The organism is Streptomyces flavalbus (genome assembly GCF_042674625.1).
Classification (GTDB): domain Bacteria; phylum Actinomycetota; class Actinomycetes; order Streptomycetales; family Streptomycetaceae; genus Streptomyces; species Streptomyces flavalbus.
This window is the reverse complement of the sequence record NZ_JBHTEB010000001.1, coordinates 908,826-1,131,471: the sequence shown is the minus strand read 5'-3', so window position 1 is coordinate 1,131,471 and position 222,646 is coordinate 908,826. Positions and strand designations below refer to the sequence as shown.

Annotated in this window: 206 protein-coding genes, 1 tRNA gene, 9 pseudogenes and 1 riboswitch (2 of these 217 only partly in view); of the genes and pseudogenes, 95 read left to right on the top strand and 121 right to left on the bottom strand. The window is 73.6% G+C overall.

Annotated elements, in window-relative coordinates; genetic code table 11:
- From ACFQZ6_RS04920 to ACFQZ6_RS04910, 3 genes are all read left to right on the top strand, one after another.
- Positions 1-105 carry the 3' portion of an ABC transporter substrate-binding protein gene (locus tag ACFQZ6_RS04920; protein ID WP_381605126.1) on the top strand. 1,473 nt of this gene lie to the left of the window's left edge, so only the last 105 of its 1,578 coding nucleotides appear in the window; its start codon lies off the left edge, out of view; it ends in the stop codon at positions 103-105.
- A gap of 93 nt (positions 106-198) precedes the next feature.
- Positions 199-882 (top strand): uracil-DNA glycosylase, encoded by a 684-nt coding sequence (locus ACFQZ6_RS04915; protein ID WP_381605125.1) that lies wholly within the window; start codon positions 199-201, stop codon positions 880-882.
- A 129-nt stretch (positions 883-1,011) separates the two neighbouring features.
- The gene (locus ACFQZ6_RS04910; RefSeq protein WP_381605124.1) at positions 1,012-1,500 is read left to right on the top strand and encodes a hypothetical protein; all 489 of its coding nucleotides are present in this window, start codon (positions 1,012-1,014) and stop codon (positions 1,498-1,500) included.
- Between the two features lie 29 nt (positions 1,501-1,529).
- Here ACFQZ6_RS04910 and ACFQZ6_RS04905 read toward each other — a convergent pair whose 3' ends face one another.
- Positions 1,530-2,054, bottom strand: a complete 525-nt coding sequence (locus tag ACFQZ6_RS04905; protein ID WP_381605123.1) for a hypothetical protein — start codon at positions 2,052-2,054, stop codon at positions 1,530-1,532.
- A 113-nt stretch (positions 2,055-2,167) separates the two neighbouring features.
- Positions 2,168-2,452 (bottom strand): hypothetical protein, encoded by a 285-nt coding sequence (locus ACFQZ6_RS04900; RefSeq protein WP_381605122.1) that lies wholly within the window; start codon positions 2,450-2,452, stop codon positions 2,168-2,170.
- Positions 2,453-2,509: 57 nt separating this feature from the next.
- Between ACFQZ6_RS04900 and ACFQZ6_RS04895 the strand changes: the two genes are divergently transcribed.
- A complete protein-coding gene (locus tag ACFQZ6_RS04895) occupies positions 2,510-3,424 on the top strand; it encodes a Gfo/Idh/MocA family protein (RefSeq protein WP_381605121.1) in 915 nt (304 codons plus the stop codon).
- Here the strand turns inward: ACFQZ6_RS04895 and lnt are convergent.
- Both lnt and ACFQZ6_RS04885 read right to left on the bottom strand, forming a co-directional pair.
- Positions 3,339-5,198 carry an apolipoprotein N-acyltransferase gene (lnt, locus tag ACFQZ6_RS04890; protein WP_381605120.1) on the bottom strand — a complete coding sequence of 620 codons (1,860 nt, stop codon included), beginning with the start codon at positions 5,196-5,198 and terminating at the stop codon, positions 3,339-3,341. The two genes, ACFQZ6_RS04895 and lnt, sit on opposite strands and share 86 nt — an antisense overlap.
- A gap of 67 nt (positions 5,199-5,265) precedes the next feature.
- Entirely contained in the window at positions 5,266-5,778 is a 513-nt protein-coding gene (locus ACFQZ6_RS04885; protein ID WP_381605119.1) for a nuclear transport factor 2 family protein, read from the bottom strand.
- Positions 5,779-5,869: 91 nt separating this feature from the next.
- Here ACFQZ6_RS04885 and ACFQZ6_RS04880 point away from each other — a divergent pair, with 91 nt between their 5' ends.
- Positions 5,870-6,610 (top strand): SDR family NAD(P)-dependent oxidoreductase, encoded by a 741-nt coding sequence (locus ACFQZ6_RS04880; RefSeq protein ID WP_381605118.1) that lies wholly within the window; start codon positions 5,870-5,872, stop codon positions 6,608-6,610.
- Positions 6,611-6,677: 67 nt separating this feature from the next.
- On the opposite strand, the gene ACFQZ6_RS04875 is transcribed toward ACFQZ6_RS04880, so the two are convergent.
- The 3 genes from ACFQZ6_RS04875 to ACFQZ6_RS04865 form a co-directional block, all read right to left on the bottom strand.
- Complete coding sequence (locus ACFQZ6_RS04875) at positions 6,678-6,872, bottom strand: hypothetical protein (RefSeq protein ID WP_381605117.1); 195 nt, start codon at positions 6,870-6,872, stop codon at positions 6,678-6,680.
- Positions 6,873-6,973: 101 nt separating this feature from the next.
- Complete coding sequence (locus tag ACFQZ6_RS04870) at positions 6,974-7,849, bottom strand: undecaprenyl-diphosphate phosphatase (RefSeq protein WP_381605116.1); 876 nt, start codon at positions 7,847-7,849, stop codon at positions 6,974-6,976.
- 161 nt (positions 7,850-8,010) lie between these two features.
- A complete protein-coding gene (locus ACFQZ6_RS04865) occupies positions 8,011-8,481 on the bottom strand; it encodes a winged helix-turn-helix transcriptional regulator (protein ID WP_381605115.1) in 471 nt (156 codons plus the stop codon).
- Between the two features lie 114 nt (positions 8,482-8,595).
- Between ACFQZ6_RS04865 and ACFQZ6_RS04860 the strand changes: the two genes are divergently transcribed.
- Positions 8,596-9,765 carry a thiolase family protein gene (locus ACFQZ6_RS04860; RefSeq protein WP_381605114.1) on the top strand — a complete coding sequence of 390 codons (1,170 nt, stop codon included), beginning with the start codon at positions 8,596-8,598 and terminating at the stop codon, positions 9,763-9,765.
- A 7-nt stretch (positions 9,766-9,772) separates the two neighbouring features.
- Here the strand turns inward: ACFQZ6_RS04860 and ACFQZ6_RS04855 are convergent, their stop codons facing one another.
- Positions 9,773-10,534 carry a TVP38/TMEM64 family protein gene (locus ACFQZ6_RS04855; protein ID WP_381605113.1) on the bottom strand — a complete coding sequence of 254 codons (762 nt, stop codon included), beginning with the start codon at positions 10,532-10,534 and terminating at the stop codon, positions 9,773-9,775.
- Between the two features lie 37 nt (positions 10,535-10,571).
- Between ACFQZ6_RS04855 and ACFQZ6_RS04850 the strand changes: the two genes are divergently transcribed.
- The 3 genes from ACFQZ6_RS04850 to ACFQZ6_RS04840 all read left to right on the top strand — a co-directional run bounded on the left by ACFQZ6_RS04850 (position 10,572) and on the right by ACFQZ6_RS04840 (position 12,953).
- Positions 10,572-10,775, top strand: coding sequence for a hypothetical protein (locus ACFQZ6_RS04850; RefSeq protein WP_381605112.1), 204 nt, complete (start codon positions 10,572-10,574; stop codon positions 10,773-10,775).
- Positions 10,776-10,870: 95 nt separating this feature from the next.
- The gene (tuf, locus tag ACFQZ6_RS04845; protein ID WP_381605111.1) at positions 10,871-12,040 is read left to right on the top strand and encodes an elongation factor Tu; all 1,170 of its coding nucleotides are present in this window, start codon (positions 10,871-10,873) and stop codon (positions 12,038-12,040) included.
- Positions 12,041-12,101: 61 nt separating this feature from the next.
- Positions 12,102-12,953 (top strand): spermidine synthase, encoded by an 852-nt coding sequence (locus ACFQZ6_RS04840; RefSeq protein WP_381605110.1) that lies wholly within the window; start codon positions 12,102-12,104, stop codon positions 12,951-12,953.
- 95 nt (positions 12,954-13,048) lie between these two features.
- Here the strand turns inward: ACFQZ6_RS04840 and ACFQZ6_RS04835 are convergent, their stop codons facing one another.
- Together ACFQZ6_RS04835 and ACFQZ6_RS04830 are read right to left on the bottom strand one after the other, a co-directional pair.
- Positions 13,049-14,359, bottom strand: a complete 1,311-nt coding sequence (locus ACFQZ6_RS04835; protein ID WP_381605109.1) for an MFS transporter — start codon at positions 14,357-14,359, stop codon at positions 13,049-13,051.
- A 78-nt stretch (positions 14,360-14,437) separates the two neighbouring features.
- Positions 14,438-15,481, bottom strand: coding sequence for a hypothetical protein (locus ACFQZ6_RS04830; protein WP_381605108.1), 1,044 nt, complete (start codon positions 15,479-15,481; stop codon positions 14,438-14,440).
- A gap of 119 nt (positions 15,482-15,600) precedes the next feature.
- Between ACFQZ6_RS04830 and ACFQZ6_RS04825 the strand changes: the two genes are divergently transcribed.
- The 3 genes from ACFQZ6_RS04825 (at position 15,601) to ACFQZ6_RS04815 (ending at position 19,397) form a co-directional block, all read left to right on the top strand.
- On the top strand, positions 15,601-16,038 hold the full coding sequence (locus tag ACFQZ6_RS04825; protein WP_381618082.1) for a DUF4442 domain-containing protein: 438 nt from the start codon (positions 15,601-15,603) through the stop codon (positions 16,036-16,038).
- Between the two features lie 176 nt (positions 16,039-16,214).
- Positions 16,215-18,677 (top strand): beta-glucosidase family protein, encoded by a 2,463-nt coding sequence (locus tag ACFQZ6_RS04820; RefSeq protein WP_381605107.1) that lies wholly within the window; start codon positions 16,215-16,217, stop codon positions 18,675-18,677.
- A gap of 72 nt (positions 18,678-18,749) precedes the next feature.
- A complete protein-coding gene (locus ACFQZ6_RS04815; protein WP_381605106.1) occupies positions 18,750-19,397 on the top strand; it encodes a DedA family protein in 648 nt (215 codons plus the stop codon).
- Between the two features lie 67 nt (positions 19,398-19,464).
- Here ACFQZ6_RS04815 and ACFQZ6_RS04810 read toward each other — a convergent pair whose 3' ends face one another.
- Entirely contained in the window at positions 19,465-19,995 is a 531-nt protein-coding gene (locus ACFQZ6_RS04810) for a gamma carbonic anhydrase family protein (protein WP_381605105.1), read from the bottom strand.
- Positions 19,996-20,103: 108 nt separating this feature from the next.
- On the opposite strand from ACFQZ6_RS04810, the gene ACFQZ6_RS04805 reads away from it, so the two are divergent.
- Positions 20,104-20,874, top strand: a complete 771-nt coding sequence (locus ACFQZ6_RS04805) for an acyltransferase (protein WP_381605104.1) — start codon at positions 20,104-20,106, stop codon at positions 20,872-20,874.
- A gap of 232 nt (positions 20,875-21,106) precedes the next feature.
- On the opposite strand, the gene ACFQZ6_RS04800 is transcribed toward ACFQZ6_RS04805, so the two are convergent.
- Complete coding sequence (locus ACFQZ6_RS04800) at positions 21,107-21,967, bottom strand: EamA family transporter (RefSeq protein ID WP_381605103.1); 861 nt, start codon at positions 21,965-21,967, stop codon at positions 21,107-21,109.
- Positions 21,968-22,091: 124 nt separating this feature from the next.
- Between ACFQZ6_RS04800 and ACFQZ6_RS04795 the strand changes: the two genes are divergently transcribed.
- A complete protein-coding gene (locus ACFQZ6_RS04795) occupies positions 22,092-22,664 on the top strand; it encodes a helix-turn-helix domain-containing protein (protein ID WP_381605102.1) in 573 nt (190 codons plus the stop codon).
- Positions 22,665-22,707: 43 nt separating this feature from the next.
- Positions 22,708-23,265: a YbaK/EbsC family protein gene (locus ACFQZ6_RS04790; RefSeq protein WP_381605101.1), complete on the top strand. Its 558-nt coding sequence runs from the start codon at positions 22,708-22,710 to the stop codon at positions 23,263-23,265.
- A 278-nt stretch (positions 23,266-23,543) separates the two neighbouring features.
- Here ACFQZ6_RS04790 and ACFQZ6_RS04785 read toward each other — a convergent pair whose 3' ends face one another.
- Positions 23,544-24,593, bottom strand: a complete 1,050-nt coding sequence (locus ACFQZ6_RS04785) for a cation diffusion facilitator family transporter (RefSeq protein WP_381605100.1) — start codon at positions 24,591-24,593, stop codon at positions 23,544-23,546.
- 61 nt (positions 24,594-24,654) lie between these two features.
- On the opposite strand from ACFQZ6_RS04785, the gene ACFQZ6_RS04780 reads away from it, so the two are divergent.
- A complete protein-coding gene (locus tag ACFQZ6_RS04780; RefSeq protein WP_381605099.1) occupies positions 24,655-25,014 on the top strand; it encodes an ArsR/SmtB family transcription factor in 360 nt (119 codons plus the stop codon).
- A gap of 64 nt (positions 25,015-25,078) precedes the next feature.
- Here the strand turns inward: ACFQZ6_RS04780 and ACFQZ6_RS04775 are convergent, their stop codons facing one another.
- Both ACFQZ6_RS04775 and ACFQZ6_RS04770 read right to left on the bottom strand, forming a co-directional pair.
- Positions 25,079-26,290 carry a 4-hydroxybenzoate 3-monooxygenase gene (locus ACFQZ6_RS04775; protein WP_381605098.1) on the bottom strand — a complete coding sequence of 404 codons (1,212 nt, stop codon included), beginning with the start codon at positions 26,288-26,290 and terminating at the stop codon, positions 25,079-25,081.
- Positions 26,291-26,464: 174 nt separating this feature from the next.
- Positions 26,465-26,872, bottom strand: coding sequence for a CoA-binding protein (locus ACFQZ6_RS04770; RefSeq protein WP_381605097.1), 408 nt, complete (start codon positions 26,870-26,872; stop codon positions 26,465-26,467).
- Positions 26,873-27,048: 176 nt separating this feature from the next.
- Here ACFQZ6_RS04770 and ACFQZ6_RS04765 point away from each other — a divergent pair, with 176 nt between their 5' ends.
- From ACFQZ6_RS04765 to ACFQZ6_RS04745, 5 genes are all read left to right on the top strand, one after another.
- Entirely contained in the window at positions 27,049-27,804 is a 756-nt protein-coding gene (locus tag ACFQZ6_RS04765; protein ID WP_381605096.1) for a hypothetical protein, read from the top strand.
- Entirely contained in the window at positions 27,801-28,340 is a 540-nt protein-coding gene (locus ACFQZ6_RS04760; RefSeq protein WP_381605095.1) for a SixA phosphatase family protein, read from the top strand. Before ACFQZ6_RS04765 ends, ACFQZ6_RS04760 begins: the two co-directional genes overlap by 4 nt.
- Positions 28,341-28,392: 52 nt before the next feature.
- Positions 28,393-29,019, top strand: coding sequence for a YigZ family protein (locus ACFQZ6_RS04755; RefSeq protein ID WP_381605094.1), 627 nt, complete (start codon positions 28,393-28,395; stop codon positions 29,017-29,019).
- Positions 29,020-29,135: 116 nt separating this feature from the next.
- Positions 29,136-30,299 (top strand): exonuclease SbcCD subunit D, encoded by a 1,164-nt coding sequence (locus tag ACFQZ6_RS04750; protein WP_381605093.1) that lies wholly within the window; start codon positions 29,136-29,138, stop codon positions 30,297-30,299.
- Positions 30,296-33,289: an AAA family ATPase gene (locus ACFQZ6_RS04745; RefSeq protein ID WP_381605092.1), complete on the top strand. Its 2,994-nt coding sequence runs from the start codon at positions 30,296-30,298 to the stop codon at positions 33,287-33,289. The genes ACFQZ6_RS04750 and ACFQZ6_RS04745 overlap by 4 nt, the downstream gene beginning before the upstream one ends.
- Before the next feature lie 3 nt (positions 33,290-33,292).
- On the opposite strand, the gene ACFQZ6_RS04740 is transcribed toward ACFQZ6_RS04745, so the two are convergent.
- Entirely contained in the window at positions 33,293-33,739 is a 447-nt protein-coding gene (locus ACFQZ6_RS04740; protein ID WP_381605091.1) for an Lrp/AsnC family transcriptional regulator, read from the bottom strand.
- A 168-nt stretch (positions 33,740-33,907) separates the two neighbouring features.
- Between ACFQZ6_RS04740 and ACFQZ6_RS04735 the strand changes: the two genes are divergently transcribed.
- Positions 33,908-34,387 (top strand): rhodanese-like domain-containing protein, encoded by a 480-nt coding sequence (locus tag ACFQZ6_RS04735; protein WP_381618079.1) that lies wholly within the window; start codon positions 33,908-33,910, stop codon positions 34,385-34,387.
- Between the two features lie 51 nt (positions 34,388-34,438).
- Here the strand turns inward: ACFQZ6_RS04735 and ACFQZ6_RS04730 are convergent, their stop codons facing one another.
- Both ACFQZ6_RS04730 and ACFQZ6_RS04725 read right to left on the bottom strand, forming a co-directional pair.
- Complete coding sequence (locus ACFQZ6_RS04730) at positions 34,439-36,160, bottom strand: DUF885 domain-containing protein (RefSeq protein ID WP_381605090.1); 1,722 nt, start codon at positions 36,158-36,160, stop codon at positions 34,439-34,441.
- A gap of 33 nt (positions 36,161-36,193) precedes the next feature.
- Complete coding sequence (locus ACFQZ6_RS04725) at positions 36,194-36,685, bottom strand: Lrp/AsnC family transcriptional regulator (protein WP_210919923.1); 492 nt, start codon at positions 36,683-36,685, stop codon at positions 36,194-36,196.
- A gap of 60 nt (positions 36,686-36,745) precedes the next feature.
- Between ACFQZ6_RS04725 and ACFQZ6_RS04720 the strand changes: the two genes are divergently transcribed.
- Positions 36,746-37,954 carry a trans-sulfuration enzyme family protein gene (locus ACFQZ6_RS04720; protein ID WP_381605089.1) on the top strand — a complete coding sequence of 403 codons (1,209 nt, stop codon included), beginning with the start codon at positions 36,746-36,748 and terminating at the stop codon, positions 37,952-37,954.
- 90 nt (positions 37,955-38,044) lie between these two features.
- Here the strand turns inward: ACFQZ6_RS04720 and ACFQZ6_RS04715 are convergent, their stop codons facing one another.
- The 5 genes from ACFQZ6_RS04715 to pdxR form a co-directional block, all read right to left on the bottom strand.
- Complete coding sequence (locus ACFQZ6_RS04715; RefSeq protein WP_381605088.1) at positions 38,045-39,454, bottom strand: GNAT family N-acetyltransferase; 1,410 nt, start codon at positions 39,452-39,454, stop codon at positions 38,045-38,047.
- 193 nt (positions 39,455-39,647) lie between these two features.
- Positions 39,648-42,320 (bottom strand): DUF7824 domain-containing protein, encoded by a 2,673-nt coding sequence (locus tag ACFQZ6_RS04710; protein ID WP_381605087.1) that lies wholly within the window; start codon positions 42,318-42,320, stop codon positions 39,648-39,650.
- Positions 42,317-43,720, bottom strand: coding sequence for an SWIM zinc finger family protein (locus ACFQZ6_RS04705; RefSeq protein WP_381605086.1), 1,404 nt, complete (start codon positions 43,718-43,720; stop codon positions 42,317-42,319). Before ACFQZ6_RS04705 ends, ACFQZ6_RS04710 begins: the two co-directional genes overlap by 4 nt.
- A 138-nt stretch (positions 43,721-43,858) precedes the next feature.
- Complete coding sequence (locus ACFQZ6_RS04700; RefSeq protein WP_381605085.1) at positions 43,859-45,433, bottom strand: alkaline phosphatase D family protein; 1,575 nt, start codon at positions 45,431-45,433, stop codon at positions 43,859-43,861.
- A gap of 119 nt (positions 45,434-45,552) precedes the next feature.
- Positions 45,553-47,040 carry a MocR-like pyridoxine biosynthesis transcription factor PdxR gene (gene pdxR, locus ACFQZ6_RS04695; RefSeq protein WP_381605084.1) on the bottom strand — a complete coding sequence of 496 codons (1,488 nt, stop codon included), beginning with the start codon at positions 47,038-47,040 and terminating at the stop codon, positions 45,553-45,555.
- 150 nt (positions 47,041-47,190) lie between these two features.
- Between pdxR and ACFQZ6_RS04690 the strand changes: the two genes are divergently transcribed.
- The 9 genes from ACFQZ6_RS04690 (at position 47,191) to ACFQZ6_RS04650 (ending at position 56,017) form a co-directional block, all read left to right on the top strand.
- Entirely contained in the window at positions 47,191-47,676 is a 486-nt protein-coding gene (locus tag ACFQZ6_RS04690) for a hypothetical protein (protein ID WP_381605083.1), read from the top strand.
- Entirely contained in the window at positions 47,660-48,622 is a 963-nt protein-coding gene (locus tag ACFQZ6_RS04685; RefSeq protein WP_381605082.1) for a bifunctional lysylphosphatidylglycerol flippase/synthetase MprF, read from the top strand. Before ACFQZ6_RS04690 ends, ACFQZ6_RS04685 begins: the two co-directional genes overlap by 17 nt.
- A gap of 69 nt (positions 48,623-48,691) precedes the next feature.
- Positions 48,692-49,825 (top strand): acyl-CoA dehydrogenase, encoded by a 1,134-nt coding sequence (locus ACFQZ6_RS04680; RefSeq protein WP_381605081.1) that lies wholly within the window; start codon positions 48,692-48,694, stop codon positions 49,823-49,825.
- 76 nt (positions 49,826-49,901) lie between these two features.
- Positions 49,902-51,041 carry an SDR family oxidoreductase gene (locus ACFQZ6_RS04675; RefSeq protein ID WP_381605080.1) on the top strand — a complete coding sequence of 380 codons (1,140 nt, stop codon included), beginning with the start codon at positions 49,902-49,904 and terminating at the stop codon, positions 51,039-51,041.
- Positions 51,038-52,333 (top strand): aspartate aminotransferase family protein, encoded by a 1,296-nt coding sequence (locus tag ACFQZ6_RS04670; protein WP_381605079.1) that lies wholly within the window; start codon positions 51,038-51,040, stop codon positions 52,331-52,333. Before ACFQZ6_RS04675 ends, ACFQZ6_RS04670 begins: the two co-directional genes overlap by 4 nt.
- A 55-nt stretch (positions 52,334-52,388) precedes the next feature.
- Positions 52,389-52,853 carry a type II toxin-antitoxin system RatA family toxin gene (locus ACFQZ6_RS04665; protein ID WP_381605078.1) on the top strand — a complete coding sequence of 155 codons (465 nt, stop codon included), beginning with the start codon at positions 52,389-52,391 and terminating at the stop codon, positions 52,851-52,853.
- The gene (locus ACFQZ6_RS04660; RefSeq protein ID WP_381605077.1) at positions 52,825-53,412 is read left to right on the top strand and encodes a flavin reductase family protein; all 588 of its coding nucleotides are present in this window, start codon (positions 52,825-52,827) and stop codon (positions 53,410-53,412) included. The genes ACFQZ6_RS04665 and ACFQZ6_RS04660 overlap by 29 nt, the downstream gene beginning before the upstream one ends.
- Positions 53,409-54,731: an NAD(P)/FAD-dependent oxidoreductase gene (locus ACFQZ6_RS04655; protein ID WP_381605076.1), complete on the top strand. Its 1,323-nt coding sequence runs from the start codon at positions 53,409-53,411 to the stop codon at positions 54,729-54,731. Before ACFQZ6_RS04660 ends, ACFQZ6_RS04655 begins: the two co-directional genes overlap by 4 nt.
- A 38-nt stretch (positions 54,732-54,769) precedes the next feature.
- Positions 54,770-56,017 carry a wax ester/triacylglycerol synthase domain-containing protein gene (locus ACFQZ6_RS04650; protein WP_381605075.1) on the top strand — a complete coding sequence of 416 codons (1,248 nt, stop codon included), beginning with the start codon at positions 54,770-54,772 and terminating at the stop codon, positions 56,015-56,017.
- A 49-nt stretch (positions 56,018-56,066) separates the two neighbouring features.
- Here ACFQZ6_RS04650 and ACFQZ6_RS04645 read toward each other — a convergent pair whose 3' ends face one another.
- The 6 genes from ACFQZ6_RS04645 to ACFQZ6_RS04620 all read right to left on the bottom strand — a co-directional run bounded on the left by ACFQZ6_RS04645 (position 56,067) and on the right by ACFQZ6_RS04620 (position 62,577).
- Positions 56,067-56,927 (bottom strand): SAM-dependent methyltransferase, encoded by an 861-nt coding sequence (locus ACFQZ6_RS04645; RefSeq protein ID WP_381605074.1) that lies wholly within the window; start codon positions 56,925-56,927, stop codon positions 56,067-56,069.
- Between the two features lie 38 nt (positions 56,928-56,965).
- Positions 56,966-58,513, bottom strand: coding sequence for an ABC1 kinase family protein (locus ACFQZ6_RS04640; RefSeq protein ID WP_381605073.1), 1,548 nt, complete (start codon positions 58,511-58,513; stop codon positions 56,966-56,968).
- Positions 58,514-58,606: 93 nt separating this feature from the next.
- Positions 58,607-59,269 (bottom strand): hypothetical protein, encoded by a 663-nt coding sequence (locus ACFQZ6_RS04635; RefSeq protein WP_381605072.1) that lies wholly within the window; start codon positions 59,267-59,269, stop codon positions 58,607-58,609.
- 66 nt (positions 59,270-59,335) lie between these two features.
- Positions 59,336-59,785 carry an RNA polymerase sigma factor gene (locus tag ACFQZ6_RS04630; RefSeq protein WP_381605071.1) on the bottom strand — a complete coding sequence of 150 codons (450 nt, stop codon included), beginning with the start codon at positions 59,783-59,785 and terminating at the stop codon, positions 59,336-59,338.
- Positions 59,786-60,067: 282 nt separating this feature from the next.
- Entirely contained in the window at positions 60,068-61,879 is a 1,812-nt protein-coding gene (locus ACFQZ6_RS04625; RefSeq protein ID WP_381605070.1) for an NAD(P)/FAD-dependent oxidoreductase, read from the bottom strand.
- A gap of 68 nt (positions 61,880-61,947) precedes the next feature.
- Positions 61,948-62,577, bottom strand: coding sequence for a hypothetical protein (locus tag ACFQZ6_RS04620; RefSeq protein WP_381605069.1), 630 nt, complete (start codon positions 62,575-62,577; stop codon positions 61,948-61,950).
- A 393-nt stretch (positions 62,578-62,970) separates the two neighbouring features.
- Here ACFQZ6_RS04620 and ACFQZ6_RS04615 point away from each other — a divergent pair, with 393 nt between their 5' ends.
- On the top strand, positions 62,971-63,495 hold the full coding sequence (locus tag ACFQZ6_RS04615) for an SRPBCC family protein (protein ID WP_381605068.1): 525 nt from the start codon (positions 62,971-62,973) through the stop codon (positions 63,493-63,495).
- Positions 63,496-63,634: 139 nt separating this feature from the next.
- Positions 63,635-64,561, top strand: coding sequence for an esterase/lipase family protein (locus tag ACFQZ6_RS04610; RefSeq protein ID WP_381605067.1), 927 nt, complete (start codon positions 63,635-63,637; stop codon positions 64,559-64,561).
- Positions 64,562-64,596: 35 nt separating this feature from the next.
- Here ACFQZ6_RS04610 and ACFQZ6_RS04605 read toward each other — a convergent pair whose 3' ends face one another.
- Positions 64,597-65,427, bottom strand: a complete 831-nt coding sequence (locus tag ACFQZ6_RS04605; RefSeq protein WP_381605066.1) for an alpha/beta fold hydrolase — start codon at positions 65,425-65,427, stop codon at positions 64,597-64,599.
- Positions 65,428-65,700: 273 nt separating this feature from the next.
- On the opposite strand from ACFQZ6_RS04605, the gene ACFQZ6_RS04600 reads away from it, so the two are divergent.
- The gene (locus tag ACFQZ6_RS04600) at positions 65,701-66,462 is read left to right on the top strand and encodes a GntR family transcriptional regulator (RefSeq protein WP_381605065.1); all 762 of its coding nucleotides are present in this window, start codon (positions 65,701-65,703) and stop codon (positions 66,460-66,462) included.
- A 70-nt stretch (positions 66,463-66,532) separates the two neighbouring features.
- On the opposite strand, the gene ACFQZ6_RS04595 is transcribed toward ACFQZ6_RS04600, so the two are convergent.
- Positions 66,533-67,690, bottom strand: coding sequence for an ROK family transcriptional regulator (locus ACFQZ6_RS04595; protein ID WP_381618076.1), 1,158 nt, complete (start codon positions 67,688-67,690; stop codon positions 66,533-66,535).
- A 65-nt stretch (positions 67,691-67,755) separates the two neighbouring features.
- On the opposite strand from ACFQZ6_RS04595, the pseudogene ACFQZ6_RS04590 reads away from it, so the two are divergent.
- Together ACFQZ6_RS04590 and ACFQZ6_RS04585 are read left to right on the top strand one after the other, a co-directional pair.
- Positions 67,756-68,246 (top strand): annotated as a pseudogene (locus ACFQZ6_RS04590) (hypothetical protein).
- A gap of 57 nt (positions 68,247-68,303) precedes the next feature.
- On the top strand, positions 68,304-68,738 hold the full coding sequence (locus ACFQZ6_RS04585; protein WP_381605064.1) for a hypothetical protein: 435 nt from the start codon (positions 68,304-68,306) through the stop codon (positions 68,736-68,738).
- A 75-nt stretch (positions 68,739-68,813) separates the two neighbouring features.
- Here the strand turns inward: ACFQZ6_RS04585 and mug are convergent, their stop codons facing one another.
- The 12 genes from mug to bioB form a co-directional block, all read right to left on the bottom strand.
- On the bottom strand, positions 68,814-69,359 hold the full coding sequence (gene mug, locus ACFQZ6_RS04580; protein WP_381605063.1) for a G/U mismatch-specific DNA glycosylase: 546 nt from the start codon (positions 69,357-69,359) through the stop codon (positions 68,814-68,816).
- Between the two features lie 14 nt (positions 69,360-69,373).
- Positions 69,374-70,816 carry an adenylosuccinate lyase gene (gene purB, locus ACFQZ6_RS04575; RefSeq protein ID WP_381605062.1) on the bottom strand — a complete coding sequence of 481 codons (1,443 nt, stop codon included), beginning with the start codon at positions 70,814-70,816 and terminating at the stop codon, positions 69,374-69,376.
- 81 nt (positions 70,817-70,897) lie between these two features.
- Entirely contained in the window at positions 70,898-71,683 is a 786-nt protein-coding gene (locus tag ACFQZ6_RS04570; protein ID WP_381605061.1) for an SGNH/GDSL hydrolase family protein, read from the bottom strand.
- 61 nt (positions 71,684-71,744) lie between these two features.
- Positions 71,745-72,758, bottom strand: a complete 1,014-nt coding sequence (locus ACFQZ6_RS04565) for a hemolysin family protein (RefSeq protein ID WP_381605060.1) — start codon at positions 72,756-72,758, stop codon at positions 71,745-71,747.
- The gene (locus ACFQZ6_RS04560) at positions 72,755-74,128 is read right to left on the bottom strand and encodes a hemolysin family protein (protein ID WP_381605059.1); all 1,374 of its coding nucleotides are present in this window, start codon (positions 74,126-74,128) and stop codon (positions 72,755-72,757) included. The genes ACFQZ6_RS04565 and ACFQZ6_RS04560 overlap by 4 nt, the downstream gene beginning before the upstream one ends.
- Positions 74,129-74,283: 155 nt before the next feature.
- A complete protein-coding gene (locus tag ACFQZ6_RS04555) occupies positions 74,284-74,712 on the bottom strand; it encodes a GNAT family N-acetyltransferase (RefSeq protein ID WP_381605058.1) in 429 nt (142 codons plus the stop codon).
- A 74-nt stretch (positions 74,713-74,786) separates the two neighbouring features.
- On the bottom strand, positions 74,787-77,354 hold the full coding sequence (locus ACFQZ6_RS04550; RefSeq protein ID WP_381605057.1) for an ABC transporter permease: 2,568 nt from the start codon (positions 77,352-77,354) through the stop codon (positions 74,787-74,789).
- Between the two features lie 4 nt (positions 77,355-77,358).
- Entirely contained in the window at positions 77,359-78,228 is an 870-nt protein-coding gene (locus tag ACFQZ6_RS04545; RefSeq protein ID WP_381605056.1) for an ABC transporter ATP-binding protein, read from the bottom strand.
- Positions 78,229-78,370: 142 nt separating this feature from the next.
- Positions 78,371-79,060 (bottom strand): class I SAM-dependent methyltransferase, encoded by a 690-nt coding sequence (locus tag ACFQZ6_RS04540; RefSeq protein WP_381605055.1) that lies wholly within the window; start codon positions 79,058-79,060, stop codon positions 78,371-78,373.
- A 137-nt stretch (positions 79,061-79,197) separates the two neighbouring features.
- Positions 79,198-79,947, bottom strand: coding sequence for a dethiobiotin synthase (gene bioD, locus ACFQZ6_RS04535; RefSeq protein WP_381605054.1), 750 nt, complete (start codon positions 79,945-79,947; stop codon positions 79,198-79,200).
- Positions 79,948-79,949: 2 nt separating this feature from the next.
- Positions 79,950-81,230, bottom strand: coding sequence for an adenosylmethionine--8-amino-7-oxononanoate transaminase (locus ACFQZ6_RS04530; protein ID WP_381605053.1), 1,281 nt, complete (start codon positions 81,228-81,230; stop codon positions 79,950-79,952).
- Entirely contained in the window at positions 81,223-82,407 is a 1,185-nt protein-coding gene (bioB, locus tag ACFQZ6_RS04525) for a biotin synthase BioB (protein WP_381605052.1), read from the bottom strand. The genes ACFQZ6_RS04530 and bioB overlap by 8 nt, the downstream gene beginning before the upstream one ends.
- A gap of 147 nt (positions 82,408-82,554) precedes the next feature.
- Here bioB and ACFQZ6_RS04520 point away from each other — a divergent pair, with 147 nt between their 5' ends.
- Positions 82,555-83,685, top strand: a complete 1,131-nt coding sequence (locus ACFQZ6_RS04520; protein ID WP_381605051.1) for an 8-amino-7-oxononanoate synthase — start codon at positions 82,555-82,557, stop codon at positions 83,683-83,685.
- Between the two features lie 36 nt (positions 83,686-83,721).
- On the opposite strand, the gene ACFQZ6_RS04515 is transcribed toward ACFQZ6_RS04520, so the two are convergent.
- Both ACFQZ6_RS04515 and ACFQZ6_RS04510 read right to left on the bottom strand, forming a co-directional pair.
- On the bottom strand, positions 83,722-83,946 hold the full coding sequence (locus ACFQZ6_RS04515; protein ID WP_381605050.1) for a DUF397 domain-containing protein: 225 nt from the start codon (positions 83,944-83,946) through the stop codon (positions 83,722-83,724).
- Between the two features lie 9 nt (positions 83,947-83,955).
- On the bottom strand, positions 83,956-84,816 hold the full coding sequence (locus ACFQZ6_RS04510; RefSeq protein ID WP_381605049.1) for a helix-turn-helix domain-containing protein: 861 nt from the start codon (positions 84,814-84,816) through the stop codon (positions 83,956-83,958).
- A gap of 243 nt (positions 84,817-85,059) precedes the next feature.
- On the opposite strand from ACFQZ6_RS04510, the gene ACFQZ6_RS04505 reads away from it, so the two are divergent.
- Positions 85,060-85,524 carry an ATP-binding protein gene (locus ACFQZ6_RS04505; protein ID WP_381605048.1) on the top strand — a complete coding sequence of 155 codons (465 nt, stop codon included), beginning with the start codon at positions 85,060-85,062 and terminating at the stop codon, positions 85,522-85,524.
- Between the two features lie 63 nt (positions 85,525-85,587).
- Here the strand turns inward: ACFQZ6_RS04505 and ACFQZ6_RS04500 are convergent, their stop codons facing one another.
- The 3 genes from ACFQZ6_RS04500 to ACFQZ6_RS04490 form a co-directional block, all read right to left on the bottom strand.
- The gene (locus tag ACFQZ6_RS04500; protein ID WP_381605047.1) at positions 85,588-86,061 is read right to left on the bottom strand and encodes a C40 family peptidase; all 474 of its coding nucleotides are present in this window, start codon (positions 86,059-86,061) and stop codon (positions 85,588-85,590) included.
- Positions 86,062-86,064: 3 nt separating this feature from the next.
- Positions 86,065-86,220: riboswitch (cyclic di-AMP (ydaO/yuaA leader) on the bottom strand.
- A gap of 353 nt (positions 86,221-86,573) precedes the next feature.
- Positions 86,574-86,882 carry a hypothetical protein gene (locus tag ACFQZ6_RS04495; protein WP_381605046.1) on the bottom strand — a complete coding sequence of 103 codons (309 nt, stop codon included), beginning with the start codon at positions 86,880-86,882 and terminating at the stop codon, positions 86,574-86,576.
- A gap of 7 nt (positions 86,883-86,889) precedes the next feature.
- Positions 86,890-87,480, bottom strand: a complete 591-nt coding sequence (locus ACFQZ6_RS04490) for an ATP-dependent Clp protease proteolytic subunit (RefSeq protein WP_381605045.1) — start codon at positions 87,478-87,480, stop codon at positions 86,890-86,892.
- Between the two features lie 100 nt (positions 87,481-87,580).
- On the opposite strand from ACFQZ6_RS04490, the gene ACFQZ6_RS04485 reads away from it, so the two are divergent.
- Complete coding sequence (locus tag ACFQZ6_RS04485; protein WP_381605044.1) at positions 87,581-87,865, top strand: type II toxin-antitoxin system Phd/YefM family antitoxin; 285 nt, start codon at positions 87,581-87,583, stop codon at positions 87,863-87,865.
- Here ACFQZ6_RS04485 and ACFQZ6_RS04480 read toward each other — a convergent pair.
- Both ACFQZ6_RS04480 and ACFQZ6_RS04475 read right to left on the bottom strand, forming a co-directional pair.
- Positions 87,862-88,814, bottom strand: a pseudogene (locus tag ACFQZ6_RS04480) (IS481 family transposase). The gene ACFQZ6_RS04485 and the pseudogene ACFQZ6_RS04480 overlap by 4 nt on opposite strands.
- 153 nt (positions 88,815-88,967) lie before the next feature.
- Positions 88,968-89,963 (bottom strand): ABC transporter permease, encoded by a 996-nt coding sequence (locus tag ACFQZ6_RS04475; RefSeq protein ID WP_381605043.1) that lies wholly within the window; start codon positions 89,961-89,963, stop codon positions 88,968-88,970.
- Between the two features lie 131 nt (positions 89,964-90,094).
- Between ACFQZ6_RS04475 and ACFQZ6_RS04470 the strand changes: the two genes are divergently transcribed.
- From ACFQZ6_RS04470 to ACFQZ6_RS04440, 7 genes are all read left to right on the top strand, one after another.
- A complete protein-coding gene (locus tag ACFQZ6_RS04470) occupies positions 90,095-90,724 on the top strand; it encodes a TetR/AcrR family transcriptional regulator (RefSeq protein WP_381605042.1) in 630 nt (209 codons plus the stop codon).
- Between the two features lie 134 nt (positions 90,725-90,858).
- On the top strand, positions 90,859-91,161 hold the full coding sequence (locus tag ACFQZ6_RS04465; protein ID WP_381605041.1) for an urease subunit gamma: 303 nt from the start codon (positions 90,859-90,861) through the stop codon (positions 91,159-91,161).
- 11 nt (positions 91,162-91,172) lie between these two features.
- The gene (locus tag ACFQZ6_RS04460; protein ID WP_381605040.1) at positions 91,173-91,484 is read left to right on the top strand and encodes an urease subunit beta; all 312 of its coding nucleotides are present in this window, start codon (positions 91,173-91,175) and stop codon (positions 91,482-91,484) included.
- A complete protein-coding gene (locus ACFQZ6_RS04455) occupies positions 91,477-93,198 on the top strand; it encodes an urease subunit alpha (protein ID WP_381605039.1) in 1,722 nt (573 codons plus the stop codon). Before ACFQZ6_RS04460 ends, ACFQZ6_RS04455 begins: the two co-directional genes overlap by 8 nt.
- Positions 93,198-93,872, top strand: coding sequence for an urease accessory protein UreF (locus ACFQZ6_RS04450; RefSeq protein WP_381605038.1), 675 nt, complete (start codon positions 93,198-93,200; stop codon positions 93,870-93,872). The genes ACFQZ6_RS04455 and ACFQZ6_RS04450 overlap by 1 nt, the downstream gene beginning before the upstream one ends.
- A 44-nt stretch (positions 93,873-93,916) precedes the next feature.
- Complete coding sequence (gene ureG / locus ACFQZ6_RS04445) at positions 93,917-94,594, top strand: urease accessory protein UreG (RefSeq protein WP_381605037.1); 678 nt, start codon at positions 93,917-93,919, stop codon at positions 94,592-94,594.
- Positions 94,582-95,385 (top strand): urease accessory protein UreD, encoded by an 804-nt coding sequence (locus ACFQZ6_RS04440; RefSeq protein WP_381605036.1) that lies wholly within the window; start codon positions 94,582-94,584, stop codon positions 95,383-95,385. The genes ureG and ACFQZ6_RS04440 overlap by 13 nt, the downstream gene beginning before the upstream one ends.
- On the opposite strand, the gene ACFQZ6_RS04435 is transcribed toward ACFQZ6_RS04440, so the two are convergent.
- The 5 genes from ACFQZ6_RS04435 to ACFQZ6_RS04415 form a co-directional block, all read right to left on the bottom strand.
- Positions 95,349-96,368 (bottom strand): NAD-dependent epimerase/dehydratase family protein, encoded by a 1,020-nt coding sequence (locus tag ACFQZ6_RS04435; RefSeq protein WP_381618074.1) that lies wholly within the window; start codon positions 96,366-96,368, stop codon positions 95,349-95,351. The two genes, ACFQZ6_RS04440 and ACFQZ6_RS04435, sit on opposite strands and share 37 nt — an antisense overlap.
- A 122-nt stretch (positions 96,369-96,490) precedes the next feature.
- Positions 96,491-97,219 carry a lysophospholipid acyltransferase family protein gene (locus ACFQZ6_RS04430; protein ID WP_381605035.1) on the bottom strand — a complete coding sequence of 243 codons (729 nt, stop codon included), beginning with the start codon at positions 97,217-97,219 and terminating at the stop codon, positions 96,491-96,493.
- 151 nt (positions 97,220-97,370) lie between these two features.
- A complete protein-coding gene (rocD, locus tag ACFQZ6_RS04425; protein WP_381605034.1) occupies positions 97,371-98,591 on the bottom strand; it encodes an ornithine--oxo-acid transaminase in 1,221 nt (406 codons plus the stop codon).
- Positions 98,588-99,400: a dimethylargininase gene (gene ddaH, locus ACFQZ6_RS04420; protein WP_381605033.1), complete on the bottom strand. Its 813-nt coding sequence runs from the start codon at positions 99,398-99,400 to the stop codon at positions 98,588-98,590. Before ddaH ends, rocD begins: the two co-directional genes overlap by 4 nt.
- A 131-nt stretch (positions 99,401-99,531) precedes the next feature.
- Positions 99,532-100,038, bottom strand: a complete 507-nt coding sequence (locus ACFQZ6_RS04415) for an Lrp/AsnC family transcriptional regulator (RefSeq protein WP_381605032.1) — start codon at positions 100,036-100,038, stop codon at positions 99,532-99,534.
- 78 nt (positions 100,039-100,116) lie between these two features.
- Between ACFQZ6_RS04415 and ACFQZ6_RS04410 the strand changes: the two genes are divergently transcribed.
- The 4 genes and pseudogenes from ACFQZ6_RS04410 (at position 100,117) to ACFQZ6_RS04395 (ending at position 104,291) form a co-directional block, all read left to right on the top strand.
- Positions 100,117-100,875 (top strand): LytR/AlgR family response regulator transcription factor, encoded by a 759-nt coding sequence (locus ACFQZ6_RS04410; protein WP_381605031.1) that lies wholly within the window; start codon positions 100,117-100,119, stop codon positions 100,873-100,875.
- 15 nt (positions 100,876-100,890) lie between these two features.
- Positions 100,891-101,244, top strand: a pseudogene (locus tag ACFQZ6_RS04405) (hypothetical protein); the annotation flags it as partial.
- Positions 101,245-101,394: 150 nt separating this feature from the next.
- On the top strand, positions 101,395-103,107 hold the full coding sequence (locus tag ACFQZ6_RS04400; RefSeq protein WP_381605030.1) for a sodium/solute symporter: 1,713 nt from the start codon (positions 101,395-101,397) through the stop codon (positions 103,105-103,107).
- Positions 103,104-104,291: a sensor histidine kinase gene (locus tag ACFQZ6_RS04395; protein ID WP_381605029.1), complete on the top strand. Its 1,188-nt coding sequence runs from the start codon at positions 103,104-103,106 to the stop codon at positions 104,289-104,291. Before ACFQZ6_RS04400 ends, ACFQZ6_RS04395 begins: the two co-directional genes overlap by 4 nt.
- 9 nt (positions 104,292-104,300) lie before the next feature.
- On the opposite strand, the gene ACFQZ6_RS04390 is transcribed toward ACFQZ6_RS04395, so the two are convergent.
- From ACFQZ6_RS04390 to ACFQZ6_RS04370, 5 genes are all read right to left on the bottom strand, one after another.
- On the bottom strand, positions 104,301-104,471 hold the full coding sequence (locus ACFQZ6_RS04390) for a hypothetical protein (RefSeq protein ID WP_381605028.1): 171 nt from the start codon (positions 104,469-104,471) through the stop codon (positions 104,301-104,303).
- 69 nt (positions 104,472-104,540) lie between these two features.
- Positions 104,541-105,491, bottom strand: a complete 951-nt coding sequence (locus ACFQZ6_RS04385; RefSeq protein ID WP_381605027.1) for a cytochrome c oxidase assembly protein — start codon at positions 105,489-105,491, stop codon at positions 104,541-104,543.
- A gap of 206 nt (positions 105,492-105,697) precedes the next feature.
- Positions 105,698-106,723 (bottom strand): 6-phosphofructokinase, encoded by a 1,026-nt coding sequence (locus ACFQZ6_RS04380; RefSeq protein WP_381605026.1) that lies wholly within the window; start codon positions 106,721-106,723, stop codon positions 105,698-105,700.
- Between the two features lie 172 nt (positions 106,724-106,895).
- Positions 106,896-107,627 (bottom strand): type 1 glutamine amidotransferase, encoded by a 732-nt coding sequence (locus tag ACFQZ6_RS04375; protein WP_381605025.1) that lies wholly within the window; start codon positions 107,625-107,627, stop codon positions 106,896-106,898.
- A gap of 22 nt (positions 107,628-107,649) precedes the next feature.
- Positions 107,650-108,888 (bottom strand): MurT ligase domain-containing protein, encoded by a 1,239-nt coding sequence (locus ACFQZ6_RS04370; protein ID WP_381605024.1) that lies wholly within the window; start codon positions 108,886-108,888, stop codon positions 107,650-107,652.
- Positions 108,889-109,044: 156 nt separating this feature from the next.
- Between ACFQZ6_RS04370 and def the strand changes: the two genes are divergently transcribed.
- Positions 109,045-109,599, top strand: coding sequence for a peptide deformylase (gene def / locus ACFQZ6_RS04365; protein WP_381605023.1), 555 nt, complete (start codon positions 109,045-109,047; stop codon positions 109,597-109,599).
- Between the two features lie 80 nt (positions 109,600-109,679).
- On the opposite strand, the gene ACFQZ6_RS04360 is transcribed toward def, so the two are convergent.
- On the bottom strand, positions 109,680-110,324 hold the full coding sequence (locus tag ACFQZ6_RS04360) for a TetR family transcriptional regulator (protein WP_381605022.1): 645 nt from the start codon (positions 110,322-110,324) through the stop codon (positions 109,680-109,682).
- Positions 110,325-110,491: 167 nt separating this feature from the next.
- Here ACFQZ6_RS04360 and ACFQZ6_RS04355 point away from each other — a divergent pair, with 167 nt between their 5' ends.
- Positions 110,492-111,718, top strand: coding sequence for an acyl-CoA dehydrogenase family protein (locus ACFQZ6_RS04355; protein WP_381605021.1), 1,227 nt, complete (start codon positions 110,492-110,494; stop codon positions 111,716-111,718).
- A gap of 52 nt (positions 111,719-111,770) precedes the next feature.
- On the opposite strand, the gene ACFQZ6_RS04350 is transcribed toward ACFQZ6_RS04355, so the two are convergent.
- The 8 genes from ACFQZ6_RS04350 to ACFQZ6_RS04315 form a co-directional block, all read right to left on the bottom strand.
- Positions 111,771-112,292: a cupin domain-containing protein gene (locus ACFQZ6_RS04350; RefSeq protein ID WP_381605020.1), complete on the bottom strand. Its 522-nt coding sequence runs from the start codon at positions 112,290-112,292 to the stop codon at positions 111,771-111,773.
- 7 nt (positions 112,293-112,299) lie between these two features.
- Positions 112,300-113,520: a cytochrome P450 gene (locus tag ACFQZ6_RS04345; RefSeq protein ID WP_381605019.1), complete on the bottom strand. Its 1,221-nt coding sequence runs from the start codon at positions 113,518-113,520 to the stop codon at positions 112,300-112,302.
- Between the two features lies 1 nt (position 113,521).
- Positions 113,522-114,616, bottom strand: coding sequence for a type III polyketide synthase (locus tag ACFQZ6_RS04340; protein WP_381605018.1), 1,095 nt, complete (start codon positions 114,614-114,616; stop codon positions 113,522-113,524).
- 83 nt (positions 114,617-114,699) lie between these two features.
- Complete coding sequence (locus tag ACFQZ6_RS04335) at positions 114,700-114,927, bottom strand: DUF6213 family protein (RefSeq protein WP_381605017.1); 228 nt, start codon at positions 114,925-114,927, stop codon at positions 114,700-114,702.
- 25 nt (positions 114,928-114,952) lie between these two features.
- Positions 114,953-116,338 carry an NADP-dependent succinic semialdehyde dehydrogenase gene (locus ACFQZ6_RS04330; RefSeq protein ID WP_381605016.1) on the bottom strand — a complete coding sequence of 462 codons (1,386 nt, stop codon included), beginning with the start codon at positions 116,336-116,338 and terminating at the stop codon, positions 114,953-114,955.
- A 107-nt stretch (positions 116,339-116,445) separates the two neighbouring features.
- Positions 116,446-116,904: an NUDIX domain-containing protein gene (locus ACFQZ6_RS04325; RefSeq protein WP_381605015.1), complete on the bottom strand. Its 459-nt coding sequence runs from the start codon at positions 116,902-116,904 to the stop codon at positions 116,446-116,448.
- Positions 116,901-118,439, bottom strand: coding sequence for an ATP-dependent DNA ligase (locus ACFQZ6_RS04320; RefSeq protein WP_381605014.1), 1,539 nt, complete (start codon positions 118,437-118,439; stop codon positions 116,901-116,903). The genes ACFQZ6_RS04325 and ACFQZ6_RS04320 overlap by 4 nt, the downstream gene beginning before the upstream one ends.
- A gap of 145 nt (positions 118,440-118,584) precedes the next feature.
- Positions 118,585-119,517, bottom strand: a complete 933-nt coding sequence (locus ACFQZ6_RS04315) for an NAD(P)/FAD-dependent oxidoreductase (RefSeq protein ID WP_381605013.1) — start codon at positions 119,515-119,517, stop codon at positions 118,585-118,587.
- A 77-nt stretch (positions 119,518-119,594) separates the two neighbouring features.
- Between ACFQZ6_RS04315 and ACFQZ6_RS04310 the strand changes: the two genes are divergently transcribed.
- From ACFQZ6_RS04310 to ACFQZ6_RS04285, 6 genes are all read left to right on the top strand, one after another.
- The gene (locus ACFQZ6_RS04310; protein WP_381605012.1) at positions 119,595-120,188 is read left to right on the top strand and encodes a helix-turn-helix domain-containing protein; all 594 of its coding nucleotides are present in this window, start codon (positions 119,595-119,597) and stop codon (positions 120,186-120,188) included.
- 86 nt (positions 120,189-120,274) lie between these two features.
- Positions 120,275-121,240, top strand: a complete 966-nt coding sequence (locus tag ACFQZ6_RS04305) for an NADPH:quinone oxidoreductase family protein (RefSeq protein ID WP_381605011.1) — start codon at positions 120,275-120,277, stop codon at positions 121,238-121,240.
- Positions 121,237-122,418, top strand: coding sequence for an acyl-CoA dehydrogenase family protein (locus ACFQZ6_RS04300; protein ID WP_381605010.1), 1,182 nt, complete (start codon positions 121,237-121,239; stop codon positions 122,416-122,418). The genes ACFQZ6_RS04305 and ACFQZ6_RS04300 overlap by 4 nt, the downstream gene beginning before the upstream one ends.
- Complete coding sequence (locus ACFQZ6_RS04295) at positions 122,415-123,497, top strand: acyl-CoA dehydrogenase family protein (RefSeq protein ID WP_381605009.1); 1,083 nt, start codon at positions 122,415-122,417, stop codon at positions 123,495-123,497. The genes ACFQZ6_RS04300 and ACFQZ6_RS04295 overlap by 4 nt, the downstream gene beginning before the upstream one ends.
- 199 nt (positions 123,498-123,696) lie before the next feature.
- On the top strand, positions 123,697-124,560 hold the full coding sequence (locus ACFQZ6_RS04290) for a phosphatidylinositol-specific phospholipase C/glycerophosphodiester phosphodiesterase family protein (protein WP_381605008.1): 864 nt from the start codon (positions 123,697-123,699) through the stop codon (positions 124,558-124,560).
- A gap of 121 nt (positions 124,561-124,681) precedes the next feature.
- Entirely contained in the window at positions 124,682-124,876 is a 195-nt protein-coding gene (locus ACFQZ6_RS04285; protein WP_381605007.1) for a hypothetical protein, read from the top strand.
- A 16-nt stretch (positions 124,877-124,892) separates the two neighbouring features.
- Here the strand turns inward: ACFQZ6_RS04285 and ACFQZ6_RS04280 are convergent, their stop codons facing one another.
- The 7 genes from ACFQZ6_RS04280 to ACFQZ6_RS04250 form a co-directional block, all read right to left on the bottom strand.
- A complete protein-coding gene (locus ACFQZ6_RS04280; RefSeq protein WP_381605006.1) occupies positions 124,893-126,107 on the bottom strand; it encodes a phosphodiester glycosidase family protein in 1,215 nt (404 codons plus the stop codon).
- 128 nt (positions 126,108-126,235) lie between these two features.
- On the bottom strand, positions 126,236-126,628 hold the full coding sequence (gene mnhG / locus ACFQZ6_RS04275) for a monovalent cation/H(+) antiporter subunit G (RefSeq protein WP_381605005.1): 393 nt from the start codon (positions 126,626-126,628) through the stop codon (positions 126,236-126,238).
- On the bottom strand, positions 126,625-126,891 hold the full coding sequence (locus ACFQZ6_RS04270) for a monovalent cation/H+ antiporter complex subunit F (protein ID WP_381605004.1): 267 nt from the start codon (positions 126,889-126,891) through the stop codon (positions 126,625-126,627). Before ACFQZ6_RS04270 ends, mnhG begins: the two co-directional genes overlap by 4 nt.
- The gene (locus tag ACFQZ6_RS04265; RefSeq protein ID WP_381605003.1) at positions 126,888-127,427 is read right to left on the bottom strand and encodes a Na+/H+ antiporter subunit E; all 540 of its coding nucleotides are present in this window, start codon (positions 127,425-127,427) and stop codon (positions 126,888-126,890) included. Before ACFQZ6_RS04265 ends, ACFQZ6_RS04270 begins: the two co-directional genes overlap by 4 nt.
- A complete protein-coding gene (locus ACFQZ6_RS04260; RefSeq protein WP_381605002.1) occupies positions 127,424-128,929 on the bottom strand; it encodes a Na+/H+ antiporter subunit D in 1,506 nt (501 codons plus the stop codon). The genes ACFQZ6_RS04265 and ACFQZ6_RS04260 overlap by 4 nt, the downstream gene beginning before the upstream one ends.
- Positions 128,926-129,342, bottom strand: coding sequence for a Na(+)/H(+) antiporter subunit C (locus ACFQZ6_RS04255; RefSeq protein WP_381605001.1), 417 nt, complete (start codon positions 129,340-129,342; stop codon positions 128,926-128,928). The genes ACFQZ6_RS04260 and ACFQZ6_RS04255 overlap by 4 nt, the downstream gene beginning before the upstream one ends.
- Positions 129,339-132,170, bottom strand: coding sequence for a Na+/H+ antiporter subunit A (locus ACFQZ6_RS04250; RefSeq protein WP_381605000.1), 2,832 nt, complete (start codon positions 132,168-132,170; stop codon positions 129,339-129,341). The genes ACFQZ6_RS04255 and ACFQZ6_RS04250 overlap by 4 nt, the downstream gene beginning before the upstream one ends.
- Positions 132,171-132,400: 230 nt before the next feature.
- On the opposite strand from ACFQZ6_RS04250, the gene selA reads away from it, so the two are divergent.
- Together selA and ACFQZ6_RS04240 are read left to right on the top strand one after the other, a co-directional pair.
- Positions 132,401-133,792, top strand: coding sequence for an L-seryl-tRNA(Sec) selenium transferase (gene selA, locus ACFQZ6_RS04245; protein WP_381604999.1), 1,392 nt, complete (start codon positions 132,401-132,403; stop codon positions 133,790-133,792).
- A gap of 5 nt (positions 133,793-133,797) precedes the next feature.
- Positions 133,798-134,265: pseudogene (locus tag ACFQZ6_RS04240) on the top strand (GTP-binding protein); the annotation flags it as partial.
- 290 nt (positions 134,266-134,555) lie between these two features.
- Here the strand turns inward: ACFQZ6_RS04240 and ACFQZ6_RS04235 are convergent.
- Positions 134,556-134,951: a hypothetical protein gene (locus ACFQZ6_RS04235; RefSeq protein ID WP_381604998.1), complete on the bottom strand. Its 396-nt coding sequence runs from the start codon at positions 134,949-134,951 to the stop codon at positions 134,556-134,558.
- On the opposite strand from ACFQZ6_RS04235, the pseudogene ACFQZ6_RS04230 reads away from it, so the two are divergent.
- Positions 134,878-135,534: pseudogene (locus tag ACFQZ6_RS04230) on the top strand (SelB domain-containing protein); the annotation flags it as partial. The gene ACFQZ6_RS04235 and the pseudogene ACFQZ6_RS04230 sit on opposite strands and share 74 nt — an antisense overlap.
- Before the next feature lie 32 nt (positions 135,535-135,566).
- On the opposite strand, the gene ACFQZ6_RS04225 reads toward ACFQZ6_RS04230, so the two are convergent.
- From ACFQZ6_RS04225 to ACFQZ6_RS04210, 4 genes are all read right to left on the bottom strand, one after another.
- Positions 135,567-135,662 (bottom strand) — tRNA-Sec (locus tag ACFQZ6_RS04225).
- 27 nt (positions 135,663-135,689) lie between these two features.
- Entirely contained in the window at positions 135,690-138,941 is a 3,252-nt protein-coding gene (gene fdh / locus ACFQZ6_RS04220; protein ID WP_381604997.1) for a formate dehydrogenase, read from the bottom strand.
- 4 nt (positions 138,942-138,945) lie between these two features.
- Entirely contained in the window at positions 138,946-139,881 is a 936-nt protein-coding gene (gene nrfD, locus ACFQZ6_RS04215) for an NrfD/PsrC family molybdoenzyme membrane anchor subunit (protein WP_381604996.1), read from the bottom strand.
- 60 nt (positions 139,882-139,941) lie between these two features.
- Positions 139,942-140,748, bottom strand: a complete 807-nt coding sequence (locus ACFQZ6_RS04210) for a 4Fe-4S dicluster domain-containing protein (RefSeq protein ID WP_381618071.1) — start codon at positions 140,746-140,748, stop codon at positions 139,942-139,944.
- 242 nt (positions 140,749-140,990) lie between these two features.
- On the opposite strand from ACFQZ6_RS04210, the gene ACFQZ6_RS04205 reads away from it, so the two are divergent.
- The 4 genes from ACFQZ6_RS04205 to ACFQZ6_RS04190 all read left to right on the top strand — a co-directional run bounded on the left by ACFQZ6_RS04205 (position 140,991) and on the right by ACFQZ6_RS04190 (position 146,520).
- Positions 140,991-142,211, top strand: a complete 1,221-nt coding sequence (locus ACFQZ6_RS04205) for a MalY/PatB family protein (RefSeq protein WP_381604995.1) — start codon at positions 140,991-140,993, stop codon at positions 142,209-142,211.
- Positions 142,212-142,373: 162 nt separating this feature from the next.
- Positions 142,374-143,771: a glycoside hydrolase family 43 protein gene (locus ACFQZ6_RS04200; protein WP_381604994.1), complete on the top strand. Its 1,398-nt coding sequence runs from the start codon at positions 142,374-142,376 to the stop codon at positions 143,769-143,771.
- A 22-nt stretch (positions 143,772-143,793) separates the two neighbouring features.
- The gene (locus ACFQZ6_RS04195) at positions 143,794-145,821 is read left to right on the top strand and encodes an NPCBM/NEW2 domain-containing protein (protein WP_381604993.1); all 2,028 of its coding nucleotides are present in this window, start codon (positions 143,794-143,796) and stop codon (positions 145,819-145,821) included.
- 123 nt (positions 145,822-145,944) lie between these two features.
- Complete coding sequence (locus ACFQZ6_RS04190; protein ID WP_381604992.1) at positions 145,945-146,520, top strand: dihydrofolate reductase family protein; 576 nt, start codon at positions 145,945-145,947, stop codon at positions 146,518-146,520.
- A gap of 53 nt (positions 146,521-146,573) precedes the next feature.
- On the opposite strand, the gene ACFQZ6_RS04185 is transcribed toward ACFQZ6_RS04190, so the two are convergent.
- Entirely contained in the window at positions 146,574-147,497 is a 924-nt protein-coding gene (locus ACFQZ6_RS04185) for an oxidoreductase (RefSeq protein ID WP_381604991.1), read from the bottom strand.
- An 89-nt stretch (positions 147,498-147,586) separates the two neighbouring features.
- Here ACFQZ6_RS04185 and ACFQZ6_RS04180 point away from each other — a divergent pair, with 89 nt between their 5' ends.
- Positions 147,587-148,189 carry a TetR/AcrR family transcriptional regulator gene (locus ACFQZ6_RS04180; protein WP_381604990.1) on the top strand — a complete coding sequence of 201 codons (603 nt, stop codon included), beginning with the start codon at positions 147,587-147,589 and terminating at the stop codon, positions 148,187-148,189.
- 30 nt (positions 148,190-148,219) lie between these two features.
- On the opposite strand, the pseudogene ACFQZ6_RS04175 reads toward ACFQZ6_RS04180, so the two are convergent.
- A pseudogene (locus tag ACFQZ6_RS04175) lies at positions 148,220-148,829 on the bottom strand (TetR/AcrR family transcriptional regulator).
- 144 nt (positions 148,830-148,973) lie between these two features.
- Here ACFQZ6_RS04175 and ACFQZ6_RS04170 point away from each other — a divergent pair.
- A complete protein-coding gene (locus ACFQZ6_RS04170) occupies positions 148,974-149,933 on the top strand; it encodes an alpha/beta fold hydrolase (RefSeq protein ID WP_381604989.1) in 960 nt (319 codons plus the stop codon).
- Positions 149,934-149,946: 13 nt separating this feature from the next.
- Here ACFQZ6_RS04170 and ACFQZ6_RS04165 read toward each other — a convergent pair whose 3' ends face one another.
- Complete coding sequence (locus ACFQZ6_RS04165) at positions 149,947-150,636, bottom strand: alpha/beta fold hydrolase (protein WP_381618068.1); 690 nt, start codon at positions 150,634-150,636, stop codon at positions 149,947-149,949.
- A 124-nt stretch (positions 150,637-150,760) separates the two neighbouring features.
- On the opposite strand from ACFQZ6_RS04165, the gene ACFQZ6_RS04160 reads away from it, so the two are divergent.
- Complete coding sequence (locus ACFQZ6_RS04160; RefSeq protein WP_381604988.1) at positions 150,761-151,747, top strand: helix-turn-helix transcriptional regulator; 987 nt, start codon at positions 150,761-150,763, stop codon at positions 151,745-151,747.
- 91 nt (positions 151,748-151,838) lie between these two features.
- Complete coding sequence (locus ACFQZ6_RS04155; protein ID WP_381604987.1) at positions 151,839-152,708, top strand: helix-turn-helix transcriptional regulator; 870 nt, start codon at positions 151,839-151,841, stop codon at positions 152,706-152,708.
- Positions 152,709-152,775: 67 nt separating this feature from the next.
- Here ACFQZ6_RS04155 and ACFQZ6_RS04150 read toward each other — a convergent pair whose 3' ends face one another.
- From ACFQZ6_RS04150 to ACFQZ6_RS04135, 4 genes are all read right to left on the bottom strand, one after another.
- Entirely contained in the window at positions 152,776-153,693 is a 918-nt protein-coding gene (locus ACFQZ6_RS04150) for an NADP-dependent oxidoreductase (RefSeq protein ID WP_381604986.1), read from the bottom strand.
- Positions 153,694-153,718: 25 nt separating this feature from the next.
- Positions 153,719-154,144: an ester cyclase gene (locus ACFQZ6_RS04145; RefSeq protein WP_381604985.1), complete on the bottom strand. Its 426-nt coding sequence runs from the start codon at positions 154,142-154,144 to the stop codon at positions 153,719-153,721.
- Positions 154,141-155,085: an SDR family NAD(P)-dependent oxidoreductase gene (locus tag ACFQZ6_RS04140; RefSeq protein WP_381604984.1), complete on the bottom strand. Its 945-nt coding sequence runs from the start codon at positions 155,083-155,085 to the stop codon at positions 154,141-154,143. Before ACFQZ6_RS04140 ends, ACFQZ6_RS04145 begins: the two co-directional genes overlap by 4 nt.
- Positions 155,086-155,297: 212 nt before the next feature.
- Positions 155,298-156,155 (bottom strand): LysR family transcriptional regulator, encoded by an 858-nt coding sequence (locus tag ACFQZ6_RS04135; RefSeq protein WP_381604983.1) that lies wholly within the window; start codon positions 156,153-156,155, stop codon positions 155,298-155,300.
- A 93-nt stretch (positions 156,156-156,248) separates the two neighbouring features.
- Between ACFQZ6_RS04135 and ACFQZ6_RS04130 the strand changes: the two genes are divergently transcribed.
- On the top strand, positions 156,249-156,566 hold the full coding sequence (locus tag ACFQZ6_RS04130) for a hypothetical protein (protein ID WP_381618065.1): 318 nt from the start codon (positions 156,249-156,251) through the stop codon (positions 156,564-156,566).
- A gap of 75 nt (positions 156,567-156,641) precedes the next feature.
- Here the strand turns inward: ACFQZ6_RS04130 and ACFQZ6_RS04125 are convergent.
- Positions 156,642-157,353, bottom strand: a pseudogene (locus ACFQZ6_RS04125) (arginine deiminase family protein); the annotation flags it as partial.
- Positions 157,346-157,498: pseudogene (locus ACFQZ6_RS04120) on the bottom strand (arginine-ornithine antiporter); the annotation flags it as partial. The pseudogenes ACFQZ6_RS04120 and ACFQZ6_RS04125, both read right to left, overlap by 8 nt.
- 198 nt (positions 157,499-157,696) lie before the next feature.
- On the opposite strand from ACFQZ6_RS04120, the gene ACFQZ6_RS04115 reads away from it, so the two are divergent.
- Positions 157,697-158,101: a DUF7144 family membrane protein gene (locus ACFQZ6_RS04115; RefSeq protein WP_381604982.1), complete on the top strand. Its 405-nt coding sequence runs from the start codon at positions 157,697-157,699 to the stop codon at positions 158,099-158,101.
- A gap of 118 nt (positions 158,102-158,219) precedes the next feature.
- On the opposite strand, the gene exaC is transcribed toward ACFQZ6_RS04115, so the two are convergent.
- The 5 genes from exaC to xylB form a co-directional block, all read right to left on the bottom strand.
- Positions 158,220-159,743, bottom strand: coding sequence for an acetaldehyde dehydrogenase ExaC (gene exaC / locus ACFQZ6_RS04110; RefSeq protein WP_381604981.1), 1,524 nt, complete (start codon positions 159,741-159,743; stop codon positions 158,220-158,222).
- 116 nt (positions 159,744-159,859) lie between these two features.
- Complete coding sequence (locus ACFQZ6_RS04105; RefSeq protein WP_381604980.1) at positions 159,860-161,209, bottom strand: GAF domain-containing protein; 1,350 nt, start codon at positions 161,207-161,209, stop codon at positions 159,860-159,862.
- A gap of 141 nt (positions 161,210-161,350) precedes the next feature.
- Positions 161,351-162,019, bottom strand: coding sequence for an N-acetylmuramoyl-L-alanine amidase (locus ACFQZ6_RS04100; protein ID WP_381604979.1), 669 nt, complete (start codon positions 162,017-162,019; stop codon positions 161,351-161,353).
- 172 nt (positions 162,020-162,191) lie between these two features.
- Entirely contained in the window at positions 162,192-163,400 is a 1,209-nt protein-coding gene (locus tag ACFQZ6_RS04095) for an ROK family protein (RefSeq protein WP_381604978.1), read from the bottom strand.
- Between the two features lie 157 nt (positions 163,401-163,557).
- Entirely contained in the window at positions 163,558-165,003 is a 1,446-nt protein-coding gene (xylB, locus tag ACFQZ6_RS04090; RefSeq protein WP_381604977.1) for a xylulokinase, read from the bottom strand.
- A gap of 164 nt (positions 165,004-165,167) precedes the next feature.
- Between xylB and xylA the strand changes: the two genes are divergently transcribed.
- Together xylA and ACFQZ6_RS04080 are read left to right on the top strand one after the other, a co-directional pair.
- Entirely contained in the window at positions 165,168-166,334 is a 1,167-nt protein-coding gene (gene xylA / locus ACFQZ6_RS04085; protein WP_381604976.1) for a xylose isomerase, read from the top strand.
- 180 nt (positions 166,335-166,514) lie between these two features.
- The gene (locus tag ACFQZ6_RS04080; RefSeq protein WP_381604975.1) at positions 166,515-166,913 is read left to right on the top strand and encodes a hypothetical protein; all 399 of its coding nucleotides are present in this window, start codon (positions 166,515-166,517) and stop codon (positions 166,911-166,913) included.
- A 53-nt stretch (positions 166,914-166,966) separates the two neighbouring features.
- Here the strand turns inward: ACFQZ6_RS04080 and ACFQZ6_RS04075 are convergent, their stop codons facing one another.
- The gene (locus ACFQZ6_RS04075; RefSeq protein ID WP_381604974.1) at positions 166,967-168,283 is read right to left on the bottom strand and encodes an SWIM zinc finger family protein; all 1,317 of its coding nucleotides are present in this window, start codon (positions 168,281-168,283) and stop codon (positions 166,967-166,969) included.
- Positions 168,280-171,189, bottom strand: a complete 2,910-nt coding sequence (locus tag ACFQZ6_RS04070; protein ID WP_381604973.1) for a DEAD/DEAH box helicase — start codon at positions 171,187-171,189, stop codon at positions 168,280-168,282. Before ACFQZ6_RS04070 ends, ACFQZ6_RS04075 begins: the two co-directional genes overlap by 4 nt.
- A gap of 243 nt (positions 171,190-171,432) precedes the next feature.
- On the opposite strand from ACFQZ6_RS04070, the gene ACFQZ6_RS04065 reads away from it, so the two are divergent.
- Positions 171,433-171,615: a hypothetical protein gene (locus ACFQZ6_RS04065; RefSeq protein ID WP_086731275.1), complete on the top strand. Its 183-nt coding sequence runs from the start codon at positions 171,433-171,435 to the stop codon at positions 171,613-171,615.
- A 3-nt stretch (positions 171,616-171,618) separates the two neighbouring features.
- Here the strand turns inward: ACFQZ6_RS04065 and ACFQZ6_RS04060 are convergent, their stop codons facing one another.
- Positions 171,619-173,010 (bottom strand): tannase/feruloyl esterase family alpha/beta hydrolase, encoded by a 1,392-nt coding sequence (locus tag ACFQZ6_RS04060; protein ID WP_381604972.1) that lies wholly within the window; start codon positions 173,008-173,010, stop codon positions 171,619-171,621.
- 414 nt (positions 173,011-173,424) lie between these two features.
- Between ACFQZ6_RS04060 and ACFQZ6_RS04055 the strand changes: the two genes are divergently transcribed.
- Positions 173,425-176,733, top strand: coding sequence for a hypothetical protein (locus ACFQZ6_RS04055; RefSeq protein WP_381604971.1), 3,309 nt, complete (start codon positions 173,425-173,427; stop codon positions 176,731-176,733).
- A 22-nt stretch (positions 176,734-176,755) separates the two neighbouring features.
- Here the strand turns inward: ACFQZ6_RS04055 and ACFQZ6_RS04050 are convergent, their stop codons facing one another.
- The 3 genes from ACFQZ6_RS04050 to ACFQZ6_RS04040 form a co-directional block, all read right to left on the bottom strand.
- Complete coding sequence (locus tag ACFQZ6_RS04050) at positions 176,756-177,688, bottom strand: hypothetical protein (protein WP_381604970.1); 933 nt, start codon at positions 177,686-177,688, stop codon at positions 176,756-176,758.
- 136 nt (positions 177,689-177,824) lie between these two features.
- Positions 177,825-178,121, bottom strand: coding sequence for a hypothetical protein (locus ACFQZ6_RS04045; protein WP_381604969.1), 297 nt, complete (start codon positions 178,119-178,121; stop codon positions 177,825-177,827).
- Positions 178,122-178,248: 127 nt separating this feature from the next.
- Positions 178,249-178,848: a class I SAM-dependent methyltransferase gene (locus tag ACFQZ6_RS04040; protein ID WP_381604968.1), complete on the bottom strand. Its 600-nt coding sequence runs from the start codon at positions 178,846-178,848 to the stop codon at positions 178,249-178,251.
- Between the two features lie 149 nt (positions 178,849-178,997).
- Here ACFQZ6_RS04040 and ACFQZ6_RS04035 point away from each other — a divergent pair, with 149 nt between their 5' ends.
- The 5 genes from ACFQZ6_RS04035 to ACFQZ6_RS04015 all read left to right on the top strand — a co-directional run bounded on the left by ACFQZ6_RS04035 (position 178,998) and on the right by ACFQZ6_RS04015 (position 184,291).
- Positions 178,998-179,774, top strand: coding sequence for an MHYT domain-containing protein (locus ACFQZ6_RS04035; RefSeq protein ID WP_381604967.1), 777 nt, complete (start codon positions 178,998-179,000; stop codon positions 179,772-179,774).
- A 66-nt stretch (positions 179,775-179,840) separates the two neighbouring features.
- A complete protein-coding gene (locus tag ACFQZ6_RS04030) occupies positions 179,841-182,534 on the top strand; it encodes a sensor histidine kinase (RefSeq protein ID WP_381604966.1) in 2,694 nt (897 codons plus the stop codon).
- On the top strand, positions 182,531-183,004 hold the full coding sequence (locus ACFQZ6_RS04025) for a roadblock/LC7 domain-containing protein (RefSeq protein ID WP_381604965.1): 474 nt from the start codon (positions 182,531-182,533) through the stop codon (positions 183,002-183,004). The genes ACFQZ6_RS04030 and ACFQZ6_RS04025 overlap by 4 nt, the downstream gene beginning before the upstream one ends.
- A gap of 21 nt (positions 183,005-183,025) precedes the next feature.
- Positions 183,026-183,439 carry a DUF742 domain-containing protein gene (locus tag ACFQZ6_RS04020; protein WP_381604964.1) on the top strand — a complete coding sequence of 138 codons (414 nt, stop codon included), beginning with the start codon at positions 183,026-183,028 and terminating at the stop codon, positions 183,437-183,439.
- 246 nt (positions 183,440-183,685) lie between these two features.
- A complete protein-coding gene (locus ACFQZ6_RS04015; protein ID WP_381604963.1) occupies positions 183,686-184,291 on the top strand; it encodes a GTP-binding protein in 606 nt (201 codons plus the stop codon).
- A gap of 28 nt (positions 184,292-184,319) precedes the next feature.
- Here ACFQZ6_RS04015 and ACFQZ6_RS04010 read toward each other — a convergent pair whose 3' ends face one another.
- Positions 184,320-184,748 carry a PPOX class F420-dependent oxidoreductase gene (locus ACFQZ6_RS04010; protein WP_381604962.1) on the bottom strand — a complete coding sequence of 143 codons (429 nt, stop codon included), beginning with the start codon at positions 184,746-184,748 and terminating at the stop codon, positions 184,320-184,322.
- 99 nt (positions 184,749-184,847) lie between these two features.
- Between ACFQZ6_RS04010 and ACFQZ6_RS04005 the strand changes: the two genes are divergently transcribed.
- A complete protein-coding gene (locus tag ACFQZ6_RS04005; protein WP_381604961.1) occupies positions 184,848-185,261 on the top strand; it encodes a roadblock/LC7 domain-containing protein in 414 nt (137 codons plus the stop codon).
- Positions 185,262-185,395: 134 nt separating this feature from the next.
- Positions 185,396-186,307: a DUF6397 family protein gene (locus tag ACFQZ6_RS04000; protein ID WP_381604960.1), complete on the top strand. Its 912-nt coding sequence runs from the start codon at positions 185,396-185,398 to the stop codon at positions 186,305-186,307.
- 77 nt (positions 186,308-186,384) lie between these two features.
- Here the strand turns inward: ACFQZ6_RS04000 and ACFQZ6_RS03995 are convergent, their stop codons facing one another.
- Together ACFQZ6_RS03995 and ACFQZ6_RS03990 are read right to left on the bottom strand one after the other, a co-directional pair.
- On the bottom strand, positions 186,385-187,251 hold the full coding sequence (locus tag ACFQZ6_RS03995) for an acyl-CoA thioesterase (RefSeq protein WP_381604959.1): 867 nt from the start codon (positions 187,249-187,251) through the stop codon (positions 186,385-186,387).
- Positions 187,252-187,270: 19 nt separating this feature from the next.
- Entirely contained in the window at positions 187,271-189,784 is a 2,514-nt protein-coding gene (locus ACFQZ6_RS03990; protein WP_381604958.1) for a DEAD/DEAH box helicase, read from the bottom strand.
- A gap of 166 nt (positions 189,785-189,950) precedes the next feature.
- Between ACFQZ6_RS03990 and ACFQZ6_RS03985 the strand changes: the two genes are divergently transcribed.
- Positions 189,951-190,745 carry a metal-dependent hydrolase gene (locus ACFQZ6_RS03985; protein WP_381604957.1) on the top strand — a complete coding sequence of 265 codons (795 nt, stop codon included), beginning with the start codon at positions 189,951-189,953 and terminating at the stop codon, positions 190,743-190,745.
- 35 nt (positions 190,746-190,780) lie between these two features.
- Here the strand turns inward: ACFQZ6_RS03985 and ACFQZ6_RS03980 are convergent, their stop codons facing one another.
- From ACFQZ6_RS03980 to ACFQZ6_RS03960, 5 genes are all read right to left on the bottom strand, one after another.
- A complete protein-coding gene (locus ACFQZ6_RS03980; RefSeq protein ID WP_381604956.1) occupies positions 190,781-191,053 on the bottom strand; it encodes a type B 50S ribosomal protein L31 in 273 nt (90 codons plus the stop codon).
- 93 nt (positions 191,054-191,146) lie between these two features.
- Entirely contained in the window at positions 191,147-191,617 is a 471-nt protein-coding gene (locus tag ACFQZ6_RS03975) for a DUF5709 domain-containing protein (RefSeq protein WP_381604955.1), read from the bottom strand.
- A gap of 384 nt (positions 191,618-192,001) precedes the next feature.
- Positions 192,002-193,783 carry an ABC transporter ATP-binding protein gene (locus tag ACFQZ6_RS03970; protein ID WP_381604954.1) on the bottom strand — a complete coding sequence of 594 codons (1,782 nt, stop codon included), beginning with the start codon at positions 193,781-193,783 and terminating at the stop codon, positions 192,002-192,004.
- The gene (locus ACFQZ6_RS03965; protein ID WP_381604953.1) at positions 193,780-195,624 is read right to left on the bottom strand and encodes an ABC transporter transmembrane domain-containing protein; all 1,845 of its coding nucleotides are present in this window, start codon (positions 195,622-195,624) and stop codon (positions 193,780-193,782) included. Before ACFQZ6_RS03965 ends, ACFQZ6_RS03970 begins: the two co-directional genes overlap by 4 nt.
- Before the next feature lie 390 nt (positions 195,625-196,014).
- On the bottom strand, positions 196,015-196,440 hold the full coding sequence (locus tag ACFQZ6_RS03960; RefSeq protein WP_381618062.1) for a MarR family winged helix-turn-helix transcriptional regulator: 426 nt from the start codon (positions 196,438-196,440) through the stop codon (positions 196,015-196,017).
- Positions 196,441-196,718: 278 nt separating this feature from the next.
- On the opposite strand from ACFQZ6_RS03960, the gene ACFQZ6_RS03955 reads away from it, so the two are divergent.
- Positions 196,719-198,521: an ABC transporter ATP-binding protein gene (locus tag ACFQZ6_RS03955; RefSeq protein ID WP_381604952.1), complete on the top strand. Its 1,803-nt coding sequence runs from the start codon at positions 196,719-196,721 to the stop codon at positions 198,519-198,521.
- Between the two features lie 175 nt (positions 198,522-198,696).
- Positions 198,697-199,509 carry an endolytic transglycosylase MltG gene (mltG, locus tag ACFQZ6_RS03950; RefSeq protein ID WP_381618059.1) on the top strand — a complete coding sequence of 271 codons (813 nt, stop codon included), beginning with the start codon at positions 198,697-198,699 and terminating at the stop codon, positions 199,507-199,509.
- Between the two features lie 12 nt (positions 199,510-199,521).
- On the opposite strand, the gene ACFQZ6_RS03945 is transcribed toward mltG, so the two are convergent.
- Positions 199,522-200,604: an NAD(P)-binding domain-containing protein gene (locus ACFQZ6_RS03945; RefSeq protein WP_381618056.1), complete on the bottom strand. Its 1,083-nt coding sequence runs from the start codon at positions 200,602-200,604 to the stop codon at positions 199,522-199,524.
- A gap of 85 nt (positions 200,605-200,689) precedes the next feature.
- Here ACFQZ6_RS03945 and ACFQZ6_RS03940 point away from each other — a divergent pair, with 85 nt between their 5' ends.
- Positions 200,690-201,112, top strand: coding sequence for a secondary thiamine-phosphate synthase enzyme YjbQ (locus tag ACFQZ6_RS03940; RefSeq protein WP_381618054.1), 423 nt, complete (start codon positions 200,690-200,692; stop codon positions 201,110-201,112).
- Positions 201,113-201,123: 11 nt separating this feature from the next.
- Here the strand turns inward: ACFQZ6_RS03940 and ACFQZ6_RS03935 are convergent.
- The 3 genes and pseudogenes from ACFQZ6_RS03935 to ACFQZ6_RS03925 all read right to left on the bottom strand — a co-directional run.
- Positions 201,124-201,735: pseudogene (locus ACFQZ6_RS03935) on the bottom strand (AfsR/SARP family transcriptional regulator); the annotation flags it as partial.
- A 146-nt stretch (positions 201,736-201,881) separates the two neighbouring features.
- On the bottom strand, positions 201,882-203,189 hold the full coding sequence (locus ACFQZ6_RS03930) for a hypothetical protein (RefSeq protein ID WP_381604951.1): 1,308 nt from the start codon (positions 203,187-203,189) through the stop codon (positions 201,882-201,884).
- Positions 203,190-203,300: 111 nt separating this feature from the next.
- Complete coding sequence (locus ACFQZ6_RS03925) at positions 203,301-203,696, bottom strand: DUF5997 family protein (protein WP_381604950.1); 396 nt, start codon at positions 203,694-203,696, stop codon at positions 203,301-203,303.
- Between the two features lie 83 nt (positions 203,697-203,779).
- Here ACFQZ6_RS03925 and ACFQZ6_RS03920 point away from each other — a divergent pair, with 83 nt between their 5' ends.
- Positions 203,780-204,499 carry a LysR family substrate-binding domain-containing protein gene (locus ACFQZ6_RS03920; protein WP_381604949.1) on the top strand — a complete coding sequence of 240 codons (720 nt, stop codon included), beginning with the start codon at positions 203,780-203,782 and terminating at the stop codon, positions 204,497-204,499.
- A gap of 41 nt (positions 204,500-204,540) precedes the next feature.
- Here the strand turns inward: ACFQZ6_RS03920 and ACFQZ6_RS03915 are convergent, their stop codons facing one another.
- Complete coding sequence (locus ACFQZ6_RS03915) at positions 204,541-205,236, bottom strand: HAD family hydrolase (RefSeq protein ID WP_381604948.1); 696 nt, start codon at positions 205,234-205,236, stop codon at positions 204,541-204,543.
- Between the two features lie 27 nt (positions 205,237-205,263).
- Positions 205,264-205,752 carry an Lrp/AsnC family transcriptional regulator gene (locus ACFQZ6_RS03910; RefSeq protein ID WP_381604947.1) on the bottom strand — a complete coding sequence of 163 codons (489 nt, stop codon included), beginning with the start codon at positions 205,750-205,752 and terminating at the stop codon, positions 205,264-205,266.
- 270 nt (positions 205,753-206,022) lie between these two features.
- On the opposite strand from ACFQZ6_RS03910, the gene ACFQZ6_RS03905 reads away from it, so the two are divergent.
- Both ACFQZ6_RS03905 and ACFQZ6_RS03900 read left to right on the top strand, forming a co-directional pair.
- Positions 206,023-207,699, top strand: a complete 1,677-nt coding sequence (locus tag ACFQZ6_RS03905; protein WP_381604946.1) for an FUSC family protein — start codon at positions 206,023-206,025, stop codon at positions 207,697-207,699.
- A 109-nt stretch (positions 207,700-207,808) separates the two neighbouring features.
- The gene (locus tag ACFQZ6_RS03900) at positions 207,809-208,855 is read left to right on the top strand and encodes a lactonase family protein (protein ID WP_381604945.1); all 1,047 of its coding nucleotides are present in this window, start codon (positions 207,809-207,811) and stop codon (positions 208,853-208,855) included.
- Positions 208,856-208,929: 74 nt separating this feature from the next.
- Here the strand turns inward: ACFQZ6_RS03900 and ACFQZ6_RS03895 are convergent, their stop codons facing one another.
- The 4 genes from ACFQZ6_RS03895 to ACFQZ6_RS03880 form a co-directional block, all read right to left on the bottom strand.
- Positions 208,930-209,856 (bottom strand): sirohydrochlorin chelatase, encoded by a 927-nt coding sequence (locus ACFQZ6_RS03895; RefSeq protein ID WP_381604944.1) that lies wholly within the window; start codon positions 209,854-209,856, stop codon positions 208,930-208,932.
- A gap of 161 nt (positions 209,857-210,017) precedes the next feature.
- Complete coding sequence (locus ACFQZ6_RS03890) at positions 210,018-211,007, bottom strand: N-acetylglucosamine kinase (RefSeq protein ID WP_381604943.1); 990 nt, start codon at positions 211,005-211,007, stop codon at positions 210,018-210,020.
- The gene (locus ACFQZ6_RS03885; protein ID WP_381604942.1) at positions 211,004-211,681 is read right to left on the bottom strand and encodes a uracil-DNA glycosylase; all 678 of its coding nucleotides are present in this window, start codon (positions 211,679-211,681) and stop codon (positions 211,004-211,006) included. Before ACFQZ6_RS03885 ends, ACFQZ6_RS03890 begins: the two co-directional genes overlap by 4 nt.
- An 85-nt stretch (positions 211,682-211,766) precedes the next feature.
- Complete coding sequence (locus ACFQZ6_RS03880; protein ID WP_381604941.1) at positions 211,767-212,861, bottom strand: WD40/YVTN/BNR-like repeat-containing protein; 1,095 nt, start codon at positions 212,859-212,861, stop codon at positions 211,767-211,769.
- Positions 212,862-213,135: 274 nt separating this feature from the next.
- Between ACFQZ6_RS03880 and ACFQZ6_RS03875 the strand changes: the two genes are divergently transcribed.
- Positions 213,136-213,723 carry an Rv1733c family protein gene (locus ACFQZ6_RS03875; RefSeq protein ID WP_381604940.1) on the top strand — a complete coding sequence of 196 codons (588 nt, stop codon included), beginning with the start codon at positions 213,136-213,138 and terminating at the stop codon, positions 213,721-213,723.
- Between the two features lie 24 nt (positions 213,724-213,747).
- On the opposite strand, the gene ACFQZ6_RS03870 is transcribed toward ACFQZ6_RS03875, so the two are convergent.
- Entirely contained in the window at positions 213,748-215,379 is a 1,632-nt protein-coding gene (locus ACFQZ6_RS03870; protein WP_381604939.1) for an acyl-CoA dehydrogenase family protein, read from the bottom strand.
- Between the two features lie 74 nt (positions 215,380-215,453).
- Here ACFQZ6_RS03870 and ACFQZ6_RS03865 point away from each other — a divergent pair, with 74 nt between their 5' ends.
- Positions 215,454-216,302, top strand: coding sequence for a PaaX family transcriptional regulator C-terminal domain-containing protein (locus ACFQZ6_RS03865; RefSeq protein WP_381604938.1), 849 nt, complete (start codon positions 215,454-215,456; stop codon positions 216,300-216,302).
- Positions 216,303-216,362: 60 nt separating this feature from the next.
- Here ACFQZ6_RS03865 and ACFQZ6_RS03860 read toward each other — a convergent pair whose 3' ends face one another.
- Complete coding sequence (locus tag ACFQZ6_RS03860; protein ID WP_381604937.1) at positions 216,363-217,163, bottom strand: pectate lyase; 801 nt, start codon at positions 217,161-217,163, stop codon at positions 216,363-216,365.
- A gap of 343 nt (positions 217,164-217,506) precedes the next feature.
- Here ACFQZ6_RS03860 and ACFQZ6_RS03855 point away from each other — a divergent pair, with 343 nt between their 5' ends.
- The 3 genes from ACFQZ6_RS03855 to ACFQZ6_RS03845 all read left to right on the top strand — a co-directional run.
- Positions 217,507-218,817, top strand: a complete 1,311-nt coding sequence (locus ACFQZ6_RS03855; RefSeq protein ID WP_381604936.1) for an extracellular catalytic domain type 1 short-chain-length polyhydroxyalkanoate depolymerase — start codon at positions 217,507-217,509, stop codon at positions 218,815-218,817.
- 175 nt (positions 218,818-218,992) lie between these two features.
- Entirely contained in the window at positions 218,993-219,469 is a 477-nt protein-coding gene (locus tag ACFQZ6_RS03850) for a hypothetical protein (protein ID WP_381604935.1), read from the top strand.
- 9 nt (positions 219,470-219,478) lie between these two features.
- Positions 219,479-222,646: the 5' portion of a cation-translocating P-type ATPase gene (locus ACFQZ6_RS03845; RefSeq protein WP_381604934.1), read on the top strand. Its footprint extends 1,149 nt past the window's final position; the window shows 3,168 of its 4,317 coding nt (coding positions 1-3,168); it begins with the start codon at positions 219,479-219,481; the stop codon falls past the right edge of the window.

Below are 222,646 nucleotides of genomic sequence, written 5' to 3'. Positions count from 1 at the left end.
AAGCAGTACATGGCCGCCAGCGAGGAGATCTCGGGCGCGGAGCGGGCGCTGGACCCGTCGACGATCATGATGATGTGGGAGCTGTCCCGCAAGACGAGCTGGTGACGCCGCGGATCTCCGGGTGACGGGGGCGGTTGTCAGTGGTCGCCGGTAGGTTCTGAGGCACTGCAAGCGACCGCACACCGTAAGGAAGTTGACGTGACCGACACCGCCATGCTGCCCGAGTCCTGGCGCGGGGTACTGGGCGACGAGCTGCACAAGCCCTACTTCAAGGAGCTGACGGAGTTCGTCGAGGAGGAGCGGGCGAGGGGTCCCGTCTACCCGCCGCGCGAGGAGGTCTTCGCCGCCCTCGACGCGACGCCGTACGACCGGGTGAAGGTGCTGGTCCTCGGTCAGGACCCGTACCACGGCGAGGGCCAGGGCCACGGCCTGTGCTTCTCGGTGCGGCCCGGGGTGAGGACCCCGCCCTCGCTGCGGAACATCTACAAGGAGATGCAGTCGGAGCTGGGCCTGCCCGTCCCGGACAACGGCTATCTGATGCCGTGGGCCCAGCAGGGCGTGCTGCTGCTCAACGCGGTGCTCACGGTCCGCGCCGGTGAGGCCAACTCGCACAAGGGCAAGGGCTGGGAGAAGTTCACCGACGCGGTGATCCGCGCGGTGGCCGAGCGGCCCGACCCGGCGGTGTTCGTGCTGTGGGGGAACTACGCGCAGAAGAAGCTCCCGCTGATCGACGAGTCCCGGCACGCGGTGGTGAAGGGCGCCCACCCCTCACCGCTGTCGGCGAAGAAGTTCTTCGGCTCCAAGCCGTTCACGCAGATCAACGAGGCGATCGCCGCGCAGGGCCACGAGCCGATCGACTGGCGCATCCCCGACCTGGGCTGACCGGGGGCTGCGGGGACCGGTCGGGTCCGGTCCCCGCAGCCGCCTACGGAGCCGCCTCGCCGGGATTGTCGGTGCCTGCGGTTAGCGTCGGGGAGACGACGGACGGCTGGTGAGGGTGCGGAGGGCTCGATGGCGGAGCGGCGGGAGCAGGTGGCACCGGACGCGGTGATGACGCGGATCGGTCAGGTCGTGATGCTGCATCACGCGGGGGACCGGGAGGAGGCCCGGCAGCGCTTCCTGACGCTGTGGGCGGAGATCGGTGAGGACGGCGACCCGCTGCACCGGTGCACCCTCGCCCACTACATGGCCGACACCCATGACGACCCGGCCGACGAACTCGCCTGGGACCTGCGGGCGCTGGGCGCCGCGGAGGAACTCTCCGACGACCGCCTCGCCCGCCACGACGGCACCCTGGCGGTGCGGGCGCTCTACCCGTCCCTGCATCTGAACCTCGCCGCCGACTATGTGAAGCTCGGCCGCGCGGAGGCCGCCCGCAGCCACCTCAGACGCGCCAGGTGCGCCGCCGCCGCGCTCGCCGACGACAGCTACGGCGACGGGGTGCGGGCGGCGATCGGGCGTCTTGAGCTGCGGCTGGGGATGGGCGGCGAGGACGGGTAGCGGGTGGCCGAAAGGGCTTTCGGCGGCTCCTAGCGGCGGCCGTACACCTTCTCGCAGGTCCGTGACTCCGGGCTGTCGGGGCGCCAGCCGCCGTACCGGGTGCCCAGGGCGCAGACGTCGGTCTGCTCGCGGACGGTGCGGGACACGTCCGGGATCTCGGGGGGCGCGGGGGCGGCGGGGCGTGCGGGGCCCGCGGGGCGCGCTGGGCTGGTCGCCGGGCGCGGGGGGTCGGTCCGGCGGTGCTCGGGGGAGCGGCGGGGGGCCTCGGGGCGGGCGTCCGGGTGCGCCTGGGAGCTGTGGGCGGGCGGGGACTGGCGCGGCGCGGGTGTACCGGGGGTGGCCGGGCGCGGGGCGGGGGCGATCAGCTCCAGGGCCTCACGCGCGGGGGCCTGCACGATCTGCGGCTCCGTCTCGCGGTCCGGGCGCTGCGCCGGGGCCGTGGACGGCGGCGCGGGCGGGCCGGGCACGGGCGGGCGGGGGACCGTCGTACAGCCGGAGAGGGCCGAGACGGCCACGGTGACCAGAAGCGCTGCGGTGGTCGTCGTTCGATGCACCCGCGCCACTCTGCTGGGTCACCCCCGGCAGGGCACGGCCAACAAGCGCGGGTTGCCCCACACGGGTGACCTCCGTCCCCGGTAGGGAGGGTGCGCGGGGGGCGCGGCTGACGTCAGTCGCCGTAGCGGCGCAGCAGTTCGGCCCGCTCGTCGTCGGGGGCGCGGCCCCCGGCCGGGTGACGGCGGCGGCGTAGGGTCCTCGCCCGCACCGACGGCCTGCCCGTGTGCGGCGCGGCTCGGCTGCCGCGTGCGACGGCCCTCGCGTGCCAGGCGGTGTGGATCGCCCGCGGGAACGTGACGTGCAGCCGGGTCGGGGTCGCCGTACGGGACACGGCGCTGGGCGTGATGTCCGCGCTCCTCCTGCGCGGCTTCGCCGGGATCGCCGACTGGCGGCGCACGCCGCGCCCGTATGCTGCCGGGAGAGCAGGCTCAGGCAAGCGGTAGAGGAGACCCAGGTGAAGGTCGGCTGCATCGGACTCGGCGACATCGCGCAGAAGGCGTACCTGCCGGTGCTCGGCGTCCAGCCCGGGGTGGAGCTGCACCTCCAGACCCGTACGCCCGCCACCCTCACCCGGGTCGCGGACAGCCTCCACCTCCCCGCGGAGCGGCGCCACGCCGACCTGGACGCGCTGCTCGCGCAGGGCCTCGACGCGGCGTTCGTGCACGCCCCCACGGACGTCCACCCGCAGATCGTCACCCGGCTCCTTGAGGCGGGCATACCGACCTACGTCGACAAGCCGCTCGCCTACGAACTCCCCGACTCCGAGCGGCTGGTGGAGCTGGCCGAGGAGCGGGGCGTGTCGCTCGCGGTCGGGTTCAACCGGCGCTTCGCGCCCGCGTACGCGCAGTGCGCCGAGCACCCGCGCGAGCTGATCGTGATGCAGAAGAACCGCGTCGGCCTGCCCGAGGAGCCGCGCACGATGGTCCTCGACGACTTCATCCACGTCGTCGACACCCTCCGCTTCCTGGTGCCGGGACCGGTCGACGACGTGACCGTGCGCGCCCGCACCGAGGGCGGGCTGCTGCACCACGTCGTGCTCCAGCTCGCCGGGGACGGGTTCACCGCGCTCGGCGTGATGAACCGGCTCAGCGGCTCCACGGAGGAGGTCCTTGAGGTGTCCGGGCAGGACACCAAGCGGCAGGTGCTCAACATCTCCGACGTGGTCGACCACAAGGGGCAGCCGACCGTGCGGCGACGCGGGGACTGGGTGCCGGTGGCCCGGCAGCGCGGCATCGAGCAGGCGGCGCTGGCCTTCCTGGACGCCGTCCGGGCCGGGAAGACGCTCAGCGCCCGGGACGCGCTGGCGACGCACGAACTGTGCGAGCGGGTGGTACGCGCGGTTCAGGATCGCGCCGCCGCGTCCGCCTGACCCGTCGGGTCCCCTCCGTCAGGCCGTACGCGGCCAGCACCAGCAGCGCCGCGTACACCGGCCAGGCGCCGAGCCTGGCGTACGGCGTGACCCCGTCCGCGAGCGGCACCGCGTACACCCGCGCGGCGCTCGCGTCCGTGCCCAGCCAGGAGCCCACGCGGTGCCCGTCCGGGCCGTACACCGCCGAGACGCCGGTCAGCGTGGCGTGCACCATCGGGCGGCCGGTCTCCGCGGCGCGCAGCGCGGCGAGCGAGGCGTGCTGGGCGGGCGCCCAGCTCTGCTGGAAGGTGGAGGTCGCGGACTGGGCGACGAGCACGTCCGCGCCGTCGCGGGCGAGGGCACGGCTGAGGTCGGGGAAGGCCGACTCGAAGCAGACCATCGGGCCGACGCGGAGGCCGTCCCCGACGTCCATCACGACCTGTTCGGTGCCGCGCCTGCGGTCCTCGGCGGCGGCCTTGCCGACCGAGGTCGCCCAGCCGAGCAGGGAGCGGGCCGGGATGTACTCGCCGAACGGGACCAGCCGCATCTTGTCGTAGCGGTCGCCGGTGCGGCCCTCGGGGCCGACCAGGACGGAACTCTTGTAGATGCCGGGCCGGTCGGAGCGGCGCGCGTCCACGTTCACCAGGATGTCGGCGCCCGTCTCGCGGGAGAGGGCGGCCAGTCGCCGGGTCAGCTCGGGCCGCTCCCCGAGGTCGAAGCCGACGCTGCTCTCGCCCCAGACGATGAGGTCGACGTCCTGCCCGGCGAGGCTCCGGGTCAGCCGCTCCTCCAGGTCGAAGCGCCGGTCCGCGCTGGCGGGGCCGCCTACGACGCCGGGCTGTACGACAGCGACGCGCACGTGGGCGTCGGTGCCGGGGCGGGGGGACCACAGGTGGGCGGCGGTGGCGGCCACGGCGGTCAGGGCGAGGGCGGTGACGGCGGTGAGCGCGGGCGCGGTGACGGCGGTCCGGGCGAGGGCACGGGCGGTCGGCGCGGTCCGGGCGGGGTCGGTCGAGGCGGTCCCGGTGGGCGCGGTCGCGGTGGTCTGGGCGGGTGCGGTTCCGGTGGGCTGGGTGGGCGCGGTCCGGGCGGGGTCGGTCGCGGCGGTCCCGGTGGACGCGGTCGCGGTGGTCTGGGCGGGCGCGGTACCGGTGGGCCGGGCGGGGTCGGTCGAGGCGGTCCGGGCGCTGGCGGTCGGCGCGGTCCGGGCGGGCGCCGGGGGCGAGAGCCTGCGTGCGGCGAGCGCTACCAGCACCGCGACCGCCACGTTCACGGTCACCACCAGGAAGCTCAGCAGCCACACGCCGCCCACCGAGGCCAGCCGCAGTGCCGGTTCCCGCTGCCACTGGCTGGCCCCGAGCATCCCCCACGGCCCGCCCAGGGCCTCCCAGGAGCGGACCAGCTCCACCGTCAGCCAGCCGGACGGCAGCACGAGCAGCGCCGCCGCGGTCCGGCGCGCCCCGGGCGCCCCGCCCAGGAACCGGCGCGCGAGCCAGCCCCAGGGCGCCCACAGCGCGCCGAGCAGCGCGGCGATGACGAAGGTGAAGACGTGCAGGTTGGGCAGCAGCCAGTGGTGCACGGCCAGCATGAAGCCGAAGCCGCCCGACCAGCCGTCGTACAGCGCGCGCCTGCCGGTCGGCGCGGTGCGGGCGAGCAGCAGCCACGGCACCAGGGCGACCCAGGCGAACCACCACCAGGACGGCGCGGGGAAGGCCAGCATCGGCAGCGCGCCCGCCGCCGCGGCCGTCACCGAGCGCCGCCAGGGGGAGGTGAGCCACTGGCCGGACCACTTCATACGGCGCCTCCCTACCCGCTGGGGTCAGTGTGCGCGCTGCGGACGATCTCAAACCGGAAGCGCCGGGTCAGTCGATCACACCGGCGCCCGGCCGGTCCGGCAGACGGCGCCACTTCTCCTGGACGACCACCTCGCGCAGCCGCCAGCCCTCGGCCGTCCGCAGCAGCGCGAAGTCGTACCGGCCGCCGCAGAGGAAGTCGGGCACGCCGGAGGCGGTGTCGGCGGACGCGGTGTCGGCGGACGTGGTGTCGGCGGCGAACCGCATCGGATTGACGTAGTCGGCCCGGACCCGCGCGGTGTCGCCGGTGTCCCGCTCCAGCAGCCCGAACCGCACCCGCCGGTTGACGATCAGGTGCTGCCGCGCCGAGAACGGCCCGAGGCTCTCCGCGAGCCACCCGGCGACCTCCCCGGCGTCCCCCTCGATGCCGCCCGCCGAGCGGTAGTCGGCGCGGCCGTCCGGGGCGAAGAGTCTTCGGTAGCCGTCCCAGTCCCCGTCGTCCACCGCCCCCGCGTAGTCGGTGATCAGGTCGTCGACGGCGAGTCGGTCCATCACGGTCGCCAGCTCCACACGCTGCGTCATCGGCTCAGTGTTGGGCACGGGGCCGGTCCCGCCAAGGGGGCGTGCGGTCCTAAGCTGATCCACTTCGGCCCCTAACCTCGGGAGACACCCCATGACTCGTCCTGTCACAGTCGTCACCGGCGGCAGCCGGGGCATCGGCGCCGCTGTCTGCCTGCGGCTGGCCGCGGACGGGCACGACGTCGCCCTCGGCTACGTCCGGGACGCCGGGGCCGCCGAGACGGTGGCCGAGGGCGTGCGCGCGGCGGGCGGGCGCTGTGTCGCCGTACGGATGGACACCTCGGTCGCGGCGGACGTGGACCGGCTCTTCGACACCGCCGAGGACCGGCTCGGGCCGGTGACGGGGCTGGTGAACAACGCCGGGGTGACGGGACCCCTCGGACGGCTCGCCGACACCGACACCGCCGTGCTGCGCCGGGTCGTCGACGTCAACGTCCTGGGCGCGCTGCTGTGCGCGCGCCGGGCGGCGCGGCTGATGACGCCCCGCGGCACCGGCGTGATCGTGAACGTCTCCTCGGCCGCCGCCACCCTGGGCAGCCCCGGCGAGTACGTGCACTACGCCGCCACGAAGGCCGCCGTCGACGCCCTGACCGTGGGCCTGGCGAAGGAACTGGGCCCGGACGGCATCCGTGTCACCGCGGTAGCCCCCGGCACCACCGACACCGACATCCACGCCGCCATGGGCGCCCCCGACCGCGCCCACCAGGCGGCGCCCCGCATCCCCCTGCGCCGCCCCGGCCAGCCCGAGGAGATCGCCGCGGCGGTGTCCTGGCTGATGTCACCGGACGCCTCGTACACGACGGGGACGGTGCTGCGGGTGGCGGGCGGGATGTGACCGTCAGGGGGGCGGGCGGGATGTGACCGTCAGGATGGCGGGCCACCGCACGCCACGCTGGGCGGGGTCAGGCCGCCTCGATGACGCCGTCGCGGATCGCCGCGGCCCACTCCACCACCAGGAGTTCGTACTCCGCGCGCTCCTGGGGCGAGAGTCTGCCGCCCGTGCGGAGCCACAGGGCGCGGATCTGCTCGTTCACCTCGGCTGCGGGGCGAGGGGCGCCGGGCGGTGGGGCGCCGGGCGTCAGGGAGTCGGGGGACATGCGGGCCAGACTAGGGGCAAGGTCTGACACTGCGCTACCGCTCCGCTACGCAGACCGCACGCCGTGGCCGGATGCGGTCGGTGCGGGGCGGACCGTGGCCGTCAGTGCGCCGGTTCGCCCGCGTGCGGGCTGAGCACGCCGAACGCCACCAGGGCGATGAGGATGATGCCGAGCGCGACGCGGTAGTAGACGAACGGCATGAAGCTCTTGGTCGAGATGAACTTCATGAACCAGGCGATCACGGCGTAGCCGCTGCCGAAGGCGATCACCGTGGCGAAGATCGTCGGACCCCAGGAGACATGGCCGGTCTCCATGGCGTCCTTCAGCTCGAACATGCCGGAGGCGAGGACGGCCGGGATGGCGAGGAGGAAGGAGTAGCGGGCGGCGGCCTCGCGCCGGTAGCCCATGAACAGGCCGCCGCTGATGGTCGCGCCGGACCGCGAGACGCCCGGGACCAGCGCCGCCGCCTGGCAGAGGCCGAAGATCAGGCCGTCCTTGACGCCGAGGTCCTTGAGTTCCTTGCGGGCGCGGGGCGCGCGGTGCCGTCCGCCGGTCTCGTCGCGGGCCGCGAGGCGGTCGGCGACGCCGATGACGATGCCGACCACGACCAGCATGGTGGCGGTGATCCGCAGGTCCCGGAACGGGCCCTCGATCTGGTCCTTCAGCGTCACCCCGAGCACACCGATCGGGATCGACCCGACGATCACCAGCCAGCCCATCTGGGCGTCGTGGTCGCTGCGCCACTCCCGGTCGTACAGCGAGCGGGTCCACGCGGCGAGGATCCTGCCGATGTCCTTGCGGAAGTAGATCAGCACGGCCGCCTCCGTACCGATCTGCGTGATCGCCGTGAAGGCGGCGCCCGGGTCCTCCCAGCCGGAGAAGGCCGCGGTGAGGCGCAGGTGGGCGCTGGAGGACACGGGGAGGAACTCGGTCAGCCCCTGGACGAGTCCGAGGATGAGTGATTCGAACCAAGACATGAAGTTACGGAGTCCAAGTGCCGATCGTGGAACGGGCGACGGCCACGCCGAGCCGCCGAGGACGCGGTGATCGGGTGTGCCGGAGGGCAGCGTAGCGCCCCTGGAAGTCGGGCCTTGCACAGGGGTTTGAAAGGGCGACGGCCGCTGTCACGGCGTTTCGATCATGCCGCCGTCGGGCCGCTCACCGTCCAGCCGGGGACCTGCGGGTGGGAGATCAGGTCCTCGTGGCGCACGGGGTCCCCGCAGGCGGTGCAGGTGACGACCGGCACGAGTTCGTTGCCGCAGACGTGCTCCAGGACCATCGGGCGGTCGCCGTCGCCGTGCAGGTGCCGGTCGCCCCAGGCCATCAACGTCAGCAGTACGGGCTCCAGTTCGAGCCCGGCCTGGGTCGGCCGGTACTCGAAGCGCTGCGGGCGCTCGCTGTAGGCGCGCTTGGTGAGGATCCCGGCGTCGACCAGGCGGCGCAGCCGGGAGGCGAGGATGTCGCGCGGGGCGCCGGTGTTGCGCACGAGCTGGTCGAAGCGTCCGTTGCCGAGGCACACCTCCCGCAGGACCAGCAGGGAGTACTTCTCGCCCACCAGGGCCAGGGTGTCGGCGATGGAGCAGGGGCGCGGGTCTTTTCTGGCGGCCATGGGGCTCAGTCTAATGAGGGTTTGATTTTCCAACCCGCAAGGCTATGGTGAGTTTGGTTTTCCAACCCACCGCCTTCCCGACCCATCCGACGTCCCAGGAGTGGAGGCCCGCACATGCGTGACGCGGTCATCGTCGAAGCCGTACGCACCCCCGTCGGCAAGGGCAAGCCGGGCGGCGCCCTCGCCCATGTCCACCCCGTCGAACTCCTCGCCCACACCCTGCGCGCCCTCGTCGAACGCACCGGCGTCGACCCCGCGCTGATCGACGACGTCATCGGCGGCACGGTCGACCAGGTCGGCGAGCAGGCCATGAACACCACCCGCTACGCGGCCCTGTCGGCGGGGTTCCCCGAGTCCGTCCCGGCGACCACCGTGGACCGCCAGTGCGGCTCCTCCCAGCAGGCCGTCCACTTCGCCGCCCAGGGCGTCCTCGCCGGGGCCTACGACCTGGTCGTGGCCTGCGGCGTCGAGTCGATGAGCCGGGTGCCGATGTGGTCCAACGTGCCGCCCGGCGCCGACCCGTTCGGACCCGGCGTCGCCGCGCGCTACCCCGAGGGCCTGGTCCCGCAGGGCATCAGCGCCGAACTGATCGCCGCCAAGTGGTCCCTCACGCGCGAGCGCCTGGACGGCTTCGCCGCCGCCTCCCACCAGAAGGCCGCCGCGGCCTGGGACGCGGGGCTGTTCGACGCCGAGGTGGCGCCCCTGGACGGCGTGGCCCGCGACGAGTGCGTGCGGCCCGGCAGCAGCGTCGAGACCCTCGCCGGACTCCGGTCCGCCTACCACGACCCGCACTTCGCCGAGCGGTTCCCGCAGATCGAGTGGAACATCACCGCGGGCAACGCCAGCCCCCTCAACGACGGCGCCGCCGCCGTGCTGATCACATCGAGCGAGACCGCCGCCCGCCTCGGCCTGCGCCCGCTGGCCCGGCTGCACAGCTTCGCCGTCACCGGCTCCGACCCGCTGCTGATGCTCACCGGCGTCATCCCCGCGACGGAGAAGGTGCTGCGCAGGGCCGCCCTGACCCTGGACGACATCGACCTGTTCGAGGTCAACGAGGCGTTCTCCAGCGTCGTCCTGGCCTGGCAGCAGGAGACCGGCGCCGACCTCGCCAAGGTCAACGTGCACGGCGGCGCCATCGCCCTCGGCCACCCGCTCGGCGCCAGCGGCGCCCGCCTCACCACCACCCTGGTGCACGCGATGCACGAGCGCGGAGCCCGCTACGCCCTCCAGACCATGTGCGAGGCGGGCGGCCTCGCCAACGCGATGGTCCTGGAGAACCTCTGAACGGCCGTCAGCGCCCCCGCAGCCGGTGCCGCTTGCGCCACGCCACCACCGCGCCCGCGAGCGCGGGCACGGCGATGCAGGCCATCGCGATCAGGAAGGCGGGGGACGTCGGCGCCGACGCGCGGGCCCCGGCGACGGCGTACGCGGCGGTGTTCGGGATCGTGCCGATCGCCGTCGCGAGGAGGAACGGCAGGATGCCCATGCGGGAGACGGCGGCGCAGTAGTTCGCCGCGGCGAACGGCACGCCCGGGAACAGCCGCACCGCCAGCATCGACCGGAAGGCGTGCCTGCTGAGCTGCCCGTCCGCCGCCTTCAGCAACCGGCCCCGCAGCAGCGGACGCAGCGCGTCCTGCCCGAGCACCCGGCCCAGCACGAAGGAGATCCCGGCCCCCAGCACGGTGCCCGCGACGGCCGCCCCCAGCCCCAACTGGGAGCCGAACAGCGCGCCCGCCGCCAGGTTCAGCAGGGGCCGCGGCACGAACGCCACCGTGCACAGCCCGTACGCCACCGCGAACACCAGCGCCGCCGCGGCACCGCCGAGCTGCGGCGGCCAGCCGTGCGCCAGCAGCCGCTGCGGTTCGAACAGCAGCACCGCCGTGGCCGCCCCGGCGAGCAGCGCGACCAGCAGCGAGAAGCGGGACCAGGGCGACACCAGCACCCGCACCACACGGGCGGCGGGGCTGACGGGCAGGGCGACGGCGGCGGCGGTCGGGACGGTGGCCTGGGGAGGGGCCGTGGTGGTGCCGCCAGAGCGGGTGGAGGCGAGCATCCCGTGACACTAACCGACCGATGTGTGTGATCGCCGTATGGTTCGTCTCACGACCGTCACAGTCACGCCCGCGCCACGGCGTTCCGGCCGCCGGGAAAACCATTCGACGCCCGGTGGCGCGTCAGCGATGATCGACCTCATGTTCCGGCACGCCTTCCTCCTCGTGGCATCCGCGCTCGCGGATGCGCCGAAGGCTGCCGTTCCCGTCTTCCTGACAGCCGTCGACGGCGCCCGAAGCTGACCCTCCCCGGATCGTCCGGCGGACCCCGCAGGGGGAGGGTCGGCGAGTTCCCGGGGTCCCCGTCTCCCACTCCGCAGTGACTTCGAGGTACAGCCATGCCCAAGACGGCCTACGTCCGCACCAAACCGCATCTCAACATCGGCACCATGGGCCACGTCGACCACGGCAAGACCACCCTGACCGCCGCCATCACCAAGGTCCTCGCCGAGCGCGGCTCCGGCACCTTCGTCCCGTTCGACCGCATCGACCGGGCCCCGGAGGAGGCGGCGCGCGGCATCACCATCAACATCGCGCACGTCGAGTACGAGACCGACACCCGCCACTACGCGCACGTCGACATGCCCGGTCACGCCGACTACGTGAAGAACATGGTCACCGGCGCCGCCCAGCTCGACGGGGCCATCCTCGTCGTCTCCGCGCTGGACGGGATCATGCCGCAGACCGCCGAACACGTGCTGCTCGCCCGGCAGGTGGGCGTCGACCACATCGTCGTCGCCCTGAACAAGGCCGACGCCGGGGACGAGGAGCTGACCGACCTGGTGGAGCTGGAGGTCCGCGACCTGCTCACCGCGCACGGCTACGGCGGCGACGCCGCGCCCGTCGTACGGGTCTCCGGGCTGAAGGCGCTGGAGGGCGACCCGAAGTGGACGGCGGCCATCGAGGCGCTGCTCGACGCGGTCGACACCTACGTGCCGATGCCCGAGCGGTACGTCGACGCGCCGTTCCTGCTGCCCGTGGAGAACGTGCTCACCATCACCGGGCGCGGCACCGTCGTCACCGGCGCGGTGGAGCGCGGCACGGTACGCGTGGGCGACCGGGTCGAGGTGCTCGGCGCCGACCTGGAGACCGTCGTCACCGGCCTGGAGACCTTCGGCAAGCCGATGGAGGAGGCGCAGGCCGGGGACAACGTGGCGCTGCTGCTGCGCGGCGTCCCCCGGGACGCCGTCCGGCGCGGGCACGTCGTCGCCGCGCCGGGCAGCGTGGAGCCGCGACGGCGGTTCACCGCGCGGGTGTACGTGCTGTCCGCGCGCGAGGGCGGCCGGACGACGCCGGTCGCCACCGGGTACCGGCCGCAGTTCTACATCCGCACCGCGGACGTGGTCGGTGACGTCGACCTCGGGGAGAGGGCGGTGGCCCGGCCCGGCGACACCGTCGCGATGACGGTGGAACTGGGCCGTCCGGTCCCGCTGGAGCCCGGCCTCGGCTTCGCCATCCGTGAGGGCGGCAGGACGATCGGCGCGGGCACGGTCACGGAGGTGCGCTGAGCCGAGCGCGCGGCGCACCCGGGCCCGAACCGGCCCGGGTGCGCCCCGGCACAATGGGCGGGTGAGAGAGCCCGAGCCGATCCCCGTCACCCGAGCCGTCGACCACGGCACCGCCAAGCTGCTGCCGGACGTCGACCGTGCGCGGGCCTGGCTGCTGACGGTGGACGGGGCGCCGCAGTCGTACGTCGACCTGGACGAGCCGACGCACCTGGAGTTCGAGTACGCCCGACGGCTCGGGCACGTGCTGGACACGGTGGCGGAGCCCGGCCTGCCGCTGGACGCGCTGCATCTCGGCGGCGGGGCGCTCACCCTGCCCCGCTATCTGGCGGCGACCCGCCCCGGGTCCCGGCAGGACGTCGTGGAGGCCGACCGGGGCCTGCTGGCGCTGGTCGCCGAGCACCTGCCCGTCCCGGAGGGCAGCGGGATCGCCCTGCACGCCGCGGACGCGCGGGCCTGGCTGGAGGCGGCGCCCGCGGACCGGGCCGACGTGCTCGTCGCGGACGTCTTCGGCGGCTCCCGGGTACCCGCGCACCTGACGTCCGTGGCGTACGCGCGGGAGGCCGCGCGGGTGCTGCGGCCGGACGGGGTCTACCTGGCCAACCTCGCCGACGGGGCGCCGTTCGGGTTCCTGCGCTCCCAGCTCGCCACGTTCGCCGGGGTCTTCGAGGAGCTGGCGCTGATCGCGGAGCCGGGGGTGCTGCGCGGACGGCGGTTCGGCAACATGGTCCTCGTCGCCGCCCACCGGCCGCTGGACCTGCCCGCTCTCGCCCGCCGCACCGCCGCCGACGCCTTCCCGGCGCGCGTCGAACACGGCGCCGCCCTGCGCGACCTCACCGCCGGGGCGCGGCCGGTCCAGGACGCGGACGCGGTGCCGTCGCCGGTGCCGCCGGAGGGGGCGTTCGGGGTCGGCTGACGGACGGCGCGGATCGGGGTGGGCCGACGGACGGGGCGGTTCGGGGTGGGCTGACGGAGGGGGCGTTCGGGGTGGGCCGCCGGACGACGGCGCGCTCAGCCCGCGGCGCGTTCCGCGCCCGCCGTCTCGTCGGACGCGGGCGACGACGCGATCTCCTTGCCGCCCCGGCGCCGCAGCTCGCGCACCTCGGGCACCGTCAGCACCAGCGCCGTGACCACGACGATCAGGGCGGCGCAGCCCCACAGCGCGTTCTCACGCCCGAACGCGGTCTCCGTGGGTCCGGCCAGCGCGGTCGCCAGCGGCAGCAGCGCGACGGAGCCGAACCAGTCGTACGCCGAGACGCGGGAGAGCTTCTCCTCGGGTATCTCCTGGTGCAGCGCGGTCATCCAGGAGACCCCGAAGACCTCCAGGGTGACGCCGGTGAGGAACATCGTCGCGCAGAGCAGTTCGATCGACACCGGCACCGCGAGCGCGGCGGACGGCAGGGCGAGCGGGAAGACGCACAGCGTGCCCGCGAGCAGCAGACGGCGCGGCTTCCAGCGGGTCATCAGCAGCGCGCCCGCCACCGTGCCCGCCCCGAAGAAGCCGAGCGCCAGCCCCCAGGGCCCCGCCCCGCCCAGGTGGTCCCGGGCGACCAGCGGACCGTAGACCGCGTCGGCCGCGCCGACGACCGCGTTGGCGATGGAGAACTGCACGACGATGCCCCACAGCCAGGGCCGCCCGGTGAACTCCCGCCAGCCCTCCCGCAGGTCGGACAGCAGCCCGCCGCCCGGCTCGCGCGGCGCGATGTGGCTGACGTCGAGGAAGGACCGCAGCGAACCGGCGGCGGCGAACGCCACCGCGTCCGCCGCCAGCACCCAGCCGGGCCCGACGGCGGCGACCATCGCACCGCCCAGCGCGGCACCGCCGACCGCCGCGCCCTGCATCGCCATCCGGAACACCGCGAACGCCCGGCTGGCCTGCTCGCCCTGCACGGAGGAGAGCAACATGCCCTCCGCCGCCGGGCTGAAGAACGCCTGGCCGGTGCCGCCGAGCGCGGTCAGCAGCATCATCTGCCAGAGCTGCGGCTGCCCGGTCAGCACCAGCACGCCGAAGACGCCCTGCGAGACGCAGTTGAGGGCGTTGGCCGCGACCATCACCCGGTGCCGGGGCAGCCGGTCCGCGACCGCGCCGCCGATCAGAAGGAACACCACCAGCGGCAGGGTGCGGGCGGCGGCCACCAGACCGACGTCGCCGCCGTCGCCGCCCGCCTCCAGGACCGCGAACGCGGCGGCGATCAGGGCGCCGTGGCTGCCGAGGCTGGTGATGAACGCCGAGGCGGTCAGCAGGCTGTAGTTGCGGCCCGCCCACGCCGGTCGGCGCGGGCGGTGCGGGCGGCGGGGTGCGCCGTCGGTGCGGGTGCTCACCGGCTGACTATCGCCGCCCCCGCCCCGACTTGCCAAACCCTTCCTCCCATGTCAACGGCGGGATCGGGCCAGCCTCGGTCAGCCGCCGGTGGGCTCCCCGTGCAGCCGTACCGTGCTGAGGATCTTCAGGATGGTCTCCTTGGGGACCTCGTCCTTGACGCCCTTGGCGCCGTAGAAGTTCCACGACACGAAGTCACCGGCGGAGTTCTTGAAGCCGAAGGTGACCGCCTTGCCGTCGCTGGCGCACTTGCCCTTCTGCGGCGTGTTCTTCGACTCCGCCCAGGCGACGCTGCCCTCGACGCCCGCCTTGGTGGTGTACGGCGTGGCCTTCTCGTCGAAGGTGATGCTCTTCTTGTCGGGCTGGGTGTAACCGCCGTAGACCCACCAGGCGACCGTGTTCACGGCGACCTCGTCGGTGCTCTTGGCGCCGCTCGCGCCCTTGGTGCCGGAAGCGGCGAGGTGGGTGTCGTCCGTCTGGCCGTCCTTGTCGTCGTCCTCGGTGCACCACTTGGACTTGTAGATCGCGGGCGCCGTCATGACGATGATCGGCTTGGCGTCGTCGGACTCGGGGTCCTCGAAGCCGATGGTCAGACCGGGGGACTGCACCTCCCAGTCGGCCGGTACGTCGAAGGCGGTGCCCCACTTGGGGTTCACCACGACCTTCCAGCCGTCGATGGTCGGCTTCAGGTCGTCGGCGCCGCGCGGGTTGTCCTCGGAGCCGGAGGCGGTCTCGCTCGGCTCGGTGGACGGGGACGCGGACTGGCTGGCCTTCTTGTCGTCCTTGCCGCCGTCCGCCTCGTCGTCCTTGTCGCCTCCCAGGACCAGGAACCCGGTGACCCCGGCGGCCACCACGACCGCCGTGGCCGCGATGATCGCGGTCAGCTTCGTCCGGTTCCCGCCCCCGCCGCCCCCGCCGCCGGGCTGCGCCTGCGGGGCGCCCACCGGCTGCGGCGCGCCCCACTGGGGCTGCTGCCCCGGCTGCTGGGCATACGGGTTGGGCTGCTGGTAACCCGGCTGCTGGTACGGATTCGGCTGCTGGTACCCCGGCTGCTGGTAGGGGTTGGGTGTGTTCGGCTGCTGCGGGTTCTGCTCGCCCCCGGGCGGCTGCTGTCCTGGCCACATGGGGCGTAACCCTAGTGCTGCCCCGGACACGATTCGGTCACCGGCCCTTGTCAGGGACGTAGCAAACCTGGCCTCTGGAGGCTACTCGTGGGTAACCTGCGGCCATGAGCGCAGATCAGATGTCGATCGGCGAGTTGCTCGCCGCCACGGTGCCGATGGTCCGGACCCTGAACCTGGAGTACCTGGAGACCACCCCGGAGAAGGCCGTGCTGGCCCTGCCGGACCAGGAGGAGTACCGCAACCACGTCGGCGGACCGCACGCGGGCGCCATGTTCACCCTGGGCGAGTCCGCGAGCGGCGCGATCGTCCTCGCCGCCTTCGGGGACCAGCTCTCGCGCGCCACCCCGCTGCCGGTGCACGCCGAGATCGCGTTCAAGAAGATCGCCCTCGGCCCCGTCACCGCCACCGCGACGCTGGGCCGCCCGATCGCCGAGGTCGTCTCCGAACTCGACGAGGGCAAGCGCCCGGAGTTCCCCGTGACCGTGGCCGTGCAGCGCGCGGACGGCGCCGTGACCAGTGAGATGACGGTGGTCTGGACGCTGCGTCCCAACGGCTGAGGGGGCCGGTGCGTACAAGGCCCGTACGGAAGTGCCCGTACGGGCCTTCGTGTTGCCCCGCCGGGTGGATGCCGCCGCGCCGACGGCGCCCGCCTGATGGTGTGTCAGGGCAGTCCGGCGCATAGTGCCCGGACAAGGCATTCGCGGTTGCCCCCTCACCCAAGGAGTGACGGCCCATGACCGAACCCGTCCCCCGGCGCTCCGCGCTCTGGCTGCTCGGCGGCGCCCTCACCGTCGCCGCGGCGCTGCCCACCCCGGCGCGGGCCCACGCTGGCGCCGCCTCCCGCGTCGAACGGCTCCTCGCCCGGCTCACCCTCGACGAGAAGATCTCCCTGCTGCACGGCGCCCCCGACCCCGACCCGCTCGGCCAGGCGGGCTACGTCCCCGGGGTGAAACGCCTCGGCATCCCGCCGCTCCGCCTCGCCGACGGCCCCGCCGGGGTCCGCGTCACCGCCCACGCCACCGCCCTGCCCGCCCCGGTGTTGCTGGCCGCCGCCTTCGACCCCGTCCTCGCCCGCCGCTACGGCGAGGTCATCGGGCGCGAGGGCCGCGCCCTCGGCCAGGACGTGCTGCTCTCCCCGATGGTCAACCTCATCCGCACCCCGTACGCGGGCCGCAACTTCGAGACGTTCAGCGAGGACCCCCTCCTCGCCGCCGACCTCGTCGCCGCCGAGATCGAGGGCATCCAGGGCGAGGGCCTGATCGCCACCGTCAAGCACTTCGCCCTCAACAACCAGGAGAAGGACCGCCAGTCCATCGACGCCCGCGCCGACGAGCGCACCCTGCACGAGACCGAACTGCGCGGCTTCGAGGCCGCCGTCGCCGCCCGCACCGGCGCCGTCATGGGCGCCTACAACAAGGTCAACGGCACCTACGCCTGCGAGAACGGCGCCCTGCTCACCGACGTCCTGCGGAACCGCTGGGGCTTCGACGGCTGGGTCATGACCGACTGGTTCGCGGCCCACAGCGCCGCCCGCGCCCTCACCGCCGGACTCGACATGGAGATGCCGGACGGCAAATACCTCGGTACGGCGCTGAAGACCGCCGTCCGCGACGGCAGCGTCCCCGAACGGCACGTCGACCGGGCGGTCCGCCGCATCCTCACCGTCCTCGACCGCTTCGGGCTCCTCGACGGCAGCGCCCCCGCACGCCCGGACCGGGACGCCCGCGCGGGGGCCGCCCTCGCCCGGGAGGTCGCCGAGGCGGGCGCGACCCTGCTCCGCAACGAGTCCGGCACCCTGCCGCTGACCAGCGGCGACAGCATCGCCGTCATCGGCCCGACCGGCGCGACGCCCTTCGTCGGCGGCGGCGGCAGCGCCCACGTCGTCCCCGACCGGGCGACCACCCCCCTCACCGAGATCCGCGCCCGCGCGGGAGAGGGCACCCAGGTGTCGTACGCCCTCGGTGAGGACCTCTTCGGCCAACCCGTCCCCGCCTCGGCCCTCGACCCCGGCTTCGCCACCGAGGGCCAGGGCGTCGACGCCGGACGGACCTGGGCCTACGACGGCACCCTCACCGTGCCCGAGGCCGACGCCGACGACTGGACCTTCGTCCTGCACTTCTCCGGCGACCCCCTCGCCCGGCCCGAGGTCCTCCTCGACGGCGACGAACTCTTCCCCGTCGCGCCCGACTTCGGGGAGTACTTCATGGGCGGACTCGGCACCGCCGCCCCCGACGGCCTCGCCGTGCGCCGCGCCACCCGCCGCCTCACCGCGGGCCCGCACCGGCTGCGTGTCACCGCGCAGGGCGGCAAGGACGGCCTGCTGTTCCGGCTGCGCCGCATCAGCCCCACCACCCGCGCCGCCGACGTGGCCGAGGCGGTCCGCGCCGCCCGCGCCGCCCACCAGGTCGTGCTCTTCGCCTACGAGGACGCCACCGAGGGCCAGGACCGCGCCAGCCTCGCGCTGCCGGGCAACCAGGAGGCGCTCATCGGGGCGGTCACCGCGGCCAACCCGCGCACCACCGTGGTCCTCAACACCTCGTCCGCGACCGCGATGCCCTGGCTGCCCGGCACCGGCGCGGTGCTCCAGATGTACTACCCCGGCCAGGAGGGCGCCCCGGCCACCGCCGCCGTCCTGTTCGGCGACCGCGACCCGGGCGGCCGTCTCACCCAGACGTTCCCCGCCGACGACGGCCACCACCCCACCGCCGCCGACGCCCACCGCTACCCGGGCGTCAACGGCGTGCAGGAGTACTCGGAGGGCGTGCACGTCGGCCACCGCTGGTACGACGCGCGGGGCGTGCGGCCCCTGTTCCCCTTCGGCCACGGACTGTCGTACACCTCCTTCGCCTACGGCGGGCTGACGGCCCGCGCCGACGGGAGCGGCGGGCTTGAGGTGGCGTTCACCGTGCGCAACACCGGGGGCCGGGACGGGATCGCCGTACCGCAGGTGTACGTCGGCCCCTCGCCCGACCTGCGGCTCGACCAGCCGGTGCGGGTGCTGGCCGGGTACCGGCGGCTGGCGCTCGCGGCGGGGGAGCGGCGCCGGGTGACCGTGCGGGTGGCGGCGCGGACGCTGTCGTCCTGGGACCCGGCCCACCACGACTGGGTGCTGGGCACCGGGCGGCGCGCCGTGTGGGTCGGCGCCTCGTCGCGTGATCTGCGGCTGCGCGCCAGCGTGCGGGTCGGGACCGGGTAGGCTGCCCCGGCGCACGCTCGCCCGTGAGCGTGCGCCGGGAACGACCGGTCCGGCACAGGGGAGGAAGCGGCCTTGCACGTCCAGGAATGGCTCGAAACGGTGCCGCCGCTCAGCATCTATCTGCTGGTCGGCGTGGTCATCGGCCTGGAGAGCCTGGGCATCCCGCTGCCCGGTGAGATCATCCTGGTCTCCTCGGCGCTGCTGGCCTCCCAGCACGGTGAGATCAACCCGGTCATCCTCGGCGCCTGCGCCACCACCGGTGCCATCGTCGGCGACTCCATCGGCTACGCCATCGGCCGCAAGGGCGGACGGCCCCTGCTGGCCTGGCTCGGCGCGAAGTTCCCCCGGCACTTCAGCGAGGGGCACATCGCCACCGCCGAGCGCTCCTTCCAGAAGTGGGGCATGTGGGCCGTCTTCTTCGGCCGGTTCATCGCCCTGTTGCGGATCTTCGCCGGGCCGCTCGCGGGTGTGCTGCGGATGCCGTACTGGAAGTTCCTCACCGCCAACGTCCTCGGCGGCATCCTGTGGGCGGGCGGCACCACCGCCGTCATCTACTACGTCGGCGTGGTCGCCGAGGCATGGCTGAAGCGGTTCTCCTGGCTGGGCCTGGTCCTGGCGGTCCTGGTCGGCCTGACCTCCCTGCTGGTGGTCAAACGCAAGGCGGCGAAGGCGACGGCGGCGGCGGAGCAGGAACCGGAACCCGCCAACGCGGGCGGCTGAACCGGCCTGCCTTCAAAGGGCACGGACCTTCAAGGGGCGCGGACCTTCGAAGGCCGGGAGCCAACCGTCACTCCCCGAGCGCGCCCCGGTGCGCCTCGGCGAGGTCGGCGTACACCGCGCCGTTCAGCGAGACCCCCTGCCGCTCCTCCTCCGTCAGCTCCCGCCTGACCTTCGCCGGAACCCCCGCCACCAGCGACCCCGGCGGCACCCGCATCCCCTGCGGCACCAGCGCCTGCGCGGCGACCAGCGACCCCGCCCCGATCACCGCCCCGTTGAGGACGGTGGCGCCCATGCCGACCAGGCAGTCGTCCTCGACGGTCGCGCCGTGCACCACCGCGTTGTGCCCGATGGAGACCCGTTCGCCGACGGTGACGGGGAACCCGGGGTCGGCGTGCAGGGTGCAGTTGTCCTGCACGTTGCTGCCCGCGCCGACGGTGATCCGCTCGACGTCGCCGCGCAGTACGGCGCCGTACCAGACGCTCGCCCCCGCGTGCAGCGTCACGTCCCCGATCACCGAGGCGGTCGGGGCGACGAACGCCTCCGCGTCCACCTTCGGGTCCTTGCCACCGATGCCGGTGATCAGCGCCTTGTGCGTCATCGTCGCCTCCTGGTCAGGTGATGTACGGCACCGTACCGGGCGGCGGTGGGGCGAAGATCACAGGGCCTCGGTCCCCGGGGCGCGCCGCGCGCTGAGTACCGTGAGCGGGTGCCGAAGCGCAAGAACACGTTCTCATCCTGGGGCCGCCGCCTGGCGCAGCGCGCCGTCCACGCGGTCTGGGCCTGGGCGCAGCGCACCGGCTCGGTGACCGCGGCGCACCCCGGCCGTTTCCGCTTCGGCGCCCTGGGCCACGGCACCCGGCTCGCCTTCCCGCTCGGCACGGTCTTCGGGGAGCCCTGGATCCACCTCGGCGCGCACTGCATCGTCGGTGAGCAGGTCACCCTGACGGCCGGTCTGATGCCGGGCCTCGACCTCGGCGCGGAGCCCATCCTGCGCATCGGCGACGGTGTCGTCCTCGGCCGCGGCAGCCATGTCATCGCGGACACGACGGTCACCATCGGCAGCGACTGCTACTTCGGCCCGTACGTCTACGTCACCTCCACGAACCACTCCTACGACGACCCGCACGAGCCGATCGGCAAGCAGTGGCCGCGGATGGAGCCGGTGGAGATCGGCCCCGGCTGCTGGATCGGCACCGGCGCGGTGATCCTGCCGGGCGCGCGGATCGGGCGGAACGTGGTGGTGGCGGCGGGCGCGGTGGTGCGCGGCACGGTGCCCGACCACGCGGTGGTGGCGGGCGCGCCCGCCCGGGTCGTACGGCGCTGGACGGCGGCCGACGGCTGGCAGCCGCCGCTGCGGACACCGGCGCCGGTGCCGATACCCGAAGGGGTCACCACGGACCAGTTGATGGCGCTCGCCGACCTCGACGAGGAGGCGGCGGCGCGGCTGGCGCAGTGGGAGGTCGAGGCGGAGTCCTGACCGGGACCGCGCGGCGGTCGGGCCGTGGTGGTGCCTTGGGCGGTCGGCTCGGTGTCTTGGGTGGTCGGCCGGGTGTCCTGGGTGGTCGGCCGGGTGTCTTGGGTGGTCGGCCCGGTGCTTTGGGTGGTCGGCCGGGTGTCTTGGGTGGTCGGCCCGGTGTTTTGGGTGGTCGGCCGGGTGTCCTGGGTGGTCGGCCCGGTGCTGCGGGTGGTCGGCCCGGTGTCCTGGGCGGTCAGCCCGCCGCCAGCAGCAGTGTCCCCGCGAGGGCCAGCCCCGCGCCCGTCGCCTGGAGGGCGCGCAGTCGCTCCCGGAGGAAACCGCGGGCGGCCAGCGCCGTCACCACCGGGTAGAGCGAGGCGAGCACCGCCGCCACGGTGACCGGACCGTGCTGGGCGGCGATGGAGTACGTCCCGTTGGCCGCCACGTCGGCGAGCCCGACGAAGGCCAGCGCGGGCAGCGAGGCCCAGGGAAAGCCGCCCTCGGGCAGCGCGGGCGCCCCGCGCCGTACGGTGGTCCAGAGTGCGGCGCCGCCGACGGCGACGTTGACCACGCGCTGCACGAACAGGGCGAGGAACAGCCCGGTGAGGGTCGTCGACGCCTCCGCGATCAGCGCGAACACCGTGCCGAAGCCGAGCGCCGCGACCAGCGTCAGCAGGATCGTGCGCCGCTGCACCGGCGCGCCCCGCAGTTGCGGCCCGCCCGCCAGGACGACCCCGCCCACGGCGACGGCGATCCCCGCGACCTGCACCAGCCCCGGACGCTCACCGAGGAAGACCAGACCGACCCCGACCGGGACGGCGACGCTCAGGGTGGCGAGCGGGGAGACCACGCCCATCGGACCCTGCGCGAGCGCCTGGTAGAAGGCGAGCAGGGCGATCGGGCCGACCAGCCCGGCGCCGACGGCGAACCAGAGCCGTGGCCCCGCCTCGCTCCAGCCGCCGGTGGCGACCACGATCGCCCCGAGCACCACCGCCGCGATCCCCTGCGAGACGACGACCACCGTCAGGGCCGGGGCGCGCCGGGTGAGCAGCCCGCCGCCGAAGTCGGCCAGTCCCCACAACAGGCTGGTGAGCAGGGCGAAGAATGCTGTCACGGGTGGCCTCGCAGTACAGTTCGGTGCACGATCGGGTGCACCACACAGTAGTGCACTGCATTGAACTAGGTCATCCAAAATATTGGCCGTTATGGCGGCCCTGGACGCTTCCCCTGGATGTGATGTGTCGGACCTCGACCTGCTGACCCAGTCCCTGGCCCGCAACGTCAAACGCTGGCGCACCGAGCGCGGCTTCACCCTGGACACCCTGGCCGCCCGTGCCGGGGTCAGCCGCGGGATGCTCATCCAGATCGAGCAGGCCCGCACCAACCCCAGCCTCGGCACGGTCGTGAAGATCGGCGACGCCCTCGGCGTCAGCATCACCACGCTGCTCGACTACGAGCAGGGGCCCAAGGTGCGCGTCGTCCCCGCCGACCAGGTGGTACGGCTGTGGCACACCGACGCGGGCAGCTACAGCCGCCTCCTCGCGGGCGCGGAGGCGCCGGGCCCGCTGGAGATGTGGGACTGGCGGCTGATGCCCGGCGAGGGCAGCTCCTCCGACCCGCACCCCACCGGCACCGTCGAACTCGTCCACGTCACGGCGGGCGAACTGACCCTCACCGTCGACGGCGCCGAGCACCGGATCCCGGCCGGTGCCAGCGCGTCCTTCGAGGGCGACGTCCCGCACACCTACGGCAACCAGGGCGACGTACCGATGGAGATGGTGCTCGCGGTCTCCGTGCCGCCCGTGCACTGAGACACCCGGCGGACCGGCGCCGGGCTGCTGTTACGGTGCCGCCATGCGCGCACCCATCGGAGACTTCGACACGGCCATCCCCGCCCCCGACGCCCTCGACGAACTCACCGGCCCGGTCGCGGACGCCGTACGCCACTGGCGCGGCAGCGTCCCCGCCGAGCAGATCGTGTACGTCGACACCGACCCGCGGTGGGCCGACACCGCCGTCTTCGTCGAGCACTACGGGCAGGACCTGCTGGAGCGGTCCGCGAACTGCGTGGTCGTCGCGGGCAAGCGGGGCGGCGAGACCACCCTGGCCGCCTGCGTCGTGCTCTCCACCACCCGCGTCGACGTCAACAACGCCGTCCGCCGCCAACTCGGCGCCCGCAAGGCGTCCTTCGCGCCGATGGACACGGCCACCGGTGAGACCGGCATGGAGTACGGCGGCATCACCCCCATCGGCCTGCCCGAGACCTGGCCCCTGCTCGTCGACGCGGCCGTGGTCGACCTGCCGTACGTCCTGGTGGGCAGCGGTCGCCGCCGCGGCAAACTGCTGGTACCGGGGAAGGCGTTCGCGGAACTGCCCGGGGCCGTGGTGCTGGAAGGGCTGGGAGTGGCCTGATCCCGGCGCGGGCCGGTCGCCCCGGGGCGGGGCCGGGGTCGGGGGTGCCGCCGGATGGGTAGCACTGGTGACGGGCTGCCTTTCCAGGGGGGAACCGGTGACGTACTCAGCGCTCCATAGCGAGACGTGGATCGCCCAGGGACGCGACGAGACCGTGATGCACCCGGGTGAGCTGCTCCTGCTGGAGCTAGGCCCGGCCCCGGGGGGAGGAGGGGGCGGAGGGTGCCGTGCGCGGGAATCGGGGGAGCGTGCGGTGCCCTCCGCGTCAGTGGGGGTGGCTAGGCGGGTGTGTGATGGGCCAGGGCCAGGTGTGGGTCCGGCTCGCCGGGTGTCGGGGCCGGGTCGGCGTGGACCAGGGCCGCGGTGAGGCCGGGAACCGCGTGCAGGAGGGCGTGTTCGGCGTCCACGGCGATCGCGTGGGCCTGCCGTACCGTCGCCTCGCCGTCCACCACGACCGCCACCTCGGCGCGCAGCCGGTGTCCGATCCAGCGCAGCCTCAGCTCGCCCACCGCGCGCACCCCGGCGACCTCGCGCAGCGCCCGCTCGGCGCGGTCCACCAGCGCCGGGTCGACGGCGTCCAGGACCCGCCGGAACACCTCCCGCGCCGCGTCCCGCAGCACCAGGACGATCGCCGCCGTGATCGCCAGCCCCACGAGGGGGTCGGCGAGCCGCCACCCCAGCGCCGAGCCGCCCGCGCCCAGCAGCACCGCCAGCGACGTGAACCCGTCCGTGCGGGCGTGCAGACCGTCCGCGACCAGCGCCGCCGAGCCGATCGACCGGCCCACCCGGATGCGGTAGCGGGCCACCCACTCGTTCCCCGCGAAACCGACCAGCGCCGCCACCGCCACCGCCGGGACGTGCCGCACCGGGCGCGGATCGAGCAGCCGCTCCACCGCCGTCCACCCGGCGAAGGCCGCGGACGCCGCGATCGTCAGCACGATCACCAGGCCCGCCAGGTCCTCGGCCCGCCCGTAGCCGTAGGTGAACCGGCGGGTCGCCGCCCGGCGGCCCAGCACGAACGCGATGCCGAGAGGTACGGCGGTCAGCGCGTCCGCGGCGTTGTGCACCGTGTCGCCGAGCAGCGCCACCGACCCGGACACCGCGACCACGACCGCCTGCGCCAGCGCCGTCACGCCGAGCACCGCCAGCGAGACCCACAGCGCGCGGATGCCGCGCGCGGAGGACTCCAGCGCGCCGTCGACCTTGTCGGCGGTCTGGTGGGAGTGGGGCGTGAGGAGATGCGCGAGGCGGTGCCGGACGGTGTGGCGGTGGGGATGCGGGTGAGGGCGGGTGTGGGGGTGCTCGTGGTGGTGCTGGGGGTCGCTCACGGGGTTTCCCCTTCCGGTGCGGGCGCTGGACGCCTGGTGCCTCTGGGGCCATTATGTGCGTATGAGCGCACGCACGCACCTATCACCTGCGACCGATGCGCACCCGCGCACCCCCGGCGAGGAGCAGTTCGCGCTCGCCGCGGAACTCCTCGCCCTACTCGGCGACCGCACTCGGCTCACCCTGCTGCACGCCCTGACGGCCGGTGAGGCCGACGTCAGCACGCTCACCGAGGTCTGCGGCGCGGCCCGGCCCGCGGTCAGCCAGCACCTGGCCAGGCTGCGGCTCGCGGGGCTGGTCAACACCCGCAAGGAGGGGCGGCGGGTGGTCTACGCGCTGCGCGACGGCCATCTGCGCAGGCTGGTGGACGAGGCGCTGAAGGTCGCGGACCACCGGATCGCCGACCGTCCGGTGCACGACTGACCCGCACGGCGGCCCGGCGGCCCCGGTCCGAGAGGGGGCGCGGTCCGAGAGGGGGCGCGGGGCCTCAGTAGCGCTCAGCCGTCCCCAGGTACTGCTCCGCGAACGCGGCGGCGGCCACCGGCGAGGTGAACAGCCGACGCAGCCGGGCCACCGTCGTCCCCGCCCGGAACGCGTCCCCCGCCGCGGCGCCGTGGTACACCTCCGACAGCCACTGTGAGAACTCCTGGTAGTCCCACACGCGCCGCAGACTCGCCTCCCCGTAGCCGTCGAGCCCGCGGTCGTCGCCCTCGGTGAGCCGCGCGATCAGGGCGTCGGCGAGCAGGAAGGCGTCGTGCAGCGCCAGGTTCATGCCCTTGGCCGCGATCGGCGCGACCAGGTGCGCGGCGTCACCGGCCAGGTACAGCCGCCCGTACGCCATCGGCTCGACCACGTAGTCGTGCATGTCCAGCACCCGCTTCTCGACCAGCGGGCCCCGCGTCAGCGGGGGCGCCCCGGCCGCGCCCAGCCGGGACTGGAGTTCCGCCCAGACCCGGTCCTCGGGCCAGTTCTCCGGGTCGTCGCCCGGCGGGCACTGGAGGTAGTAGCGGGTCACCTCGGGGCTGCGGGGCATGTGCCCGGCGAACCCGCGCGGATGGCAGCCGAACAGCACGCAGTCGGAGGACGGCGGCGCCTCCGCGAGCAGCGCCAGCCAGCCGATGCCGTAGTCGTGCCGGGCGATCCGGGTCCGCCCGGGCGGCAGCGCGGCCCGGGTCACCCCGCGCGCCCCGTCGCAGCCCGCCACGAACGCGCAGCGCAGCACCCGCCGTTCACCGCCCGTCTCCGGGCCGGTGTACGACACGGAGGGCCGGTCGGTGTCCAGGTCGTGCAGCCGTACGTCCTGCACGCCGAAGCGGATGTCCCCGCCGCGCACGTCGGCGTACTCCCGCACCAGGTCCGTGACCAGCAAGGGCTGCGGATAGACGAAGTGGTGACGGCCCGTCAGCTCGTGGTAGGGGAAGCGGTAGCGCCGCCCGTCGAAGCGGAACTCGCACGCCGTGTGCCGCTCCGCCCGCTTCAGCAGTTGGTCCGCCAGCCCGTGCCGCTCCAGCGCGCGGACCGCCCACTCCTCCAGGACCCCGGCGCGCGGCCGACGCTCGATGAACGCCCTGCTCTCCGTCTCCAGCACCACACAGTCGACCGACGCGGCCCGCAGCAGATTGCCCAGCGTCAGACCGGCCGGTCCGGCGCCGATGATGACGACGGGTACGCCTTGCCGAGTGGGGGAGTCGGAGGTCATCCGAGCATTATGGGCGCGGCACGCGCGGCTGTCCCGCGCTTCGGCTCAGCCCAGCGGGGTGTCGCGCCCTCAGTCCGGCGGGGAGGTGGCGCCGCCTCAGTCCGGCAGGGCAATGGCGCCGCCCTAGCCCGGCAGGGAACCGGCGCCTCAGCCCGGCAGGGAAGTGGCGCAGCCTCAGCCCAGGCGGGGTATCTCGATGGCCGGGCAGCGGTCCATCACCATGTCCAGGCCCGCCGCGCGGGTGCGCTCGTACGCCGCCTCGTCGACCACGCCGAGCTGGAACCACACCGCCTTGGCGCCCTTGGCGACCGCCTCGTCCGCGACCGCGCCCGCGAGGGCGCTGTTGACGAACACGTCCACCACGTCCACCTCGAAGGGGATCTCCGCCAGGGACGCGTACCCCTGCTCCCCGTGCACCGTCTCCGCCTTGGGGTGGACGGGCACCACCCGCTTGCCGTACCGCTTGAGCACGTCCGCCACGCCGTACGCCGCGCGTGACTGGTTCGAGGACAGGCCGACCACCGCCCAGGTGTCACCGGTCTCGGTGAGGATCCTGCGGACCGTCTCTGCGTCGCCGTACATCCCGTCGGCCTCCTTCGGCCTTGCCGTGCCTCGTCGCCCCCGCCAGTGGGCGGAAACAACCCCCGCCTCGACAACGGCCGACGCCACGCGAAGATTCCCGGGCGGAAATCGTGCCGCGGCGCCCCGAACCCCCGGCACATGCTGCGCCCGGCCGCCCGCCCGCCTACGCTCGCCACGTGTTGCGCATCACCGACGCCCGAACCGGCGAACCCGTCGAGGCCGCGCCCGCCCGCCGTGGCCTCACCCGGGTCGAGGCCCATGCCACGGGCTTCGACACCACCGCCCTGCGCGTGCTGCTCGTCGCCGACCTCCTCGTGCGCGCCCTGGAACTCGGCGGCACACCGGTCTGGGCGCTGCTCAGCGGCGGACGTGACCACGCGGAACTCCGGGCGGGCGCCGCCGCCCTCGGCATCCGCCCCTTCGAGGACACCCGGGACGTCGGCGGGCCCGGCCTGGGCGAGACCCAGGTCCTCCAGGTGGCCGTCGCCCGCGGCGGCACCGCGCCCGACGACGGGGCGCCGGGTGCCCACGGCGGGGTGCGGGTCGCCGTGGCGCCCGTGGACGCGGTGCCGGACCCGGCCGCGGCCGGGGACGACCCGGCGATCCTCCGCTTCGCCCTGCTGGCCCGCCGCCGGGACCGGCCGGTGCGGCTGGACGCGGCCACCCTGGGCGAGGCGCGCGACACCCTCACCGACTGGCGGCGGGCCGTCGCCACCTGGGCGCGCCAGCCCTCCCGGCCGATCCCCGACGAGGTGCGCGCCGATCTGCGGGCCGCCTGGGAGGACGACCTCGACGTCCCCGGCGTGCTCCGGGTCCTGCACCGGGTGCGGACCGAGCCGGACCTGCCGGACGGCGCCCGCTTCGAGACCTTCGCCTACGCCGACCGGCTGCTCGGCGTGGACCTCACGCGCGACCTGGGCTCCCCCGCGTGAGCGACCGGGCGGGTGCGGGCCCGCGGCGCCGCCTGGTCGTGCTCCGGCACGCCAAGTCCGCCTGGCCGGACGGCGTGCCCGACCACGAACGCCCCCTCGCGCCCCGTGGCCGCCGGGACGCCCCCGCCGCGGGCCGCGCCCTCGCCGCGGCCGACTGCCTGCCCGACCTCGCCCTGTGCTCCACCGCCGTACGCGCCCGCCAGACCTGGGACCTGGCCGCCGCCCAGTGGGCCACACACGCGCGCGTACGGCACGATCCCCGGCTGTACGCCGCCGACGTGCCCACCCTGCTGACCGCCGTCCACGAGGCGCCGCCCGACGTCGGCACCCTGCTCCTCGTCGGCCACAACCCGGGTCTGGAGGACCTCGTCCTCGCCCTGGCCGGGGACGGCGCCGACGACACCCTGGCCCGCCTCCGGACGAAGTTCCCCACCTCGGCCCTGGCCGTCCTCACCTGGTACGGCACCACCTGGCGGGCCCTCCTCCCGGGCACCGCCCTGCTCACCCGCTTCGAAGTGCCGCGAGGCGAGAAGTAGGGCGCCCAGGGCCTCCTCCTGAAGGAGGAGCCGTACGGCATAGGCTGGCCCGATGCAGGACGAGTACCGCACGGTCGCCCGCGCGGGTGTGCACGAGACCGAGGTCAACCGCTCCCGCTTCCTGTGCGCGCTCGCCCCCGCGGCCAGCGAGCGGGAGGCGCAGGAGTTCATCGCCGCCGTGCGCAAGGAGCACGCCGACGCCACCCACAACTGCTGGGCCTACGTCGTCGGCGCCGACGCCGCCGTGCAGAAGGCCAGCGACGACGGCGAACCCGGCGGCACCGCGGGCGTCCCCATGCTCCAGATGCTGCTGCGCCGCGACATGCGGTACGTCGTCGCCGTCGTCACCCGCTACTACGGCGGCGTCAAGCTCGGCGCGGGCGGCCTCATCAGGGCGTACGGCGGAGCGGTCGGCGAGGCGCTCGACGCCGTCGGCACCCTCACCCGCCGCCGGTTCCGGCTGGCCACGGTGACCGTCGACCACCAGCGCGCGGGCAAGCTCCAGAACGACCTGCGCGCCACCGGCCGCGAGGTCCGCGACGTCCGCTATGGCGAGGCCGTCACCATCGACATCGGCCTCCCGGACGCCGACGTCCCGTCCTTCCGCTCCTGGCTCGCCGACGCCACCGCCGGAACGGCGGCGCTCGAACTGGGCGGCGAGGCGTACGGCGACGCCTGACAAAGCGGGCATCCAGGCGGTAAGCGGGATAACTCCCACGTTCAAAACCGGTCGTGACGGGGCGATACGGGAGTGACCGCCCGTGCTGTCAGACCCGGCCGTTAGTCTCGGGGATCATGCGACTGCTGCACACTTCCGACTGGCATCTCGGCCGGGCGTTCCACCGGGTGAACATGCTCGGTGCCCAGGCCGAGTTCATCGGCCACCTCGTCACGACCGCCCGGGAGCGGGACGTGGACGCGGTGGTCGTGTCGGGGGACGTGTACGACCGGGCGGTGCCGCCGCTGGCCGCCGTCGAGCTGTTCGACGACGCGCTGCACCGCCTCGCCGACCTCGGCGTGCCCACGGTGATGATCTCCGGCAACCACGACTCCGCGCGCCGCCTCGGTGTCGGTGCCGGGCTCATCGGCCGGGCCGGGATCCACCTGCGGACCGAGCCCTCGGCGTGCGGCACACCGGTGGTGCTCCAGGACGCGCACGGGGACGTCGCCTTCTACGGTCTGCCCTATCTCGAACCCGCCCTCGTCAAGGACGCGTTCGGTGTCGAGAAGGCCGGGCACGAGGCGGTGCTGGGCGCCGCCATGGACCGCGTCCGCGCCGACCTCGCCACGCGCGCGCGGGGCACCCGGTCCGTCGTCCTCGCGCACGCCTTCGTCACCGGCGGCCAGGCCAGCGACAGCGAGCGGGACATCACCGTCGGCGGGGTGGCCGCCGTGCCCGCCGGGGTCTTCGACGGCGTCGACTACACCGCGCTGGGGCACCTGCACGGCTGCCAGACCATCACCGAGCGCGTGCGCTACTCCGGCTCCCCGCTGCCGTACTCCTTCTCCGAGGCCCAGCACCGCAAGAGCATGTGGCTCGTCGACCTCGGGCCGGACGGGTCGGTGAGCGCCGAGCGCGTGGACTGCCCCGTGCCCCGGCCGCTGGCCCGGATCCGCGGCACCCTGGAGGAACTGCTCGCCGACCCGGCGCTCGCCGAGCACCAGGAGGCGTGGGTGGAGGCGACGCTCACCGACGCCGTGCGCCCGTCCGAGCCCATGGCCCGGCTCAGCGAGCGCTTCCCGCACACCCTCAGCCTCGTCTTCGACCCCGAACGCGCCCCGGACGACCCCGACGTGTCCTACGCCCGACGGCTCGCGGGCCGCGCCGACCAGGAGGTCGCCGAGGACTTCGTCGCCCACGTGCGCGGTGCCGGACCCGACGCGCGCGAACGGGCCGTGCTGCGGGACGCGTTCGACGCCGTGCGCGCCGACCGCACCGTGCGGGAGGTGGCGGGATGAGGCTGCACCGGCTGGACATCACCGCCTTCGGACCCTTCGGCGGCACCCAGAGCGTCGACTTCGACGCCCTGTCGGCGGCCGGGCTGTTCCTGCTGCACGGCCCGACCGGCGCGGGCAAGACCTCCGTCCTCGACGCCGTCTGCTACGCCCTCTACGGCGCGGTCCCCGGCGCCCGCCAGAGTGGCCAGGGCATCACCCTGCGCAGCGACCACGCCGCGCCCGGCACGCGCACGTCCGTGACGCTGGACCTGACCGTCGCGGGGCGCAGGCTGGAGATCACCCGGCAGCCGCCCTGGGAGCGGCCCAAGAAGCGCGGCACCGGCACCACCCTGGACAAGGCGCAGAGCTGGCTGCGCGAGTACGACGCCGTGGCCGGGGCCTGGAAGGACCTCAGCCGCTCCCACCAGGAGATCGGTGAGGAGGTCACCCAACTGCTCGGGATGAGCCGGGAGCAGTTCTGCCAGGTCGTGCTGTTGCCGCAGGGCGACTTCGCGGCCTTCCTGCGCGCCGACGCCGAGAAACGCGGCAGGCTCCTCGGCAAGCTCTTCGACACCCACCGGTTCGCGGAGGTGGAGAAACGCCTCGCGGAGCGCCGCCGGGCCACCGAGGCCGACGTCCGCGAGGGGGACGCGGAGCTGCTGGCCGACGCCCACCGGATGCAGCAGGCCGCAGGCGACGCCATGGCACCGCCCGAGCTGCAACCCGGCGACCCCGGCCTCGCGGACGCCGTACTGAGCGCAGCCGCCGTCGCCCGCAGCACCGCGCGCGAGCAGCTCACCGTGGCGGAGAGCGGCCTCACCGCCGCCGAGTCCGGCCAGCACGCCGCCGACCGCGCCCTGGACGACGTACGCGAACTGGCGCGGCTGCAAAGGCGGTTCACCGAGGCGCGGGAGCGGGCGCGGCGGCTGGAGGAGCGGTCCGAGGCGCACCGGCAGACGCAGGCGCGGCTGGAGCGCTCCCGCAAGGCCGAGGCCGTCGCGCCCGCCCTGGAGCTGCGGGAGGCCGCCGACGCCGAGCACCAGCGGGCGGCCCGCGCGGAGACACGCGCGCGTGCGCAACTGCCGGACGCCTTCGCGGACGCCGGGGCGGCCGGGCTCGCCGCCGCCGCGCGCCGCGCCACCGAGGAACTGGGCGGCCTGGAGTCCGCCCGCCGCGCCGAACAGCGGCTCACCGAACTCACCGGCGAGCGCGCCGACCTGGACCGCCAGGAGCGCGCCGACGAGGACGTGCTCGCGGAGACGGAGACCTGGCTCGCCGACTGGGAGACCGTCCGCTCCGCCCTCCAGGAGCGGATCGACGCCGCCCAGCAGGCCGCCGCCCTCGCCGAGCAGCTCGCCGTACGCCGCGACCCCGCGCGGCAGCGCCTGACGGCCGCCCGGCTGCGCGACCAGCTCGCCGGGGACACCGACGCCGCCCAGCGGCGGGCCCTCGCCTCCGGGGAGGCCGCTCTCAAGGCCCGCGCGCACTGGCTCGACCTGAAGGAACAGCGGCTCACCGGCATCGCCGCCGAACTGGCCGCCAGCCTCAAGGACGGCGAACCCTGCGCCGTCTGCGGCGCCACCGCGCACCCGGCGCCCGCGCGGAAGGTCGCCGGGCACGTCGACCGCGCGGCGGAGGAACGGGCGCTGGCCGACTACCAGCGCGCCGAGGAACGGCACGCCGAGGACGAACAGCGGCTCGGCACCGTTCGCGAGGCCCTCGCCGCCGCCACCGCCGAGGCGGGCGACGCGCCCACGGACCAGCTCGCCGCCGAGGCCGACGAACTGGAGCACGCCTACACGCGGGCCCGCCGCGACGGCTCCGCCCTGCACGCCCTGCGCGAGGACCTGCGCGCCGCCGAGGAGGAGCACGCGCGGCGCACCGCCGAGGGACAGCGGGCCGCCCTGCGCACGGCGTCCCGGGTCGCCCGCCGCGACGCCCTCGACCGGGAGCGGGCCACCCTGGAGCGCGAGCTGGCGCAGGCCACGGGCGGCTCCGGCAGCGTGGCCGCGCGAGCCGCGCAACTGGAGCGGCAGACGGCCCTGCTCACCGACGCCGCCGACGCCGCCCGCACCGCCGAGGACACCGCCCAGCGCCTCAAGGACGCCGACGCCCGCCTCGCCGACGCCGCCTACCGGGCGGGCTTCGACACGCCCCGCGCCGCCGCCGACGCCCTGCTCGACGACGCCGCCCACCGTGAGCTGCAACGACGGCTCGACGACTGGCAGACCGAGCAGGCCGCCGTACGCGCGGTGCTCGCCGAGGCCGACACCGTGGCCGCCGCGGCCCAGCCAGCCGCCGACCTCGCCGCCGCCGAAGAGGCCGCCGCCACCGCCGCGCGGCGGGTCCGCGAGGCCGCCTCCGCGCGGGACGCCGCCGCCCGCCGCTGCGCCGAGCTGGACCGGCTCTCCGCGCGCGCGGCCACCGCCGTACGGCGGCTCGCGCCGCTGCGGGAGGAGTACGACCGGGTGGCCCGGCTGGCCGCCCTGGCCGCGGGCACCTCCGCCGACAACGGACGCCGGATGCGGCTGGAGTCGTACGTCCTGGCCGCCCGCCTCGAACAGGTCGCCGCCGCCGCGACCGTACGGCTGACCCGGATGTCGTCCGGCCGCTACACCCTCGTCCACTCCGACGACCGCACCGGACGGGGCCGCAGCGGGCTCGGGCTGCACGTCGTGGACGCCTGGACCGGCCGGGAGCGGGACACCGCGACGCTCTCCGGCGGGGAGACGTTCTTCGCGTCGCTGGCGCTGGCGCTGGGCCTCGCGGACGTCGTCACCGACGAGGCGGGCGGGGTGCGCCTGGACACCCTCTTCATCGACGAGGGCTTCGGCAGCCTCGACGACCAGACCCTCGACGAGGTCCTCGACGTCCTCGACGCGCTGCGGGAGCGGGACCGCAGCGTCGGCATCGTCAGCCACGTCGCCGACCTGCGGCGCCGCGTCCACGCCCAACTGGAGGTGGTCAAGGGCAGATCCGGGTCGACGCTGCGGCAGCGGGGCGCCGGGTAGGCGTCAGCGGCCCAGCGGGCGGCGCGGCAGCGGGGAGGAGTAGACGACGCTCGTCGTCACCGAGCCCAGCGCGCCGATCTTGCCCGACACCTCCTCCAGGTGGGACATGGAGCGCGTGGCGACCTTGATCACGAAGCAGTCGTCGCCGGTGACGTGGTGCGCCTCCAGGATCTCCGGTGTCGCCGCGACCAGGTCGTGGAAGGGCTTGTAGTTGCCGGTCGGGTAGCGCAGCCGGACGAAGGCCAGGATCGGCAGGCCGAGCCGCTCCGGGTCGACCACCGCCGCGTAGCCCTGGATCACCCCGGCCTCCTCCATGCGCCGCACCCGCTCGGTGACCGCGCTCGCGGACATGGAGACGGCGCGGGCCAGCTCGGCGAACGACGCCCGCCCCTCGCGCTGGAGGACGTCGAGGATGCGCCAGTCGGTGGCGTCCGGGGAATACGCGGTCATCCCCGAGGAATAGCAGGGAGATCCCCGGCGGATCAAGTCGAACGCCGGGGATCGCCGGTTCAGTGAGTGGATCAGCGGACGTAGATTTCTGCCATGACCACCACAGCCGTGACCAGCGCAGTCGGGACCAGCGCAGTCGGGACCACCACAGCCGTGACCAGCTCAGCCATGAACAGCGCCGCCTCCGTGAACCCCGTCCTGCGCGTCGCGCCCGCCGCCCCCGCCGAGGCCGCCGCCCACTTCCGCGCCAGCCTCGCCTTCCACGCCGACGTCTCCGACGTGGCCGCCGCCCTCGCGAGGGACGGCGACCCCGGCTTCGTCGTCCTGGACTCCCGGTCCACCGAGGCGTGGGACCAGGGCCACGTCCCCGGCGCCGTGCACCTGCCCACCGCGCTCATCCCCGAGCAGGCCGAACAGCTCCTCGACAAGGCCGTGCCGGTCGTGACGTACTGCTGGGGCCCCGGCTGCAACGGCGCCACGCGCGCCGCCCTCGCCCTCGCCGAACTCGGCTACCAGGTCAAGGAGATGCTCGGCGGCTTCGAGTACTGGGCGCGCGAGGGCTTCGAGTTCGAGACCTGGCAGGGCCGCGAGCGCCGCCCGGCCGACCCGCTGACGGCGCCCCTGGAGGGCGACGACTGCGGCTGCTGACGCGGAAAGAGGGGGTGGCGGGACCACTGTGCTCCCGCCACCCCCACCCCGTCACAGCCGGGACAGCTCGTCCACCAGGTCGTCCAGGCCCAGCGAACCCTGCGAGAGCGCCGCCATGTGCCACGCCTTCAGGTCGAAGGAGTCGCCGTGCCGCTCACGGGCCCGGTCCCGGCCGAGCAGCCAGGCACGCTCACCCAGCTTGTAGCCGATCGCCTGGCCCGGGATCGTCAGATAGCGGGTCAGCTCGCTCTCCACGAAGTCCGCCGGACGGCTGCTGTGCGACCCGAAGAACTCCTGCGCCAGCTCCGGCGTCCACCGCTCCCCGGGGTGGAACGGCGAGTCCGCCGGGATCTCCAGCTCCAGGTGCATACCGATGTCGACGATCACCCGCGTGGCCCGCATCATCTGCGCGTCCAGGTAGCCGAGCCGCCGCTCCGGGTCGGTGAGGAAGCCCAGCTCGTCCATCAGCCGCTCCGCGTACAGCGCCCAGCCCTCGCAGTTGGCGCTGACCTGGCCCAGCGTCGCCTGGTAGCGGGACAGCTTCCCGGCGACGTACGTCCACTGCGCGAGCTGGAGGTGGTGGCCCGGCACCCCCTCGTGGTACCAGGTCGACACCAGGTCGTAGACGGGGAAGCTGGTCAGGCCCATCGTGGGCAGCCAGGTGCGGCCGGGGCGGGAGAAGTCCTCCGACGGCGCGGTGTAGTACGGGGCCGCGGCGCCGCCCGGCGGGGCGATGCGCGACTCCACCTTCCGCACCGGCTCGACCAGTTCGAAGTGCGTGCCGTCGAGCGCCGCGATCGCCTCGTCCATCAGGCCCTGGAGCCACTCCCGGACCTCGTCGACGCCCTCGATGCGCCGCCCGTGCTCGTCGAGGTGCGCCAGCGCCACCCACGGCGTGGCGGCACCGGGGAGGATTTTCTCGGCCTCCTGCCGCATCTCGCCGAGCAGCCGGTGGAACTCGGCCCAGCCGTACGCGTACGCCTCGTCCAGGTCGAGGTCGGTGCCGTTGAAGTAGCGCGCCAGGCGGGCGTAGCGCTCCCGGCCCACCGTGTTGGGGGCGCCCTCGATCGTCGGCGCGTACACGTCCCGCATCCAGTCGCGCAGTTCCACCACGGCGGCGGTCGCCGCGCGGGCGGCCTCGTCCAGGTCGGCGCGCAGCGCCTCGGGACCGGCCGACGCGAAGTCCTCGAACCAGCCGCGCCCGGTGCCGTCCGTGTCGGACCACTCCGTGAGCTGCTCGATGAACGTCGCCGTCGGCCGCGGCGCCCCGTACAACTTGCGGTCCAGACCGAGCGCGAGGGACTCCCGGTAGCCCGCCAGCGCGGCCGGGACCGCGCGCAGCCGCTCCGCGATCGCCGCCCAGTCCTCGTCCGTGTCGGCCGGGGTCACCGTGAACACCTCGCGCACCGAGTGCGGCGGCATCCCCAGGTTGCCGACCGCGCGCAGCCCCTCGTCCGCCTCGTGCACGGCGAGTTCGGCGGTCAGCCGCTCCCGCAGCAGGCGTGCGCACCGGCGCTCGATGTCACTGTCCGCGCCGGGCTGGCGCTCCGCCTCGTCGAGCTTGGCGAGCGTCGTCCGGGCCAGGTCCGCGATCGCCTCCTGACCGGCGGGGGAGAGGTCGGGCAGTCGGTTCGCGGACTCCCGCACCCCCAGGTAGGTGCCGGTGATCGGGTCGAGCGCGATGAACTCGTCGACGTAGGCGTCGGCGACCGCGCGGGGCAGCGGGCTGTTCGTCTCCGGCTGGCTGGTCTCTGGCAGGCTCGTCTCTGACATGCCGCCCATCCTCGTACGGTGATCCGCCGCGCGTCAGCCCGATTGCGCCGAGGGCGTAGGCGGCAGCAGCGGGCCGCAGTCCCACTGCTGGAAGATCAGCCGTGTCTCGACCCGGGCCACCTCCTTGCGGGAGGTGAACTCGTCCAGGACCAGCCGCTGCAAGTCGGCCATGTCCGCGACCGCGACATGGACCAGATAGTCGTCGGGACCGGTGAGGTGGAAGACGGTCCTGGACTCCGGCAGCGCCCTGATGCGCTCCACGAACGGCCCCACCAGCTCCCGCCGATGCGGTCTGACCTGCACCGACAGCAACGCCTGGAGACCGCGGCCGAGCTTCGCCGGGTCGAGGCGCAGTTGATGGCCGAGAATCACCCCCGCCCGCCGCAGCCGCGTCACCCGGTCCAGACAGGTCGACGGGGCGACCCCGACCTGCGCCGCGAGGTCCCGGTACGTCGTCCGGGCGTCGTTCTGCAACAGGCGCAGCAGTTCGAGGTCCACCGGATCCAGTTCGACGGAGTCAGCCATCCGTCGAACGTAACACGGCCAACGCCCGCTATGGCCCGGTCGTCGTTCACCCTGTCGTCCATGGATAACACCTCCATGGAGACACCGGTCGCGCCCCGGACCCTGCGGGCCCTGGCGACCGAAGCCGTGCACGCGGGCCGCGACGACCTCGCCCGGCAGGGCCTGCACGCCGCGCCGATCGACCTGTCGACGACCTACCCGTCGTACGACAGCCGTGGCGAGGCCGCCCGGATCGACGCCTTCGCCGCCACCGGCGCCGAACCGGACGGTCCCCCCGTCTACGCCCGGCTCGGCAACCCCACCGTCGCCCGCTTCGAGACCGCGCTGGCCCGGCTTGAGGGCACCGAGGCCGCCGTCGCGTTCGCCAGCGGGATGGCCGCGCTGAGCGCGGTGCTGCTGGTGCGGGCCTCGCTCGGGCTGCGGCACGTGGTCGCCGTACGGCCGCTGTACGGGTGCAGCGACCATCTGCTGACCGCGGGGCTGCTGGGCTCCGAGGTCACCTGGACCGACCCGGCCGGGGTCGCGGACGCGCTGCGCCCGGACACCGGCCTGGTGCTGGTCGAGTCCCCGGCCAACCCGACCCTCGCCGAGACCGATCTGCGGGCGCTGGCGCACTCCTGCGGGTCGGTGCCGCTGCTGGTGGACAACACCTTCGCCACGCCCGTCCTCCAGCGGCCCGTGGAGCAGGGGGCGCGGCTGGTGCTGCACAGCGCCACCAAGTACCTCGGCGGCCACGGCGACGTGATGGCGGGCGTGGTGGCCTGCGACGAGGAGTTCGCCGGGCGGCTGCGGCAGGTGCGGTTCGCCACCGGGGGAGTGCTGCACCCGCTCGCCGGATACCTGCTGCTGCGCGGCCTGTCGACGCTGCCGGTGCGGGTGCGCGCCGCCTCCGACAACGCCGCCGAACTCGCCCGCCGCCTCGCCGCCGACCCGCGCGTGGCCGCCGTCCACTATCCGCGCATCGGCGGCGCGATGGTCGCCTTCGAGACGTACGGCGATCCGCACGACGTCATCGGCGGCGTCCGGCTCATCACCCCCGCCGTCAGCCTCGGCAGCGTCGACACCCTCATCCAGCACCCGGCCTCCATCAGCCACCGCATCGTCGACGCCGACGACCGCCGCGACGCCGGGGTGAGCGACCGCCTCCTGCGGATGTCGGTGGGCCTGGAGGACGTGGACGACCTGTGGGCTGACCTGGACCAGGCGCTGGGTGCAGGGCATCGCCCTGAAGGTGTACGGGGCACGACCGCGGCTGGGCATCGCCCCTAGGGGGCGCGGGGAACTGCGCGACCAGCCACGACGGCGCGGTAGCCGACAGACGACCCGAGCCGACCGGACACCGCACGCCCAGCGGAGCGCCTAGCTCCGCTCGGCGTGCCGCTCCCGCGGCTCGTCATACGGCAACCGCGACCGCACCGGCGTGGCGTCGAGCCGGGCGGTGATCACCAGGGTGCCCTCCTCGATCTGGTAGTCGAGCGGCAGCCCGAGGCCCCGCATCGCGGCGACCATGCCGGTGTTCGCCGCCTGCGTGACCGCGTACACGCTCTCGCAGCCCGCCTCGACCGCCATCGCGACCAGCCGGCCCAGCAGTTCGCCGCCGATGCCCCGGCGCTGCCACTCGTCCTCGACGAGCAGCGCGACCTCCGTCTCGTCGCCGTCCCACAGCAGGTGGCCGAGCCCGACGAGCCGCCCGGAGCCGGTCACCACCGCGAGGGTGCGTCCGAAGCGCGGGCTGAGCAGGTGGTTCAGATAGCGGTCGGCGTCCCTGACCGGCCCGTGGTACCGCAGTTGGAGCGTCTCCTTCGAGCACCGCTCGTGCATCTCCTTGGCGGCGTCCAGATCACGCTCGTCGGCCCGGCGTACGGTGATCGCGTCGCCCTCGGGCAGCGTCAGCACGTCCTGGCCGCGCGGCATCCGCGGCCCGAGCCGGGTGTCCAGCTCGACCAGGGCCCGCGCCCGCGCGAACTCGGTCGGCGTGAACGGCAGGTACGGCCGCTCCACGGTGATCACCCCGCCCTCCGGCGCGCGCAGCCGCATCACCGTGTCCTCCAGCACGCCCTCCAGCGGCACGCCGTCCGCCGCGCGGTGGCCGCCGTCCGGCGTCGCGGGCAGCGAGCGGATGGTGCAGCGCCCCAGCAACTGGCGCAGCGCCAGCGGCAGTTCCGCCGCGTCCAGCGCGGTGCGGGTCGCCAGGCCCAGGATGCGGGTCGGCGCGTCCACCAGGTCGTGGGCGTCGGCCCGCTCGATCCAGGTGCCGGTGCCCCCGGCCAGCGCCACCGCCCGGGTGATCTCGGCGGGCGCCAGTTCGCCGGGGGCGCGCAGCAGGAACTCGTCGACGGTGCCGTGCCCCAGGGGGTGGGTCTGGAGACTGAGAATGTCCACGCGGTGGTCGGCCAGCGCCGTGCACAGCGCGGCCAGCGAGCCCGGCTGGTCCTTCACCGTGGTCCGCATCCGCCACAGCGTGCTCTCTGCGGGCGCCACGCCCAGGGGCGGCCCGGCCTGCTCCTCGGGGGAGCGCGGCCGGGCACCGGTATCGCTCGTCGGGGGCGCGTGCCCGTGGCGCCGTGCCCACCAGGTGTGGAAGGCGGCGGTCGCCAGCAGCACGACCGCCGAGATCGTCAGCAGGGCCGGGCCGTCGGGGCCGTGACCGATCAGGTTGGCCACGGCGTCCGCCACCGCGACCGCCGTGAACAGGGCGGCGAGTTCGACGACGTCCCGTCGCCAGTGGTGCACGGGACGCCCGTCTTTCGCGCGCGTCACATCAGACATGTTCGGAGTCATGGAACCACTGTGAAGGAAGGGTGTTGCGTGATCACGAACGCTCTGTGACTGATCGGTAAAGCGTGCATCTGCACCTTTTGTAGGTTTTCTTACGGTTGTGTTGCGGCGGTGGTGCGGTCCGATGACGGGCCTGGTCAGACGCCCATCAGGTCACGCCGCCGCCAGGTCAGCCCTAGCCAGGTCACGCCGCCGCGTCCTCCACGAGTGCCCCGCGCAGTCGCCGGGCCTGCGCCACGAGCCGGGACGAGCCCCGCCGGGCCGCCGTCTGCGCCAGGTGCGGTATCTCGCCGCGCGCCCTGGACCGCTCGGCGCACTCGGCGGCCACCGCCAGCAGCTCGCCCAGACCGCGCGCCGGAGCGGACCCGCCGCCCGTCGCCAGGTCGGCCAGCAGCACCGGCAGGGTGTGCTGGAGCACGCCCCACACCGTGGCGTGCGCGCCGGTGGCCGCCGCCGTCCGCGCCGACTCGGCCAGCCGCAGCGGCTTCACCGCGCCGCGCCGGACCAGGTCCCCGAGGTCGGCGCCCAGCCCCGCGGTGTCGAGCTGTCCGCGCGCCGCCAGCACCAGCAGCGCGTCCACCGCCGCCAGCCGGTCCTCCGGATGCCGCGCGCCCAGGGCGTAGGCCAGGCCCAGGTGGACGGCGTCGCCCGCGGCGCCGCCGGACTCGGCGAGCGACGGCAGGATCGCGGCGGTGCCCCGGCCGTCGTCCACGGCCAGCGCGGACAGGTCCCGCACCAGCCGCGCCGCCACCAGCTCGCGCCGCTCGGGCAGCAGGGCCAGCCAGTGCGCGCGTATCGGCGTCTCCCAGTGCGGGCAGTACCGGTGCTCCGCGAACGCGGACACCGGCCGGGCCAGGGGCTGGAACTGCGCCGGGAAGTCCGCCGCGAACGCGAGCAGTTCGGGGACCTCGCCGTACTCGACCAGCAACCGGCTGCCCGCGACCCGGCGCCCCCGCGTGGGCGCGGCGGGCTCCGGCGCGGTCAGCCAGCGGGCCAGCCGGTCGCCCGCCGTCGTGCCGAGGGCGGCGGCCCGCCCGGCGGCGGCGACCGCCGCCGCCCGGTCGGAGCGGCGCACCCGCAGCAGGGCCTGCGCGAGGTCGGACGGCGCCACCTCCGCGCCCAGCCGCCGGTAGGCGTCCAGACGGTCCACCAGCTCCTCCGGCTCCAGCAGTCCGCTGCTCCAGCTCGGCGTCGACAGCAGCAGCGGCAGCGGATCGGTGGCCAGCCGGTACGCCACCTCCCACAGCCGGGCGTCGAAGGCGCGCGACAGGGCGCTGTGCACACAGTCGCGGACATCCGCCCCGTGCGTAACCGCGCGGCGCAGGGTGGAGGTGCGGACACCGCCGAACAGGGTGGCGAGCACCAGCTCAAGTCCCTGCGCCGCGTTGAAGAACCCGCGGTGGGCGCTGGTGAGGTACGCCTCCGTGCGGTACCGGACGACCGCGTCGTCGCCCCGCCACCACTGCCGTGCCACGACCGGCTCCAGCGCCTCCAGCAGCCCCTTCCGGTCGGTGTGCGCGTGCCGGACCAGCCCGTCCAGCGCGCGTTCGAAGCCGGTCACGTCGTCGGGGGCGAGCAGGGCGGCGCCGGTCTCCTCGGCGACCTCGGCCGCCGTCCCCGGAGCGGGGGCGAGCCGCACCGGCACCGGCACCGGCGGCAGCACCTCGGCGTACCCCGCGTCGGAGGGGGAGGCCGGGGCCGCGCCCAGCGTCCCCACCGCGCGGGCGCGCAGCGCGGGGATCAGCCGCTCGGCGTCCGCCGCCAGCCGGTCGCGCAGCTCCGGTGAACCGGCCTTCTTCAGATACCGCTCCACCAGCTTCAGCGCCCGCTCCTGGACGTCGGAGTCCTCGTGCCCGAACGCCTCGGCCACCGCGGGCAGCAACTCCTCGGCCGCGGTCGCGTCCCGCGCGAGCACCTTCCCCAGCAGCACCAACTGGGCCCGCACCAGCTTCTTCTCGCTGCGGAACAGCACCGCGCCCGACATCTCCGCCAACTGGCGGGACTCCAGCTCACCGTCGAGCGCCAGCGACGCCAGCACCGACTGGGCGTGCGCGGCCACCGGGGACGGCGCGTCCGAGGCCAGGGCCAGCCAGTCGGCGATCCGCTCGCGCGCCTCCGCCCGGCTGAGCGCGAGGGACTTCAGCAGCCGCAGGAACAGCCGCAGGTCGGCGGAGGTACCGCCGCGCAGCAGCCGGGCCACGCACGCGTCCACCGTCGCCCCGCGGTCCAGGACGCCCCGCGCGGTGAGTCCGGCGAGGGCGCCGGTCCAACTGTCCGGCCCGTCGTCGTTGGGCCAGCCCAGCCTGCCGCCGATGTCGTCGGTCTCGAACAGCGCGGCCACCAGCGGCACCAGGTGCCGGTCCCGCGCCAGCCGGTCCATCAGCGTGCCCCCGAGCTGCCAGGAGCCGTGCACGTGGTCCACCCAGCCCCGCACATAGGCGTCCGTCGTCGGCGCCGCGCACCCGGCGAGCCGCACCAGCCCGGCCATCAGCTCGTACGGCACCCAGGCCGTCGCCGGACGCTCCGCGAGCCGGTGCGCCACGTCGGCCAGCCAGTCGCTCTCCCGGTCGCCCAGCACGTGCAGCAGCAGCGCGGGCGACGCGCCCGACCAGCGCATGTCGGACGCCGCGAGCCAGCTCGTCACCCCGGCGGCCCCGGTCTGGCAGGCCGCCCCCGCCACGTGCAGGGCGGGGTAGGCGCGCCGCGCCTGGGAGTTCCACGGCTCCTTGCGCAGTTCCTTGCGCAGCTCCCGCAACTCGGGGAAGCAGGCCCGCCGTTCGGCGTCCGTCAGACCATCCAGCAGCCCCACGACCTCCGCCGTCCGGCCCGCCCGCACCAGCTCCAGCAGCGAACTCATCGCACACCCCCGTCGACCGTCGTCGTCATCGGCTCGGCCGCGGCGCCCCGCCGCACCATCCGCACCGCCAGCGCGTGCTTGCAGGGGCCGCGCCCGCCCCGGTACTTCGCCCACCACACGCAACTGCAGCTGAGCCGCCCGTGCTCCTCCCGCACGTGGTGTGCGTGGCCGTCCTCGGCCGTGACCGTCGCCAGGGCGCCGTCCACGGCGACCGCGCCCGCCGCCACCAGCGCGCGGGCCGAGCGCAGCCGTGGGTTGTGGCGCTCCACGCGCCCTGCGTCGTAGGGCAGCTCGCGGTGGAAGTAGGCCGCCTCCGCCGGGTCGTAGCCGACGCGGCCCGAGGTGCCGAGGCGGACCAGCGCCGCCCGCACCCGGGGCACCGGCAGCCCGGAGGCGGCGGCGAGGTCGGCGACGTCGACGCGCGGCTCCCAGGCCAGCAGCACCGAGATCAGCTCCGCGTCCTCGCCCGCCTCGTCGGTGGCGAGCGCGTCCAGCACGCCGCCCTCGCCGGAGAACCCGCGCGAGGCGTCCGGCGACAGTGTCAGGGTGAGCCGCATCCCGGGCAGGACGACCTCCCAGGCGCTGGCCACGGCGGCGGACGCGGGAGCGGCCGGGCCGTACACCCTGAGGGCCGTCGCGTGGCGCAGCACCCGCTGGAGGGCGATCAGCCGCTCCGGTCCCGGCAGGCAGACCGCGCCGGGCACCGCCCGGGTCGTCGGCCGCAGCGTGGCCCCGGCGGGCACCACCCAGCGGGCCCCGCCGGACGCGCCCCGGGTGCCGCCGCGCGGCAGCGCCCGCAGGAACCGCACCGCCTCCGCCGCGGGCAGCTCCGCCCGCGGTTCGAAGTCGGCCGCGATCACCTGGGCCTCGGCGAAGCCGCGCAGCCAGCGGTCGGGCAGCGGGACCTTCTTCTCCACGACCGGCCCGTCCAGCGTGGTCACCGCCAGCTCCTGCGGGCCGACCCGCAGGTGCAGCGGGTCGTCCGTGCCGATCCGCGACAGGGCCTCCCGCAGCGGGTTGTTGACGTCCACGTTGGTCGTGCCGTGGCCCACCTCGCCGCCGTCGAGGCCCGCCGACAGCACGTCGAGGCGGGCGTACACCCCGCCGCAGCCGGAGAACGACTCGAAGCGCAGCCGGTCGCCGTTGCCCGTGACCACCGGGTCGAGGGAGGCCCGCGACTGCCGCTGGTAGTAGCGGGCCGCCGCCACGTCGGCCACGGCCAGCAGACCCGCCGACGCCACCTGAGGCGACGTCAGAAAGCCCGCGAAGAACTGCGGGTGGTCGCGCACGCCCGAAGACGTCGCACCCCGGGAGGTCTCCAGCCCGAGGCGCCGTCCGCCCGCTGCGGACTCCAGCACGGAGGGTCGCCGGTAGGTCACGGCCTGCATGGATCGCGTCATGGGAAGACCGTACGGGTGACCACTGACAATCCGGCCTGACCTGCGAAAACGCCCTGCTGTGGGAGGAGTTGGAACGCGGGCCGCGCACCGGGGGATGACACCGGTGCGCGGCCCGCCTCCGAGCGTACGGGAGGGTGACTACTGGCCGACCCGGCCCGGCTGGAGCACCTTGGTGAACAGCACCGTGCCGTCCTGTTCGCGCAGCCGGACCGTCAGCTCCGCGCTGTCGCCGTCGATGGCGACCTCGCCGAAGAACTGGTAGCCACCGGCCGGGGAGACGTTCGACGCGGTCGGCGCCTTCACGAACACCCGCTCCGGACCGAAGGTGCCGTCGAGCGCGTTGGCCGGGAACGCACCGGCGTTGAGCGGGCCCGAGACGAACTCCCAGAACGGTTCGAAGTCGGTGAACGCCGCCCGCTCCGGCTGGTAGTGCTGCGCCGACGTGTAGTGCACGTCCGCCGTCAGCCACACCGTGCCGGTGATCCGCCGGTGCTTGACGTACCGCAGCAGCTCCGCGATCTGGAGTTCCCGCCCGAGCGGCGCGCCCGGGTCGCCCTGCGCCACCGCCTCGATGTGCGGCTTGCCGTCGGTGCCGTCCGGGACGACCAGGCCGAGCGGCATGTCGGAGGCGAGCACCTTCCACACCGCCCGCGAGCGGGACAGCTCCCGCTTGAGCCACTCCAACTGCTCACGGCCGAGGATGCCCTGCGCGTCGGTGGTCTGGTCGTCGGGGGAGTTGGCGTTGCGGTAGGTGCGCATGTCCAGCACGAAGACGTCCAGCAGCGGGCCGTAGTGCTGCACGCGGTGCACCCGGCCGCCCGGGCGGCGCGGCGTCGAGAGGGGGAAGTACTCCGAGAACGCCTGCCGGGCGCGGGCGGCGAGCACGTCGACGCTCTTCTCGGTGTACCGGGCGTCGGTGAGGATCTCGCCGGGGTACCAGTTGTTGGTGACCTCGTGGTCGTCCCACTGGACGATGGACGGCACCTGCGCGTTGAACCGCTTCAGGTTCTCGTCGAGCAGGTTGTACCGGAAGTTCCCGCGGAACTCCGCGAGCGTCTCGGCGACCTTGGACTTCTCCTCGGTGGTGACGTTCCGCCAGGTACCGCCGGCAGGCAGCGCGGCCGTCGCGGAGATCGGGCCGTCGGCGTACACCGTGTCGCCGCTGAAGAGGAAGAAGTCCGGGTCGAGCGCGGCCATCGCCTCGAAGATGCGGTAGCCGCCGAGGTCGGGGTTGATGCCCCAGCCCTGCCCGGCCAGGTCGCCGGACCACACGAAGCGCACGTCGTCGCGGCGGCTCGCGGACGCCGTGCGGAACGTGCCGGTGACCGGCTCGCCGGTGCGGCGCGGGTCGTGCGGGTCGGCCAGCAGCACCCGGTAGTGGATCTGCTCGCCAGACGGCAGCCCGTGCAGCCGGGTGGTGCCGGTGAAGTCGCTGTCGGCGCCGAGGAGCGGGCCGTGCCACCGGCGCGGGTTGCGGAACGACTCCGTCGCGGACGTCTCGACGACCATCCGCGCGGGACGGTCGGAACGCACCCACACCAGACCGGAGTCCGCGGTCACGTCACCGGTCTGGACGCCCCAGCCCGCCGAGGGACGACCGGACAGGGCGAGCGCCGGGGCCGCGCCGAGGGCGCCGGGCAGGGTCAGGGCGGCCGACGCGGCGAGGGAGCCGCGCAGCACGCTGCGGCGGCCCGGTGACGGGCGGTGGGACATGGATGGACCTCCAGGACGTCCAGGGCGGAAACCGGCCGTGTGCCCTGCCACAACTACTGGCACCCCGCAGCGCACACGGAAACCAGAAGTGAACAACTGACCGGAAACCGTCCCGGTGCTCAGGACGGTGTGCCTCGCACCGCCTCCGCCATCAGCCGTACGCCCTCCCTGATCCGCGACGGCGGCAGATGGGCGTAGCCCAGCACCAGCCGCACGACCGGCATATCCCCGGACGGGCCCGCCCCGGCGCCCTGGTGCCGGTAGGCCGACAGCGTCCGCACCGCCACCCCCGCCGCCGCCACCCGCGCGAGGAACCGCTCCTCCGGGCCGTAACCCTCCGGCAGGGCGGCGATGACGTGCAGGCCCGCCGCGATGCCGGTGACCTCCGCGCCCGGGAAGTGCTCGGCCAGGGCGGCGACCAGGGCGTCGCGGCGCTCCCGGTACGCCTGGCGGCAGCGGCGCAACTGGCGGTCGTAGTCGCCGTGCTCAAGGAAGCGGGCGAACACCGCCTGGTCGAGGGTCGGATGGCCGAGGTCCATGGTCCGCTTGCGCCGTACGACGTCCTCGGCGAGCGCCTCCGGTACGAGGAGCCAGCCCAGCCGCAGCCCGGGGGCCAGCGACTTGCTGACCGACCCGGCGTACGCCACGCGCGCGGGGTCCAGGCCCTGGAGGGCGCCCACGGGGGCGCGGTCGTAGCGGAAGTCGCCGTCGTAGTCGTCCTCCAGGACCAGCCCGTCGACGGACCGCGCCCAGTCGAGGAGTTCGGCGCGGCGCCGCGCGGAGTAGGCGATCCCGGTGGGGAAGTGGTGCGACGGCGTCGTCAGCACCGCCCGGACCCCTGACGCCCGCAGCGGGCCGAGGGCGAGGCCCTCGTCGTCGGTCGGCACCGGGACGACGGTGACGCCGGTGGTGGGGTACAGGGCGTCCAGGTGCGGGCTGCCGGGGTCCTCCACGCCGACGGCGTCGATCCCGCGCGCGTGGAGGACGTGCCCGAGCAGCGTCGTCGCCTGGGTCACCCCGGAGACGATCACCAGCAGCTCCGGGTCGGCGACCACGCCCCGGCGCCGGGCGAGCAGCCCGGCCAGCGCGGTACGCAGCCGGGGCAGACCGCGCGGGTCGGGGTAGCCGAGGTCCTGGTGCGGCAGCTCCGCCAGCACGGCGCGCTGCGCGGCGGCCCACGCGGCGCGCGGGAACAGCGACAGGTCGGGGGTGCCGGGCACGAACCCCACGTGGGCGTCGGAGGAGCGGGGAGCGAGGTCACGCGCGCGTGGCCGGGCCGCCCGCACCGCGTCGCCCACCCATGTCCCCGCGCCGCGCCCGGCACGCAGATAGCCCTCCGCCGTCAACTGCTCGTACGCCTCGGTCACCAGCCCGCGCGACACCCCGAGGTCCGCCGCGAGGTCCCGGCTGGACGGCAGCCGGGTCCCCGGCGTGAACTGTCCCGAGCGGACCGCCTCCCGCAGCGCGGCCTGCAGCGACCGCCCACGCGCGCGTGCGGGCGCCGAGGCGGCGGCGAGGAGCAGTTCCCTCGCGGGGGCGGACACCACCGCCGGTGATGCGGTGGACTCGGAGGACGGTCCGGCGGCCCCGGACGGCGACGACGTCATGCCCGAGGACCCTAGGCCAATCCACCCCCGCCCCGCCCCCGTGTTTCACGAGGGGTTCCCCCAACTGCCGCGTAAACAGAGTGAAAGACCGCAGCGAGGGGGCAGGCTGATGTCGGGCCCCGGTACCGTACGCGCAATCCTGGAGCGCCCGTGGATGCCAAGAACCGCTTCGAGACGAAGACCACCTTCGCGCTTTCCCGGCTCGAATGGCTGGCCGCTCTCGCCGTCTCACTCGTACTCGCCTTCCAGCACTACTCGGAAATCCGCTGGTGGGTCTTCGTACTGCTCTTCGCGGTGATCGACGTCATCGGCTACATTCCCGGCGCCATCGCTTACCGGCGCAGTCCGGACAAACGTATCTCCCGCGGCTACTACGTGGCCTACAACACCATGCACAGCCTGGTCACGGCCGGTGTGCTGGCCGGAGCCTGGGCGCTCTTCGTCCGGCCGGAATGGGCCCTCCTCGCGCTTCCCATCCATCTCATGGGCGACCGGGCGCTGTTCGGGAACTCCCTGAAACCGTTCGGTGTCTCCTTCGAGCCGGAAACCGACCCGGCGTACCGGGATTTCGAGCAGAAGTACGGAAACGAATCGGCACGGGTCCCGATGGAGGGCACGAATGCAGTCGGTGCTTGACACGCTCGCCGCACACAGCGACAACCCCAGTTCCTTTCTCGCCCTGAACAGCGGCAACGAGTATTTCCGCGACGACCGTTTCGACGGCGCCTGCGCCTATCGCCGGTCCGGCCGGTACGTGCTGCAATTCGGCGGCCCGTTCACCGCGCCGGAACACCGCGCCGAGCTGCTGACGTCCTTCGCCGAGCACGCCGGGCGGCGGCTGGTCGCCGTACAACTCCAGCGCGAGGACGCCGAGTTGTACGCGCGGCACGGGTTCACCGTCAACCAGATCGGGGCGTCCTACGCCGTCGACCTGGCCCAGTTCACGCTGCGCGGCTCGAAGTTCGTACGGCTGCGCAACAAGATCTCCCGGGCCCGGCGGGCCGGTCTCGAGGTCGCCGAGCTGCGGCCCGACGACGACCCCGCGGAACTCGACGCGCTGGACGACCGCTGGCTGCGCGACAAGGGCCGCCACGTCAAGGAGCTGCGGTTCCTCGTCGGGCAGCGCACCGGTCCGCTCCAGGAGCACCGCAGGCTGTTCGTCGGCCGGATCGAGGGGCAGGCCGTCGGGTACATCAACTACTCGCCCGTCTACGGCAGCCGCCCCGGCTGGCTGCACGACCTCAGCCGCAGGCTGCCGGAGGCGCCACCCGGTGTGATGGAGGCCCTCAACGCCACCGTCATCGAACAGTTCACCGCCGAGGGCGCCGGGTGGCTGCACTTCGGGTTCACCCCGTTCACCGGGCTGTCCGAGGAGCACGAACTGCCGGGCGCGAGCCGGATGTTCACCCGGTTCGCCCGGCTGCTGGCGGAGCACGGCACGGCGATCTACCCCGCCGCCTCGCAGCTTGAGTACAAGGAGAAGTGGGCCCCGCACGCGGTCCTCCCCGAGTACCTCGCCTTCCTGGGCAAGCCCCGCCTCGGCGCCGTATGGCAGCTACTGCGCGCCACCAACGCCGTATGACCCCGGTGAGCCACGCCCCGTGACCACCGGTGTACCGACGACGACCCGACCCTGGAGGACTGGACGTCCATGAGATTCCTCGAGCGTGAACGCACCACCCTGGCCAAGCTGCTGCCCGACCTCGACCCCGCGCTGCGCGAGATCCCGCTGATGGAGCTGGAGCGGCCGGGCAGCCCCGGCATCAAGCTGTTCCGCGACAGCGGCGGCCCGGGGCTGCTGGTCCCCGAGTCGCACCAGGGCCGGGGGGCCACCGCGCTGGACGCGCTGCGGGTGCAGCGGGCCATCGGCGCGCGCTCGCCGTCGCTGGCCGTGGGCACCACCATGCACCACTTCTCCATGGCCACCCTCGTCGGTCTCGGCGCCCTCGGCGACGGCATGGAGTGGATGCTGATCGAGGGCGTCGCCGCCTCCAACCGGATCATCGCCTCCGGTTTCGCCGAGGGCCGCAGCGGCGCGGGCATCTTGGAGCCGACGATGACCGCCGAGGTCACCGGGGACGGCGTACGGATCAACGGCGTCAAGCGGCCGTGCAGCCTCGCCAAGTCCATGGACGTGCTCACCGCCAGCGTCCTGGTGCCCCGTGAGGACGGCCAGGGCGAGGAGGTCGCGGTGGCGCTGGTGCCCGCCGAGAGCGAGGGCCTGACCGTCAGCGGCTTCTGGTCCAGCACGTTCCTTGCGGGCGCCGAGAGCGAACAGGTCACGCTGACCGACGTCCTCGTACCGCCCGAACTGCTGCTGCGCACCGCCGCGCCCGCGGGCCAGCGCCTCGACGAACTCCAGACGGCCGGACTGATCTGGTTCCAGGTGCTGATGACCGGCAGCTACCTCGGCGCCGCCAGCGCCCTTGTGGAGCGGGTGCTGCTCAACGACCGCATCCCCGAGCACGAGCGCGTACGGCTGTTCGTGGAGACCGAGGCGGCGATGGCCACCGCCGAGGGCGTCGCCCGCCGCGTCGACGCCGGGGACCTCGGCGAGTCCGCGCTCGCGCAGGCCCTGTACGTCCGCTACGGCGTCCAGGACGCCCTCGCCCGGATCGTGCCGCGCGCCGTGGAACTCCTCGGCGGCCTGAACTTCATGACCTCCGACGAGGTCGGCCACCTCGCCGCCAGCGCCAACGGGCTCGCCCTGCACCCGCCGTCCCGGGCCCGGATGACCGGCCCGTTCTCCGAGTACCTCGCCGACCAGCCGCTCGCGATCGCCTGACGGCACCGCCCCCGCCACCCCGCACCAGCCGCCACCCAGCCCGCCACCGAAGCCACCCCCCTTGAGGGAGCACCGTATGCCGCGACATCTTCCGTGTCCCATCGAGTCCCGCGTGCCCCGCCCGCGCACGGGTGACCGTCCCACCCTGCTGCTCACCGGCGGCTCCGGCGTGCTCGGCCGGGCCCTGATCGACGAGCTGTGGGAGGACTACGACCTGCTCTGCCTGCGCCGCAACCGCCCGCTGGGCGACCCGCGCGTGCGGGAGCTGCCGGGCGACCTGGTGGCACCCCGCCTCGGTCTGTCCCCGCTGGCCTGGCACGAACTCGCCCTTGAGGTGGACATCGTGCTGCACTCCGCCGCCGCCACCAACTGGAAGGTCCCGCCCGAGGAGATCGTGCGGACCAACACCGTCGGCACCGAGAACATGATCGACCTGGCGGCGCGGGCCGACGCCCCGCTGTACCTGGTCAGCACCGCCTTCGTGGTGAACACGCCCACCGAGGAGGACCACCGCCGCTTCCCGGGCGCCGCCGCCTACCTCGCCTCCAAGGCGACCGCCGAGCAACTGATGCGGGACTCGGACCTGCCCGGCGCCATCGTGCGGCCGTCCGTCGTGATGGGCGACTCCGTCACCGGGTACATCGCGGGCGAGCAGGGGCTGACCCGGACCATCGGCTCCATGGTCCTCGGCCAGGTGCCGGTGCTGCCCGGCGCCCCGGACGCCAAGGTCGACATGATCCCGCAGGACTACGTCACCCGCGCGATCTCCGACCTCATCCGCGGCGGCGTGGGCAGCGGCGAGTACTGGCTCACGGCGGGCAAGGAGTCCATCGAGCTGCGCGAGATCGCCGACATCTGCGGCGAGTTCGCCGTCCGCAACGGACTGCCGCTGCCGCCCAGGCCCCGGCTGATCCCCGTGGAGGCGGTGCACCGGCTGCTGCTGCCGATGCTGGAGGGCACCGCGCTGCCCGGCAAGATGCGCCAGCGCTTCCAGCACTACGCCGAACTGCTGCTCTGCTTCCAGACCGAGCTGCCCTTCGACACCTCGCTCGGTGAGTCCTTCGGCGACTCGCACTGCGGCACCCGTCTGACCCACGCCGACATCCGGGCCGCGCTCGTGCGCAACCTGGAGTGCTGGGCCGAGGGCAGGCCAGGACTCCTGCGCAAGCACCGTGCCCGCCCGGTCCCGACGATGCCCACGGAGGTGGCGTCATGACGTTCTCCCCACCGGCGCCCCGCACCACCCCCGAAACAGCCGTAGCGGCCGTCCCCGAGGGACCGGGCGTCGTCGAGCTGTACCAGCGGCACATCGGCTCCGGCCGGGCCGTCATGGGCCGGGTCATGGGCGGCATGGCGGAGGTCCGCTCCGAGGGCTGCTGGATCCACACCGACGACGGCCGCCGCTTCCTGAACTTCGGCGGCTACGGCGTCTTCATCCTCGGCCACCGCCACCCGGCCGTCGTCGAGGCGGTGCACCGGCAGATCGACGCCCACCCGCTGGCCAGCCGGGTCTTCCTGGAACCGGTCGCCGCGCTGGCCGCGCAGGCGCTCGCCGCGCACACCCCGCCCGGCCTGGACCACATCCACTTCGTCAACTCCGGCGCCGAGGCCACCGAGGCCGCCCTGAAGCTGGCCCGCGCAGGCGGCCGCAACGCCGTGATCACCACTCGCAAGGGCTTCCACGGCAAGACGCTGGGCGCGCTGAGCGCCACCGCCAACGCCACCTACCAGACGCCGTTCCAGCCGCTGCTGCCCGACGTCACCCAGGTCGAGTACGGCGACGCCGCCGACCTCAGGCAGGCGCTGGCCGCCCGCCGCGACCGGGCCTGCGTCATCCTCGAACCCGTCCAGGGCGAGGGCGGCGTCCGCATCCCGGAACCCGGCTACCTGCGCGAGGTGGCCGCCCTGTGCCGGGAGTACGGCGCGCTGCTCGTCGTCGACGAGATCCAGACCGGCATGGGACGGCTCGGCACCTGGTGGGGCGTGGACGCCGAGGACGTCCGCCCCGACGTGCTGCTCATCGGCAAGGGCCTCAGCGGCGGCGTCGTACCGATCGCGGCGATGGCCGCCACCGCGGAGGCGTACCGCCCCTTCAGCCAGGACCCCTACCTGCACACCTCCACCTTCGGGGCGTCCCCGATCGCCTGCGCCGCCGCGCTGGCCACCGTACGGACGATGGAGCGGGAGAACACCGTCGCGCGGGCGGCGGCGCTCGGCAGCCGCATCCTCACCGGCGTGCGCGAGGTCTGCGCGCCCTACGACGGCGGTCTGGTACGGGACGTGCGCGGCCGGGGGCTGCTGATCGGCATCGAGTTCAGCGCCGAACGGGCCGTGGGTGAGCTGCTCCTGGAGCTGATCGCCCGCGACGTGCTGGTCAACCACTCGCTGAACTCCACCCACGTGCTCCGGCTGACCCCGCCCGCCGTCGCCGACGACGCCGCGCTCGGGCTGTTCCTCAGCACCCTCGCCGAGGCGCTGCGCGCCACCGCCGCCCGCATGGCCGACTGACCCGGCCGACCGCCCGCGGACAGACACCTCCCGACTCGAAAGGAACCCGAGCGTCATGCGCCATGTGGTCCTGCACGCGATCGCCGACGGCCAGGAACCGGCCGCCGTCTACCAGAGCATCAGCGACTTCCGCCGCTACCCCGAACTCACCGAGACCGTCCACGAGGTGCGCGTCGACACCCTGCCCGACGGCTCCGCGGTCTCCGACTGGACGGTGGAGTTCCGCGGCGGCCTGATGCGCTGGCGGGAACGCGACACCTTCGAACCGGACGCCCTCACCCTCACGTTCGAGCAGCTCAGCGGGGACTTCCTGATCTTCGAGGGGAGCTGGCGGTGCGTCCCGCACGAGCGCGGCACCCTCATCGTCTTCAGCTCCTCCTTCGACCTCGGCATCCCCACCCTGGCCGACATCCTCGACCCGGTGGCCGAATCCACCCTGCGGACGATCATCTCCCGGATCGTGGAAGGACTCGTCGGCGCGGAGGTGACCGATGAGTGCGCCGCCGCGGCCCGTGGCTGACCTGCTCACCGTCGACCGCGCCCACGACCGCGGCCCCGGCGACCCGCTGCGCGAGGAGCCGGGCCCCGGCGCCGCCCGCTGCCTGGGCCTGTACGCCAAGCTGGCCGCCGGGGTGAGCGTCGTCACGGCGCGCGGCCCCGAGGGCCCGCTCGGGATGACCGTCTCCGCGGTCACCTCGCTGTCGGCCCGGCCGCCGCTGCTCGTGGCCTGCCTGCGCGACGGCTCGCGCACCCTCGCCGCCGTCACCGCCCACCGGACGTTCGCCGTCCACCTGCTGCGCGAGGAACAGCACGAGCTGGCCGTCCGGTTCGCCAGCCCCACCACGCCCGCCGCCGACCGGTTCGCCGACACGGACACCCGGCACGTCCTCGGCGTCCCCGTGCTCGCCGGGGCGCTCGCCTGGTCGGTGTGCCTGGTGGAGGACGTCCGCCGGTACGGCGACCACCACCTCGTCGTCGGCCGCGTGGCCGCCGTCCACGTGGGCGGCGGGCGTCCGCTGCTCTGGCACGACCGCAGGTTCCGGTCCCTGACCGAACTCGCCCCGGACGGCCCCGGATGAGCGCACGCCCGGCCGGAACCCCGCACTGGGACCCCGCGGAACTGCCCCCGCAGCCGCCACTGCACGGCGTGGTCACCGCCGACGTGGCCGTGGTCGGGGCCGGACTGGCCGGGCTGGCCTGCGCCTACCACCTGGCGGAGCGGGCCCCCGGCCTGGACGTCGCCGTGGTCGACGCGACCCGCCCGGCCGCCGGGGCCAGTGGCCGCGGCACCGGCCTGCTCGGCCCCCGCGCGGGACCGTCGATCGACCGCGCGGTGCAGCGCTTCGGGCCGCGCACCGCCCGCCGGATGCACCAGGCCAGCGTGCGGGCCGTCGAGGACGTCCTCGACCTGTGCGCCCGCCTGGACGTGTCCTGCGGACTGCGGCCCGGCGCCCAACTGGTGGCGACGCGCTCTCGCGCGGGACTGACGTCACTCGCCCGGCAGGCCCGCGCGTACCGCGGCCTCGACCTCGACGTGCCCGTGCTGTCCCCGCTGGGCGTCCGGGCCCGCGTCGGGGTGCCGTACAGCGCGGGGCTGCTCTACCGCACGGCCGCCACCCTGGACCCCGCCGCGCTGACCTGCGCGCTCGCCCGCGCCTGCGCCGCCAAGGGCGTGCGCTTCTACGGCGAGAGCCCGCTGCGCGCCGTACGCGCCGGGGACCTGGTCGGCTCCGAACTGGTCTTCCCGCACGGCCGCCTGTACGCCGGTCAGACCGTCGTCGCCGTCAACTCCGCCGCCCAGGCGGTGGGCCTGCCGGTCGGCACGGTCCTCCCCCTTGAGGTGTACGCCGTCGCCACCGCGCCGGTCCGCCGCACGGCGTACGAGGCCCTCGGCGGACGCAACGGGTACGCCGTCGTCGACGCCGTGCCCATGGCGCCGTACTTCCGCACCCTCCCGGACGGCGGTCTCGTCGCGGGCGGCGGCACCGTCACCGTCCCGGTGGGGCTCGGCACCGACCGGCTGCGGGCGGCCCGCGAGCGGGCCTGGAACTGGCTCGGCCACTGGCTGCGCACCCTGCACCCCGACCTCCACGACGTGTCCGTGCTGCACCGCTGGTCGGGCCGGATCGGGATGACCGGCGACGGCCTGCCCGTCGTCGGGCCGGTCCGCGGGCTGCCGGACGTCTGGTACATCGGCGGCTGCTGCGGCCACGGGCTGGCGCTGTCCGTGGCGCACGGCGCGCACGTCGCCGCCGCCCTGCTCGGCGAGCCGGAACCCGGCGACCCCCTGCCCTGGCACCGGTCGGCCGCCCCCCGGATGCCCGTCCAGGGCATCGGCCGCCCGCTGCTGCGGACCGCGCTGGACGCGCTCGGCCGCTACACCCGGCGTACCTGCTGACGGCCCGGCTCGTTATCCCCATCCGACGAGGAGGTTCCATGACCCTTGCCCGCTCCGGCACCGGCGCCGGACTGCCGCCGTCCGTGCCGATGACGACCGTGGACGTCGCCTACCACCTGGCCACGCGCGGCGGACCGCTGCCGGTCGTCTTCGTGTTCTGGTTCACCGGACGGGCGCCGACCCTGGACGCCGTACGCGCGCGCGTGGCCGAACGCGCGCCCACCGTGCCGTCCCTGCGCTACGGCATCGTCCGGGACCGCAAGGTGTTCCGGCGCGCCGACCGGTTCGCCGTGGAACAGCACGTGCACGAGGCCCGGCTGCCGGAGCACGACGAGGACGGCTCGGCGCCCGGCCGGATGATGCTCACCCAGCCCATGGCCGGAGGGGGCCGCCCGCCCTGGGACGTGTGGCTGCTGCACGGCACCGACGGCTACGCCCTGTGCTACCGCACCGACCACGCCCTCCAGGACGGCGTCGGCGCCTCCCACGCGGTGCGCGCCCTGCTCGACGACCACCCGCTGGGCGGCCCGCCCCCGGCCCGGCTGGCCCGGCCGACCGCGCGGGGCGTCGTCCACGCCCTCGGGGACGTGGTGGCGTCCCTGCGCGCCGGACGGCCCATGCCCGCCTTCGACGCGCTGGCCTTCCAGCGCAGCGTCGTCAGCCACAGCGAGACCCCGCTGACCCGGCTGCGGGCCATCGGCCGCGCCCGCGGCGGCACCGTCAACGACGTCTACCTGTCCGCGCTGGCGCACGCGGTGCACACCTGGCACCTGAAGGAGACCGGCACCGTCCACCCGCCGCTGCCGGTGGTGATCCCGATGTCGGTGCGCACCGCGGGCGAGGAGTGCGCCCCCGGCAACCGGATGGTCGTGGCCCGGCTGCTGCTGCCCTGCGACGAGCCGACGCCGGGGCGGGCGCTGACCCGGGTGATGACGGCCACCGAGCGGCTGCGCGGCAGTCGGCAGCGCGACGCGACCCGGATGCTGCTGTCCAGCGCGCCCCGCGCGGTCGGCGCCCGGCTCGGCACCCGGATGGTCAACGGGGCGGTGGTCGCCGGGCCCGCCAGCAGCGTCAACTTCGGGCAGGCGCTGGTGCACCAGGGGGCCGAGGCCCGGCGTGCCGCCGTCTTCGCGGACCTCGCCGAGAGCGTCCCGTGGGTGGTGACGCTGACCAGCCAGCACGACACCGCCTGCCTGTCCGTCGTCCACGACGAGTCGGTGGGCGGCGCCGGGGAGCTGCCCGACCTGTGGCTCGCGGCGCTCCTGGAACTGGAGCAGACGGCGTAGCGCGCGCAGCCGAGAGCCCCGGACGGCATCCGTCCGGGGCTCTCGGCTGTCAGCCGGTGCCGCGCAGCGTGCCGGTGGTCAGGAACACGCACTTCTTGGCGACCTCGTGCAGCAGCGGCAGTTGGCGGGAGAACCGCTCCACCACGTACGGCAGCGTGTAGAGGTCCGCGACCCGGGCGTCCCAGCCGTGCTCCGCCCACCAGCGCACCGGGTCCTCCAACTGCCACCGCCAGGCGATCCCGGTCGACGCCAGGGCCTCCAGGAACGGCGCCACGAACGACGAGGACCCGGACTCGGTGCTGACGCACTCGGCGCCGAACGTGCTGCCGGGCGCGGACAGTTCCGTCATCGTGCCGACGATGTCGGCCACCGCCCGGGGCGGCAGGAAGTACATCGGCGCCTCGCACAGCCACGCCGTCGGCCGCCGCGGTTCGAAGCCGGTGGCGAGCAGCTCCTCGCGCCAGCCGGTCGCGGGCTCCGCCTCGACGAGGGTGCGGCGCCCGCAGGAGGGCTGGCTCAGGTCCAGCACCCGCTCCTTGAAGGCCAGGACGGCGGGGTGCTCGACCTCGAAGACATGCGTCCCGGTCGGCCAGTCCAGCCGGAACGCGCGCGTGTCCAGACCGGCGCCGACCAGCACCACCTGCCGGTTGCCCGCGCGGGCGGCGTCCAGCAGGTAGTCGTCGTAGAACCGGGTGCGGACGACCATCCAGTCCGGTAGCAGCCGCTGGAGCGGTCCCTCGCCGGGCGGGCCGCCCTGGAAGCGGGCGGCGTGCAGGAAGTCGGCGGCCCACGGATCACGGACGTACGGCCCCTCACGGCCGTACTCCACGGCGTGCGCGGCGGCGGTCCACAGCGCCGCCCGGTGCACGCCGTCCAGCGGCGGGGACTGGGGTTCGGTGGTGTCGTGCATGTGTGCCTCCTGGTGGGGCGTCGGGGTGGGCGGGCTGGTCAGCGATGACGGCGGCGGTTCACCAACAGCGCCAGCGCGCCCAGGGCCAGCAGCCCGCCGGAGGGCCGGGTCGGACGGTGGCCGCCCATCGCGGCCGGGGTGCGCGGCTCGTGCACGTTGATGGCGAACTGGCGGTTGGCGATGTCGGCGAGGGTGCCGCGCAGTTGCTCGGGGCTGTTGACGGCGGTGACCAGCAGCTCCATGGAGTTGCGGGCGAACTGGTGCTTGCCGAGGAACTCCCGGCCCAGCGCCCACAGGATGCGGGGCACCTCGCCCTGGAACACCTCCGGCAGCGTGATCTCCGGGGCGAGGTGGCGCACCGAGCCGTCGAGGTTGGCGAACGACTTGCCGAGCAGGGACACCGCGGGCGGCGAGCCGATGCCCCGCTTGGTCGCCTTGCCCAGCACCGTCGTCAGGGAGAGGCCGAAGTTCATCTCCTCCAGGGACAGGTGGGACACCTTCGGCACGAAGGCCGCCATGTCCGCGGCGAACGCGGGCATGTTCGACCAGGGCGTGATCCGCCCCATGCCCGCCCAGTGGTGCGCCAGACCCGCGCCGTCGTTCTGCGCCAGCGTCATGAACAGCGGCAGCAACTGGAGGCTGGTGCGCCGGTCGAGGCGGCCGACCATGCCCCAGTCGATGAGCGTCGCCGGGCCGCCGGGCTGCGCGAAGACGTTGCCCGCGTGCGGGTCGGCGTGGAAGAAGCGGTGCACGAAGTAGCCGTGGTACATGAAGCGCAGCAGGTCCCGGCCGATGTCGATGCGCTCGTCGTCGGTGAAGTGCTCCCGGTCGACGTGGCGCACGGACTTGCCGGGAGCCAGCGACTGCACCAGCACCCGCGGGCTGGCGTGCAGCACCTTCGGCACCTCAAGGGTGCGGAAGGACCGTACGTGTTGCCGGGCCTCGTCCATGTTGCGGGCCTCGCCGGTGAAGTTCAGCTCCGGCTCCATGGCGTCGAAGACGGCGCCGAGCATCGCCTCGATGTCGATGACCTCGTTGAACCGGGGCGCGACCTTGGCCACGATCCGCGAGGCCCGGCGCATCAGCGCCATGTCGGCGAGGACGCCCTCGCGGATGCCGGGCCGCTGGATCTTGACCACGGCGGGCCGCCCGCCGGGCAGGGTGACCCGGTAGACCTGCGCGAGGGAGGCCGCGCCGAGCGGTTTGACGGTCTCGATGTCGTCGAACCGGAGCTTCCAGTCGGGGCCGAGGTCACCGGCGAGGACGGGCTCGAAGACCGAGAAGGGCTGGATGTCGACCTGGTCGTGCAGGTTCTGGAGTTCCTCCCGGATCGACTCGGGCACCATGTCGGGCCGGGTCGACAGGATCTGCCCGAGCTTCACGTAGAACGGGCCGAGGCTCTCCAGGGCGTGGCGCACCGCCGCGGCGCGCCGCTGGGTGTCCCCGGCGGGGGCCTCGTCGGCCTCCGCCGGGGAGGCCCCGTCCCGTTTCCTGCGCAGCCGGGCGGCCTGACCGACCTCGTCGGCGACGAGGCTCCCCAGGACTTTGACCACCAGGCGCAACCGGTCGCCGACGACGGATGCCATCGTGTTTGATCCTCCCAGGTCGGTACGGAGTGGCACGGCCGTGGGCCGACGGGTTCGGCGGGACGGGGGCGGTGCCCGTGGGCGGCTCGGCCGCTAGGACGACTGCGACTTCCCCTCGGTCCCGCCGCCCTGCTGCTGTCCCTGCTGGCCGCCGAGCAGCCCGCCCACGCCGGGGATACCTCCCGCCAGTTGCTGCGCGGTCTGGGCGGCCTGCTGCGGCGCCTGGGCGAGCTGACCGAGGCCCGGTAGCTGTCCGGCCATCTGCGCGGCCTGCTGTGGCATCTGCATCAGATGGCCGAGCTGCCCCGGCAGCCCCGCCGCCGTGTTCAGGACGTTGCCCACGCCCCCGGCGGCCTGTCCGAGGCCGCCCGCCAACTGCCCGGTGCCGCCCGCGAGCTGCCCGAAGCCCTGGAGCGCCGAGAGCATGGCCATCGGGTTGCCGCCGCCGCCGAGCATCTGCAGGGCGGCGAGCGGGTTGGCGGCGGCGGCGCCTCCGGTGAGCATGTTGAGGGCGGCCAGCGGGTTGCCGCCGCCCGCCCCCAGCAACTGGCCCGCGGCGCCCGGGTTGAGGGCTCCGGACAGCAGCCCCAGGGCGTTCTGGGGCAGCCCGGTCAGGGCGCCCAGGGCGTTGTTGGACGTGTTGGACGTGTCGTCGTCGTTCCGGTTGATGAGGTCGTCGATGAGGTCCTTCCAGTTGTCGGTCACACCGCCGACGAAGTCCTTCAAGATGTCCTGGAGGTTCTTGTTGCTGCCCATGCGGGGAATTCCTCTCGATTTTCTTTGCAGGTGATTTTGCGGGTTGTTTGCTGGATTCCGCGCAATTTAGCTGACGCGGTCTCCCATGGCCTTCATGCAGGCCGTTTTCAGGCGTGCGCGACCCCTGGTGAAAGCGGCTTCGGCAGCCTTGATCGAGATGTTGTGCATTCGGGCGAATTCCGCGGTGGAAATCCCGGCCGCGCGGGCGAGTATGACCTCCTGCTCGCGTCCGCGCAGTTGCCGCACCTGGCCGAGCAGCCATCTGCCGAAGTCCTCGTCGCAGACGTCCTCCTCCGTGGTTCCGGGATCGTCCAGCAGCGCCACACGCTGCACCAGGCGCCGACGGCGCTCCACGTCCCGGTAGAAGTCGATGCAGAGGCGGATGGCCACGGAGGTCAGAAAGGGACCCAGTCGACTGCGGTCCAGATCGGCGTGGGCGGCAGCTCGTGCCATGGTCTCCTGGACGCAGTCCTCGGCGTCCTGTTGGCTGGGGAGTCGCCGGCGAACCAGCCGCATGAGGCGGTCCTGGTGCTGGGAAATCTCTTCCCAGGAACATGCGGTGGGGGGTGGGCAGGTTAAGTTTTGCGCCATGGGGATTGCAGCCCATTGTCTCTCGATTGGGCAGGTGGAATTGCGGCTGAATTTGAATTCTTGGCCGTATTGTTTTCCTACCCGAGGGGGTGGGGCGGCAAACTGTGGACTTCTGGTTCACGGGGGAGTAATGATTTTTCACCCGTGGGTACCGCGCTGCCGTATCTCCGCTGTCGCTAATTCCCGGCGACCGTCACGGAAGCGCGATCACTTCTGCATACGAATCTCCTCTCCGGTGGCTTCCGGGCGGGCCGCCGGAATCTGCGCGGCGGGTGGCGCCGACCGCCGTTCGGGCGCCTGCCGGGCCCAGTCGCGGTTCCAGTCGAGCCACATGTCCCGCAGCGTCCTGCGGACCTGGGAGGCGCCGTTGCGCAGCTCGCCCACGTAGACCTGGACCGCCTCCTTGCTCACCATCCGGGCGCCGCCGCTGAGATAGGCGCCCCGCACATGGCCCGGCGAACGGAACTTGCCCCACAGCAGGATCTTCGTCAGCGGCCACAGGGTGAACGACTTGGCCGGGCAGCGGTCCTCCGGGTCGAGCGTGCCCCACACCGCGGGGGATAGTTCGCTGTCCCGCAGCGCCTCGAAGATCCGCGCGATGGCCTGGTCCTTGGTGAGTTCGCCCTTGCTGTAGGCCAGCATGGCGTCCCGCGAGCGGTTGAACATCCGCTCCACCCACGGGTTGTCCGCCCCCTGGAGCCCCCGGTAGGGCGGTGTCTCCAGGGCGTCGAAGGCGGCCGGGTCGTGGGACTTCTCGTACTTCACGGCCACCTGGTTCTGCGCGTTGGTGCCGTACAGGGTGGTGATCGTCCACACCCGGATCCAGGCGTTCCACAACTCGAAGTCGTCGAAGGCGAGATAGCTGCACGACACCAGGTCGTCGTAGAAGCGGAACATCCGCTTGATCCAGTGCTCCAGGTACTCGAACCGCGCGGTGTCGAAGTCGTCCCTGCGGACGGCGTCGATGAGCCGGTGGCTCAGCGCGTTGAGCGACATCACCGTGACCGCGAGCCCGCTGGAGAAGAGCGGGTCGATGAAGTCGCTGGCGTGCGGCAGCAGGCACCACCGGTCGCCGACCACCGACCGGGAGGAGAACTGCGTGCGCTCGGTGGCGACGTACGGCCGGACCGACCGCGCCTGCTCGAACTGCCGCGCCACGCTGGGGAACCGCTGGACGTGCTTCCAGAACTCGTCCTCGGCGGAGACCCCCTCCTCGCGCGGGTAGCGGTCGATGTCGAGGTTGACGCCGACGCTGCACAGACCACTGGTGCTGTCGGGGTGGTTGTCGAAGGGGATGACCCAGAACCAGCCGCCCGGGAACAGGTGGTGGAGCGTGCCCTGGCTGAACGGGCTGGGCATCTTGTGCTGTTGGCGCGGCGGCGCGACGGTGTCGAAGGGGCGCACGTTCACCATGTGGGTGAAGATGGTGCGCGACCTGGTGCGGTACGGCGGCTCCTGCCGGAGCCCGAGGCGCTCGGGCAGCACCGCCCGCATCCCGCCCGCGTCGACCAGGTACGACGCCTGGAAGGTGCCCTTCTCCCGGGTGACGAGGGTGACGCCGTCGTCGTCGAACTTGACGTCGTCGACGAGGGTGTGGGTGTGCGCGGTCACGCCGTAGGAGACGGCGACGTGGAACATGTACGCGTCCACGTCCTGGCGCAGGTAGTGCGAGTCGGGGCCCAACGGCGGTCCCCAGGTGGGGTACTGGGTGCACTCGGTGGGCCGGGTCGACTCGCCCTCCCGGTGGTAGACGAAGCTGAAGTTCCGCTTGATCCCGCAGTTCGACGACACATGGCGGCGCACCGCCCCGTGGGTCGCCAGGTGTTCCAGCTCCGGGACGTCGTAGCGGCGGGCCAGCACCCGCAGTCCGAAGGTGGTCTCGGGGACGGTGGACTCACCGATGGCGAAACGGGGGTGGCCGCTTCCTTCCAGAAGCAGCACCCGGACGCCGTGGCGGGCGAGGATCGCCCCCAGCATGGTCCCGCCGATGCCTCCTCCGACGATGGCGACATCGAACACACGCGGGTCCTCTTGGTGCATGTCTGCGGTCCTTTCGCGACGGGAGATGCGAGGTGCTGAGCCGGAGTTCAGCGGGCCGGGCGCCGCCGACGGCCGCCCGGGGGCGGCGGCGGGCGGTCCGGCAGGGCGCCGCGCAGCCCGCTGACGGCCACCCGGGCGGAGAACGAGACGGCGAACAACGGGGTCGGCGCCAGCGCGGCCAACCGGCGCCGCTCACCCGGCACCTCACCGCTGCCGCGCCCCACGACGTCCAGCCAGGCGCCGAAGTGCAGCAGCCGCGCCTCGGGTCCGGCGTCCCGCGCGGGGAACGGCCGCATGTGCTCGCGCACGGCCCGGGTCAGCGCCCCGCGCCGCCGCTCGGGCACACCGTGCCCGATCAGGAACCGGTCGAGCAGCGCGGCGGACCGGGTCGGGAACCCGCCCCGTACGCGCGGCCCGCCCCGGGTGAGCCCGGTGTCGTGGAACGCGGCTGCGACCAGCAGGCCCGTCCGGTCGCAGCCGGTGCCCCGGGCCGTCGCGCAGGCGTCGGCCAGCAGGAACGTGCGCAGCGAGTGCACGGCGACGCGCGGCGGCAGCAGCCGGTGCATCGTCAACAGGGCGTCGCCCACCATCGGCTGACCCAGCAGCCTGGCCAGCGGCGGCTGCGCGAGCAGCGGCTGCCAGGCGTCCGGCAGCACCTCCGGCGGCACAGTGGCCATGCCCACTCCCTCGTGTACGCGCTTTGCTGGTTGCGTCCGTCTCATCTCTCTTTACGCTCCGGAATCCGTTCCCCCTCTCCTGGTCACACGCCGCCGCCACCTTGGCCGGTCTTCGCCCCTGAACGCGTGCGCCGGTGTCATCGCCGAAGGACAAAGCGGCGCAGGAAGAGGGGAGTTCGCGAAACCACCACCGGCGACTATCGGCCACCCCGGACGGTGTGCGGCGCTGAACCACCGCTCGCGGTACGGAAATTCACCCTCCGCCCCCGAGGGCGTGTTGACGTGCCTCCGGGCCCGGCGGTGGCATCGGCGGGCGCCGGATGCGCCGGAGTGCGCTTCCTCTCCCCTTTCGAGGGAGTTCCGGGGCCGTCCCGGCCGGGCAACCACCTTTGCGTGATCGCTGTGCTGAACGTCCATGAACGCACCCTGCCCGTGCCACCGGAACGGGTCGGCGCCCTGCTCGACACCCTGGGAAGCCACGAGGACCGGCTCTGGCCCACCGAGTGGCCGCCGGTCCGCTTCGACGGTCCGCTGGCCGTGGGCGCGACCGGCGGCCACGGGCCGGTGCGCTACACGGTGACGCACTACGTGCCCGGCCAGTGGGTGCGGTTCCGGTTCACCGGCCGCGGCCGGTTCCACGGCTTCCACGAGTTCGCCGTCGAGGACGTCGGGGCCGACCGCGCGGTGCTGCGCAACACGATGGTGCTGAAGCCGAGGGGAGTGCGCTGGCTCGGCTGGCTGCTGTTCTTCCGCCCCCTGCACAACGCGGCCTTCGAACAGTGCCTGGACCGCGCCGAGTCGGAGCTGACCGGCGGGGTGGCGCGACCGGTGCGCTGGGGGACCTACGTACGGCTGTTGCGCCGCGCGTCGGTCTGTCTCGTGCCGCGCTGGTTCACCACTCCCTATTCCGGCTCATGAACCCCGTGGCACCGCGCCGGGAGAGGGCGGCGCGGATTGCGGTGTCGGGAAGTGCCCGGCGAGGCCGTAACACAGGGAAAGCGACCCGGATTCGCGGCCGTGTCGCGAGGCACGGCCGAGTCTCTGAAAGGAGATCGCCATGACCCTGCCCCAGCCCCCGAAACTCCCCAACGCCCCGAAGATCCCCGATCCCTCGAAGGCCACCGAAGGCTTCAAGATCCCGGGCCTCAACTCCGCCGACATCCTCACCGACGTCACGGAGGCCCCCCACCGCCTGCACGCCCTCGCCCAGGCCGGTGCCGCCCAGACCATCGCGGTGGTCGACATCGACGGCGGTGAGGACGACTGGGACAAGCCGCTGTCCGAGGAGCACCCGCGCCCGGTGGTGCTGGTGCACGGCACCTTCGGCAACCGCGGCTACACCTGGACCTCCGCCACCCCGCTGCTGCGGGAGAACGGCTACCGGGTCTTCAAGCTGGACTACGGCCAGCACATCAACCCCGTGATCTTCGGGCTCGGCGACATCAAGAAGTCCGCCCAGCAGCTCTCCGACTTCGTCGACAAGGTGCTGTCGCGCACCGGCGCCGAGAAGGTCGACCTGGTCGGCTTCTCGCAGGGCGGGATGATGCCACGCTGGTACATCGGCGCCCTCGGCGGCGCGTCCAAGGTCCACAAGTACATCGGCATCTCGCCCAGCCACCACGGGGTCACCGCGCAGGGCCTGATGAACCTCGCGCGGCAGATCCCGCTGGCGAAGGAAGTGCTGGAGAAGGGCGCGGTCGGCGAGGTCATCCCGGCCTGGCCGCAGCTCCAGCACGACCACGAGTTCCAGAGGGAACTCGCCGACCTCGGTGAGACGGTGGAGGGCATCCACTACACCGTCATCGCCACCAAGTACGACGACGTGGTCACCCCGTACGAGTCATGCGCGCTCACCGAGACCGAGGGGCACCACATCACCAACATCATCCTCCAGGACATCGACCCGGAGGACCACACGCCGCACGTGAGTATGCCGTACAACCAGACCGTGCTGAAGGAGGTCCTCAAGGCCCTGGCCGACTGAGGCGGTGGCCCGCGGCGGAGTGCAGCCGGGGTGCGTCAGCGGCTGCCGTCCAGCAGGACGCGGGCGACCAGCGCCGGATCGTCGTTCATGGGCACGTGACCGCAGCCGGGCAGCCGTACCAGGCGGGCGCGCGGGATGACGTACTTGGCACGGACGCCCTGCCGGGGCACCAGCAGCCGGTCCCTGCTGCCCCACGCCACGGTGACCGGGATGCCGGTGACGTCGTCGGTGAACCGCACCTCACGGCCGGACCGCAGCGTCTCGGTGAACCGGGCCGCGCGGGCCAGCGCGCGGGTCTCGGCGACCACGGCGGCGGGGGAGCGGCGGGCCGGGCGGGCGTAGATGGTGCTGGTCAGCAGCGTCCGGCCGACCGCCGACCGGGAGAGCCGCTCGACCAGCGGCGGCGGCGTCCGCAGGGCGACCTGCCGCATCGACAGCAGCAGTCCGAAGGCGTACCGCCGCTCGGCCTGCGACCAGAACCCGGCCGGTGACAGTGCGGTCACCGACCGGGCGAGTCCCCTCCGGCCGAGTTCCAGGGCCAGCAGACCGCCCAGCGAGTTGCCCGCCACGTGCGGGCGGTCGAGCCCGAGCGCCTCGCAGAGCGCCGCGAGGACCCCGCTCATGGTGGGCAGGTCGTGCGCCATCGTCCGCGGCAGCGGCTCCGACGCGCCGAAGCCCGGCAGGTCGAGGGCGATCACCTCGCGCTCGGCCGCCAGGGCGGGTATCACCGGGTCCCACGCCTGCCGGTGGTGGCCTATGCCGTGCATCAGGAGCAGGGGCGCGCCGCGGCCGGTGCGCGCGTAGGCGAGCGTGACGCTCTGCGGTCCCTGTGGCGTGGACACCTTGAAGGTGACGGTGGCGGACATGGGGCTCCTCGGCAAGGACGGGCTGACGTGGCGTGGACAGACTGTCAGCGATCGCTACTGGCGGGTAGCCCCAGGTCCCGAATGTGTCCGCGTGCCAACGTTGTATGAACGCTCGGCGGCACACCCCCGCGCCGCCCGCGAAGTCCCCGCCACGCCCTGATGATTGGTCTTGACCAAGGGTGAGGGCCGCCCTATGGTCGCAGATAAGTACAACAACCTTTAATAAACAAGGGCGCTAAACGCCGCCGGGTCACGGCGATTGCGGAGGTAAGGGTGGGGACCACGCAGCTCGAATCGGTGCCGGAACCGAAGTACTGGCATCTCAAGACCGTGCTCAGTGAGGCATTGGACTCCGAGTTCACCGTGGGCGAGATCCTGCCCAACGAGCGCGATCTCGCCGCGCGCTTCGGCGTCGCCCGCGCCACGCTCCGCCAGGCCCTCGAACAGCTCGAACTGGAAGGCAGGCTCCAGCGCCGCCGCGGTGTCGGTACGACCGTCGCCCCGCCGCGCATGGGCGTCGCCGTCGGCCCCGGGCAGCGTGCCTGGCCGGGGATGCCGGGCGACGACTGGCAGCCCGCCGACTGCGCCTTCGCCGTGCCGCCCGCGGCCGTCGCCGCCGCGCTGGAGACCGGCCGCGAGGAGGCCGTCCACACCGTCCGCAGCACCCGTACGACCCGTGGTCAGGCCGTCGCCGCCGAGCTGCTGTACGTCCCCCAGGCGTCCGTGCCCGAGCTGTCCGCGATCGACGCCCCCTCCGGACCGGCACGCGCGCGTGCGGTGCTGCGTGAGTTGCAGCGGCTGGAGCCGGAGGGGCACGACAGCGCCGTGGAGCTGGGCTCGGCGCGCGCCGACGACGCCAAGGAACTCGACCGGCTCCCCGGCGCGCCCGTCCTCGTCGTCACCACCCGCTACCTCGCCGGGGGCCGCACCGCGGCGCTGTCCGTCGCCACGTACCGCGCGGACACCTGCCGCCTCACCTTCGGCGACTCCGGGAGCGTGCGGATCGAGGACGGCCCGGAGCGCCGGGCGTCCTGAGGGCGGTACGGCCGGGGCGGGGCGGCGCCGTGGTCTTCAGCGGCGAGGGTCCTGACCCGGGCGGCCCCCGTCACCGGCGGGCCGTCACCGTGCCCTCCACCGCGAAGAGCTGTTCCTCCACGTGGTCAAGGGCGAGGCGCAGGGCGCCGGTGGCGACGGCCGCCTCGCCGAGGAGGGACAGGGTGACCTTGGGCGGGCGCAGGCAGTAGCGGGCGAGTTCCTGCCGCAGCGGTTCCAGCACGCCGTCCAGACCGGCCGCCCAGCCGCCGACGACGACCAGCTCCGGATCGAGTGCGAGGACCAGCGCCGCCACGTCGTGCACCAGCCGCTGGATGAACCGGTCGACGGCCGCGCGGGCCCGCAGGTCGCCCTCCCGGGCCCGCGCGAAGACCCGCGCCACCTGCTGCTCGTCCAGCGGGTGCAGTGGCTCGTCCGTGGTGGACAGGAGCGTCTCCGGCGTCGCCTCACGGCCCAGCAGGTGCAGCGCGCCGATCTCCCCGGCCGCCCCGCCGAACCCCCGGTGCAGCCGCCCGCCGATCAGCGAACCGGCGCCGGGGCTCAGCCCGGCCAGCACGAACACCATGTCGTCGCAGTCCCGCGCGGACCCCTTCCAGTGCTCCGCCACGGCGGCGGCGTTGGCGTCGTTCTCCACCAGCACCGGGCACTTGAAGGACCGGCTCAGCCGTTCACCGAGGCGCAGCCCCGTCCACCCCGGCAGCGCGGTGCCCAGCCGCACGGTGCCGTCCGCCTCGACGATCCCCGGCGTCGCGGCGCCCACCGCGCGCAGCGACCCGCGCGCCACCCCGGCCCGGCGCAACAGCTCCGCGACCGCCGTGCGCAGCCGCTCCAGCCGCTCGTCGGCCGGTGCCGTCTCGTCGACGTCCTTGGCCTGCGCGCCCATGATCCGGCCGTCCAGGTCGGCGAGCAGCGCGGCGACCCGGTGCGGCCCGATCTCAAGGCCCAGCAGATGACCGGCCTCCGCCCGGAACCTGAACCGCCGCGCGGGCCTGCCCTGCCGCCGCGCCGCGCCCTCCTCGGCCGCCGTCTCGACGACCATCCCCGCCTCGATCAGCCCCTCGACGACGCCCTCGACGGTCGGCCGGGACAGCCCCGTCACGCGGGTGATCTCCGTCAGCGTCGCGCAGTCCGTGGCACGCAGCGCGTGCAGCACCACCGCGGAGTTGATCCTTCGCAGCAGCGAGGGATCCCCGCCGGTCAGCCGCCCCAACGTACCGTCCTCCCAGCTCGTGCGCGTGTTGGCCGGATCGTACTCGGCCCGCCGCACCCCGGCGAGTGCCCCCCGCCCCCCGAACGACCCGCGGTGCCCCCGGGGCCGTCACGGGGCCGCCGTCAGCCGGGCGAGACGAACCCCGACTCGTACGCCGCGATCACCGCCTGTTCACGGCGGTCTCCGGGGTGCTGCCCGGCCAGATCGCGGGGATGGCCTTCGGGACCACGGCCGTCTCCTCGGAGTTCCACTCGGGCGGGCCGCGGCTGGCGCTCACGGCGGTCCCGTGGCGCGGCCGGTGGTTCGCGGCCACGCTGACCGCCGTCGCCGTACCGGCGCTGCTCACCGGCCTGCTCTCGTCCTGATCGTGTCCTTCGTCATCGGCGACTCGGCGGGCAGGGCGGCGGACTTCCCGCCGGACCGGGCGGGCCAGGTGGTCCCGCACGGGACCTGGGACGGCGCCCTCGGCCGGTGGAGCGGGCTCGCCGTGACCGCCCTGTGGACGGCGGCGGTGACCGCGGCGGGCGCGTGGAGCGTGCGGCGCCGGGACGCCTGACCGGCCCGGGCCCTGACGCCCCGCCAATTGTCAGTGGCGGCGGGTTTACTGGACCGTATGAACATCGCACGGTGCCTGGAGGCGATCGACCGGCTGTGCTCCCGGCCCTTCCCGGCGGCGGAGGCGGAGCACGGCTGGTCGGACGTCGGCAGGGGAGGGCCCGGGTACTGGCTGGCGGAACTGACGGCCGGTGCGGCGGACTTGGGCGAGCACACGGCGGACGACTACGAGGCGTACCGCGAGGGCATAGCCCAACGGCTGGACGCGCGCTGGGGGGCGGCGCCGCCCTGGGGGACGGTGACCCTGCGGGTGCGCGGCGAGCGGGGCGAGGAGATACCCGAGCCGTGGGCGACGGTCAGCGTCCTGGTCGACGAGGTGTCCCTGTGGCAGGACCCGGGCACGGGCCGCTGGATCGCCGTCGGCGTCACCGACCGCGACGACACGCACCCACCCCGCCTGCTGGCCGTGGTCACGGCCACGGACCCCCCGTGACCCGGCCCGACGTGGGCGACCCCGGACGCTCCGCCTGTGCGCCGACGCCAACCCCGTGACCCGGCCCGACGAGGGTCACGCCTCGGCCGCCTCCCGCAGCCGCGCGAACTCCTCGGCCATCGTCGCCGCCGTCCAGTGCGCGTTCAGCCCGCTCGGGTTGGGCAGCACCCACACGCGCGTGTCCCCGATGAGCCGCTCCTGCGGCCCCACTTGTGCCTTGCGGTCGTCGAAGGCGGCGCGGTAGGCGGTGACGCCGACGACCGCCAGCCAACTCGGGCGCAGCCGGGCCACCTTCAGGGCGAGCAGGCGTCCGCCCTCGCGGTACTCCTCGGCGGTCAGCTCGTCGGCGCGGGCGGTGGCACGGGCCACGACGTTGGTGATGCCGAGGCCGTAGGACAGCAGTTCCCGCTGCTCCGACGGCTTCAGCAGGCGGGGCGTGAAGCCGGACAGGTGCAGCACCGGCCAGAAGCGGTTGCCGGGGCGGGCGAAGTGGTGGCCCGTCGCCGCGGTCATCAGGCCGGGGTTGATGCCGCAGAACAGCACCCGCAGGCCGTCCGCGACGACGTCCGGGACGAGACGGTCGCGGGCGGCCTCCAGCTCCGCCGGGGTGAACCGGGCCATGGCGCGGGCGCCGGTCAGAGGATCGCGCCGGGCGTGTAGCCCGCGGCCTCCGGGTGCCGCTTGACGATCTCCTCGATCCGGGCGACCACGGTGGCGACCTGGTCGGCGGCGGCACCGGTGAAGGACAGCTTGTCGGCCATCAGCTCGTCGAGCTGGGCGCGGTCCAGCGGGAGGCGCTCGTCGGCGGCGAGCCGGTCGAGGAGTTCGTTGCGCTCGGCGCCCTGCTCACGCATCGCCAGCGCGCACGCGACCGCGTTCTCCTTGATCGCCTCGTGCGCGATCTCCCGCCCGACCCCGGCGCGCACGGCGCCCATCAGGACCTTCGTCGTCGCGAGGAACGGCAGGTAGCGGTCCAGCTCCCGCGCCACGACGGCCGGGAACGCCCCGAACTCGTCGAGCACGGTCAGGAACGTCTCCAGCAGTCCGTCCAGCGCGAAGAACGCGTCGGGGAGCGCGACCCGGCGCACCACCGAGCAGGACACGTCACCCTCGTTCCACTGGTCGCCCGCCAGCTCGCCGGTCATCGAGGCGTAGCCGCGCAGGATGACCATCAGGCCGTTGACGCGCTCGCAGGAGCGGGTGTTCATCTTGTGCGGCATCGCGGAGGAACCGACCTGGCCGGGCTTGAAGCCCTCGGTCACCAGCTCGTGCCCGGCCATCAGCCGGATCGTCTTCGCCAGCGAGGACGGCGCCGCCGCGAGCTGCACCAGGGCGGTGACGACCTCGTAGTCCAACGAGCGCGGGTACACCTGCCCGACCGAGGTGAACGCCTGCGAGAAGCCCAGGTGGGCGGCGATCCGCCCCTCCAGGTCGGCCAGCTTCGCCGCGTCCCCGCCGAGCAGGTCCAGCATGTCCTGCGCGGTGCCGACCGGGCCCTTGATGCCGCGCAGCGGATAGCGGCCGAGCAGCTCCTCGACCCGGCCGTACGCCACCAGCAACTCGTCGGCGGCGGTCGCGAACCGCTTGCCCAGCGTCGTGGCCTGCGCGGCGACGTTGTGCGAACGCCCCGCCATCACCAGCTCGCCGTACTCCCCGGCGAGCTTGCCCAGCCGCGCCAGCACCGCCACCGCGCGGTCGCGCACCAGCTCGAGGGAGAGCCGGATCTGGAGCTGCTCGACGTTCTCCGTCAGGTCGCGGGACGTCATGCCCTTGTGGACCTGCTCGTGCCCGGCGAGGTCGTTGAACTCCTCGATCCGCGCCTTCACGTCGTGCCGGGTGACCTTCTCGCGCTCCGCGATGGAGGCCAGGTCGACCTGGTCGAGCACACGCTCGTAGTCGGCGATCGCCGCGTCCGGCACCTCGATCCCGAGGTCCTTCTGGGCGCGCAGCACGGCGAGCCAGAGCTGCCGCTCCAGCCTCACCTTCTGTTCGGGCGACCAGAGGGTGGCCAGTTCGGCGGAGGCGTACCGTCCGGCGAGGACGTTGGGGATGCGGGGCTTGGCGGGCGCAGAAGTCACGTAGACGGATTCTACTGGCGATTCGTGCAGGCCAGCGCCACGGGGTGGTTCGGAGGAACCTCCAAGGGCCGGGCGGGCGGGTTACGCCGACCCGTCGTACGGCAGCAGGTCCGGGCGCTTCGGCGGCAGGCCGTCCCCGGAGGAGCGGCCGGTCAGGCGGCGGCCGATCCAAGGAAGCAGGTGCTGGCGGGCGAACCGGAGGTCCGTGACGCGCCGGGTCACCCACCCCGGCGGCACGGTCGGCGGCATCGGCACGTGCCACTCCGGGTCGGCCGCCTCGTAGCCGAGGGTCTGCCAGACCGCCTCCGCGACCCTGCGGTGGCCCTCGGCGGTCAGGTGCAGCCGGTCCACGTCCCACATGCGCGGGTCGGCGAGGGACGGGGCGCCGTACAGGTCGACGACGACGGCGCCGTGCCGGGCGGCGAGGTCGTCGACGCAGGTGAAGAGTTCCTCCATGCGCGGGCGGAACCGCTCCAGGACGGGACCCTGGCGGCCGGGGCTGCGCATCAGCACCAGTTGCTTGCAGGCCGGGGCGAGACGTTCCACGGCCTCCGTGAGGAGTCCGCGCACCCGGCCCATGTCGCACTTGGGGCGCAGGGTGTCGTTCAGGCCGCCGACCAGCGTGATGACGTCGGCGCCCATCGCGGCGGCCACGTCCACCTGCTCGTCGACGATCTGCCCGATGAGCTTGCCGCGCACCGCCAGGTTGGCGTACCGGAAGCCGGGGCTGCGGGCCGCCATCCGGGCGGCGAGCAGGTCGGCCCAGCCGCGGTAGGTACCGTCGGGCAGCAGGTCCGACATGCCCTCGGTGAAGGAGTCACCGACCGCGACCAGGCTGGAGTACGGGGGAGGGGTGTTCGTCTGCATGGCGTCGGCGATGCTATCCCGACGCCATACCCAGCGGTCGGTCGCCCCCTCCCCCCGGCGGTCAGGCCCGCTGCCCGAACAGCTCCCGCAGGACGTCCTCCATGGTCACCAGCCCCGCCAGCCGTCCGTCCGCGCCCAGCACGGCGGCCAGGTGCGTGCGGCTGCCGCGCATCGCGGTCAGGACGTCGTCCAGCGGGGTGGTCTCCCGGACCCGCGCGATGGACCGCATGTCCCGCAGCCGGAACGGCAGGTCCTTCGGAGAGGCGTCCAGCGCGTCCTTCACATGCAGGTAGCCGATGATCCGGCGCTCCTCGTCCACCACAGGAAAGCGGGAGAACCCGGACTCGGCGGACAGCCGCTCCAGCTCCTCCGGGGTGACGCCCACGCGCGCGTACACCACGCTCTCCAGCGGCATGACCACGTCCCGCACCGGACGGCGGCCCAGCTCCAGCGCGTCGTGCAGCCGCTCCCGGGCCCGCTCGTCGATCAGTCCCGCCTCACCGGAGTCCTTCACCAGCCGGGCCAGCTCGGCGTCCGAGAACGTCGCCGTGACCTCGTCCTTGGTCTCGATGCGCATCAGCTTCAGCAGACCGTTGGCGAACGCGTTGATGGTGAAGATCACCGGCCGCAGGCCGCGCGACAGCGCCACCAGCGGCGGGCCGAGCAGCAGCGCGCTGCGCACCGGCTCCGCCAGCGCGATGTTCTTCGGCACCATCTCACCGAGCAGCATGTGCAGATACGTCGCCAGGGTCAGCGCGATCACGAAGGACACCGCGTGCCCCGCGCCGCTCGGCACGCCCACCGCGTGGAACACCGGCTCCAGCAGGTGCGCGATCGCCGGTTCCGCGACCACACCGAGGACCAGCGTGCACAGCGTGATGCCGAGCTGCGCCGCCGCCATCAGCGCCGACACGTGCTTCAGGCCCCACAGCACGCTCTTGGCGCGCCGGTCGCCCTGGTCGGCGTACGGCTCGATCTGGCTGCGGCGCACCGAGATCAGCGCGAACTCGGCGCCCACGAAGAAGGCGTTGACGACCAGCGTCGCGAAACCGATCAGCAGTTGTACGGCGGTCACCGCCCACCCTCCTCGTTCTTGGCGTCCTTGGCGTCGTCATGGTCGTCCTCGCGCACGCCCTCGTCGTCGAGGGGGGCGTGCAGCAGCACCCGCGCGGCCCGGCGCCCGGAGGCGTCGACCACGTCGAGGCGCCAGCCGTCGACGGCGAGGCTGTCACCGACCGCGGGGATACGGCCGAGCTGGTTGGCCACCAGACCGGCGAGGGTCTCGTACGGGCCCTCGGGCGGGCGCAGGCCGACGCGGGCGAGCTGGTCCATCCGGGCGGCGCCGTCCGCGGAGTACACGGCGTGGCCGTCGTCGTCCGTCCCGGCCGCGGCCAGGTCGGGCGTCTCGTGCGGGTCGTGCTCGTCGCGGACCTCGCCGACGACCTCCTCGACGATGTCCTCCAGCGTGGCCACGCCCGCCGTGCCGCCGTACTCGTCGATGACGACGGCCATCGTCCGCTTGCCGGACAGCCGGTCCAGGAGCCGGTCCACGGTCAGCGACTCGGGGACGAGCAGCGGCTCGCGCATCAGCTCGGCCACCGGCACCCGGGGCCGCCGCTCGGCGGGCACCGCCAGGACGTCCTTGATGTGCGCCGTGCCCACGACGGTGTCGAGGCCGCCGCGGTAGACCGGGAACCGGGACAGGCCCGTCGCCCGGGTCGCGTTCGCCACGTCCTCGCAGGTCGCCTGCGCCTCCAGGGCGATGACCTGCACGCGCGGGGTCATCACGTTCTCCGCGGTGAGGTCGGCCAGGTTCAGGGTGCGCACGAACAGCTCGGCCGTGTCCGCCTCCAGGGCGCCCTCGCGGGCGGAGTGCCGGGCCAGCGCCGCCAGCTCCTGCGGTCCGCGCGCGGACGCCAGCTCCTCGGCGGGCTCGATGCCGAACCGGCGCACCATGTGGTTGGCGGTGTTGTTCAGGTGGGCGATGAACGGCCGGAACGCGGCGCTGAAGAACCGCTGCGCGTTGCCGACCCGCTTGGCCATGCCGAGCGGCTCGGAGATCGCCCAGTTCTTGGGCACCAGCTCACCGACGACCATCAGGAAGACCGTCGACAGCGCGGTGCCCAGCACCAGCGCGAGGGAGGACGCCGCGGACTCCGAGACGCCGAGGTCGCGCAAGGGACCCGAGATCAGCCGGGCGATCGACGGCTCGGCGAGCATACCGACCACCAGGTTGGTGACGGTGATGCCGAGCTGGGCGCCGGACAGTTGGAAGGTCAGGTTCCGTACGGCCTTCAGGGCGCCCGCGGCACCCCGCTCGCCGCGCTGCGCGGCCTGTTCGAGATCGCCGCGCTCGACCGTGGTCAGGGAGAACTCGGCGGCGACGAAGGCGCCGCACGCGAGGGAGAGCAGGATCGCCACCAGCAGCAGGAGCACTTCGGTCATCGGGTCACCCCCGTCCCATGATCCGGCAGGGCGGGGAGGAACGCACGGTGTCTACGGCTGGGTCTACTACTGGGAGGCTCGCCCATGGGCGGACGCTCACACCTTTCATGGAGAGACGAGTGTTCCCCCAATAGTAAAGGACCGGCAAAGGAGGGTCACTTCTCGGTCAGGTGCCGCACCCAGCGCCGCCACTGCTCCTCGGGCGCGTACCCCGCCGCCTCCCACGCGCGCTGACCGGTCGCGTTGCGGGTCAGCACCATGGCGTCCGCGCGGCGGCCCCCGAGCCGTACGAAGCGGTCCTCGGCGGCGGTGAGCAGCGCCGTGCCAACGCCCTGCCGCCGGTGGTCCGGGTGCACGGCGAGCCGGTACAGGTGGCACCGCCACCCGTCGAACCCGGCGATCACCGTGCCGACCAGTTCGCCCGCCCGCTCCGCCAGCAGCAGCGACTCCGGGTCGCGGGCCACCAGCCGCTCCACGCCGTCCCGGTCGTCGCTGATGCTCGTGCCCTCGGCGGCCACCTTCCAGAAGGCCAGCACGGCGTCCAGGTCCTCGGGCCCGGCGGCCCGTATCCGCAGCTCGGTCATGGGGCCAGCACAACACGCCGCCCCGTGTCCGGATGCGGAATTCCAGCATCCGGACACCCTGGACGGCGGGCCCCTCACTCGTGCGCGATCGCCGCCAGCACGTTCATCCGCGACGCCCGCAGCGCGGGCAGCAGCGCCGCGACGATGCCCACCACCGCCGAGCCGATCACCACCGCGATGATCGTGCCCCAGGGGATCGCCAGCGCCGTCATGCCCTGGAGGGCCAGCACCTGCTGCATGCACACCCCCCACACCAGCCCCAGCGCCAGGCCGAGGAGCGCGCCGAACACGGCGATCACCACCGACTCCAGGCGGATCATCCGGCGCAACTGCCGCCGCGCCAGACCGATCGCCCGCAGCAGCCCGATCTCCCGGGTGCGCTCCACCACCGACAGCGCGAGGGTGTTGACCACGCCCAGTACCGCGATGACGATCGCCAGGCCCAGCAGCGCGTACACCAGGTACAGCAGGACGGCGATCTGGTCACGGACCAGTTGCTTGTAGTCGGCCAGGTCGCGGACCTGCACCTGCGGATAGGGGTCGAGCGTCTGCTCCAGCGCGGCCCGCAGGTCGTCGTCGGACGTGCCCTCGGCGGCGTTGACGTACACCGCCGCCTCCTGTCCGCCCGGCGCGAACCGCTCCAGCGTGGCCAGGCCGAAGTACATCCCGCCCTGGGTGCCGAACCCGTCCGAGGTCTCCTGGTCGGTCAGCGCCCCCACGGTCAGCTCGGTCGTCCGGCCGCCCTGGAACTCCACCGGCAGCGCCGTGCCGACCCGGACGCCGTGGTCGCGGGCGAAGTCCCGGTCCATCGCCATCCGCCCGTCGGCCAGCGCCGCCGCGGTGTCGCCCTCGGCGTAGGGGATGTTCGCCACGTCGTCCAACCGGGGGTCGTACGCCGCCGCCGTCGTCTCCACCCGGTCGCCGTCCGGCAGCCGCACCCCCACGGGCGTGAACTGGGCGCGGACCACCAGGCCGACGCCCTCGGTGGACCGCACCGCGTCGGTGACCTCCGCCGGGAACGGCACGAAGTTGGCGTTCTGCACCACGAAGTCGGCGCCCAGCGTCCTGTCGATCTGCTGGTCGAACGACTTGGTCATGGACGCGCTCGCCACGGACATCCCGCCGACCAGAGACAGGCCCACCATCAGCGCGGCGGCCGTCGCCCCGGTACGGCGCGGGTTGCGCAGGGCGTTGCGCTGGCTCATCCGGCCGATGGAGCCGAACAGCGCCGGGAACGCCCCGCCGAGCACCCGGATCACCGGCCGCACCAGCAGCGGCCCGGCGATCACCGTGGCGATCAGCGTGAGGACGACGCCCAGGCCCAGCAGCGACGCCGCCGAGCTGGTGTCCGAGGACACCGCGCACCCCGCCAGCGCCGCCGCGCCCGCCACGCCGATCACCGCGCCCACCACGGCGCGCACCCGCAGCGGGCGGCCCACCCCGGCGATCTCGGCGTCCGACAGCGCCGCCATCGGCGAGACGCCCGCCGCGCGCCGGGCCGGGAGGTAGGCGGCGACGAAGGTGACACCGACGCCGACCGCGTAGGCCGCGACCGGGGTGCCCCAGCCGATGACCATCTCGGTGGCGTCGATGTTCATGCCGAGCAGGCCCATCAGCTCCATCAGACCGGCGGCGAGACCGATGCCGGTGGCCAGGCCCAGGGTGGAGCCGAACAGGCCGAGCAGCAGCGCCTCGGTGAGCACGGAGCGGCGCACCTGCCGCCGGTCGGCGCCGAGCGCCCGCAGCAGGCCCAGCTCCCGGGTGCGCTGGGCGATCAGCATGGAGAAGGTGTTGACGATCAGGAAGACGCCGACGAGTACGGCGATACCGGCGAAGCCCAGCATCACGTACTTGATCACGTCGAGGAATCCGCCCAGTTGCTCGGCGTCGGACTCGGCCTGTTCGTCGGCGGTGCGCAGTTCGTAGCGGTCGGTGCCGAGCGCCTCGGCCACCCGCTGCTTGAGCTGCGGGTCGCTCACGCCCTCGGCGGCGGTGACGGAGATCGCGGTGGCCGCCTCGGGGTCGCCCAGCAGCCTGGCCCGCGCGGTCGGCGGGTCGAAGAAGACCAGCGCGGCGCCGGGGTTGGTGGTGGTGAAGGTGACGATGCCGACGACCTCGACCTTGAAGGAGCCGGGCCGCGCGATCACGGTCAGCGGGTCACCGATCGCGAGGTGCTTGCGGTCCGCGGTCTCCGAGTCCAGCAGGACCTCCCCGTCGCCGCTCGGGGCGCGGCCGGAGGTCAGCTCCACCGGGCTGCGGTCGGTCGGGTTCCAGTCCAGGCCCAGGGTGGGGGCGCCGGTGGTGGGACCGACGGAGTCGTTGTCCCGGTCGGCCACCGTGATGCCCTCGACGTCCACCTCGGACCGGGCGTCCGCCACGCCGTCGACCCCGGCGATCCGTTCCGCGACCGAGGCGGGCAGGGTGGGGGTGACGCCGGAGGGGATGGCCTCGTCGAGGTTCTGCTTCGGGGTGACGGTGACGTCGGCGGCGGTCGAGGCGAACAGCCGGTCGAAGGTGCGGCTGACGGTGTCCGAGAAGATCAGGCTGCCCGCGACGAACGCCACGGACAGGATCACGGCCAGCGCGGACAGCAGCAGCCGCCCCTTGTGCGCGAGGAAGCTGCGGAAGGTCGCCTTCAGCACGGCGTCAGACCTCCTCGGCCGAACCAGGGGCGGAGTCGTCGCGGCCCTCGTGCTCGACGGGCTCCTCGGCCCGGTCCGGCGCTGCCGGTTCGGCCTGGCCGCGGATCACGTCGAACCGCTTCATCCGCTCCAGCACCGCCTCCGCCGTCGGGTGCTCCATCTCGTCCACGATCCGGCCGTCCGCGAGGAACAGCACCAGGTCGGAGTGGGCGGCGGCGCCCGGGTCGTGGGTGACCATGACGACGGTCTGCCCGAGGCTGTCGACGGCCTCGCGCAGGAAGCTGAGCACTTCCAGACCGGCCCGCGAGTCGAGGTTGCCGGTCGGCTCGTCGGCGAAGATCAGCTCGGGCCGGGAGGCCAGCGCGCGGGCGCACGCCACCCGCTGCTGCTGACCGCCGGAGAGCTGGGCGGGCCGGTGCTTGAGGCGGTCCCGCAGCCCGAGGGTGTCGATGACCTGGTCCAGCCACTTCGGGTCGGGCTTCTGCCCGGCGATGTCCATGGGCAGGGTGATGTTCTCCAGCGCGTTCAGCGTCGGTATCAGGTTGAACGACTGGAACATGAAGCCGATCCGGTCCCGGCGCAGCCGGGTGAGCTGGCGCTCCTTGAGCCCGGTGATCTCGGTGTCACCGAGCCAGACCTGACCCGCGGAGACCGTGTCGAGGCCCGCCAGACAGTGCATCAGCGTGGACTTCCCGGAACCCGACGGGCCCATGACGGCGGTGAACCGGCCCCGCGCGATGTCGACGTCCACCGAGTCCAGCGCGAGCACGGTCGTCTCGCCCGAGCCGTACGCCTTGGTCAGACCGCGGGCGCGGGCCGCGTTCCCGTGGGCCGGAGCCTGACCGGGGACGTGCCCCGCTACAGGTGTGGACAAGGCTGCCTCCTTGGTCGTTCCCGACCCGCGGACGTCCCCAGATCCCCGAGATCCCCCGTCGCGGCCGAGGGTGGTGAGATGCGGCCCACACGGTATCCCTCGCGGGCCGGGCACGTCCTCTCCGCGGGCGGGTAGGAGGCGCCTACTCCGTCTCCGCCGTCGGTCGCCAGGCCGTGCCCAGCACACAGAACGACGTCGGCAGCCGCGGGCCCTTCTCCGGCATCAACAGCCTGCGGTACGGCCCCAGTTCGAGCCCGGCGGCGCGCAGCGCGGCGACCGGGTCGCGGTGCAGGTGGCAGCCGCCGTTCAGCGGCGGCCACACCGTGCGGTCCAGGGCGCGCTGGGTGAGGTCCATCATCCGGCCGCCGCCGCGCCCGTGCTCGAAGAACCGCACCTGGCCGCCCGGCCGCAGCACCCGCCGTACCTCGCCCAGGGCGCGCGGCACGTCCCGCACGCTGCACAGCACCAGCGACAGCACCACCGCGTCGAACGCCTCGCTCTTGACCGGCAGCGCCTCCGCCGCCCCCGGCACCACGTCGACCGGCACCTCGGCCCGCAGGGCGGCCTCCACGGCCAGTTGGCGCAGCACCCGCTCCGGTTCGATCGCGACGACCTCGCAGACGGCGCCCGGATAGTGCGCGAAGTTCAGCCCGTTGCCCGCGCCGATCTCCAGCACCCGCCCGGAGAGCCCGGCGAGCAGCCGGTCCCGCACCCCGGCCATGCCCATCCGGCTCTCGGCGGTGACGCTGACCCTGGCGTAGTAACGGGCGAACAGCGGGTGGTGTACGGCATCCCGCGCCACCTTCCGGGCACCGACGGTCCGCAGGGGCATGGCGACCTCCTCGCCGAAGAGCACGGTCCCGGGACAGCCGGGCCTACGGCGATTGTCCCCCGAGCGGCCCCCGGACACCCCCCGCCGTCGCCACCGGGTCGGGCAGGCGCGGGTCGGGCGCCGCACTCCGTGGAGTGTCAGGCCCGGGGCGCGTGCGGCGTGCCCGCCCCCGAGGGTGCCTCCCGTGTCCGGAACGCCTCCGCCTCCCAGGTGCCGTCCAGCCGTGGCGCCAGCCATGTCGGGGCGGCGGCCCGGAAGTCGGCCGGGGGCAGGGCGGCGGCCCCGGCGGGCAGCGCGCCGAGCAGCGGCGCCCCCGCCACCTCCGGCAGATCGGCGAGGTTGCACCGGCTGGCGAGGTCGGGCAGCGCGGGCCAGCTACCGATCACCACGCCCGTCAACCCAAGGCCGCGCCGGGACAGTTCACGCGCCGTCAGCTCCGTGCTGTTGAGGGTGCCGAGCCCGGCCGGGGCGACCACCAGCACCGGTGCCCCCAGCAGCGCCGCCGCGTCGGCCAGCGTGCCGCCCGCCGCGTCGAAGCGGACGAGCAGCCCGCCCGCCCCCTCCACCAGCACCAGATCGTGGTCGGTGGCCAGCTTGGCGGCGGCCTCGGCCACGTCGTCCGGCGTCACCGGGCGCATCCCGGCCCGCCGGGCCGCGGTCGCCGGGGCCAACGGCTCGGGGAACCGGGCGAGTTCGGCGGTCGTCACGGTGCCCGCGAGCCGCGCCACCTCCGCGGCGTCCCCGCGCTCGTCGGGCCGTACGCCCGTCTGCGCGGCCTTCAGGACGGCCACCGAGCGACCGGCGGCCAGCGCGGCGGCGGCGACCGCCGCGGTCGTGACCGTCTTGCCGATCTCGGTGCCCGTCCCCGTGACGATGAGTACCGGCATGTTCATCCCTCCCGTGCCGCGGCGCACACCGCGCGTCCGATCCGTGCCACGTCGGCGTCCCCGGTGACGTACGGCGGCATCGTGTACACCAGGTCGCGGAACGGGCGCAGCCACACGCCCTCGCGCACCGCGGCCCGGGTCGCCGCCGCCATGTCCACCGGCCGGTCCAACTGGACGACGCCGATCGCGCCGAGGACGCGGACGTCCCGCACGCCCGGCAGCTCGGCCGCCGGGGCGAGGCCCTCGCGCAGCCCGGCCTCGATCCGCTTGACCTCCGCGCGCCAGTCCTGGCCGACGAGCAGCCCGACGGAGGCGCAGGCGACGGCGGCGGCGAGCGGGTTGGCCATGAACGTCGGCCCGTGCGCCAGCACCGGCACCTCGCCCTGGGAGATCCCGTCGGCCACCCGGGGCGTGCACAGCGTCGCCGCCATCGTCAGGTAGCCGCCGGTCAGCGCCTTGCCCACGCACATCACGTCCGGCGTCACGGCGGCGTGCTCCGCCGCGAACAGCGCGCCGGTGCGGCCGAAGCCGGTGGCGATCTCGTCGAACACCAGCAGTACGTCGTGGGCGTCGCACGCCTCGCGCAGCACCCGCAGATAGGCGGGGGAGTGGAACCGCATCCCGCCCGCGCCCTGCACCACCGGCTCCACGATCACCGCGGCCAGTTCGTCGGCGTGCCGCTCGACCAGCGTCCGCAGGTGGTCCGCGTACGCCTCCTCGTAGCGGGCCGGGGGCGCGTCGGCGAAGACCTGGCGCGGCAGCACACCGCTCCACAGCTCGTGCATCCCGCCGTCGGGGTCGCACACCGACATCGGCTGCCAGGTGTCGCCGTGGTAGCCGCCGCGCCAGGTCAGCAGGCGCCGCTTGGCGGGGCGGCCGAGCGAGCGCCAGTACTGCAGGCACATCTTCACCGCGACCTCGACCGACACCGAGCCGGAGTCCGCGAGGAAGACGTGTTCGAGGCCCTCGGGTGACAGGTCGACAAGGAGCTTCGCGAGCCGTACGGCGGGTTCGTGGGTGAGCCCGCCGAACATCACGTGGCTCATCCGGCCGAGCTGCTCGTGGGCGGCCTCGTTGAGCACCGGGTGGTTGTAGCCGTGGATGGCCGACCACCACGAGGACATCCCGTCGACCAGCTCGCCGGAGCCGTCCGCGAGCCGCAGCCGCACCCCGCTCGCGGACGCCACGACCAGCGGGTCCGTACGGCCCGGCATCGGCCCGTACGGATGCCACACGTGCGCCCGGTCCAGGTCGAGCAGCTCGGGCACGCTCAGGTCAGGCATTCGGCGCGAGGTCCGTTCCCGCGCCCCGGCGGCGTACGGCGACGAGGTCGGTGCGGGCCTCGTTCACCCGGGCGTCCACCGGCGCCACGGAACCGCACGCCCCGCCGCCCTCGTGCGGACCGCACGTCCCGCCGCCCTCGCCGCCCGCGTGCGCGCCGCACCCGCCGCCCGCCGCCCGGTGCTCCGGCAGCGTGACCTCGCCCGCGCCCTCCACCTCGAACCCGGCGTCCGCGATCATCTCCAGGTCGGCCTTGCCCGCCTGGCCCTCGGTGGTCAGGTAGTCCCCGAGGAAGATCGAGTTGGCCAGGTGCAGGGCGAGCGGCTGGAGGGTGCGCAGATGGACCTCCCGGCCGCCCGCGATGCGCACCTCGACGTCCGGGCAGACGAACCTGACCATGGCCAGGATGCGCAGGCAGCGCTGCGGGGTGAGGTGCCACTCCTTGGCCAGCGGGGTGCCCTCGACCGGGATCAGGAAGTTGACCGGAACCGAGTCGGGGTCCAGCTCGCGGAGCGCGAAGACCACGTCGACGAGGTCCTCGTCGCCCTCACCCATGCCCGCGATCAGCCCGGAGCAGGCGGACAGCCCGGCCGCGTGCGCCTTCCGCACCGTGTCGACGCGGTCGGCGTAGGTGTGGGTGGTGGTGATGTCGCCGTAGGTCGCCTCGGAGGTGTTGAGGTTGTGGTTGTAGGCGTCCGCGCCCGCCTGCCGCAGCCGCTCGGCCTGCCCGTCGGAGAGCAGCCCCAGGCAGGCGCACACCTCGACGTCCTCGTGCTCGTCCTTGATGGCCCTGATGGTCTCGGAGACCCGGTCCACGTCCCGGTCGGTCGGGCCGCGCCCGCTGGCCACCAGGCAGACCCGCTTGGCGCCCCCGGCGAGACCGGCCGCCGCCGCCTCGGTCGCCTGCTCCGGCTTGAGCCAGGTGTACTTGAGGATCCCGGCCTCGGAACCCAGTCGCTGGGAGCAGTAGGAGCAGTCCTCCGGACACAGTCCGGACTTCAAGTTGACGAGGTAGTTGAGCTTCACCCGTCGCCCGAACCAGTGACGGCGCACCTTCCCGGCCGCGGCCACCACATCGAGCAGGTCGTCGTCCGACGTGGCGAGGACGGCGAGCGCCTCCTCGCGGCTCGGCAGCTCGCGCCGAAGCCCCTTGTCCACCAGCGTGTTCAGCAGGTCCATGAGAGTCGATCCTGTCGTAAGGTGCGCCTCCGGGCCAAGGAGACTTCGTACAACACCGACACTTCGTCGTGTGGGTATTGCCACATTCTGAGCTGCGGGATGCCCGGATAGTGTCTGTCGACTGCCTACAAAACCAACGGAGGGGCGATGGGGGCGTTCGGGTGGATCGACGAGCAGGCCGAGGTGCGCCGCCGGGCCGGGCTCGTGCGCGTGTTGCGGCCTCGCCCCGCCGACTCGCCGCTGCTGGACCTGGCGAGCAACGACTACCTGGGGCTTGCCCGGCACCCCGAGGTGACCGAGGGCGCGGCGCGCGCCGCGCGGACCTGGGGCGGCGGGTCGACGGGCTCCCGGCTGGTCACCGGCACCACCGAGCTGCACGGCGAACTGGAACGCGAGCTGGCCGACTTCTGCGGCGTCGAGGCGGCGCTGGTGTTCTCGTCCGGGTACGCCGCCAACCTCGCCGCGGTCACCGCGCTCGCCCCGCACGGCTCGCTGATCGTCTCCGACGCGGGCAACCACGCCTCGCTCATCGACGGCTGCCGACTGGCCCGCGGCACCACGCAGGTGGTGGCGCACGCCGAACCGGACGCCGTGCGCAAGGCGCTGGGGACGCATGACGGGCCCGCCGTGGCCGTCTCGGACGCCGTCTTCTCGGTCGACGGGGACGCCGCGCCGCTGGCGGAGCTGGCCGCGGTGTGCCGGGAGTACGGCGCCGGGCTGGTGGTGGACGACGCGCACGGGCTGGGGGTGCTGGGCGACGGCGGCCGGGGCACGCCGTACGCGGCGGGGCTCGCGGGCGCGGACGACGTCGTGGTCACGGCCACGCTGTCGAAGTCGCTGGGCAGCCAGGGCGGTGCCGTGCTCGGCTCCGCGCGGGTGATCGGGCATCTGGTCAACGCGGCCCGGACGTTCATCTTCGACACCGGTCTCGCCCCGGCCGCGGCGGGCGCCGCCCTGTCCGCGCTGCGGCTGCTGCGCCGTCAGCCGGAGCGGGCGGCGCGGGCCCGCGCGGTGGCGGGGGAGCTGTACGACCGGCTGACGGCCGCGGGTCTGACGGCGGTGCGTCCGGACGCCGCGGTCGTCTCGGTGCGGGCGCCGTCCCCGGAGGGCGCCGTGCGGTGGGCGGCCGAGTGCCGTGCCGCAGGGGTGGCGGTGGGCTGCTTCCGGCCCCCGTCCGTACCCGACGGGATCTCGCGGCTGCGGCTGACCGCCCGCGCGGACCTCTCCGGGGAACAGCTGGAACGCGCTGTACGGGTCATCGGCGAAACGCGACCGTGAGTCGGCGTGGCACGGCCGTGCGTCGCGCGCGGTCGGTCAGTGGAAGGCCGCGGTGAACCCCGCCCAGCTCTCGGGGGAGAACAGCAGCGCGGGTCCGTCCGGGGTCTTGGAGTCGCGTACGGCGAGCAGTCCGGCGCCCGGTCCGCTGACCGGCCGGGCCGTCTCGACGCAGTTGTTCGCCCCGGTGCTGTAGCTGCTGCGCAGCCACCGCACGGGAGGCAGTTCGCTTGTCGTGGATACGTTCTGAGGAGGTGCGGTCATGGTGCCTCCTTATGTGCCGTCACCTATCCCGGCGATGAAGTCCAACGAGTCCTCTGGGGAAAGGGCATGGAACTGAAGGGCATGGAATGCCTCGGTGTAGGTCTCCAGGTCTTCTTTCCGTTCGAGATAGAGGCTACTCGTCAAGTGGTCGAGAACAACCACGTCCAGATCAGAAGTGCTCGAAAATGAGAAGATAACGAAAGGCCCGGTGACGCCGACATGCGCCCCAGCGGCGAACGGCAGCACCTGGAGCCGCACCTGGGGCAGTCGGGCCGCCTCCCTGAGCCGCGCCAACTGCCGGGCCATCACCCCGGGGCCGCCCACTTCGCGCCGCAGCACCGCCTCGTCCAGGACCGCGCTCAGCTCCAGCGGGCGCCGCGCCCGCAGCACCTCCTGCCGGGCCAGCCGCACCTCCACCAGCGCGTCCAACTCGTCCTGCGGGCGCCCGCCCGCCGCCGCCCGGGTCACCGCGCGGGCGTACTCCCGGGTCTGCAACAGGCCCGGGACCACGGAGTTCTCCAGGGTGCGCACCGAGGTCGCCTGCGACTCCAGGCTGATGAAGTCCCGGTAGGTGGGCGGCAGTACGCGCCGGTAGGCGTGCCACCAGTGGTGCCGTCCGCCGCCCTCGTCGGGACCGGCCAGCATCAGCAGCAGTTCCCGCAGTTCGGGCTCGGCCACGCCGTAGGCGTCCAGCAGTAAGCGGACGTCGGCCGGTTTCACCCCGCTCGCGCCGGTCTCGATCCGGCTCACCTTCGACTGGTGCCAACCCACCAGTCTGGCAGCGTCACCGCTGGTTATTCCCAGCCGCGCGCGCAGCGCGCGCAGTTCCGCACCCAGTTTCCGGCGGCGTACCGCGGGACCGTGTTGCATGGGGACCCCTCATTTCCCGGCCAATCGGCCGCTCCCCACCGAGACTCCAGGCAGCCCGGCCAAATACGGTCTGCCGTCGCAGAGTTCACCGTTTCGAGCGACAGATATATGCAGATCTTGGTGGATCGCCACCGGAAACGGCGCGCTGGTGGCAGTCTGGCGACGAAGCACCAGTCCGGGACCGTACTCGAACCACCCATTGAGTGTCGGACCGCGGTCCCCTGGGAAAGGGACGACGTCGCCATGGCAGACCATCTGGAAGCATCCGTCACTCTGCCGAGCGAACCAGCCTCGGTGTCCGCGGCCCGCGCCTTCGCGCTCGGCACGCTGGGGGAGTGGGGTCTGCCGCCGGAGTCGGAGTTGGCCGAAACGGTCCGCCTGATCGTCTCCGAACTCACCACCAACGCCGTACAGCACACCTTCGGGCAGTCACCCACCTTCACGGTGGACCTGCGGCTGCGCCGTGACGAACAACTGAGCATCGGGGTCACCGACAGTCACCCGCGGTTTCCCAGGCGGCTGCCCGCCGCCGTGCAGCAGGACAACGGCCGCGGCCTGGTGATCATCCGCTGGCTGACCACGGAGTGCGGCGGCCGACTGAGAGTCCGGCCCACCGGCGAGGGCGGCAAGACCGTCCTGATCGAGCTGCCGTGGCCGGGAGCCGTACCGGCGGCACCCCTCACCGCCGTACGGCGCCGGGAACCCTGAGACCCGGCGGGGCAGGACGACGCGGTGGCGGTGCGTCAGGGCACCGCCACCGCGCCACCGGGGTCAGGAGACCCGGCCGTACCAGACGCTCCTGGTCCAGATCTTCTGGAGCCGCACGACGTCCCCGGTCTTCGGGGAGTGCCAGATCCTGCCCTTACCCGCGTAGATGCCGACGTGGTACACGCTGGAGCCGGAGTGGAAGAACACCAGGTCACCGGCCTTGCGGTGGGACGCCGAGACATGGCGCGTCTTGTTGTACTGCTGGGCGGCCGTACGCGGCAGCTTCTTGCCCGCCTTCTTGTACGAGTACTGGGTGAGCCCCGAGCAGTCGAACCTGCGTGGTCCGGTGGCGCCGTACTTGTAGGGGGCGCCCTTCTTCGAGGCCGCCACCTGGAGCGCCTTCTTCGCGGGCGTGGCGGCCTCGGCGCCCGGGGCGAGGCCCGGCACCACGAGCGAGCCGCCCACGGCGGCGAGGGTGAGGGCCGAGGCCGTACCGGCCCTGGCCATGAGCGACGGGACCCGATTGTGCGTGGTCATGCGCAACCCTTCGTCAGCCGCCTGTGAAGGATGACCTGTCGGATTCGGGCTGGCGAAGTTGCCCGGCCGCGCGAACGCGGCTTCACCCCAAGGACCACCCGGAGCGTCAGCTCCGGCGGACCGTCGTGCTCGGGTCCTCCACTCCTGCCGATCCACTTCCCTGTCGACCGGTCGTCCGGGCGGCGGCAGGACTCGGCGTCCGCCCGGACCGCCCCGCCGCTGCGGCGGGGTCTTGTCGTCAGACAGGGATCTTCACCCACGGATGTCCGAAAATCCCAATGGAACCGGGGATTTGTGTTGTTACTCACCACTCGCCCAAACGGGTGGACAGGCCCCCTTTCGATCAGTTGGGGCGGCCGGTGGGGAGGCCCGGACCAGCGGCGAAACTCCGTGTTCCCCCTTCGGAGCACGCGTGTTGCGCAACCCTGGCGGTTCCGCGAAACGACCGGGTTCTACTCCAACGGGGGGTCCACCGTTCGGATCGTTTCGCTTTCCGACCGGCTGTCATCGGGTCAACTGGCGGAGCGCGTCGGCAGCGTGACGCGCGCCGTGCGGCGCTCGCCGTCCAGGACGCGCAGCGCCCGCTCAAGGGTCTCCGCGTGCAGCTCGGTCTCGCCCCGCTGGTGCATCAGCGCCAGCGCGTCGCGCAGTTCGGCGGCCTTGCTCACCAGCGCCTGCGCGGCGCGCAGGCCGCGGTAGGTGTCACCGGGGCGCGCCGGGTTGATCCGGCCGAGCAGGTCCACCACGTCGAGGTAACGGTCGATCAACTCGCCCTCCGCCCGGGTCAGGGCGGGCAGCGGCGGCAGTTCCGGCGGCTGCATCGACGCCTCACCGCGCCCCGGGGGCGGGCGCCTCGCCCCGGCGCTCGTCGAGGACCTGGTCCACCAGGCCGTACTCCAGCGCCGCCCGCGCGTCGAGCACCTTCTCCCGCTCGACGTCCCGGGCGACCTGCTCCGGGGTGCGCCCGGTGTGCCGTACGAGGATCTCCTCGGCCATCGCGCGGACGCGGCCCAACTCCGCGGCCTGGACCGCCAGGTCGGACGCCTGGCCGCGTACCGGCTCGGTGAGCACGGGCTGCCGCAGCACCACGCGGGCGCCCGGCAGCGCGAACCGCTTGCCCGGGGTGCCCGCGGCGAGCAGCAGCGCGGCGGGCGGACCGGCCTGCCCCAGGCAGTACGTCCGCACGTCGCAGCCGACGTGGCGCATCGTGTCGTACACGGCCGTCATCGCGCTGAAGGAGCCGCCGGGCGAGTTGATGTAGAGGGCGATGTCCTGGTCCGGCGAGCTGTGCTCCAGATGCATGAACCGCGCCATCACATCGCCCGCGGCGGCGTCGTCGAGCGGCGTCCCGAGGACGACGATCCTGCCCTCCAGCAGTTTCGCGTACGGGTCCACGGGGCGGGTGGACGGTTGGGTCATGGCGGACCCCTCCTCGCGGCAAGGCAGTCTGCGGAGCTGTCTGAGAAAATGTACAGGACGTACATTCTCTACGGGAGGGGTGGCCCGTAAGCTGGGAGCCATGGCCTACGAGATTCCGGTGACGCAAGCCAGGGCTGAACTCGCCGACCTGATCAACCGGGTGGTGTACGGCGGTGAGCGCGTCGTCGTGACACGGCACGGCAAGCCCCTCGTCGCCCTCGTCTCCGCCGCCGACCTCGAACGCCTGGAGGAGCGGCGGCCGGAGCCCACGGCGGACGAGCAGGTCGTCAGCTCCGTCTCCGGCGTCCGCGAGGTGCCCACCACCCCGCGCGAACGGCAGCGCTTCGGCATCACGGCCGAGCACCGGGGACTGGGACCGACCTAGGTGTATTGGCCCGTGAGGTTGGGAACGCGGCTGGCGGGTGGCTGACCTCTCAGCGCGGTGTGTCCGCGGTGGTGATTGTAGGTGTGCAGCCAGTTGGGGAAGGCGTCGCGTCGTTCCTGTTCCGAGCGGTAGGGGCGGGCATAGGCCCATTCGTCGAGCAGGGTGCGGTTGAACCGTTCGACCTTGCCGTTGGTCTGGGGCCGGTAGGCGCGCGTGCGCTTGTGCGTGATGCCGGCTGCGGCCAGGGCATCGCGCCACAGACGGGACTTGTAGCAGGAACCGTTGTCGGTCAGCACGCGCTCGACGGTGACCCCGCACGAGGCGAAGAACGCCTGCGCCCGCCCCCAGAAGGCGACGGCGGTTTCCTTCCTCTCGTCAGTGAGGATTTCGCTGTAGGCCAGGCGGGAGTGGTCGTCGACGGCGGTGTGCAGGTAGCTGTAGCCAGCCCCGCAACGCCTCCTTCGGCCCGCCTGGCGCCCCAGGACCTTGTGGCCGCCGCCGTCGGGGATGTTGCCGAGCTTCTTGATGTCCACATGCACCAGCTCGCCGGGACGTTCCCGTTCGTAGCGGCGTATGACGTGGCCGGTGGCCCGGTCCAGGTGCGTGAGGCGGGCCAGGCCGAAGCGGGTGAGCACCCGGTGGACGGTGGAAGGAACCAGCCGCAGCAGGCCGCGATCCGCGCAGGTCCCCAGCGGCGCAGCACACGGACCTTGATGATCCGCCGCTCGGTGCGGGTCGGGGTCCGCCGTGGGCTGGTGTGCGGGCGGCTGGACCGGTCGGCCATGCCCGCCTCGCCGTGCTGCCGGTAGCGGTCGGCCCATCGCTTGGCGGTGCTCACGGAGACTTGGAAGCGTTCCGCGGCCCGCCGCAGGGGCCAGTGGTCGTCCACGATGCAGCGGGCCAGGCGCAGTCGTCCGGTCTCGGTCAGGGGTGCATTACGGTGGGGCACGAGGGCCTCTCTGGTCGCCGGTGCAGATCTCGCAATCCACACCGAGCCAGAAGGCCCTCACCCATTTCAAGATCACACATCAGTGATCGCTGTCGCCAACCTCCGTGGACAGAACACCTAGGGCCGGTCCCAGTCCCCGGTGCCTCAGGGCGCTCAGCCCGCGAGCGCCGGGGTGCGGGCGGGCTGCGCGGCGGGCTTCGTCCGCTTTCCGATCATGGCGCCGAGCAGGACCGCGCCCAGGCCGAGGACGGACCACCAGGTCAGGGTCAGGGCGGGGCCGGTCGCCGCCGCGCCGTCGAAGTAGGCCACCGAGCGCAGCAGGGTCGCCGCGGCCCCGGGCGGCAGGAGCTGGCCGATGAACCCGGCCGGTTCGGGCAGGAGCTGCGGCGCCGAGGACGCACCGGCCCACGGGTTGCCGAACAGCATCACCACGCCCGCGCCGATCCCGGTCCCCGCGGTGCCGAGGAGTGCGGCGAGCCCCGCGACCGTGGCGCCCACGGCCAGCACCGCGAGCCCCAGCGCCGCCGCCTCGGCCCACCAGTCGCCGGTGAGGACCCCGAGCCAACTGTCCCCGACCGCCGCCGCGGCCAGGCCGGTCAGCGCCGCCGCGCCCACCAGCGCGGTCGCCGCCCTCGCCCCGCGCAGCCCCGTCATCATCACCACGCCCCCCGCGGCGATCCCGGCCAGGGCGAGCGGCAGCACGCTGGCGGTCAGCGCCGCGCCGCGCGGGTCCTCCTCGGGCGCGGCCACCACGTCGACGGTCCTGACCTGCGCGCCGCCCGCCGCCTGCTCCGCCACCGCCTGCTGCAGGAGCTGGGCGACGACCGGGCTGGCCGCCGACGCGGTGAGCAGCCGTGGGCCGCTCTCGCCGACCACGACGGCGCCGTACACCGTCCGGTCCTCGATCGCCGCGCGGGCGGCGGCCTCGTCGTCGTAGCGGTGGATCTCGAAGGCGCCCTCCCGCTGCTCCAGGCGTTCCTGCACGTGCGCCGTCGCCGCCGCGGGCCCGGCCACGCCGAGTGGCAGGTCGTGCGGCGCGGTGCGGGCGGCGGGCCAGGCGAAGGCCCACAGGGCGAGCGCCGCGAGGACGGGGACGAGGACGGCGGCCGCGATCATGCGGCGGCTGAGCGGTGTCGGGGTGGCGGACATGGGGATCTCCTTGGCTGGAGCGCCCGGAGAGGCGGGCGTTAAAAAGAAGGATCGTTCGTTTTGACTTCGTCCCCACCGTGGCTCCGGGCGGTCCTCTTGTCAAGAAGGAACGTTCGTTTTACCTTTGCCGCATGGCCCGCGTATCCCAGGAACACCTCGACGCCCGCCGCCGCCAGATCCTCGACGGCGCCGCGCTCTGCTTCGCCCGCAACGGCTTCCACGCCACCTCGATGCAGGACGTGCTGAAGGAGGTCGACCTCTCCGCGGGCGCCGTCTACCGCTACTTCAGCGGCAAGGACGAGCTGATCGCCGCGATCGTCGCCGAGGTGATGGGCGAGCTGCGCGTCGCCTTCGAGGACGCCGCCCGGCAGAGCCCGCCCCCGTCCCCGGGCGACCTGGCCTCCGACGTCCTCGACCGGACCCTCGCCGCCCGCGAGGTCCTCGCCGTCGACGGCCAGCCGGGCTTCCCCCGCCTGATCGTCCAGGTCTGGACGGAGACCGTGCGCAACGAGGAGCTGGCGGCGGTCCTGCGCGAGGGCTACCAGGCCGTGCTCGCCGCCTGGATCAAGGTCGTCGGCGGCTACCAGGACAGCGGGATGATCCGCACCGACCTGCCCGCGGAGGACGTGGCCCGCACGATGATCGCCACCGTGCAGGGGTTCATCGTCCAGCAGTCCCTCTTCGGCCCCGTGCCGACCGAGGTGCTCCGCAACGGGCTGCGGGCGCTGATGAGCATGGACGCCGTACGCGCCGCCGGCTGACCGGCGGTCACAGGATGGTTAACGTGCCGGAAACCCGTGCCCACTAGCCTGCCCCTCCACGCCACCAGGGACTTCGCCTGCTGGCCGCGGTCACCGGGCCCCGCACGGCCCGCAGCGAGAAGGTGAGGTGGGACGTGCGACTGACCCCGCACGAGCAGGAGAGGCTGCTGATCCATGTGGCCGCCGACGTGGCCGAGAAGCGCCGCGCCCGCGGGCTCAGGCTGAACCACCCCGAGGCGATCGCCCTCATCACCTCCCACGTGCTGGAAGGCGCCCGCGACGGCCGCACCGTCGCCGAGCTCATGGCCTCCGGACGGCAGGTCCTCACCCGGGACGACGTGATGGAGGGCGTCCCCGAGATGATCCACGACGTGCAGGTCGAGGCGACCTTCCCGGACGGCACCAAGCTCGTCACCGTCCACGACCCGATCGTCTGAGGGAGGCCGCGATGATTCCCGGAGAGATCCTCTTCGCCGACGGGCCGATTGCCTACAACGAGGGCCGCGAGGTCACCCGGCTCACCGTCCTCAACGCCGCCGACCGGCCCGTCCAGGTCGGCTCCCACTACCACTTCGCGGAGGCCAACCCCGGCCTGGAGTTCGACCGCGGCGCCGCCCACGGCAAGCGGCTCAACATCGCCGCCGGTACCGCCGTACGCTTCGAGCCCGGCATCCCCGTCGACGTCGAACTCGTCCCGCTCACCGGCGCCCGGATCGTGCCCGGACTGCGCGGGCGGACCGGAGGTGCCCTCGATGCCTGAGATCTCCCGCGCCGCCTACGCCGACCTGTTCGGCCCCACCACCGGGGACCGGGTCCGGCTCGCGGACACCGACCTGCTGATCGAGATCGAGGAGGACCGCAGCGGCGGCCCCGGACTCTCCGGCGACGAGGCCGTGTTCGGCGGTGGCAAGGTCATCCGCGAGTCCATGGGCCAGTCGCGTGCCACGCGCGCGGACGGCACGCCGGACACCGTCGTCACCGGCGCCGTCATCGTCGACCACTGGGGCATCGTCAAGGCCGACGTCGGCATCCGCGACGGCCGGATCACCGGCATCGGCAAGGCGGGCAACCCCGACACCATGGACGGCGTCCACCCGGACCTCGTCATCGGCCCCGAGACCGAGGTGATCGCGGGCAACGGACGCATCCTCACCGCGGGCGCCATCGACGCGCACGTCCACTTCATCTGCCCGCAGATCGCCGACGAGGCGCTCGCCTCCGGCATCACCACCCTCGTCGGCGGCGGCACCGGACCCGCCGAGGGCTCCAAGGCCACCACCGTCACCCCTGGCCCCTGGCACCTGGCCCGGATGCTGGAGGCGATGGAGGGGTACCCGCTCAACTTCGGCCTCCTCGGCAAGGGCAACACCGTCTCCCACGAGGCGATGCTCTCCCAGATCCGCGGCGGCGCCCTCGGCCTGAAGCTCCACGAGGACTGGGGCTCCACCCCGGCCGTCATCGACGCGGCCCTCACCGTCGCCGACCGGACCGGCGTGCAGATCGCCATCCACACCGACACCCTCAACGAGGCCGGTTTCGTGGGCGACACCCTCGCCGCGATCGCCGGGCGGTCCATCCACGCCTACCACACCGAGGGCGCGGGCGGCGGGCACGCGCCCGACATCATGACCGTGGTCTCCGAGCCGCACGTGCTGCCCAGCTCCACCAACCCGACCCGGCCGTTCACCGTCAACACCGCCGAGGAACACCTCGACATGCTGATGGTCTGCCACCACCTCAACGCCGCCGTCCCCGAGGACCTCGCCTTCGCGGAGTCCCGCATCCGGCCGTCCACCATCGGCGCCGAGGACGTCCTGCACGACCTGGGCGCCATCTCGATCATCTCCTCCGACTCCCAGGCCATGGGCCGGGTCGGGGAGGTCATCATGCGGACCTGGCAGACCGCCCACGTCATGAAGCGGCGGCGCGGCGCGCTGCCCGGGGACGGGCGGGCCGACAACCACCGGGTACGGCGCTATGTCGCCAAGTACACGATCAACCCCGCCGTCGCACAGGGGCTCGCGGGCGAGATCGGCTCCGTGGAGAGCGGGAAGCTCGCCGACCTGGTGCTCTGGGAGCCCGCGTTCTTCGGCGTCAAACCGCTCCTCGTCATCAAGGGCGGGCAGATCGCCTACGCGCAGATGGGCGACGCCAACGCCTCCATCCCGACGCCGCAGCCGGTCCTGCCGCGGCCGATGTTCGGCGCGACCGGGCGGGCGCCCGCCGCGAACTCCGTCAACTTCGTCGCCCCGCTGGCCCTTGAGGACGGGCTGCCGGAACGGCTCGGCCTGGGCAAGCGGTTCGTCGCGATCGACTCCACCCGTGCGGTGACCAAGGCGGACATGCGGGAGAACGACGCGCGGCCCGAGGTGCGGGTCGATCCCGACAGCTTCGCCGTGCACATCGACGGGGAGCTGGTCGAGGCGGTGCCCGCCGCCGAACTGCCCATGGCCCAGCGCTACTTCCTCTTCTGATGTCCCGGGCAGCGCTCCTCGTCCTCGCCGACGGCCGCTTCCCCGCCGGGGGGCACGCGCACTCCGGCGGGGCCGAGGCCGCCGTGCGGGCGGGGCGGATCACGGACGCCGGGAGCCTGGCGGAGTTCTGCCGGGGGCGGCTGCACAGCGCCGGGCTGGTCGCGGCCTCCCTCGCCGCCGCGGCGGCGGCCGGGGTGGACCCGGGCGCGTTGGACGGTGCCGCCGACGCGCGGACGCCCTCGCCCGCGCTGCGGCTCACCGGGCGGAAGCTGGGGCGGCAGTTGCTGCGGGCGGCCCGGGCGACATGGCCGTGCCCGGAGCTGGACGCCCTCGCCGCGCGCTTCCCCAAGGGGGCGCACCAGCCGGTGGTGTGGGGGGTGGCGGCTCGGGCGGCCGGTCTTGAGGACGTCGACGCGGCGTACTGCGCGGCGTACGAGAGCGTGAGCGGGGCGGCCACGGCGGTGGTGCGGCTGCTGAGCCTCGACCCGTTCGACGCGACGGGGGTGCTGGCGCGGCTGGCGCCCGAGGTGGACCGGGCCGTGGACCAGGCCGTGGCGGCGGGGCGGCGGGCGCGGGCGGAGGGGGTGGACGCGCTGCCGTCGGTGTCCGCGCCGTTGCTGGAGATCGGGGCGGAGGTCCATGCCGGGTGGGGTGGGCGGTTGTTCGCCTCGTGAGGGGTGGGCCGGATGTCGCTGTACGTGAGCAGAGGAGCCGTTTGATGCATCGTGACCACCACTTCGAGGGAGCCGCCGCCGTCAGCGCCGACGCCCGGCGCGGGGACGGGTCCCGGCGGGCCCTGCGGATCGGGCTCGGTGGGCCCGTGGGGTCCGGGAAGACCGCCACCGTGGCCGCGCTCTGTCGGGCGCTGCGCGAGGAGTTGTCCCTCGCGGTCGTGACGAACGACATCTACACCCGGGAGGACGCCGAGTTCCTGCTGCGGGAGGCCGTGCTGCCGCCCGAGCGGATCACCGCCGTGGAGACGGGCGCCTGTCCGCACACCGCGATCCGGGACGACATCTCCGCCAACCTGGAGGCGGTGGAGGACCTGGAGGACGAGGTCGGGCCGCTGGACCTGATCCTGGTGGAGTCCGGTGGGGACAACCTCACCGCGACCTTCTCCAAGGGGCTCGTCGACGCCCAGGTCTTCGTGATCGACGTGGCGGGCGGGGACGACATCCCGCGCAAGGGCGGGCCCGGGGTCACCACCGCCGACCTGCTCGTCGTCAACAAGACCGACCTCGCGCCGTACGTCGGTTCCGACCTGGAGCGGATGGCGGCGGACGCCAGGGCGCAGCGGGCCGCACTGCCCGTCGTCTTCCAGTCGCTGCGGAGCGAGGGCGGCGTCACCGAGGTCGCCGCCTGGGTGCGGGCTCGGCTCGCCGCGTGGACGGCGTGACCGTGACCGGCGTCGCCGCCACCGCGCGGATCGCGGCGCGCGCCGACGGCCGGGGCGGCACCGCGCTGCCGGTGCTGGAGGGCGACGGGCCGCTGGCGCCCCGGCGCACCCGGGGGAGCGGTGGCGAGGCCCGGGTCGTGCTCGTCGGCGCGATGAGCGGACCGCTCGGCGGGGACCGCTTCGCGGTGGCGGCCGAGGTCGGCACCGGCGCCCGGCTGCGGGTCGGCTCGGCCGCCGCCACCCTCGCGCTGCCGGGACAGACCAAGGGGGAGGCCGCCCGGTACGACGTACGCCTCACCGTCGCCGACGGGGGCGAACTGCGCTGGCTGCCCGAGCAGTTGATCTCCGCGCGGGGCAGTGAGCTGTACGTCACCACCCGCGCCGACCTCGCGGCGGGCGCCCGGCTCCTGCTGCGCGAGGAGCAGGTGCTCGGGCGCGTGGGGGAGGAGCCGGGGCGGCTCACCAGTCGGCTCACGGTGCGGGTGGCCGGGCGGACCGTGCTCGACCAGGAACTGTCCTGCGGACCCGGCGCGCCGGGCGGCTGGGACGGCCCCGCGGGGCTCGGCGGCCATCGGGCCGTGGGGCAACTGGTCGTCGTACGTCCGGAGTTCGCCGAACGTCCGGTGGCGGCCCGGACGCTGGGCGACACCGCCGCCGTCCTGCCGCTCGCCGGGCCCGCCGCCCTGGTGACCGCCGTCGCCCCGGACGCCCTGCGCCTGCGGCGGCTGCTGGACGAGGCGCTGGGCGAACTGGGTCAGCGGGACGCCAGCCAGGCGTCCTCGGCCGCGTAGTCGAACAGGTCGCCGTACGCGGCGGACATCTTCGGGTACGCCTCGCGCCAGTCGCCGTGGTCGGCCAGTCGGCGGGTGATCGAGTCGATGGTCTCCGGGAGCGTGTCGGCGTACGAGACCACCGGGCGGTAGCCCAGTTCGCGGGCGGCCGACGTCATGTCGCAGACGACCGGGACCGGGACCGACCACGGTGTGTCGCCGACCGTCGGCGCCGGTGCGGGGCCGTCGACCAGGACCGTCTCCGGGGCCGCGCCCATCACCTCGTCGATGGCCGTGGCGATCTCCAGGACCGTGGGGGCCCCGGGGTCACAGGCGTTGAGGGCGCGGGAGCCGGGGCGGGCGGCGGCCAAGCGGACCAGCTCCGCGAGGTTGCGCACGCTGACCGGGTGGAAGCGGCTGGCGCCGCCGTACGCGAGGACCCGGCGCTCGCGGCCGTCCAGGTTGCGCTTGACGAAGTACAGCTCGCGCGGGGTGCGGCAGTGCGGGCCGTGGACCGCGCCCGCGCGCAGCAGCGTGACCGGCAACCGGTCGGCGGCGGCGAGGAGTTCACGCTCCAGGGCCGCCTTGCCGGTGCTGTACGTCGACTCGCCGGGGGCGACGGTCCGCTGGCTCTCCGGGATCGGCACCGGGTACTCGGGGAAGCCGTCCGGCTCGGCCTGGGTGTCGAAGCCGCGGCCCTTGTCGTCCTCGTAGACGGAGACGCTGGAGATCACGACCGCCGAGCCGATCCGGTCGGCCAGGGACGTCAACTGGCGGGCGTGCGGCGTGCCGTAGGCCACCATGTCCACCAGCAGGTCGCAGCCGTCACCGATCTCCGCGGCCAGGGCCGTGTCGTCCGCGCGGTCGAGCCGTACCGCCCGTACCTCGTCGGGCCAGGAGGCGTCCCGGCCGCCGCCCAGGGAGGCGGCCGTCACCCGCCAGCCGTCCTCGGCCAGGGCCCGTACGGTGGGGCGTCCGATCTGGCCTGTCGCTCCGATCACCACAGCGCGTCGTGTCATGGGGCGACCGTAGGCGAACCCCGCGCCCCGCCGCGCGGGCTTCGGCTGACAGCAGAGCTGACACGAGAGCTGACACCAGAGCTGACACCAGAGCCGACCGCAGCGCGTCAGCCCATGGGCAGGCGCGGGCGGCGGCGGCCCGGCGCGCCTTCCTGCGACGCCTCGTCCTCCGCCTTGACGACCGCCGCGTACCGGTCGACGTACTCCTGCCCGGAGAGCTTCAGGATGGCGTACATGATCTCGTCGGTGACGGCCCGCAGGACCGCCTTCTCGTTCTCCATCCCGGCGTAGCGGGAGAAGTCGAGGGGCTCGCCGAAGCGGATGACGACGGGCCGCGGCCGGGGGACGACCTTGCCGGGCGGCTGCGCCTCGAAGGTGCCGATCATGGCGCAGGGCACCACCGGGACCTGCGCCCTGAGCGCCATCACCGCGACGCCGACCTTGCCCTTGTAGAGGCGTCCGTCGTGGGAGCGGGTGCCCTCGGGGTAGATGCCGAGCAACTCGTCCTTGGCCAGCACGCCGAGGCCCTCGCGGATCGCGGCCTGGCCCGCCTCCTTGCCGGAGCGGTCGACGGGGATCTGCCCGACGCTGTGGAAGAACGCGGCGGTCAGACGGCCCTTGATGCCGGGGCCGGTGAAGTACTCGGCCTTGGCGAGGAAGGTGATGCGGCGCTTGAGGACCGCGGGCATCAGGAAGTGGTCCGAGAAGGAGAGGTGGTTGCCCGCGACGATGGCCGGGCCGGTCGCCGGAATGTGCTCAAGGCCCTCGATCCTGGGCCGGAAGAGCACCCTCAGCAGCGGTCCCAGCAGAACGTACTTGAGCAGGTAGTAGAACAAGGCGGTCGCCCCTCACTGCGCGGGTCCGCTGGGCCCGCCGGGTCACGGCAGGTCAACCGGCGTGTGGTGGCGACAGTGTAGGCGCGGGCGGCGGTCACCGTAACCCGGCGGACTCCTGGGGAGCCGCCGGGTCACGCCGTCGGGCGGCCGGTCAGCCCGCCAGGACCTTCTCCAGGGTGCCGAGCGCCGACTCCAGCTCGCCGCCCGTGACGCAGAGCGGCGGCGCCAGGCGGATCGTGGAGCCGTGGGTGTCCTTGACGAGGACGCCCTCCCGCATCAGCCGTTCGCTGACCTCGCGGCCGGTGCCGATCGCCGGGTCGATGTCGACGCCCGCCCACAGGCCCCGGGCGCGGAAGCCGACGACGCCCTTGCCGACCAGGGAGGCGAGACCGCCGCGCAGCACCACGCCCAGCTCGGCGGCCCGGCGCTGGTACTCGCCGGTCTCCAGCAGCTCGACGACGGCCGTGCCGACCGCGGCGGCCAGCGGGTTGCCGCCGAACGTCGAACCGTGCTCGCCGGGCCGCAGCACGCCGAGCACCTCCCGGCGCGCCACCACCGCCGACACCGGCACGATGCCACCGCCGAGCGCCTTGCCGAGCAGCACGACATCGGGCCGCACGCCCTCGTGCTCGACGGCGAGGGTACGGCCCGTGCGGCCCAGGTCCGACTGGATCTCGTCCGCGACGAACAGGCAGCCCGCACGCCGCGTCAGCTCCCGCACGCCGGTGAGGTAGCCGTCGTCGGGGATGACCACCCCGGCCTCGCCCTGGACCGGCTCGATCAGCACCGCCGCCGTGGTGTCGTCGACGGCGGCCTCCAGCGCGGCCAGGTCGTTGTACGGGACCACCTTGAAGCCCGGGGTGAAGGGGCCGAAGCCGGTGCGGGCGGTCTCGTCGGTGGAGAAGCTGACGATGGTCGTCGTCCGGCCGTGGAAGTTGTCCGCGGCGACCACGATCGTCGCCTGGTCGGCGGGGACGCCCTTCACGTCGTACGCCCACTTGCGGGCCACCTTGATCGCGCTCTCCACCGCCTCGGCGCCGGTGTTCATCGGCAGCACCATGTCCTGCCCGGTCAGCGCGGCGAGCCGCTCCGCGAACCCCGCGAGCCGGTCGTTGTGGAAGGCGCGGGAGGTGAGGGTGAGCCGGTCGAGCTGGCGGTGCGCCGCCGCGATCAGGTCCGGGTGCCGGTGGCCGAAGTTCAGGGCCGAGTACCCGGCGAGCATGTCGAGGTAGCGGCGGCCCTCGACGTCCTCGACCCAGGCGCCGTCGGCGCTGGCCACCACGACGGGCAGGGGGTGGTAGTTGTGCGCGAGGACGGGCCCCTCGGCCTCGATCAGTTCGGCGGAGGTACGGGTGCGCGCGGGTGCGGTCATGAGCGGATCTCCTGGGTGCAGCACTTGATGCCGCCGCCTGCCTTGTGGAACTCCGACAGGTCGACGGGGACGGTGACGTAGCCGCGCGCTTCGAGCTGGGCGGCGAGCGCGGTCGCCTCCGGGGCGATGAAGACGTGGCGGCCGTCGCAGACGGAGTTCAGGCCGAAGGCCATCGCGTCCTCACGGGTGGCGAGCACCGCGTCCGGGTAGAGCCGGGCGAGCACCTCGCGGCTGCCCGGCGAGAAGGCGTCCGGGTAGTAGGCGATGTTCTCCTCGTCCAGCACGAACAGCGCCGTGTCCAGGTGGTAGAAGTACGGGTCGACCAGCGTCAGGCTGATCACCGGGACGCCGAAGAACTCCTGCACCTCGCGGTGCGCCTCGGGCGTCGTACGGAACCCGGTCCCGGCGAGCACGTACCGGCCGGTGGGCACCAGATCGCCCTCGCCCTCGCAGACGTTCTCCGGGCGGTAGACGTCAAAGCCCTGCGTCTTGAACCAGGTGTCGTAGGGCGGCGACTCGGGGCGCCGCTCGGGGGCGTGGAAGAGGGAGCCGAAGACCCGGCCGTCGACGACGACGGCGGAGTTGGCGGCGAACACCATGTCGGGGAGCCCGGCGACCGGCTCGACGGTGTCCACGGTGTGCCCGTGGTCGCGGTAGACACGCACGAGGGCGTGCCACTGCCGCTGGGCGAGATCGAGGTCGACCCGGACATCGGGATGCATCCAGGGGTTGATCGCGTACTGCACGGCGAAGTGTCTGGGTTCGCAGACGAGGAATCGACGTCGGCGCGGCACACGGCACTCGGACACAGAGGGGTTCCTCCGCTTCCTGCGGTGTCGGGGTGGTGAGAAGGATGGTCACCACGGTAGGAAGCCGCGCCGACGCCCGACAAGGAACGAATCATGCGCGTTGGCGCAGGAACGCTGCGTCTTCGCCGACCTCAGCGCACGTCCACTGCGTCCTCTTCCGGCGCCGCCTGGTTGGCGCCCGCCTCCGGGCTGTCCGGCAGCAGATGGGACAGCACCATCACACTGATCGTCTTGCGGATGAACGGCTCGGTCCGGATGCGCTCCAGCACCTCCTCGAAGTGCTCCACGTCCCGCGCCCGCACGTGCAGCAGCGCGTCCGCGCCGCCGGTCACCGTCATCGCCGCGGTGATCTCCGGGTGGTTGCGCACGACTTCGGCCAACCGCCGCGGCGGCGCCGCGCCCTCGCAGTACACCTCGACGTACGCCTCGGTGCGCCAGCCCAGCGCCGACGGCCGCACCGTCGCGGTGAACCCGGTGATCACCCCGGTGTCGCGCAGCCGGTCCACCCTGCGCTTGACCGCGGTCGACGACAGCCCGACCGCCGCGCCGATCTCGGCGAAGCTCGTGCGGGCGTTCGCCATCAGCGCGGTGAGGATCTTCCGGTCCAGCTCGTCGAAGGGCATCGGCCTGCTGTTCATGGGCGCACTGTATCCAGCCACAAAGGTCGTCGTCCGACACGTGTGCAGGCGTACGGATTCCTCCTACACTCCACCTTCATGCTGCGCGCCCTGGCTGTCGACGACGAACGCCCCTCGCTCGAGGAACTGCTGTACCTGCTGCACGCCGACCCCCGGATCGGCAGCGCGGAGGGTGCCGGTGACGCGACCGAGGCGCTGCGCCGCATCAACCGCGCCCTGCAGTCCGGGCCGCACGGGCCCGAGGCCATCGACGTGGTCTTCCTCGACATCAACATGCCCGGCCTCGACGGCCTCGACCTGGCCCGGCTGCTCACCGGGTTCGCCAGGCCGCCGCTGGTCGTGTTCGTCACCGCCCACGAGGACTTCGCCGTGCAGGCGTTCGACCTCAAGGCCGCCGACTACATCCTCAAACCCGTCCGCAAGGAGCGGCTCGCCGAGGCCGTACGCCGCGTCGTGGAACTGCGCGGCAGCACCACCCCCGCCATCCCCGTGCACGAACCCGACCCGGACCACATACCCGTCGAGCTGGGCGGCGTGACCCGGTTCGTCGCCGTCGACGACATCACGCACGTGGAGGCGCAGGGCGACTACGCGCGCCTGCACACCGACAGGGGCAGCCACCTCGTCCGCATCCCGCTGTCCACCCTGGAGGACCGCTGGCGCTCCCGCGGCTTCGTCCGCATCCACCGCCGCCACCTCGTCGCCCTGCGCCACATCGGTGAGCTACGGCTGGACGCGGGCACCGTCAGCGTCCGCGTCGGCGAGGAGGAACTCCAGGTCAGCCGCCGTCACGCCCGCGAGCTGCGGGACCTGCTGATGCGCCGGACCACGGACTGAGGACGACGCCACCCCATGCCCCAGGAGCCCACCGAACGGCGCGTCGTCGTCACCGGCCCGCCGCGGCGCGCCCGCAGCGCCCCCGGCTACTACCGGCCGCGCACCGAGATCGACGAGCAGACCACCCTCGGCCACACCTACGTCCGCTCCCTGATGCGCACCCAGCTCCGCGCCGCGCTCGCCGTCTGCGCGGTCCTCGTGCTGCTGGTCGGCCCGCTCCCGCTGCTGTTCGTCTCCACCCCGGACGGCCGCCGCCTGAAGTGGCTGGTCCTCGGCTTCGGCCTGTACCTGCCGATGGTGCTGCTCGCCCGCTGGCACGTGCGGCGCGCCGAACGCAACGAACGGGACTTCGTCCGCCTAGTGGAGGACGAGAACGCCGAGAACGCCGAGAACACCGAGAACACCGAGAACGCCGAGAACGCCGAAAGCGCCGACAACGCCGAGAACACCGAGAACACCGAGAACGCTGAGATCACCGCCAGTCACGACCACCCCGAGGGCCAGGATCGCTGAAGCGCCGTGAACGACAACTACGCCGTCCCCGCCGTCGCCCTCGTCGTCGTCGCCACCGTCTTCGTCGGCGCCTTCGGCCTGCGCATCTCCCGCACCACCTCCGACTTCTACGTCGCCTCCCGCACCGTCGGCCCCCGCCTCAACGCCGCCGCCATCAGCGGCGAGTACCTCTCCGCCGCCTCCTTCCTCGGCATCGCGGGCCTGGTCCTCGTCCAGGGGCCCGACATGCTCTGGTACCCGGTCGGCTACACCGCCGGGTACCTCGTCCTGCTGCTGTTCGTCGCCGCCCCGCTGCGCCGCTCGGGCGCCTACACGCTGCCCGACTTCGCCGAGGCCCGGCTCGCCTCCCAGTCGGTACGGCGGCTCGCCAGCGCCTTCGTGATCGGCGTCGGCTGGCTGTACCTGCTGCCCCAGCTCCAGGGCGCCGGACTCACCCTCACCGTGCTCACCGGCGCCCCCGACTCGCTCGGCGGCGTCATCGTCGCCGTGGTCGTCACCGCGACGGTCGCCGCGGGCGGGATGCGCAGCATCACCTTCGTGCAGGCCTTCCAGTACTGGCTCAAACTCACCGCCCTGTTCGTGCCCGCCCTCTTCCTGGTCCTCGCCTGGCAGGCCGACGGCGCGCCGCGGCACGCCTTCGACGAACCCGCCACCTTCCGGGAGCAGCGCGTCGTCCGCGTCGACGAGACCCTCGACCTGAAACTGGAGCGCCCCCTGACCGTCACCGTCACCGGCAGGATCGACGGCCGCCCGCACGACGCCGCCCTGCTGCGGCTGCCCGCCGGAACCCACCGCGTCGACCGCGGCACCCACCTCACCTTCGACCACGGCGACCCCGTCCCCGAGGCCGACCGCGGCAGCAACGGCGGCATGTCCACCTCCCTCGCCGAGGGCCGCGCCGAACGCCCGCTGTACGCGACGTACGGGCTGATCCTCGCCACCTTCCTCGGCACCATGGGCCTGCCGCACGTCGTCGTGCGCTTCTACACCAGCCCGCACGGCGTCGCCGCCCGCCGCACCACCGTCGCCGTGCTCGCCCTGATCGGCGCCTTCTACCTGCTGCCGCCCGTGTACGGCGCCCTCGGCCGCCTCTACGCCCCCGAACTGGTCCTCACCGGGCACGCCGACGCCGCCGTGCTGCTGCTGCCGGAACGGGTGATCGACGGCCTCGGCGGCGACCTCCTCGGCGCGCTGGTCGCCGGGGGCGCCTTCGCCGCGTTCCTGTCCACCGCGTCGGGGCTGACCATGGCCGTCGCCGGGGTGCTCGCCCAGGACGTCCTGCCCTCGCGCGGGGTACGGCACTTCCGGCTCGGCACGGTCCTCGCCATGGCCGCGCCGCTCGGCGCGAGCCTGCTGGTCGGCGGGCTGCCGGTGGCCGACGCGGTGGGCCTCGCCTTCGCGGTGTCGGCGTCGTCGTTCTGCCCGCTGCTGGTGCTCGGCATCTGGTGGCGCCGCCTCACCCCGCCCGGCGCCGCCGCCGGGATGCTCGTCGGCGGCGGCTCCGCGTTCCTCGCCGTCGCCGCCACCATGGCGGGCTTCCCCGGCACGTCCTCCCTGCACACCCTGCTCGCCTGGCCCGCCCTGTGGTCGGTGCCGCTGGGCTTCCTCACCATGATCCTGGTCTCCCTGGCGACCCCGGCCCGCGTCCCCGCCAGCACGGCGGCGACCCTGGCCCGCTTCCACCTGCCGGAGGAACTGCGCGCGGAGGTGAAGCCATGACGGCCGGATTCGTCGCCGGGCTCTGCGTCGCCCTGCTGCCGCTGCTGGCCGCCGGGTTCTGGCTGGGGCGGCACACCGCGCCCCGGCCCAAGAGCTACGGCGGGCTCGGCACGCCCGTCGAGCACGCCACCTTCCAGACCCTGCACACCGCCTCCCTCGCCGCGCCCCCGCTGCGCGCCGGGCTCACCGAGGAGACGGCCCGCAAGTCGGCCCGCCGACTGCGCTCCCTGCTCGGCACGGACGCCCTGTGCCTCGCCGACGAGCGGCGGGTGCTGGCCTGGGACGGGGTGGGCTCCCACCACCGGGCCGAGATCATGGAGAAGCTCGCGGGCCCGCTGGAGAGCGGCCGGGGCGAGGCGTTCCGGCTCGGCTGCCACACCCCCGACTGCCCGGTCCGCTGGGCCGTGGTCGCCCCGCTCACCGTCGACGACCGGGTACACGGCGCCCTCGTCGCCTGTGCGCCCCGGGAGTCCGCCGTACTGGTGCGCGCCGCGGGCGAGGTCGCCCGCTGGGTCTCCGTACAGCTCGAACTCGCCGACCTCGACCGCTCCCGCACCCGGCTCATCGAGGCCGAGATCAAGGCCCTGCGCGCCCAGATATCCCCGCACTTCATCTTCAACTCGCTCGCGGTGATCGCCTCGTTCGTGCGCACCGACCCCGAACGCGCCCGGGAACTGCTCCTGGAGTTCGCGGACTTCACCCGCTACTCGTTCCGCAGGCACGGCGACTTCACCACCCTCGCGGACGAGCTGCACGCCATCGACCACTACCTGGCGCTGGTACGGGCCCGCTTCGGGGACCGGCTCTCCGTCACCCTCCAGATCGCGCCCGAGGTGCTGCCGGTGACCCTGCCGTTCCTCTGCCTGCAGCCACTCGTCGAGAACGCCGTCAAGCACGGCCTGGAGGGCAAGGCGGACACCTGCCGCATCAGCATCACCGCGCAGGACGCGGGCGCCGAGGCGCTGGTCGTCATCGAGGACGACGGCGCCGGGATGGACCCGGAGCTGCTGCGCCGCATCCTCGCCGGGGAGGAGAGCCCGTCCGGCGGGATCGGACTGTCCAACGTCGACGACCGGCTCCGCCAGGTCTACGGCGACGACCACGGCCTCGTCATCGAGACCGCCGTCGGGGCGGGCATGAAGGTCACCGCCCGGCTGCCGAAGTACCAGCCGGGCGTCCACTGACCGTGCCGCTCAGGCGCTGCGGGTGGCCACCATCCCGAGCGTGATCAGACCGAGCACCACCCACCCGAACCACAGCCAGCCGTTGCTGCCGAGCGCCACCGTGTACGCGGTCACCACGACGAGGCCGCCCACGGTCAGCGCCCCCATGGTCTTCGTCGAACTGTCCGGAGAACCGGGCATCGCAACACCCTCCTCTTGGGCCGTTCCCCCTCCATGGTGCCCCGGTTCCCCGGTTTTTTCGGCCCGCGGTCAGTTCCCGCGCGCGTTCAGGGAGGCCAGGTAGGCGTTGTACGCCTCCAGCTCCTTGTCGCCGTCCCGGTCCGCGGCCCGGTCCTGCCGCCTGGCCTGCCGCTGGTCGGAGGCGTACCACTGGAACATCAGGGCGATCAGCACCAGCACCGACGGGATCTCGCTGAACGCCCAGGCGATCCCCCCGGCCGCGTTCTGGTCGGAGAGCGCGTCGATGCCGAGCGAGGCGGGCGGGTGGGTGTACGTGTCCACCATCGGCGTCGAGGCCATCATCAGCGCGATCCCGAAGAACGCGTGGAACGGCATCCCCGCGAACAGCTCCAGCATCCGCATCAGGTAGCCGGGCCGGTGCGGCCCCGGGTCGACGCCCATGATCGGCCAGAAGAACACCAGGCCGACGGCGAGGAAGTGCACCATCATCGCGATGTGCCCCGGCCTGGACTCCATCAGGAAGTCGAACAGCGGCGTGAAGTACAGCGCGTACAGGCTGGCGATGAACATCGGGATGGTGAACCCGGGGTGCGTGATGACCCGCAGATAGCGGCTGTGCAGCAGCCCGAGCAGCAGCTCACGCGGCCCGGTGCGGCCCCGCCCGGCGGGCGGCAGCGCGCGCAGCGCCAGGGTGATCGGGGCGCCGAGCAGGATCAGGATCGGCGACAACATGCTGATGACCATGTGCTGCACCATGTGCACGCTGAACATGACCATGCCGTAGTCGTTGAGCTTGGTGCACATCACCAGGGCGATGGTCAGCACCCCGGTCACGAACGCGACCGTCCGCCCCAGCGGCCACTTGTCCCCGCGCCTGACCAGCCGTACGACCCCCCACCCGTACAGCGCCAGCCCCAGCAGACACGCGACGAGGAAGAACGGATCCGCCGACCACTGCAGCCCCCGCCCCAGCGTGAACGGCGCGAGATCGACGCCCATCCCATGCCCGCTGTGATCCATGCCACCTGGCTCCTGATTCGTGGGGGTTATGCCTTTTGGTCCGCCCCAAGACTAGAACCGCCCCCGGCCACAACGGTGACCGGGGGCGGTGTTGTTCTCCAGGCGGGGGCTGGGCAACGCCCTCAGGGGCGCGGGGCTGTGTCGATGTGCGGCTCCGCCGCGTGGGCGCGACCAGCCACAACCCAACCCGCACCCGGCGACGAAACCTAAAGCACACACTCCGCTTCCGCGTACCGCGCATCAGGCACCGTCTTCAGCGTCGACACCGCCTCGGCCAGCGGCACCATCACGATCTCCGTCCCCCGCAGGGCCGTCATCTTCCCGAACTCCCCCCGGTGCGCCGCCTCCACCGCGTGCCACCCGAACCGCGTGGCCAGCACCCGGTCGTACGCGGTCGGCGTGCCGCCCCGCTGCACGTGCCCGAGGATCACCGGCCGCGCCTCCTTGCCGAGCCGCCGCTCCAGCTCGACCGAGAGCTGCCGGGCGATCCCGGCGAACCGCTCATGGCCGTAGACGTCCTTGGCGCCCTCGTCGAAGGCCATGGTGCCGGGCCTCGGCTTGGCCCCCTCCGCGGCGACGACGATCGCGAACCGCTTGCCCGCCGCGAACCGCTCCGCGACCTTGGCGGTCAGCTCCTCGATGTCGAAGGGCCGCTCGGGCACGACCACCGCGTGCGCCCCGGCCGCGAGGCCGGAGTGCAGGGCGATCCAGCCGGTGTGGCGGCCCATGACCTCCACGATCAGCACCCGCTGGTGCGACTCGGCGGTGGTCTTCAGCCGGTCCAGCGCCTCCGTGGCGACGCCCACCGCGGTGTCGAAGCCGAAGGTGACGTCGGTGACGGCGATGTCGTTGTCGATGGTCTTCGGCACGCCGACGATCGGCAGCCCCCCGTCGGACAGCAGCCGGGCCGCCTTCAGCGTGCCCTCGCCGCCGATCGGGATGACGGCGTCGAGACCGAGTTCCTCGACGTACCCCTTGGCCCGCGCGACCCCGTCCCGGAGCTGCTCGGGCCGGACCCGGGAGGAGCCGAGGATGGTGCCGCCGCGGGCGAGGATGCCGCTCACGGCGTCCAGGTCGAGCTTGAGGTAGTCGCACTCCAGCAGGCCCCGCCAGCCGTCCCGGAAACCGATGACCTCGTCGCCGTGGTCGACGACGGCGCGGTGCACCACGGACCGGATGACGGCGTTCAGGCCGGGGCAGTCGCCGCCGGACGTGAGGACACCAATGCGCATAGCCCGAGAACCTTCGTGACGTGGGCCGGGGCCGGACCGCGCTGTCCGGCTCGATCCCCGCCACCCTAGCGCCAGCCGGGGGCAGGGACGCACCGTGCGTCCGCCTGCTGGACGACCGCGCTCACCTGTGCGGATGCCCCGTCAGACGGGCTCCCGGGCCGCTCCGCGCCTGCTAGGCCGACTGCTGCTGGGCCGCCGCGATGCGCTCGCCCCGCAGCGCCTCGTACCAGCGGTCGTCGGTCGGCGGGAGCGCGTTGACGTCCAGCGCCAGCTTCAGCAGCAGGTCCGCGATCTGCGGGTTGCGGGCCAGCACGGGACCGTGCATGTAGGTGCCGAAGACGGTGTCGTTGAACGCGCCCTCGGTGCCGTCGCCCGTGCCGTTGCCGTTGCCGAACCGGACCTGCGCGAAGGGGCGGGCGGTGGGGCCGAGGTGGGTGACGCCCTGGTGGTTCTCGAAGCCGGTCAGCGGCGGCAGGCCGAGCCGCGGGTCGATGTCGCCGAGCACGTCACCGACGCAGCGGGCGCCCTCGCCGCGCACCGAGACCACGTCGAGCAGGCCGAGGCCGGGCTCGCGCTGGCCGAGGTCGTTGACGAACTCGTGGCCGAGGATCTGGTAGCCCGCGCACACCGAGAAGACGATGGCGCCGTTGCCCACGGCCCGGTGCAGCCCGCCGTCCCGGCGCAGCCGCTCGGCCGCCAGCCGCTGCGGGCGGTCCTCGCCGCCGCCGATGAGGTAGATGTCACCGGAGGTCGGGATCGGCTGGTCGCTGCGCACGTCGATCCGGGCCACGTCGAGGCCGCGCTGCCGCGCCCGGCGCTCCACGACGAGGACGTTGCCCTGGTCGCCGTAGGTGCTGAGCAGGTCGGGGTAGATCCAGACGACCCGCAGTTGGTTGTCGCTCACGAAGATTCCCTGAAGTCGTGGGTCAGTTGCCGACGCGGCGGCGCAGGTCCTGGAAGGCGGTGTAGTTGGCGATGACCTCGATCCGGCCCGGTGGGCTCATCTGCACCGCCTGGTCGAGGTTCTCGCAGACCTGGAACTGCTGGTTCGCCACCTCAAGGCGCACCGCGAGGTCCAGCTTCCGGTCGCCGATGACGCAGATCGGGTGGCCGGTGAGCCGCGTGTAGTCGACGTCCCACAGCCAGGACGTGTCGGTGCCGTCGGCGCCGCGCGCGTTCACCGACAGGATCACCGGGGTGGGCGGCGGGTCGATCAGGGAGAACGTCTCCAGCCAGCCCGCGGGGTTCTTCGCCAGCAGCAGCCGGAGGTCGCGCTGCATGAACTGCACGACGTCGTACCGCCCGGCGACCGCCTGCACCTGGTACATCCGCTCCAGCGCGACCTGCGGCGGCACGCCGAACACGGCGGCGACGGCGGCCGAGGAGGCGGCGTTGGCCTTGTTGGCGCGGCCCGGCAACTGGAGGTGGATCGGCCAGGCGGAGCCGTGCGGGTCGAGCACGTGGTCACCGGAGAGCGCCCACGTCGGCGTCGGTCGGCGGAAGCCGCACTCGCCGCAGAACCAGTCGTCGCCGGGCCGCTGCATCACACCGCCGCAGGACGGGCAGGACCAGGCGTCGTCCTTCCACATCTGGCCCGCGGCGACCCAGATCACGTTCGGTGACGAGGACGCCGCCCACACCACCAGCGGGTCGTCGCAGTTGGCGACGACGACGGCCTTGGCCCCGGCCAGGCCCTCACGCCAGTTCTCGGCGAGCATCCGGGTCTCGGCGGCGCGGTCCAACTGGTCGCGGGAGAGGTTCAGCAGGGCGATGCACTTCGGGTCGGTGTCCCGGGCGACCCCGGCGAGGTACTTCTCGTCGACCTCGATCACGCCGTACCGCGCGTCCGAGCCGCCCGCGAGCGCCGAGGTGATCCCGGCGGGCATGTTGGCGCCGAGCGCGTTGGAGACCACCGGCCCCGCGGCGCGCAGCGCCTCGGCGATCAGCCGGGTGGTCGTGGTCTTGCCGTTGGTCGCCGAGACGAGGACCACGTCCAGGTTCTGCGCGAGCCGCGCGAGCAGGTCGGGGTCGAGTTTGAGGGCCACCCGGCCGCCGATCACCGAACCGCTGCCGCGCCCCGCGGCCCGGGATGCCGCCGCGACCGCCTTGCCCGCGGTAACGGCGATCTTGGCCCGCGGCGTGAGCGGGTCCGAGTTGCCTGCCATCAGTCCTCGATCCTCCTTGCGTACGCGCCGCGCCTCTGCCTGACGGCAACGTGGTGGTGGTCAGCCTATCGAGATCCATTCGCACTCCCGAATTGCGGCACCGTCACGATCCGGCAGCGCGGCGGACGCGACGTCGTGAACCGTACCCTTGCCGCCATGCGACCAAGCTCCATCCCCGGCTCCCGCGGAAGCGTGCGCCCCCTGACCCTGCTGGGCGACCCGGCCCTCACCACCCCCTGCGCCGAGGTCACCGCCTTCGGCCCGGAACTCGCCGGGCTCGTGGAGGACTTGTTCGCCACGATGTACGCGGCGCGGGGCGTGGGCCTCGCGGCCAACCAGGTCGGCGTGGGCCTGCGGGTCTTCGTCTACGACTGCCCCGACGACGAGGACGTCCGCCACCTCGGCCACGTGGTCAACCCGCGCCTGGTCGAGGCCGACGGCCTGCGCCTGCGCGGCCCGGAGGGCTGCCTGTCCCTGCCGGGCCTGGAGGCGGGCACGGAGCGCTACGACCACGCGGTGGTCGAGGGCGTCACGGTGACGGGGGAGCCGGTCACGGTCCACGGCACGGGCTTCTTCGCGCGGTGCCTCCAGCACGAGTGCGACCACCTGGACGGTGTCGTCTACGCGGACCGGCTGACGGGTTGGCGGCACCGCAGACTGATGAGACAGGTGGGCCGAGCTTCCTGGCGCAGGGAGGGGCGAGGTACCTAGGGGCGCGGGGCTGTATCACTATGCGGCTCCGCCGCGTGGGCGCGACCAGCCCTCCACAACCCGCACTCGAAGGACGACGGTCAGAACCCGGGACCCCCCACGCGATCCCCGGCCGCAGCCAGCCGCCCCCACAACAGGTCGGCCAGACTCCGCACCAACTCCGCCCGCGAACACGGCCGTTCCCCCAGCCACCAGTCCCCGGCCGCGTGCATCATGCCGACGATCCCGTGCCCCCACACCCGCGCCAGCCGCTGGCTGTCCGGACCGAGGTCGACCCGCTCCTCGATGACCTGGGCCAGCTCCTCGCCCATCCGCCGCAGCAGCGGGGCGCTGTGCCTGCCGACGTCGAAGCCCTGGTCCGCCGTCTGGCCACCCTCGGCCGGATGCATCAGGAACCGGTACACCTGGGGGCTCGACTCGATGGCCGCGAGATAGGTGTCGAGGGTGGACTCCACCCGCTCCCTGCGCTCCGCCGGGGCGTCCAGCGCGGCCCGCAGCGAGGCGAGCAGCGCGTCCGTGTGCCGTTTGGCGAGGGCGGCGTAGAGTCCGCCCTTGTCACCGAAGTGCCGGTAGAGGATCGGCTTGGTGATGCCCGCCTCCGCGGCGATCGCGTTCATGGACGCCTGCGGGCCGTCGCGCAGGACGACCCGGTCGGCGGCCTCCAGCAGCTCGCGTCGGCGGCGGTCCGCGGACCGCTGCTGCTCGGCCCGCTGTGTGGTGTCCATTGGTTCTCCCCACCCGTGCTGGTTCGGTGACGCCTGCGCAAACTAACACCCGCGCCACCCCGCCGATCGAACGGGCTGCCGAGGGGTGGTCGTGAGTTGACTTTTCCTACCCGCGGGTAACAGACTGCTGTTACCGCTAGTAACACATGTGCGCCGCTGGAGGGGACATGGCCGAGTTCACCATGGAGCTGAACGACGAACAGAAGGAGGTCCAGAGCTGGCTGCACGGCTTCGCCGCCGATGTCATCCGGCCCGCGGCCGCCGAATGGGACGAGCGTGAAGAGACTCCCTGGCCGGTCATCCAGGAGGCCGCGAAGGTCGGCATCTACTCCCTCGACTTCTACGCGCAGCAGTACTTCGACCCCACAGGGCTCGGCATCCCGATGGCGATGGAGGAGCTGTTCTGGGGGGACGCGGGCATCGCCCTGTCCATCGTCGGCACCGGCCTTGCCGCCGTCGGCGTCCTCGCCAACGGCACCGAGGAGCAGATCGGCACCTGGATCCCCCAGATGTACGGCGACGCCAGCGACGTCAAGGTGGCGGCCTTCTGCTCCTCCGAGCCCGACGCGGGCTCCGACGTCGCCTCCATGCGGACTCGGGCGGTGTACGACGAGGCCAAGGACGAGTGGGTGCTCAACGGCACCAAGACCTGGGCGACCAACGGCGGCATCGCCAACGTGCACGTCGTCGTCGCGGTCGTCGACCCCGAGCTGGGCTCCAAGGGCCACGCCTCCTTCATCGTGCCGCCGAACACGCCCGGTCTGTCCCAGGGGCAGAAGTTCAAGAAGCACGGCATCCGCGCCTCGCACACCGCCGAGGTCGTCCTCGACAACGTGCGGGTGCCCGGTTCCTGTCTGCTCGGCGGCAAGGAGAAGCTGGACGAGCGGCTCGCCCGCGCCCGCGAGAAGGCGAAGCAGAACGGCGAGCGCGTGAAGAACGCGGCGATGGCCACGTTCGAGGCGTCCCGTCCCGCGGTCGGCGCCATGGCGGTCGGCACCGCCCGCGCCGCGTACGAGGTCGCCCTCGACTACGCCAGCACGCGTGAGCAGTTCGGCCGCCCGATCATCGACAACCAGGGCGTGGCCTTCCAGCTCGCCGACATGCGCACCCAGATCGACGCGGCCCGGCTGCTGGTCTGGCGGGCCTCCTGGATGGCGATCAACGGCAAGCGGTTCACCGCGGCCGAGGGCTCGATGTCGAAGCTGTTCGCCAGCGAGACCGCCAAGAAGGTCACCGCGCAGGCCATCCAGATCCTCGGCGGCAACGGCTACACCCGGGAGTACCCGGTGGAGCGGATGCACCGCGACGCCGCGATCTACACGATCTTCGAGGGCACGAGCGAGATCCAGCGCCTGGTCATCGCCCGCACCCTGTCCGGCCTGCCGATCCGCTGACCGCGCGGAACGGGCGCACCGGCTCCCGCGCGCGCCCGCCGCGGCGGGCCGGTCAGCGGTGCCTGAGTGGCGTCAGTTGCTGGATGTCGTACTTGGCGCGCAGCTCCTCGATCGCGGCGTGGTCCGGTGGTCCGCCGTCGGAGAGGATCTCCAGCAGCTCCTCGAAGTAGCGCTCGTGGTCCGGTGGCGGTGAGGACTGGAAGAACATCTTCGCCGGGGTGTCCGTGGGGTTCGCGAACGCGTGCGGGCACCCCGGCGGTACGACGATGACCGTGCCCGGCGTGGCCCGCACCACGCGGCTGCCCGAGCGGGACTCCCAGCGCTGCCAGTTGTCGGGGGTGCGCACCCGCGGCTCGAAGGCGAGCACGTCGAGTTCGCCCTCCAGCACGTAGAACAGCTCCTCGCTGCGGGTGTGCACATGGGCGCCCACGTCGAAGCCGGGTGGCACCAGCACCTCGAAGGTGGACGCCATCCGCGAGTGGGAGCCGGTCACCTTGAAGGTGACGTGCTGGGCGGGCGTCTCCACCACCCGCCCGTGACCGGGCGGCACGAGCAGCCCCTCCGTCGCCGTCACCGCGCGCTCACCAGGTGACGGGCAGGGCCTCGGGCCCGCGGATCAGCGCGCCCTTCTTGAAGGGCACCTCGTCCGGGTCCACGGCCAGGCGCAGGGTCGGGATGCCGTCGAGCAGCGCCTCGACCAGCAGCTCCGACTCCATCCGGGCGAGCATCCCGCCGGGGCAGTAGTGCGGTCCGAAGCCGAACGCGACATGTGGGTTGGGCGCGCGGTCGAGGTCGATGGCCTCCGGGTCGGGGAAGACGTCCGGGTCGCGGTTGGCGGCCAGGTAGGAGACGTAGACGGCGTCGCCCGCGCGGATCAGGTGGCCGCGGATCTCCACGTCCTCCCGGGCGATCCGGGACAGCCCGACGGCGTTGCGGTGCGGGATGTAGCGCAGCAGTTCGTCGACGGCCCGGGGCCGGACCTGCGGGTCGGCGCGCAGCCGGTCGGCGAGTTCCGGGCGGGTGAGCAGCAGGTAGAACATCTGCCCGCTGTTGTTGGTGACCGCCTCGCCGCCGATCTGGAGGAGCACCGCGAGCCCCACGGCCTCCTGGAGCGTGACCTCCTCGCGGCCCACGGCGGCGCCGAGCAGCGAGGCGACGTCCTCGCCCGCGCCGCCCTCGCGCAGCCCGATGAGGTCCGCGAAGTAGGCGCCCATCTCCTCCTTGGCCTGCTCGCTGACCTGCGCCCCGTTGGAGGAGGACAGGATGAGCTGGGTCCAGGTGTGCATGTCGTGCCGGTCGGCGGCGGGGACGCCCATCAGCTCGCAGATCACGGCGATGGGGAAGGGGCTCAGCACGGCCGCGGTGAGGTCGGCGGGCGGGCCGTCCTGGAGGAGTTCGTCGACGAGTTCACCGAGCAGCTCGCGCGACCGGTCCCGGATGCGCTCCACGCCCCGGGCGGTGAAGGCGGACGCCACCGAGCGGCGCAGCCGGGTGTGGTCGGGCGGGTCGAGGAAGCCGACCGCGCCCCGGCTGGGGATGAAGTGCGGGGCGAGCCGGGTGACCTGCCGGTCCATGACCTGCTCGCGGCTGAAGCGCGGGTCGTTGGTCACCATCCGCACGTCGTCGTAGCGGGTGACCAGCCACGCCCAGCCCTCCCCGTTGGGCAGTTGGATGCGGGTGAGCGGGCCCTCGTCCATCAGCTCGCGCAGGACCGGGTCGAAGTCCGTGCCGGACAGGTCGAGGGCGGGCCACTGACGGATCGGCGGCGCGAAGCGGAGAATCGTTTCTTCGGTCTCGGTCATGTCAGGTCTTCTCGTCGGTGTTCTGCCAGCGGCCGAGGGACATCTCGGCGGTGATGCCGGGCCCGAACCCGGCGAGCAGTCCGCGCGCCCGTTGCTCGGCGCCGCCCTCGTCGAACAGCCGCCGCAGCGCGTCCAGGACGACGGCGCTGGCGATGTTCCCGTACTCGGTGAGGGTGGCCCGGCTGAAGCGGAAGGCGTGCGGGTCGACCTGGAGGAACTTGCTGAGGTCGTCGAGTATGCGGGGCCCGCCCGCGTGGATGATGTAGAAGTCCAGGTCGGAGGCGTCCCAGCCGTGGTTCCCGGCGAGTTCCTGGAGGGCCGGGGCGAGCGGCTCCATGGTCCCCGGCACCCGCTTGTCCAGCAGGAAGTGGAAGCCGGTGGCGCGCACGTCGTACGAGATCCAGTCCTCGGTCTTCGGGATGAGGTACGAGCCGTTGCGCTCAAGCCGCACCCCGGTGCCGCCCCGCCCGCGCACCACGGCGGCGGCGACCCCGTCGCCGAACAGGCCGTTGGACAGCAGCGAGCCGACGCCGACGTCGGTGGGCTGGTAGCACAGCGAGCAGAACTCGCAGGCCACGATGAGCACGTTGGCCTCCGGGTAGGCCGTGCAGAAGTCGTGTGCCCGGTTGATCGCGGCACCACCGGCCGCGCAGCCGAGCTGGGCGATGGGGAGCTGGCGGGTGGTGGTGGAGAAGTCCATCTCGTTGATCAGCCAGGCCGTGAGCGAGGGCATCATGAAGCCCGTGCACGACACGTAGATGATCAGGTCGACATCGCTGGTGAGCAGCTCCGCGTCGTCGAGCGCCCGCTGCACGACCACCGGCACGCGGGCCTTGGCCTCGGCCTCGTAGAGCTTGTTGCGGTCCTCGAAGCCGGGGTGCTTCAGGGTCTCCTCGATGGGCTGCACGATGTGCCGGGTGCGCACCCCGGTGTTCGATATCAGCCGCAGGACCAGCGGGAGTTGGGGGTGGTCGGCGTGGCGGGAGCGCGCCAGGTCGAGCGTCTCCTCCATCGTGATCACGTGCTCTGGAACGGACACCGAGGGTCTGCACAAAGTCGCCATGAACCGTGCCTGCTTTCGCCGAAGGTGGTTCACCTTGAAGGTGCTCCACCCACGATCACCCGCGGCGGCGGCGATCTCGCGCGGGACTACTCCGTCTCAGGGACCCCCAGGGCGCCTCACCCGCTGCTGTGCGCGATGCACGCCACGTCGATCCGGTCGGCCAGCTTCGCCAGTTCGATCGTCAGCGCGGCCACCGTGTCCTCGTCGAGCCCTTCCTCCCCGGCCTCGACGAGGTGCAGCCACCGTCCGCCCACCGTGCGGAGCAGTTTGCTCACGTCGGCCGCGGCCACCTGCAAGGTACCGCGGTCGTCGACGATCAGAGGGAGAGTCACTTCGCGGTTCACGCGGTCGATCGTAGTCGCGGAAGGCTCACGCCCCGTGCCATACGGTGGTGATGTTGCAGAACTCCCGGATTCCGTGCCCGGACAGCTCACGCCCGTACCCCGACCGCTTCACCCCGCCGAACGGGAACGCCGGATGGGAGGCGGTCATCCCGTTGACGTACACGCTCCCGGCCTCCAGGTCCCGTACGAACCGGTCGACCTCGGCCCCGTCCCGGGTCCACACGTTGGAACTGAGCCCGAAGGACGTGTCGTTGGCGATGAGCACGGCCTCGTCGAGGTCCCCCGCGCGGTACAGGGTGGCGACCGGCCCGAACGCCTCCTCGCGGTGGATGCGCATCTCCCGGTCGATCCCGGCCAGCACGGTCGGCGGGTAGTACCAGCCGGGCCGGTCCGGGCGCCGCCCGCCGCACAGCACGCTCGCGCCGCCGCGTACGGCGTCGTCCACCAGCTCCTCCAGATCGGCCCGGCCGCGCTCGCTGGACAGCGGCCCGATCTCGGTGTCCTCGTCCATCGGGTCGCCCAGCACGAGCGCCTCCATGCCCGCGGTGAAGCGTTCCGCGAAGGCGTCGTAGACGTCGGTGTGGACGATGAACCGCTTGGCGGCGATGCACGACTGCCCCGCGTTCTGGCAGCGCGCCGTCACCGCGACCTCGGCGGCCCGCTCGACGTCGGCGGACGGCATCACCACGAACGGGTCGCTGCCGCCCAGCTCCAGCACCGTCTTCTTGATCATCTCCCCGGCGGTGGCGGCGACCGCGCGGCCCGCGGGCTCGCTGCCGGTCAGCGTGGCGGCCTTCACGCGCTCGTCGCGCAGGATCTCGTCGACCTCGCCGGAGCCGATCAGCAGGGTCTGGAAGGTGCCCTCGGTGAAGCCCGCCCGGTGGAACAGGTCCTCCAGGTACAGCGCGGTCTGCGGGACGTTGGAGGCGTGCTTGAGCAGGCCGACGTTGCCGGCCATCAGCGCGGGCGCGGCGAACCGGATCACCTGCCAGAGCGGGAAGTTCCACGGCATCACCGCGAGCACCGGGCCGAGCGGCCGGTAGCGCACCACGGCCCGGCTGGCGCCGGAGTCGCGCACGTCGGCCTCGGCGGGCTCCTCGTCGGCGAGCAGGTCGGCGGCGTGGTCGGCGTACCAGCGCATCGCCTTGGCGCACTTGGCGGCCTCCGCGCGGGCCTGCTTGACGGGCTTGCCCATCTCGGTGGTGATGACCCGGGCGATGTCGTCCTGGTCCTCGTCGAGGAGGTCGGCGGCATGGCGCAGCAGCCTGGCCCGCTCGTCGAAGGTGGTCGTCCGGTAGGTGCGGAACGTGGCCTCGGCGAGCTGGAGCCTGCGCTCGACCTCCTCCTCGCCCATGGCCTGGTACGTCTTGACTGTCTCGCCGTTCGCCGGGTTCACCGTCGCGATGGGCATGGCTGGACCTCCTGGGGGCGACTGTGCTTCGACCTTCGCGTGCGACGCCGGGCCCCGCAACGCCTAGGGCCCTTCTGATGGATCTCCGTGGAGGAAGGAGCGGCGTCCTAGCCCGAGTGCTCCGCCAGCCGGTCGAGAAACGCGCCCTGCGCCGTGACGATCACGTCCCTGGCCTCGGCGAGCGGGAACCAGCGCACCCGGTCCAGCTCGGGAAACTCCTGGACGCGCCCCGACCGCGGCGGCCACTCCATCGTGAATGTGCCCGGCACGACCGACGTCGGATCGAGGTCGCCCTCCACCGCCCACACCGTGACCAGCTTGCCGCCGGACTGCCGGACCTCGCCCAGCGGCAGGGCCTCCCCGTCGGGCGGCGCCACGCCCAGCTCCTCGGTGAACTCCCTGCGGGCCGCGTCCCAGGCGGGCTCGTCCGGCTCGTACTCGCCCTTCGGGACCGTCCACGCCCCGGCGTCGCGGCGCGCGAAGAACGGGCCGCCCATGTGCCCGAGCAGCACCTCAAGGCCGTCCCCGGCGCGCCGGAACAGCAGCAGGCCCGCGCTGCGCCTCACCGCGCCACCTCCGGGTGGGCGGCGAGCAGCGTCTCCACCGTGTCGGCGTCCTCCGGGCGCTTGTCCTCGCGGTAGCGCACGACACGGGCGAAGCGCAGGGTGACCCCGGCCGGGTAGCGGGTGGAGCGCTGGAGACCGTCGTAGGCGATCTCGACGACGAGTTCGGGGCGTACGGTCACCACGTGGCCGTCGGTGTCGACGGCCAGCTCCTGGAGGCGTTCGGTCTGCCAGGCGAGCAGTTCGTCGGTCATTCCCTTGAACGTCTTGCCGAGCATCACCAGGGAGCCGTCCGCCGCGCGGGCGCCCAGGTGCAGGTTGGAGAGCCTGCCGGTGCGGCGGCCGTGGCCCCACTCGGCGGCCAGCACGACCAGGTCGAGGGTGTGCACGGGCTTGACCTTCAGCCAGGACGCGCCCCGGCGGCCCGCGCTGTAGGGCGCGTCGAGGGCTTTGACGACGACGCCCTCGTGGCCGCGGGCGAGCGTCTCGGCGAGGAACTCCTCCGCGGCGGGCAGGTCCGCCGCGCCCGACACCACCGTCCGCCGCACCCGCATCGGCTCCGGGACCAGTTGGGCCAGCTCCGCGTGCCGTTCGGTCAGCGGCAGGTCCAGCAGGTCGTGGCCGTCGACGGACAGGGCGTCGAAGAAGACGGGGGAGACGGGGACCGCGCGGGCGGCGGTGGCCACGTCGACGCGGGAGCCGACGCGCCCGGCGGTCTCCTGGAACGAGCGGGGCCTGCCGTCGGCGTCGAAGGCGATGACCTCGCCGTCCAGGATGAACCGCTCGCCGCGCAGCTCCAGCGCGGCCGACGTCACCTCGGGGAGGCGGTCGGTGATGTCGTCGAGGGTGCGGGTGTACAGCCGTACGGTGTCGCCGTCGCGGTGCACCTGGACGCGGATGCCGTCGAGCTTCTCCTCGACCGCGCAGCCCGCCAGCTTGCCGACCGCCTCCGCCACCGAGGACGCGCTGTGCGCCAGCATCGGCAGCACCGGGCGGCCGACCGTGAGCCGGAACCGCTCCAGCGCCGCCGGGCCGTCCGCGAGCAGCGCCTCGGCCACCGTCTGGAGCGAGCCCGCCAGCATCACCGCCCGGCGCACGTCGGCCGGTGCCGCGCCGGTCGCCTGGGCCAGGCCCTCCACGGCCACCGCGTCCAGGGCGCCCTGCCGCACCTCGCCGGTGATCAGACCGACCAGGAACCGCTGCTCCTCCGCGGTGGCCAGGCCCATCAGCTCGCCGGTGAGCCGGGTCCGCTCGGCCTGGGAGCCGGTGCCGGAGACGGCGCCGATTGCGGTGAGCCGCTCGTCCACCTCGCGCACGGTGAGGCTCGGTTCGGCGGCGGGCGGAACGGCGCGGCCCAGCACCTTCCAGCCGATGCCGAGCCGTCCCTGCGGCAGCCGTCCCGCCAGGTACGGGATGACCACCGGCACGTCGGCCGCCTCCGCGTCCCGGAACAACTCGGCGAGCAGGGCGGTCTTCCGGGACCGCGCGGAGGTGGCGGCGACCTCCCGCGACACGTGGGCGAGCCGGGTGAGCAGCATGGAGCCAGGGTGCACCCAAGGGGCGCCTTCTACACCTCCACGCCTTGGACAAGGGGCGGCGTCCACACCTCCGCGCCCTGGACAAGGGGCGGCGTCCACACCTCCGCGCCCTGGACAAGGGGCGGCCTCCACAACCTCGCGCTCGCTAGAGGGTGGCGTCGAGGTCCGTCATGAGCAGGTCGCCGTTGATGGTCGCCCCGGCCCGGTAGCCGCCGCTCGCCGCGTTCACCACCTGCTCCCCGAAGCCCATCGCGTTGCCCGCCGCCCACACCCCGGGCACGGTGGTCTGGCCGGTCGGGTCGACCACCGGGTACGCGCCGAACGGCGTCTCGGTCAGCTCCGCGCCGAGCTGCTCCAGCAGGCCCACCCGCGGCACGGGGCGCGGCGCCACGAACAGCACCGACCGCTCGTGCGTGGTGCCGTCCGCGAGCCGTACGCCGGTCAGCCGGTCGTCGGTCACCGCCAGGCCCGCGACCTCGCCGGGGACGACCTTCACCCCGGCCGCGGCCAGGCGGCGCAGGTCCTGGTCCGACAGCTCCGCCTCGGGGACCCGGTGCAGGAACAGCGTCACGTCCCTGGACCACTGCGACACCATCAGCGCCTGGTGGGCGGGCATCGCGCTGCCCGCGAGGACCCCGAAGGCCTGGTCGCGCACCTCCCAGCCGTGGCAGTACGGGCAGTGCAGCACGTCCCGCCCGAACCGCTCGGCGACGCCGGGCACGTCGGGCAGCTCGTCCCTCAGGCCGGTGGTGACCACCAGCCGCCGCGCCCGCACGGTCCGCCCACTGGCCAGCGTCACGGCGAAGTCCGTGTCCCTCCGCACGCCGACCGCCTCGTCCCGGACCAGCTCGACGCCGTACCGCGCGATCTCCTCGCGGCCCACCGCCAGGAACTCGGCCGGGGACATGCCGTCCCGCGACAGATAGCCCTGCATGTGGGCGGCGGGCGCGTTGCGCGGCTCACCCGCGTCGACGACCAGGGTCCGGCGCCGGGCCCGGCCCAGGACGAGGGCCGCGGACAGGCCCGCGGCGCCCCCGCCGACGACTGCCACCTCGTACGTGTCGGTCTGCTCGGTCATGGTGACCACCTCCACGCACACCGTCACCCGACGGGAGACGGATTGACAAACTTGTTTGCCGAACCTGCAATAAGACCATGAGTACCGACGACGTCCTGGCGGGCGTGGGCCCCCGGCTGCGGCAACTGCGCAAGGAACGGGAGGTGACGCTGACCGCGCTGTCCGAGACCACCGGCATCTCGGTGAGCACGCTCTCCCGGCTGGAGTCCGGGCTGCGCAGGCCCAGCCTGGAGCTGCTGCTGCCCATCGCGCAGGCGCACGGCGTGGCGCTGGACGACCTGGTGGGCGCCCCGCCGGTGCGCGACCCCCGGATCCGCGCGGCGCCGATCAACCGCTACGGCCGCACCCACTGGCCGCTCACCCGGCAGCCCGGCGGACTCCAGGCGTTCAAGGTGCTGGAGCCGCAGCAGGAGCGGGTGCCGGAGCTGCGCACCCACGAGGGGTACGAGTGGCTGTACGTGCTGTCCGGGCGGCTGCGGCTGGTCCTCGGGGACCACGACATCGTGCTGACCGCGGGGGAGGCCGCCGAGTTCGACACCCGGGTGCCGCACTGGTTCGGGTCGACGGGGGAGGGCCCCGCGGAGTTCATCAGCCTGTTCGGGCCACAGGGGGAGCGGATGCACGTACGGGCGCGGCCCACTCGTAGGGGTGAGGACGGGCAAGAGGACTGACGCCACCTGTTCCCAGGGCAGCAAGCGACCGCTTAGTATGCGGATCGACCCCGGTCAGACGAAGCAGTCCCCCGTGGAGGCCCCCCATGCAGGCATGGCAAGTGCACGAGAACGGCGAGCCGGGCGAGGTGATGCGCCTCGCCGACGTGGCGCGGCCCGCCCCCGGGGACGGCCAGGTGCTGCTGAAGGTGCGCGGCGCCAGCGTCAACTTCCCGGACGCGCTGATGTGCCGCGGCCACTACCAGGTCCGCCCGCCGCTGCCGTTCACCCCGGGCGTGGAGATCTGCGGCGAGACCGAGGACGGGCGCCGGGTGCTCGGCACCCCCGTCCTGCCGCACGGCGGCTTCGCCGAGTACGCCGTCGCGGACGCCGCCGGGCTGCGGCCCGCCCCCGAGGCGCTGGACGACGCGGAGGCCGCCGCCCTGCACATCGGCTACCAGACCGGCTGGTTCGCGCTGCACCGCAGGGCCCGTATCGCTCCCGGCGAGACCCTCCTCGTGCACGCCGCCGCGGGCGGGGTGGGCAGCGCCGCCGTCCAGCTCGGCAAGGCCGCCGGGGCGACCGTCATCGGCGTCGCGGGCGGCGCCGAGAAGGCCGCCGTCGCCCGGCGCCTCGGCTGTGACGTGGTGATCGACCGGCACACCGAGGACGTCATCGCCGCCGTCAAGGAGGCCACCGGCGGCCGGGGCGCCGACGTGGTCTACGACCCCGTGGGCGGCGACGCCTACACCCAGTCCACGAAGGTCGTCGCCTTCGAGGGCCGGATCGTCGTCATCGGCTTCGCCAGCGGCACGATCCCCAGCCCCGGCCTCAACCACGCCCTGGTGAAGAACTACTCGATCCTCGGCCTGCACTGGGGCCTGTACAACACCAAGAACCCCAAGCTGGTCGAGGAGTGCCACGAGCAGCTCACCGAGCTGGCCGCCCGCGGCGCCGTGAAGCCGCTGGTCAGCGAGCGCGTCCCGCTCGCCGGGGCCGCCGACGCCGTCCAGCGGGTCGCGGACGGTGTGACCACCGGCCGGATCGCCGTCCTGCCGGGGGTGGCCGCATGACCGACGCCGCCGAACTGCGCCGCCGCACCCAGGAGTTCCTCGCCGCGCACCCGCCCGCCAGCACCGACCGGCTGGAGTTCCTGCGCGCCCGCTTCGACGCCGGGCTCGCCTGGGTGCACTTCCCCGAGGGCCTCGGCGGACTCGGCGCCCCACGCACCCTCCAGGCCGTCGTGGACGCCGAGCTGGAGGCCGCCGGCGCCCCCGACAACGACCCCCGGCGGATCGGCATCGGCCTCGGCATGGCCGCGCCGACGATCCTGCACTACGGCACCGAGGAGCAGAAGCGCACCTATCTGCGCCCGCTGTGGACGGGCGAGGAGGTCTGGTGCCAGCTCTTCAGCGAACCCGGCGCCGGGTCCGACCTCGCCGCCCTCGGCACCCGCGCCGTCAGGGAAGGCGACGACTGGGTGGTCAACGGGCAGAAGGTGTGGACGTCCAGCGCCCATGTCGCCCGCTGGGCCATCCTCATCGCCCGCACCGACCCGGACGTGCCCAAGCACCGCGGCATCACCTACTTCCTGTGCGACATGACCGACCCCGGCGTGGAGGTCCGCCCGCTGCGGCAGATCACCGGCGAGGCCGAGTTCAACGAGGTGTTCCTCACCGACGTCCGCATCCCCGACTCCCGCCGCCTGGGCGAGATCGGTGACGGCTGGCGGGTCGCGCAGACCACGCTCAACAACGAGCGCGTCGCCATCGGCGGGATGCGGCTGCCCCGCGAGGGCGGCATGATCGGCCCCGTCTCCGCGACCTGGCGTGAACGCCCCGAGCTGCGCACCCACGACCTGCACCAGCGGCTGCTGAAGGTCTGGGTCGACGCCGAGGTGGCCCGGCTCACCGGCGAACGCCTGCGCCAGCAGCTCGCCGCCGGACACCCCGGACCCGAGGGCGCCGGGATGAAGCTCGGCTTCGCCCGCCTCGCCCAGGAGATCAGCGGCCTGGAGGTCGAACTGCGGGGCGAGGAGGGCCTGCTGTACGACGACTGGACCATGCGCCGCCCCCAGCAGGTCGACTTCACCGGCCGCGACGCCGGGTACCGCTACCTGCGCGCCAAGGGCAACAGCATCGAGGGCGGGACCAGCGAGGTCCTGCTGAACATCGTCGCCGAGCGCGTCCTCGGGCTGCCCGCCGAGCCGCGCACCGACAAGGACGTCGCCTGGAAGGACCTCGCCCGATGAGCGCACAGCCCGACCTGCTCTACAGCGAGGAGGAGGAGGCCCTCCGCGCCGCCGTCCGCGACCTGCTCGCGGACCACTGCGACGCCGCCGCCGTCCTCGCCCGCGCCGAGTCCGACGAGCCGCACGACCCCGACACCTGGAAGGCGCTCACCGAGGGCATGGGCCTCGCCGGACTCCTCGTCCCCGAGGAGCTGGGCGGCCAGGGCGCCACCCACCGCGAGGCCGCCGTCGTCCTGGAGGAACTGGGCCGCGCCGTCGCCCCCGTGCCCTACCTCACCAGCGCCGTCGTCGCCACCGAGGCCCTGCTCGACTGTGCCGCCGACGACCTCCTCACCGAGCTGGCCACCGGGCGCCGCGTCGCCGCCCTCGCCGTCGCCCTGCACCTCGGTCCGGGCGGCGACTGGGACACCGTACGGCTCGAAGACGGCACGCTGCACGGGGAGTTGACCGGCATCGCGGACGCCACCGCCGCCGATGTGCTGCTGGTGCCCGCGGACGACGGCGGGCTGTACGCCGTGGCCGCCGACGCCGTGACCGTCACCCCGCGGGTGCCGCTCGACCTGACCCGGCCGCTGGCGACGGTCACCCTGGACGGCGCGCCCGGCCGACGGCTGGGCGAGGCGGGGCCCGCCGTGCGGCGCGCGCTGCGGGCCGGGGCCGGACTGCTCGCCTCCGAGCAGCTCGGCGTCGCGGACTGGGCGCTGACCGAGACCGTGCGCTACCTGAAGGAACGCACGCAGTTCAACCGTCCGGTCGGCGGCTTCCAGGCCCTCAAGCACCGGCTCGCCCAGCTCTGGCTTGAGGTCGTCAACCTCCGCGCCGCCGCCCGCAACGCCGCCGACGCCCTCACCACCGGCGAGGACACCGACCTCGCGGTGGCCGTCGCCCAGGCGTACGCCGCGCCGGTCGCCGTGCACGCCACCGAGGAGGCGCTGCAACTGCACGGCGGCATCGGGATGACCTGGGAACACCCGGTGCACCTGTACCTGAAGCGGGCCAAGGCCGACTCGATCGCGTACGGCACCGCGGGCGCCCACCGGCAGACGGTGGGCGAACTGGCCGCACTGCCGACGCCCTGAGCCTTTCCGGCACGGAAGGCCCGTCCCACCAGGGGCGGGCCTTCCCGTGTGCCGGGGGAGTGGGCTTTCCCGTGTGTCGTGGGCGACGGGAGTGAACTCATGGCGGCGGTCCAGCCAACTCCTGGCACGCGCCGGTCTCTTGGCGCCCGTTCCGGCTCATACTCACTGCGTCCCGATCCGGCCCTCCCGGGAGGCAGACATGGCCCTCACCACCCGCCGCAGAGCCCTCACCACCCTCGGCGCCGCCCTCGCGGGCTCGTTCGCGCTGCCCGCCACCCAGGCGCTCGCGGGCGAGCGGGGGCGCGGCCCGCGCCCGCTGTGGCGCGCCCACGCCCACAACGACTACGAGCACCCGCGGCCCCTCCTCGACGCCCTCGACCACCGCTTCGGCAGCGTCGAGGCCGACATCTACCTCGTCGACGGCCAACTCCTCGTCGCCCACGACCCGGTGGACCTCGACCCGGCCCGCACCCTGGAGTCCCTCTACCTCGACCCGCTCGCCGCCCGCGTCCGGGACGGGCACGGCTGGGTCTACCGCGGCCACCACCGGCCCCTCCAACTGCTGATCGACCTCAAGACCGAGGGCTCGGCCACCTACCTCGAACTCGACCGCCGACTGCGCCGCTACCCGCACCTGTTCACCCGCTACGCCCACGGCCGGGTGCGCACCGGCCCGGTCATCGCCGTCATCTCCGGCGACCGCGCCGCCCGCGTCCCCATGGAGGCGCAGACCGAACGCCGCGCCTTCTACGACGGCCGCCTCGCCGACCTCGGCGGCCCCGCGCCCGCCTCCTTCATCTCCCTGATCAGCGACAACTGGACCAACCACTTCACCTGGCGGGGCACCGGCCCCTTCCCCACCGCCGAGCGGGAGAAGCTGCACGCCATCACCGGCGCCGCGCACGCCCGCGGCCAGCAGGTGCGGTTCTGGGCGACGCCGGACGTGCCCGGTCCGGAGCGGGACGCGCTGTGGACGGAGCTGCTCGCCGCCGACGTCGACTACCTCAACACCGACGACCTGGCGGGCCTGGAGGCGTTCCTGGACGCCCACCGGGCGGCGTAGGACCCCCGGCAAGACCACACGATCGGAGGACAGGTCAGCCGCCCGGACGAACCCTCCGCTACGCCACACTTGCGGCCGAACGCCGTGAACCGGACGTGCGGCGTGGCGGAGGAGTGTGACGATGGCCGTTTCCATCTCTGTGGTGCTGCTGCTCCTGATCCTGGCGGTGATCTTCGTCCGCAGCGGTGGACTGAAGATCTCGCACGCCCTGGTGTGCCTGCTGCTCGGGTTCTACCTGGCGGGCACCAGCATCGCCCCGACCATCAGCAGCGGCCTCACGGCGACCGCCGACATCGTCAGCGGTCTGCGACCGTGAGGCCGCCGCCCCCGGGTCAGGGCGTCGCGTAGACGCCGATGCCGTTCGGCACGGGGCGTTCGGCGCCGCCGGACGGGTGGTTCAGCACGGTGACGCCGCTCTCGCCCGGCGCGCGGGCGACCAGCGCCGACGACCCGCCGCCGTCCAGGCTGACGGCGTCCACCGCCCCGAGGTCCCGCATGACGTCCGCCATCTCGGCGACCGTCAGACCGCTGCGGTACTCCGGCGCCCCGTCCACGGCGAGCAGCAGCAGGCTCCGCCCGCCGTCCGCGATCCCGGCGACGGTGCGGACCGCCGGGGTGGCGTTGCTCAGGCCGGGCACCGGCTGACCGCCCGTCAGCACCGGGTAGCCGCCCACCGCGAACCGGTACGGCACCTTGCTCCCGGCCGCCACCAGCCGGTGCCCGACCGCCACCGGTTCCCCCACGGCCAGCTTCCGCAGCCACCGCGCGCCCGCCTCCCGGCCGACGAGCACCGTCGTGCCCGCCTCGACGGGCCCGCCGCCGGGGGTGTCGGCGTGCGCGACGACCCGGCCGTGACGGACCGTCACCTCATGGGTGTCCGCGCTGCACGGCGCCGCCCGGTCGGTGTCCGTGCCGCAGGTGGCGCGCACCCGGGAGGCGCCGCCCCAGCGGGCCGTGAACGCGCCGACCGAGCCCTCGGGCAGCGCGTACTGGTTGAACCCGCCCAGCGGCAGCGTCCCCTCCGGGGCCCGGACGGTCCCGGCCAGCGTCAGCCGGTCGAGCCGGGCCCGCCGGTCGACGCCCACCCCGATGACGTCCCGGGCGCTGGTGCCGGGCGGCAGCGCCGGGCCGAAGCGCTGCGCGTCGGGCACCGCCGCCTTCATCGCCCGCCCGGACGCGATCGCCGGTCCCGAGCTGGCGCCGGTCGCCGCGACGCCGGGGTGCTGTACCTCGGTGATGTTGAAGAAGTCGCCGTTGACGCCCGCGACGGCGCCGGAGGCGTCGGCCATCGACGACACCGTGGCCCGCGCCGCCACCGCGCCCGGGTGCAGCAGGTCGAGGCGGACCCGGGGGTCGGCCACGTCGACGCGCAGCACGTGCAGGTGCGTCGGCCCGCCGAGGGCGTCGACGTCGAACTCCTCGTAGACCACGCCCGGCGCCACCCGGGTGCCGTCGGCCGCGGCGGCGGCCGGGGCGGCTCCCGACAGGGCCGTCCCGGTCAGCGCGCCGAGAGCGGCCAGTAACGCCAGCAGTCCTCTGCCCGTCACAGTTCCCCCTGAGGGTCCGTCAACTGTCGTGTCCACAGGAAGCAGTGGAGCAGACGGTGGTGGCCCCCGGGGGTCCTACGCGCCGACGCGGCCGGAACACACGGCCACACGGCGCCCGGGTACGCCGCTCAGCGGTCCGCGTCGTGGTCCGGCGGCCCGGTGTCCGCGCCGGGCGGCGGAGTGCCGTCCTTCGTGAGCCGCTCGGCGAGTTCGTCGCGGACCAGGGAGCGCCGGTCGAGGCCGTCCACGCGGTAGGCGGTACGGCCGACGATCTGGCTGGTCACCGGCGCGGTCAGCATCTGGAACACGGCGACGAGGACCAGCACGGGGGCGTGCCGCGACGGCAGTTGCGCCGCCGCGCCCAGCAGCACCAGCAGCAGCCCGAGCGTCTGCGCCTTCGCGGCGGCGTGCAGTCGGCTGCCGGTGTCCGGGAACCGCAGCAGCCCCACCGCGCCCAGCAGGCAGAACACCGCCCCGGCCGGGAACAGCACCGCCGTCAGCACGTCCCGGACGACGGTCATCGCATCCCCTCCCGCTTCTCCACCAGGTAGGCCGCCGTCACCGACCCGATGAACGCCAGCAGGGTGAGCACGACCAGCGCGGGCACGGCCGTGGTGTCGTCCCGCAGGACCATCCCGACCGCGGCGCCCGCGATGACCAGCGTCACGATCACGTCCAGCGCCATGATGCGGTCCAGCGCGCTCGGCCCGCGCACCAGCCGCACCAGCGTCAGCAGCGCGGCGGCCGACAGCACGCCGAGCGTGACGGCGTAGAGCACGGTCATGACGGGTTCCCTCCAGCGTCGTCGTCCGGGGCGCGGTCCGGGAGGGGCTGGCCCATCGCCCGCGCCACCGCGTCCTCCACCGAGCGGGCCTGCCGCCGCCGGTCCTCCACGTCGTGCGCGTCGCGCACCGGCAGCGCGTGCACGTACAGGCGCCGCCGCCCGCGGTCGATCTCCATCACCAGCGCCCCCGGCGCCATCGTCGTGACCTCCGCCACCGCCGTGATGAGCAGGTCGCTGTCGGCGCGCAGCGGCACCTCCACGATCGCCGCGGTGGTCCGCGGCCCGTACCGCACCGCCTGCCACGCCACCACCGCGCCCGACCCGACCAGGTCGGCGAACAGCCGCGCCAGCAGCCGTACGACGGCCAGCGGCCGGGGCGCCCAGCCCGGCACCGGCGGCAGCGGGAACGCCACCACGACCCCGACGGCGACGACCAGGCCACCGACCAGCACCACCGGGCCGACCGACCCCCACAGCAGCACCCACAGCAGCCACAGCCAGCCCACCATCGGCAGGTGCCGCACGACCCGGCTCACCGCTCCCCCTCACCCAGGACGACCGACCGGTACGCCTGCGGGCGCAGCAGGTCCTGCGCGGCCCGCTCCCCGAGCCGCGCCAGCGGCCCCGCCCCGGCCGTGACCACCAGCCCCGCCACCGTCACCCCCGCCGCCGAGGTCAGCATCAGCCGCGCCCCGCGCGTGCGCACCGACGCGCCCCGGGCCGGACGCGGCGGCTTCATGAACCCGGCCGTCCACACCCGGGCCATCGCGTACAGGGTCAGCGCGCTGGTCAGCACCGCCGCGCCGAGCAGGAGGTACGCCACCGCCCCGCCGCGCCCCGCACCGGCCTGCAACAGCGCCAGCTTCGCCACGAACCCGGAGAACGGCGGCACCCCCGCCAGACTCATCGCCGGGAGCGCGAACAGCACGGCCACCAGCGCGCCCGGCGTCGGCCGCCGCGCCATCACCGACAGCGCCGCCGTGTCGGTGCGCCGCACCATCAGGTCCGCCACCAGGAACAGCGCCGCCTGCGCCACGATGTGGTGGACGACGTACAGGATGGTCCCGGTCAGCCCGCGCACGTCGAACAGGGCGAGCCCGAACAGCATGAACCCGATGTGGCTGACGAGGGTGAAGGACAGCAGCCGGTTGACGTCGTCCTGCGCGAGCGCGCCGAGGATGCCCACCAGCATCGTCGCGACCGCCACCCAGGCCAGCAGCGGCCACACCCCGGTGCGCGGGAACAGCAGCGTCTCGGTGCGCAGCAGCGCGTACACGCCGACCTTCGTCAGCAGCGCCGCGAACACCGCGGTGATCGGCGCGGGCGCGGTCGGATAGCTGTCCGGGAGCCAGAAGTGCAGCGGCACCAGGGCCGCCTTGATGCCGAGGACGGTCAGCGTCAGCAGCGCCAGCGCGCCCCGCAGCCCGCCGTCCAGCTCCGCCAGGCGCGGCCCGAGCTGCGCCAGCGTGACCGTGCCCGTCGCCGCGTACACCAGCGCGATCAGCGTGATGAACAGCAGCGACGAGGTCAGGCTGACGATGGTGTACGTCATGCCCGCGCGGGTGCGGTTGCGACCCGCGTCCAGCGTGATCAGCACGTACGACGCCGCGAGCATCGCCTCGAAGGCGACGAACAGGTTGAACAGGTCACCGGAGAGGTAGGCCAGGCTCACGCCCGCCACCAGCACCAGGTAGGCCGGGTGGAACACCCGCGCCGACCGCTCCCGGCGCTCCGCCGTGCCCTGCCCGACCGCGAACCCCAGCACCGCGAGGGACACCAGCGCCGACACCGTCAGCAGCAGCGCCGACAGCCGGTCCGCGACCAGGGTGATGCCCAGCGGCGCGGGCCAGCCGCCCATGTGCACGGCCTGCGGCCCGTCCCGGTCGGCCAGCACCAGCAGCGCCACCGCGTCGGCCAGCACCACCGCCAGCACCGCCCCGCTCAGGCCGCGGATGACCGCCCGCCGCGGCCCGAGCAGCGACAGCCCGGCGCCGAGCAGCGGCAGCAGCACCGGCAGCGCCAGCAACGTCGGCCTCATCGCCCGTCCTCCGGTGGGGTCCGCTCCCGTTCGCCGTGCCCGGCGCGCTCCGCGAAGGTGCCGATCCGGCGGTCCTCGACGTCGTCGCGCACCTCGTCGTTGCCCCACAGCCGCCACGACCGGTACGCCAGCGCCGTCAGGAACGCGGTCAGCGCGAACGTGATCACGATCGAGGTCAGCGCCATCGCCTGCGGCAGCGGATCGGCGTACCGCGCCGGGTCCGCCGCCTTCCCGTCCGTGATCGGGGGCCGCCCGGGGGTGCCACCCGCGACCAGCAGCAACAGGTTGGTGCCGTGCCCGAGGACGATGAACCCCAGGACGATCCGCATCAGCGAGCGTTGCAGCATCAGGTAGAACCCGACCGCGAACAGCACGCCGACGACGACGGACAGCGTGAGGTCGATGGTGTTCACGACGCGGCCTCCCGCTCCACGCGCCCCCGGCCCAGCGAGACGCCCGCCGCCGACAGCAGCTTCAGCGTGACCCCGACGACGACCAGGTAGACCCCGACGTCGAAGAAGACGCTCGTCGCGAACTCCACCGTGCCAAGGAGCGGCGGATGCACCGTCACCACCGTGCTCTCCAGCGGCGCGCCCCCGGCGAACGCCGGGAGCAGCCCCACGGCGGACGCGGTCATCAGACCCGTGCCCGCGACCACCCCCGAGTGCACCCGCACCGCGGCGCCCAGGTCGGCGCGCCCGCCCACCAGGTAGCGCAGCACGAACGCCTGACCCGCCACCAGCCCGCCCGCGAAGCCGCCGCCTGGCCGGTAGTGCCCGGAGAACAGCAGGAACAGCGAGAGCACCAGGATCGACGGGAACAGCAGCCGGGTGACCACCTCAAGCAGCACCGACCGCTCGCCGCCCGGCCGTTCCTTCGCCCCGGGCAGCCAGGTCCCGGCGGGCTCGTCCCAGTGCGCGGTCGGGAACGCCGCGCGCCGCCGCTGGCCGTCGCGCCGGGCCAGGCCCCGGCCGCGCACCCGGACCAGGCTGACCACGCCGACCGCCGCCACCAGCAGCACCGAGATCTCCCCGAGGGTGTCCAGGGCGCGGAAGTCGACGACGATCGCGTTGACCACGTTGTCGGCGCCCGCCTCCGTCGCGTGCCGCACCTGCTGGGCGGAGACGGCGGGCGCCCGACGCGCCGCGGACGCCGCGAGGGCGAAGCAGATGACGAACACCCCGACCGCGCAGGCCGCCGCCGCGCGCAGCAGCCGCGCCCGGGTCACCGTCCGGCCGGGACCGAACCGGGACGGCATCCGCCGCAGCACCAGCACCACCACGACCAGCGTCATGGTCTCCACCAGCAACTGGGTGAGCGCCAGGTCCGGCGCCCCGCGCACCAGGAAGATCCCCGCGACGCCGTACCCGACGGCGCCCGCAAGGAGCACCCCGGTCAGCCGGTGCCGGGCGGCCACCACCGCCCCGGCCGCGACCAGCACCAGCACCCCGAGCACCGGCTCCACCGGCGACCACCACGCCGACGGCGACCCCAGCGTGGGCGCCGCCGCCGCGAGGGCCACGCCGGGCACCACGACCACCGTCGTCAGCAGCACCGTCAGATAGACGGGCAGCGAACCCACCTGGATCCGCCCGGTGACGGCGACCGCGACCCGGTCCACGCCCGCGAGCACCCGCTCGAACACGGCCTGCGCGTCCGGCAGCCGGGGCAGCCGCCGCGCCGTGCCGTACGGCAGCCGACGCAGGCACAGGTGCAGCGCGAAGCCGATCAGCAGCGCCAGCGCCGACAGCCCGAGCACCCCGGTGAAGCCGTGCCACAGCTTCAGTTCGTACGGGCCGTCAGGCCCCGCCGGGAACACGTCCGCGTACGCTTCCGCGACCGCCGCCGTCCCCGCGTACCCCACGCCGAGGACCAGCCCCGCCGCCGACAGCACCGCCACCGGCGCCAGGAACCCCGGCTCCGGCCGCCGCGCCCGCTCCACCGCCCCCGTCACCGGACCGCCGAACGCGCCCCGCAGGAACCGCGCGCTGTACGCCAGCGTCAGCGCGAAGCCCGCCACCAGGGCCCCCGTCAGCCAGCCGTGCGCCGCGAGCCCAGGTCCGTGCCACAGTGCCTCCACGGCGGCCTCGTGGGCGAGGTAGCCGAGCAGCGGCGGCAGCCCCGCCATCGACGCGGCGGCGAGCACCGCCACCGCGCACAGCACCGGCATCCGCCGTCCGAGGCCCGACAGCTCCCGCACGTCCCGGGTGCCGGTGCGGCGGTCCACGATCCCCACCGACAGGAACAGCGCCGACTTGAACGAGGCGTGCGCCATCAGCAGCACCGCCCCCGCGACCGCCGCCGTCCGGGTGCCCGCGCCGAGCAGCGCGGTCAGCAGGCCCAGTTCGCTGATCGTGCCGTAGGCCAGCAGCAGCTTCAGGTCGAGCGCGCGCAGCGCCCGCCACGCGCCGAGGACCAGGGTGCCCAGGCCCACCGCCAGCACCATCGGCCGCCACGGGCCGACCTCCGCCAGCGCGGGCGCCAGCCGGGCCACCAGGTAGACGCCCGCCTTCACCATCGCCGCCGCGTGCAGATAGGCGCTCACCGGCGTCGGCGCCACCATCGCCGCGGGCAGCCAGCCGTGCAGCGGGAACTGCGCGGACTTCGCGAACGCGCCGACCAGGACGAGCACCACGGCGACGGTCACCGTGTCGCCGCGCGGCGGGTCGGCGACGATCGCGGAGATCCGCTGCGTCCCGGCGGCCGACGCCAGCAGCACGAAGCCGAGCAGCATCACCAGGCCCCCGGCCGTCGTCACCAGCAGCGCCTGCCGTGCCGCCCGCCGCTCCTCCGCCGACTCGCCCCGCCCCGCGATGAGCAGGAACGACACCACCGTGGTCAGTTCCCAGAACACGTACAGCACGAAGAGGCCGTCGGCCAGCACCAGGCCCGCCATCACCCCGGCGAAGAGCAGCAGCAGCGCGGCGAGTTGGCCGCCGTCCCGCTCCACGTAGTACCGGCAGTACAGCAGCACCAGCGCCCCGACCCCGGCGACGATCCACAGCATCAGCAGGGACAGCGCGTCCAGCCGCAGATCGACCGTGAGCCCCAGCGACGGCGCCCAGGCGAGGGACGCGGTGTGCACCGCGCCGTCCAGGACCCCCGCCGCCCGCGCGCTCGCCCAGCCCACCACCGCCAGCGGCACCAGCGCCGCGACCGGCCACACCGCCCGGCCCAGCCGCCGCTGTCCCCAGCGGATCGCCACGGCGACCACGGCATGGGCGGCCAGCAGGAACAGCACAGCAGCACCAACCCCTCCGCGGCGATCCGCTCCGCCGACACTCCGCTCGTCCCTGCCCGGCCTTCGCGGGGGATCTACCACCTTCGCGGCTGGCGGGTGCCCGACACGGTGGCAAATGAACCCTTTGCCGCGACATCGCCGCGCAATCGGCCCCCTCCGACGTGTCCTGACGGTGCGTCGGGGCACTGGAGGACCAGCAAGGCCGCGCACAGCAGACCTCGGAGGGGCCCGTGAACCCACAGGCGACCGACGCGCCGCGGCTCGACCCGCGCCGCGCCGTCCCCCGCACCGACGCCGTCCTGCGCGACCCCCGGCTGCGCGAAGCGGCGGCCCGGCTGGGCGAGGCGCCCGTGAAGTCGGCGGTCCGGCAGGCCCAGGAGCGGGCCCGGCAGGGCGCCGTCCCGCCCGGCGCGGTCGCGGACACCGCCCTCGCCCTGCTGCCCCGTACGGCGGGTGGACTGCGCGCCGTCCTCAACGCCACCGGCGTCCTGCTGCACACCAACCTCGGCCGCGCCCCGCTGTCGGCGGCGGCGCGGCAGGCGGTGGCGGAGGCCGCCGGGCCCACCGACGTCGAACTCGACCTGCGCACCGGGGTACGGGCCCGGCGTGGCCGTACGGCGCTGGCCGCCCTGCGCGACCGGGTCCCGTCCGCCGCCGCGGCGCACGTCGTCAACAACGGCGCCGCCGCCCTCGTGCTGGCCGCCACCGCGCTCGCCGCCGGACGGGACATCGTCGTCAGCCGGGGCGAGATGGTGGAGATCGGGGACGGCTTCCGGCTGCCTGACCTGCTGGTCGCCACCGGCGCCCGGCTCCGCGAGGTCGGCACCACCAACCGCACCACACCCGACGACTACGCCGCCGCCCTCGACGACCGGACGGCGTTCGTGCTCAAGGTGCACCCCTCCAACTTCCGCGTCACCGGCTTCACCCGCGCGGCCGACGTCACCGAACTCGCCCCGCTGGGCGTCCCCGTCGTCGTCGACATCGGCTCCGGGCTGCTCGCCCCGCACCCGCTGCTCCCCGACGAACCCGACGCCGAGACCGCACTGCGCGCCGGTGCCGCCCTGGTCACCGCCAGCGGCGACAAGCTCCTCGGCGGTCCCCAGTGCGGCCTCCTGCTCGGCACGCGGGACATCGTGCGCACCCTCGCCCGGCACCCGCTGGCCCGCGCCCTGCGCGTCGACAAGCTCACCCTCGCCGCCCTGGAGGCCACCCTCACCGGCCCCGCCACCCCCACCGACGAGGCCCTCACCGCCGACCCGGCCCGGCTGCGCCAGCGCGCCGAACGCCTCGCCCACGCGCTCGCGGCGGACGGCGTCGACGCCCACGCCGTCGACAGCGAGGCCACCGTCGGCGGCGGGGGAGCGCCCGGCGTCACCCTGCCCAGCGCCGCGCTGTCACTGCCCGAGCGGTACGCCGCCGCCCTACGCGTCGGCGCCGACCCGGTGGTCGGACGGCTCACCGCCGGGCGCTGCCTGCTGGACCTGCGCACCGTGCCCGAACCGGACGACGAGCGCCTCGCCGCGGCCGTCCGGTCGGCGCCGGAGTCGGCAGCGGGGTCGGCGTCGGTGTCGGCAGCGGGGTCGGCTTCGGCTTCGGCTTCGGCTTCGGCGGGACGGTAGCCGTCATGCGGGTGCTGGCCACCGCCGGACACGTCGACCACGGCAAGTCCGCCCTCGTACGGGCGCTCACCGGCATGGAACCCGACCGGCTGGCCGAGGAACGCCGCCGCGGCCTCACCCTCGACCTCGGCTTCGCGTGGACCAGCCTGCCCCCGGACGGCGAGAGCCTCGCCTTCGTCGACGTGCCCGGCCACGAACGCTTCGTCGCCACCATGCTGGCCGGTGCCGGACCCGTGCCCGCCGTGCTGTTCGTCGTCGCCGCCGACCAGGGCTGGCAGCGCCAGTCCCAGGAGCACCTGGAGATCCTGCACGCCCTCGGCGTCCGGCACGCCGTCCTCGCCGTCACCCGCGGCGACCTCGCCGACCCGGAGCCGGTCCGCGCCGACGCCGCCGAACGGCTCGCGGCGACCTCGCTGGGCGCCGTACCGTCCGTCGCCGTCAGCGCGGTCACCGGCGCGGGCCTGGACGCGCTGCGCGCCGAACTCGCCGGGCTGGCCCGCGCGCTGCCGGAGCCGGACACCGGGGCCGACGTCCGGCTCTGGCTGGACCGCGCCTTCACCGTGCGCGGCCACGGCACCGTCGTCACCGGCACCCTCGCCGCGGGCACCCTCCGCGTCGGTGACCGGCTGACCGCCGGGGACGGCACGACGGCGGTGCGGGTGCGCGGGCTGCAGTGCCTGGGCGAGGAGCGGGACGCCGTGGGCGCCGTGGCCCGGGTCGCGGTCAACGCGCACGGCGCCCCCGACGGCCTGCTGACCCGCGGTCAGGTCCTGCTCACCCCGGGCCGCTGGCTGCCGACCGCCCTGACCGACGTCCGCGTCACCGGCGCCCCCGCCGCCGACCTGCCCCGCCAGGTCACCCTGCACCTCGGCACCGCCGCCGTGCCGGTGACCGTCCGCCCGCTCGGCACCGACACCGCCCGCCTCACCCTCGCCCGGGAGCTGCCGCTGCGCGTCGGTGACCGGGCCGTCCTGCGGGAGCCCGGCGGACGGCGCGCCCCCGCCGCCGTGACCGTGCTCGACGTCCGCCCGCCGAAGCTGACCCGGCGCGGCGCCGCCCGCGCCCGCGCCGCCGACCTCGCCACCATGACCGGCCGCCCGGACGGCGCCGCCGAACTCCGGCGCCGCCGCCTGGTCCGCCGCGCCGACCTGCGCGCCATGGGCGTCCCCGCCCCGACCGCGCCCGTCGCCGGTGACTGGCTGGCCGACTCCGCGCACTGGGCCGCCCTGCGCGAGCGGCTGTCCGAGGCGGTCGACGACCACGCCGCCCGGCACCCCCTCGACCCCGGCCTGCCCACCGAGGCGGCCCGGCACCTGCTCGGCCTGCCCGACCGGGCCCTGGTCGACGCCCTCGCCGCGACCCCCGGCGAGCGCCCCTTGCGCACCTCCCGGGGACGGCTGTACGGCGCCACGGCCACCGGACCCACCCTGCCCCCCGCCGTGGAGACCCTGCGCGCCGAACTGGCCGAGGCGCCCTTCCGCGCCCCCGAGGCGCACCGGCTCGCCGAACTCGGCCTGCACCGCAAGGCGTTGGCCGCCGCGGTCACGGCGGGCGCGCTGCTGCGGGTCGGCGACGGGATCGTCCTGCTGCCCGGCGCGGACGAACGGGCCGCCGCCGTCCTGCGCGAGCTGCCCCAGCCGTTCACGACCAGCGAGGCGCGCCGCGCCCTGGACACCACCCGCCGGGTGGCCGTACCGCTCCTGGAACACCTGGACGCCCACGGCTACACGGAACGGGTGGACGACCAGCGCCGCCGCTGCCTGACCCGGGGAAGTGGCGGAGGCGGACGAGAATCGAACTCGCCTGTCCGAGATCCTCGGACACCTCGGTTTTGAAGACCGGGAGGGCCACCAGGCACCCACACGCCTCCCCGCCCGGCCAGGCTACCCGAGGGTGCTCAGAGTTCCGTGCCCGTCCGCTCGTCGACACCCGCCCGCGCCCGGTACGCGCGCACCAGCTCGGTCGCCGCCGGGCCCCGGGGACGGCAGCCGGGCCGGATGTCGACGGCGAACGCCTTCGCCTCCTGGATGTGCGTGTTCGGGTCGAGGGACAGGTGCAGCAGCTCGTTGGCCGCGTCGCCGGTGGCGAGCCCGTTCGGACCCCAGTGGTAGGGCAGGCCCACCTGGTGCAGCGGACGCCCGTGCACCGTCAGCGTCGCCATCCGCTCGGTGACCAGGACCCGCGCCTCGATCACCCCGCGCGCGCTGACGATCGTCGCCCAGCCGGTGTGCTCCAGGCCCCGCTCGGCCGCCAGCTTCGGCGAGACCTCGCAGAAGAACTCCGGTTGCAGCTCCGCCAGGTACGGCTGCCAGCGGGACATGCCGCCCGCCGTGTGGTGCTCGGTCAGCCGGTAGGTCGTCGCGACGTACGGGTAGACGCGGGAGCCGGGCTCGCCGGGGCCGGGCTGGTAGCGGTTGTCGGGGTGCGGGCGCAGCAACTGCCGCACCGGGTTGCGCTGCTGGCCGTAGAGCAGGTTCGCGAACGGTGAGTCCTGCGGCTCGTAGTGGGTGGGCAGCGGGCCGTCGGTGAGGCCGGACGGGGCGTACAGCCACGCCTTGCCGTCGGCCTGCATGATGAACGCGTCGGTGCCGGCGAGCGCCTCGGGGCCGCTGGCGTCCGGCGGCGGGCGGTGGTCGGGCGCCTTGTCCTTCTTGAAGTCGGGCACGTCGTGCCCGGTCCACTCGCCGCGCTCGGCGTCCCACCACACCAGCGCCTTGCGCTCGCTCCACGGGCGGCCCTCCGGGTCGGCGGAGGCCCGGTTGTACAGCACCCGGCGGTTCGCCGGCCACGCCCAGCCCCACTTGGCCGCCACCCAGTCCTGCTCGCCGCCCGGGACGCGGCGGGCCGCCTGGTTGACGCCGTCGGCGTACACCCCGCAGTAGATCCAACACCCGCAGGCGGTGGAGCCGTCCGCGGCGAGCTGCTCGTAGGAGCTGAGCGGGTTGCCGTCCGCGTCATGGCCGTTGATCTCGGCCAGGACGGCGGCGGCGTCCGGTTCGGCGTGCCCGCCCTTGGTCGGGTAGTCCCAGGTCAGGTCGAGGACCGGCGCGTCCATCGGGTCGGTGGACGCGGCCAGCTTCTCCCGGACCAGCCGCCCCAGGTGGTAGGTGAACCACAGGTCGCTGCGCGCCTCGCCGGGCGGTTCGACGGCCTGGTGGTGCCACTGCAGCAGCCGCTGGGTGTTGGTGAAGGTGCCGTCCTTCTCGGTGTGCGCGGCGGCCGGGAGGAAGAACACCTCCGTGCCGATGTCCTCGGTGCGCAGCTCACCCGTCTCGATCTCGGGACCGTCCCGCCACCAGGTCGCCGACTCGATCAGCGAGAAGTCCCGTACGACGAGCCAGTCCAGGTTCGCCATGCCGAGCCGCTGGAGCTTGGCGTTGGCGGAGCCGACGGCCGGGTTCTCGCCCATCAGGAAGTAGCCCTTGCAGACGCCGTCCAACTGGGCCATCACCGTCTCGTACGTGGAGTGCGAGCCGGTGAGGCGCGGCAGGTAGTCGAAGCGGTAGTCGTTCTCGGCGGTCGCCGCCGCACCCCAGTACGCCTTGAGCAGGCTGACCAGGTAGGCGCGCATGTCGCCCCAGTAGCCCTTGCGGGCCGCGTCCGCCCGCACGAACGTGTCCAGGTCCTGCCGCTCGTGCGCGTGCGGCATCGGGATGTACCCCGGCAGCAGGTTGAACAGCGTCGGGATGTCCGTCGAGCCCTGGATGGAGGCGTGCCCGCGCAGCGCCAGGATGCCGCCGCCGGGCCTGCCGATGTTGCCCAGCAGGCTCTGGAGCACCGACGCCGCGCGGATGTACTGCACGCCCACCGTGTGCTGCGTCCAGCCCACGGCGTACGCGAACGCCGTGGTCCGCTCCCGCCCCGAGTTCTGGGTCACCAGCTCGCAGACCTGCCGGAACACCTCCTGGGGCACCCCGCAGATCCGCTCCACCACCTCGGGCGTGTAGCGGGCGTAGTGCCGTTTGAGCACCTGGAAGACGCAGCGCGGGTGGGTGAGCGTCTCGTCGCGCTCGGGTTCCGCGCCGCCGATGTCCGCGCCGCCCGAGCCGTGCGCCTCGCCGCCCGCCTCCGCCGACAGCGAGCCGCTGCCCGCGCGCTCCTCGTACAACTGCTCCCGCTGGCCCGACGCCGCCTGCACGTGCGCGCCCGCGTACTGCCAGGTGCCGTTGTCGTAGCGGCGGCCGTCCGCGTCCAGGCCGGAGAAGACCCCGTCGAGGTCCTCGGTGTCCCGGAAGTCCTCCCGCAGGACCACCGGCCCGTTGGTGTAGGCGACCACGTACTCCCGGAAGTACGCCTCGTGCGTCAGGACGTGGTTGATGATCCCGCCGAGGAAGGCGATGTCCGAGCCCGCGCGCAGCGGCACGTGCAGGTCCGCGAGCGCGCTGGTGCGGGTGAACCGCGGGTCCACGTGGACCACCTTCGCGCCGCGCGCCTTGGCCTCCATCACCCACTGGAACCCGACCGGATGGCACTCGGCCATGTTCGAGCCCTGGATGACGATGCAGTCGCTGTTCTGGAGGTCCTGCTGGAAGGTGGTCGCGCCGCCGCGGCCGAACGAGGTTCCCAGACCGGGAACGGTGGCGGAGTGTCAAATGCGCGCCTGGTTCTCGATCTGTACGGCGCCCAGGGCGGTGAACAACTTCTTGATCAGGTAGTTCTCCTCGTTGTCGAGGGTCGCCCCACCGAGGCTCGCGATGCCCAGCGTGCGCCGGGTGCGGGTGGCGTCGACCTCCCACTGCCAGCCCGCCCGGCGTGCCGCGATCACCCGGTCCGCGATCATGTCCATCGCCGTGTCCAGGTCGAGCCGCTCCCAGTCGGTGGCGTACGGCCTGCGGTACAGGACGTGGTGTTCGCGGGCGGGCCCGGTGGTCAGTTGGAGGGTCGCCGAGCCCTTCGGGCACAGCCGCCCACGGGAGACGGGGGAGTCGGGGTCGCCCTCGATCTGGGTGACGCGGCCGTCCTCGACGTACACGTCCTGCCCGCAGCCCACCGCGCAGTACGGGCACACGGACTTCACCACGCGGTCCGCCGACGCCACCCTCGGCGTGCGCTCGCTGCCGCTCTTCGCGGCGGCGCCGCGCCCCAGCGGGTCCGTGCCGGTCAGTTGCCGGTACACCGGCCAGGAGTCGATCCAGGTGCGGACGCCCATCTCCTCACGCCCCTTCCCGCGGCCGGGAGTCCAGCCGCTCCCGCTGCGGTACGACGGTGTACTTCGGGTCCTCGGCCGACGCCACCCCGGCGTGGAACACCCCGAACCGCAGCGCGGCGGACCCGGCCAGCAGCGCGGCGCCAGCGACGGCGGCGACGGTACGGCCGCCGCGCAGGCCCGCGAGGACGGCGCCGCCGACGGTGAGCGCCTCGGCGGCGCGCGGCAGACGCCGCTCGTACGGCTCCGCCGTCAGCCCCATGCGCCGCCTCATCAGGCGGAACGCGCCCACTTCGAGCGCTGCGCCCAGGACGGCCATCCGGCGCGCGGGACCGGTCTGCGCGGCCGGTGCGCCCACCAGCGCCAGCCCGGCCGCCGCCGTGGCGCTGGACCCGGCGAACACGAACGGCAGCTCCCGGTGCGCCTCGTGCCACGACGGCACCGCGGTGTCGGCGAGGAGGACCGCGGTGTACGTCGCCACGGCCGGGCCCAGCGCCGCGGCGGACGCGGTGGCGGCGCGGCCGACGAGCCGGAACCGGCCCGCCACGTCGGTCGCGGCGGCGGTGAGGGTGAGCGGCGCGTAGCCCGCCAGCAGCCAGGAGCCCACGCTCATCGGGGAGGTCGGCTTGCAGACCCGCAGCATGTTCAGGAACCGGGCCGGGCGGCCCAGGTCGTGCACCAGCAGCGCCAGCGACGCCGAGACCGCGCCCGCCGCGCCCAGCTTCGCCGTGCGGGCCAGCGCGGGCCGGGCGGTGGCCCCGGCCCCGGCGGCCAGCAGCGAGGACGCCCCGGCGAGACCGCCGACGAAGAGGTAGCCCGCGATGTCGAGCGCCCGCCACGTCGGGCTGTTGAGGATCGGGGTGCCGTAGTACGAGGCGAATGCCGCCTCGGGCACCACCGGCTGCTCACCACGGCGCCGACGCCGCTGTCCCGTGACGGTCATCGCGCCCTCCCGGCGAAGCTGACGGCGGTCATCGCGGCTCCCTGGTGAAGCTGGCGGTGGTCATCGCGGCCCCTTGGTGAAGCAGACCGCGGCCAGGGCCGCCAGTGACGCGGCTGCCGTCGCCGCGTGTTTCCACATGGCGGGCAGGTCACGGGTGGTGACGACCGGGTCGGGCGGCAGCCCGTACACCTCGGGCTCGTCCAGCAGCAGGAAGAACGCCCCGTCACCGCCCACACCGTCCTCCGGGTCCGCGCCGTAGAGGCGGGCGCCGGTGACCCCGGCCGCGCGCAGCGCGTCGACCCGGCCCGCCGCGCGCTCCCGCAGCTCCTCAAGGGGGCCGAACTGGATGGACTCCGTGGGGCAGGCCTTCGCGCAGGCCGGTTCCATGCCGACGCCGAGCCGGTCGTAGCACAGGGTGCACTTCCACGCCCGCCCGTCGTCCCGACGCTGGTCGATGACGCCGTACGGGCAGGCCGGGACGCAGTAGCCGCAGCCGTTGCAGACGTCCTCCTGGACGACGACCGTCCCGAACTCCGTGCGGAACAGGGAACCGGTCGGGCACACGTCGAGACAGGCGGCGTGCGTGCAGTGCTTGCACACGTCCGACGACATCAGCCAGCGCGTCCCGGTGGCGCCGGGACCGTCCGCGTCCAGGTCACGGGCGGCGCTGAACACGTCCACGTCGGCGGGGACCTGCTGCTCCACGAAGGCGACGTGCCGCCAGGTGTCGGCGCCGAGGCCCACGGTGTTGTCGTAGGACATGCCCGTCAGCTCCAGGCCGTCCTCCGGGAGGGCGTTCCACTCCTTGCACGCCACCTCGCACGCCTTGCAGCCGATGCACACGGAGGTGTCCGTGAAGAAGCCCATGCGCGGCGGGGCGTCGGGGTACCCGGCCGCCCGCGCGGTGGTGTCCTCCGGCACGTCGGACCTCCAGCTCCGGTGTCTCGCTCACCTCACGAGCCTGGCACGGGTGCCCGCGCCGCGCGCGCCCGAAACGGTGGCCGGGGGAATCGCCGGGGCCCCTGCCGGGGACGCCGGTGCCCACGGCACCATGTGCGGCTGAGGACCACACCAGCCGCGACCCGCTCCTGAAGGGAACCCTCCCGTCCATGAACGCAGCAGACCGCCCCGGCCCGTCGTCCACGGTCGTCGGCCGTGAGGTGCCGGGCTTCGACGACCTCGACCCCGAGTGGCTCAGGAACCGGCCCGGCGTGAAGTGGGCGGGGGTCGGCCCGGACGTGCTGCCCGCCTGGGTGGCCGACATGGACTTCCCCGCCCCGGCCGTCGTACGGGACGCCCTGCGCGCCCACGTCGACGGCGGGGACCTCGGCTACCCCGACTGGCCCGACGGGACGCCGCTGCGGCCCCTGTTCGCCCGGCGCATGGCCGAGCGGTACGGCTGGCAGGCCGACGCCTCGCGGGTGCGGGAGCAGAGCGACCTCATCCAGTCCGTGCAGGTCGTGCTGCACCTCGCGACCGCGCCCGGCGACGCGATAGCCGTCCAGACCCCGAACTACCCGCCCTTCCTCGCGACCCTCGACACGATGGGCCGCAAGACCGTGGCCGTCCCGACGACCGACACCGACACGGGCTGGCGGATGGACCTGGCCGCCCTCGCGGACGGCGTGGCCCGGCACGGCTGCAAGGCCCTGCTCCTGGTCAACCCGCACAACCCGACCGGACACGTCCTCACCCGCGCCGAACTGGAGGAGATCGCGTCCATCGCGCGGCGGCACGACCTGCTCGTCGTCAGCGACGAGATCCACGCGGAGCTGACCCACGCGCCCCACCGGCACATCCCCTTCGCGTCCCTGTCGCCCGACGCCGCCGCGCGGACGGTGACCCTCACCTCCGCCAGCAAGGCGTTCAACATCGCCGGGCTGCGCTGCATGGTCACGCACTACGGCCCCGACCGGCTGCTCGCCCTGCGGGACGCCGAGCCGCCGGAGCTGTACGGCGCCGTGTCCGAACTCGGCGTCGTCGGCACCGAGGCGGCCTGGCTGCACGGCGACGCCTGGCAGCGCGACCTGCTCGCCGTCCTGGACCGCAACCGCCACCGCGTCCGCGACGTCCTCGCCGCCCGGCTGCCCGCCGTACGCCACCACATGCCGGACGGCACCTACCTCGCCTGGCTCGACGCGGGGCGGCTGGCGTTCCCGAAGGCGCCGGTGCAGACGGTGCTGGAGCGGGGGGCCGTGCGCCTGGAGGGCGGCGAGTGGTTCGGCGCGTCGGCCGCGTCCTGCCTGCGGCTGAACTTCGCCACGTCGGCACGCCTCCTCGACGAGGTCCTCGACCGCGTGGTCGGCGCGCTGGCACCGCTCCAGCCCTGACCCGCCGTCACCGCCGGGCCCGCTCCAGCGCGTCGGGAGCATTGACGTGTACCCGACGTGGTTCTACGGTCTGACCGGTCTTCCGAACCAGGTTCGATATCACGAACGCGTAATCGCGGACGCGTAAGAGGTTTCCCCGCCCCGCACGAGCCCGGAGAGCCGATGACCCACGCCACCCGCACCCTCCCCTCCCGCAGACTCTTCCTCGGTGCCACCGCGGCCACCTCCCTGGCCCTCGCCACCGACCTGACCCTGGGCGCCCGCCCCGCCCACGCCGCCGACTCCGCCTACGTCATGGGCTACTTCACCGAGTCGCCGCAGGGACTCGGCACCGACTACGGCCTCCACCTCGCCGTCAGCACCGACTCCCTCAACTGGACGCCCCTCAACCAGAACAACCCCGTCGTCACCCCCACCGCGGGGGCGGGCGGCCTGCGCGACCCGTTCATCATGCGCAAGCGGGACGGCACGTTCATCGTGCTGGCCACCGACCTCAAGGGCACCGACTGGGGCTACAACAGCCAGACCATCCACGTCTGGGACTCCGCCGACCTGCGCACCTTCACCAACTACCGCCGCCCCCACCTGCACGACATGGCCACCCACAGCTGGGCCCCGGAGGCGTTCTGGGACCCGGGCCGCGGCCAGTACGCCATCCTCTACTCGGCGGTCAACTCCAGCGGCCACAACGTCCTGATGGTCAACTACACCGCCGACTTCACCACCGTCTCCGCGCCGCAGGTGTTCTTCGACCCCGGCTACGACGTCATCGACGGCGACATGGCCGTGGGCGTCAACGGCGTCAACTACCTCTACTTCAAGAGCAGCCGCACCGGCGGCCTGGTCGGCGCCCGCTCCAGCACCCTCAACCCGGGCAGCTTCACGCCGTTCAGCACGTCGGTCGCGCACGGCGGCACGGAGGCCCCGACGCTGGTGAAGTCCCTGACCTCCGGCAACTGGTACCTCTGGGGCGACACCTACACGCCGAACGGCGTCTTCTACGCCTGGCAGAGTGGCAGCCTCGCCGCGGGCACCTGGACCCCGGTCGACCAGCGGCTCTACACCCACCCCGGCAACGCCAAGCACTGCACCATCGCGCCCGTCACCGCCACCGAGTACACCAACCTGCTCGCCCGCTGGGGCGCGCCGACCTGGAACCGGCTGAAGTCGTACAACTACCCGGACCGCTACGTCCGCCACGCCGACTACACCGCCCGGATCGACACCTACCCGTTCGACCCGTACACCGACTCCCAGTGGCGCCTGGTCCCCGGCCTCGCGGACGCCGCCGGGGTGTCCTTCCAGTCGGTCAACCACCCGACCCGCTACCTGCGGCACTACGACTACCAGCTCCGCCTCGACGTCAACGACGGCGGCGCCACCTTCGCCCAGGACGCCACCTTCCACCGGGTCGCGGGCCTGGCCGACGCCTCCTGGGCGTCGTTCCGCTCCCACAACAACCCGACGCGGTACCTCAGGCACTACGACTACGCGCTGCGCGTCGCCCCGGTCCCGACCGCCACGGACCGCGCCGACGCCACGTTCTCCGTCGGCCACTGACCCCGGGAAGGAGAGCCCAACGATGCACGAGCCACACACCCGTACCCGGTGCCGCCGGATCGCCGGGGCACTCACCGCGGCGGCGCTGCTCGCGGCGGGCCTGGCCGCCGCCCCCACGGCCCTCGCCGCCCTCGCCGCCCCCGCGGCCCCCGCGCCGCCCGGGGTCGGTCTGGCCCTCACCCCGCCCATGGGCTTCAACAACTGGAACTCCACCCACTGCCGGGCCGAGTTCAACGAGGACATGGTCAAGGGCGTCGCGGACATCTTCGTCGCGAAGGGCCTGAAGGACGCGGGCTACGAGTACGTCAACCTGGACGACTGCTGGGCCCTGCCGGAGCGCGACGCGAACGGCAAGCTGGTGCCCGACCCGGTGCGCTTCCCCCACGGCATCAAGGCGGTCGCGGACTACGTGCACGCCAAGGGCCTGAAGTTCGGCATCTACACCAGCGCGGGCACCAAGACCTGCAACAGCGCGGGCTTCCCGGGCGCCCTGGGCCACGAGTACAGCGACGCCCGGCAGTTCGCCGACTGGGGCGTCGACTACCTGAAGTACGACAACTGCAACAATCAGGGCGTCGACGCCAGACAGCGCTACACGACCATGCGCGACGCGCTGGCGGCGACCGGGCGGCCCATCGTCTACAGCATCTGCGAATGGGGCCAGAACCGGCCCTGGGAGTGGGCGTCCGACGTCGGCCACCTGTGGCGGACCACCGGCGACATCAGCGACTCCTGGGGCTCGATGCTGTCCATCGCCAAGCAGAACCTCCCCCTCGCCCCGTACGCCGGACCCGGCCACTGGAACGACCCCGACATGCTGGAGGTCGGCAACGGCGGCATGACGGACACCGAGTACCGCTCGCACTTCTCCCTCTGGTCGATCATGGCCGCACCGCTGCTGATCGGCTCCGACCTGCGCCAGGCGACCCCGGCGACCTTCGAGGTCCTCGGCAACGAGGAGGTCATCGCCGTCGACCAGGACCCGCTCGGCGAGCAGGGCACGGTCGTCTCCTCGGAGGGCGGGCGCTGGGTCATCGCCAAGGAGATGGCGGACGGCAGCCGCGCCGTCGCCCTGTTCAACGAGTCCGGCACCGCCCAGCACATCACCACCACCGCGCACGCCGTCGGCCTGCCCGACGCGGACGCCTACACCTCCCGGGACCTGTGGCAGCACCGGACCTCCCACACCGCGGGCACCCTCGCCGCCACCGTCCCGGCCCACGGCACCGTGCTGCTGCGGGTGGCGGCCAGCGGTGACTGGGCGGCCCACCCACCGGCGGTCGACGTCGCCGTGGACGGCGGCACGCTGCTGGAGGCCGCCAGCCCGGCCACCCTCACCGGCACCGTCACCAACCTGGGCCGCACCACGGCCCGACGCGTCTCGGTGGCGCTGACCGGCCCCGACGGCTGGACGGTGACCCCGGCCACCGCGACCACGGCCGCCAGCCTCGCCCCCGGCAGGACGCTGCGCACCGCCTGGCGGGTGACCGCGCCGACCGGGACCGCGACCGGCGCCCATGCCCTCACCCTGCGGACGAGCTACCGCTCCCCGTCCGGGACGCCGGTCACCACCACCCTCCCGCTGACCGTCAGCGTGGTCGTGCCGCCGCCCACCGGGACGTCGTACCTCAGCGACCTGCCGTGGCTGGCGGCGGGCAACGGCTGGGGGCCGGTGGAACGCGACACCAGCAACGGCGAGCAGGCGGCGGGCGACGGCCGCCCGATCACCGTCGGCGGCACCGCCTACGCCAAGGGCCTCGGCGTCCACGCCCCCAGCGACGTCGCCGTCTACACCGGCAGGCGCTGCGAACGCGTCACCGCGGACGTCGGCCTCGACGACGAGACCGGCGCGCTGGGCACCGTCGCCTTCGAGATCTGGGCGGACGGCGTGCGGGTCGCCACCACCGGCGTCCTCACCAACGCGATGCCCGCCCAGCCCCTCACCGCCGACGTCACCGGCGCCCAGGTGGTCCGCCTGGTCACCACCGACGGCGGGGACGGCGTCGACTACGACCACGCGGACTGGGCGGAGGCGCGCGTGACCTGCTGACGCGTCGGCACGACGATCGCGACCGATGAGTTCCGGGACCGGCCCCGGTCTACAGAGCCGCGGGGCACACCGAGGCCCGCCACCGCAGCCGCGATCGTCGGCCACACCTCAGGAGAGATCGACATGACCGCCACCTACACCTTCGACGTGTTCTCCAGCCTCGACGGCTACGGTGCCGCCACCGGCGACTGGACCGGCTACTGGGGCAAACAGGGCCCCGAACTGCTCGACCACCGCCTCGCCCTCTACGACCCGGAGCAACGGATGGTCTTCGGGGCCACCACCTACCGCATGTTCGCGCAGATGGTGGCCGCGAGCACCGACGCCTCCGAGGTGCGCGACCCCTGGGTCACCCGGATGCGGAACCTGCCCGCCACGGTGATCTCGAAGACCCTCGAAGGCCCCCTCGACTGGCCGGACGCCACGCTCGTCAGCGGCGACGCCGTCGACGTCGTCGCCCGGCTCAAGAAGGAGTCCGACGTCCCGCTGCGCTCCCACGGCAGCCTGGCGATGAACCGGGCCCTGATGGCCGCCGGTCTGGTCGACCGCGTCCAGGTGACGCTCTTCCCCGTCATCACCGGCCAGACCGGCCAGGACCCGATCTTCCACGGCGCCGCCGACTTCGACCTGCGACTCCTCGAAACCCGCACCCTCGACGGCGACATCCAGGAACTCGTCTACCGCCCGACGCTCCACTGACCCCCGCGCCGCGAGCGCTGCCGCCCGAGCTCCACTGACGCCCGCTGCCAGCGCTACCGCCCGGCAACCAACTGCCCTACGGGCCAGTTCACGCCCGTCAGTTCCTCCGACACCGTCCACAGCCGTCGGGCCGCCTCGGCGTCGCTCGCCGCCGCCGACCGGCCGACCAGCGTCGGCGCGCCCCGCAGCTCGCCCAGCCCGTCCGGGCCCGTGAAGCTCGCGCCGGGCAGGTCCTCGGTCGCGGCGTACAGCGTGGGCAGGGCGCCCGCCCGGTCGTCCTGGGCGAAGACCCTGTTGCCGAACGCCATGAAAGCCCGCAGCACCGGGTTCGTGGTGTGGCTCTGGAGGTTGGTGGCCGCCCAGCCCGGGTGGGCGGCGAGGGCGCGCACGGGGGAGCGGGACTCGGTCAGACGGCGCTGGAGTTCCAGGGTGAACAACAGGTTCGCCAGCTTCGACTGGGCGTACGCGCGCCGCGGGTCGTAGTCGGAGGTCCAGTTCAGGTCCTCGAAGCGGATGCGTCCGTCGGCCCAGCGGTGGGCGCCGGAGGACACCGTCACCACGCGGTCGGTGACGCGCGGCAGGAGCAGGTTCGTCAGCGCGAAGTGGCCCAGGTGGTTGGTGCCGAACTGCATCTCGAAGCCGTCCGCCGTCCGCTGCTCCGGCAGCATCATCACGCCCGCGTTGTTGATCAGCAGGTCCAGCGGGCGGTCACCCCAGGTGTCCGCGAACTCCCGCACGGAGGACAGGTCCGCCAGGTCCAGGCGCCGTACCTCCGTGCTGCCGCCCACCGCCGCCGCCGCGCCGCGACCGCGCTCCAGGTCCCGCACCGCGAACACCACGTGCGCCCCGGCCCGCGCCAGCGCCTCCGCCGCCGTGCGGCCGATCCCGCTGTTGGCGCCGGTGACGACGGCCGTACGGCCGGTGAGATCGGGGAGGCGGCTCGCGTCCCACGCCTTGGTCTTCGTCTTCTCAGCCATGCCCTCAATGTAGGCGTCGCCAACAATGCTGTCAATGACAACAATGATGGCACTGACAACTATGCTGTCAGTGCCTACACGGAGTTACGATGGCGCCCATGTCCAAGAGCCGCCCGTACCACCACGGAGACCTGCGCGCGACGCTGCTCGCCGCCGCGGAACAGACCCTGCGTGAGAGGGGGGTCGGTTCGCTGTCGCTGCGCGAACTCGCCCGTGAGGTCGGCGTCAGCCACGCCGCGCCCGGTCGGCACTTCAAGGACAAGCAGGCCCTGCTCAACGCCCTGGCGCTGGCGGGCTACGACCGCCTCGGCCAGGCCCTGGAGGCCGCCGACGACCCGGCGCTGCCCCTGGAACCCCGGCTCACCGCCCTCGCCCGCGCCTACCTCGGCTTCGCCATCGACAACGCGGAGCTACTGGAGCTGATGTACGCCCGCAAGCACGAACCCGACGCCTCGGAGCAGATGGCCGCCGCCGTCGAACGCACCGTGGGCTCCCTCGCCCGGGTCATCGTGGACGCCCAGAAGCGCGGCGAGATCATCGCGGGCGACCCCGAGGAGCTGAACCTCGTCGCGGGCGCCACCCTGCACGGCGTGGCCGCCTTCATCGCGGGCGGCATGGTGGCCCCGGAGGCGGCCCTGGCGGGCGTCGACACCGTGGTCCACCACCTGCTCCACGGCCTGAAGCCCCGCTGACCCGCCGGGCTGACCGGCGGCCGGAGCCCGTCAGTCCTGGGCGCCGGGCCCCGACGCCGCGCGGGCGAGGGTGTCCGCCACCGTCGTACACGCGAGCCGCGCCACGGACCGCAGCTCGGCGTCCGAGGCGCGACCGGCTGAGCACGGCCAGCGACTGGTTCACCGCGACGACGAACACGGCCAGTTCGTCGAGCGTCCGCGGGTCAGCCGACGAGCCCGCCAGCGCCGCGCGCACCCGCTGACGCTGCGCGTCGAGAAGGCCCCGCACGTGCGTGTCGCTCTCCTCGTCCAGTGTCGTCGACTGCGCGGCGGACTGGGCGATCAGGCAACCCGCGGGGACCGACGGGTCGGCGATGCGCTCCAGCACGACGTCGAAGAACGCCTCGACCGCGCGGACCGGATCACCGGGGTGCGCGGTCAGCGCCTGCTCGTACCGCGCGCCGTAGGTCGACGCGTAGCGGTCCAGGCACTGGCGGAACAGGGCGTCCTTCGCGCCGAAGGTGCCGTAGAGGGAGCCGCGCCCGAGGCCGGTGGCGGCCCCGAGGGCGTCCAGTGAGGCGTCGGCGTACCCACGCTGCCAGAACACCCGCATGGCCTGGTCCAGGGCCGTACCGACGTCGAACTGCTTCCGCCCGGACATGGCGCGCACCTCCCGTTCCCCACGCACCGCACCGTGACCCTACCCGCATCTTGGACCGATCGGTCACGCTATCTTTGACCAATCAGTCCAAGATGGTGGGCGTGCTCGACGTGGGCACGCCACCCGTAAGCGAAAGGCCGCACGATGAGCACCGCGCCCCCGTCGTCACCCCACCCGCCCGCGCCCGAAGGCCCCGGTTCCGTCTCCCGGGCGCCCCACCTCCCCGCGCGGTTCCCCGACACCTTCACCAGCCGGTACGTCGACACCGGCGACCTGCGTCTGCACGCCGTCACCGGCGGCGCGGGGCCCGCGCTCCTGCTGCTGGCCGGGTGGCCCCAGACCTGGTACGCCTGGCGCCTCCTGATGCCCGCCCTGGCCCGGGACTTCACGGTCGTCGCGGTCGACCCGCGCGGTGTCGGCCTCTCCGACAAGCCCCTGGACGGCTACGACACCGGCACGCTCGCCCGCGACATGGTCGCCCTCATGGACGCGCTCGGGCACCGGCGCTTCGCCATGGTCGGGCACGACATCGGCATGTGGACCGGCTACGCCCTCGCCGCGGACCACCCCGACCGGCTCGCCCGCCTGGCCGTCGCCGAGGCCGCGATCCCGGGGCTGTCCCCCGCGCCGCCGCTCTTCGGCGGCCGGGAGGCCAACGACCGCCTCTGGCACTTCGCCTTCAACCGCCTCACCGACCTCAACGAGCAGTTGGTCAGGGGCCGGGAGCACCTCTACTTCGGCCACCAGTTCGCCACGAAGTCCGCCAAAGCGCTGCCCGACCACGCCGTCCGGCACTACGTCGACACCCTCGCCGCCGACCCGGAGGCGCTGCGCGCCAGCTTCGCGTTCTACCGCGCCCTCGACACGACCATGGCGCAGAACCAGCGGCGCAGGGAACGACGGCTGTCCCTCCCGGTGCTGGCCATCGGGGGAGCGGAGAACCTGGGCGCGGCGGTCGGCGCGACGATGGAGCTGGCCGCCGACGACGTGGAGACCCTCGTCCTTCCCGAGTGCGGCCACTACCCCGCCGAGGAGGTCCCGGAGGCGATGCTTGCGGCGCTGACCAGGTTCCTGGCGCCGTACCGGACCGCCTCACGGAGGTGAGCGCGCCGCACCCTCAGACCGCGCTGACCGCCGCCCCGTCCAGGATCCGGGCCAGCTCCTCGGGCCTGCTGATCATGGGCCAGTGCCCGGAGTCGATGTCGGCGAAGTCGACGTGCTTGGCCCGGGCCAGTTCCGGCACCTCCCCGGCGTTGATCCACTCCTGGGCCTGCGCGGGCGTGAACTCCGGGCACACCAGCAGGACCGGGACGTCGAACCGCCGGGGGTCGGTCAGCCGTACCACCGCCTTGGCCACCCCCGCGGGCACGGGGATCGCGGCTTCCGCCAGCTCCCGCCTGGCCTCGTCGTCGAGGTCGGCGGCGTCCGGCCCTTCGAACGGGCCCCAGCCCGGGAAGGGCATGACACCGTCCCGCACCTCGAAGAAGTCGGCGTACGGCTGACCGTCAGGGGTCGGGATGCCGCCGATGAGGACGACCTTCGCCAGCCGCTCCGGCCGCCGGTCGGCGGCCAGCCAGGCCAGGGTGCAGGCGGCGGAGTGCCCCACCACCACGACCTCGCCGGGCGCCGCGTCCACCGCGGCGAGCACGGCCGCCACCTGGTCGTCGAACGTGGCGGTCACGGAGCCGTCCCCCTGCCCGGGGAGAGTGAGCGGCACCGGCCGGTGCCCGAGCGCCTCCAACTCGGACGCGACACGCCCCCACACGGACCCGTTCAGCCACAGACCGCCGATGAGCAGGATGTTCATGGTCAGTTCCCCTTCTTCCGCTGCGACGAATGCCACGGTAGGAGGAGATCCGGACGATCTACTGCCGGTTCCTGGACGAACTTCCGGCGGCCCCCGGACCGGCAGAGCGAACTAGCCTGCTCCCGTGCCCCCTCCCGTACCGCCCTCCGCGCCGAACGACCTCAGCCCCACCGCGCGGGCCCTCCGCGCCCTGGAGATCATCCAGGCCCGCCCCGGCACGACGGCGGGAGAACTCGCCGCCCGGCTCGGCGTCACGGAACGGGCCGCGCGCCGGTACGTCGAGATCCTCCGGGAGGCCGACATCCCCGTGGAGTCGGCGCGCGGGCCGCACGGCGGCTACCGGCTGGGACGCGGCACGAGGCTGCCCCCCGTGCACTTCACGCAGGCCGAGGCGCTCGGCCTGGTGATGGCCGTCCTCAGCGGCCAGCCGACCGCGGCCGACGCCGACGACCTGGTCGGCACCGCCCTGGGCAAGGTCGTCAAGGCGCTGCCGGAGAGCATCGGCCACCACGCGGCGATGCTGCGGGAGTACGCGTCGGCAGCCCCGGACCCGTACGCCGCCCGCCCGGACCCGGCCGTCACCAGCGAACTCGTCGGCGCGGTCGCGGCCCGGCGCCGCGTGTCGATCACCTACCGCAGCGAGGCGGGCAACGAGTGGGAGGCGGAGGTGGACCCCTGGTCCGTCGTCGTCCGCTACGGACGCTGGTACCTGCTGTGCCACTCCCACCGCGCGGACGCGATCCGCACCTACCGCGTCGACCGCATCCGCGCGGTCCACCGCACCGAGCACGGCTTCACCCCACCCGAAAACCTCGATCCGGTGGCGGTACTGGAGGAGCACCTGGGCCTCGGCTGGAAGTTCCCCACCCGCGTCGCGTTCGACCTCCCCTCCACGGAGGTGGCCCCCTGGATCCGCCCACCCATGGGCCGCCTCGAACCCACCGACCACGGCTGCGTCCTCCTCGGCAGCACCCGCAACCCGACCATGTACGCCCAGGAATGGCTGGCGAGCCTCCCGTTCCCCTTCCGCGTCGAGGGCGGCGAGGAACTACGCACCGCGGTCAGAACCCTCGCGACCCGCTTCACGGCCGCGGTGACTGACCAGTCCTGACGGGGTGACGGGCTCTATGAGCCAGCGGTGGCCTGAGGGTGGTACCAGCGTCCCCTGCCTCAGCCCGGCAAGTCGGTTCAGAATGGGCGGTATGGACCTGGCTGCATTCGGTGAGTTTCTCAAGTCGCGACGCGACCGCATACGCCCCGGCGAGGTGGGGCTTCCCGAGTCGGCGCGACGCCGGGTGCCGGGCCTGCGCCGCGACGAGGTGGCCGTATTGGCTGGTGCCTCGGTCGACTACTACAACCAGTTGGAGCAGGGCCGCGGCGCGCAGCCGTCCGAACAGATGGTGGCCGCGCTCGCGCGGGCGCTGCGGCTGACGGAGGACGAGCGTACGCACCTGTACTTCCTGGCCCACCGTCCGCTGCCACCGCGCCACGGACCGTCGGCGCACGTCCACCCCGGGATGCTCGACCTGCTCGAACGCCTGCCGAGCACCCCGGCGGCAGTGATCACCGACCTGCACGCGACGCTCGTACAGAACCGCCTCGCCGCCGCGCTGCTCGGACCGATCTCCCGCGAGAAGGGCATCGAGGCCAGCTTCGTGTACCGCTGGTTCACCGACCCCGAGGCCCGGCTGCGCTACCACCCCGACGAACACGACCACCAGTCGCGGGTCTTCGTGGCCGACCTGCGAGCGGTCTCGGCCCGCCGCGGCGGCGACGGCGAAGTGCGCGAACTGATCCAACGGCTGGTCTCGACGAGCAGCGAGTTCGCGGACCTGTGGGCTCACCAGGAGGTCGCCGTACGTCGGGCCGACCGGAAGCGGCTGATGCACCCGGACCTCGGCGTGATCGAACTCGACTGCCTCAGCCTCCTCAGTGAGGATGGTGCGCAGCGGCTGCTGTGGTTCACGGCCCCGGTGGGCGGCGACTCGGCGGAGAAGCTGAAGCTGCTCGACGTCCTGGGCGGCAGGGACATCGAGCCCGCCCCGCAGCAGAGCGGATCGCCTCTCCGCTGAGCGCGGCGTCGGGGGAGTCCCAGGCCGTCGGGACGAGGGGGTCCCTCCTCCCGACGGCCGTGGTGCGTCACGGCCGGACGATGACCTTGCCCTTGGCGTGGCCCTGGGCGACGTAGTCGAACGCGTCCGCCGCACCACTGAGCCGGACCGTGCGGTCGACGACGATGTCGAGACCCTCGTTCGCTGCCGCGGCGACCTTCGCCAGTCGCTCGGCGTCGGAGGCGTGGAAGACGAACTCGGCGCGGAGCCCACGAGCGGCGGCACGCTCGAAGTCCGGCGGGACGGGCAGGCTGACCAGCAGACCACCCGGCTTCAGGACGTCGAGCGACCGGGCCTCAATCTCGCCCCCGACCGAGTCGACGACGACATCGACGTCGGATACGGCGGTCCGGAAGTCGACGCTGGTGTAGTCGACGACCTCATCGGCCCCCAGCTTCCGGACGATCTCGGCGGCGGCGCTGGACGCCGTGGTCACCACGTGCGCACCCGTGCGACGGGCCAACTGTATGACGAAGCTGCCCACGCCACCGGCGCCCGCGTGCACGAGCACCTTCTGGCCGGACCTCAGCTCCGCGATCTCGATGACCGCCTGCCACGCGGTCGCCGCGGCGGTGGCCAGCCCGGCCGCGGCGTCGAGCGGAACCGTGGTCGGCGCCGCCACCAGACTCGCCGCCGGGACAACGGCGTACTCCGCCACGGCTCCACCGGCGGTCGGGTCGGTGCGGCAGATCACCGCGTCACCGATGCCCCAGCCCGTCACACCGGGGCCGAGTCGCTCCACCGTACCCGCGAGATCAGTGCCCACGGTCGAGGGGAAGGTGATCGGAAAGTACTCCTGGACGTAGCCCGCGCCGATCTTGACGTCGAGCGGGTTCAGGGCCGCCCCCGCGACCCGCACCAGGACCTCGCCCGGCCCGGGGACCGGCTCGGGAACCTCGTTGACGACCGGGCTGTGACCGTACGCGGTGTACTGCAATGCCTTCATGGATGTGCTCTCTCGTGTAGTTGGTTCAGTGGGCGGGCGAGGCGTCGACCTGCCGGAACCAGTCGAGCCAGTCCTCCAGGTGCCAGGTGCGGACGATGCGGCCCTCGACCAGTTCGTGGAACTCGTGGATCCGGACCTGGAACTCCCGCCCGGTCGCCGGGACGCCGAAGGTCTCGCCGCTGTGCACGCCGCGCATCTCGCCGCGCACGCCGACGAACCCGTTGCCGTCGGGGCCCCGGCCGTCGATGATCTGGTGGACCACGATGCGGAAGTCGCTGAACGCCTCGCCGACGCTCTTGATCAGCGAAGCGGCGCCCGCTCGGCCGGGGGGCTGGCCCGGACCCAGCGGGATGTCGTCCCAGTCGTCGGTGACGATGTCGTCGAGGAGTGCGGGCTTGCCGCTGAACGCCGCGTAGAAGGTTCCGATCAGGTCCTCGATGGTGCGTGTCATCGCTTCTCCTCGATGGTGGTGGTGGGTACGGCGACCGTGAGGAGGTCGTCGATGCCCAGTTGGCGGAAGAACGTGAGCTGCTTGGCCGCCCGTACGGCGTCGAGCTCCTCGACGCCCTTGCGCTGCGCGTCGACCACGACCCGGCGGGGGCGCCTGCCCCGGGGCGTCTCCAGCACCTCGACCAGAGCCCGGCCGACGGACTCCACCCGCGCGGGCGAGCCGTCGTTCGCGAGGTCGATGGCGTGCAGACGCTCGGGGACCTGCGCGACCCGGTCCGGCAGGTCGCCGTACTGGGTGACGACGGCCGCGTCCGCAGGCGGGTCGCTGTGCGCGAAGTGCTCGGTGCCCTCGGTGAAGGCGCCCGGTACGACGATCACGGTGTCGATGCCCAGAGGCGCCACCTCCAGGCCCATCGACTCGGCGAGGGACTCGCCCGCGGCCTTGCTGGCGATGTAGGTCGCCATGAACGGCTCGGCGAGGTGGGCGGTCGTGCTGCTGACGTAGGCCAGCGTCCCTGAGCCCTGGCGGCGCATCACCGGGAGCACCGCGCGGTTGACGCGCAGCCAGGACACCGCGTTGGTGTCGAGGATCCGCAGGAACTGGTCCGGGGTGAACCCCTCGGCGACACCGGCCATCAACATGCCCGCGTTGTTGACCACGACGTCGATCCGCCCGTGCTCGCCGAGGACGACGTCGACGGCGTTGCGGCAGCCGGGTTCGGACAGCACGTCCAGTTCGAGCGCCCTCAGGCGCACGTTCTCGGCGGACGCGAGCCTGCGCAGATCCTCGGCCCGCTGGCTGTTGCGTCCGTCCAGGTCGCGCATCCCGGCGTACACGATGTGACCCGCGCGAGCGAGCTCCACCGCGACGGCGCGGCCGATACCGCTGCCAGCCCCGGTGACGATGACGACGAGGCCGTCGGTTTTCTCGGTGGTGGGCATCAGGCGGTTCCTCCGGGCTCCACGGCTGTTGTGCTTTCTGCTGGTCTCGCACTTGCGGAACCAACAGTCGGCTGCGGCGGGCCGCGGGAGAAGGCGTGGCTCACACGGGTGACGGCATCACCACCCTCATCTGATTGGTTCGCCGCCCGCTGAGGCGCCACCAGGCCGTGTCCGGAGCAGGCGGGCAGGCCGCGCGGAGTCATCCGCAGCCTTCAAGCCGTCCCCGCGGCATCCACTGCGGCAGCGACGAACGAGGCGACCATGGGACGCCGGTCGTCCCGCGCCCACGCGAGGACGAGTTCGCTGTGAGGCGCGTCGGTTACGGGCCGGTAGACGAGGTCGGGGTGCGTGGGCTGCGCCAGCGAGCGGGGCAGCATCGCGATGGTGCGTCCCAGCCTGACCATGTGCAGCACTTCGGCCGCGTCCGTGACCTCGGGCCCCAGCCCGCCCTCGGGCGCTCCGGTCCAGCGCACGCCTTTCCAGCGTGGCAGTGTCTCCTGGGCGAGGTCGGCGAGAGTGACCTCTGGGCGAGCGGCGAGCCGGTGATCCGGCGGCAGGATCGCGACACGTCCCTCGACCGTCAGGGTCACGTGGTCCAGGCCGGTCATGTCGTCGAACGGCACGTACAGCAGGGCGGCATCGGCGCGGCCGTCGCGGACGTGGTCGGCGCGGTCGGTGGCTCCACCGAAGAGGATGTCCACCTGGCGGGCGTCGGGTTGGTCGGCGTACGCGGCCAGGATGCCGGACAGGAGGTTCGCGTCGCCGCCGGGTTTGATCACCAGGCGCAGGTGGGCTTGCCGGTCAACGGCCCGGCGGGCCTTCTCGATGGCCGCGCTGACGGCGTTGAGGGCGTGTCGGCCGTGGTGCAGGAGTGCTTCGCCCGCGGGGGTGAGGGCGACGTGCCGACTGGAGCGCACCAGCAGTTGCACGCCGAGCCGGGATTCCAGACGCCGGATGGCCTTGGACAGGGCTGGCTGCGCGATCGCCAGGCGGGCCGCGGCACGACCGAAGTGCAGTTCCTCGGCGACGGCGACGAAGTACTCCAGCTCGCGGGTCTCCAGCTCGGCCATGCCACCAGGCTATCGAGATCCATTCCTGCCAGGCATTGAGCGAGAACGGATAGGTCTTGGACGGGAACGGAAAATGCCTGTTCGCTGAGGGGCATGATTCACCACACGATGATCGTTTCCTTCGACAGTCCGATTCCCGCGGGTGAGCTGGACCAGTACCTCAAGGAGTTCGAGGAGCTCGTGAAGGGCTCGGGTCTGGTCGAGTCGGTCGCAGCCCGGCATCACATCCGCGTTCCGGGCGACGACCACGCCCCGGTGGCCGTCGCCAGCGCCATCCTGCAACTGCGCGTGACCGGCCTCGACGCCTTGAACGCCACCTTCACCATGCCCGGGGCAGTCGACCTCATCAAGCGCTGGCAGGACCGCCACCCGTACAAGGCGGTCTGGGCCAACCATGAGCCGCTGACGTGAGCAGCTACACCTCGGCGAGGCCGGTCTGATCCCGGACGCTGGCACCGGCATCGGACGCGCCACCGCACGGACGAAGCCCTCTCCTGCGCCACGGCCGAGTTCGGCACCGACGATCTCGATCACCTCGACGCCCGCCTCGATCACCTGGTGCTCGGGTAGCCCGAGTGCCGCGGCGACGACGTCGGTGAACGGGCGGGAACCTTCGTCGGTGACATCGACGGGGACGGCGCCGTGGCCGGGGCGCAGGGAGAGGTGTGGACGGCGTCCATGATGCGCGGGGAGAGCGTGACGGTGTCCCGCTCGGCGAAGGTGAACACGGTGTCCAGATGCATCGCGGAGCGCAGTGTGGGCATCTGCGGGCGTTGAGCGTCACACCGCCGTAGAGCCAGCAGGTCGTGTCGCGGGTGTAGGGAGTCTTCGGCAGCGGCGGCATCAAATACTCGCGCACGCCGGTCGACTCACGCGCCACGGCGACGTAGCCGGGCCGGAAGTCGTCCGGGAGGTCGGCCGTGGCCAGGCCGCCGATCAGGAACTCCGCGGGCGGGCGGGCATCCAGGGTCCCCAGGAACGCGCGAGTGGAGTCGACGAGGCCCAGGCCCACCTTGCTGGCCACGATCTTGCGGTCCAGCAGCCAGTCCCTCGCCCCTGGCACCGCCATGGTCTGCGCCAGGAGGTCGTGCAGTTCGACGACCTCGACGCCGCGGGAGGTGAGTTCTCCGACGAAGTCGGCGTGGTCGCGCTGCACGTTGTCCACCCACATGACGTCGTCGAAGAGGAGGCCGTCGGCCCTGTTCGCGGCGGGCCATGACGAACAGGATCGTGGCCGGGGCGTAGACGATGAAGGACAGCAGGACGAACCTGAGTTCGGCCGCGAAGAGAAGGAAGGCCGTGTAGAGGGTGGCCAGCAGAGCGACGGTGAGATCACGGCGGGAGCTGTCCCCGTGCGCGCACCGCCACCGCGTCCAACGGCCGACCGCCCGTCAGGATCAGCCTGATCAGCCTGTGCGCAGGACCGGCACTCCTGGCGTTGCTGTCATACGAACGGCCCGAGTGGAGTCGCTCACCGCCCCTATGGGGCCGACGATGAACACAGTCGACCGGGCCAGGCACGAAGGGTGACAGGATGCCGCTTGATCATCTCGGTCACCGCCGAGCCGTCACGGTGGCACACGACTGCGCTCGATCCGCCGTCGCACTCACCGGACGCGGCGCCACCCTGGGCGCTGGCTCCTCACCTACGCCCCGAACGAGCGGCCCCAGGCGGCGTCGTTCTCCGCGATGCCGCCGTCGGCACGGGCCTCCCCGACGGCGCCCGTGACCGCCTCCGCTCATGCCACGAGACCAGCGGACTGTTCACCGTGCTGGTACTGCTCGGCAGGAGCTGGGGCACGGGGGCTGGCGTAGCCCTGGGCGCGGCGAGCCTGATCACCCAGTTCATGTTCATCCCCTTCTATCCCCTGTGGTCGATCAGCGTGATGACACTCGACCTCGTCGCCGTCTGGGCGTTGACCAGATCCATTGCGGTGGACGACTGAAGGGCGTCGTACATGGCTCTGAGCGGAGTTGGCGCGCACGCCAGGCTCGGGCGAGAGCTGGCTCAGCGCAGGGCGCCTGACGGGTGAAGACCCAGGTCAGGCGCCTTTTCGCGGGCGTCTAGAAGAAGCCGAGCTTCTTCGGGGAATACGACACCAGGAGGTTCTTCGTCTGCTGGTAGTGCTCCAGCATCATCTTGTGTGTCTCGCGGCCGATGCCGGACTGCTTGTAGCCGCCGAACGCCGCGTGTGCCGGGTAGGCGTGGTAGCAGTTCGTCCAGACGCGGCCCGCCTGGATGGCGCGTCCGGCGCGGTACGCCGTGTTGATGTCGCGGGTCCAGACACCGGCCCCGAGGCCGTACGGCGTGTCGTTGGCGATCTTGATCGCGTCGGAGAAGTCACCGAAGGAGGTGACGGAGACGACGGGGCCGAAGATCTCCTCCTGGAAGACCCGCATCCGGTTGTCGCCCTCGAAGATCGTCGGCTGGACGTAGTAGCCGCCCTTCAACTCACCCTCGTGCTCGATGCGTTCGCCGCCGGTGAGGACCTTCGCGCCCTCCTGGCGGCCGATGTCCAGGTAGGAGAGGATCTTCGCCAACTGCTCGCTGGACGCCTGGGCGCCGATCATCGTGTCGGTGTCCAGGGGGTGGCCCGAGGTGATCATCTCCGTGCGGGCGATGGCGGCGTCCAGGAAGTCGCCGTACCGGCCGCGTTCGACCAGCGCCCGGGACGGGCAGGTGCACACCTCGCCCTGGTTGAGCGCGAACATGGTGAAGCCCTCAAGGGCCTTGTCACGCAGGTCGTCGTCGACCGCCCAGATGTCGTCGAAGAAGATGTTCGGTGACTTGCCGCCGAGTTCGAGGGTGACCGGCTTCAGGTTCTCGGCGGCGTACTGCAGGATCAGCCGCCCTGTCGACGTCTCACCCGTGAAGGCGACCTTCGCCACCCGCGGGCTGGAGGCCAGCGGCTTGCCCGCCTCGGGGCCGAAGCCGTTGACGATGTTCACCACGCCCGGCGGCAGCAGATCCTCGACCAGGCTCATCCAGTAGTGGATCGAGGCGGGGGTCTGCTCCGCCGGTTTCAGCACCACGGCGTTCCCCGCCGCGAGGGCGGGCGCCAGCTTCCACGCCGCCATGAGGATGGGGAAGTTCCACGGGATGATCTGCGCGACGACACCCAGCGGCTCGTGGAAGTGGTACGCCACCGTGTCGTCGTCGACCTGGCCGAGCGTGCCCTCCTGCGCCCGGATCGCGCCCGCGAAGTAGCGGAAGTGGTCGATGGCGAGCGGGATGTCCGCGGCCAGCGTCTCGCGTACGGGCTTGCCGTTCTCCCAGCTCTCGGCCACCGCCAGCCGCTCCAGGTTCGCCTCCATACGGTCGGCGATCTTCAGCAGGATGTCGGAGCGCTCGGTCGTGGACCTGCGGCCCCACCCGGGGGCGACCGCGTGCGCCGCGTCCAGCGCGCGCTCGACGTCCTCCGCCGTGCCGCGTGCCATCTCCGTGAACGGCTGCCCGTTCACCGGGCTCGGGTTCTCGAAGTACTGTCCGCGCGCGGGCGGCACGTACTCGCCGCCGATGTAGTGGTCGTAGCGCGAATGGTAGGAGACGATCGCGCCCTCGGTGCCGGGTGCCGCGTATCGGGTCATGGCGGTGTGCCTCCTTGAGCTGTGCTGCCCGCCGTTGGGCAACTCTCGGCGCGAGGCTAGGGACGGGGACGTTGCAACGACGTTGCGCGGTGGGGGAGTAGAGAGGGGACGGGGCGTCAGCGGGGCTGGGGGCGGGGGCGCGTGCCGCCCGTTCCGGAGCGGGGTGAGACGGTGATGGCAGGGGCCCGGTGGCCGTGGTCCCGGCGTACCGTCACGGCCGGTGCCGTCAGTTCCGACTCCAGTGCCGTGAGGCGTGCCCGCACCGCGGCCGTCGGCCGGGTGGCCGCCAGCGCCCGCCACACGTCGAGGTCGTCCTCGCCCCAGGGCGCGTGAGCCCAGTCCGCCAGCAGGTCGGGATCGCGGCGGGCGATCAGCGCCGTGCGCAGTCCGTCGGCGAGTCGCCGCCGGAGCCGCACCACCGCCGGGGCCTGGGAAGCGGGCAGCAGCGGACCGGTGTACGCCGTCGCCGCGGCCGTCACCGCACCGGCCGCCAGACGCCGCTCGACCACCGCGACGTCCGACTCCACCGGAACCGTCAGCCGGTACGGGCGCGAGGCCAGCAGCCCCGGGCCGAGCAGGCCGCGCAGTCGGGCCAGTTCGGCGCGCAGGGTCACCGGCGTCACCGACTCGTCCTCGTACAGCGCGCACAGCAACGCGTCGCCTGTCAGGCCCTCCGGGTGGCGGGCCAGCAGCACCAGGATCTCGCTGTGCCGTCGGCTGAGGCGGATGCGGCGGCCTCCGGTGCGCAACTGCGCCTCGTCCCGGCCGAGCGCGGTCAGTTCCGCCGTGCCCTCGGCGGGCCGGTCCGGGATGAGCAGCGACAGGTGCGACTCGGCGGCCCGTGCGACCGCCTGGACGAAGCCCAGACTGTGCGGATGCGCCAGCCCGTCACCGCCGGTGACGTCCACCGCGCCGAGGACCCGACCGGTGCGCGGGTCGTGCACCGGAGCCGCCGCGCACGTCCACCGCTGCACGCGCCGGGCGAAGTGCTCGGCCTGGAAGACCTGCACCGCCCGGTCCACGGCGACGGCGGTACCCGGGGCGTTCGTCCCGACCGCCGACTCCGCCCAGCGGGCGCCCGGCACGAAGTTCATCCGCCCCGCGCGCCGCCGGGTCGCCGGATGCCCCTCGACCCACAGCAGCCTGCCGTGCGCGTCGCACACCGCGATCAGGTGTTCACCGTCCAGGGCGAACGTGCTCATGAGTTCCCGGAACAGCGGCATGACCCGGGCCAGCGGATGCTCCGCGCGGTAGGCGCCGAGGTCACCGTCCGCCAACTCCACGCACGCGGCGCCGTCCGGACCGACACCGGCGCGCGCCGAGCGCCGCCACGAGTCCGCGACCACGGGACGGACCGGCCGCGGCACCGTACCCGCCTCGGTGAAGGTCGCGTGCGCGCGGCGCAGCGTCCGGGCGCGCTCGGCGGGGTCGGCCCCCGGCTCCAGGGCCACCCAGGAATCGGTCAACTCGGCCTCCCCGAGGGCGATACGGCTTGGGGGGCCATCGTTACTCCGAGTACGGGCGCCGACAACCGTTTCGACGTCGGTCACTCGAACGAGGCACCTCCCCGGCCTGCCGCCACGGCGGACGGGACGGTGGGGCCACCGCTAGGCGGCGCCGACGAGCCGTATGTAACGCGTCCAGTCCCAGTGCGGGCCGGGGTCGGTGTGGTCCGTGCCCGGTACCTCGTGGTGCCCGATGATGTGCGCCCGGTCCCTGGGGATGCCGTAGCGGGCGCAGATGCCCGCCGTCAGTCGCGCCGACGCCCGGTACATGGCGTCGGTGAAGTAGTGCGGCTGGTCCACCCAGCCCTCGTGCTCGATGCCGATGCTGCGGACGTTGTAGTCCCAGTTCCCCGCGTGCCAGGCGGTGTCCGGCTCGCGTACGCACTGCGCCACGTACCCGTCGCCGGACCGCACCACGTAGTGCGCGGACACGTTCTTCTTCGGGTTCTGGAAGATTCCCAGGGTGCTGGAGTACGTCGCCTGGGTGACGTGGATGATCACCAGGTCCAGGCGGCGGCGTGCCGTACCCCGCCTCGTGGGCGTGTAGTTGGACCGGTGCGCGGGCTGCCACTCAGCGAGCGGGTAGTCCGGCGCCTGCGCCACCGCACCGGCCTGTGGACCCGGGAGCAGCGCGTACGGCACGGCGGCGAGGGCGGCGCCCTTCAGCAGCCGTCGCCTACTCGGCGGCGCCGTTGCCGCTTCGGCCTTCCCCGTCGGCTGCCGGGGCGTGTCTTCGCCCGGTCCCTGCGCCGTCTCCCCGTTCACCAGCATCGGTTTCCCCCTCGCTCACCAGCCCTTGCGTGAATCACGGTACGTGGCCCGCTGGTTGGTCGGCGGTGCGACGCGCTTTCCGTGGACGGCCGAGGAGTTGTGGATAACCGGGCCACTCGTGTGGGTGATGGCGGGGACGGCTGATCAGGCCCAACCCCCGGCCCTCCGTCTCTCAGCCCCGTGCCGCGACCGCCGCCGGATCATCCAGCACGGCCCGCACCACGGAATGCGCGGCCCCCAGCAGAGGGCCCTCGGGGCCCAGCCGGGACACGGACACCGGGCAGGCGGGGCCCGCCGTGCGCCGGGCCAGTTCGGCGCGGAGCGACGGCAGCAGCCAGGGCGCGAGCCCGGCCAGCGCGCCGCCCAGCACCACACCCTCGGGGTCCAGCAGATTGACCGCCCCGGTCAGCGCGATGCCCAGCGCCTCTCCCGCGTCCCGCAGCGCCCGCCGTACGTCCGCGTCCCCGTCCGCGGCGCGGCCCGCGAGCCGTCCGACGCGGTCGCCGTCCGGTTCCAGCCCCGCGGCGCGCAGCACCGCCTCCTCACCGGCGTACTGCTCCAGACAGCCCCGACCGCCGCAGCCGCACTCCGGACCGTCCGGCCACACCGGCACATGCCCCAGCTCACCGGCGAAACCACGCGTTCCGCGCAGCAGCCGCCCGTCCACGACGACGGCCCCACCGATGCCGATCTCGGCGGACACGTGCAGGAAGTCCCGCGGCGTGCCGTCCCCGAGCCACAGCTCCGCGAGCCCGCCGAAGTTGGCCTCGTTGTCCACCAGCAGCGGGTACTCCACCGGCAGCAGGGTGCCGAGGTCGACGTCCTGCCAGCCTAGGTTCGGGGCGCGTACGACCGTACGGGCGTCCCCCGCCACCAGGCCGGGCACGGCCACCGCGAGGCCCGCGGGGGCGAGGCCCTCCTGTTCCGCCTCGGCGACGACCTGGCGGACCAGCCCGGTGAGGTCCTCGACGACCGGCCCGGGGGAGCGCCCGCGGTTGGTGCCGTGCCGTACGGCCCGCGCCCGCACTTCCCCGCGCAGGTCGACCGCGCAGACCGCGAGGTGGTCCACGCCGACCTCCGCGCCGAGCCCGGCCGGACCGCGCCCGCTGACGGCGAGGGCGGAACCGGGCCGTCCCACCCGGCCGGGGCGTTCCGGGCCGAGTTCCTCCAGCAGACCCGAGCGGATCAGTTCGTCGACCAGCGTCGAGACCGCCGCCCGGGTCAGTCCGATCCGGGAGGCGACCGCCGCCCGTGACAGCGGCCCCTCGGCGCTGACCGTGTGCATGACCCGGGCGAGGTTGCGGCGGCGCATCCCCTGCTGGGTGTCGGGCAGCGCCCGTCCGGGACCGGCTGGGTGGGCCTCGTGCAGCGGTGCGGTCATGCCTCCGTCAATCCTTGGTCGGGCCCGTCAGGCCGCGGGCCGTTGCGGGCCGCGCGGCCGTCACGGTTGTGCGGCCGTCAGGGGTTGCGCGTCCGTGAACGGGCTGGTGGAACGGGCATCTTCACCTCGTCCAGGAGCCGAGCGACGATCGTGGCGCTCAGCGGCCCTCCGCTCCCCGCTCCAACAGCGGCGCCGCGTCGGAGAGTACCTCGCTGATCCTGGCCAGCGTCTCGTCGTCTCGCTCCACGGCCTCCAGCACCGGGCCCCGCGCGGTGTCCCAGCGCCGGGCGACGGCCGCCGGGTCCTCGCCGGTGAGCAGCCCCGCGGCCTGCGCGGCGGCGCCCAGCGCGACGAGTTCCTTCGCCTCCGGCACCTGGACGGGCCGCCCGGAGAGCCGTCGTACCGTCTCCTGCCAGGCCACCCCCCGGGCGCCGCCGCCGATCAGCAGCAGCGGGGTCGAGCGGTCGGCGTCCTCGTCGAGGACCAGGTCGAGCGCGCCGAGCAGCGAGTGGACGGCACCGTCGTACGCCGCCTGGAGCAGTTGACCGGCGGTGGTGTCGTGGCGCAGGCCGTGCAGCAGGCCGGAGGCGTTCGGCAGGGCCGGGGTGCGCTCGCCGTCCAGGTACGGCAGCAGGGTTACGGCGCCCCCGGCCTCGACGGCCTCGCGGTCCAGGCCCAGCAGGGCGGCGACGCGGTCGACGGCGAGTGTGCAGTTCAGCGTGCAGGCCAGCGGCAGCCAGTCGCCGCGCGCGTCGGCGAAGCCCGCGACGGTGCCGGTCGGGTCGGCGGGGCGGTGCCGGGAGACGGCGTAGACGGTGCCCGAGGTGCCCAGGCTCAGCACCGGTGTGCCGGGCAGGATGCCGAGGCCGAGCGCCGCGGCGGCGTTGTCGCCGGTGCCGGGGGCGACCAGGGTGCCCTTGGAGAAGGGCAGGTCGTGGCTGTCCCGGACGGTCCCGGCCACCTCGCCGGGGCGCACCACGCGCGGGAGCAGCGCCGGGTCGAGGCCCACGTGGGCGAGGGTCTCGGCGTCGTACGACTCGCTTCCGGACGCCCACCAACCGGTGCCGGAGGCGTCGCCCCGGTCGGTCGTGCCCTGCCCGGTGAGCCGCTCGGTGAGGTAGTCGTGGGGGAGGCGTACGGCCTTGGTCGCGCGTACGGCGTCGGGCTCGTGTTCGGCGAGCCAGGCCCACTTGGTGACCGTGAAGGAGGCGGCGGGGACGCTGCCGGTGCGCTCCGCCCACGCCTTCGCGCCGCCCAGTTCCTCGATCAGCCGACGCGCCTGGGGAGCGGATCGTACGTCGTTCCACAGCAGGGCGGGGCGTACGGGCTCGCCCCGCTCGTCCAGCGTGACCAGCCCGTGCTGCTGCCCGCCGATCGACACGGCGGCGGCCTCGTGGGCGGCGTCGCCGCACTGGCGCAGCGCCTCGCGCAGCGCGTCCCACCACTGGCGCGGGTCGCTCTCCCGACCGGCCCCGGAGGACACCGTGTGCGGCGCCTGCCCGCTCGCGACGACCTGTCCGGTGGACGCGTCGACGACCAGCGCCTTGGTGGACTGGGTGGACGTGTCCACCCCGACGACAAGCGGACCCTCGGCTGCTGACATCGGGCTCTCCCTCTTCTTGCGGCTCGTTTCCCCGGCCTGTGACCACACCCGAGTCTGTTCCCGGGGGTGTGTCTCTTCCCAGAGATGCGATCGCATACTAATTTGTTAAGCGCCATGACGAAATAGTCGTGAGCAACAGTCGCACACGAGCAAGGAGCCGCGGCATGAGCTACCAGCCCACCCCCGAGGACAAGTTCACCTTCGGACTGTGGACCGTCGGCTGGCAGGGAAGGGACCCGTTCGGCGACGCCACGCGGCGGGCCCTCGACCCGGTCGAGACGGTGCAGCGCCTGGCCGAGCTGGGCGCCCACGGGGTGACCTTCCACGACGACGACCTGATCCCCTTCGGGTCCTCCGACACCGAGCGCGAGTCGCACATCAAGCGCTTCCGCCAGGCTCTCGACGCGACCGGCATGACCGTGCCGATGGCCACCACGAACCTCTTCACGCACCCCGTCTTCAAGGACGGCGGGTTCACCGCCAACGACCGCGACGTGCGCCGCTACGCCCTGCGCAAGACGATCCGCAACATCGACCTGGCGGTGGAGCTGGGCGCGAAGACGTACGTGGCCTGGGGCGGCCGTGAGGGCGCCGAGTCCGGCGGTGCCAAGGACGTCCGCGCGGCCCTCGACCGCATGAAGGAGGCGTTCGACCTCCTCGGCGAGTACGTCACCTCCCAGGGCTACGACATCCGCTTCGCCATCGAGCCCAAGCCGAACGAGCCGCGCGGCGACATCCTGCTGCCCACCGTCGGTCACGCCCTGGCGTTCATCGAGCGCCTGGAGCGGCCCGAGCTGTACGGCGTCAACCCCGAGGTCGGCCACGAGCAGATGGCCGGGCTGAACTTCCCGCACGGCATCGCCCAGGCCCTGTGGGCGGGCAAGCTCTTCCACATCGACCTCAACGGCCAGAACGGCATCAAGTACGACCAGGACCTGCGCTTCGGCGCCGGTGACCTGCGCGCCGCCTTCTGGCTGGTCGACCTGCTGGAGAGCGCCGGTTACGAGGGTCCGCGGCACTTCGACTTCAAGCCGCCGCGGACCGAGGACTTCGACGGCGTGTGGGCGTCCGCAGCGGGCTGTATGCGCAACTACCTCATCCTCAAGGAGCGGGCCGCGGCCTTCCGCGCGGACCCCGAGGTCCAGGAGGCCCTGCGTGCCTCGCGCCTGGACCAGCTTGCCCAGCCCACCGCGGGCGACGGCCTCCAGGCGCTGCTCGCCGACCGCACGGCCTTCGAGGACTTCGACGTGGACGCGGCCGCCTCGCGTGGGATGGCCTTCGAACGGCTCGACCAACTGGCCATGGACCACCTGCTGAACGCGCGGGGCTGAACGCCTCGCACCGCGGTGCGACCGACAGGGTGACGACACCCCGCGCGGGACACCGCCGCCCTCACGCGCTCCATGGGGACGCTGGCGTCCACGGCGCCGTACGCGTTTCTTGGCGTGAACCGGTGGCGGCTCCCGCGCGGGAGGTCGCGCCAGCTTCGTTACGAGGCGATTCTGGGCGGTATGACCATGCCGCCCGTACCGCCCCGGCCGCCCGGTGAGCCACCGCCCCCGGGCGGCGGCTTCGGACCGCCTCCCCCTGAGGGCCCAGGCCCCGCGGGGGAGCCCGGCCCGCCGCCGCGGCCACCCCGGCGGTGGAACCCCCTCCTGCTCGTCCTGATCGCCCTGCTGGCCGTCGCCACCGTCGCCGCCATCGTGCTGATGGCATCCGACGGCGACGACGACTCGCCGGACCGGAGACCGTCCCCGCGAGGGACCCTGCCGCCGAGCCCCTCCGCCGAGCCCTCCTTCGGCATTCCGACGGACCTGCCCAGCGAGGTCCCCAGCGGGTTCCCCACCGAGCTGCCGAGCGGTCTGGAGTCGCTCATTCCGTCCCTGGGTGAGGCGGGAGCGCCCTCATAGGGCACCTGGTCCCCCATGGAGACCCTTCGGACCCCTCGGACGTGTTCAGGGGGTTAGAGATCCTCCTCCTGGATGACGGTCGAGGCCAGGGCGGTGGCGGGGTCCTGGGCCGGGCCGCCCGCGGGCAGCCAGCGGCCTCGTTCCCCGCGGTACGGCCACCAGCGGCCGTCGCGTCCGAGCCGCAGTTGGCGCGGCGCGCCGACGACCGTCCACCGGTTGCCCCGCGCCCGCAGCGACGGCCGCTCATCCGCCTCCCAGGCCGTTTCCAGGGCGGCACGCGCGCGTGCGAGGGCCTCGCCGTCGACCGTCCACTCCTCCTCGAACACGGACAGCCCGGCCGCCCCGCCGTACCGCCAGGCGCGGACCGCCGCCGCCAGTTCCTCCGGGGCACGCCCTGACCCTTTGGCCAGCCGGTCGGCGACGTCCCGCGCGGGACTGCCCGCGGCCAGCCTTACGGCGTCCTGTGCCACGGTCAGCCCGACGCCGGGTGCGTCCTGTGCCACGGTCAATCCGACGCCGGGTGCGTCCTGGCCGGGTACGGCCCGCAGCGCCGCCGCCAGTAGCCGGTGCGCCTCCACAGCCGTCGCGGCGGCCAGGAACTCCAGCGCCGCCGGATCGACGCCGGGCGCGGGCGCCGCCTCCGTGTCCAGGGACGGCGGCGTGCCGGGCTCGTCGGGGAACGCGGGCAGCGCGGGCAGCGGCGGGAGGATGTCACCGGCCGCGTAGGCCTCGGCGGCGTCCACGCCCTCCAGGACCTCCGCGTCCTCCACGGCGGTGGGCTCCTCGTCGGCAGGTGCGGTCGCGCGGGACTGGAGGTCGTCCAGCAGGGCGCGCTCACCGCGGCCCCGGATCAACAGCAGGACGAAGGGGTCCTGGTCGAGCAGCCGCGCCACCTGGTAGCAGAGGGCGGCCGTGTGCCCGCAGTGGTCCCAGGCGTCGCAGTCGCAGGACGGCTCCAGATCGCCCGGTCCCGGCAGCAGGTCGACACCGGCGCTCTCGGCGTCCTCGACCAGGTGGGGCGGCATCTCACGGTCCAGCAGCGCCGCCACATGGCCCGCCCGCTCGACCGTCAGCCCCAGGAAGCGGTCCCACTGGTCCTCGGTCAGCTCCTCCAGCAGGACGTCAGCCCGGTGCCCGGTGCCGTCCCGGTCCTGTACGACGGCGGTGATCCGCCCCGGCCGCACCGACACCGCGCCCACGGCTCCCGCGCGCGCGAGCCGACGGCCCCGCCTCACCTGCTCACCGTCCAGCGCCGTGTCCTCCAGCGCCCTCAGCCACGCCTGCCCCCACCACGTCGTGGCGAAGGCACGCCCCGGCGTGGGCGGCGGCGCGGCGAACGTACGCTCGGCGTCCCTGTCGTGTCGGTTCATCGAAGGCCCCCTCGCAGCTCGACCAGTTCGGCCAGTTCGGCGTCCGTCAGCTCCGTGAGCGCGGCCTCCCCGGAGCCGAGCACCGCGTTCGCCAGATCCCGCTTGCGGTCCAGCAGGGCGGCGATACGGTCCTCGATGGTGCCCTCGGCGATCAGCCGGTGCACCTGCACGGGCCGGGTCTGGCCGATGCGGTACGCGCGATCGGTCGCCTGCGCCTCCACCGCCGGATTCCACCAGCGGTCGTAGTGCACGACGTGCTCCGCGCGGGTGAGGTTCAGGCCCGTGCCCGCCGCCTTCAACGACAGCAGGAAGACGGGCACTTCGCCGTCCTGGAAGCGCCTCACCATCGTCTCGCGCGCGGGGACGGGCGTTCCGCCGTACAGGAACTGCGTGGCCACGCCGCGGTCGGCCAGGTGCCGTTCGATGAGCCGGGCCATCTCGACGTACTGCGTGAAGACGAGCACACTCGCCCCTTCGGAGAGGATCGTGTCGAGCAGCTCGTCCAGCAGCTCCAGCTTCCCGGAGCGTCCGGCGATCCTCGGCCGGTCCTCCTTGAGGTACTGCGCGGGGTGGTTGCAGATCTGTTTCAGACCGGTCAGCAGTTTCATGATCAGTCCGCGTCGCCGCATGGTGTCGGCGGCGGCGATCTCCGCGAGGGTCTCGCGTACCACGGCCTCGTAGAGCCCGGCCTGCTCCTGGGTGAGCGACACCGCGCGGTCGGTCTCGGTCTTCGCGGGCAGTTCCGGGGCGATCCCCGGGTCCGACTTGCGCCGCCGCAGCAGGAACGGCCGTACGAGCCGTGCCAGCCGTTCCGCCGCGGCCGGGTCCTGACCGCTCTCGACCGCTTGCGCGTACTGGCTGCGGAAGGTGCCCAGGCGGTGGCCGAGCAGGCCCGGCGTCGTCCAGTCCAGGATCGCCCACAGCTCCGACAGGTTGTTCTCCACCGGGGTGCCGGTCAGCGCCACACGCGCGCGTGCGCCGATGGAGCGCAGCTCCCGCGCGGTCGAGGAGTACGGGTTCTTCACGTGCTGTGCCTCGTCCGCCACGACCAGCCCCCAGCCGACCCCGGCGAGCCTGCGGGCGTCGAGGCGCATCGTGCCGTACGTCGTGAGGACGAGCTCGCCGTCAGCCAGGGCGTCCAGGTCACGCCGGGCTCCGTGGAAGCGGCGTACGGGTGTGCCGGGGGCGAACTTCTCGATCTCGCGCTGCCAGTTGCCCATCAGGGACGTCGGGCAGACCACCAGCGTGGGACCTGCGGACGCCGGGTCGGTCTGCCGGTGGAGGTGGAGGGCGATCAGCGTGATCGTCTTGCCCAGACCCATGTCGTCGGCGAGACAGCAGCCCAGGCCCATGGCCGTGGTCCGGGCCAGCCAACTGAGGCCCCGCCGCTGGTAGTCCCGCAGGTCCGCGGCGAGGGCCGCGGGCTGGGGCACCGGCTGCTGCCCCTCGGGGTCTGCGAGCCGCTCCCGCAGCGCGGCCAGCCAGCCCGTCGGCGCCACGTCGACCCGCTGGCCGTCGACCTCGGCGGAGCCCGTCAGGGCGGCGCTGAGCGCGTCGACGGGCGTGACCTTGCGGTCCCGCTCGGCACGGGCGCGGCGCACCTCCTCGGGGTTGATCAGCACCCACTGGTCGCGCAGCCGTACGACGGGCCGGTTGGCCTCAGCGAGCTGGTCGAGCTCGGCTCGCGTGAGCCGCTGGTCGCCCAGCGCGAACCGCCAGTTGAAGGTGAGCAGGGCGTCCGCGGACAGCAGTGACGGCGTGTCGGAGAGGAGTCCGTCGGGCGCCGACGCGTCGTCGGGCGGGCCGACCACCGCGCGAGCGGTCAGGGTGCGGGCCAGCTCCCTCGGCCAGTGCACCTCCACCCCGACCGTCGCGAGGGCGTCGCCGCCGTCGCCGAGCAGTTCGGTGATCTCCTCGTCGGCGAGTTCCACGGACTCCGGCGCGGCGGCGGACAGCAAAGGGGTGAGCGGGGGCCACGCGCGGGCCGCGCGGCGCAGGGCGAGCAGGGCGTCCATCCGCGCACGCGGGCCGAAGGCACGACTCCCGTCGTCGGCGCCCGCCCAGACATCGGCGGCGTCCGCGACCAGCGCCGGATCGCTCACGCTGTGCACCTGCGGAACGGCGCGGAAGGCGGGCTCCGTGACGCCCCGCGCGTCGGGGCCCTCCTCGTTCAGGCGCGTCGCGAGGAGTTCGGCGGCGGAGCCCAGCCCCGCGACCTCGATCCGCAGCGAGATCCTGACGCCCGCGTCATGGCCCGCGGCGACGTCCGCGGCCCACGCGCGCTGGGCGGGCAGGAGCTGGGGCCGCTGACCGGCGTAGGCCGGGCCGCCCGTCACGAGGGACGCCGCGGGGGAGCGCGGGAGGGCGTCGGCCACGGCGTCCAGGAAGGCCCGCAGCAGCACTTCCGGGTCGGGCAGCCGCGGTGGCTCGGCGTCGGTCAGCGGTACGGCGTGCGCCTCGGGCGGCATCGAAGCGGCGAGCAGTCGGACGCGCTCGATGTCGGCCGTGCTCAGGGGGCCGGTCCGCCAGGCGTCATGGTCGGTCGCGGACAGGCCCGGCAGCAGCAGCCCGCGCGCCAGGAACTGGAGGGCGTGCACCGCGGCGGTACCCCAGAACACCGTCGAGGGGTGTGCGTGGGCGTCGACCCGCGCGCGCGTGAGGACGGGCAGCGCCACGCGCACCGGCAGCAGGAGGGCGGGCACGCGTACCGGCTCGACACCGTCGCCGCCGGGCACCACGACGGTCAGCTCGGGGCGGGCCCCCACGGCGATCTGCGGCGGGGCGTCGCCGCCTGGCCGCCAGAAGGCGACGCCACCGGTGCGGGGCGGATCGCCGGGCACGAACACGGATCGGCAGCGGGCCAGTTCGGAGATCTCGGAAGGTGTTGCCGCGGGGAACCTCTGCACAGCGATGTCAGCATTCCTCAAACTTGACTACTGGATCGGGCGGCCGAGAGTACAGCACTCCCGGGGCCGACCTGGCATCCTCGACTTGTGACCTGAGACACGGGGTCGATGCGGTGGGGCGGAGTCCGGAGTCCGTAGGGGGCGTACCTCAGGTATGTCTCAGGGTCGCGGTCCGGAACCGCCGGAGACGCGGGCCCGTTCTCAGGACAGAGAGCGGCAGTGGCCGCGAAGGAGGCGACACAGATGTCGAAGAACGCGAAGATCGCCGCAGGAGGTGTGGCGGCCGGGCTCATCCTGCTGATATGGCTGCCGTGGTGGGCAGCGCTGCTGATCGTCCTGGGCGTCCCGGCCGCCGCTTACCTCACGCTGGACCCCTCGCAGCGGCGCAGGCTGCGCCGTGTCACACGCAAGGAGCTGGGCCGCTGAGGGCTAACGCCCCGCCGCGGCCTGGTCGTCCAGCGCGCAGGAGTTGACCACATCACCGTCCGTGGACCGGCCGACGGTCCGGTCCGCGGGCGGCCGTACACCCCGCTCCACCCAGGCGACCAGCGCGTCGAGGGCCGACCGGTAGCAGGGCAGGATCGGCCGCAGCCGGTCCGGGTAGGTGTCGTACAGCCCGTCGACGTGCGTGCCGCCCTGGACGGTGTAGTAGCGGTGCAGGGTGCCCCGGCCGCTGGCGTCGACCATCCGGGCGTACACGTCGGAGTCCGCGGCCTGGGGCAGCAGCGTGTCCAGGTCACCGTGGAGCGTGATCATCGGTCGGCCGATGCGCCCGGTCAGCGCCACCCGGGCCACGGCCCGGTGGACGGACGCGGGCCGGGAGGCGTAGTCGTAGGTGGCATCGGCCGCGCAGGGGGCGAGGATCTCCTCCAGCGTGCTCCCGGCGGAGGCGCCAGGGCAGTCGGGGTCGTAGGACGGGTCGAACTCCGCCCGGTAGGTCTTCTGGGTCACACCCCAGTAGGCCTTCTCGTGATAGGGCCACAGGAATTCGGAATCCGGCGCGAACCCGACGGCGTACAGGTCCTCGTCCCGTGCAGCGCCGAAGGTCCGTGCCACCGCCGCGGGCAGTGAGGTGAGCAGGTTGGGGCCGTGGGCGGTCCACAGCGCGCCCTCCCAGTCGACGCCGCCGTCGTACAGCTCCGGATGGTTCTCCAACTGCCAGCGGGTGAGGTAGCCGCCGTTCGAGATGCCGGTCATATACGTGTGGGCGGGGCCGCGGCCATAGTGCTGGGCCAGCACCCGCTTCGCCGCGCGGGTGAGCTGCGTGGTCCGCGCGTTCCACTCGGCGAGGGCGTCGCCGGGGCGGGTGCCGTCACGGTAGAAGTCGGTGCCGTTGTTGCCCTTGTCGGTGGCGGCGTAGGCGAAGCCCCGCGCGAGCACCTGGTCCGAGATCGCCTTGTCCGTCGCGTACTGCCTGCGGGTACCGGGCGCGCCGGTGACGACGAGCCCGCCGTTCCAGCGGTCCGGCAGCCGGATCACGAACTGCGCGTCATGCCGCCAGCCGTGGGTGGCGTTGAAGGTCGAGGAGTCCGGGAAGAAGCCGTCGACCTGCGCCCCGGGCACACCGGACGGCGAGGTGGTGGCCCGCGCCGTCAGCCCGGCCTGGTCGGCCAGGTCGGTGTACGGCGTTCCGGCCAGCCCGGTCGTCGTCAGATCGTCGAGGCAGGCCGTGCGCTGGAGCTCCGCGCCCGGCACCCGGACCCGTTCCAGACCGGAGCAGTGATCACCGTCAGCCTGCCGGGCGGCAGCGGGAGCGGGGCCGCTGAACACCGCCGCAAGCAGGGCGACGGTGACGAACGGAACACCTCGGGACGGGCGCATGAGGCCTCCAGGACAACCGAGTAGAAGATGCAGGGCAGTTGGTCAAGCCAAGAGCTGCCTCATGGTGCGGGCCCGCCCTCACACCAGCCATGGGCTGGCGCCCCATGGAATGGCACCCACATATGGGGTCGCATCACAGCAGCCGGGAGTGGACTCCCCTGGCGGAGGCGGCGCTTGCCGCGCCGGTCCGAGTCCTCAGCCCGTGTGCGGAAAACCCGTTTGCGTGACGAGTCAGCGGACCTCCACCATGACCGGCATGACTTCTGGAAAGGAGGCCCAGCGGCTCCACGGTGAGCGCTGATGGCCGCATCCGAGGCGTCGAGGACGCCCTCCCCACAGCCCCAGACCCCGCCGGTGCCCCTGACACCCGCCTGGCTGAGGGTCCACTTCGCCCCCCTGCCCTTTCCCGCGCGCATGGGTGCCCTGGCACGCTACGCCCGCACCCTCACCCCGCACGCGTACGAGAACCTGCGTGGCGCCCTCGACGCCGGTGACCCCGGCGAACGCCACACCGCCCTGTTCCTGGCCGTCGTACGCCGCGACCTGGAACGCGTGACGGCCGCCCTCGACGATCCGCTGCTCGGACGCCGGGCACGCTCCGCCGCCCTCCGACTGCCCGTACCCGAACCCGCGCTGGAACGCCTTGCCCTGCACGAAACCACCGCGGTCCGCCACGACACCTACCGCCTGCTCAGGATCAGCCGCCGCCACGCGCTCGCCACCCGGCTGCTGCCCACGGTGTACGAACGGCACGGAGCCCAGGAAGCGGCAGCGCTGCTCGCGGCCTGCCCCGCGCGGACGGTGGAGAACTGGCTGCCCCGCCTCGACACGACCGGCGACACCCTCAACTCCCTGGCCCGCACGGCGCCCCGCGCCGTGGCCGCCCACCTCGCGGTGCTCAACGAACGGCACGCGCGACAGGCGTCGTACCGCTTCGTACGCCGCCACCGCGCCATCGCCACCACCGCGGCCCGGCGGGACCCGGACGCGGCCCTGACCCTGCTGGCACGGGCACCCGACCTGCTCACGGCGCACGGTGTCCTCGCGGCGCTCAGACGCCCCGCCGCAGCGCTGGCCGTGCTGCGCGCGGCGCCGCCCGCGCCGGACGGCGGCCGTCGGGAACACCCGATCCCCGCCGGACCGCTGTCACCCACCCTGAGCAGGACCCTGCGCGCACTGCCCGTCGACGACCTCGCGGAGCTGGCCGGACACTGCCCCTCCACCGGCCACCGGCACAGCACCCCGGGACGCCGGGAAACAGCCCCCGACGGCCTGCTGCGCCTGCTGCCGCCCACCGAACGCCGACGTGCCGTCGAGGGCTTCGTCGCCGGACGCGCGGGGCTGAGCCGTACCCCGCTGTCCACGCTGGCCGCCCTCGAACCGGACGACCGCCGAGAGGTGGTCCAGTCCCGGCTGCGGCCGTTCAGCCGCCGACCGGGGCGCAGGGCCGTCCTGGCGGCGGCCCTGCCGCTGCCCGACGGTGAGCCGGTGCTGCGCGAGCTGACGGCCGACCACCGTGTGCACCACCGGGCCATGGCCTGGCCCGCTCTGCTGGCCTGCGCGGAGGTGCACGCAGACCCGGGGGAGTTCGCGCGGATCGCGGTGCTCTGCGAGCGCGCCTGGCACGATCAGAACGAGGTGCGTCACGCGGCCCTGCGCCAACTCGCCGGAGCCCCGCCCCGTCTGCTCGACGCCCTGCCCGAACAGGTGTGGCGGGACGCCGTCCTGACCACGGTCCAGTCCCGGGATTCCACGAACGCGACGCTGCGCGCCGCCGAACGACTGCTGTACCGCGTGGCCGAACGGGCCTCGGCGACCGGCCGCACCGAGCGAGCGGCCCGCGCGGTCGCCCTGCTCGGCGAAGTGTTCGCCACACCGGGGCACACCTTCGAGCCGAGGCCGCTGCGCGTCGACGAGGCGGGCGCACGCGCGCTGTGGGCCGCGGCGGAGACCGCCTCTCGCGAGGCCGCCCAGCGTCCGAAGACGATCCTCGTCCTCGCAGAGCTGCTCGCACCGCATCTGGCCGCCCTTCCGACGCTGGACGCGGAGACCCGCCGTATCGCCGTCGAGTGCGACGATCCCGCCCTCGCCGCCCGCGCGGCAGCCGCCTGGACGCGCCCGGCGAAGCTGCGGGACGGGAGGTGCGGGGAACTGGTCGGCGTCGACCCGGCGTTCGCCGTCGTGCCGCTCGTCCTGCGCACCCTCGTCACCCGGCGGACCGATCTGCTCGACGTCGTGTGCGCCGCCGCGCGCGAGGGGTTCACGGGACGGCTGTGGCCGAGCGCCTTCCCCTGGGTGGCGCGGGTGCGTCCGGCCGTCGCCGGGCGCTGGCTCCCGCACCAGCGGGAGGTGTGGAGCGAGTACCACGCGCGCGTGGCCGGGGACGAGGCGGTGCCGCTCCGACTCCGCGCCAACGCGGTCACCCTCCTGACGGACCAGGTACGGCTCATGGCGCTGGCCGACGGGTCGCCGCAGCCGGTCGCCGCCGCGGCGCTGTGGGCGCTGAGCACGTCGGCAACGGGTCTGGAGGGCAGCGGCACCGTGGACGGGACCGGTCTGCGCGACCTGCTCCTGCGGCACGCGGGGACCGGCGGGGTGCGCGGCCGTGCCGCCGTCGCCTCGCTCCGCCGCCTGCTGGCCCGGCTTCCCGACCCCGACGCCGTCGCCCTGCTCACCCCCGTGGCCCGCGAGACCGACGCCCCGGTGGGCACCCGCAAGGAGGCTGCCCGGGCCCTGGGCGCCCTGCGCGGGCCCTACGCCTTGGATGCGCTCCTCGCGGCCTGGGACGCCCCACGGCAGCACCCGGACGTGCGGGCGGTCCTGGCCGGTGCGCTGCTCCCCGCGGTGGACCGGACGGACGTCGCTGACCGTCTCGCGCGGGCCGCGCCCGAGCCCGCCGTCCGCGATGCCGTCATCCACGCGCGCGTGGGCAAGGTTCCCGAGACGCGGAGCGATCCCTACCGGGCCTTCCTGGCACGGCTGGTCGAAGCGGGCGACGAGGACGTGGCCGTGGCCGCCTGCGCGGCGCTCTCCACCTGGCTGGAGCCCCACACGGGCGACGCGATGCGGACCCTCGCCGACACCCTGACCGCGCCGGACCGCTCGGAGCGGGTCTGGATGGCCGTCGCGGGCCGACTGTGCTGGTTCCCGTCCGGGCCCGTCGCCGAGTCCGTCATCCACGGTGTCGTCGAGACCTTGACTGACCGAGCCCGCGCCACGGACCCGCGCGTACGCACCGACGCGCTGCGGCGTCTGCACCACTGCGGGAGCGCCGCGCACCCGCGCGGGGATGTCGTCGGCGCGACGACCGTCCTGGACCTGCTGGCCAGCGCGCTGGAGACGGCCGGGCTGTGCCAGGACGCCGTCCAGGCCGGCTGGCGGCTGGCCCTGCACGCCGTAGGCCAGGGCCGGTACGACGCACACCGGTGGGACCGGCTGGTCGGGCTGTGCGAGGCAGGGCCGTGGCGTCTGCCGGACACCTCGTACCTGGCCCTGGACTTCCGGCAGGCACGCGTGCGTGACGCCGTCCTGGCCACCGCACGCGCGCTGCGCGGCCGAGGGACCGCCGTGTCCGGGCTGCTCGCCCTGACCCTCGTCCAGGGCGGCGGCCGGGCCACGGACTGGGAAGCGCCCTGGCCCGCCGAACTCGACGCCCTACGGGCCCACAGCGACCCCGACACGGCGATGGGGGCGCTCCTCGTCGAGCCCGGTACCGACGGCTGATCGGCGCCCGGGGCGCGCGGGTTCAGCTAGGGCGCACGGCCATCTTGTCGAGCGCCTCCAGCAGACCCGGCAGCTCCGGGCCCCGGCCCACCGGCAGCACCTCACCAGGCATGTCGTCGAGCAGGACGAACGCGATGTCGTCGGTCCTGGCCACCAGCGACCAGCCGGGGCCGTCGGCGCGCAGTGTCCGCGCCTCACCCGGCGCGAAGGACGACCGGACCCGGCCGAGGGGCGGCGGCGTGTCGACGTACGCCCGCGCCTCCGCGAGGACGCGCCGCACGCCGGTGCGGCCTTCGTCGTCGGTGCCGTCGGCGCCGACGAGCCCGTTTCCGCTGGGGTCGGACCCCGCCTCCGTGCCGCTACCGGACGCAGCCGCCCCGGCGACCGCCTCACCGCCGTCGTCGGAGCCGTCCGTGCCCCCGTCCGCCGACGCGGCGCCGCTCGCGGACGCGAACTCGGTGTCGTCGATCTGCTCCCGCCAGATCGCCCACTGCAGTGCGATCTCGTCGGCCCCGAGGCGGCGCTGTGCGGGCCCCCAGACACCGGTGTCCGGCGGTGTCAGCGCCGGACCCCCGCCGACCTCCGGAGCGGGATCGTGCGGCGCGGGCACGCCCGGGGCCGCGACGGCCACCGCGAGCGGCCAGCCGGGCAGCGCGGCGACCACGCTGCGCTCGTCCGGCGACAGGTCGTACTCCATGCCGCAGTCCCAAGAGGCGATCGCGACCGCAACCAGCGACACGTCGTCGGTGACGACCGTCCACCGCGCGCCGTCGCCGTCCTGGCCGAGCACCAGACCGTATCCGTCGACGAGCGGCACCAGGCCGAGCGCGGCGCACGCCTCCGGATAGTCGTCGCCGAGCACGCTCGGGAACTGCGCGGGCGTCAGCAGCACCGCCGTCAGCACGTAGAGCGCGTCGTCCTCGGCGGCGACGGCGTCCTCATCCGTCCCGGCCATCCCAGCCTCCCCAGGAGTTGTCCAACGGCGCGCACCCTAATGCGACGGGGAGCCGGTTGTCACGAGTGCGAAGACCATCCGGAGCTGCGGCTTCCCTACTGGACGCGGCGGAACGACCATCCGGCCGCCGCCTCCGTCAGGTCGCCGGAAGGCCGAGCAGCGCCCGTGCCACCGCCCGGGGCGACTCGTCGCGCTCCCGCGCGAGCGCGATGACGGCCCGGCACGCCAGCTCGTTCACCCCGAACGACAGCGCCTCCGGCGACACCCACCCCGCGGCCTCGTCGATCCGGTCCTGGTCGTCGTCCGCGCACGCCGACACATAGGCCGCGGCCGCCTCGAACAGATTGTGGCTACGGTTGTCCCGGCCGGTGGCCTCCTCCACGCGCAGGGCGTCACGGAAACCAGTCCACGACTTGCGGAACCTGTGCCACATGCCGACCACCTTCCCCCAGTTCGGCGCCCCGCGCGGGGTGCTCGTCCTCGGCCACTGAACGCAGGGTCGCAGGTCTGGCGCCGGAAAGGGGAGCGCACGCTGAGGCGCCATCCGTCTTGAGGGAGGCTCAGTCCTCCCGGACGGCGAGCGCCAGAAAGCGGTTGTCCTCATCCGCGTACGACGTCATGCGCCACCCCGCCCCGGCCAGCAGGGGCCGCAGATTGGGCTCGGCACGCAGGTCCTCGGGGGTGATCTGGCGGCCCTGACGTGCCGCGAGTGCCGCCCGGCCGATCGGGTGGAAGAGGGCCAGCGTGCCCCCGGGGCGCACCACGCGCGCCAGTTCCCGCAGGTTCTCCCCGGGCCGGGACAGATGGGCGATGAGCCCGGCCGCGAACACGGCGTCGAGCGACCGCGAGCGCAGCGGCAGCGCGGCGACGTCGGCGCGCAGCAACCACCCGTCGCGGTCCCGCCCGGCGTCTACGGCGGCCTCCAGCATGGCGGCCGTCAGATCCACCCCGAGGATGACTCCCGACGCCCCCACGGCGGCACGCAGCGACGGCAGCGCGCGTCCGGTGCCGCAGCCCGCGTCGAGGACGCGATCGCCCTCCCGCAGGCCGAGTTCGGCGACGGCGGCGGCGTATGCGGGGCCGTCGTCGGGGAACCGGCGGTCCCAGTCGGCGGCGCGGGCGGTGAAGAACTCCTGGACGTCTGTCCGATCGTCGGTCATGTCCGTATGATTCCTCACCGACACGGATGACGTCGCTGCGCACACGTTCGAGCGGGAGGCGATCGCTCCCGCGTACGGCTGTGTCATATTGCGGCACCTTTCGACATGCGCCCCCTCTGTGCTCCCGTGCCCCCTAGCGTCCCGGGGCCATGGGACACCTGGACCATGCCTCCTTCGGCTGGCTGACCCCCGTGCTGTCGTACGCGATGGCCTGCACCGGCGCCGCCCTCGGGCTGCGCTGCACCGTCCGCGCGCTCGCCGCGACCGGCGCCGCACGCCGCAACTGGCTCATCACCGCGGCCTCCGCCATCGGCACCGGCATCTGGACCATGCACTTCGTGGCCATGCTGGGCTTCGGCGTCAGCGGCACCGAGATCCGCTACGACGTCCCGCTGACCGTCCTCAGCCTGATCGTCGCCATGACCGTCGTGTGCGCCGGGGTCTTCGCCGTCGGCTACGGCCGGGACCGTGGCCGCGCGCTCCTGCTCGGCGGGCTCACCACCGGGATCGGCGTCGCGAGTATGCACTACCTCGGCATGGCCGCGGTGCGGCTGCACGGGCGCGTGACCTACGATCCTGCCCTCGTCGCGCTCTCCGTGGTGATCGCGGTCGTCGCGGCGACGGCGGGCCTGTGGGCGGCGCTCAACACCAGGTCCCCGCTCGCGGTCACCGTCGCCTCGCTCGTCATGGGAGCGGCGGTGAGCAGTATGCACTACACCGGGATGCTCGCGGTGCGCGTGCGCGTCACGCCCTCCGGCGACGTCCTGCCCGGGGCCACGGCGACGCAGTTCGTCTTCCCCCTCGCCGTCGGCCTCGGGTCCTACCTCTTTCTGACCTCGGCCTTCGTCGCGCTGTCACCCACGGCGGGGGAGCGCGCGGCGTCCGCCTCCGCCCAACGGCCGGGCGAGCGGGCCGCCGTCCGCTGACGGCGTGCCCCAGGGCGCGGCACCGCATGGACCGCACACCCCCGAACCACACCGAGCGAGGAGGCCATGCGTACACCCCGCAGAAGCGCCGCGACGCCGCCCGACACCCCGGTGCGCGGCCGACGCGCCCACGCCGGACCACCGGCCGACGAAGGCCCCGACGGGCTCCCGGACAGGGCGTCCGAGACCAAAAGTGCCCCGGACATGGCGCCCGAGACCCAAAGGCTCCCGGACACCGATTCCGGAACCAAAAGGCTCTCGGACACGGCGCCCGGAACCAAAAGGCTCTCGGACCCGGCGCCCGAATCCGATGACTCCACGAACGCGGCGCCCGAAGCGGGGCCCCCGCGCGCGGGGCGCCGTCACCTCCGACCGCGCACCGTCCGCGCCAAGATCGTCTGCCTGCTGATGGTGCCGGTGGTGTCCCTGCTGGCCCTGTGGGGCTACGCGACCGTGAGCACCGCCCAGGACGTCTCCCGGCTGCGGCGGGTGCAGCGAGTGGACGCCGAGGTGCGCGCGCCCGTCGCCGCCGCGATCGTGGCCCTCCAGGCCGAGCGCGCCGTGGCCGTGCCGTACGCCACCGAGTCGTCCGCCGGACGGCGCGGCGACCTTGAACGGCTCGCGAAGCGCACCGACCGCGCGGTGGCGGCCCTCAGGCTCGGCGACGACGGCACGGTCGCGGACGGCCAGGAGTTGCCCGCCCAGGTGGCCCGGCGGCTGGAGGCCTTCGTCGGTGACGCGGAGCGGCTGCGGTCCCTGCGCGAGGCGGTGCGGGAGCGGCGGACGGGCTGGCGGGAGACGTACGAGCGGTACACGGCCACCGTCTCGGCCGCCTTCGCGGTGAACGGTGCGCTCACCGGCATCCAGGACGCCCACCTCGGCTCCGACGCGCGCGTGCTGCTGGAGTTCTCCCGCGCGGGCGAGGCGCTGGCCCAGGAGGACGTGCTCCTCGCCAGCACCCGCCCCGGTGACGGCCTCCCGCCCGAGCGGCTGCGGCTGTTCACCGGCGCCGTCGCCACGCGCCGCGCCCTCACCGCGTCCGCGGCCACCGACCTGCGCGGCACCGACGGGACGGCATGGCGCCGCCTTGCCGCCAGCGCCCCCTACGCGGCCCTCGGCGAGGCCGAGGACGACATCTTGGCGAAGCCTCCTGGCACGACGAGGGCGCTCCGGCCCGCGACGAGCTGGAACGGGGCCCACGCGCGCGTGCAGGGCGCCATGCGGACCATCGAACAGGACGCGGCCCGTGGTGTCGCGGACCGGGCCGACCCGTTCACCCGCGGCGCGCTCAGCCCGGCCGGTGCGGCCGTCCTCCTCGGCCTCGCCGCCGTCGCCGCGTCACTGGTGATCTCCGTACGCATCGGCCGTGGGCTCGTCGTGGAACTCGTCAGCCTGCGCAACAGGGCCCTGGAGATCGCCCGGCGCGAACTCCCCGCGGCCATGCGGAGACTGCGCGCGGGCGAGGAGATCGACATCGGGGCCGAGGCGCCGCCCGGACCGCGCGCGGAGGACGAGACGGGCCAGGTCGCGGAGGCACTGGGCACCGTCCACCGGGCCGCGCTGCGCGCCACCGTCGAACGCGCCGAACTCGCCAGCGGCATCTCCGGCGTCTTCGTCAACCTCGCCCGCCGCAGCCAGATCCTCGTCCACCGCCAACTGAGCCTGCTCGACAGCATGGAACGCCGCTCCGACGACCCCAACGAACTGGGCGACCTGTTCCGGCTCGACCACCTCACCACCCGTATGCGGCGCCACGCCGAGAGCCTGATCATCCTCTCCGGCGCCGCCCCCGGCCGCGCCTGGCGGATGCCCGTCCCCCTGACGAACGTGGTCCGCGCCGCCGTGTCCGAAGTCGAGGACTACGCGCGCGTGGAGGCCCGCCAGCTCCCCGAAGCCAAGATCATTGGGGCCGCCGTCGCCGACCTCACCCATCTGCTGGCCGAGATCATCGAGAACGCCGCCCAGTTCTCTCCGCCGCACACGCGCGTGCGCGTCACCGGGGAACCCGTCGGCAACGGCTACGCCCTTGAGGTCGAGGACCGAGGCCTCGGCATGGGCAAGGAGACGCTCGCCGAGGCCAACCGCCGCATCGCCCAGTCCGAGGCCCTCGACCTCTTCGACAGCGACCGGCTCGGCCTCTTCGTGGTCAGCAGGCTCGCCGCCCGGCATGACATCAGGGTGCACCTGCGGACCTCGCCCTACGGCGGCACCACCGCCGTCGTCCTGCTGCCCACCGCGCTGCTCCACCGCGAGCCGCCGGAACGTACCCCCGAGGAGACGGCGGACGCCCGCCAGCCCGCGGCACACACCCACGCGCGCGTGCCCGACGACACGCACGACCAGCCACACCACCCATCGCACCACCGCTCGCCTGATCCAAGGGCCGTCGCCCCGTCCGCCGACCGTCCCGCGCTGGCGGCCCCCTTCCAGACCACGGCGGAGCCCACCACCGGGCAGCCGCCGCCCGGAGTGACCGCCTTGCGCCCGCACCGCCCCCAGGACAACCCCGAGGACTCCGACGACCTGCCGCGCCGGGTACGCCAGGCCAGCCTCGCCCCCCAGCTCCGCGAACGGCCCGCCACGCAACCGCCGCCAGCGCCCGAATTCCGCGGCGACGACCAGCGCACCCCCGAACTCGCACGCGACCGCATGGCCGCCTACCGCGACGGATGGTCCCGCGGCGGCGGCCGACACCCCGGCCACCGCGCCGCCCCGGCCCCGGCACCCGGCAGCCACAGCGACAAAGGAGACCCCGCATGACCCAGGACCCGAACACCAGGGCCGACGTGGGGGTCCCCGCGCCCGAGCGGAGCCAGGAGTGGGGGAGGACCGGAGACCTGGACTGGCTGCTGGACGACCTGGTGCTGCGCGTGCGCGAGGTACGGCACGCCGTGGTGCTCTCCACCGACGGACTCGCCGTCGGCGCCTCCACCGACCTCGGCCGCGAGGACGCCGAGCACCTCGCCGCCGTAGCCTCCGGCTTCCACAGCCTCGCCAAGGGCGCGGGCCGTCACTTCGGCACCGGAGGGGTGCGCCAGACCATGGTCGAGATGGACGACGGCTTCCTGTTCGTCGCCGCCGCGGGCGACGGCTCCTGCCTCGCCGTACTGACCTCCGTGAACGCGGACATCGGCCTCGTGGCGTACGAGATGGCACGCCTCGTCAAACGCGTCGGCGAGCACCTCCACACCGCCCCGCGCACCGGCTCGCGGCCCACCGTCGGCGGCTGAGACGAAGGGCGGTCCGAGCAGATGACCGACGACGTCACCGGCGTCCCGCGCGAGCCGGGCAGCCAGTGGTACGACAGCGAAGCCGGGCCCCTGGTCCGCCCCTACGCCATGACGGGCGGACGCACCCGCCCCGGCCCCACCGGAGTGCGGTTCGACCTGATCGCCCTTGTCAGCCTCGACCCCGCCGCACCCGTCCTCGACGACGACCCCGCCCTCGGACCGGAACACCGGGCGCTGATCGACCTGTGCCGCACGGAGACCCAGTCCGTCGCCGAACTGGCCACCGGCGCCGAACTGCCCGTAGGAGTGGTCCGGGTGCTCCTCGGCGACCTCCTGGAACTCGGGCGCGTCACCGTCACCCGCCCGGTGCCGCCCGCCCAACTACCCGACGAGCGCATCCTGCGTGAAGTGATCGAAGGACTGCGAGCGCTGTGATGAATGCCCTCCCAAGTGGCGGCGAACCGGAGCGGCACGGTCACATCCCGCCAAAGAACGGTCTCATCCCTCAGAAGGAGACCGCGCTTGCCATGATGCCGACGGACTCCGTACGTCCGCCGACGCCGTACGCGCTCCCCGCCTACGTCATATACCCCTCCCGCCTACGTCTTACGGGCTTCCCCGTCCACGCCGTACGCGCTTCCCGCTGACGACCGCTGCTGGCACTCCCGAGAGAAGTGATCGATGGTCTCCGAGCACTCCGCCCAGACGGACGACGAGCCGACCGTCCTGGCGTTGAAGATCCTTGTAGCTGGCGGATTCGGTGTGGGCAAGACGACCCTGGTGGGTGCGGTCAGTGAGATCAGGCCACTGCGCACCGAAGAACTGCTCAGCCAGGCGGGCCAGTCGGTGGACGACACCGACGGCGTGGACCAGAAGGTCGCGACCACCGTCGCGATGGACTTCGGACGCATCACCATCCGGTCCGGGCTCTCCCTCTACCTGTTCGGCACACCGGGACAGGACCGCTTCTGGTTCCTCTGGGACGAACTGGCCCAGGGCGCCCTCGGTGCCGTGGTACTCGCCGACACCCGGCGCCTGGAGGACTGCTTCCCCGCGGTCGACTACTTCGAGCACCGGCGCATCCCGTTCGTGGTCGCCGTCAACTGCTTCGCGGGCGCCCGCAGCTACGGCGCCCACGACGTCTGCCGCGCGCTCGACCTCGACCCGGGCACACCGGTCGTGCTCTGCGACGCCCGCGACCGCGACTCCGGCAAGGAGGTGCTGATCCGGCTCGTGGAGTACGCCGGGCGGATGCACACCGCCCGGCTGCTGGACTCCGTCGGCTGACCAGCCGCCCCGGACCCCGCGGCAGGGGTCAGCTCGCCACGCCCCGCTCCGACAGGACCTGGTCGATCGTGACGCGGACGAGGAGTTCACCGGCCGTGCCGTTGCGGGCGCCGAACTCCTCGGCACGCTCCTCACCCATGTACCGCGCCCCGATCCGCGCCGCCCAGTGCCGGAGTTCACCGGGGTCCTCCGAGATCCGGGCGCGGCCGCGCAGCAGCACGTAGTCGAACGGGGGCCGGTCGTCGTCCACACACAGCGCGACCCGGCCGTCCCGGGCCAGATTGCGCCCCTTCACACTGCGCGCGGCGGTGTTGAACACCACCTCGTCCCCGTCGAGCAGGAACCAGATCGGCGTCACATGCGGGCTCCCGTCGGCCCGCACCGTCGACAGTTTGCCGGTACGGGTGCCATATGAGACGAACGCCCGCCATTCCTCGTCGGTCATCTTCTGTGCCATGCCTCCCATCCTCCTTGCCCGAGGGCCGGTCCTGGGGAAGGCTGACGGAGAGATCCCCCTGCCAGGGGGAGACGGGGCATCACACGGGGAGACCAGACCATGGCGCAGAACCAGGGGCTCGGCTGGCTGCTGGACAACCTGACCGAGCGCGTCGAGCACGTGCGGCACGCGCTGGTGCTGTCCAGTGACGGGCTCGTGACGGGAGCGAGCACCGGCTTACGCCGGGAGGACGCCGAACACCTCGCCGCGGTCGCGTCCGGACTGCACAGCCTGGCCAAGGGGTCGGGCCGGTACTTCGGCGCGGGCGGGGTACGCCAGACGATGATCGAGTTCGACGAGGCGGTGCTGTTCGTCACCGCCGCGGGCAACGGCAGTTGCCTGTGCGTCCTCAGTGGCGCGGAGGCCGACATCGGCCAGATCGGCTACGAGATGACCCTGCTCGTCAACCGGGTCGGCGAGCACCTCGGCGTGGACGCCCGCCAGCCCGAGCGCGCCCCGACCGTCGACCCCTAACGCTCTGACCTGCGACTTTTTCAGCTCCTCCGGAGTTATCCACAGGCTCGCCACGGGATTCGAGAAACCGGCTACGGTTTTTCCACGGCGAGCGCAGACGGCGCCAGCCGCCGACTCCACGGGGGAGAGCGACCATGTCAGGCCACACTGCCACCCAACCATCCCAGCCCACCTGCGCCCCGAGCCGGGCCGCCCGTGAACTGGGCTTGAAGCGCGGCGAGTTCGACCTCGCCGTACATCTCGGACGCATCCGCACCGTGCCCGACGAGACCGGTGCGGGCCCACGCGTCACCCACGCCGAACTGGACCGGCTGCGAGGGGAGAAGGGCTTCCCGGAAGCGCTGCGCGAAGGCGTCAAGGTGGTGGGCACCACGGCGGGCGCGGCCCTGCTGGAGATCTCCTCCGCACGGTTCACCCGACTCGCCAGGCTGGGTCTGCTGGTGCCCGTCAAGTTCTATCTGAACCGCTACCGAGCGGTCGTCTGGCTCTATCTCGCCGACGAACTGCGGCAGTTCGCCGCCGGGCAGGAGAACGCCGTGATCCTGCGCCAGCGTATGCCCGAGCGCCTGCGGAGCGACCTGGACAAGGGCCTGGACCGGCGGCCCCGGAACTGGCGCCAGCGGCACCTGGGCTTCCTGCTGCGGCAGGCCGCGGACCCCTGGCAGCGTGCCGGGGCGCTGGCGGCCTTCCTCGATCCCGTCCAGATCGCGGAGATCGTCACGGACCCCTACGAGCGCGCTCATGTGCACCGGTTCCGGCCGCCCCCGCCGTCCCACGGCGCACCCGGTTCCCCGGGCGCCCAACTCGCCGGGCAGCTCATGACCGCGGACGATCCCGACGAGATCGCCTGGCTGCGCTCCGACCTGACCCAGACCCTGCGGGAGGCCCGCGCCCACCGTGCCGCCCCACGTCCCGTGCGCCGCGAGACGCCCGAGGCCACGGCATCGACGGCCACGACGAGGGCCACAACAACGGAGCCCAAGGAGCCAGACCACCCGCGCGGCCTGCTGAGCCGACTGCTGCGCAGAGGCTCCAGGCCCTCCTGACGGACCGCTCGCGCGTACGCTGCGCGGCAGCGACCCGGCAGAGGTGACTCTCCTGGACGGACGGCCCGCACGGCGCCCTACAGGGCCCGGAACAGCCCCTCCTGTACGACGGACACCAGCAGCCGCCCTTCAAGATCGTAGATCCGGCCCCTGGCGAGGCCCCGGCCACCGGTCGCGATCGGGGACTCCTGGTCGTACAGGAACCACTCGTCCGCGCGGAACGGCCGGTGGAACCACATCGCGTGGTCCAGCGACGCCATGTCAAATCCTCGCGGGCCCCAAAGGGGCTCAACTGGGATGCGTACGGCGTCCAGCAGGGTCATGTCACTGGCGTAGGTCAGCGCGCAGGTGTGCACCAGCGGATCGTCGCCGAGCGGGCTGACCGCACGCATCCACACGGCACTGCGCGGGTCCGCTCCCTTGATCTCCTCCGGTGTCCAGCGCAGCCGGTCGACATAGCGGATGTCGAAGGGCTGGCGGCGCGCCATCCGCTCCAGTTGCTCGGGCAGCGCACCGAGGTGCTCCCGGATCTCCTCCACCACCGTGGGGAGCGACTCCGGATCCGGGACCTCGCGGGCGGGCGGCAACTGGTGCTCGAAGCTCCCCTGTTCAGGCTTGTGGAAGGAGGCGGTGAGATTGAAGATCGTACGGCCCTGCTGCACGGCGGTGACCCGGCGCGTGGTGAAGGAGCGCCCGTCCCGGACTCGTTCGACCTGGTACACGATGGGCACACCTGGCCGCCCCGGGCGCAGGAAGTACGCGTGCAGCGAGTGCACCGGCCGGTCGCCCTCCGTGGTGCGGCCCGCGGCGACCAGCGCCTGCCCCGCCACCTGGCCGCCGAAGACCCGCTGCAGCGACTCCTGGGGGCTGCGGCCCCGGAAGATGTTGACCTCGATCTGCTCCAGGTCGAGCAGGTCGACGAGCCTCTCGGCCGGGTTCGTCATGGATGTCCTTCTCCTGTGTTCACAACTGGCCGACGGCGGTGACGCGGACCACGGCGCGCCCCTCCGCGTCGGAGGCGGCGAGGTCGATCTCGGCGCTGATGCCCCAGTCGTGGTCGTCGTTCGGGTCGTCGAAGATCTGCCGGACGCGCCACAGCTCGTTCTCCGGCTGCTCCTCGATCAGCAGCAGCTTCGGGCCGCGGGCGTCGGGGCCGGTGCCGAGATCGTCGTACTCGTCCCAGTACTTGTCCATCGCCTCGCCCCACGCGTCCGCGTCCCAGCCGGACTCGGCGTCCATCTCGCCCAGTTCGTCGACATGGTCGAGGGCGGCGAGTTCCACGCGGCGGAACATGGCGTTGCGGACCAGCACACGGAAGGCGCGCGCGTTGGCGGTGACCGGCTTGACCTGGTCGGCCTTCTCCTGAGCCTCCTCGGCTGTCATCTCCTCCGGGTTGGCCAACTGCTCCCATTCATCCAGCAGGGAGGAGTCGACCTGGCGCACCGTCTCACCGAGCCAGGCGATGAGGTCCTCAAGGTCCTCGGACTTCAGGTCGTCCGGGATGTTGTGGTCGAGGGCCTTGTAGGCGCTGGCGAGGTAGCGCAGCACGATGCCCTCGGTGCGGGCCAGCTCGTAGAACGACACCAGTTCGGTGAAGGACAGGGCCCGCTCGTACATGTCCCGGACGACCGACTTCGGCGACAGCGGATGGTCACCGACCCACGGGTGGCTCTTGCGGTAGGTGTTGTACGCGTGGAAGAGCAGCTCTTCCAGGGGCTTGGGGTAGGTGACGTCCTGGAGCCGCTCCATGCGCTCCTCGTACTCGACACCGTCCGCCTTCATCGCGGCGACGGCCTCACCGCGCGCTTTGTTCTGCTGGGCCACCAGGATCTGCCGGGGGTCGTCCAGCGTGGACTCCACGACGGACACCATGTCCAGGGCGTACGACGGCGACTCGGGATCGAGGAGTTCGAAGGCGGCCAGCGCGAAGGTGGACAGCGGCTGGTTCAGCGCGAAGTCCTGCTGGAGGTCCACGGTGAGGCGGACGATGCGGCCTTCGGCGTCGGGCTCGTCCAGCTTCTCGACGATGCCGCCGTCCAGCAGGGAGCGGTAGATGGCGATGGCCCGCCGGATGTGCCGCAGTTGCTGCTTGCGCGGTTCGTGGTTGTCCTCCAGCAGGTGCCGCATCGCCTCGAAGGCGTTGCCGGGACGGGCGATCACCGACAGCAGCATCGTGTGCGTCACCCGGAAGCGGGACGTCAGCGGCTCAGGCTCGGAGGCGATGAGCTTCTCGAAGGTGTCCTCCGACCACGCCACGAAGCCCTCGGGCGCCTTCTTGCGGACCACCTTGCGGCGCTTCTTCGGATCGTCGCCCGCCTTGGCGAGCGCCTTGTCGTTCTCGATGACGTGCTCGGGCGCCTGGGCGACGACGAAGCCCGCCGTGTCGAAGCCCGCCCGGCCCGCCCGGCCCGCGATCTGGTGGAACTCCCGCGCGCGCAGCGTACGCACCCGGCTCCCGTCGTACTTGGTCAGCGCCGTGAACAGCACGGTCCGGATGGGGACGTTGACGCCCACGCCGAGCGTGTCGGTGCCGCAGATCACCTTCAGCAGACCGGCCTGCGCGAGTTTCTCCACCAGCCGCCGGTACTTGGGCAGCATCCCGGCGTGGTGCACACCGATGCCGTGCCGGACGTAACGGGACAGGTTCCGGCCGAACTTGGTGGTGAAGCGGAAGTTGCCGATCAGCTCGGCGATCTGCTCCTTCTCCTCGCGCGAGCACATGTTGATGCTCATCAGCGCCTGCGCCCGCTCCACGGCCTGCGCCTGGGTGAAGTGCACGATGTAGACGGGCGCCTGCTGGCTCTGGAGCAGCTCCGTCAGCGTCTCCGTCAGCGGTGTGCGCTGGTACTCGTACGACAGCGGCACGGGGCGGGTCGCCGAGCGGACCACCGACGTCGGGCGGCCGGTGCGCCGGGTGAGGTCCTTCTCGAACATGGAGACGTCGCCGAGCGTGGCCGACATCAGCACGAACTGCGCCTGCGGCAGTTCGAGCAGCGGGATCTGCCAGGCCCAGCCACGGTCCGGCTCGGCGTAGAAGTGGAACTCGTCCATGACGACCTGGCCGACGTCCGCCCGCCTGCCGTCGCGCAGCGCGATCGAGGCGAGCACCTCGGCGGTGCAGCAGATCACCGGGGCGTCGGCGTTGACGGACGCGTCGCCGGTCAGCATCCCCACGTTCTCGGTGCCGAAGAGCTTGCACAGCTCGAAGAACTTCTCCGAGACGAGCGCCTTGATGGGAGCCGTGTAGAAGGTGACCTCGTCCCGGGCGAGCGCGGCGAAGTGGGCACCCGCGGCGATCATGCTCTTGCCGGAGCCGGTCGGCGTGGACACGATCACGTTCGCCCCGGAGACCACCTCGATCAGCGCCTCCTCCTGATGGGAGTAGAGCGTGAGACCCCGCTCCTGGGCCCACGACTCGAAGGCGTCGTACAGGGCGTCGGGGTCGGCGGTCGGCGGCAGCTGATCGATGAGGGTCACGCCCCCATCTTGCCTGCCGACCGACCCGGAAGGGGAATCGGATGCGGGTACGAAGATCGCGAACGCTACGCTGTGTCGCCGACGCGGGGTCAGCGGGCACGGTCGGCTGACGAGCCGGACAGGTCAACTGCACAGTGGAACACGAGGAATGGGGCGGGCAGCGGCGATGATGGGACCAGCACACTCACTTTCGGGCGCCGCTGCCTGGCTCGGCGTCGGTGCCGCCGCTGCCGCGGCCGGGCACACCATGCCCTGGCCGGTCCTCCTCGTCGGCGCCCTGATCTGCGCCGGAGCGGCCCTCGCCCCCGACCTGGACCACAAGGCCGCCACCATCTCGCGTGCCTTCGGGCCGCTGTCGCGCTGGCTGTGCGAGATCGTCGACAAGCTGTCCTACGCCGTCTACAAGGCCACCAGGAAGCAGGGCGACCCGCGCCGCTCCGGCGGCCACCGCACGCTGACGCACACCTGGCTGTGGGCGGTGCTCATAGGCGGGGGCACCTCGGTGCTGGCGATCACCGGCGGGCGCTGGGCGGTGCTGGCCATCCTCTTCGTGCACCTGGTGCTGGCCATCGAGGGCCTGCTGTGGCGGGCGACCCGCGGCGCCAGCAGCGACGTCCTCGTCTGGCTGCTGGCCGCGGCGAGCGCGTGGATCCTCGCCGGGGTGCTGGACCAGTCAGGCAACGGCTCCGACTGGCTGTTCACGGAGCCGGGCCAGGAGTACCTGTGGCTGGGCCTCCCGGTCGTCCTGGGCGCGCTGGTGCACGACATCGGGGACGCGCTGACCGTGTCGGGGTGCCCGATCCTGTGGCCGATACCGGTGGGCCGCAAGCGCTGGTACCCGCTGGGGCCGCCGAAGGCGATCCGCTTCCGGGCGGGCAGCTGGGTGGAGCTGCGGGTGCTGATGCCCGCGTTCATGGTGCTCGGGGGAGTGGGCGGCGCCGCCGCGCTCAACGTCATCTGAGGCACCGGCCGACGGGCGCCGGGTGCCCGCCGCCCTCAGTCGGAGCCCGGCGACACCTGCGAGGCGCCCTCGCCGTACCGCCGCTCGAACCGGGCGATGCGGCCCTCGGTGTCCACCGTGCGGGCCTTGCCGGTGTAGAAGGGGTGGCTCTCCGAGGAGATTTCCACGTCCACCACGGGGTACGTCTCGCCGTCGTCCCACTCGATGGTCTGGTCACTGGCCGCGGTGGACCGGGTCAGGAAGGCGTAGCCAGCGGCCCGGTCACGGAAGACGACGGGGTGGTAGTCGGGGTGCTTGTCCTGCTGCATGGCTGCTCCTGGTACGGCGGTGGCAGGGAACGGGCGGGAAAGCGGCGAGGCGGGTGTGCCGGACGGGTGGGGAAGGCCGGGGCGGGCGGCGCGTCAGCCGGACAGGGCGTCCTCGTCGACGATGTGCATCGCGGCCTCCTCGGCGGAGGCGGCTGCGCCGTCGATGCCGACGTCCGTGGCGACCAGCGCGCTCTCCTCGTCCTCGTGCGCCCCTTCGTCGGGGGCGACCAGGCGCCCGGAGCGGACCGCGCCGACCTCGTTGTCGAGGAGTTCCCCGTCGGTGCCCTGGCAGTCGCCGAGGCCGTCACCGTCCGGGGCGACGGGATCGGGGAGTTCCTCCGCCAGCCGCTGGTCCAGCGTCTCGCCCCGCAGCCGCTCGGCCGCGGTGACGCCGTCGTGCTCCACGGCCCACGGCTTCTCGGGAGGGGACCAGCCCCGGTCGAGGGGGTCGTCGACACCGTCGTACTCCAGGGTGTCCTCCGCGTCGAGCAGTCCCGTGTCCTCCCGCTGGTCGGACTGATCGGGCTGGTAGACGTCGTCGCCCCATCCTTCGGCGCTGTTCACGGGTACCTCCAGGTGGTGCGGACGGACGGTTCCCACCGTGTTCGGCGGCGGGTGGCCGACGTGTCCGGGCGCAGGGTCCGGCACTCGCGGAACCGCACGGTTCTCGGGCGCTCCCCGAGGCGGCGCCGCCTACCAGCCTTCCACCCCTCATCGCACCCGCGCAACGCCACGACCGCCGCCCGGTCCCCCTTCCACCCCACCCTGCCCGCCGCACCCAGGTCCGCACCGGCCCCCGTCGCGGCCCGCACGGGCAGGTCAGCGCCGACCGGGGCGACCCCACGGCCACCCCGGTCCACACCAGCCGCGCGGCCCGCGCCGCGGAGGGCAGCCGCCCAGCCTCTCCCGGCGTCAGGCAGGCCACTCTCCGTCGGCTGCGAACGCCTCTCACCCATGCCAGGACCGCCACAGCGCCGCGTACGCGCCGTCCGCCGCGACCAGGTCGTCATGGCTGCCCAGTTCGCTGATGCGGCCGTCCTCGACGACGGCGATGACGTCGGCGTCATGGGCGGTGTGCAGGCGGTGGGCGATGGCTATGACGGTCCGGCCGTCGAGGACGCGGGCGAGGGACCGTTCCAGGTGACGGGCCGCGCGCGGGTCGAGCAGGGAGGTCGCCTCGTCGAGGACCAGCGTGTGCGGGTCGGCGAGGACCAGCCGGGCCAGGGCGATCTGCTGGGCCTGCGCCGGGGTCAGGGCGAACCCGCCGGAGCCGACCTCGGTGTCCAGCCCTTCGTCCAGGCCACGGGCCCAACTCTCCGCGTCGACGGCGCCCAGCGCCGCCCACAGTTCGGCGTCACCCGCGTCGGCGCGGGCCAGCCGGAGGTTGTCGCGCAGGGAGCCGACGAAGACATGGTGTTCCTGGTTGACCAGGGCCACGTGGGAGCGGACGCGTTCGGCGGGCATCCGGGACAGTTCGGCGCCGCCGAGGGTGATCCGGCCGTCGCGGGGCGCGTAGATCCCGGCGAGCAGCCTGCCCAGGGTGGACTTGCCCGCGCCGGAGGGGCCCACCAGGGCCAGCCGGGTGCCGGGGGCGACGTCGAGGGAGACCTGGCGCAGCACGTCGACGCCCTCGCGGTAACCGAAGTGCACCCGCTCGGCGTGCACGTCACGCCCGTCCGGGGCGACCGAGGCGTCCCCCTCGGCGGGCTCGATGTCCCGGACGCCGACCAGTCGGGCCAGCGACACCTGCGCCACCTGGAGTTCGTCGTACCAGCGCAGGATCAGCCCGACCGGGTCGACGAGCATCTGCGCGATCAGCGCACCGGTCGTCAACTGGCCCACGCCGATCCAGCCCTGGAGGACGAAGACACCGCCGATCATCAGGACGGAGGCCAGCACGGTCACATGGGTGACGTTGATGACCGGGAAGAGCACCGAGCGCAGCCACAACGTGTACCGCTCCCACGCGGTCCATTCGCGGATGCGCTGGTCCGACAGTTGGACGCGGCGGTCGCCGAGGCGGTGCGCCTCGACGGTGCGCCCGGCGTCCACGGTCTCGGCGAGCGCGGCGGCGACGGCCGCGTACCCGGCGGCCTCGGAGCGGTAGGCGGACGGCGCCCGCCGGAAGTACCAGCGGCAGCCGACCACCAGCAGCGGCACGGCGAGCAGCACGGCGGCCCCGAGCGGCGGCGCGGTGACGACCAGCCCGCCCAGCAGCAGCGCCGCCCACACCACGCCGATGGCGAGCTGTGGCACGGCCTCGCGCATCGCGTTGGCGAGCCGGTCGATGTCGGTGGTGATCCGGGAGAGCAGGTCGCCGGTCCCGGCCCGCTCCAGCACTCCCGGCGGCAGCCCGACCGAGCGGATGAGGAAGTCCTCGCGCAGATCGGCGAGCATCCGCTCCCCGAGCATCGCGCCGCGCAGCCGCACCTGCCGCACGAAGAACGCCTGCACCAGCAGCGCCACCACGAACAGCCCGGCGGTGAGTTCCAGGCGCAGTTCCTCGGCGTCGTCGGAGACCCGCTCGACGAGGCCGCCCAGCAGCCAGGGCCCGGCCATCGAGGCGACGACGGCCACGGTGTTGACGGCGACGAGGAGCAGGAAGGCCCGCCGGTGGCGGCGGAAGAGTTCGGCCACGTAGGCCCGTACGGTCGTGGGGGCGCCGACGGGCAGCGTGTGTGCCGTCGTCGGGGCCGCCGGGTCGTACGCCGGTGGCGCCACGCCGATCATGCGGTCTCCTCGATCTCTTCCAGCTCGTCAAGTCCCAGTTCGTCCAGTTCGCGGCGGGTGTCCGCCCCGCTGTCGACGGCCCGCTCACGCAGGTCGCCGAGGGCGGTCTCCTCGTCGGTCTCGCGTGTGACCACCGCCCGGTACCGGGGGTCGGTGTGCACCAGCTCCCGGTGCGGGCCGACCGCGGCGACGGTGCCCTCGTGCACGAGGACGACCCGGTCCGCGCGGTCGAGCAGCAGCGGTGAGGAGGTGAACACCACCGTCGTACGGCCCGTCCGCAGCTCCCGTACGCCCTCCGCGATCCGCGCCTCGGTGTGGGAGTCGACGGCGGAGGTCGGCTCGTCCAGCACCAGCACCTCGGGGTCGGTGATCAGCGACCGGGCCAGGGCGAGCCGCTGGCGCTGGCCGCCCGACAGGGACCGTCCGCGCTCGGTGATCCGGGCGTCCAGCGGGTCCTCGGCGCCCAGCGACCCCTCGACCAGCGCGGCCAGGACGTCCCCGCACTGCGCGGCCGCGAGCGCCTCCTCGGCGCCGACGGCACCGGAGGCGGGCACGTCGAGCAGTTCCCGCAGCGTTCCGGAGAGCAGCACCGGGTCCTTGTCCTGGACGAGGACGGCGGTGCGGGCGGAGTCGAGCGGCAGCTCGTCGAGCGGGGTGCCGTCCAGCAGGACCGAGGGGCCCGGCTCGGACGGGTGGCCGCCCAGCCGCTCCGCGAGCCGCCCGGCCGCGTCCGGGTCCCCGCAGACCACCGCGGTGAGCAGTCCGGAGGGGGCGAGCAGCCCGGTGGCCGGGTCGTACAGGTCGCCCGCGGGCAGCTCGGCGTCGCGCGACCCGCCCGCGTCCGTGGCCCGCTCCAGGGACAGCACCCGGGCGGCCCGCTTGGCGGAGGGCCGGGAGAAGGAGTAGGCCATGGCGATCTCTTCGAAGTGGCGCAGTGGGTACGTCATGATCATCACCGAGCTGTAGACGGTGACGAGTTCACCTACGGTGATCCGGCCCTCGCGGGCCAGATGGACGCCGTACCAGACCACGGCGACCAGCAGCAGTCCCGGCAGCAGTACCTGGATCGCGGAGATCAGGGACCACATGCGGGCGCTGCGCACGGCGGCGTGGCGCACGTCCTGGGAGGCGCGGCGGTAGCGGTCGAGGAAGAGTTCCTCGCCGCCGATGCCGCGCAGGACGCGCAGTCCGGCGACGGTGTCCGAGGCCAGTTCGGTGGCGCGGCCCGCCTTCTCCCGCTGGAAGTCGGCGCGCCGGGTGGCGCGCGGCAGCAGCGGCAGCACGGCCAGCGCCAGCACCGGCAGGCCGACGGCGACGACGACACCGAGGGCGGGCTGGTAGACGAGGAGCGCGGCGCAGACCACCACGATCGTCACCGCGGCGGCGGTGAACCGGGAGATGGCCTCCACGAACCAGCCGATCTTCTCGACGTCGCCGGTGGACACGGCCACGACCTCACCGGCCGCCACCCGCCGGGTCAGCGCCGAACCCAGGTAGGCGGTCTTGCGGGCCAGCAGTTGCTGGACGCGGGCGGCGGCGGTGATCCAGTTGGTGATGGCGGCGCGGTGCAGGAAGGTGTCGCCGATCGCGTTGCCCGCGCAGGCCAGCGCCAGCAGTCCGCCCGCCAGGGCGAGCCGTTCACCGGACCGGTCCACGACTGCCTGGACGGCCACACCGACACAGAAGGGCAGTGATGACACGGACAGGAAGTGCAGCAGGCCCCAGGCCAGGGACTTCAGCTGACCGCGCAACTGGTTCCGGCCGAGCCACCACAGGAATCGAGGCCCCGAACGTGCGTCCGGCACGCCAGGGTCGGGATAGGGAAGGTCTTGGATCTGCATGACGTCCCAGTGGCTCGTGTCAGGGGGTGGACGGAGTTGGGCGGGCGGCGGTGCGCGCCCGACCGCGCGGAGCGGTCGCAAACCGTGCAAGGTTCACTCCGTGGAGTGGTCAATGGCAAACGGTTTTCGACGACACCGCACGGAACCGGCAGGCCTCGCATGGAACCGCCCCGCCCCGCGCGGAACCCGCCCCGCCCAGCGCGGAACTCGCCCCGCCCAGCGCGGGACCGGCACGTCCCAGGACGGAGCCCCCCGCCCCGTACGGAGCTCGCCCGCCCTTCACGGAACCGCCCCGCCCCGTGCGGAACCGCCCCGCCCCGGACGGAGCCCCTCGCCCCGCGCGGAACGGCTCGTCCCGCCCCGTCTCGCTCCCCGGCGCCGCGGACCGGCTCAGCACCCTGGCACGGGTGCCCCGTCGACCAGCGTGTCCAGCAGTCCGCCCAGGACCCCGCGCTGCTCCTCCGTCAGCGGCGCGAGGATCTCCTCCGCGGCCGACCGGCGGGCGGCGTGCAGTTCGCGCAGGGCGCGATGGCCCTCGTCCGTCAGTTCGATCCGGATCACCCGGCGATTGGCCGGATCCGGCACCCGGCGCACCCTGCCGCCCGCCTCCAGCGCGTCGACCAGCGTCGTCACGGCACGCGGCACCACCTCAAGGCGCGCGGCGAGGTCGGCCATCCGTGGCGGCGACCCGAAGTGCGCGAGCGTGCGCAGCAACCTCGACTGCGCGGGCGTGATGCCCAGCTCGTGCCGCTCCAGATGCCGCTTCTGGATGCGGTACACGCGCCGCGTCAGCCGCAGCAGTTGCTCGGCGAGCAGGCCCTCAGACCCCTCAGACCCCTCAGAGTCCTGCGAGCCTTCAGATCCTTCAAAACCCTGAGGGCCCTCAAAGCCCTTCGAGCCTTCGGGGACTGCGAAGCCGTTGGAGCCCTCGAAGCTTCCAGGGCCGCCCGGGCCCTTCGAACCGTCGGAGTCGTCGAACGCGGGTTGGGTCATGCGGGAACAATATCAGGACGTTGTTCATTGTGAGCATAGGTAACAATGAGCTAGGATCCGTCGAGCGCCGCCCGGCGCCGTCTCACCCACCGTAGGAGCCCATGCACCCCGACCACGCACCCCAGTGGACCCCGCCCGCCGAAGCCGAGGACCAGCCCCGCCAGTGGCGCCGCATCCTGAGCCTCTTCCGTCCCTACCGCGGCCGACTCGCCGTCGTCGGCCTGCTGGTCGGCGCCTCGTCGCTGGTCTCGGTCGCCACGCCGTTCCTGCTGAAGGCGATACTCGACGTCGCCATCCCCGAGGGCCGCACCGGCCTGCTCACCCTGCTCGCCCTCGGCATGATCGTCGGCGCGGTTCTCACCAGCGTCTTCGGCGTGCTCCAGACGCTGATCTCCACCACGGTCGGCCAGCGCGTGATGCACGACCTGCGCACCGCCGTCTACGGCCGCCTCCAGCGCATGTCGCTGGCGTTCTTCACCCGCACGCGCACCGGCGAGGTGCAGTCCCGCATCGCCAACGACATCGGCGGGATGCAGGCCACCGTCACCTCCACCGCCACCTCACTGGTCGCCAACTTCACCAGCGTGGTGGCCACGATCCTCGCGATGCTCGCCCTCGACTGGCGGCTGACCGTGGTCTCGCTGCTCCTGCTGCCGGTGTTCGTCTGGATCAGCCGCCGGGTCGGCAACGAACGCAAGAGGATCACCACCCAGCGCCAGAAGCAGATGGCCGCGATGGCGGCCACGGTCACCGAGTCCCTCTCGGTCAGCGGCATCCTCCTCGGCCGCACGATGGGCCGCTCCGACTCCCTGACCCGCGCCTTCTCCGACGAGTCCGAGCGCCTGGTCGACCTGGAGGTGCGGTCGAACATGGCGGGCCGCTGGCGGATGGCCGTCATCACGATCGTCATGGCGGCGATGCCCGCCGTCATCTACTGGACCGCGGGCTTCGCCCTGCACTTCGGCGGCCCGGCGGTCTCCATCGGCACGATCGTCGCCTTCGTCTCCCTCCAGCAGGGCCTGTTCCGCCCGGCCGTCAGCCTGCTCGGCACCGGCGTCCAGATCCAGGCATCCCTCGCCCTCTTCCAGCGGATCTTCGAGTACCTCGACCTGCCGATAGACATCACCGAGCGCGAACGGCCGGTCCACCTGGACCGCGTCAAGGGCGAGGTCCGCTTCGAGGACGTCGAGTTCCGCTACGACGCCGAGGGCGCCCCCGTCCTCGACGGCATCGACGTCACCGTCCCCGCGGGCGGCAGCCTCGCCATCGTCGGCCCGACCGGCGCGGGCAAGTCCACGCTGGGCTACCTGGTGCCGCGGCTGTACGACGTGACGGGCGGCCGGGTCACCCTCGACGGCGTCGACGTGCGCGACCTCGACTTCGACACCCTGGCCCGCGCGGTCGGCGTCGTCTCGCAGGAGACGTACCTCTTCCACGCCACCGTCGCCGAGAACCTGCGCTTCGCCCGGCCCGACGCCACCGACGAGGAACTGCGCGCGGCGGCGAAGGCGGCGCAGATCCACGACCACATCGCCTCGCTCCCGGACGGCTACGACACGGTCGTCGGCGAGCGCGGCCACCGCTTCTCCGGCGGCGAGAAGCAGCGCCTGGCCATCGCCCGCACCATCCTGCGCGATCCGCCGGTGCTCCTTCTCGACGAGGCGACCAGCGCCCTGGACACCCGCACCGAGCACGCGGTGCAGGAGGCCATCGACGCGCTGTCGGCCAACCGCACCACCCTCACCATCGCGCACCGGCTGTCCACCATTCGGAGCGCCGACCAGATCGTGGTCCTCGACGGCGGGCGCGCGGTGGAACGCGGCACGCACGAGGAGTTGTTGGAGCTGGGCGGGCGGTACGCCTCGCTGGTGCGCCGGGACGCCCGACTGGAGCCGACAAGCTGACGATATGCCGGGTTCGCGGCGTTATGCGGGTTAACGTGCCCCCATGCAGACGAACACTCCGCCGCCACGGAGCGCGAGAAGTACGAGGAACACGGGGAGCAAGGGCGGTACAGGGAGCACGGAGAGCACGCAGAGCACGGGAAGTGCGCGGAATCCGAGAGGCACGGCGCGCGCGATCCGACTGACGCGCCGGGGCCGTATCGCCCTCATCGCGGCCGGGGCCGTCGTGGCGGGTACCGCCGTGGCGGTGCCGCTGCTGACCCTGACCGGGGACGAGGACGGCAGGCCCACCACGCTGGTGATCCCGGAGGGCTGGCGCGCGACGCAGGTGTACGCCGCCGTCGACAAGGTCCTCGCCCTGCCCCCGGGCACGACCGGGAAGTCCCTGGACAAGGCCCGCCTGAAGCTCCCCAACGACGCCGAGGGCAACCCGGAGGGCTACCTGTACCCGGCGACGTATCCGCTCCAGGAGAAGTCGACGCCGGAGCAGTTGCTGTCGCTGATGGTCGACACCGCCAACAAGAAGTTCAACGGCGCCCCGATCGCCGCCGGGGCGCAGCGCAACGCCATGAACGTCTACCAGGCCGTCACCATCGCCAGCATCATCCAGGCCGAGGCCGCCACCAAGGAGGACATGGGGAAGGTGGCCCGGGTCGTCTTCAACCGCCTGGAGCGCGGTATGCCGCTCCAGATGGACTCCACCCTCAACTACGCGCTGAACCGCGCCTCGCTGCACACCACGGTGCGCGACACCCGGATGGACAGCCCCTACAACTCGTACCAGCGCATGGGCCTGCCGCCCACGCCCATCGACAACCCGGGCGAGGAGGCGGTGCGGGCCGCGATCAACCCGACGCCGGGGGACTGGCTGTACTTCGTCACCGTCAAGCCCGGCGACACCCGCTTCACCGCCGACTACGCCGAGCACCAGCGCAACGTCGCCGAGTTCAACGCCCGGCAGAAGAGCGGGCGGTCCGCGCCGCGGTGACCCGGCGGGGCGTCACGCGGCGGCCGGTTCCACGGCCTCCCCGGCCAGCAGCCGCCTGATGTCCCGTACGGCCGCCCGGCCCGCCCGGTTGGCGCCGATGGTGCTCGCCGAAGGGCCGTAGCCGACCAGGTGGACCCGCGGATCGGCGACCGCGCGGGTTCCCTCGATCCGGATGCCGCCGCCCGGCTCCCGCAGCCGCAGCGGCGCGAGATGGTCGATGGCGGCGCGGAAGCCGGTCGCCCAGAGGATCACGTCGGCGGTCACATGCCGTCCGTCGCGCCACTCCACCCCGTCGGGGACGATCCGGTCGAACATCGGCTGCCGGTCCAGCACGCCACTCGCCAGCCCTTCCCGGATCGCGTCGTTGAGCGGCAGCCCGGTCACCGACACCACGCTCCTCGGCGGCAGCCCGCGCTTCACCCGCTCCTCCACCCGCGCGACCGCCGCGCGCCCCGCGTTCTCGTCCAGGGGGCCCTCGACGAAGACCGGTGGACGCCGGGTCACCCAGGTGGTGGCCGCCGCGTACGGGGCGATCTCCAGCAGGTGCTGGGTCCCGGACGCGCCGCCGCCCACCACGACCACCCGCTGCCCGGCGAACGCCCGTGGCCCGGGGTACCGCGCGGTGTGCAGTTGCCGCCCGCGGAAGGTCTCCTGCCCCGGGTAGCGCGGCCAGAACGGCCGGTCCCAGGTGCCGGTCGCGTTGACCAGTGCCCGCGCCGCCCAGTTCCCGGCCGAGGTCTCGACGAGCAGCCGCCCGCCGTCGCCCTCCCGCACGGCCCGTACGTCGACGGGCCGCCGTACTCGCAGATCGAACGTACGCTCGTACGCCGCGAAGTACTCGGAGATCACCTCCGCCGACGGCCGCGCCGCATCCGCCCCGGTCAGCTCCATCCCCGGCAGCGCGTGCATCCCGTGCACCTTGCCGTACGTCAGCGACGGCCACCGGAACTGCCAGGCGCCGCCGGGCCCGGGGGAGTGGTCGAGGACCACGAAGTCCCGGTCCGGTGCGAAACCGGAGCGCCGCAGGTGGTAGGCGGCGGACAGTCCCGCCTGTCCCGCGCCGATCACGACGACCTCGACCTCACCCGCACCCATCTCGTTCACGTTTCTACTAACCGCCGCCCCGCCCTGGATCTTCCCACCCCCCCACCAGTCGCCCCCATGGGCCAGGATGGAAGCCATGTCAGACGCGTTCACGACCCGAGTCCTGCACATCGCCTCCGGCTCCTCCGAGACCGTGGTCGACCTCACCCGGGACTGCGAGACCTTCCTGCGCGAGACGGCCGGGGGCCGGGACGGCCTCCTCAACGTCTTCGTCCCGCACGCCACGGCCGGAATCGCCGTGATCGAGACCGGCGCGGGCAGCGACGACGACCTCCTCGCCGCCCTGCACACCCTCCTGCCCGCCGACGACCGCTGGCAGCACCGCCACGGCACCCCCGGCCACGGCCGCGACCACGTCCTCCCCGCCCTCGTCCCACCCCACGCGACCCTCCCCGTCCTGAACGGCCGACTGGAACTGGGCACCTGGCAGTCGGTGTGCCTGGTCGACACCAACCGGGACAACCCTGAGCGGAAGGTGCGGCTCAGCTTTCTCAGTTGATCGAGGCTCTCGTGCAGCCTGGTGTGGGTGTCCCGGTACACGGCCAGGGCTTCGTCGTGCCGCCCGGAGCGGTACAGCGCCAGCATCAGGCAGCCGATCACCCGCTGGGCGAACGGGGACTGCGTCGCCAGTTCCTGGAGTTCGCCGATGAGGTCCGCGTGACGGCCCAGCTCCAGCTCCAGGGCGATGCGCTCCTCCCGCACCCGGCGGTGGTCCTCCACCAGGCGCGCCCGCGTCGTCAGCGCCCAGGTGTTGGCGGCGAACTCGGTCAGCGGGTCGCCCCGCCACCGCGCCTCCGCCGTGCGCAGCCGCCCGATGGCCAGCTCACGGTCACCCCGCGCCGCCGCGGTCGCCGCGTCCGCGCGCAGCCGCTGGAAGCACAGCAGGTCGATGTCGTCCGGGTTGGCCGGCAACTGGTACAGCCGGGGCGAGACGCGACGCACCGTCGCCTGCTCCTCGCCCACGGCCTCGCGTAATCGTGTGCGGAGCCGGGACACGTAACTCTGCAAGGTGTCCGGGGCCGTTGGCGGTGGCTCCTCGTTCCACACGCGGTCCACCAGGATGTCCACGGAGACCGGTTCTCCCCGGGCGTGCACCAGGACGGCGAGCACACGGCGCTGCATCAGCGATCCGAGTTCGTACTGCTGAGGGCCGTCCCACAGCTCAAGCGGCCCCAGGGCGAGAAGTTCCACCATGTCCCCCCGGTGGGTGTGCTTCTTCCTGCCGGTTCCGGCAGCGCACGCACAGATGCGCGGAACTCATCTCACTGTTACGCGAACCGTGAGCTGGGCACCGGGCCGGTCGACCGCAGCCCCGCCCGGTCGCCGCGCAGCCACGTGCCGCGGACGGCCGCGACGAACGCGGTGAAGGTCTCGTCGGGGTCGGCCGGTGCCGTGTCGCCGCCGTCCGCCTCCGGGGCCGGGTGCGAGCGCACGATCTCCTCGGCCAGCACGGTCTCGGGACGGTCGTCGGCCGTGCCGCGTTCGAGGCCGCCGTCGGCGCCCTGGCGGAGCTGCCCGTCCCAGGGGGCCACCACCGTCTGGTGCAGCAGCGCGACGCTGTCGGCGGCCACCGCGGGGGCGTCGGTCCAGCAGCTCGCGTGTTCGTGCAGGACCTGGCCGGGGGCGCGGGCGAAGAGCTGGTCGAGCAGGTCGGGGGCGACGTCGTTGAGGTCGTAGGCGACTACGACCGTGTCCTCCCGTCCGGCCGTGAACGGCTCGGCGGGGAGGTCGAGCAGCTCGGCCGCGGCCAGGCCCAGGATCCGGCTGCCGCGGTCCGGCAACAGCGACACCGACCGGGGGCGCACCCCCGCCGCCGCCAGCAGCGTCCGCAGTCGCAGCAGGCCGCGCAGGCACTGCTCGGGGGAGTCCTGGAGGAAGGCGTAGCGTCCGGTCATCCCGGCGTCGTACCCGTACGGGGAGCGGGTGCCGAGGACCGTGCCGCCGATCACGTACTGCCAGCCGCGCAGGTCGGTGGTGTCCAGCGGGCTCACGCACGCCGCGGCGGTCGCGCGCTCCAGCATCCGGCGCTGCCGGTCCCGCGCGGGGCGCCACTGCGGGTCCTCGGGGTCGGGCAGCAGCGCGTGCTGGCGGTGGGCCAGCGCGAGGTCGCCCGCCATGATCGCGTTGTAGGCCAGCAGATAGCGGTCCGGCCAGTCGGCGAAGGCGCCCTCGTGCCGGGTGAGCAGCTCGACCGCCTCGCGGTGCCGCCCCACGTCCTCGTACGCCGACACCAGCTCCCGTACGACGACCAGCGCGTCCGGGTTGTGCCGCAGCACCTCCCGCAGCGCCGGGACGGCGAGTTCGGACAGGCCGCGCTCGACGCAGGCGTACCCGAACTCGTACAGCGCCTTCGCCTGCGCGGGGCGGGCCGCGAGCGCGGCGGCGGCCTCCCGCAGGTCGTCGAAGCCCGCCCCCTCGGCGGCCCGGCGGACCACCAGCGCCACCTCACCGAGCGGCAGCCGCTCCGCGCCGCTGCGCAACTGCCGCAGGGCGCCGTGGACGTCCCCGGCGTCCAACGACTCCCAGGCGCTGAGGAGTTCGGCGTTCCTGGGCCGACGATTCTTCCGCGAGAACATGCCCGTGATCATCGATGACGGCGGGCCTCATCATCAACACATTTGTTCGACGGTTGAGAGTGTTAATTCGACTATTTAAGAGTGTTGAGACGGCTAAGACAGCCGACGCGGCTACTGGCCGTCCCGCGTCGCCCGCTCCGCGTCGCGTTCCTTGAGGCGGGCCGTCTCCTTGCGGACCTCGGCCTGGGTGGCGCGCTCCTTCTCCAGCCACTCGGGGCGTTCCGCCTTCAGCGCCTCGATCTGCTCGGTGGTGAGCGCCTCGGTCACCCCGCCGCGGGCGAGACCGGCGATGGAGACGCCGAGCTTCGCCGCGACCACGGGGCGCGGGTGCGGGCCGGTGCGTCGCAGGTCCCGCAGCCACGCGGGCGGCTCGGCCTGGAGCTGGTTCAGCTCGGCGCGCGTGACGGTCCCCTCCTGGAACTCGGCGGGGGTGGCGGGGAGGTACACACCCAGCTTCTTCGCCGCGGTCGCGGGCTTCATCGTCTGGGTGCTCTGCTGCGACTTCATGGTGTCCAGGGTATCCGCCGGGCGGCGGGGCTCCCGCCCCCGTCACCGTCGGTACCGTCCGCGACGGCGGGTAGCCTGGCGGGGTGACAGGCTCCGACACCCCCTCCTCGTTCCGGCTCGCGTACGTTCCCGGGGCGACCCCCGGCAAGTGGGTGCGGGTCTGGCGCGAGCGGCTGCCCGACGTGCCCCTGGACCTCGTCCAGGTGACCGCCGCCGAGGCGCCGGAGGTGCTGCGCGACGGCGCGGCGGACGCGGGGATCGTGCGGCTGCCGGTGGACCGTACGGTGTTCAGCGCGATCCCCCTCTACACCGAGGAGACGGTCGTCATCGTCCCCAAGGACCACCTGCTGACCGCCGCCGACGAGGTGACCGTCGCGGACGTGGCCGACGAGGTCGTCCTGCATCCCCTCGACGACGTGCTCGGCTGGGAGCAGGGCCCGCCCGGCGAGCCCGCCTTCGAACGCCCCGCCACCACGGCCGACGCCGTCGAACTCGTCGCCGCGGGCATCGGCGTCCTCCTCGTCCCGCAGTCCCTGGCCCGGCTGCACCACCGCAGGGACCTGACCTACCGGCCGGTCGTGGACGCCCCGCAGTCGAGCGTCGCCCTGTCCTGGCCGGAGGCGGCCACGACCGACCTCGTCGAGGACTTCATCGGCATCGTCCGCGGCCGGACCGTCAACAGCACCCGGGGCCGCACCCAGCCGCAGCAGCCGAAGGAGCGGAAACCGGTGGCGCGCAAGGGCCCCCGGCCCGCCGCCGCCCAGAAGGGCAACCGCCGGGGCAAGCCACGCCGCCGCTCCTGAGCCCTTCCGGGTCAACGGTTCTGGCGAGCGGGCGGCGTTCCTCAGGTGGACGTCGTCGGGCGCCGCAGCCACGCGTGGGCGTCGCGCGGGTCGAACTCCGCTTGCCCGCCGCGCAGCAGCAGGCCCGCGGTGGCGAACTCGGGGGCGTCGGCCTGCGCGGCCACGTACGGCACCGCGACGCACCGCATCCCGGCCGCGTGCGCGGCGGCGGCGCCCGCGGGCGCGTCCTCCACGACCACGCAGCGGGCCGGGTCCACGCCCAGGCGGCGGGCCGCCTCCAGGAAGACGTCCGGGGCGGGCTTGCCGTACGGCACCTCGTCCGCGGAGACCACCGTCCGCAGCCACCTGTCCAGCCCCGTACCGGCCAGCACCGCCGCGATCGCCTCCGGTGAGGAACCGGAGGCCACGGCCATCGGCACCCCTTCGTCGGCCAGCAGCTCCACGAACTCGCGCATCCGCGGGTACACGCGCAGCCCGTCACGGGCCAGCGCGAGGTAGCGGTGGTTCTTGGCCGCCAGCAGCTCCGGCACGGAGGCGGTGATGCCGTACCGCCGCTTCCAGTCGGTGACCGTCTCCTGGGTGCTGATGCCGACGTACCGCTCGTGGTCGGCCCAGGAGAAGTCCGGTACGCCATGCTCGGCGAGGGTCAGCCGTCCGGCCTCGTAGTAGAGGGGCTCGCTGTCCACGAGTGTTCCGTCGAGATCGAAGATGACCGCGAGGCCGTCGAGCTGGTTCATGGGGTCATGATGCCAAGGAGGTCACGGTCACGGTCGAGGGCCGGGCTCGGCCGTCCGGCCGATCGACGCCACCAGGGGCAGCAGCCGGTACGGCACGCGCTCGCGCAGTGCGACCTCGCTGCGGGTGCGGACGACGCCGGGCAGGCTGATCAGCTTCTGGATCACGTCCTCCAGGTGGGCGTTGTCGCGGGCCACCACCCGGGTCAGCAGATCGCCGCCTCCTGTGATGGAGAACGCCTCGACGATCTCCGGCACCGTGGCGAGCGCGTCCCCGACGTCGTCCAGGTGCCCCTGGGTGACCTCGATGTGCACGAACGCCAGCACCGGATGGCCGAGGGCGGCGGGGGAGAGGGCGGGGCCCGTGCCGGTGATCACGCCGTCCCGCTCCAGCCGGTCCAGGCGGGCCTGGAGCGTGCCACGGGCGACCCCCAGGATGCGGGCGTACTCCCGCACGCTGGTGCGCGGCTGCTCCAGCAGCAGCCGCAGGATGCGGGTGTCGAGTTCGTCCACGGCCATGACGCCCGGCCTCCTGCTCCGTTCGTTGATCACCGGCGACTGTACCAATGGCCCAGCGGGCCGCACGCGCGCTGAGCCGTGCTGGGTGGTCCGTTGGCCCTCCGGGGGCCGTGGCAAGCCGCTTCGACCTGTGCCAATGGCCTAGTGATACGGGACTCACTTGAGCCAGTGGTGGACTTGATGCTGTCATAGGGGGGTCGATGGCGCTGCGGATTCCCGCGGCGCCTTTTTCATGCCGGTGTGGCCGATCTGGTCGAAGGGTGGGGTTCAGTGCTGAAGAGGGTGTTCGTGGCTCCGGACCCGGGACGCGTACGGCTGCGGTTCGCCGCGCGGGCCGTCCTCGGCATCGGGCTCGCCGTCGTGGCGTGCGGCCTCCTCGGGCACTCCCTCGTCGGCGCGGTCACCGGCGGTCTCGCCGCGCTCCTCGCCCTGTTCACGGTCACCGACGCCACCGTGCGCGGGCAGGCGGTCACCACCGCGCTGCTGCCCGTCGTCGGCGTGCCGGTGCTCACCGCGGCGGCCCTGCTGCACGACCACCCCCTGGCCCGCGACCTCGCCTTCCTCGCCGTGGTCGGCGCGGGCGTCTACGCCCGCCGCTGGGGGCCGCGCGGCCACAGCCTCGGCGTGTTCGCGTTCATGACCTACTTCATCGCCCAGTTCCTGCGCGCGGCCCCCGGGCAACTGCCCGAGCTGTACGCCGCCGTCACGCTGTCCGTGCTCGCCGCCGCGGTGGTCCGGTTCGGACTGTGGTGCTACGAACGCCGACTGCCGCCGCCCGCCGCCGTCGCCCCGCCGGTCGGGACCGGGCTGGCGCGGATCACCACCCGGCAGGCCGTGCAGGCGACCGCGGGCGCGGCGTTCGCGCTGGTCGTCGGGCAACTGGTGTCCGGGCAGCGCTGGTACTGGGCGGTCGGCGCCACCTGGTGGATCTTCGTCAACACCACCTCGCGCGGCGAGACCCTCGTACGGGGCTTCCGCCGGGTCCTCGGCACGGTCCTCGGCATCGGCGTCGCCCTGCTGGTCGCCGTACCGCTGCACGGGGCGGCCGTCCCGACGGTGCTGCTGCTCGCCGTCTGCGTCTTCGGGATCTTCTACACCGCCGCCGTGTCCTACACCTGGATGATGCTCAGCGTGACCCTGCTCGCGGGCCTGCTCTACGGGGCGCTGGACATCCTCACCCCCGGCCTGCTGGCGCTGCGGCTCGCCGAGACCGGCGTCGGGGCCCTCGGCGCCGTGCTCGCCGTGCTGTTCGTGCTGCCGGTCACCACCCACGCCGTCACCGACGCCTGGATCCAGCGCGCCCTGCGCTGTGTGCACGCCTGCACCGCCGCGACCGCCGCGCGCCTCGCGGGCGCCGTGGACGCCGACCCGGCGCCGGGCGTGGCCGAGCTGGAGCAGCTCCTGGCCCGGGTGCGGCTCGCCGTCGCCCCGCTCGTCCACCCGCTCAACCCGATGCTCGGCCGCAAGCGGCGCGCCCGCCGGGTGCTCGCCCTGCTCGACGACTGCGCCCGCGAGATCCGCGGCCTCGTCAGCGTCGCCGCCGACCCCGAGGCGTCCCACGACGCCCGCCTGGCCGCCGCCTGCTGGCGGGTGCAGGCGGCGGTGGAGGCCCTGGTGGCGGACGGGACCCGTGCCGCGGGTCCGGCGCCCGCGGTTGTCGACCGGGCCGCGGGCCCGGCCTCCGAGGTCAGTGCCCGTGCCGCGGGTCCGGCGCCTGCGGTCGTCGACCGTGCCGCGGGTCCGGCCTCCGCGGTCGTCGACCGTGCCGAGGCCCCGGCCCCCGAGGTCATCAACCGTGCCGCGAGCCTGACCCCCGCGGTCGCCCCCCATCCCGTCGCCGACGCCTCCGCTCCCGCCCTCAGTCACCTGCACGGCCTGGAGCGGGCGCTGACGGAACTGGCCACGCCGCTGCGGGCGCCGTCCGGATCGCCGTTGGTGGGGGCGTGACCGGCCGTTTCCGGACAGGGCACACCGTGCGGCGCCGCTTGGTCTAGACCTAGCGTGATCGGCTGCTACCGTCGGCTCCGGGACGGCACACGACGGACAGGGGACAGCGGTGACAGACGGCGGCAGGCGGCAGCGGCGGGCGTTCATCGGGTCGTTCACGGCGGCCGGGGGCCCCGGCGTGGTGACCGCCGCGGTGGAGCCGCGCAGCGGCGCGCTGACGGTCCTGAGCAGGGTGAACGGCGTGCCGGACCCGTCCTACCTGGCCCTGTCGCCCGACGGCGGGATGCTCTACGCGGTCAGCGAGACCACCGACGGCGCGGTGGCCGCGTACCGCGTCACCTCCGACGTTCCCGAACCCGCCGGGCAGCCCGTTCCGGTCGATGGGAGCGGGCCCACTCACCTCAGCGTGCACGCCGGGCACGTCCTGACCGCCAACTACGGCTCCGGCAGCGTCACCGCCGTGCCGCTGCGGCCGGACGGCAGTCTCGCGGACGCCCCCTCCGGGGTGCTCCAGCACCACGGCTCGGGGCCGCACACCCCGCGCCAACAGCAGCCGCACGCCCACCAGGTGCAGCCCGACCCGAGCGGGCGGTGGGCGGTCAGCGTGGACCTCGGCACCGACTCCGTGCGGGTGTGCACCCTCACCGACGGCACCCTCGTACCGCACCGCGAGATCGCCCTGCGGCCCGGCTTCGGGCCCCGGCACCTGGTCTTCCACCCGACCGGGCGGTACGCCTACGTCGCGGGCGAACTCACCCCGGCCGTCACCGTCTGCCGGTGGGACACCGCCGACGGCACGCTCAAGCCGCTGGCCGAGACGCCGGTGCTGGCCACCGCGCCGGGCGGGGACGCCTACCCGTCCGGCGTCGTCGCCTCACCCGACGGCCGGTTCGTGTGGACCGCGACCCGCGGCGAGGACGTGCTGTCCGTGTTCGCCGTCGAGGGCGAGTCGCTGCGGCTCACCGCGACCGTGCCCTGCGGCGGCCACTGGCCCCGGGCGCTCACCGAATCCGACGGCGTCCTGTACGTCGCCAACGAACGCTCCGGCGACGTCACCTGGTTCCGCGTCGACCCCGACACCGGACTGCCGGTGCGCGCCGGGTCCGTCGGGGTGCCCGCGGCGTCGTGCGTGGTGGTGGAGACGGCGGCCGGGTGACACCGTAGGCGTGGACGACGACGGGCCCGCTTCCCTTAGTGAGGGGAAGCGGGCCCGTGCGCGCGTGCGGGCTGTCAGCGCACCGGCGCGCCCTGCGGCTGCTGCGGGGCGATGCCGAGCGCCGTCGTGTACTTGGCCAGCGCGAGCTTGCCGATCGCCGGGTACGGGCCGAGCGCCTCGGAGGCGGAGCAGCCCGCCTCCTTCGCGGCCTCCTCGACCAGCGCCGCGTCGATCTCCGGCCCGATCAGGTACGGCGCCAGCGCGAGCTGCTGCGAACCCGCGGCCCGGAGCTGCTCGGCCACGGACGTGATCGAACCCTCCTGGTCGAGGGCCGCGGCCATCACCGGCACCGCGAGCCGCGCGGCCAGCAGCATCCCGGTGATCCCGGCCGCCTGCACGGCCTCCTCACCGCCCACGGAGGCCAGCACGATGCCGTCGGCGGCGGTCGCCACCGTGAACAGCCGGGCGCGGTCGGCGCGGGCCAGCCCCGCCTCCGACAGCCGCACGTGCAGCGCCTCGGCGAGCAGCGGGTGCGGACCGAGCACGTCGGTCAGCTCGGCCGCCACGCGGCTCTCCATCACGGCCTGCCGGACCTGCCGCAGCAGCGCGCTGTCCGGACCGGCCAGCAGCGGCACCACCACGGCGACCGGACCGTCGGGCTCCTTGACGTCCTCCACCCCGGCCGCGAGCGCCTGCTCATAGCGGGCGGTGCGCTCGTCGGCGGCGTACGACAGGACGGCCTGGAGCGTGGGGAACTCCTCGTCGTCACCGTCGACGTAACCGATCCGCGCGTCGAGGCCGGGCAGCTCGGAGCGGGCGATGCTCACGATCTCCTCGGCCAGGCCGCGGGTGGCGGCGCTGGGCGTGCCGGGCACCGCGAGGACGAGCGCGGGCGCGCCCTCGGGAGCCGCCAGGGGCTCGGGTCGGCGGTGCCGCCCGGGCTGGCGGGGGCGCGGCATTCGTACTGGCAGGCCGGACGCGGGCCCAGTGGGGGAGCTCATGGCGCCGCATGTTACTTGTTTCCGGTGCTCCCCTGTTCGGGGAGGGGGCAGGTGAGCGGTATCCGTCCGGTTTTGTCTGATGAGTTACTTACGAATCAGAACCGATCGGCCTATTCATCCGTTGATGTGATGCCGCTGCTGCTACGGGTGCTCTTCCCGATTCACCCCGGACCGGTCACTACGTACAACAGTTTCTCGTCACGCGGCAGAGCCAGCTTCCCGGTCGCCAGATCGGTGGCGACGCGTACGGCGCCCAGCAGCGGATCGCCGTCCGCCGCGACCTGCCGCGCGTGCGGCAGACGCCGGGACAGTTCCTGCTCGAAGGGCCTGAGCAGCGGGGCGCCCATCTTGGACAGGCCGCCCGTCAGCGCCACTTGCGGTGCGCCTTGCGCCGGGCAGACGGCGGACGCCGAGTCGGCCATGTGCCCGGCCGCCGCGCGCAGGATGGCGGCGGCCACCGGGTCGCCGTCCGCGCAGGCGGCCACCCGGGGCGCGAAGGAGGCGAGGACGGCGGGCCGGTCCGGGCGCGGATAGAGCTGGCCCGGCAACCCCGTCACCGGCCCGAACTGGTCCTCCGCGCACGCCAGCAGAGCGGTCGAGCCACCGTCCCGGCCGTCGTGCGCGCGCAGGGCCGCCTCCAGACCGGCCCGCCCGATCCACGCCCCGCTGCCGCAGTCGCCCAGCAGATGGCCCCAGCCGTCCGCCCGCCGCCAGCTCGTCAGGTCGGTGCCGAGCGCGATGAGGCCCGTCCCGGCGGCCACCACGGCGCCCGGCCGCGCCCCGAGCGCACCGGCGTAGGCGGTGACCGCGTCGGCGGCGAGGGCGACCTCGCGCACCCCGAACTCCCGGGCCAGCAGGGCGGGGAGGTCGGCGCGCAGGGCGTCCCCGAGGGTGCCGAAACCGGCGGCGCCGATCGCCGCCGACGCCAGCGCGCCGACGCCGGTCTCCGCGCGCAGCGCACGCACCATGGGCACCAGTTGGGCCATCAGGTGCCCGGGGTCGATCCCGCGCGCGCCGGTCCGCACCGGCTCCGCGGACTCCCGCTGCCCGAGCACCCCGCGCCCCACCGTCGCGACCACCACGCGGAGGCCGGAGCCTCCCGAGTCCACGGCGAGGACGGCCCGGGTGCCCTCCGCGCCGGGTGCGGTCACGGCAGGCGCCAGTCCACCGGCTGGCCGCCCTGCCGGATCAGCAGGTCGTTGGCGCGGCTGAACGGCCGGGAGCCGAAGAAGCCGCGGTCGGCCGACATGGGGGAGGGGTGGGCGGACTCCACGGACGGCAGCTCGCCGAGCAGCGGACGGCAGTTGCGGGCGTCCCGGCCCCACAGGATCGACACCAGCGGCTTGCCGCGCCCGGCCAGCGCCCGTATCGCCTGCTCCGTGACCTCCTCCCAGCCCTTGCCGCGGTGCGCGCCCGGCTTGCGCGGGGCCGTGGTGAGCGCCCTGTTGAGGAGCAGGACGCCCTGGCGCGTCCACGGCGTCAGATCGCCGTTGGACGGCTGGGGCAGCCCCAGGTCGGTGTGCAGCTCGCGGTAGATGTTGAGCAGGCTGCCGGGCAGCGGGCGCACCTCGGGCGCGACCGAGAACGACAGCCCCACCGCGTGCCCCGGGGTCGGATACGGGTCCTGACCGACGATCAGGACCCTCACCTCGTCGAAGGGCTGCTGGAAGGCCCGCAGGACGTTCGCCCCCGACGGGAGGTAGGTGCGTCCCGCGGCGATCTCCGCGCGCAGGAAGTCACCCATCTCGGCGATCCGCCCGGCGACGGGTTCCAGGGCCTTCGCCCAGCCCGCTTCGACGATTTCATGCAACGGTCGTGGTGCCACGGGCGTCACCCTACTGCCGCACGGGCGGCGGACTTCAACCGGTGGGCGAGGCCGGGTGGTTGGCTGCCCGATGGTCGGCCGTGGCTCATCCGATGACCGCCGCCCGCACACACAGCACGTCCGGCAGGTGCGCGGCCAGTTGCCGCCAGTTGTCGCCGTCGTCGGCGGAGGCGAACACCTCGCCGTTGCGGTTGCCGAAGTAGACGCCCGCCGGGTCGGCGCCGTCCGTGCACATCGCGTCGCGCAGCACCGTGCCGTAGTGGTCCTCCTGGGGCAGGCCCGCCGTCAGGGGCTCCCAGGTCTTGCCCGCGTCGGCCGTGCGGAACACCCGGCAGCGCCGCCCCGCGGGCACCCGGTCGGAGTCGGCGTTGATCGGGAAGACGTAGGCGGTGTCACCGCGGTGCGGGTGGGCGGCCACGGTGAAGCCGAAGGTGGACGGCAGCCCCTCGCCGATGTCCGTCCAGTGCGCGCCCGCGTCGTCGCTGCGGTACACCCCCCAGTGGTTCTGGAGGTAGAGCCGGTCCGGCGCCACCGCGTCCTGCGCGATCTTGTGCACGCACTGCCCGAACTCCGGGTTGGGGTCCGGCAGGAACACCGCCGAGACACCGGAGTTGGACGGGGCCCAGCTCGCGCCGCCGTCCGTGGTGCGGAAGACCCCGGCCGTCGACACGGCCACCGTCACCGCGCGCGGGTCCCGCTGGTCGGTGAGCACCGTGTGCAGACCCTCACCGCCGCCGCCCGGCACCCACTGCGACCGGGTCGGGTGCTCCCACAGCGGACGCACCAGCTCGAAGCTCTCGCCGCGGTCCTCGGAGCGGTACAGCGCGGCGGGCTCCGTGCCCGCGTACACCACGTCCGGCTCCGCGGCGGCCGGGTGCAACTGCCACACGCGCTCCAGCGACGCCTCCGTGTCCTTGGGGAACCTGACCGCGGGCTGGGCCGGTTCGGTCCAGGTGCGGCCGAGGTCGTCGGAGTGGAACACCGACGGCCCCCAGTGCGCGCTGTCGCCCCCGGCCAGCAGGCGCGGGGTGTCGCCGCGGGTGTCGATGGCGACCGAGTACACGGCCTGCGCGTTGAAATACGGACTCTCGTCGAACTCCCAGGATGCCCCTGTGCCACCGCTGCGGCGCCCGATGAACAGGCCCTTGCGCGTGCCCACGGCGAGCAGGACTTCGGTCATGCCGATCACCTCCGCGACGTCTTCGTCTCAGACACCGGCCAGTCTGCACCCCACCACTGACAGTCACCCCTCCAACGGGCCGCGCCGCAGGTCAGCGCGGTGGAATCGGATCGTGGAGCGGTCAGGGGCGGTCAGTTCCGGTCACCTCCCGCGCGGCCGCCGGGGCCCGTGGCACCGTCGGGGCGGGGGAGCGCGTCCTGAGCACCGGGGACCTCGGCGCCGTATGGAGTGGGCGGTCGGGGATGTGCGCGCGCTCACGAGGAGGAAGCCGTCGATGGCGTTCCGCGGGCGGGGGGTTGCGAGGGTGTGGCTGTGGCGCTGGCGGCGCGGTCCGCTGCGGCGGCGGGTCGACACCGTGGAGTGCTGGGTGCTGCTCGGCGCCTGGCTGCTCACCGTCCTCGTCGGGGTGTGCGCCGGTCTGACCGCGGCCCACTCCGTGGCGGAGCGGCTGGCACGGGAACGCGCCGAGTGGCGTCCCACCACCGCCCGCCTCGCCGGGCGCGCACCCGGCGAGGCGGGCGCGGGCACGGTGGCGGGCGAGCGCGTGTGGTCGAAGGCGCGCTGGACCGGCCCGGACGGTTCCGCGCACTCCGGTCAGCTCCGGGTGCGGCCCGGCAGCCCCGCGGGCACGCCGGTCACCGTGTGGACGGACCGGCGGGGGCGTCTGGTGGCCGAGCCCGCCACCGCGTCCGAGGCCCGGCTGAACGCCTCCGTCGTCGGCGGTCTCGCCGGGCTGAGCGCGGCGGCGGTCCCGCTCCTGGCGGGCCGTGCCGCGCGGTGCCGTCTGGAGCAGCGGCGCCTTGACCAGTGGGACGTCGACTGGGCCCGGTTCGACGCGTTGCGGGGGTGGCGGACGGGGTGAGGGGGGCGTATCGCCGGGGTCGGGTCAGCCCTCCCAGCCCAGCGCCCGCCCCAGCACCGCCCCCGTGTCCGCCGTCGCGGGCAGCGTGCCGAACGCGTGCCCCCAGTCGCCGCCGAGCCGGGACGCGCAGAACGCGTCGGCCACCGCGGGCGGGGCGTGGCGGACCAGGAGGGACGCCTGGAGGGTGAGCGCCATCAGCTCCACCAGACGGCGGGCCCCCGCCTCGGAGGCTTCGGTGAGCGCGTCCTTGAGCCGGGTCACCGCCGCGTCCAGCCGGGCGTCGGCGCCCCGCGCGAGCGCCAGCTCCGCGAACAGGGCCTCCGCGGTGGCCGGTTCACGGCCCAGCGCCCGCAGCACGTCCAGGGCGTTGACGTTGCCCGAGCCCTCCCAGATCGACAGCAGCGGCGCCTCCCGGTAGTGCCGGGGCATCCCGGATTCCTCGACGTAGCCGTTGCCGCCCAGGCACTCCAGGGCCTCCGCGGTGAACGCGGGGCCCCGCTTGGTGACCCAGTACTTGCCCACGGCGGTGGCGATACGGCGGAACGCCCGCTCGGCGTCGTCCCCGCGCCCGGCCCGGTCGGCGGCGCCCGCCAGCCGCAGGGCGAGGGTGGTGGCGGCCTCCGACTCCAGGGCGAGGTCGGCCAGCACGTTCCGCATCAGCGGCTGGTCGGAGAGCGCGGCCCCGAACGCGGCGCGGTGCCGCGCGTGGTGGCCCGCCTCCACGAGGGTCTTGCGCATCAGCGTCGCGGAGGCCATCACGCAGTCCAGGCGGGTGCAGTTGACCATTTCGATGATGGTCTTCACGCCCTGCCCCTCCGGGCCGACCAGCCAGGCCACCGTGCCGTCGAACTCCGGCTCCGAGGAGGCGTTGGACCGGTTGCCCAGCTTGTCCTTCAGTCGCTGGACGCGGAAGGCGTTGCGGGTGCCGTCGGGCAGCACGCGCGGCACCAGGAAGCAGGACAGCCCGCCCGGAGCCTGCGCCAGCACCAGGAACACGTCGCACATCGGCGCCGACGTGAACCACTTGTGCCCGCGCAGCGTGTAGACGCCCTCCTCGGCCGTCGGGGTGGCCGTCGTCGTGTTGGTCCGTACGTCCGAGCCGCCCTGCTTCTCGGTCATCCCCATGCCCGCCAGCAGACCGCGCTTCTGCGCCGGGACGCGCAGCCCGGGGTCGTACTCCCGGCTGGTCAGCAGCGGCTCGTAGAGCTTCGCCAGCTCCGGCTCGCGGCGCAGCACCGGGACCGCCGCGTACGTCATCGACGTGGGGCAGCCGTGCCCGGCCTCGGTGTGGCCCCAGACCAGCCCGCCCGCCGTACGGGCCACGTGGGCGCCCGGACGGTCCTCCGCCCACGGCGCGCCCGCGAGGCCCTCGGCGACCGCGACCCGCATCAGGTGGTGCCAGCTCGGGTGGAAGTCGACCTCGTCGACGCGGTGGCCGTAGCGGTCGTGGGTGCGCAGCACCGGCTTGTGCCGGTTGGCCAGCTCACCCCACTCCTGCGCCTGCGCGCTCCCGGCCCGCAGGCCGAGCCGCCGGACGCCGTCCTCGGCCCATCCGGCGCCCTCCCGGCGCAGGCCCTCCAGGAGGGCGGCGTCGTCGGAGGCGTCGTACGGGGCCAGGGGAGGGGGCTGGTTGGTGACGTCATGGGTGGCGGTCATGGCGCCATGTTGCATCTCCGTTGCGGCTGTAGCAATAGTGCAACAGCGGTTTCGGGTGCGTACAGTACGGGGCCATGTCCCCGAACGCCTCCGAGTCGCGGGTCGGCGGCCTCGCGCTGCGTCCGCTGTCCGCGCGGTCGGTCGTGCTGAGCCTGCTGCTCGGCGCGCACCCGCCGGAGCTGCCGGTGCGCGACCTCGTGCGCGTGGTGGAGCCGTTCGGGGTCGGCCCCTCCACGCTGCGGGCCGCGCTCAGCCGGATGGTGGCCGCCGGTGACCTGCGGCGCGCCGACGCCGTGTACCGCCTCAGCGACCGGCTGCTGGAGCGCCAGCGCCGCCAGGACGACGCCGTACGGCCCCGCACGCGCGCGTGGGGCGGTGACTGGGAGACGGTCGTCATCACGTCGACGGGACGCGGGCCCGCCGAACGCGCCGAGCTGCGCGCCCGGCTCGCCGCCCTGCGGCTGGCCGAGCTGCGGGAGGGCGTGTGGCTGCGGCCCGCCAACCTCGACCGTCCGCTGCCCCGGGAGCTGGACCACGTGGCCGAGCTGTGTACGGCCCGTCCCGCGCGGGACGCCCGTGAGCTGGCCGCGCGGCTGTGGCCGTTGGGGGAGTGGGCCGCCACCGCCCGCGCGCTGCTGGTCGAGGTCGGCGGGGCCGCGGAGACCGACGGGGATGCCGGGGCCGTTGGGCCGCGGGGGGACGCCGAAAGCGGCTGTGGGCGCGCCGGGGACGGTGCCGAGGGCGCCGGAGCGCGGCACCCGGCCGCCCGGCTCACCGCCTTCGCGGCGGTCGTACGGCATCTGCTCGCCGATCCCGTCCTGCCCGCCGGGCTCCTCCCCGCCGACTGGCCCGGCCCGGCGCTGCGGGACGCCTACGGGGCCTACCAGCGGGAGCTGACGGAGAGGGTGGCGGGGCGCGCGTGATGTGGCGGCCGTACCGGCGTGTGCGGGTGCGCCGGTACGGCCGCCCTCACCGTGGGGGGATCAGCGGTAGGTGATGTCCGAGGTGCTGTAGAGGCAGTTGGTGCTGTCGGGGCCCGTGCCCACCGCCGTGTTGTTGTTGTACTTCTGGCACGGCACGACCTTGCGGCTGGCGTCGTTCAGGATGGTGATGCCACGCAGGGTCGCCACGTCGTTGCGGTTGACGTTGATGCCGACGATCCGCGCGGTGGACCCGGTCCCGGTCACCTCGATGGTGTTGAGGTTGACCCTGCGGGTGTACTGCGTGGAGCAGTCGCCGCAGGAGCGGTACAGGGTCTTGAACTCCTGCACGGCGAAGTTGGAGATGTTCACCGTGCCGCCGCCGTTGTGCTGGAAGACCTTGTCGGCGGCCTTCTTCGCGCCGCCGCCGCGCACGGTGTAGACGGCGCTGGTGCCGCCCCGGAAGGTCGCGGCGTCCTCGCCGACGTCCTCCCACCAGACGTTCTCCAGCGTGCAACTGCCCATGCAGTGGATGCCGTCGGCGCCGGGGTAGCCGATGACCACGTTGCGCAGGGTGGCGCCGTCCGCGAGCCGGAAGATCGGGTCCTGGCCCTCCTCCTGGCCGCCGGAGGCCAGGCCACCGGTGCCGTAGTAGCGGATCATGCCGCCGTCGCGGACGCCGGAGACGGCGATGGTGGCGCTCACGCCCTGGCTGCCGCTCGGCGTCGGCCAGGTGGCGGCGCTGGCGGGCGCGGTTCCAGTGGTCATGATCATGCCAACCGAGAGACCGAGGGTCGCCAGCCCACCGGCCAGTGCGCGCCCTTGAGCGCGCCTTCGTGTCGTCGTCCTTGGTGTCGCCGTCATGTCCCGAATCCTTCTCTCTTCGTGGGGGGTCGCGGTCGTGGGGGTGCGCGGGATCTGGTCGAGTGAATGAACTCTATTCACGTACCTGACCCATGGGCCCATGGTTCAGCCACTGCCCTGTGCCGACGGGTCATGTCGTTGAACGGAAAGTAGAGGGCAAGCGCTTTCTAGTCAACGCCTCGCGCAGAACGTGTCCGGGTGGACGGCCGGTGCGACCGAAAGGCCGTGGGAGCGCTTCCATGACGGCCATGCTCATGCCACCATGCCAGGTGCTCCCCTCAGCGATGCCCCCCGTCGACGCCGTCGACGGCTCCCCGAGCCGCCATCCGGAAGGGACGACCCCGTGCCCCACCCCACCCCCGCCCCCACCCGGCGCCGCCCCCGGCGCCCAGCGCTCGTCGCGCTCCTCGCGGCGCTGCTGCCGCTCCTCGCGACCCTCCTGACCACCGCGCCCCCGGCCGCCGCCCGCCCCGCCGCCCCCACCGCGCAGCTCACCGAGGTCACCGGCTTCGGCAGCAACCCCAGCAACCTCCGGATGTACCTGTACGTCCCCGACAGCGTCACCGCGCACCCCGCGGTCGTCGTCGCCGTCCACTACTGCACCGGATCGGGACCGGCGATGTACTCCGGCACCGAGTACGCCTCGCTGGCCGACGAGTACGGCTTCATCGTCGTCTACCCGTCGGTCACCCGCGCGAGCAAGTGCTTCGACGTCTCCTCACCGCAGGCGCTGCGCCGGGACGGCGGCAGTGACCCGGTCGGCATCAAGTCCATGGTCGACTGGGTGACCCGGACCTACGGCGCCGACACCGACCGGATCTACGCCACCGGCATCTCCTCCGGCGCGATGATGACGAACGTGCTGCTGGGCGTGTACCCGGACGTGTTCGCGGCGGGCGCCGCCTTCGCGGGCGTGCCGTTCGGCTGCTTCGCCACCACCGACGGCTCCGAGTGGAACAGCGCCTGCGCCAACGGCACCGTGGTCCGTACCCCGCAGCAGTGGGGCGACCTCGTGCGCGCCGCCTACCCCGGCTACAGCGGGCCCCGGCCGCGGATGCAGCTCTGGCACGGCACCACCGACGACGTGCTGCGCTACCCGAACTTCGGCGAGGAGATCAAGCAGTGGACCAACGTGCTGGGCGTCTCCCAGACCCCGGCCGCCACGGACACCCCCGCCGCGGGCTGGACCCGCACCCGCTACGGCGGCACCGGTGACCGGGCGCCCGTCGAGGCGGTCAGCCTCCAGGGCGTCGGCCACAACGTGTACGCGTGGGGCATGGGCCAGCGCGTCCTGACCTTCTTCGGCCTCGAAGACGACGGCCCCGGGCCCCAGCCGCAGCCCGGAACCTGCCGGGTGACCGCCACCACCAACACCTGGAACACCGGCCTGACGGCCTCCCTGACCCTCACCAACACCGGGACCACCGCCGTACGGGGCTGGAAGCTCGGCTTCACCCTGCCCGGCGGCCAGACCATCACCGGCGGCTGGAACGCCACCTACGCGCCCACCTCCGGGGCGGTGACCGCGACCAACGTCTCCTACAACGGCACGATCGAGCCCGGCGCGAGCGTCAGCATCGGCTACCAGGCGACGCACACCGGCAACAGCGCGGCGCCGGGCGCGTTCACGCTCAACGGGGCCGCCTGCGGCTGACGCGCGTGCCCGCCGCTGACGGCGGCGCCCCGCTGCGTGGGGGCGCCGCCGTCGTACGCCCGCGTCGGCCACCAGCGGCTTTCCCGCCCGACTTGTCACTTCCGGGGCGGATGACGACCCGTTTCGCGGGCACTCGGCTCCCACCAGAGTGATCTGCCGGGAGGTGTGGGGAGCCATGACAGCGGAGAAGTCGTCCTCGTCCGGGTCGTCGTCCGGCCTTCCGTGGCCGCTGCGCGGCGCGGTGTCGATGCTGGGCCGGGTGCCCGGCGCCGGGCTCGTGGGCAAGGTGGCCGAGGGCACGCTGAACACGGTCGGGGCGGTGTCGCCGCGCGGGCGGCGGGTGGCCGTCTACACCGGGGCGGGGGTGCTGGGCGTCGCCGGGATCGTGGAGTGGCCCGTCGCCGTGACGGGGGCGGCCGTCGCCTGGCTCACCCAGCCGAAGCCGCGCCACGACGCCGACACCGCCGCCGACGCCGGGAAGCCGACCGTCGAGCCGACCGAGCACCGGGACGTGCCCAAGCCCTCCGAGGTGGCCGCGTCCTTCCACGCGCCCACCGTCCCGGACACGCCGTCCGGGAAGCTGGAGTCCGCCAAGCACGCGCCCGCGCGGCCCGCCAGCAGTGCGAGCGGCGCCAGCGGCGCCAGGAGCTGAGGGAGCACCATGCCACTGGCTCTGCTGACAGGCCCGTCGTCGGGCGTCTCCGGGGTGCTGCTCGCGGCGCCCCGGCTGCTCGCGCGCGGCGCCGCCCCCGCCGTCGGCGCGGCGGCGGGCGCGGTGGCCGGGACCGCCCGGGCGGGCGTGCGCGGCGCCGACGCCGTGGTCCGCGTGACCCGCGTCGGCCGCAACGCGCTGCCCCGCGGCGGCCCCGCCTGGCGCTCCGGACGGCGTGCGCACCTCGCCCTGCGCCCCGCGCACGCGGAGCGGCTGCGCCGGGCGGGCGGACTGGAGAAGGCCGCGCGCCGGGTCGCCACCACCCTGGCCGAACGGCCGGACGTCGCCTACGCCTACTGGGACGGCGGGCTGGCCCGGCTCGTGGTGGCCGCCACCGAGGACGCGCTGACCGACCGCGTGCTGGACAAGGCCACCGACCTGGCCGAGAAGCACGGCCTCGGCCCCGAGGACGAGGCCGTCGAGGAGTTCGCGCACCCGGGCGACCCGGCCGGGGTGCGCACGGCCGCCGCGGCCCTCGCCGCCGACGCGGCCGGGGTCGTCGCCGCGGTCACCGCGTCCGTCCTGCGGCTGCCGCCCTCGCCCCGCCACGTGACGGCCCTGGTGACGCTGTTGCGGGAGAACCCCCGCTTCCGCGGCTGGCTGCGCGCCCGGCTCGGCCGCTCCCGCATGGACCTGGTCCTCGCCGCCGCCAACGCCGCGACCCACGGCGCCGGTCAGACCCCCATCGCGCTGCTGCTCGACGGCACCCTGCGCGGCTTCCAGCTCGCGGACACGGTCGCGCGGGCGGCGGCCTTCGACGCCGTACACGACGAACTGTGCGTCCCCGGACGGCCCGACGTGGCCGCCGACCACTGTCCGCGCCCGCCGCTGCGCACCTCACCGGCGCAGGAGTACGCCGCCCACGCGTCCACCGGCAGCGTGCTGGGCGCCGCCGCGACGCTGCTGGTCAAGCACGACGCGTCGGAGGCGTCGGAGGCGGTGCTCGCCGGGTCGCCCAAGGCCGCCCGCTACGGGCCCGCCGCCTTCCACGCCGCGCTCGGCACCGCCCTCGCCCGCACCGGCGTCCTGGTCCGGGACACCGACCGGCTGCGGCAACTGGAGACCGCCGAGACGCTGGTGCTGCACCCCAGCGCCCTGCACACCCCCGAGGAGGGCGTCGACCCGTGGGCGGAGGCCGTGCTGGACGCGGCGCGGCGCGCCCGGCTGCGGGTCGTCGTCGTGGAGGACCCCGCGCTCGGGGACTTCACCGCCCTCGCCGACCACGTGATCAGCGGCGACCGGCCGCTGGCGGAGGTGGTGGGCCGGATGCGGGACCGCGGCGGTGTGATCACCGTCGCCCGGCCGCGCTCCGCCGACGACGGTGAGCTGCTCACCGGGCTGCTCGGCGGGGACGTCGCCGTCGCGCTCGCCGACCAGGACGCCGCCGTCGTCTGGGGCGCCGACGTGGTCGCCCCGCACGGCCTGCCCGACCTGTGGCGGCTGCTCGCCGCGGTGCCCGCCGCCCGCGCGGTCGGCCGCCGCGCCCAGACCCTCGCCCGGTCCGGCGCGGCCCTGTCCGGGCTGCTCGTGGCCGTGGGCGAGTCCCGCGGCAGGCGCCGCCCGCTGGTCCCCGGCCTACGGCACCTGCCCGTCGACGTGAGCGCCGCCGTGGCCCTGCTCGGCGGGGCCCGCTCCGCCCTCGGCGTGGCGATGGCCCGCGCCCCGCACCCCCGGCCCCGCGTCGCCTGGCACGCCCTGCCGCCGGAGGAGGTACGGTCCCGCCTGGAACGGACCCGGGAAGCGGCGCCCACCCCGCTGGAGCAGGCCACCTCGCGCGTCCGCAAGGCCGTGGACACCGCCGCCCAGGTCCCCGCGCTCGCCCCGCTGCGCTGGACCGCGCAGCTCGCGCACGCCGTACGCGGCGAACTCGACGACCCGCTCACCCCCGTCCTCGCGGTCGGCTCGGCCGCCTCCGCGATCCTCGGCTCCTTCGTCGACGCGCTGCTCGTCGTCGGCGCCCTCGACCTGAACGCCCTGGTCGGCGGCGTGCAACGGCTGCGCGCCGAGCGGGCGCTGTCCGGTCTGGTCGCCGAGCAGAAGCAGAAGGCCCGGGTCGCCGACGGCGAGGAGGAAGGCCCCGCGCACACCGTCGACGCCGCCAAGCTGCACCCCGGCGACGTGATCGAGCTGAAGGGCGACGACGTCGTGCCCGCCGACGCGCGGCTGCTGTGGGAGGACGGCCTGGAGGTCGACGAGTCCGCGCTCACCGGGGAGTCCCTGCCGGTGGACAAGCAGACCGACCCGACGCCGCGCGCCCCCGTCGCCGACCGCCGCTGCATGGTCTTCGAGGGGACGACCGTGGTCGCCGGGCACGCCCGCGCCGTGGTCGTCGAGACCGGCGAACGCACCGAGGCCGCCCGCGCCGTGCACCTCGCCGCCCGGACCCCGCCCGCCGCCGGAGTGCAGGCGCGGCTCCAGGAACTCACCCGCAAGGCACTGCCGCTGACGTTCGCGGGCGGCGCCGCCGTGACCGGCCTGGCGCTGCTGCGCGGTACGCCGATCAGGGAGGCCGTCAGCGGTGGTGTCGCCGTCGCCGTGGCCGCCGTACCCGAGGGCCTGCCGCTGGTGGCGACGGTGGCGCAGCTCGCCGCCGCCCGCAGGCTCAGCAGCCGGGGCGTCCTGGTGCGCGCCCCGCGCACGCTGGAGGCGCTCGGCCGGATGGACACGCTCTGCTTCGACAAGACGGGCACCCTCACCGAGAACAAGCTGCGCCTGGTCCGGGTCACCGACGCCGACGGCACCGCCCACCATCCCGACGAGGCCCGCGAGAGCGCCACCCTGCGCACCGCCGTCCGCGCCTGCCCGCAGCCCAACGGCCAGCTCAACGGCGGCTCCGACAAGCCCGTCCACGCCACCGACGAGGCCGTCCTCGACGCGGCCGGACACGACGACCCGGACTGGACCCAGACCGAGGGCCGCCCCTTCGAGGCGGGCCGTGGCTACGCCGCCGCCGTGGGCCGCACCGACGACGGCGACCGCGTGCTGGTGGTCAAGGGCGCGCCGGAGGTCATCCTGCCCGCCTGCGCCGACCTGCCCGGCCACGCCTCCGAGACCGCGCACGACCTCGCCGCCGACGGGCTGCGCGTCCTCGGCGTGGCGCACCGGGTCCTCACCGAC

Bases quoted from the DNA above. Each gene is read 5' to 3' on its own strand.
- ACFQZ6_RS04910 (WP_381605124.1), top strand. From the start codon at position 1,012: ATGGCGGAGCGGCGGGAGCAGGTGGCACCGGACGCGGTGATGACGCGG.
- lnt (WP_381605120.1), bottom strand. From the start codon at position 5,198: ATGAAGTGGTCCGGCCAGTGGCTCACCTCCCCCTGGCGGCGCTCGGTG.
- ACFQZ6_RS04885 (WP_381605119.1), bottom strand. From the start codon at position 5,778: ATGACGCAGCGTGTGGAGCTGGCGACCGTGATGGACCGACTCGCCGTC.
- ACFQZ6_RS04880 (WP_381605118.1), top strand. From the start codon at position 5,870: ATGACTCGTCCTGTCACAGTCGTCACCGGCGGCAGCCGGGGCATCGGC.
- ACFQZ6_RS04875 (WP_381605117.1), bottom strand. From the start codon at position 6,872: ATGTCCCCCGACTCCCTGACGCCCGGCGCCCCACCGCCCGGCGCCCCT.
- ACFQZ6_RS04870 (WP_381605116.1), bottom strand. From the start codon at position 7,849: ATGTCTTGGTTCGAATCACTCATCCTCGGACTCGTCCAGGGGCTGACC.
- ACFQZ6_RS04865 (WP_381605115.1), bottom strand. From the start codon at position 8,481: ATGGCCGCCAGAAAAGACCCGCGCCCCTGCTCCATCGCCGACACCCTG.
- ACFQZ6_RS04860 (WP_381605114.1), top strand. From the start codon at position 8,596: ATGCGTGACGCGGTCATCGTCGAAGCCGTACGCACCCCCGTCGGCAAG.
- ACFQZ6_RS04855 (WP_381605113.1), bottom strand. From the start codon at position 10,534: ATGCTCGCCTCCACCCGCTCTGGCGGCACCACCACGGCCCCTCCCCAG.
- ACFQZ6_RS04850 (WP_381605112.1), top strand. From the start codon at position 10,572: ATGGTTCGTCTCACGACCGTCACAGTCACGCCCGCGCCACGGCGTTCC.
- tuf (WP_381605111.1), top strand. From the start codon at position 10,871: ATGCCCAAGACGGCCTACGTCCGCACCAAACCGCATCTCAACATCGGC.
- ACFQZ6_RS04830 (WP_381605108.1), bottom strand. From the start codon at position 15,481: ATGTGGCCAGGACAGCAGCCGCCCGGGGGCGAGCAGAACCCGCAGCAG.
- ACFQZ6_RS04825 (WP_381618082.1), top strand. From the start codon at position 15,601: ATGTCGATCGGCGAGTTGCTCGCCGCCACGGTGCCGATGGTCCGGACC.
- ACFQZ6_RS04820 (WP_381605107.1), top strand. From the start codon at position 16,215: ATGACCGAACCCGTCCCCCGGCGCTCCGCGCTCTGGCTGCTCGGCGGC.
- ACFQZ6_RS04810 (WP_381605105.1), bottom strand. From the start codon at position 19,995: ATGACGCACAAGGCGCTGATCACCGGCATCGGTGGCAAGGACCCGAAG.
- ACFQZ6_RS04790 (WP_381605101.1), top strand. From the start codon at position 22,708: ATGCGCGCACCCATCGGAGACTTCGACACGGCCATCCCCGCCCCCGAC.
- ACFQZ6_RS04780 (WP_381605099.1), top strand. From the start codon at position 24,655: ATGAGCGCACGCACGCACCTATCACCTGCGACCGATGCGCACCCGCGC.
- ACFQZ6_RS04775 (WP_381605098.1), bottom strand. From the start codon at position 26,290: ATGACCTCCGACTCCCCCACTCGGCAAGGCGTACCCGTCGTCATCATC.
- ACFQZ6_RS04770 (WP_381605097.1), bottom strand. From the start codon at position 26,872: ATGTACGGCGACGCAGAGACGGTCCGCAGGATCCTCACCGAGACCGGT.
- ACFQZ6_RS04755 (WP_381605094.1), top strand. From the start codon at position 28,393: ATGCAGGACGAGTACCGCACGGTCGCCCGCGCGGGTGTGCACGAGACC.
- ACFQZ6_RS04750 (WP_381605093.1), top strand. From the start codon at position 29,136: ATGCGACTGCTGCACACTTCCGACTGGCATCTCGGCCGGGCGTTCCAC.
- ACFQZ6_RS04745 (WP_381605092.1), top strand. From the start codon at position 30,296: ATGAGGCTGCACCGGCTGGACATCACCGCCTTCGGACCCTTCGGCGGC.
- ACFQZ6_RS04740 (WP_381605091.1), bottom strand. From the start codon at position 33,739: ATGACCGCGTATTCCCCGGACGCCACCGACTGGCGCATCCTCGACGTC.
- ACFQZ6_RS04735 (WP_381618079.1), top strand. From the start codon at position 33,908: ATGAACAGCGCCGCCTCCGTGAACCCCGTCCTGCGCGTCGCGCCCGCC.
- ACFQZ6_RS04730 (WP_381605090.1), bottom strand. From the start codon at position 36,160: ATGTCAGAGACGAGCCTGCCAGAGACCAGCCAGCCGGAGACGAACAGC.
- ACFQZ6_RS04725 (WP_210919923.1), bottom strand. From the start codon at position 36,685: ATGGCTGACTCCGTCGAACTGGATCCGGTGGACCTCGAACTGCTGCGC.
- ACFQZ6_RS04720 (WP_381605089.1), top strand. From the start codon at position 36,746: ATGGATAACACCTCCATGGAGACACCGGTCGCGCCCCGGACCCTGCGG.
- ACFQZ6_RS04715 (WP_381605088.1), bottom strand. From the start codon at position 39,454: ATGTCTGATGTGACGCGCGCGAAAGACGGGCGTCCCGTGCACCACTGG.
- ACFQZ6_RS04710 (WP_381605087.1), bottom strand. From the start codon at position 42,320: ATGAGTTCGCTGCTGGAGCTGGTGCGGGCGGGCCGGACGGCGGAGGTC.
- ACFQZ6_RS04705 (WP_381605086.1), bottom strand. From the start codon at position 43,720: ATGACGCGATCCATGCAGGCCGTGACCTACCGGCGACCCTCCGTGCTG.
- ACFQZ6_RS04700 (WP_381605085.1), bottom strand. From the start codon at position 45,433: ATGTCCCACCGCCCGTCACCGGGCCGCCGCAGCGTGCTGCGCGGCTCC.
- pdxR (WP_381605084.1), bottom strand. From the start codon at position 47,040: ATGACGTCGTCGCCGTCCGGGGCCGCCGGACCGTCCTCCGAGTCCACC.
- ACFQZ6_RS04685 (WP_381605082.1), top strand. From the start codon at position 47,660: ATGCAGTCGGTGCTTGACACGCTCGCCGCACACAGCGACAACCCCAGT.
- ACFQZ6_RS04680 (WP_381605081.1), top strand. From the start codon at position 48,692: ATGAGATTCCTCGAGCGTGAACGCACCACCCTGGCCAAGCTGCTGCCC.
- ACFQZ6_RS04675 (WP_381605080.1), top strand. From the start codon at position 49,902: ATGCCGCGACATCTTCCGTGTCCCATCGAGTCCCGCGTGCCCCGCCCG.
- ACFQZ6_RS04670 (WP_381605079.1), top strand. From the start codon at position 51,038: ATGACGTTCTCCCCACCGGCGCCCCGCACCACCCCCGAAACAGCCGTA.
- ACFQZ6_RS04665 (WP_381605078.1), top strand. From the start codon at position 52,389: ATGCGCCATGTGGTCCTGCACGCGATCGCCGACGGCCAGGAACCGGCC.
- ACFQZ6_RS04660 (WP_381605077.1), top strand. From the start codon at position 52,825: ATGAGTGCGCCGCCGCGGCCCGTGGCTGACCTGCTCACCGTCGACCGC.
- ACFQZ6_RS04655 (WP_381605076.1), top strand. From the start codon at position 53,409: ATGAGCGCACGCCCGGCCGGAACCCCGCACTGGGACCCCGCGGAACTG.
- ACFQZ6_RS04650 (WP_381605075.1), top strand. From the start codon at position 54,770: ATGACCCTTGCCCGCTCCGGCACCGGCGCCGGACTGCCGCCGTCCGTG.
- ACFQZ6_RS04645 (WP_381605074.1), bottom strand. From the start codon at position 56,927: ATGCACGACACCACCGAACCCCAGTCCCCGCCGCTGGACGGCGTGCAC.
- ACFQZ6_RS04640 (WP_381605073.1), bottom strand. From the start codon at position 58,513: ATGGCATCCGTCGTCGGCGACCGGTTGCGCCTGGTGGTCAAAGTCCTG.
- ACFQZ6_RS04635 (WP_381605072.1), bottom strand. From the start codon at position 59,269: ATGGGCAGCAACAAGAACCTCCAGGACATCTTGAAGGACTTCGTCGGC.
- ACFQZ6_RS04630 (WP_381605071.1), bottom strand. From the start codon at position 59,785: ATGCGGCTGGTTCGCCGGCGACTCCCCAGCCAACAGGACGCCGAGGAC.
- ACFQZ6_RS04620 (WP_381605069.1), bottom strand. From the start codon at position 62,577: ATGGCCACTGTGCCGCCGGAGGTGCTGCCGGACGCCTGGCAGCCGCTG.
- ACFQZ6_RS04610 (WP_381605067.1), top strand. From the start codon at position 63,635: ATGACCCTGCCCCAGCCCCCGAAACTCCCCAACGCCCCGAAGATCCCC.
- ACFQZ6_RS04605 (WP_381605066.1), bottom strand. From the start codon at position 65,427: ATGTCCGCCACCGTCACCTTCAAGGTGTCCACGCCACAGGGACCGCAG.
- ACFQZ6_RS04585 (WP_381605064.1), top strand. From the start codon at position 68,304: ATGAACATCGCACGGTGCCTGGAGGCGATCGACCGGCTGTGCTCCCGG.
- mug (WP_381605063.1), bottom strand. From the start codon at position 69,359: ATGGCCCGGTTCACCCCGGCGGAGCTGGAGGCCGCCCGCGACCGTCTC.
- ACFQZ6_RS04570 (WP_381605061.1), bottom strand. From the start codon at position 71,683: ATGCAGACGAACACCCCTCCCCCGTACTCCAGCCTGGTCGCGGTCGGT.
- ACFQZ6_RS04560 (WP_381605059.1), bottom strand. From the start codon at position 74,128: ATGACCGAAGTGCTCCTGCTGCTGGTGGCGATCCTGCTCTCCCTCGCG.
- ACFQZ6_RS04555 (WP_381605058.1), bottom strand. From the start codon at position 74,712: ATGACCGAGCTGCGGATACGGGCCGCCGGGCCCGAGGACCTGGACGCC.
- ACFQZ6_RS04540 (WP_381605055.1), bottom strand. From the start codon at position 79,060: ATGCCCCTGCGGACCGTCGGTGCCCGGAAGGTGGCGCGGGATGCCGTA.
- bioD (WP_381605054.1), bottom strand. From the start codon at position 79,947: ATGCCGGTACTCATCGTCACGGGGACGGGCACCGAGATCGGCAAGACG.
- ACFQZ6_RS04530 (WP_381605053.1), bottom strand. From the start codon at position 81,230: ATGCCTGACCTGAGCGTGCCCGAGCTGCTCGACCTGGACCGGGCGCAC.
- bioB (WP_381605052.1), bottom strand. From the start codon at position 82,407: ATGGACCTGCTGAACACGCTGGTGGACAAGGGGCTTCGGCGCGAGCTG.
- ACFQZ6_RS04520 (WP_381605051.1), top strand. From the start codon at position 82,555: ATGGGGGCGTTCGGGTGGATCGACGAGCAGGCCGAGGTGCGCCGCCGG.
- ACFQZ6_RS04515 (WP_381605050.1), bottom strand. From the start codon at position 83,946: ATGACCGCACCTCCTCAGAACGTATCCACGACAAGCGAACTGCCTCCC.
- ACFQZ6_RS04510 (WP_381605049.1), bottom strand. From the start codon at position 84,816: ATGCAACACGGTCCCGCGGTACGCCGCCGGAAACTGGGTGCGGAACTG.
- ACFQZ6_RS04505 (WP_381605048.1), top strand. From the start codon at position 85,060: ATGGCAGACCATCTGGAAGCATCCGTCACTCTGCCGAGCGAACCAGCC.
- ACFQZ6_RS04500 (WP_381605047.1), bottom strand. From the start codon at position 86,061: ATGACCACGCACAATCGGGTCCCGTCGCTCATGGCCAGGGCCGGTACG.
- ACFQZ6_RS04495 (WP_381605046.1), bottom strand. From the start codon at position 86,882: ATGCAGCCGCCGGAACTGCCGCCGCTGCCCGCCCTGACCCGGGCGGAG.
- ACFQZ6_RS04490 (WP_381605045.1), bottom strand. From the start codon at position 87,480: ATGACCCAACCGTCCACCCGCCCCGTGGACCCGTACGCGAAACTGCTG.
- ACFQZ6_RS04485 (WP_381605044.1), top strand. From the start codon at position 87,581: ATGGCCTACGAGATTCCGGTGACGCAAGCCAGGGCTGAACTCGCCGAC.
- ACFQZ6_RS04475 (WP_381605043.1), bottom strand. From the start codon at position 89,963: ATGTCCGCCACCCCGACACCGCTCAGCCGCCGCATGATCGCGGCCGCC.
- ACFQZ6_RS04470 (WP_381605042.1), top strand. From the start codon at position 90,095: ATGGCCCGCGTATCCCAGGAACACCTCGACGCCCGCCGCCGCCAGATC.
- ACFQZ6_RS04460 (WP_381605040.1), top strand. From the start codon at position 91,173: ATGATTCCCGGAGAGATCCTCTTCGCCGACGGGCCGATTGCCTACAAC.
- ACFQZ6_RS04455 (WP_381605039.1), top strand. From the start codon at position 91,477: ATGCCTGAGATCTCCCGCGCCGCCTACGCCGACCTGTTCGGCCCCACC.
- ACFQZ6_RS04450 (WP_381605038.1), top strand. From the start codon at position 93,198: ATGTCCCGGGCAGCGCTCCTCGTCCTCGCCGACGGCCGCTTCCCCGCC.
- ureG (WP_381605037.1), top strand. From the start codon at position 93,917: ATGCATCGTGACCACCACTTCGAGGGAGCCGCCGCCGTCAGCGCCGAC.
- rocD (WP_381605034.1), bottom strand. From the start codon at position 98,591: ATGACCGCACCCGCGCGCACCCGTACCTCCGCCGAACTGATCGAGGCC.
- ACFQZ6_RS04415 (WP_381605032.1), bottom strand. From the start codon at position 100,038: ATGAACAGCAGGCCGATGCCCTTCGACGAGCTGGACCGGAAGATCCTC.
- ACFQZ6_RS04410 (WP_381605031.1), top strand. From the start codon at position 100,117: ATGCTGCGCGCCCTGGCTGTCGACGACGAACGCCCCTCGCTCGAGGAA.
- ACFQZ6_RS04395 (WP_381605029.1), top strand. From the start codon at position 103,104: ATGACGGCCGGATTCGTCGCCGGGCTCTGCGTCGCCCTGCTGCCGCTG.
- ACFQZ6_RS04390 (WP_381605028.1), bottom strand. From the start codon at position 104,471: ATGCCCGGTTCTCCGGACAGTTCGACGAAGACCATGGGGGCGCTGACC.
- ACFQZ6_RS04385 (WP_381605027.1), bottom strand. From the start codon at position 105,491: ATGGATCACAGCGGGCATGGGATGGGCGTCGATCTCGCGCCGTTCACG.
- ACFQZ6_RS04380 (WP_381605026.1), bottom strand. From the start codon at position 106,723: ATGCGCATTGGTGTCCTCACGTCCGGCGGCGACTGCCCCGGCCTGAAC.
- ACFQZ6_RS04370 (WP_381605024.1), bottom strand. From the start codon at position 108,888: ATGGCAGGCAACTCGGACCCGCTCACGCCGCGGGCCAAGATCGCCGTT.
- def (WP_381605023.1), top strand. From the start codon at position 109,045: ATGCGACCAAGCTCCATCCCCGGCTCCCGCGGAAGCGTGCGCCCCCTG.
- ACFQZ6_RS04360 (WP_381605022.1), bottom strand. From the start codon at position 110,324: ATGGACACCACACAGCGGGCCGAGCAGCAGCGGTCCGCGGACCGCCGC.
- ACFQZ6_RS04355 (WP_381605021.1), top strand. From the start codon at position 110,492: ATGGCCGAGTTCACCATGGAGCTGAACGACGAACAGAAGGAGGTCCAG.
- ACFQZ6_RS04345 (WP_381605019.1), bottom strand. From the start codon at position 113,520: ATGACCGAGACCGAAGAAACGATTCTCCGCTTCGCGCCGCCGATCCGT.
- ACFQZ6_RS04330 (WP_381605016.1), bottom strand. From the start codon at position 116,338: ATGCCCATCGCGACGGTGAACCCGGCGAACGGCGAGACAGTCAAGACG.
- ACFQZ6_RS04320 (WP_381605014.1), bottom strand. From the start codon at position 118,439: ATGCTGCTCACCCGGCTCGCCCACGTGTCGCGGGAGGTCGCCGCCACC.
- ACFQZ6_RS04315 (WP_381605013.1), bottom strand. From the start codon at position 119,517: ATGACCGAGCAGACCGACACGTACGAGGTGGCAGTCGTCGGCGGGGGC.
- ACFQZ6_RS04310 (WP_381605012.1), top strand. From the start codon at position 119,595: ATGAGTACCGACGACGTCCTGGCGGGCGTGGGCCCCCGGCTGCGGCAA.
- ACFQZ6_RS04305 (WP_381605011.1), top strand. From the start codon at position 120,275: ATGCAGGCATGGCAAGTGCACGAGAACGGCGAGCCGGGCGAGGTGATG.
- ACFQZ6_RS04300 (WP_381605010.1), top strand. From the start codon at position 121,237: ATGACCGACGCCGCCGAACTGCGCCGCCGCACCCAGGAGTTCCTCGCC.
- ACFQZ6_RS04295 (WP_381605009.1), top strand. From the start codon at position 122,415: ATGAGCGCACAGCCCGACCTGCTCTACAGCGAGGAGGAGGAGGCCCTC.
- ACFQZ6_RS04290 (WP_381605008.1), top strand. From the start codon at position 123,697: ATGGCCCTCACCACCCGCCGCAGAGCCCTCACCACCCTCGGCGCCGCC.
- ACFQZ6_RS04285 (WP_381605007.1), top strand. From the start codon at position 124,682: ATGGCCGTTTCCATCTCTGTGGTGCTGCTGCTCCTGATCCTGGCGGTG.
- mnhG (WP_381605005.1), bottom strand. From the start codon at position 126,628: ATGACCGTCGTCCGGGACGTGCTGACGGCGGTGCTGTTCCCGGCCGGG.
- ACFQZ6_RS04270 (WP_381605004.1), bottom strand. From the start codon at position 126,891: ATGACCGTGCTCTACGCCGTCACGCTCGGCGTGCTGTCGGCCGCCGCG.
- ACFQZ6_RS04260 (WP_381605002.1), bottom strand. From the start codon at position 128,929: ATGAGGCCGACGTTGCTGGCGCTGCCGGTGCTGCTGCCGCTGCTCGGC.
- ACFQZ6_RS04235 (WP_381604998.1), bottom strand. From the start codon at position 134,951: ATGGCGCGCAGGTCGGCGCGGCGGACCAGGCGGCGGCGCCGGAGTTCG.
- nrfD (WP_381604996.1), bottom strand. From the start codon at position 139,881: ATGACCGTCACGGGACAGCGGCGTCGGCGCCGTGGTGAGCAGCCGGTG.
- ACFQZ6_RS04210 (WP_381618071.1), bottom strand. From the start codon at position 140,748: ATGGGCTTCTTCACGGACACCTCCGTGTGCATCGGCTGCAAGGCGTGC.
- ACFQZ6_RS04205 (WP_381604995.1), top strand. From the start codon at position 140,991: ATGAACGCAGCAGACCGCCCCGGCCCGTCGTCCACGGTCGTCGGCCGT.
- ACFQZ6_RS04200 (WP_381604994.1), top strand. From the start codon at position 142,374: ATGACCCACGCCACCCGCACCCTCCCCTCCCGCAGACTCTTCCTCGGT.
- ACFQZ6_RS04195 (WP_381604993.1), top strand. From the start codon at position 143,794: ATGCACGAGCCACACACCCGTACCCGGTGCCGCCGGATCGCCGGGGCA.
- ACFQZ6_RS04190 (WP_381604992.1), top strand. From the start codon at position 145,945: ATGACCGCCACCTACACCTTCGACGTGTTCTCCAGCCTCGACGGCTAC.
- ACFQZ6_RS04185 (WP_381604991.1), bottom strand. From the start codon at position 147,497: ATGGCTGAGAAGACGAAGACCAAGGCGTGGGACGCGAGCCGCCTCCCC.
- ACFQZ6_RS04180 (WP_381604990.1), top strand. From the start codon at position 147,587: ATGGCGCCCATGTCCAAGAGCCGCCCGTACCACCACGGAGACCTGCGC.
- ACFQZ6_RS04170 (WP_381604989.1), top strand. From the start codon at position 148,974: ATGAGCACCGCGCCCCCGTCGTCACCCCACCCGCCCGCGCCCGAAGGC.
- ACFQZ6_RS04165 (WP_381618068.1), bottom strand. From the start codon at position 150,636: ATGAACATCCTGCTCATCGGCGGTCTGTGGCTGAACGGGTCCGTGTGG.
- ACFQZ6_RS04155 (WP_381604987.1), top strand. From the start codon at position 151,839: ATGGACCTGGCTGCATTCGGTGAGTTTCTCAAGTCGCGACGCGACCGC.
- ACFQZ6_RS04150 (WP_381604986.1), bottom strand. From the start codon at position 153,693: ATGAAGGCATTGCAGTACACCGCGTACGGTCACAGCCCGGTCGTCAAC.
- ACFQZ6_RS04145 (WP_381604985.1), bottom strand. From the start codon at position 154,144: ATGACACGCACCATCGAGGACCTGATCGGAACCTTCTACGCGGCGTTC.
- ACFQZ6_RS04140 (WP_381604984.1), bottom strand. From the start codon at position 155,085: ATGCCCACCACCGAGAAAACCGACGGCCTCGTCGTCATCGTCACCGGG.
- ACFQZ6_RS04135 (WP_381604983.1), bottom strand. From the start codon at position 156,155: ATGGCCGAGCTGGAGACCCGCGAGCTGGAGTACTTCGTCGCCGTCGCC.
- ACFQZ6_RS04130 (WP_381618065.1), top strand. From the start codon at position 156,249: ATGATTCACCACACGATGATCGTTTCCTTCGACAGTCCGATTCCCGCG.
- exaC (WP_381604981.1), bottom strand. From the start codon at position 159,743: ATGACCCGATACGCGGCACCCGGCACCGAGGGCGCGATCGTCTCCTAC.
- ACFQZ6_RS04100 (WP_381604979.1), bottom strand. From the start codon at position 162,019: ATGCTGGTGAACGGGGAGACGGCGCAGGGACCGGGCGAAGACACGCCC.
- ACFQZ6_RS04095 (WP_381604978.1), bottom strand. From the start codon at position 163,400: ATGACCGCACCGCTGCACGAGGCCCACCCAGCCGGTCCCGGACGGGCG.
- xylB (WP_381604977.1), bottom strand. From the start codon at position 165,003: ATGTCAGCAGCCGAGGGTCCGCTTGTCGTCGGGGTGGACACGTCCACC.
- xylA (WP_381604976.1), top strand. From the start codon at position 165,168: ATGAGCTACCAGCCCACCCCCGAGGACAAGTTCACCTTCGGACTGTGG.
- ACFQZ6_RS04080 (WP_381604975.1), top strand. From the start codon at position 166,515: ATGACCATGCCGCCCGTACCGCCCCGGCCGCCCGGTGAGCCACCGCCC.
- ACFQZ6_RS04075 (WP_381604974.1), bottom strand. From the start codon at position 168,283: ATGAACCGACACGACAGGGACGCCGAGCGTACGTTCGCCGCGCCGCCG.
- ACFQZ6_RS04065 (WP_086731275.1), top strand. From the start codon at position 171,433: ATGTCGAAGAACGCGAAGATCGCCGCAGGAGGTGTGGCGGCCGGGCTC.
- ACFQZ6_RS04060 (WP_381604972.1), bottom strand. From the start codon at position 173,010: ATGCGCCCGTCCCGAGGTGTTCCGTTCGTCACCGTCGCCCTGCTTGCG.
- ACFQZ6_RS04055 (WP_381604971.1), top strand. From the start codon at position 173,425: ATGGGTGCCCTGGCACGCTACGCCCGCACCCTCACCCCGCACGCGTAC.
- ACFQZ6_RS04050 (WP_381604970.1), bottom strand. From the start codon at position 177,688: ATGGCCGGGACGGATGAGGACGCCGTCGCCGCCGAGGACGACGCGCTC.
- ACFQZ6_RS04045 (WP_381604969.1), bottom strand. From the start codon at position 178,121: ATGTGGCACAGGTTCCGCAAGTCGTGGACTGGTTTCCGTGACGCCCTG.
- ACFQZ6_RS04040 (WP_381604968.1), bottom strand. From the start codon at position 178,848: ATGACCGACGATCGGACAGACGTCCAGGAGTTCTTCACCGCCCGCGCC.
- ACFQZ6_RS04035 (WP_381604967.1), top strand. From the start codon at position 178,998: ATGGGACACCTGGACCATGCCTCCTTCGGCTGGCTGACCCCCGTGCTG.
- ACFQZ6_RS04030 (WP_381604966.1), top strand. From the start codon at position 179,841: ATGCGTACACCCCGCAGAAGCGCCGCGACGCCGCCCGACACCCCGGTG.
- ACFQZ6_RS04025 (WP_381604965.1), top strand. From the start codon at position 182,531: ATGACCCAGGACCCGAACACCAGGGCCGACGTGGGGGTCCCCGCGCCC.
- ACFQZ6_RS04020 (WP_381604964.1), top strand. From the start codon at position 183,026: ATGACCGACGACGTCACCGGCGTCCCGCGCGAGCCGGGCAGCCAGTGG.
- ACFQZ6_RS04015 (WP_381604963.1), top strand. From the start codon at position 183,686: ATGGTCTCCGAGCACTCCGCCCAGACGGACGACGAGCCGACCGTCCTG.
- ACFQZ6_RS04010 (WP_381604962.1), bottom strand. From the start codon at position 184,748: ATGGCACAGAAGATGACCGACGAGGAATGGCGGGCGTTCGTCTCATAT.
- ACFQZ6_RS04005 (WP_381604961.1), top strand. From the start codon at position 184,848: ATGGCGCAGAACCAGGGGCTCGGCTGGCTGCTGGACAACCTGACCGAG.
- ACFQZ6_RS04000 (WP_381604960.1), top strand. From the start codon at position 185,396: ATGTCAGGCCACACTGCCACCCAACCATCCCAGCCCACCTGCGCCCCG.
- ACFQZ6_RS03995 (WP_381604959.1), bottom strand. From the start codon at position 187,251: ATGACGAACCCGGCCGAGAGGCTCGTCGACCTGCTCGACCTGGAGCAG.
- ACFQZ6_RS03985 (WP_381604957.1), top strand. From the start codon at position 189,951: ATGATGGGACCAGCACACTCACTTTCGGGCGCCGCTGCCTGGCTCGGC.
- ACFQZ6_RS03980 (WP_381604956.1), bottom strand. From the start codon at position 191,053: ATGCAGCAGGACAAGCACCCCGACTACCACCCCGTCGTCTTCCGTGAC.
- ACFQZ6_RS03970 (WP_381604954.1), bottom strand. From the start codon at position 193,783: ATGATCGGCGTGGCGCCACCGGCGTACGACCCGGCGGCCCCGACGACG.
- ACFQZ6_RS03965 (WP_381604953.1), bottom strand. From the start codon at position 195,624: ATGCAGATCCAAGACCTTCCCTATCCCGACCCTGGCGTGCCGGACGCA.
- ACFQZ6_RS03955 (WP_381604952.1), top strand. From the start codon at position 196,719: ATGCACCCCGACCACGCACCCCAGTGGACCCCGCCCGCCGAAGCCGAG.
- ACFQZ6_RS03945 (WP_381618056.1), bottom strand. From the start codon at position 200,604: ATGGGTGCGGGTGAGGTCGAGGTCGTCGTGATCGGCGCGGGACAGGCG.
- ACFQZ6_RS03940 (WP_381618054.1), top strand. From the start codon at position 200,690: ATGTCAGACGCGTTCACGACCCGAGTCCTGCACATCGCCTCCGGCTCC.
- ACFQZ6_RS03930 (WP_381604951.1), bottom strand. From the start codon at position 203,189: ATGTTCTCGCGGAAGAATCGTCGGCCCAGGAACGCCGAACTCCTCAGC.
- ACFQZ6_RS03925 (WP_381604950.1), bottom strand. From the start codon at position 203,696: ATGAAGTCGCAGCAGAGCACCCAGACGATGAAGCCCGCGACCGCGGCG.
- ACFQZ6_RS03915 (WP_381604948.1), bottom strand. From the start codon at position 205,236: ATGAACCAGCTCGACGGCCTCGCGGTCATCTTCGATCTCGACGGAACA.
- ACFQZ6_RS03910 (WP_381604947.1), bottom strand. From the start codon at position 205,752: ATGGCCGTGGACGAACTCGACACCCGCATCCTGCGGCTGCTGCTGGAG.
- ACFQZ6_RS03895 (WP_381604944.1), bottom strand. From the start codon at position 209,856: ATGAGCTCCCCCACTGGGCCCGCGTCCGGCCTGCCAGTACGAATGCCG.
- ACFQZ6_RS03880 (WP_381604941.1), bottom strand. From the start codon at position 212,861: ATGACCGAAGTCCTGCTCGCCGTGGGCACGCGCAAGGGCCTGTTCATC.
- ACFQZ6_RS03875 (WP_381604940.1), top strand. From the start codon at position 213,136: ATGGCGTTCCGCGGGCGGGGGGTTGCGAGGGTGTGGCTGTGGCGCTGG.
- ACFQZ6_RS03870 (WP_381604939.1), bottom strand. From the start codon at position 215,379: ATGACCGCCACCCATGACGTCACCAACCAGCCCCCTCCCCTGGCCCCG.
- ACFQZ6_RS03865 (WP_381604938.1), top strand. From the start codon at position 215,454: ATGTCCCCGAACGCCTCCGAGTCGCGGGTCGGCGGCCTCGCGCTGCGT.
- ACFQZ6_RS03860 (WP_381604937.1), bottom strand. From the start codon at position 217,163: ATGACGGCGACACCAAGGACGACGACACGAAGGCGCGCTCAAGGGCGC.
- ACFQZ6_RS03850 (WP_381604935.1), top strand. From the start codon at position 218,993: ATGACAGCGGAGAAGTCGTCCTCGTCCGGGTCGTCGTCCGGCCTTCCG.